Origin of the sequence: Enterococcus sp. DIV0712 (assembly GCF_050554855.1) — a bacterium.
Lineage (GTDB): Bacteria > Bacillota > Bacilli > Lactobacillales > Enterococcaceae > Enterococcus > Enterococcus faecalis.
On record NZ_CP187333.1, the window covers coordinates 1,807,481 to 2,038,166 of the forward strand.

Consider the following 230,686-nt stretch of genomic DNA (forward strand, 5'->3'; position numbering starts at 1 on the left):
GAATTAGCGGAATAGTCCCTGCCAGCCCCGTTGTCGCTAAGGTATAAAAGAAAAAATTATGCGAAGTTTGTTGTTTAACCGCAATCAAAGTATTAGGTAAATAGTGTTGGGCATATGTTACCAAATTTCTAGGAGAGGTACCAAACCAGATATTTGACTGAAATATCTCAAACGAACTTTTCCAAAGTCCAAAACGATTATTAGAAATATCTGTCTTGTTTTCTACGTCTGGTCTATCCAAAGAAACATCTGGTCGATTTTTTGAAACGTTCGTTGTAGATTTGTATTCTACGTTATTCAACAAATCTAAAATAGCTAACATACCTCTTTCGATTAGCTTCGTTGCTATATAGGCAAAAAAGACCATACCAATACTTGTAATAATAGAATATAAAAGTTGCAAACCTAATTTTTTTTCAGTCGTTTTTTGATACACTACAAAAAACGAACCCACAAAAATAATTACCATTAGCTCTACAAAAGCCGTCCTTGATCCAGATAAAGTTATATATATCCATTGTATCAAAGTATTCATTATCAATAACCATTTCCACTTTTTCAAAGTAGTTTGAAAAAGTAATGACACTGATAAAATTATTGAAACAACAGAAATGGTAGCTGCAAAGTTAGGGTCGGCAAATACCCCATATAAACGATTTTCAAAAAAGCCAATTCTTAAGCCATTATAAATTTTATCCAAAGGCGCTGTATATGAATACTGTATAAAAAACATGCAAATAGCAATAACTACTAAAACTCCCCAAACTATTAAAAGAATTTTTTCTAATACTTTAAATGTTTTTTTATCTTGTTCTTTACCAATTTGATAAATAACTAATAAAAAAATAGCCTGCCATATAACTAATTTTAGGTTAGCTATAAAATACGTTTGGTAATGAATGAGTGTTACAAAAAAAAGCATGACTATAAAAATGACTAACATCGGATCAAATTGTTTAAATCTTTTATTTTTTAGAATAAAAAACATCTGATTTAGAATATAAACCATCGCCCAAATTGATATCAACCCAAACACCAGAGTATCTACCTTACTTGGTAACAAGCTATAAAGACTAATTGTTCTTAATAAAAGCATAAATTCAAAAATTATTAAAAACGGTAATTTCGTTTTTTCCAAAAAGTTATTTACCCACATAATACTACTCCTAATTTATTCATTTTTTGTTTTCCTATGTTTTTCTTCCAATATAGCAATCATCTTATAATATGGTACTCCGATTTGAAGTGCGATTGCTCCGACTTTTCTAGGCATAGTAAAATATTGATTTTTCATTATAAATTTAAAATTTTTTCGTAAAAAAGTAACAATTTCTTTTTGAACTTTTTTTTCTTCATTATTTAACTTACTATTCATCATTTTATCTAATACTATAAAATTTGCCCAACATACACGTGTATGAACAACATTAGATAATTCAGGATACTGGTCTAAGATATATTTTTCATTTTCTTTCCAAACATTGATTGTATCTAAATCTTTCTTAGAAAAAAGATTGCTTGAAATACTATTGGCACGGTGAAAATAATAATATTTTTGTTGCGTATCAATAACAATTTTCTCTGTATGCTCTAGGATAGATAAAATAACTGCACCATCTTCTGTAATCATGCCTACAGGGTATCGGATATCTTCAAAAATTTCTTTTTTATATAACTTATTCACGGCATGAACAGATACAACTTTAGCTTCTAAAATCATTTTCATTGCTGCTACTTTATCTAGTACTATATATTGCTGTTGTTTTTCTACAGGCTCTTTCCCCTCATAGACATCATAAATACCACAGATTGATAAATCGGCATCTTCTTTTACGATATTTGTATATAATAGTTCATACATATCATCTGCAATGTAATCATCACTATCTACGAAACCTAAATACTCACCTGTCGCTATCTCAATTCCAGCATTGCGAGCATCGCTTAGCCCACCATTTTCTTTATGGATAACTTTTACCCGTTGATCTTGTTCAGCAAACTGATCACACATTGCTCCAGAACTGTCTGGAGAGCCATCGTCCACCAGAATTAATTCAAAGTCAGTAAACGTTTGAGCTAAAATAGAGCGTACACATTTTTCTAAATATTTTTCTACATTGTATACAGGAACAATAATACTAATTTTGGGCATATCAATTTCCGCTACCTTCTAAAATTTTAATTGTATGTTTTAATGGTTCTTCCATACTGTCGTACAGTGGCCGCCAACCTAACGCGTAAATTTTTTGATTGTCTAGTAATGCTTTTGTTGCTTTAGAAAACCCTTGTTTTTCTTGGGCGGTGGCTTCCCCATGAATCACTTTTGTTCCAGCTACATTGGCTAATGTTTCCGCAAAAGTGCGTAACGTAATATCGCAATGTTCGTTTGAAACATTGTAAGCTTCCCCTTTTTGCCCTTTAACTAATAAAAACAGAAGAGCAGATACAATATCTGCAACATATGCATAAGAATATAGTTGGGTCCCTGCACTTTTTAACACAATGTTTTCTTTATGGACTGCATTCATAATAAATTGAGAAGAAGCTTTACTATCCGAAAGTAACATCGTAGGCCCGAAAGTACGACTAATTCTTGGAATAACAACATCAATACCATATTTCTGAATATAGGCTTGACATAATGATTCACTTGCTCTTTTTCCTTCGGGATAACCGGCCCGTAGCGTGTTACAGTCAATATAGCCGCAATAGTCTTCCGTAAATTTATCAAGATCTCCACGATTTTCTCCATAGATTTCAACAGTTGATAAAAATAACACTTTTTCACTATTCGCTTTGACCGCATAATCTAAAATATGCTGCGTACCAGCAATATTGGTCATAATCGTTCCAATTGGATCACTGGCATATGATTTAGGATGTGTATTACTAGCACAATGCAACACATAGTCACAAGCTTCTGCTATCTGAATTTCTTCTGTGACATCTCCGATAACTATATGGAATAACGGATCTTCTAGATAACTAGTAAATCGCTCTTCTAAACGCGACAATGTTCGTCCCATCGCCCAGATCGAAATATTCGCATTTCTCGTTTTATTTTGGTACATAAGCACATCAATTAAAAAGGTCCCAATCATGCCTGAAGCACCAGTTATAAAAACAGATTTATTAGTTACTTTAGTCCAATCTGGTGTCTTCTCTAAAACTCGTTCAACGTCTGATAAATAATTATCGTCTGTAAATAACATGGTATCCCTCCACTACTCTTCTTTCATTTTCAAGAAGCCTTTAAATAACTGTAAGTCATCTTGTGTGGTTAACTTAATGTTTTTATCTGAGCCTAAAGCAAAATACAATGTTTCGCCTAAATCCACCATCATAGTATTCGTATATGACGATTCAGAAATACCAATATTCTCACGGAATGCTTTTTCGTAAGCCCAAGTTAATTTTTCAAATTTATAGGCTTGTGGCGTTGACACGCGACGCAATGTTTCACGATTAATATATTGTCGAGTTGTTTCCTCAGTTTCTTTTACAAAAATTTGTTCATTATATGGCAACGAAGTCACTGCATTTCCGTATTCTTGACACTTAACAATTACATCAGATAAAACTAATTCATCAACTAATGGGCGAATTCCGTCATGGATAACAATAGTATCTTCTGGATTTGAATGTTCTTTTAAGAAATTAACCCCATTGTTAATTGATTCTTGACCGGAATTTCCTCCTGGAATAATCCATTGTAATTTGTCAATATGGTACTCTTTTGCATAGGCATCTAGTGTTTGTTCCCAACCTTTTTTACACACAACTAAGATTCGATCAATGAGTGGATGCTTTTGAAAAGATTCCAATGTGTAGATAATTATCGGTTTTTCCTCTACCATAATAAATTGTTTAGGAATCTCCTGCCCCATTCGTTTACCGACCCCACCGGCAATAATTAAAGCTGTAATCATTTGATACAAAATCCTTTCTCTAACTAGTCAACAACTAGTTTTATTTCAATTTTGTTTAACTTATATATTCATCAACACAGCCAAAACTGCATTCAATCTTTTACATTTTCTCATAACTAACAGTAAGTTTCAATAATTTATCGTAGACCTTAATCGAACTGTAAATATTGTCCTTTTCAAAAATAATATTTATTAAATAAAGGACACCTAACTAAATCGTTAGAGTGTCCTTTTTAAGTTACTTAACTAATTCACTTTTTGTACATAACGTTTATTCGAAGTGATATACCCTTGTGATGTTTTTAATCTTGGATAACCATTTTTACTATATTCAATTCCTTGCACTCTAATAGTAGTTCCTTTTTTTACTGGAGATCCAGGTGTTTTAAATTCTAAATCAGTATAATAACGATCATTGACAAGCATTACAATTTTTACTGGATTTTCTGTATAGTAGTTGTCAATATTACTGATTGCTGCTGAAACGATATCTTTTCTTGCCGTTAAATATCCTTTTCTTGTTACCAAGCGGGGATATCCATTAGATGAATATTCAATTCCTTGCACTTCTACTAGTGTATTCTTTTTCACTGCGGCACCTTTGCTTGTAAAATCGGCGTTGTTATAAAATGTTTCATCTTTCATTACTACTACTCGACTTGGATTAGCTGTGTAATACTTATCAATATTACTGATTGCTGCTAAAACGATATCTTTTCTCGCTGTCAAATATCCTTGAGGTGTTACCAAACGAGGGTACCCAGTTGATGAATATTCAATTCCTTGCACTTCTACTAGTGTATTCTTTTTCACTGCGGCACCTTTGCTTGTAAAATCGGCGTTGTTATAAAATGTTTCATCTTTCATTACTACTACTCGACCTGGATTAGCTGTGTAATACTTATCAATATTACTGATTGCTGCTAAAACGATATCTTTTCTCGCTGTCAAATATCCTTGAGGTGTTACCAAACGAGGGTACCCAGTTGATGAATATTCAATTCCTTGCACTTCTACTAGTGTGTTCTTTTTCACTGCGGCACCTTTGCTTGTAAAGTCGGCATTGTTATAAAATGTTTCATCTTTCATTACTACTACTCGACCTGGATTAACTGTGTAATACTTATCAATATTACTGATTGCCGCTAAAACAATATCTTTTCTTGCCGTTAAATATCCTTGAGGTGTTACCAAACGGGGGTACCCAGTTGATGAGTACTCAATCCCTTGCACTTCTACTAGTGTATTCTTTTTCACTGCGGCACCTTTGCTTGTAAAGTCGGCGTTGTTATAAAATGTTTCATCTTTCATTACTACTACTCGACCTGGATTAGTTGTGTAATACTTACTTAAGTCAGGCCCACTACTATTACCCATATTTAAAAAATTACTATAGGTCATGGAAATATCAAACGGACGCCCTTCATAATTAGCTAAACCAGGGAAATACATTTGCGAAGACCATTGCCAAGCACCATGGTCATTATTCCACTGCATGGAACTATCTGGAGTATATGGATATTGCGCTACCCATACTCTGTCTCTTCCGAAGGCGGAGGTGTCGATATAGCCATTTGTTAACCACCATTTGCCAACATACAACGCATCATTTTTATACCCTAGTGCCTTTAATTGCTGGTTAAACGCAACAGAATTAGTATGGGCGTTTCGCCCATTGTTTGTAAGCGTTGGATCTTCCGCATCATTAAACATTATGGTATTTTTATCTAAGCCAGAGTTAGCCGCCGCCTGAGCAAAATATCTTGCTTCATCTTGTGCTGTCGCAGCAGAGACATACATACTATAGTGATATGCTGAAACTTTTAAGCCCGCAGCTTTGGCATTTCTAATTTGGCCCGCAGCATATGGATTAACATACCAAGTTCCTTCTGTCAATTTAACCGAGACACCTGTTACACCATAGCTTTTAATTTTTTGATATTCAGCTACTGAAATGTCTCCATTCCAACTAGAAACGTCAATAAAATTCTTGCCAGGCAAATTAGGATCATTCGCATAGACGTTCGCAACTGTTGCTCGCGCTACCCTAGAAGAAATGCCGTTTTTCATAGCATATGTTCCTTTTTTATGGTTCGTTCCTTCACGTGCTGCTTCTTGATAATCCGCTTCATCTTGGTCAATGGTCTTTTTTTCTACTTCAGAGCTTTGTGATGCTTCTGTTTTACTATCTGTTGTGTTTGTTTCTGAAACAGAAGAATGTTCTTCCGTTGTACTATTTGTTGAAGAATCAAGAGACTCTTCTTTTGTGCTTGAAGTAGAACTATCTCTTTCAGAGGTATTTTCTTCTGTAACAGAAGATGTGTCCTCCGTTGAATTAGTCGTTGTTTCTGACGTAGCTTGAGTGACCAAGCCAGTCTCCCCCGTTGTTTCTGTTTTTACAAGCTCTTCTCCTGATGCAATCACACTAAAACTATTTAATAATACGGTACAAATTAACATACCTGAAATGATTTTTTTCATGAAACTCTCCTTATATATTTAATAATATGTATCTTTCTTAAACACTTGCCATTCGCTCTAGAAAATGTGTATCTTATAACCTTCAACTAATTGTTTTCACATTTTAAAACTAACACCAATTATTATCTCATACCTTTATTTCAAATTCAATTACGCTTTTTTAACATTCCTATATCAATTTTTTACTTTTAAATGGTAAAAAGATGAAAACAGATCTTTAATCGATTGTTTTCATCTTTTATTTATTTTTTAAGATATTCTGTGTACGATTTTTTAGTATCAACAATTAGTGCTTCATGATGGGGTTGGCGATCTTCCTCTGGTGGCAATTGCATATAATCCCCAAAAACCTCTGTTAAGTAGCGCTTGTAGCCCACTGGTATTGGCATTTTTGTATCTTCAAACGGAACAAAAATAGCAGATTTAAAATCTTCCAAATGATAAATATTACCCATGTAGCGTGGTCCGACACATAATTCTGTAACATAAGGAGTGGAGCCGAAGGAATACTTAGTCATTCTTTTTTCAGCAAAGCGCCAAATATGATAGCGAACCTTTTTCGATGGAAAGATATTCAATAATACCCGACTCCCCGTTGCTAAAATGCCACCATGTTTTTCTGGTACCACTTGTGAACAGAATAAAGCATAAATTAATGCCCAAATTTTTTGTTTCTTCCTTTGAAAATTTCCTTTTGGCGCACCATCTAAAGGAAAAATATCGATAGGAATACCATGAGGAATCGCTAATCCATCTTGATAGGTTTTAATAAACGTTGTCTGTGCATCCCTAATTGTCATAAATGAATTATGATCATTATAAGTTTTTGAAGCAACTAACAATGGATAACGTTCTGTATCTGCATATTTAGGCCAAAGCACTTTTAATTTTTCATAATCTGGTCTTGGCATAAAGAAATCTAAGTCATCATCCCATGGAATAAAACCTTGACTGCGGATTGCTCCAATACAACCGCCTCCACAAAAATAACAGGTTAGATTATGTTCTTCACAAAAAGCCACAAAATATTTTGACATGCGTAAAACGACTTGTTGAATTTCTACTAATTGCGTCTGTGTTGTTTGTTCCACTTTTCCTTTTCCTCCCTATTCATTCTTTGCATATTTAAATGTTGTATAGAATAAAAAACGCATTAAGTAGAATGAACTTTTAATAACTGAAAATTGTTCATTTTGGCGCAAAATTTTCCAAACCCAACTGATTGTATTCCATTTGTTAGAAGATGTAGAGGTGGTTAGCTTACGATAAATGGCTAATTTTTCGTTAATAAAATAGACCGTATTTATTTCTTTCAAAATGTTTAACCAAGTAGCATAGTCTTCATGTTTTAAATCCGGCATTAAATGGCGTTTAAGCAGATTAGATTCGACTACGACTGTTAAGCAGCCGATAGTATTTGTTTTTAAAAGATCTTGATAGGTTTGTGGTCCCTCACTAAAATTACGCTCATGAGTAATGTTGCCATTTTCATTACATACAAAATAAGAACTACATGTAAATAAAAGTTTTTTTTCTTCCATCCACTTGATTTGAACTTCTAATTTATTAGGAAGCCATAAATCATCACTATCTAAAAAGGCAATATATTGTCCCTTTGAAGCTTCAATTCCTTTATTTCTGGTCTTTGCAATGCCCATGTTCTGTTCATTTTTCAGTAAAAAGATTCTTGAATCTTTTTCCGTAAAGGCAAGTGCAATATCAATAGAATCATCTTTACTTCCATCATCAATGAGTAATAATTCCCAATTCTGATAGGTTTGTTCCAGAACGCTTTCAATAGATTTTGATAAAAATTTGCCTGCATTGTACATGGGCATAATAATTGAAACAAGTGCTGTTTCCATTTGTTCACTCCTCGTTGCATTTTATGTAAGAATGTAACAGTTTATATTATCGCATAGCTCTTTTATTATTTCAACGTTCCTTGTTTCCAAAAAAAGTTTGAGACATAAGCTTAAATAACTTATGTCTCAAACTTTTAACGGTAAATTCTAATAGCATTCTCTTTACAATAATCCATCGTCAATTCTTCACGTTCTTCAGACTCATCCAATCCTCTTGATGATACTTTATCAAAGAGAATTTTGATGGTTTGAAGCAGAATTTTCATATCCAACAGTAATGAATAATTCTTGATGTACAGTAAATCAAAGTTCAATTTACTATTGTAGTCAGAAGCATACTTCCCATAAACTTGGGCATAGCCAGTAATCCCCGCACGTACATTGTGACGTAAATAGTAATTCGGGTTTTCCTGATTAAATTGATCAACAAAGAATGGTCGTTCAGGACGTGGTCCGACAATGGACATATCCCCGCGAATAACATTGATTAGTTGTGGCAACTCATCAATACGTAAAGCGCGCAAGTATTTACCAACTGTAGTGACGCGACTGTCGTTACTTGTAGATAAGACTGGACCTGATTTTGCTTCTGCTGTTGCCGACATCGTTCTAAATTTTAAAATCGAGAACTCACGTTGATTTAATGTAATCCGAGTTTGTTTGTAAATCACTGGTCCCGGTGAGGTTGCTTTGACTAAAATCGCTGCAATAAGCATTAAGGGGGAGGTAATCACAAATAGGCAAACAGAGACTAAAATATCGAATAAACGTTTAATAAAATTCTCTTCTGGTTGGATTTCAAAATTTGAGACTTCGATAATACTTTCATCTTCAAAGTTCATCATGTTTGGTTTTAACATAATTAGATTTTCAAAACTTGTATCTAAAAAGATTTTTTTCTTGTGTTTGACAATTAATTGATACAATTTTACTTTTTCGTTCTCATCAACATTACTTGAAATATAAACAATATCGATTTCATCGATAATTTTTTTTAAGTTTTCATAGTAATTGCTGACAACAACGCTCGTTACTTTATGCTTGTTATTTTTATCAGACATAAAGTTTTGAATTGACCGCATAACTTGATTTTCTTTACCTAGTAAAACAACTTTTCGCTCATTGCTGACCTTTAAGTAAAGATAATAAACAAGAATTCGCCAAAGACTTAGAACAATAATTCCGATTATAAAGGAATATCCTAAAACAGAACGCGGGAACGTAAACCAACGTCCGGCAAATGTCACAATCATAATCGTTAAAGTCATTAAAATTTGACCAATCACCGTGACAAAAATGATGTCACTAATTTTGCGATTATAAAAAATATACGCACCTAACAACAAATTCAAAAAGATAAAAAAGATTGAAATGTAAATTGCAGATTTTTCATAAGCCACAAAGTTAAATGAAGGAATTTCTCGGCCAAATTTCACCATAAACCCTAAGATGATTGATAAATTATAGAGCAAAACGTCTGCTAAAATAATTACAATTCGTCTTGCATTACTCCATTCACTTTTTGATGTCATTAAAAACTTCCTCTCTTCACTTCCAGTAATTACATTATTTGTAATAACATGCAACCCCTATATTACCATAATGTCAGCGGACAAGAAAGTTCTATAGGATGAAAATTATCTGCGATGTCTTTGGACACGACTTAATTCTTCAGGTTGGTCCCAGCCCTCTTCGTCAACAGGTGCTATCGGGCGCTCTTCATTGCTAACAGGACTTGTTTGTTTCACTCGTTTTCTTCTTTTAGGTGTCGTTGGTCTTTCATGTCTTCCTCGTTTTTTCTCTGGCCGGAAGTAGAAGGCTAGCCCAAGGAAACTATAAACAATCGGCATCCAATGAGGCGCTAATAAAATATCTTCCATAAATGAATGAATCCAGATTAAAAGGAAGCCTAAAAGTAAACTAACTTGCAAACGATCCAATGTTTTTTTGCGGAAACCAATCAATAAAATCATACTGACTAAAAAACCAAATAAAATCAGATAGCCAATGACACCAAAATTACTTAACGTAAATAGAAAAGCATTATGTGTCCCCAGCGGTTTCCATGAGGCCACAAAAGGCTCCATACCGACTTTAATATGTTGAGGATCAGATAACCATTTAGCAAAAAACTCATGCCAAATTCGTTCTCTTCCTGTAAATAAATCAACAGTATCCGATTCCGCACATAAGTAAAATAACAATGGTCCCAATGCAGCTACTCCGACAAAACCAAATAGCCAAACTTTCGAACGTTGCAAGAAACGTTTTGGTAAAAGATTATCCACCAGAATAAAACCAACTAAAATGGCAAAAGAGGTTTTTGATTGACTGACCCATGTACCTAAAACACCACCAATGTATACAGGTAAAAGCAGCAGGTTAAAAACCTTATTTCTATATGCTTTGATCAAACTACTAGCCATCATTGTTGAAAACATCAACGTTGCACCAATCGTATTGGTATTAATCCAAATACTTTCTAGTTTATTTGATTCTTTAAAAATTTCGTCTGCTGGAATCAACTGAGGCAACTCCACGGACATCCGATACAAAGTCGCACTCAAAGCAACTAAAGAGACAATTAATAAAAGCGTTTGATCCAAACGATCAAAGACACAAACTTTAAAACAAAGAACCAACAAAATAATTAAAGGAATCATTGTATCTGTTTGCATCGTGCTATGACGGATTGATTCCGTAAAGTGAAACAAGAGCCAGGTGGCTAGCGCCAACGCTACGGTCAGCCAGTCAATAAATTTTAATTTCGTACAATTTAATAGCAGTACAAGTATTACTGCTATTAATAATAAAATTGAACTATTGGCATACATATATTTTGTGACTGGCGCATCAATTCCTACGACCCACATCGTATACGAGCCGATCATTGTAACTAATAAAATAAGTCGACCGATTCTATTCAATACTTTTCCCATATTCAAACCTCATTCCATGAATGAATCACTAGTCGTTTATTCGATAAATATATGCCCCGTTCTGATCAGGTCCATATAATTTTTCAAAATGAATCGTTGGTGTGTCTAACGGTTCTAATGGTTTATAAACGACCGCATATTTAATCCCATATTCTTTTAATTTTTCTGGAGATAAACGAGCAATAATCGCATCTTTTTGCATCAACTCTAAAACAGGGGCCTGATTTCCTACTTCAACATTGATGTGCGCATAGCGATTATAAATAAATGTGTCTTTTCCTTTTGGATCTAATGGTTTCCAAGCCTCTAAGTCAGGTGTAAAAGCAACACCGTTAAATGTATGCACACCTAACATTGGCAAATAGCCATACATCAAGCGTTCGCCCACCCACAATTGGTTGGGGTCTTTTTTGTTAATTTCTTCCACTTCTACCGCTAATTTTTTACCATAGACAGCAGAAACGCCTCGAGAAATTGGATTAACAAAGGCACCAGAAACCATAATGATTCCTAATAAGACAAGGACAAATAACGTGCGCCAACGTTTAAATAAAGCAACAATTAAAACGGTAGCGACAACTAAGACACCAATGATGTCCATTCGTGTAACGTATAACCGTAAATTGCCCGTATATAAAACAAAGAAATACAGAACAACATTTAATCCTAGCGCCCCTAACCAGGCCATCATTGGAATTTTTGCTTGGCGATTCCATAAATAATCGATGAACCATAAACTTAACAACACAGCGGCAAACCCGAAGGATAACATCGCCCGTTGTTCTGGCACATAAGACCACAATGTCAACTTAGCAAAAATTGTTGGAAATTGAACGCTCATCCAAACTAAGTTAAATAAACAATACACGAATAAGACAAAACCGTAAATGTTTTCTTTGATTTTTTTATAAAAAATAAATGGTGAGAGCGGCAAAATAACAAAAAATAATTGATAAAAACTACTGATTTCCGAATTATTTGAATATGGAACATCTTGAAACGGCATTTTCCAATTTGTTAAAAATAACAAAATATCGCGTTTAGGCATATCGCCACCTAAACTTACCCGTTTTCCTGGATAAGCGGTATCCATTACTGCTTTTAAGGAATCCAATGAGCCATATAACGATCCGCCAACAATAATCGCCGTCATCAAGAGTGCCCCACCTATCAGGACCCCATCCCACTTATCCAACTTAATTTTTTTACGAAATTCTAAAAAGAATAAAATTAAAAATAATAAAATCAAATAACCAAGTGGTACTTGTAACGCAGGATAAATAACTAAAACAAATCCTGAGGCCATAATAACAGCCGTTATCGCACAAATGACACGACGTCGAACACTACTATGATAATAGAAATAATTATAAATTCCCACTAAAAAACCTAAGCCAAAAAATACTAAATCTCCAACTGGCGAGACAAACCACCATTGAAGGGCCGAAGAAAACGGAATCCAAACACTTGCTAACAAAGCTAAATATTTATTCCGCCGTGTGACAATCAAGCCAATTTCAAAAGAAAATAAAATTAAGCCAATTAATTTAAGATTCCAATACCACGATAAGCCATATTCTTTGCCTAATAGTACATAGCCCCACGTAAAAGGTTTCGCTAACGTGGCCAAATTCCACGCTGGGGAATTATAGCCTACCACCATGTCTTGCCCATTTAACGTAATCACATCATTATGTGTTTTCAAACCTGTTTGTGTTTGTGAGAGGCTAAATGGGGTTTGAACGAGCCATTCATCCGAGCGAACACCTCTTGGTTCACCAGCAATTAATGAACTTTTTTGACCATCCGCATATTCAGAAACATACGCATCCCACATGTTTAATGAACTACCATGGACTTTAAAGGCGACCAGTAAAATAAAAATGACTGCCGCTAGCAGATAGCGCCAGCGTAACAAATGATCAACCAAGCGAGCACTCTGCTCAGCTTGGTTGCGTAATGGTTGTTTTTCTTTTCTTGTAGTTAGTTGTTGTTCCATCTTTTCGCTCCATTTCGTCATCCGCAATTGCATCTAGTCAATTCGTAATGAAAAGTTGGGAATATCCCTTGTCAGATTAGGATTATAAAATGGATCATTTTCAATTAAAGGTCCCCATTTTTCTTCCATCATCACTTTTTCTTGTTCAAAACGTTTTTTCTTTTTGCCTTTATCATCATATCCACGAGTTTGAGATTCAAAATGATAAAGCTCTGCTTCATGAAGCCAGACATTGTCACGTCCTAAAGCTTGGACTTTCAAGCATAAATCAACATCATTGAAAGCTACGGTAAACGCTTCTTCAAAACCACCAACTGCATCAAAATCTGCTTTTTTCATAAGTAAGCATGCGGCAGTTACTGCTGAATAATTAACATTAATAGCTAACCGACCAAAATAGCCTAAGTCACCATGGGGATAACCATAATGACCATGTCCAGCAACACCACCTAATCCTAAAATAACGCCTGCGTGTTGGACCGTATTATTTGGATACAATAATTTCGCACCTACACAGCCAATCCGTTCTTGCTGAGCAAATGAAACCATCAAGGTTAACCAATTCTCTGTAATCACTTCGGTATCATTATTTAAAAATAATAAATACTCTCCGTGCGCTTTTTTCGCTGCACGATTGTTAATAGTTGAGAAATTGAATGGAATATCGATTGATTCAACGAAAAAGCGGCCAGGTAATTGTTGTTCAAATTCTGCATATAATTCGTGCATTTTTGGATCTGTACTTCCATTATCAGCCATAATAATCTCGTAATTTTGGTAGGTTGTTTTTTCAATAATCGATGAAACACAACGTTGTACGTCTTTATAGCCATTTTTAGTTGGAATAATAATTGAGACTAACTTTTCAGATTCAATGTCATAATAAACATCGTATAAGCCATTCGCCGCCCCATGCGTTGCATGACCATTAATACCTCGACGAACGAGCGCATCTTGCACGGCTCTTAGCCCCGCTTCAAAAGCATAACCTTTGGAGCCTTGATCCACTGCTGTTGAGGTTGGCAGCATCCGCCAATAGTAAAGAACTTTTGGAATATGTTTGATGCGTTCTTTTGTCGTTTTTTCAGTAAATCTTAAGACTAAATCGTAGTCTTGAGAACCTTCGTAACCTTTTAGAAAGCCGCCAATTTCTTCTAGAATACTCCGACGATACACGCCTAAATGCGAAATGTAATTCGTTCCTAAAAGTAAATCAGGTGACCAATCTGGTTTAAAGGCTGGATCAGAACGATTTCCATCCATGTCAATCTTATCTTCATCACTATAAATTAAATCCAGTTCTGGGTTTTCATTCAGCACTTTAACCACTTCATAAAAAGCATTGATCGCTAATTCATCATCGTTGTCTAGTAAGGCGACAAATTCTCCGGTAGCAATCGCTAAAGCAGAGTTGGTTGCTTCGGAAATATGACCATTTTGTTCACGAAAGACGACCCGAATTCGCTCATCCAATTGCTGGTACTCTGTTAAAATCTTTTTGACATTAGGATCTGTTGAGGCGTCATCGGCCATACATAATTCCCAGTTAGTATAGACTTGATTCAAAATAGAATCAATGCACAACCGAAGCCATTTTTCTTCAACATTATACACTGGCATCGCAATGGAAATTTTAGGCTGATAATGAAATGTTGCGATTTCTTGCGTCATCGCTTCTATGTCTAGTACTTCATTTCTAGCTAACCAGTTAGGATACGAAGCTTGATTTCTTAGTTTCTCAATTTTCGCTCGTTGAATGGTATGAGAAATACCATTTTTAGCCATATACTTAAATCCTTTTTTGGCTTTTATCCAGAGACGAGTTACTTTATCTTCTGTCCCTGGAATCACTGGATATTTTTTATTCAAGGGAAAATCCACCGTTACAACATGTGCTGATGATTGAAAATGAAAAGGGAGTACTTTTTTTTGTTTAATTCCTTCAAGTGTAACAACAAAGCCAGCTTCAATCGCAGGCTTTGTTTGATAAATTTGATTAACATCTTCACGTAAAACGCGCTGAATGTTATAAGCGGACACTTGGTTTTCATTATTAATTGTGAAAGTTGGGCTTTCTTTAGTGATTGTATCCAACGCCCAACCTGTAATGGTTAAATTATTTGTTGTTTTGTCGCGATAGATACTATCAAAGATCACCTTAATGTCTTCATTCATGTGCATTCTCCTTATAGATGTTTCGGATTTCGGTAGGGATCAACTAAAGCTTCCGCGGTCCATTTTTCCGCAAGTTCTTTATAAGATCCTTTTTTATCATGGTTTTGCATTTTTTCGTCTGCTTTCAAAATTGCATAGGACACATATACATTTCGTTTACCAGCGCTAGCAAATTGTAACGATAAATCGACACCCATCCACTCTTTACCTAAGTTTTCGTTAATTCCTTCTAAATTTAGGTAAAGTTGTTTGTTGAATAGTAAGCAGTCTTCAGTTGCTGCTTGAATATTTCTTGGTAAAGCAATTCTGTAATAGTAACCTAAGCTTTTACCAGGGGTGCCTTTTTCGGGATAAAGTAATCGACCTTTGTCTGTATCAACTGATACTCCCACCGTTTCCACGCGATAGCGTGCGTCAACTACGCGGCCAGTCACTAAACCAGAGGTCTCTTGTTGACCAATGTTCATTAACTCTTTTAACCAATCATTTTTCGTTGGTACCAATCCAGCATTTAATAAAGCCACATATTCTCCCTTAGCAGCTTGAATCATGCCATGACGTGTTTCTGTTGAAACATAACGAAGACGGTCATTTTGGATATTTATTTGATTCTCGAAGCGTGCAGGCAATAGAATTTCATAATTTGTATAGGCAGTTTTTTCTAATAATTGACGTAAGTAACTACTCATATTCTCTGTATCATTCGTAATAATCAATGATACCATCGGCACATGATCATAAAGATAGTTAATTTTATAGGAACCATAAAATTCGGCAATCTCTACTTGTGCTTTTAAGCCACGGCGTTCCGTCGCCGCTTGGACCGCTTTTTGACCAGCCACATAGGCGTAACCTTTGCTTTCAGGGTTTAGAGCAGTCGATGATTCAATGGCACGCCAATGATACATCATACCAGGAATGTGCTTGATTTTCGTTGCTTGTTCCGTTGCTCGTAATACGAAATCATAGTCTTGAGCGCCGTTATATGCTGAGTTCAGTCCGCCTACTTTTTCTAATAAATCACGTTTCACAACAACAAAGTGTGTAATGTAATTATGGTTTAAAATCAGTTCTGGATTCCAGTCCGATTTGTAAAACGCGTTGAAGCGACGACCATTTTCTGTAATTTTATCTTCATCAGTATAAAGAAAATCAATCGTTGGGTCTGTATTTAAAGCTTTGACCACTTCATATAATGCTTGTGGCGCTAATTCATCATCGTTATCCATGAAACCAACAAAATCGCCAGTAGCAATCGACAAAGCTGAGTTAGTTGCTTCTGAAATATGTCCGTTTTCTTCGCGATAAATAACTTTGATTCGTTGATCTAGTTCTTTATATTTTTCTAGCATGGGCTTAATATGTTCGCTTGGCGATGCATCATCTGCTAAACATAACTCCCAATTTTCATAGTACTGATTTTGTAAAGAAGAGACACATGCTGCAAGCCATTTTTCTTCGACATTATAAACAGGCACAGCGACAGAAATTTTAGGCTGAAATTGGAACGTTTTAATTTCCGCTAAAACTGCCTCCACGTCAACAGGGGCTTCTGCTTTTTCTTGTCGTTTAAAGTACCACTTCACTGAGCCCATCAAACCACGTGTCTGAATCGAACGCCATGCTCGATCAAATTTCGTGCCTGGTTGAACCATGTTTGGACGCTCCACCACGTATTGAACCTTCTGGCCTGATTTGGTGTCAATGTTTAACGTGTAGGCTGGTAAATCTTCTGGATCTTTAATCGTAATGACAAAACCATAATCTTGATCGCCTTCTAATTCAAACATATCAATAACATCACGACGGTATTCTGTTTCCACCGTATAAGTGACTGATTCACTAGCTTCTGCAATGCTGAATCTTAGCGGATAATTTGTTTGTTTGTCATACGCCCACCCTCTGATAACAGAAACGTTATTTTCTACATCGCGAGCAATATCATCGATAGTTAAATTAATCATTTTATCAAATTTAGTTAATGTGATTCGTTTATATTTTACAGTAGGCATAGGGGCAGTCTCCGTCTGTTTATTCATTTCTTCTAAAAATTGATTTCTTTCATCTAACAGTGCATGAATAAAGGTATTTTCACGTTCTGAATAGTTGCCTTCAAAGAAATAATCAATGTCTACTGTCAGGTCTTTGCCTGCCATTTGTGCATCGGTTACTTCGATTACAGGTACTTGCGTATCTAAGAAATAATAGATATTCTCTTGTACCAGAAAAGCATTCGTGGCTGCGACTGGGACTGTCTCGCCGTCTATCGTCATGGATAATTTAACAATTGCCCCTGTTAAACTTGGGAATAATTTTATCAGTTGGACGTCTTCTGGTATCTTCAGTTGGAACTGTTTTGTTTCAGGTTTTTGTAAATCAACTGGTTGATCCAACTCAGTCTCTTTTTCTTCGCCGCAATTAATTAAAATATGAACGTTTTTTTCATTGTATGAATTTACTGGTGTCACTCGCTCTGGCTGTTCTACTGGTTCAGCAGTCAAGGCAAAAAAGTACTGATACACTTCGCCAAAGGGACGCGCTTTAAAAGCTGCTTGTACTTCTACAGGTAACGCTTCATACGTCGTAGGAATTTCGTTGTAGCCAACTTGATTAAATGTAAAATCTTCTTTGGCAATGTATAAACCAACTTCTGCAAAAACTTTTTCAAATCCTTCTTGTAAATAGAATGATTTATGCGTAGCATCCAACAGCCCAGTTTCATTCCACGTTAAACGATTATTAAATAAATCAATTAAGACAGAATTATGCGCCAAATTAGGGAAAGTGATTAAGATTTGACCGCCTGGTTTTAAAAACGGTTTGACTTTTGCTAAGGCGCTTTGAGGATTCATTAAATGTTCCAACACATCTGCAAAAACGATATAATCAAACGTCTTACCAGCAAAGTATTCGACCCAATCATTTTCATCAATATTGCCATAAAAGGCATCTGTTGAAAATTGACTGACATGATCATAAAGTTCTTTGTCTAATTCAACAATTGAGACCTGGCACTTTTTTTCTTCCATCAAATAGCTAGTCATTCGCCCATTACCTGGACCAAATTCCAAGACATCACTATTTTCTTTGATTTGTGCTACGATTTTCCCAACACTGGTACTCTCGTCTGTTTCCATTTCAAAATCATACTTCATCTTTTGTCGTATCCTTCCATTTATGATCTAAGATGACAATTCCTTCTCCGGCATAACGACCGGTAATAAACATCGTCACGTATTTTGTTTTGTAGACTAATGGGACTGTTGCATGTTCCTCAAAGAAAGCAATATCAAAATAATATTCACCTGTTAATAATGACATTTTTTCATATTCTAAATAAAAAACATTCCGTCCTTTTTTCCAAGGAATTTGCACGCCATCTAACAACGTATTTAAGCCACAGACATAATGATTGTCCACTGTTCGAATAGCGACCCCACAAACAGGCTTCTTAATTTGGTCATTTTTGACAGTATATTCAATTTTTACAATCACTTTTTCATCTTGCGTTACCATTTCTAATGGTTCATAATCCGCATTTAAAAGTTCCGCATGATCCACTTCAATAATATCTGGTGTTGGGGTTTCATCTTTCATGGTCGCTTCGCGGTCAACCGTTTTAATTGATTTCTTTTTCAAAAAGTTTTCGTAGTTGGTCGTCACGTCCATCGTATCTCCATATTCAACGACTTTCCCGTGTTGCAACCAAAAAGTTCTGTCACAAAAACGACGGATGGAGTTTACATCGTGAGAAACAAATAAAATTGTTTTACCAGAATTTTTAATTTCCGTAAATTTTTCCATACATTTCAATTGAAACTCTAAATCCCCGACAGCCAACGCTTCATCGACAATTAAAATATCTGGGTCCACGTTAATAGCTACCGCAAAAGCCAAGCGGACAAACATACCACTAGAGTATGTCTTAACTGGTTGATACAAATGATCGCCGATGTCAGCAAAATCAATGACATCTTGGACACGCTCTTCCATCTCTTCTCGAGAAAAACCCAAGACCATTCCATTTAAGAAAATATTTTCATATCCTGAATATTCTGGGTTAAAACCTGAACCTAATTCAAGTAACGCTGAAATTTTCCCATTAATCACCATGGACCCGGAGGTTGGCGTTAATACTCCTGTAATAATTTTTAACATGGTTGATTTCCCAGAGCCATTTTCGCCGACAAAACCAATCATCTCGCCTTTTTTAATTTGCATCGTGACATCGTCTAACGCATAAAACAAATCGTGGTAAGATTTTTTTGTTGGACTAAGCGCTTCTTTAAACCGATCGGACGGCTTTTTATACATGTTGTATGTTTTGGTAATATGTTGGATATCGATTGCATATTCTGACATGTCGTTCTCTCCTTATAGTACATCTGAAAAATGTGGTTTTAAGCGTCTAAACACGGTTGAGCCAATTAATAGTAAAACAATAGTAACTCCCCAGAAATATAAGCTATATTGCCAATGTTCCCAGAACCATGCACCGCCTAAATAAGATTCGCGGTATCCTTGAACAATATAATATAATGGATTGATTTTTAAGATTGTCGCAATCATTCCAGTTGGTTGCCATAAAATTGGCAATGTCCACATAACTGTTTGCATAATGATATTGATAAATTGCATAATATCAGGTAAAAATGGTTGTGTTGAAGCAGTAATCCACGTAATTGCTGTTAAAAAGACTAATAAACAAGCTAAGTAGTAAATTAATTGCAAACTGTACAGACTTGGGTAATAACCGTTAGCTGTAGTAATTACAAAACCAATTAGAATGAAAAACAAGTGGGTGTACAAGTTCGATAAAATTTTAGACGTTGGTAAAATTTGTACATTAAACACGACTTTTTTAACTAAATAACTATATTCACGAAACACATTCGTGGCTGATAATAACGAATCTGAAAAGAAGAACCAAGGTACCATCCCTGTTACTAAATAGACAATGAATGGCATATTGTCGCCAGCTCTAGAACGAAGGCCTACAGAAAAGACAAACCAATACGTCAAAACAGTTACTAATGGCGTTAAAAACGCCCAGACAATTCCTAGTGCTGAACCAGCATACTTGGCCTTAAAATCATTAAATGAAAATTGTAATAACAATTTTTTGTTCTGAAAAATATTCTTGAAAATTGAAAATGTTTCTTTAAACATATACTTATTCCTTCCGTAATAAACTATTTTTATCTAAAATTTTTGGATACAAAAATGCCATTTTAAACAACATTTCTATTTTATCGATAAACGCCTAGCTTTTCAATAGTAGACCCCTTTTTATAAAGAAAAATTTAACTGATTTCACTATATTAAAAAATCTTGTCCAATTTTTAGGAGATTATGCTACAATAATGGAGGTCTTGCATTTTTTTGCACGGAAATTATTTTTGAGAGAAGGGAAATTATGGTTCTTTTTATTATTTACGTATTTCTGTCTTCTGCTGGTCTGGTCTTATTTAAACTAGGTTCTAGCAGTTTGAACATCCAACTCCAACAAACAATCTTTTCAATGAATATCTCACTTATATCTTTATTAGGTTTATTTTGTTATTTAATTAGTTTTATTTTATGGATGTTAATTATTAGTCGTTCCGATGTTTCTTACATTGTTCCTTTAGGCGTTGCCTGTACAAACATCGCTATTTTAATTGCTTCAAATCTTATTCTAAAAGAGACAATCACAACGAATACCCTTATTGGTGCTGTGGTTATTATTGTCGGCATTGTGATTATGAATCTTAAATAAAAAAGATCGCTATTCATTGAGCTGACCCTTAAATATTAGACTTTCAGGTCCAACTTTTAAGGGTCACTACACATTAGCGATCTTTTTTATTTTCTTCAGATTTCATGATAGATAATTCTTGCAATAATGTTTTAATGCGATTTTCGTGTTTTGAAATCAACACAGAATTTTTAATTTCCATGATTAACAGGACAATCACCGCAGCTGATAATAAGAAGTTTGATGTTGTTTCAAACCCAAAGGCCATTGCTAACCATTCTGCCACATGCGGGAAAATAGCAAAAATAATTAAGACAATTGAGATTAATAACCAAATCAAAGCATTTTTTAGGAGAAAAATATTTTTATTAATCCCTCGAATAATGTATAAGAAAAAGCCAATTGCAAATAAAAATAAAGCTAGCCATAACACGGTTGGTAGCATTAATCTCCCTCCTTCATAAAGGCAGCAATCAGAATTGCTGAGCCGACTTCCAGCATATACTTCACAGAAGCCAATGCACGAATCGAAGAAACACCACCAAGCCGTTCCATCATATTGACAGGTCTTTCAACAATCACAAAACGTTTTTTAATTAAGTGAACAATCGATTCTGGCTCAGGATAATTTGTCGGATAACGCTTTGCAAAAAAAGCAATCACTTTCCGATTTCCCGCTCGATAACCAGAAGTCACATCATAAATTGTTTTACCAGAAGCCATTCGAATACAAAAGGATAACAAACGAATACCAAAACGGCGCATTTTCGTACTTTGAAAAGCCGCTTCGTTTCCAGGAATGAAACGAGAGCCAATCGAAAAATCACATTTATCCTCTGCTAATGGTTCCAGTAAAACAGGTAAACTATTGATATCATGCTGACCATCGCCATCAAACTGAACCGCCACATCATACTCATTTTCTAAGGCATATTTATAGCCGGTCTGCACCGCCCCGCCAATACCTAAATTCAACACTAAATGAATGGCATTAATTTGGTTGGCTTCTAAAATTTGTTTGGTTCCATCTGTCGAGCCATCATTAATTACCACATAATCCAATTCATGTTGAAAATGCGTAACTTCCTGTTTAAATGTTTCAATGGAAGCAATCGTCCGCAAAATGTTTTCTTCCTCATTGTAAGCAGGAATGATTAAAAGTACCTTCATAAAGAGAAACACCTTTCCACTTTTTCTCTAACAAAACCCCTCACTTACACAAAACAATTTATTGTTGAACATTTTCTAACATTTGTGCTAAGGCTTCTTGCCAAGTAGGAATTTTAAAGCCTAACGCTTCTGTTTTACTTAAATCCATGACAGAATATTGTGGTCTTTGCGCCTTTTGTGGAAATTGAGTTGAATCCACTGGCAGTACTTCCACTTCAGTATCTTTTAAAATTTCTTTAGCAAACTGATACCAGCTACAGCTGTTTTCATTAGACAAATGATAAACACCAAATGGCGCTTTTTCTGCAATAACAAATGCCATAAATTCGGCTAACGTTCTTGTCCAAGTTGGGCGGCCAAACTGATCGTCCACTACCGTTAGTTGGTCTCTTGTTTCCGCTAATTTTTGCATGGTAAAGACAAAGTTATGACCGTATTGACCAAATACCCATGATGTTCGAATAATATAATAGTCGTCCAGGATTTCTTGGACCGCTTGTTCACCTAATAACTTCGTCCGACCATACTCATTTAAAGGATTCGGTTGATCATCAATCGCATAGACGCCTTCTTTTTTAGTTCCATCAAAAATATAATCTGTACTTACGTAAACAAGTGTCGCCCCCACTGCTTTAGCAGCTTCTGCAACATGACGTGTGCCATCTACATTCACTTTTTCATCTAATTCCTTGCCTTCGTCTTCTGCTTTATCAACAGCTGTATAAGCAGCACAATGATAAATGACGCTTGGTTGAATTTCTTTCACTTTTGCCAACGTACTATCCGCATCAGTAATATCTAATTCTGTGGAATCCGTTGAAACATACTCAATTCCTTGTTCGTCTAATAGGTGACGTAATTCTGTGCCCAATTGGCCATTTCCACCAGTAATTAAAATCATTTTTTTCGCTCCTTCTTGAAAAAAAGGCAGGGCAAAGTAGCTTTTGTACTTTGCCATCGCCTTTCGACTGTTATCTCACATGTCAGAAAAAATTACTGACCATTTTGTGCATATTTTGCTTCAACAGCTTCTTTATCTGCACGCCACCAGTCTTCATTTTCTGTATACCACTTGATTGTTTCTGCCAAGCCTTCACGGAAATTCGTGAATTCTGGTTCCCAACCTAATTCTTCGCGTAATCTGGTTGAATCAATCGCATAACGTAAGTCATGTCCTGCACGATCGTTGACATGCTCATAGGCATCAACAGGTTGTCCCATTAATTCTAAAATTAATTCCATCACTGTTTTATTGTCTTCTTCACCATCGGCTCCAATTAAATATGTTTCGCCAATTTGACCTTTTGTTAAAATTGCCCAAACAGCCGAAGAATGGTCGTTTGTATGAATCCAGTCACGAACATTTTTACCAGCACCATAAAGTTTTGGTGTAATGCCACTTAAGACATTGGTAATTTGACGAGGAATAAATTTTTCAATATGTTGATATGGCCCATAGTTATTTGAACAATTTGAAATTGTTGCTTGTAAGTTGAAAGAACGAACCCACGCTTTGACTAACAAGTCAGATCCTGCTTTTGTTGAAGAATAAGGACTTGAAGGATTGTAAGGCGTTTCGGCAGTGAATTTTTCCCCTTCGCCTTCTCCATGTCCTGGTAAATCTTCTCTTAAAGGTAAATCGCCATAAACTTCATCAGTCGATACATGGTGGTAACGAACATTGTTTTTACGGCAAGCTTCGATCAATGTATACGTCCCAATCAGATTGGTTTGTACAAATGGGAATGGGTCGTTTAATGAGTTGTCGTTATGCGATTCAGCAGCATAGTGAACGACCGCATCTGTTTCAGCGACTAAACGATTAACTAATTCAGCATCAGCGATATCTCCTACGACTAATTCCACACGATCACTTGGTAGACCTTCAAGATTTTTTTCATTTCCTGCATACGTTAATTTATCTAATACAGTTACATGAACTTCTGGATGATTCTTTACAACATAATGAACAAAATTTGAGCCGATAAAACCAGCTCCACCTGTTACGATGATTTTTTTCATAATTGAAACTCTCCTACTTTTTTCTTAAATTTCGCCATAGATAAACGGATTTTCCGCTTCAAATTCTTTTAAGGTTGGATGTTTTTGATCCTTTTCTGACGTAATCGCTTTTTCTGGCGCAATTGGCCAATCAATAGCTAACGCTGGATCGTTAAAAGCAATACCGCCGTCTGCTGCCGCATTGTAGTAATTGTCACATTTGTACATAAAGTTCACGTTCGGTGTCAAAGTGACAAAACCATGAGCAAAACCTTTTGGTACTAAAAGCTGACGGTGATTATGTTCTGATAAAATGTAGCCTTCCCATTGGCCATAGGTTGGACTCCCTTTACGAATATCAACAATCACATCTAATACCGCACCTGTTACAACGCGAATTAGTTTTGTTTGCGCAGCTTCGCCTTTTTGAAAATGCAATCCACGCAAGACACCTGCTTCTGTTGATAATGAATGATTATCTTGGACAAAATCAAAGTCTAATCCATGTTCTGCAAATTTAGCTTTGGAATAACTTTCTGTAAAAAAGCCACGATGATCACCGAAAACATCCATTTCGATAATTTTGACATCTTGTAATTTTGTATCAATAACTTTCACGTTTCTTCGCTCCTATTCTGCTGCTAAACGTAGCAAGTATTGGCCGTAGCCATTTTTCTTCAATGGTTGTGCCAATTCTACCAATTGTTCTTTTGTAATATAGCCCATTCGATAAGCAATTTCTTCCAAACAAGCGACTTTTAAATTTTGACGTTTTTCAATTGTTTCAATAAATGTTGACGCTTCTAATAAGGATTCGTGTGTGCCTGTATCTAACCAAGCAAAGCCACGGCCCATTACCTCAACAGAAAGTTTATTTTTTTCAAGGTAGACTTTATTAACGTCTGTTATTTCTAATTCCCCACGTTCTGACGGTTTGATCCCTTTCGCAATTTCAACTACTTCATTGTCGTAAAAATACAAACCTGTCACTGCATAATTTGACTTTGGTTGTGCTGGTTTTTCTTCAATAGAAAGCGCCCGCATCTCTTCATCAAATTCTACCACGCCGAAACGCTCTGGATCATTTACATGGTAACCAAAGACTGTTGCCCCTGACTCTTTAGAAGCCGCTCGTTGCAACATTTTTGATAAGCCGCCACCATAATAAATATTGTCCCCTAAAACTAAGCAGACACTGTCATCACCAATAAATTCTTCACCAATAATAAATGCTTGCGCCAAACCATCTGGGCTTTCTTGTACCGCGTATTCGATATGAATGCCTAAATCATGGCCATCGCCGAATAAGCTTTCAAAACGTGGTGTATCTTCTGGTGTAGAGATAATCAAAATTTCATTAATTCCCGCCAACATTAACGTTGACATTGGGTAATAAATCATTGGTTTGTCGTAAATTGGCATTAATTGTTTTGATGTTGCTTTTGTTAGCGGATATAAGCGTGTCCCGCTTCCGCCTGCTAAAATAATTCCTTTCATGAACAATCTCCTTAAATACTTCTATTTTTAGTTTTTATAAAACCAAATATCCTTCCCTATTATCGCATTAAGCATAGGGTTTGTCATGTTTTTTACGTAAATTTTACAAATCTGTAAAAGTTTAGCGCTGTTCCTTTAAGCGCTGATGTAAAGCTTTTAATAAATTCACACGCCAATTTAATTTTTGTTGGAAACTTGTTTTGGTAATAATAGGGCTGACATTCGCTCCATGTCTTCGGTAAAGCACTAATGGTTCTTTAATGAGACCCGTTTGCTTTTTCCGTGCAGCTAATAAGCCAATCCACATATCATGCATAGGAACTTCTGGCGGAATGGGTAAAATGACGTTTTTCATCTCTTGACGAAAGGCCATACCTGCCCCAATATAGCCACTTTTTATCGCATTTCGCCAAAACCCTGGTTTGACTTTTCGAAACTTAAAATAAGAGGGATTGGTAACTTGTAAATCCGCATCAACAATTTTCAAGTCACTAATAACCACTTGGATGTCAGGGTGCGTTTCAAAATATTCTGTCACTGTCGTTACTTTATTTGGCAACCAAACGTCATCTTGATCTGCTAAAAATATCACTTCGCCTTTCGTATGCGTAAGCGCAAATGCAAAATTAGCAATCACTCCTTGCCCTGGACCTTGTAACAATTGAATTTGGGGATAATTCGCTGCATACGTTCTCAAAATTTCCAACGTATGATCAGTAGAACCATCATCTGAAATAATTAGTTCATCTTCTTCACTGACTTGTAAAAGAATACTATCTAATTGTTCCGCGAGATATTTTTCTCCATTATATGTCGCAATACAAACTGAGATCATAGATTATCCTTTCATTAACTTGAGAAATTCTGCCAATGTTTGCCGCCAAATTTGGCGATTTTTGACAGTTAAAAATTGCTTACTACTGCGTAAAAATAAATGGCGTCGATGATGGGAAAACTTTTCTTGATCATATCGACGATAAAATAACGTTTCTGCTTCAATAATAGAGCGATAACGTTGAGGACTCATTGTACGATAATCTAAAACAGACAATTCTTGTTTTAGGTGGATTGGTAAGACTTCAATCTTTTTATTGGCTTGATTCAATTGATAAAAGAACCAATGATCTAAATAGTCCAAAGGAAATTCTTCCGAAAATCCTTCCAACCAGCGCAGTGTTTCTGCCGTAATGACTGTACCAGAATTGATAGCCATCAACGGTTGGTTGGCTATCCCTGCTGTTGGCTTTGCTCCTTTAAGTCCAACATATTGATCACTATAAACTGGCGAAATTTGTTGTCCATTTGCTTCTACAATTGGAACATAGACTGCCACAGTCGGATCTAACGGCATGATGATCAACGTATCAAAATAAGAAGCTGGCACTTCTGTGTCTTGGTCAAGGAGCAACAATAATTCACATTGATTCGTTTGACTAAAAGCAATCGCTTCATTATAAGCGGTCGCTAGTCCTGGATTATCAGGATTATGTCGATAAGTAACATTTTGTTGTAAAAATAATGCATCTTCTTGAGGAAGTGGGCTGTTGTCATAAATAAATAAGTGCAATTCGGGGTGATCTACCACTTCTTTTAATAACAAATAATTCGGCGTATCAGCCATTTTCATTTGATATAAGACGATGACTACCGCTAATCTTTGACTCATTAAAAGAACCTCCAGCCCCATTTGTTAAAAAATTTCCCCATTGATTGCATAAAGATTTTAAACAATTTACGACTTTTATGGGCGCCCTTTTCATACATGTGAACAACCGTTTCAAAAGGCGTATAGAGAATCCGATAGCCTGCTTTGCCAAAGCGTAAACATAAATCGTTGTCTTCAAAGTACATGAAAAAACGTTCATCGAACCCACCAATTTCAACGAATTTTTCACGATCAATCAACATAAAACAGCCTGAGCCCATTTTAATATCCGTTGTTTCTGTATCCGACAAATCGCGACATTCATAAATGCTCAAACGTTTATCAAAAATTTTCTTTACAAATTGAAAGGGAATAAAACGTAACATATAATCGAAAACATCTAATTTTTGACGAACTAAATATTGCGTCGTGCCATCTTCATTTAGCACTTTAGGGCTAACGACTGCAATGTTCTTATCTATTTTGATACGGTCTAATAGACGATCAAGCACGTCTTTAGTAACCAAAACATCGGGATTAAAAATAATTGCATACTTTGTCGAAGCATTGAATAACACTTGATTATGACCATGACCAAACCCTTGATTTTCTTCAGCGCGATGGATAGTAATAAATGGTTCATATGTTGTTAATTTTTCAAGATACGCTGTTTCAGAATGATTGTCATAGATATGAATATCATAGATACTATCAGTACCCAGTTCGGCTTTTAATTGGTCTAGTACATTAAAAATGTAACGACTATTATAAGTGACAATCGAGATTGTTACCATTTCTTGCATGCTCATTTCTCCTTACTACTGAAACATCGTCTTAAAAAAAAAGCATATGTTTCACACATATACTTTTTTAAGTTTAATGGAATTATATCATAGGTTTACGCTCTCGCAAAGCAACCTAAAGATTTCTTTACTTTCTCTTAGAATGCTTGCCAAGTCGCTTTTTCATTTGCTCCTGACGATATTCACGATTCCCTAAAATCCGTAACAAATACATCAACGGTTGATGTCCTTCGCCAACTAGACCGATTAGTTCAATGAATAGTTCTAAGCCAATTAAACAAAAGACAATTAATAAAATTGATGCTACTGTACTTGAATAGCTGAACAATAAAGAGACAAAGGAAAAAACTAACGCTAATGCATAAATAGTCATGACCGCCCCTTTATGGGTAAAACCTAAAGATAACAAGCGGTGATGCAAATGCATTTTATCTGCTGAGGAAATGGGCTTCTTGTTCAATAGCCGTCGAATAATTGCATAAACCGTATCCGTAATTGGCACACCTAAAATCACCATTGGCGTAATTACCGTAATAAACGTAGCATTTTTCAAGCCCTGTAACGACATTACTGCAATCATAAACCCGAGGAATAACGCCCCGGTATCTCCTAGAAATATTTTAGCCGGATAAAAATTGTATGGGAAAAATCCCGCAATGCTCGCAACTAAAATAAAAATAACAATTGGGATATAGACCGTTTTAGCATGTAGGAAAAAATACCCTGTAATACCAATCGTGGTTAATCCAATAATGGATACGCCTGATGCTAAACCATCCAAACCATCAATTAAATTTACTGCATTCGTAATCGCTAAAATCCACAATAAAGTTAGTGGTAAACTAAACCAGCGCAAATCAATCATTCCAACAACTGGCAACGTCACAAAATCTATCCGAATTCCAGCAACAAAATAAATAACTAATGCTGCTAACAAAATACCGATTGTTTTTTTCATTGGAGTAATCTCTTTAATATCATCAATGAGGCCTGTCAAAACAACCATTCCACCAGCCAAAATAATCGGCCAAATATAATCTTGTGGGATAATCGAACGAAAAATCAATAAACATGAACTAGCAAAAGCAATGTAGATTGCAAGTCCTCCTGCTGTAGGCATATTTTTGGTATTGATTCGTCGCTCTCCTGGTGCATCATAGGCGCCAATCCGAAACGCTAGAAGCTTAACAAGTGGTGTTAATAGCAAAGATAAGATAAATGTCATAAATAAACGTATCAAAACTTCATAAATAAATAGTGACATAGTCGAACCCACTTTCTTCTCGTTCAGGGTATATTATACCGTAAACTGAAGCATTTACAAGCTGAAACATGTGTTCTGGCAACGGTTTAGACTTTTTTAAAGAAATCCATTTATTTTTTCTTTTTAAACCATCTAAACAAGCGTTGTTCAAAACTTGGTTGTTTTTTTTCTTTATCTCCAGATAAGTATTCATCAACGACAGCGTTGACAATTGCTCCTAAAATAATAATCGTGGCAGCAAAATTCAGCCATAACATCAAGATGATAAAACTCCCGATGATTTGATAACTTGCGATTCTAGAACTAAAATATTTTACGTACAAACCAAAAATTTGTGATAATAGCATCCAACCGACTGTCGAAAAAATAGCCCCTGGCAAAATAGAACGTAACGATAATTTCCGATTAGGAACGACCGCATAAATCAAACACATAATCACTAATAAAACAACGGTCGTTAACGGCCATTTTAACGCTTGGAAAGTATCGATCACAGACGTTGAGTAATGGAAAATTGGTTGCAGTAATTCAATAATGTACTGACCCAGACCTAAAATTACTACTACACCAACAATCGCTACCATAAATAACAAAATAACTAAAAATGAGACCACTCTTACGAGAATAAAATTTTTCCTTTGTTCGACACCAAAAGCTTTATTCATCGCATTTTGTAGTGCATTAATACTTTGACTGGCACTCCAAAATGCTGCTAAAGCGGAAACAGAAAGCAACCCGCCTGAACGTTGAGTCAGTAGTGAACGAATCGCTGGTTCTAAGTTCTTATAAACATCTTTCGGAATCGCCTCTGCAATATAAGGCAACACAGAATTAGGGTCGATTCTTAAATAAGGTAAGACATTACCTACCGCAATCAGTAATGGAAACAGCGAGAGTAATAAATAATAGGCAACAACCACTGAGCTGTTGCCTATTTCGGCTGTGACCATGTGACTTTGCGTTGTCTCAATAAAACGCATCAAAGATTGATTCTTTTTGATGTTGTCGAGAAACTTCATCACACACTCTCCTTATTAATAAGTCAATTCTTCGCCTTGTGACGTTAAGATTCTTGGACCTTCTTTCGTAATCGCTAATGAATGTTCATATTGACAACTTAGACCGCCATCTTCAGTATAAGCAGTCCAACCATTTGGGTCCATTTTCATGCGCCAAGTTCCTGTGTTAACCATTGGCTCAATGGTAATAACCATTCCCTCTTTTAAACGTAGTCCTTTACCTGCTTCACCATAGTGAGGAATCATTGGACTTTCATGGATAGTTGGGCCAATGCCGTGACCTACAAAATCGCGAACTACCCCGTAGCCTTCTCCTTCTACATACGTTTGAATTGCATGACCAATGTCGCCAATTCTATTTCCTACTTGTGCTTGTTCAATCCCAAGATATAGCGCTTTTTTGGTTACTTCCATCAAGCGGTCAATTTCAGGTGTTGATTCACCCACGACATAAGACCAGCATGAATCAGAGATTGCGCCCTTTAAGTCGACACACATATCTACTTTGATTAGGTCGCCATCTTTTAATACTTTTTTACGAGGAAATCCGTGGCAAATTTCGTCGTTGATACTACAACAGGTAGCATATTTGTAACCTTCATAGCCAATTTGAGCCGCCACGCCACCATGACTTTCAATAAAGTCTCTCACAAATACTTCAATATCCCAGCTTGTAATGCCAGGTTTAATAAACGTCCGTAAATGACGGTGAACATCCGCTAATAATTCCCCTGATTCATCCATCATTTCAATTTCTCGTGGTGATTTTAATGTAATCATACTATCTCTCCTAAACTTGTTTCATTCAAATTATTTTATCACATTTTTTGCAAAAAAGATTGTTCAAACACCAATTTTCAAAAAGTCCCTTAATAAAAGCACTCGCTAGTCTTTTATAAGAAATGCGCATCTGCTATAATAAGTGACAGAATTGTATGAGGGGGAAGAAAGTTTATGACGTTAGCTAAAATTGTGTATGCAAGCATGACTGGGAATACAGAAGAAATTGCCGACATTGTTGCAGAAGCATTTGAAGATTTAGAATTAGAGGTCGAAATTGATGAGTGTACGCAAGTCGATGCCGCTGATTTTGAAGAGGCCGATATCTGTGTAGTAGCTACATATACGTATGGCGATGGCGATTTACCTGATGAAATTGTCGACTTTTATGAAGACTTACAAGAGATTGATTTATCAGGAAAAATCTTCGGCGTTTGTGGTTCAGGAGACACGTTTTATGATGATTTTTGTAAATCGGTGGACGACTTCGAAGCAGTCTTTACTCAAATTGGGGCAAAAAAAGGCGCCGACAGCGTTAAAGTTGATTTAGCCGCTGAAGAAGACGACATCCAACGTTTAGAAGAATTTGCGAAAAAATTAGCAACTGCCGCAGAATAACTACGTTGAAATAAATAAAAAAACACCAGAGAAAAATGGCTAGTTCCCATTTTTCTCTGGTGTTTTGATATTCCTAATTTAAAAATAAAATACTGTAATTTAAAGCTGCCGCAAAAGTAACCCAAAGAATATAAGGAATCATCAACCAGCCACGCGTTATTAATTTATAACGCAAGTAGTCCCACTGTTGAACTATTAATAATAGCCATAACAATGAGATATCAATCACAGATAATAAATTATTTTGTAAAGAAAAAAAGAAAAATGTCCAGAAAAAGTTTGCAATAAATTGTAAAATAAATAGCGTAATCATCCGTTTTTTCTGTTGTTTATTTGGATGAACTAAGATGAAATAAAAAGTAATGCCCATAAAAATATACAACACCAACCACACTGGTCCAAATAACCAGCCTGGCGGAGCAAAACTTGGTAATCTCAACGCTTGATAATATTCTCTCGCATTTACTGAAAATAAGCCCGACAAGAGCCCTAGTCCGGTAATTCCTACAATACTTAGCCATAAACGCTTATCTTTCACTCGGTTCATGTTTTTTGCCCCTTTCTATTTCTCTTCTTTACTGTAGCATGGTTGCGAATAATCTACCATTAATACACTTAACAAAAAAAGACCGTTCTTTTAAGAAACAGTCTTTTGCTGTAACCTCACAGAAGTTATCAGCATGAGGTTACACTTTTTTTAATTTTTATAGGTCAATATCAATTGGTTCATCTCGTTCAAGAATTGCTTCAATACTATCTTTCATTAAATGAATGATTTGTTCTTCTGAAGGATGGATAATTCCAGAAGTCATCAATGCAGCCACACCAGTAGCGACCACCCATGTTCCCATGTGTAAAGAGTCAATTTGAACATCGTTTAAATTAGCATACTCAGGATCAGCTTTTACCGCTTCAGTAAAATAGTGATAAGAGAATTCTTGCATTTTTTTGCCGCCACCATATTCTTCTAAATAAAGCGCACGGTATAACTTACTTTCACTTGTCGCAAAATGAATATAGTTTAAAGCCAAATCAACAATTGTATTCCCAGTATGTTTTACTGGAAATACTTCTTTCGCTAAGTATTTATGAATTTTTTGGAATAAAGCATCGCGTAAATCATCCATGTTTTTAAATTCCAAATAAATCGGTTGGGTGGAACATTTCATTTTATTAGCAATATTACGTGCAGTGAACTTCGAAAATCCTTCAGTGGCGACTACTTCATAGGCAGCTGTTAAAATCTGCTCTTTCGTAATGGTTTTTTTTCTTGCCATAATTCCCTATCCCCTTTATTCATTCATATACAACGCTTCCAAATAAATGCTTATGGTTATTGTAACACGATTTTTCTATTATGCAAAATTAGAACAACTCTTTGTACAAAAGTTCACTGAGCGGGAGCACGACAACTTTTACCCCGACTTAAAATAACAGTTGATAAAGGCTTTATTTCGTTGAGTTCCCTGCTCTTCCGTGTTATGATATGAGCAGTCATTACCCATCAAAATGAAGGAGGAATCACGAATGACCTTAGAGAATTTTAATGAAAATCTAAAGAAATATGCACGTTTAATTGCTGAAACGGGTGTCAATGTTCAGGACCATCATACGGTTGTTTTACAAATCAGTGTCGATCAAGCGCCCCTTGCCCGCTTAATTACGGAAGAAGCTTATCGCTTAGGCGCGGCCGAAGTAATTGTTCAATGGAGCGACGAAACCATTCAACGTGAATTTTTAGCTCATGCTGCAACTGATCGTATTGAAAATGTTCCTCAATATAAAATTGATCAAACCGATGATTGGATTGCCAAAGGCGCAAGCCGAATTAGCGTGGTTTCTTCTAATCCTGATGCATTAGCTGGCGTGGATGCACAACGTGTAGCAGCTTTCCAAGCGGCTAATGGGAAAGCATTGGTCAACCTACGAAAAGCAACGCAAGCCAACAAAGTAAGTTGGACTGTTGTAGCTGCTGCTAGTGAAGGCTGGGCAGCTAAAGTCTTTCCAGAATTAGCAACAAGTGAAGAACAAGTTGATGCACTTTGGAATGAAATTTTCAAAACAACACGAATTTATGAAGAAAACCCAGTCATTGCTTGGGATATCCATGATAAAAAATTACAAGAAAAAGCGGCTGAATTAAACGAACAACAATTTACTGCTTTACACTACACAGCTCCTGGGACAGATTTAACGATTGGTTTGCCTAAAAACCATTTATGGGAAGGCGCTGGTAGTTATAACGCTCGTGGGGAAGAATTCATGGCTAATATGCCAACAGAAGAAGTTTTCACCGCCCCAGATAGTCGCCGCGTTGATGGTTATGTTTCTAGTACAAAACCACTAAGTTATGCTGGCACAATCATTTCGGGAATGAAATTTACATTTAAAGATGGAAAAGTTGTTGACTTCTCAGCTGAACAAGGCGAAGAAGCATTGAAAAATCTCTTAGCTATTGATGAAGGTGCCAAACACTTAGGAGAAGTTGCTTTAGTACCAGACCCTTCACCAATTTCACAATCCGGTTTGATTTTTTATAATACATTGTTTGATGAAAATGCCTCTAATCATTTAGCCTTTGGTTCAGCCTATGCCTTCAACTTACAAGGCGGCACGGAGATGAGCGAAGAAGAATTAGCTGAAGCTGGTTTAAATCGTAGCCAAACACATGTGGACTTTATGGTAGGATCTGACAAAATGAATATTGACGGCATTAAGGAAGACGGGACGATTGTTCCAGTTTTTAGAAATGGCGATTGGGCATAGTCTACCAAATGTTGAAACCAAAGTTTTTAGCTCCAAGAAATAAGAAGAAACTGCTTTTATTCAGTAGGTTCTTTTAAAATTTAGAAAGTGAGGCCTAAGTTGCAGCGATTTAGGCCTCACTTTCTTATGCTAAAAAATCAATTGCATTCGAAGGACCTTTAACGTTATAATTAAATTGAAAGCGGATTCTTTTACACGATATAAGTTTACTTTTAAATAAAAGAATTTTTTCAAAAAAGTAGAATTGGAGAATTAACATGGGATTATTTGATGGATTATTAGGGAATGCAACACAAAATAACAATGAAACAGCTGAAAAAGAATTACGGGATGTTTTAATCCCTAACGAAAAAGTAGATATGGCCTTCACTTTAGTAAGAGATTTAATTGTCTTTACAGATAAACGCTTAATTTTAGTCGATAAACAAGGAATTACAGGTAAAAAAGTTGATTATAAATCGATTCCCTACAAATCTATTTCACGCTTTTCTGTTGAAACTAGTGGACATTTCGACCTAGATGCAGAACTAAAGATATGGATTTCAAGTGCTGAGTTACCTTCAGTAAGTCTTCAATTTAGAAAAGATAAAGATATTGTTGCTATTCAACAAGCCTTAGCAGCTGCTGTGTTATCTTGAATCCACAAAAAAAGACAGGGAAGCGACCAACTTTCCTGTCTTTTTAATTTTAGATAAAATAAAAAAGGCTTCTCAGCCTTGATACGTTCCTTATTCAATCAGACACATGGCGGCACTTGCTTAGTGCTGCTTCCTTCCGGATCTGACACAATTCACTAGCCCGCCATTGTCCTAGCCTTTCGGCAAAACCTAGTATAACGTATTTTTATTCTTTTGACTAGTCTTTCTTTTGATTTTTTAAAAGTTTCTCTTCTTTTTTCTTTGCCCGTAACTTTTTAAAGAACTGAACTAGCAATAAGCGACACTCTTCTTCTAAAACGCCTGCTTCGACATAGGCCGCATGATTGAAGCGTTCATCTTCTAATAAATTCATCAAAGTCCCAGCAGTGCCTGCTTTAGGATCGGTTGCGCCATAATAAACTTCTGGAATTCGTGCCAAAAGCATCGCCCCACTACACATTGGACAAGGTTCTAAAGTTACAAATAATTGGGTTTCTTCTAGACGCCAATTTTCTATCCCACGACACGCTTCTTGGATTGCATACATTTCTGCATGCGCCGTTGCTTCTTGCCGTGCTTCTCTCAGATTATGCCCGCGGCCAATAATTTCCCCTTGCCGAACAATTACAGCTCCAATAGGCACCTCAGCCAAACCTTCTGCTTTTTTCGCTTCTGCAATGGCTTCTCGCATAAAAAATTCTTTTTCTTCTTGTGTTAACGTTGTTTCTTTTTTTCCCAATTAATTTCCACCTTTCGGCTTTTTCCCACTAAACTTCTGTCTTGCTTCATGGTACAATAAATCAGTGAGGTGTGTCTATGATTATTGAAAATTTATCTCAGCTTTATCCCAAAGGCTATTTATCAAAAACAATTGGTTCCGAAGCCACCTATTCAATTCCTGTTGACGACCAATTTTTCATTGTGAATAAAGCTTTCTTAAGTATTAAAGAACAGCATTTGTTGGAAGCGCTTTTCCCGATTTCTGAAAACCCAACAATTACTGGTAACCATCCTTGGTTCAGTTACTTATTTCAACAGGCAAAATTACCTGCCGAAGGGACCTTTCGTATGTTGCAAATTCAAACGAATGTCACAAAAGAATTACAAGCTGAATGGCAATTTAATTTAACAAAGATGTTTCCAGATACAGTTGATTGTTTCAGTCCAAGTAATAATATGTATATTTTAGTTGAAGAACAGTCAAAAAATACCTTTCAACAAGAAGAAATTCAAGGGATCTTTTTAACATTAGATACAGACTTTGATTGCACTAGTGCTGTATTTGTTGGCAATTTTTATTCCTCTGAAGACATTCTCCGGCGTTGTTTCCATGAAGAACAACGTATTTTTTCAGAAGAACTTAATTCCTCTAGTCGGACGACTGTTTTTAGTTTAACTGATGTTGCCCTCCACTATTTTACCAAGGAAGCCATGAGCCAAAATGTACTTGTTGAGTATTATCGTCGTTTATTAAATAAAGACACCGATATTCAGCCAATCATCAGCGCTTTGTGGAAAAATCAAGGCAATATCAGCTCCACTGCAAAAGATTTATTTATGCATCGAAATACTTTACACTATCGGTTGGAAAAGTTTTTTGAACAAACTGGCTTATCTTTAAAAAAAATGGATGATTTAATCTTTTGTTATTTGTTATTAAGAAAGTAGCACGTCCATTTTTTACTCGTATGTTTTTTATTCCCAATTAGAAAGTAGGCGTTCCAATGAAAATTACCGCATATGTCGCTAGTGCATTTAGTAAAAACCACGAAGGTGGCAACAAAGCAGGCGTTGTTTTTATGACACAGCCCTTAACGAGAACCCAAAAAATGGCCATCGCCAAAGAACTAGGATTTGCAGAAACTGCTTTTATTTCAGACTCAAAGATTGCTGATTTCCGCCTTGAATATTTTACACCAAAAGAAGAAGTCGACTTATGTGGCCACGCGACAATTGGCGCTTTCACCATCATGAAGCACTTAAATAAATTATTGCAAACAGAATATACAATCGAAACGAACAGCGGTTTGCTCGCAATCACGGCGAACGGTGAACAACTATTTATGGAACAAACTGTCCCAACTTTTTATGATACGCTCACTTTAGAAGAATTGAGCGGCTGCTTTGATTTAAACGCAGTGGCAACTGCTTTTCCTATCCAGATTGTGTCAACGGGCCTAAAAGATATTTTGGTTCCCATTAAAAATGCGCAATTATTACAGGATTTACAACCAAACTTTGAAAAAATTAAGTTACTTAGTCAAAAGTATGGAGTTATTGGGATGCATCTTTTTGCTTTGTCTGAAGAAAATATCATTTGTAGGAATTTTGCACCCCTTTATGACATCGATGAAGAAGCCGCTACTGGTACATCAAATGGTGCGTTAGCTTGTTATCTGTACCATCACCAAATTTTACAAAAAACCAATTACACCTTTGCCCAAGGTTATACCTTAAACGCTCCTTCAGAAGTCTTAGTGCGTTTGAACACTACATCCCAAAAGACAATTGATCAAGTTCTAGTTGGTGGCAGAGGCTATTATGTTGAAACAAAAGAATTATTTTTATAAAAAAAAGATGGCCTAGGCCATCTTTTTTACTTCATTGCATCTTCAATAAATGTGAAAAAGCGTTCTTTTAAAGAATCTGTATTGTCTTTAACTTTTTCGCCATATTCAGCTAATTTTGAACCGCCATCTTTCACACGATCCACAACATTTAAAACAGAATCTAATTCATCATCGGATAAATCATCGACAATCGATAATAATTTTTGGTTTCCATCAAATTTATCGTCTACAAACTTTTTAACTTTATAACGATTGGAAACATGAGATACCTTCTTAATAATTTTTTCAGAAGCGATGACTGCAACAGAGACACTTGCAACTGCAGCAATGCTTAAACCGATACCAATTTTTGTTGATGCTTTCATTTCCTTCAGCTCCTCTGTTATTTTCTACTTTAATCATAACATATTATTACTTTTATGCGTAATAGAAAGACCTTTACTAGCACTTAGTCTCGTCGGTTATTGCCACCAAATAAAATAACCAAACGTAAAAGTTGTAAAAAGGTCGAAAGCGCCGCTGCTACGTAGGTAAGTGCAGCTGCAAAAAGAACTTTTCTGGCCATTGGGACTTCTTCTTCTGTTAATAACCCACCTTCAGAAAGAATACTTAATGCACGTCTAGACGCATTAAACTCCACCGGTAAAGTCACCAATTGAAAAATCAAGGCTAATGAAAAAGCCAAAATTCCAATGTTGATTAATGTTTGATTCCAACTAAATAAAACACCAAGCAAAATTAGTGGAAAGGAAATGGTTGAACCGATGTTGGCAACTGGAACAATAGCTGCACGAAGACGTAAAGGCACATAGTTCGTATGATCTTGTACCGCATGTCCGCATTCATGAGCCGCCACGCCAATAGCCGCGACCGATGTCGATTGAGCAGTGGCTTCGGATAAGCTCAACATTTTGTTTCCAGAATTATAATTGTCGGTTAAATCACCCGCAATTTGCTGAACTCCAACATCATTAATTTGTTCTTTTTGTAAAATATATTGTGCTGCCTGCGTGCCTGTAACATGTTTACTGCTTCGTACTTGATCATATTTACGAAAGGTACTGTTAACATATGCGGAGGCCGCACCAGAAATCGCAATTCCGATAATTACCAATATATAGGTTGGATCGATTCCAAAATAAAAGGGCATCATTGTCCTCTACCTCCATCTTTTTTTCTTTATTGTAGCATGATAGTGAAAAAAAGGGAGCGACAAACGTTGTCTTTTGTTTAAAAAAATGATGAATTTTTCAAGAAAGTGCCGAAACTAACAAAATTGTCACTCAATTAACGGAAAAAAATATGGCAAATTTCCTAAAAAAAAGGCATACTATTCCTTGAGGTGAGGAAAATGAAAACATTACTAAAAATATTAATTCCCATAGTCATTTTAGCCGGTGGTAGCTGGGGCGTTTATAATTACTATTACGGTGGAGAAGCCTATTATACACAAATCACAACATCTGGTGAAAAGAAAGATGAAAAAACAAATTCTGGTGAAGCAATGACCATTTATTACTATCAACAACCTGCGTTTAATAAAAACGGTGAAGAAAAAACCGTGGAATTAAACGAATCCCGTGATCAACCTTTGCGTATGAAAGCCTATCTAAAATTGAAAGTTAATCCCCGTAAAGGCGTGATCAGCTGGAATGAAGTGACAGAAAAAGAAGTCCCTGAAAAAGCTTTAGAAAAATTAAAATAAAGAAAAAACCGTTGGCAAGCGACCAACGGTTTTTTCTTTATAATTGATTACTAATTTTTTCGATATTTTTTAGCATAATGGACACTGTGCCATCTGGATTATTAACAAATTCAATTAAATCGCCATTGCGGTAAACATCTAACGGAACAATTAATTCAATACCGTTATCCATTTTTAACTTCTGTTTGCCAAATTTCTTTTCAGAAATTTCGCGAGATTCTCTGACTGGCGGTGTTTTGTCGACAAACTTCGATTCATTCACTTCTTCTTGGTAAGCTAATTTAGCTGATACATTTTCTTTAAACACTTGCTCAGCAATCTGCTCATTGTCAATCGTCCCCGTTTCCTCAATGCTATCATACACCGCTTCTTTTACAGAAGCCATTAGTTCAAACTCATCTTCGTTAAATTTCTTTCCAATGCGTTTGACTGCTTTTTTAATTTCTTTGATATTTTCTTCCATGGAAGGTGCCGCTTGCGTCTCAATCACTTTTTCAGAGAAATACCAGATTTTTTCTCCTGAAAATTCATATCTTTTCTCTAGTAATTCAAACGCTAATGTATCTAAGTCAACTGTAATTCCTTCATCTGGTTTTTGTGATTTTGAAGACAAAATTGCTCGATTGATAATCAGTTTGTTATAAACGGATTCTTCTTCATAGTCGACGTAATGCGTGTAACTTTCTTTATAGTTTAATTTAATCATTGCGACATGTAACACCGTATCTAATTCATATAAAATGAACAAAATATCAGCACTAGGCGCATCTTCGCTTCCTGAATAAACATCATACCAATGTTGGGTAACTTCTTGGCTTTTCTTTACAAAATCACTAGGAATCCCACGTAACGTGTCAACAAAGGAACTATTTTCCGCCAATGTTCCAGTCTTTGTTTGTGCAGTCGAAAGTTTTGAAATTTTTGCAGTTAAATACGTTCGAATATACTCAGTCGTTAAATCTAGTTCCTTTTCAGAAAAAACCGGCGTCCCAGTTTCTCGATCAATAATGTGTAAAATTGCTTTTTTTAAATAAATATCCATTTTTACGCTCTCCTTTTCTCAACCTTTTTAGTCTAACTGAAAGAGAGAAAAAAGCCAATAGTTTCTATAAAAAGAAGAAGAATTCGTAGACAAATGTCTACGAATTCTTCTTAACTTCAAAAAGCGATTACCCTTCTTCGCTGTATAACATCCCTGTTGCTTCATCAACTGGATCGACTTTATTAAAGATGCCTTTCTTTCTGAAAATATAAGTTAAGCCCATTGGTACGATAATGGCAATCACCATTGCGCCTAAAAACGGCAAGTAATATTGTGGCACAATAGATAAAATTCCTGGCAAGCCACCGACGCCGATACTTGTCGCACGAACGCCCATTAAAGTGGCAAACATTCCGGCCATTGCTGAACCAATCATGCCCGCAACAAATGGATAAACATATTTTAAGTTGATCCCAAACATCGCTGGTTCAGTCACACCTAGGTAACAAGAAATCATTGCTGGAATCGAAACTTGTTCTTCTTTTTTGTTTCCACGATGCATAAAGATAACCGCTAAAACTGCTGAACCTTGTGCAATATTTGATAAAGCAATCATTGGCCATAAGTTGGTTGACTGAAAGTCAGCAATCAACTGTAAATCAATAGCATTACTCATATGATGCAACCCAGTGATAACTAATGGTGCGTACATAAAGCCAAAGACGGCGCCAAATAACCAATTAAATGTTGACGTTAATCCTGCATTCACAATATCAGAAACCCAACTACCAATCGTCCAACCGATTGGTCCTAAAATGACATGTGCAGCCAATACTGTCGGTACTAAAGCAAACAATGGGACAAAAATCATTGAAATTGCTTGAGGAATCACTTTTCTAAAGAAAATTTCAAGATAGGCAAGCAAGAAGCCGGCTAACATAGCTGGGATAACTTGCGCTTGATAACCAATCATGTTAACTTGAGCAAACCCAAAATCCCAGAAAGGAATTTCTGCTGCTTTAGTCGTCGCAACTGAATAAGCATTCAGAAGTTGTGGTGAGACTAATGTAATCCCTAGGACAATCCCCAAGATTTGTGTGGTTCCCATTTTCTTCGTAATACTCCACGTAATCCCAACTGGCAAGAAGTGGAAAATTGCTTCGCCGATTAACCATAAGAATGAATTGACTCCATTCCAAAATTGAGAAACTTCCACGATTGTTTGACCATCAAGAAAGCCAAATGGAACCCCTTCCAAAATATTGCGGAACCCTAAAATCAATCCCCCGATAACAAGTGCAGGAATCAATGGTGTAAAAATCTCAGCTAAAACAGAAACAACTCGTTGAACAGGACTCAAATTACTTTTGGCAGCTGCTTTCCCTTCTTCTTTTGAAACCCCTTCTAAACCGGAAATTGCAGAAAAATCATTATAAAATTGTGGGACTTCATTCCCAATAATTACTTGAAACTGTCCAGCATTTGTAAAGGTTCCTTTTACAGAAGGGATATCTTCAATCACAGGTACATCCGCTTTTTTTGGATCTTTTAATACAAAACGCATTCGAGTTGCACAATGAGAAACAGCTGAAATATTTTCTTTGCCTCCTACTGCTTTCAACAACTGTTGTGCATCGCTTTGAAACTTACCCATTTTACATTCTCCTCTCAAACTTGTATATACAATTAAGTTGTATATACATCATACTCGATTATTCTTTTTTTGGCAAGCGCTTTCTTTCAAAAAAATAATTTTATTTTTTTGCAAATCCCTTGTCTTTTCTTAAAGAGTCAAACAGAACGCTTTTTTAGCTGCTTCTTTATTGCTATACTACAGAGGGAAAAAACGAAAAGGAGTATGAAAAATGTTTTTTAAAGAAATTCATCATGTGGCAATCAATGCCTCAAATTATCAAGCAACTAAAAATTTTTATGTCGAAAAGTTGGGCTTTGAAGTTCTTCGCGAAAATCATCGTCCCGAAAAAAACGATATTAAATTAGATTTAAAATTAGGCAGCCAAGAATTGGAAATTTTTATTTCTGATCAATTTCCCGCTCGCCCCTCTTATCCTGAAGCTTTAGGATTACGTCATTTAGCTTTTAAAGTTGAACATATTGAAGAAGTGATTGCTTTTTTAAATGAGCAAGGAATTGAAACAGAACCGCTACGAGTAGATGATTTTACGGGTGAAAAAATGACCTTCTTTTTTGATCCAGATGGACTACCTTTAGAACTTCATGAATAATAAATAAAGGAGAGAAACAAAATGAAAGATACCTTTCGCTTAGAAAACCAGACGATTTATTTTGGTACAGAACGGGCAATTTCAGCCAGCCCTCAAACGATTTGGCGCTACCTGACTGAGACAGACAAGCTAAAACAATGGTTTCCAGAATTAGAAATTGGTGAATTAGGTGTTAACGGGTTTTGGCGGTTTATTCTGCCCGATTTTGAAGAAACAATGCCTTTCACTGATTATGCAGAGGAAAAATATCTGGGCGTGACTTGGGATACTGGTATCATCTATTTTGACTTAAAAGAACAAGCACCTCATCAGACCCTGTTAGTCTTTTCAGAATCTCTCCCAGAAAATTTTACAACACCTCGCCATAAAGATATCGCTGGTTGGTCAATTGTTCTCAATCGCTTGAAGCAAGTAGTTGAAACTCCTGATGCAGCACCAGAAAAAATAGATTTTCCGCAAATAGAAAATCATTACTTGGAAAAATTAACGAATTTAGAAAATTAAAAAGTGTGGCACAACGGGTAAATCACCCTCTGTGCCACACTTTTTAAAAACGTAAAATACGCTGATAAACAAATAAACCTAAATCAATTAAGCAAACAACAAAAATTGCCAATAATACAAAAGAGACCCGCAACTCTGCGGCGTACATCCCTCGTAAACTAATTGTTGCCAAACATAACCCAAAAATCGTTGCCATTGTCACTTGTAACACGGTTCCTGGTTTTAGGGCATAAACAAAAATGCCAATCAAACTAGAAACAATGAGGTGTGTCAGTGGCAATTGAAGCCAATTGACAACAAACAGACTAAGGAAACATCCTAAAAGAGTCCCCCAAAAACGTGTCTTAATACGCGTGTTCATTTCTGCTTTCACTGGATGCAAGAGTAGAAAAACATTCATCGGAATCCAAATTATTTTAATGCCTCCTACACTCCACATTAAAATAAAACTCAGCGTAATGGTGAAACTCATACGAATAGCTAAACGAAATCGTTGCACTCTTTCGTCAGGACTTTCTAAAAATTGTTTGAAACTTGTAATCCCAAAAAAAGTCTGTTGTAAGTCGTGCCAGAAATTAATAACTGCCAATTTTTGTTGCTTCATATTTAATTGAATGCTTTTAAAAAAACGAACATGGCCCCTACTCTTTAAGCTAGTTAGCTGACGTAATCCTGTTTGCCACCAAGCGTTTAATGTTAAAGCCAATAAAAAAAGACCAATTAAAAAGGCCACAACTTGAGATTGCATCAAAAATGTATTTCCTTTAACCTGGATTAACTGACAAAACGTAAACATCATCAAATAACTATGATACCGCATCGGTGTCGCAGATGAATAAAATAAATAAACAATTAAAAATGTCACACTACTATTTAAAATAATAGACCAGCTAAAGGAACTACTAGCTATAAATGCTAAAAAACTGATCACAAATTGCCTGATACTCATTTTGAGCAGCGCTACAAACGAATAATCTTTTTTATAGTTAATTTTAAACATAATAGTAAATACAGGCACCATAATTAAATAGCTTGGGGAAAATAAAAAATCCAATGTATAAAAACTAACCAAAAAAAAGGCGATGACTGGGAAAATAGCCCAAACATACGCAAAAAATTGCTGACTTTTTGTACTAAAAAAATAAATAACAATCACTCCAATATCGATTCCTTATCCATTGTAACATGCTTGTCAATTCCCTCTTCAAATTGAATATACCAATTCGTTAAAAATAAATAAAAAAGCGAATAAATACGCTTTCATTTCTTGTTTTTTGTGCTATAATCAGCCTATATGATATATCATTTAAAACAAAGGAGCTACTTTCATGAATATTCAAGCGATTGATACGCGACACGGAACTGCCAACCAACATAGTTTTTCAAATGGAAATTGTCTACCCTATACTGGCGTGCCATTTGGGATGAATTTTTACGCCCCGCAAACAACTGACCAAAAAGGCAGCTGGTGGTTTCATCCAGAAGATCGAACATTTCAAGGCTATCGAGTAACGCATCAACCAAGTCCTTGGATGGGTGATTTTAGCCATTTATTAATGACCCCTGTCAGTGGTTCATTGTCGGAACTTTCTTTATTCCATGCCCAAAGTTCTTATCGTCCAGAAGAAAGCCTTTTTTCTCCTGTCGAAATTAACTTAACTCAATTACGCTATCAAATAACTTCTCAATTAATACCAAGCATGTATGGTGGTATCTTAACCATTGATTATCAACAAAAAGACAATCACTTACTACTAACTCTGCCTGGACGTTATCAAGTAAAACAATTAGATGACCATCAAGTGGCTGTAAAAGTCATCAACTATTCTGGTTGTGAAGATCCAGATTTTAGTTTTTATTTCGTGCTTCATTTTGAACAGCCTTTAACCAAATGGTTTGCCCCTTCTTCAGGTGAAGACGGCAAAATCCTTCTTTCTTTTGGAAATATTGCTCAACAAGTTGTTCATTTTAGTAGTTCATTTATTTCTGAAAAACAAGCGCAGTTAAATTTAGCGCGAGAAATCTCTTTGCGTTCTACTGAGATGCTGCAACAAGGAATCGCAGATTGGCATAATTATTTCGATCGCCTTAAAGTAACGCATGAAAACCCTGAACATACTAAAACGTTTTATCATACACTGTATCGAACATTCCTATTTCCGCAAACCTTTTATGAATTGGACGAAAATCAGCAGCCGATTCATTATGATACGTTCTCGCAAACGGTTCGTCCTGGTGTACTATATACCAATAATGGCTTTTGGGATACTTATAAAACGGTCTACCCATTGTTCTCACTAATTGCTCAAGAAAAATACGAAGAGATGCTAGAAGGCTTTTTAAATAGTTACAACGAAACAGGTTTCTTGCCAAAATGGTTATCTCCAGATGAGCGTGGTTTAATGCCCGGCACCTTGATTGACGCTGTCATTGCTGATGCCGCCGTGAAAAAGATTCGTCCTGACTTGATGCCTCAGTTCCTAGAAGCGATGAAAAAAGGCGCCACACAACAAAGCGAACGAGAAAATTATGGACGTCAAGGAACTCTGGATTATCTAAAATATGGCTATGTTCCTTCAACCTATCATGAATCTGTCAATCATACCTTAGACTATGCGTACAGTGATTTCTGTATTTCGCAAGTTGCAAAAACATTGAATGATTCAGAGACCGCAACGTTTTATCGTCAACAAGCCTTGAATTATCAACAACTTTTTAATCCTGAAACTGGCTTTATGCAAGCAAAGGATACTGAAGGCCATTTCCGTCCTGACTTTTTAGATATTCGTTGGGGCAAAGATTACGCCGAAGGAAGTGCTTGGCAATCAAGTTTTGCGGTTTATCAAGATTTTGCAGGTTTGATTAAGCTATATGGTAGCGAGTTAGCTTTCGAAAAAAAATTAATTCAGCTATGCAATCAAGCGCCTAACTTTAACGTTGAAGGCTATGGTTTTGAAATTCATGAAATGAGTGAAATGGCGGCAATTGATTTTGGTCAATTAGCCATCTCAAATCAACCAAGTTTCCATTATCCGTTTCTATTCAGCTACATCGGCAAACCAGAGATGGCTCAACCACTTTTAAAACAACTAATGCAAACATTTGATGCTTCACCAACTGGCTATCCAGGTGATGAAGACAATGGTAGCATGTCTGCTTGGTATATTTTTAATAGCTTAGGCTTTTATCCCGTCACACCAGGAACTGGTGAATATGTAATCGGGATGCCTTTAGTCCAGACGGCGGAAGTAAAACTGTCAAATGGTAAACAATTAACCATTCAGACATCACCAAACAAAGTCCAACAACAATTTATTCATGAAATTCAGTTAAACCAAGAAAAACATACTGCGCCTTATTTTACTCATCAAGAACTATTAAACGGCGGGACTTTAGATTATCAATTAGGGATCGTCCCGAATCCACAAACCACAGCAGAACGACCGTTTTCATTAAGTACGGAAAAATAATAAAAAGAAAGATGTTCATAAAAATTGAACATCTTTCTTTTTATTCTTCGACACCTGCGTAATTTGATTGGTATTGCTCTCGAAATTCTTTTGGCGTAATTCCATTTAATTTTTTAAACATTTTTGAAAAATAGTTGGTATTGTTAAATCCTACTTTTTCTGAAATTTCGTTGATTGTATCATCCGTGTACAATAATAATTTCTGGGCATGCTTGGTACGCACTTGATTCAAATATTGAGAAAAACTCCGCTTGGTTTCTTTTTTAAAAATTTGGCCTAAATAACTAGGGTTCAAATGAAGCTCATCCGCCACCGTTTTTAAGTTTAATTCTTCTAAATAGCCTTGTTCAATTCTTTCTACAGCTTGGCTAACACTTTCTGAATATTTTTTTATTTTAGGTTTATTTTTCACTTCTGCCAAGACTTGCTGCATTAACGCATACAGTGTATTAAGATTGTTGCTGGCTCGAATTTCTTCCACGATTTTTTCATAGTTTTCTTCTAACACAGTTGGATACTGACGCGAAATATCTGAAAAAAGTAAGAAGACTACATAGCGTACATATTCTGGCGTAGCGTGTTGTTGACTTAACTGATTGAAAATAGCATCTAATTCCCGTTGAATGGTCTGCATATCCCCAATCATCAAGGCTTGGTTAAACGCTAGAAAAGTAAAATCTTCTGCCGAACGATTCATTTGTTCTTTTTGATTATTTGGCAGAAATTCTTGATAAAACGTTTCAATTGCTTGCAACTGTTTTACTTTCTCATAACTTTCATAAACCGTTTCCCATTCATTGACAGATTCCCCTACAAAAATCTGACCTTGACCAGCTAGAATCGCTTCAATTTCACGAATAAATAAGAACGCTTCTTGTCTGGCCCCTTTATAGATAAGTAACAATTGGTGGTACGTACTCATCCAACTTTCAATGAATAACAGTTGGCCTTTTTTCATAAATAGTTCCTTGATTGTTTCTAAAAATGGCATCTCAGCTTCAACCAATAAAACGGTAAAATCACCTGGTTTTATAGTCGTAAATTGCTGCATTAACTCTTCGTATTCCCCTTCGCTGATTTCATCATTAAGCCAACGCATCAAGCCATTTTCTAGATATAGACGCACGCGGGCATGGGATTTTTTTTGTTGGTCCAATTCTATTTTAATTCTCTGGATATTGGCTAATAGTTCTTGTTTATTGACTGGTTTCAAAAGATAATCTTGGACCTGCAAAGCCATGCCTTTTTTGACGTAATCAAACTCTTGATAACCTGATAAAATTAAACTAATAAATTGATGTCCTTTTTTCTTTGCTTGCTCAATTAATTCGATCCCGCTCATTTCTGGCATCGTAATATCTGTTAATAAAACATCAATGGATTCTGTTTCTAAAAAAGCCAATGCTTCTTGCGCACTACGCGCTGTTTTAACAATTTCAAAGCCTAACTCTTGCCAAGGAATAATCCATTTTAAGCCTTCTAAAATCATATATTCATCATCAACAAACATCACTCGATACATCTTTTCACCCCTTATGCTACAAACGAAAGACGAATTGTCGTCCCTTCTCCTTCTTTCCCTTCAATGGTTAAACCATAACTCTCCCCAAAAAAGCGTTGTAAACGTTCATGAACATTTCTTAATCCAATGGATTGTTCCGTTTCTATTTCTGTTTGATTTAAACGTTCGCGAATTTCCTCTAACCGATTGGCGGTAATTCCTTTTCCATTATCTACAACAGCCACAATAATTTTTTCGCCTTCTCGGTAGGCGTGGACCTTAATAGCATTGTCTTGTCGTTGATAGTCAATTCCATGCACAAAATAATTTTCGACAAGCGGCTGAATGATAAACTTAGGAATTTCGACATCAGCAATTGTTTCTTCTATTTCGAACTTATAGGCAAATTGATCGGGATAACGCATTTGATACAAATACACATACTTTTCGCAAAATGAGATTTCCTCTGCCAAGGTCGTGGTTTTTTCTTGGTTAATATTATTCCTAAGTAACGTTGAAAAAGCATAGACAACATCAGCTAGTTCTTCTTGTTGCCGACTCAAGGCATACATACGAATATATTCCAACGTATTATAAAGAAAATGAGGATTAATTTGCGACTGTAACGCTCTCATGTGAGCATCGCGTTGCTTAATTTCTAAAGTATAAATATCGTGAATGTATTGATCTAAACTGTCTACCATAAAATTAATCGCGGAAGCAATATCATTCAACTCTTCCTGAACTTGATTCGTGTCAATTCGTTCTTTTAAATTGCCATCGCCAATGGCTCGTGTCGCTTCTAAAATTAATTGGACTTGTTGAGAATAGCGTTTAAATAGGCGATTTAAGCCCACTAATAAAATAACAATCAAAAGTAACCCAATCCCTAAAATGGCCGCATAATTCATAAACAATTGTTGAAATAAGACTCGGCGGCTTGTTAATAAGAGAATGGTACTCCGGCCACTGCTTTCTATTTCCGTAATATCGTAGCGATTATGAAAAACCTGTTGAATGTCACTATCGGTGTGCATTCTTTTATCTAGTTGCCGCTCTTCTTCTTTGGTAAATTGCGCTTTTTCAGAAAAAATTTGATTCCCAGCACTATCATAGATAAACGCATTAATACCTGATTTTTTCAATAAGTCTGCTTGGTTGCCTAGCAATTCTTGACTTGAAAACACAGTGTACAATTCTCCCAGTGGTTGTCCTGTATAAGGATCGGAGATAATTCGCATTAGTTGAAAGCCATGTTTTTTAATTGATGACATATCCATTTTTTTTCCATTTGTAGCTGTGCGATTGGCGAACAAAACCTGATCAAATTCATCTAAGCGAATAATCACTTCTTCTAAGTCAGGAAAGGTGCTAAATAATGTACTTAAATTATTTCCAAAGTGGGTACTGACCCGATCTTCCGACCATTGACTGTAAGTATAGTCAAAATACTCAGGAGGAGAAAGTTCCATATATTTTCGCATGTTTTCAATTTTACTTGCAGAGCCAGCTAATTCATTAATCATATTCGTCGCTGCATTATTTTTATTCGTTACATAGCTGTCAATTTGGGAAACGGCGTTATTTTTTTGTGAATCAATTGATAAGTTAATTGTATAAGTAACATAAACGCACAAAGCAGCCACCGTTAACAAAATAATACTTGTTAACAGTAGACTGTATTTTTGTACTAATCGATTTAATAAATATTTTTTTTTAAACAGTTTTTTGAAGATTCGCTTCATTTTGTTCCAACTTTCCATCAATAAACTGGCGATTTTTGCGCGTGACATAGGCACACCACATCATAATTAAGGCAAACGAAGCAAATAGTAGCAGTCCTTTCATTTTCCAAGTTAAAGCAACGATACTAATTACACCGAATAAGACTTTAAAAAATACACCGAGGTTTAAAAAGATACTGATAAATGAAAGCTTCATTAAATCAATAGTTGAGATAAAATAGCTTCCTTCATATAGTAGCATATAAATGTAAAAAATAACGAGTATTAGGGAAACAAAAAATAAAATAAATGTAATAATTAACCACATTATTCCGGTAAATTGAACGGCTAAATAAATATTATAAAAAACAAATCCTAAAGTGAAGAGAAAAAGTAAAAAATAACAGTTACTTCTTTTAAAATGTGCTTTCCATGATTCAAATGCTCGTTTAACGGTGATTGCTTGATAATTCATGCCCTCTTCCAAAATGAAATCAGTCATCATTTGGAGTGCTGGACCAACACCAAAAATAATCCCTCCAGCTAAACTAAATAAAACAAACAGTAAATTTAGTTTGATTACTGTCCAGGAAAGGTAAAACAACCGTTGAATCCCTGTACTTTCCATCTTCCTCTTCCTTTCTATTATGTAAAAGGCTAAGCCAAAAGCGCTCAGCTAATGCCTCAGCCTCCTGTGATTATTTTTGAGATTGGATATATTCGTCTAATTGTGTTTGCATTTCTTTTTGAACTTTATCCCAGCCAGCTGTTTTTAGGTCATCCATTAATTTTGGAAGTGTTTCTTCTGGATCAACAGTTCCTGTATTTAAGCTTGCTGCGTAACGGTTCATAACTGTAGCAACGTTAGTGATTTCAGTTTTCACTTTATCATTTACAAAAGTAAAACCAAGAATTGGTGAATCTTTTGCTTCTTCGATGCTCTTATCACGTTCTTTAACCATTTCTTCAGTGACAGATTCTTCTGGCCAAATGATTAAGTTGTTTCCTGTGTTCCAAGCACTCAAATGAGTTGTTGGTGTGTAATCTTTCAATAATTTCACGCGATCATCGCCAACTTTTTCATATTGTTTGCCTTCTTCACCATAAACAAGTCCGTTTAACAATTCTGGATTGCTGTTTAATAAACCTAACAATTCAACAGATTTTTCTTTGTTTTTAGACGTATTTGCAACAACATAGTTAGCCATTTGCGCTTGTGCTGTTGTTTTTAATGGTTCTGTTAGTGGACGAGAAACAAGTGGTTTGCCAGCAGCTTGTGTTAAGATTGTATCACCATAATCCATAGGTCCTTGTGTTTCTTGACGCATGAACCAAGTATTGGTATTTAAGTCATATGGTGTTGTACTTGTAGCAGCATCTGTTGGAATCAAGCCATCTTTATACCATTGATGTAAGACTTTTAAGTTATTAATCATGTCTTTGTCGGCATATTGGTTAATAATTTTTGGTGAGCCATTATCAGTTGTTTTTACTGCAAATGGATATTGGTTACCAATAGGGAAGTCATAATTACCTGTTGCAAAGAATGTTTGGCCGATAGCAAAAGCAGCAATATTTGGTTCTTTTTTATGGAATTCTTTTAGAACTTCCGTTGCACTTTCATAACTACCATCGACTTTACTAATATCTAAATTGTATTTATCGACATATTCTTTATTAAAAGTTAAAACTTGTTGACCGTAAGAGTTACCTAAAATTGGGAACGCATACAGTTTTCCATTGATCGTATTTCCTTTAATATAGTTATCTGGTAATTGATCATAGGCTTCTTTGGCATATTTAGGTGCTAAATCAGTTAAATCAGCATAGGCGCCTTTTTGTGCATTCGTTGCATAATTTTGTGCTAATGAAATATCATAGCTTTCACCAGAAGCAACGATTGTTGACATTTTTTGGTCCCAATCGCCCCAACCAACAAATTCCATTTTTAATTTTGCCCCAATTTTTTTCTCGATAATTTTATTCGCATTATCGATTAATTGGTCATAATTATCTGGTTTGTCCCCAACACGATACATTAATAACGTTGGTGTACTATCATCACCTTTTGACGCTGCATCTTTTGAAGATTTACCGCACGCGCTTAATCCTACAGCTAAAGCTGCTGCGCCAGCTACGGCTAATCCTTTTTGCCATTTTTTCATTCCTTATTTCCTCCTGTACAATTTTATTCTTTCACGCCGCCGATTGTTAAACCACCCACGAAATATTTTTGGAAGAATGGGTAAGTTAACGCAATTGGTAACGTAGATAAGACAACAATCGCCATTCGAGCCGATTCACTTGGTAGAACGCCTAATCCTTCTTGTGCTGCTGCACCCATATCCGTACTTCTTGATAAGAACTCTAAGTTGTTTTGAATTTTCATCAATAAATACTGTAATGGTACCAAGGTATCTTTTTGAATGTAAAGTAACGCATTGAACCAATCGTTCCAATAACCCAAAGCCGCAAACAAACTAATTGTGGCAATCCCTGGAACGGCTAGTGGTAACACAATGCTGACAAAAATGCGCATTTCACTTGCGCCATCAATACGTGCCGATTCAATAATACTGTCAGGCACGGTTTTCTTGAAAAACGTTCGCATCACTAAAATATTAAATGGTCCTAAAGCTAAAGGCAAAATTAACGCCCAAATTGTATCTTTCAATTGCAATAAGTTTGTCATTACTAAATAGTTCGCAACCATCCCTGGTGAAAATAACATTGTAATTAACGCAAACAATGTAAAGAATTTTTTAAATGGAAAGTTGGAACGAGAAATGACATAGGCATATAATGACGTCATTGTTGCATTGACAATCGTCCCTGTCACCGTAATGAAGACCGTTACCCCTAAGGCATGAATAATGCGTTGACTCATTGCCCCTTGGAAAATGTAACGATAGGCCTCCAATGAAAATTCTTTTGGCCAAAACCGGTAGCCGTTTGCTGCTAATGATCCTTCACTTGTCAATGAAATCATAATAACAAAGAAAAACGGAACCACACAGGAAATAGCAAAAATAGCAATGACAATATTGAAAATCAAATTCGCTGTCGGGTTGAAGGATCGAACGTTAACGCTAGTGACTTTTTTCTTTTTCATAATCCTTCCTCCTAAAATAGTGCTGAATCTGGTTCAATTCGACGAACAACTAAATTCGCAATTAATAACAAACATGCCCCAACGACAGATTGATATAACGCTGCAGCTGCCGTCATGCCTACATCACCAGTAGCCGTTAAGCCATTGTAAATATAGGTATCTAACACACTTGTCACGTTGTAAAGCGCACCTGAGTTTCTTGGTACGATGTAGAACAAACCAAAGTCTGCTCTGAAGATACCGCCGATGTTTAAAATTAATAAAACAGACATCATTGGTAAAATTTGTGGAATCGTAACATTTTTTATTTGTTGCCATTTGTTGGCACCATCTACCATCGCTGCTTCATAGTATGTCGGATCAATCCCCATCACAGAAGCATAGTAGATAATACTGTTGTAGCCTAGACTCTTCCAAACATTTAGGAAGACAAAAATTACTGGCCACCAACGTGGATCTGCATACCAGTTAATCATTGTGCCGCCATTACCAGTAATCCATTGATTCAAAATCCCTTTATCTGGACTTAAAAAGGCATAAACAAAATAGTTAATAACCATCCAAGATAAGAAATATGGTAGCAATGACATCGTGTGATAAACTTTAACCAAGCGACGATTTCTTAATTCACTCATAATAATAGCAAAAGCAATCGCGAAGAATAAGTTAAAGGCTAAAAAGACGACATTGTACAAAATGGTGTTTCTAGTAATTAACCAAGCATCTTTTGACGCAAATAAAAATTTAAAGTTTTCAAAACCAACCCAAGGACTTTCTCTTAGACTAGCTAAGAAACCATCTGGTGAAATATGAAAATCTTTAAATGCGACCACATTGGCTAAGACTGGTATATAGAAGAAAAATATAAACCAGATAAATCCTGGTAACGCCATAAGGATTAAGGCCTTATAACGCCATACATTTTGAAAAAACCCGTTTTTCTTCTTCATTCGTTTCGCTCCTTTCATAAATATAATAGCGTTTTCATAATATCTTTTTAAGGAACAAATTATAGGATTTGAGAAACAAATTATAGATTTTGTGTCATTTTAAGGTAAAAATTTACCGAAATGACTGTTCTTTGTGAAAACGTTTATCTGATATTTTTTTTACAACTGTTTAAGAACCTTAAAAACAATTGGCTAAACCTCACTCATAAAGCGATTTTGCTAGCGTGTATTTGTTTTATAAAATCTGAGAACTTGATAGTTTCACAAAGGATATCCTCTAATTATTTTTGAGGAGGACTATTTTTGAATTTTATCCGTAAAAAACACTAGAGCAATTCGTTTAATTGTAGTTTATTTTTTTGCAGTTTTAATGCAAGCTGGTTCTTTATTATTACTAGCTATTTCACTACTATTTTTCTATTTGCCTTTATGCACACACAATATGTTGAATTTCTTGTTATAAATCAAAAAGAGTTGACGACATAGGTCATTTTGACTTATGTCGTCAACTCTTAAATTTTCAGCTAATTAGTCGTTCTAAAACAATCGATTTTGTTTACTCCTCTTTTTCTTTGATTCTCTTTATAACATAGAGAATTAATACAATTAAGATCAGTCCTACACCCAGATACGCAAATATTTTTTGGACTTTTTCTCCTGTTTTTGGTAAATAGGATGATTTAGACGTTTCTTTCTTGTTTATGGCAATTTCATTTTTACTATTTTTTGTAGGTTTGTTCTGGTCTGTAACAACTTTTTTTGTTTCCTTTTTATTTTTCGCTGGTTCTTCAGGCGTAATGGGCACTTCTGGTTCTTCGGGTGGATTGATGCCATCATCTACTTTGGCTTTGTTGAGAATTGTTTCGCCCGCTTTCGCTTCTTCGTTAACGATCACTTTGAAACGAATACTCCGTTCTTTCATATCGGTGATACTTGGGTATTCCGCTGTGATTGTGCCGTTGGCTTCTTTCAAGCTGGTAGGTTTTGGTTCATCACCGACACTTGTTAGGCTATCTTTGACATACGTCAGTCCTTTTGGTAGTTGGTCTGTGATAACTACTTTGTTTAGGACACCATTTTCGATGGTGTTGCGGAAGCTAATTGTGTACTCGATAGTTTCGCCTAGTTTTGGTTTGGCGTTATTAACGGTTTTTGTTGCGGCTAGTTTGCCTGCGTTCGTTTCTGGTACCACAGGCACCTCTGGTTCTTCGGGTGGATTAACTGTGTCATCTACTTTGGCTTTGTTGAGAATTGTTTCGCCCGCTTTCGCTTCTTCGTTAACGATCACTTTGAAACGAATACTCCGTTCTTTCATATCGGTGATACTTGGGTATTCCGCTGTGATTGTGCCGTTGGCTTCTTTCAAGCTGGTAGGTTTTGGTTCATCACCGACACTTGTTAGGCTATCTTTGACATACGTCAGTCCTTTTGGTAGTTGGTCTGTGATAACTACTTTGTTTAGGACACCATTTTCGATGGTGTTGCGGAAGCTAATTGTGTACTCGATAGTTTCGCCTAGTTTTGGTTTGGCGTTATTAACGGTTTTTGTTGCGGCTAGTTTGCCTGCGTTCGTTTCTGGTACCACAGGCACCTCTGGTTCTTCGGGTGGATTAACTGTGTCATCTACTTTGGCTTTGTTGAGAATTGTTTCGCCCGCTTTCGCTTCTTCGTTAACGATCACTTTGAAACGAATACTCCGCTCTTTTGTATCGGTGATACTTGGGTATTCCGCTGTGATTGTGCCGTTGGCTTCTTTCAAGCTGGTTGGTTTTGGTTCATCACCGACACTTGTTAGGCTATCTTTGACATACGTCAGTCCTTTTGGTAGTTGGTCTGTGATAACTACTTTGTTTAGGACACCATTTTCGATGGTATTGCGGAAGCTGATTGTGTACTCGATTGCTTCCCCTAGTTTTGGTTTGGCGTTATTAACGGTTTTTGTTGCGGTTAGTTTGCCTTCTTTCGCTTCTGGTACTACAGGCACCTCTGGTTCTTCTGGTGGATTGATGCCATCATCTACTTTGGCTTTGTTGAGAATTGTTTCGCCCGCTTTGGCTTCTTCGTTAACGATCACTTTGAAACGAATACTCCGTTCTTTCATATCGGTGATACTTGGGTATTCCGCTGTGATTGTGCCGTTGGCTTCTTTCAAGCTGGTTGGTTTTGGTTCATCACCGACACTTGTTAGGCTATCTTTGACATACGTCAGTCCTTTTGGTAGTTGGTCTGTGATAACTACTTTGTTTAGGACACCATTTTCGATGGTATTGCGGAAGCTGATTGTGTACTCGATTGCTTCCCCTAGTTTTGGTTTGGCGTTATTAACGGTTTTTGTTGCGGTTAGTTTGCCTTCTTTCGCTTCTGGTACTACAGGCACCTCTGGTTCTTCTGGTGGATTGATGCCATCATCTACTTTGGCTTTGTTGAGAATTGTTTCGCCCGCTTTGGCTTCTTCGTTAACGATCACTTTGAAACGAATACTCCGTTCTTTCATATCGGTGATACTTGGGTATTCCGCTGTGATTGTGCCGTTGGCTTCTTTCAAGCTGGTTGGTTTTGGTTCATCACCGACACTTGTTAGGCTATCTTTGACATACGTCAGTCCTTTTGGTAGTTGGTCTGTGATAACTACTTTGTTTAGGACACCATTTTCGATGGTATTGCGGAAGCTGATTGTGTACTCGATTGCTTCCCCTAGTTTTGGTTTGGCGTTATTAACGGTTTTTGTTGCGGTTAGTTTGCCTTCTTTTACTCGAGGTGTGATTGGTTCTTCGGGTGTAATGGGTACCTCTGGTTCTTCGGGCGGATTAACTGTGTCATCTACTTTGGCTTTGTTGAGAATTGTTTCGCCTGCCTTGACTTCTTCGTTAACGATTACTTTGAAGCGAATACTCCGCTCTTTTGTATCAGTGATACTTGGGTATTCCGCTGTGATTGTGCCGTTAGTTTCTTTCAAACTGATTGGCTGGGGCTCATCACCGACACTTGTTAGGCTATCTTTGACATACGTCAGTCCTTTTGGTAGTTGGTCTGTGATAACTACTTTGTTTAGGACGCCGTTTTCGATGGTGTTGCGGAAGCTAATTGTGTACTCGATTGCTTCCCCTAGTTTTGGTTTGGCGTTATTAACGGTTTTTGTTGCGGCTAGTTTGCCTGCGTTCGTTTCTGGTACCACAGGCACCTCTGGTTCTTCTGGTGGATTAACTGTGTCATCTACTTTGGCTTTGTTGAGAATTGTTTCGCCCGCTTTCGCTTCTTCGTTAACGATCACTTTGAAGCGAATACTCCGTTCTTTCATATCGGTGATACTTGGGTATTCCGCTGTGATTGTGCCGTTAGTTTCTTTCAAGCTGGTTGGCTGGGGTTCATCACCGACACTTGTTAGGCTATCTTTCACATACGTCAGCCCTTTTGGTAGTTGGTCTGTGATAACTACTTTGTTTAAAACGCCGTTTTCGATGGTGTTGCGGAAGCTAATTGTGTACTCGATTGCTTCCCCTAGTTTTGGTTTAGAGTTATTAACGGTTTTTGTTGCGGTTAATTTGCCAGTTACTTGTTCGTCCGCAATTTTCGCTTCTACTATATTAGAAGTTTCGTTGACTTTTGCAGATGTTAAAATATCTACTGCCTCAACGGTTGCGCTATTAGGCACTAATTCATTTGCTTTTGCTCGTTCATTTATCCGCGCTTTAAATTCGTAAATTGTTTCAGCTGTATCAGCTTTGTAGCTACCTCCTTGTGTAGCAGTTGCACCATTGCCGACACGGACTATAATTTGTTTATTGGTTTCATCATATTCAGCTTGATCATCGCCTGAAGCATCCGTTTTTTCACCAGAATTTGGTCCACTAATAATTTTTAAAGAGCCTGGCAAATAATTTAAGCGACCATCTAGTGCATCCTTCGAGACTGAATTTATCGCTTCTGAATCAGCTTTTGTATTTTTTAGTGAGACACGATACGTGATTGTTTCACCAACTTTGTAAGTTTCTTTTGGTTCCACAATTTCTTTCTTAATTTCAAATTCAGGCGTTTCTGCGTTTACAGCAAAACCAATCGCATTCGTAGAATAATCGTCACCACTACTTGTTGTTCTAAAATTAATTTGGTTTTGTCCAGCATTTAAAACACCTTCGGGAATTGCCATACGATCGATATCAATATCTAAAAAATTAGGATGATCCGGCGCAAATTTCCCTGGATACTTGTCTACCATATGTTCATCGTTATCTGTCACAGTTGCGTTCATAGCATTGTTAACTGGATTGAGCGTGTTCGAAATATTTACCCAAGTTCCTGCGCTATTTTTAATTTGTGCGTTGTCTCCAGTCCAGTATTTATCTCCTTGAACAGTAAACCAGGTCACAATTGGATCAAGATTTCCTTGTTTTGCTGTTAAAAAGTTGCTCATAGTAAATTCATTATTGGTTCCAGCAGCATTACCACGTGCTCCATAGTAAATACTAAAAGCTCTTGACTTACTTGCCTGATCCTTTGTAACAACAAACAAACTCCAACCACTAAAGTTATAATATTGATATTGACCATTTAAACTACTTGTCATAGGAATATCTGCCAACGTATAACTCCCTGTCGCACTTTTATCCCCTTGTAAAATTGAAGTTACATCTGCATAATTAGAAAATCCAGTGTTATTGTACCCGAAACGTTGTCCTGGGTTTGTTGCATCTTGATCGATACGATGGTACCTTTGGGGCGAAACACGCTGTACGGTTCCATTTGGTGTAGTAAATTGAACTGGTGCACTAATTTCTTCATCAGAAAGATTTGTTCCGTAAGCAGGGCCTTTATATCTAGATGCACTCCAAAATAAGCCCGCCCAAGCAATCTCTTTTGCACCATTTAAATCAATATAAGCCCGACTAGAGTTATACGTATTTGGATCATTGTCAACATCTGCAAATTCTAAAGGAAAATTGTTAATTGCATAACCACTACTTGCTCCTCGTGTGTTTAAAAATGTTTGTGCAGCCGCCGTATTTTCATTCGCAATTTTTAAGTTGGTATTTCCCGTTGAAAAAAGTTCTCCTTTATGAACGCTTTGATAAATCGGTGTATTAAACCCCCGACCAGGTGTTGGTGGCACTAACGGACCAGTAGGTTGCGCCTTTAATGGAGGTTGCTCAGGACTTTCGGTAGCCTGCGTTAGTGCTGTCTCTTGAATACTTTCTATCGCCTTTCCTGCTTCAGGCTTTGTTTCGTTACTAGTAGTTGCGGTCATTTCATTTGTAGAAGAGGCTGTTTTGTTTGCCTGATTTTCTACTTTTGTTTCTGAAGTTTCCTGTTTTTCCTTCGAAACCGACTCTTTATCTGCTAGTATATCTTTACTAGGTAAATCAATTACTAGTGTTCCTTTTTCATTATCTTCTATTAGTACGCTGACCAATAACTTGTTCGACGCTTTTGTAGTTATTTGCCCATTTATGGTAATCTTTCTTGTCGAATTTGGTTGAAGGTTAAGCAGTTTAATATCGGTTGTTTGATCTTTCTCATTTGTTTCAACCTTTGCTTGTTCTTCTAAAGACGTAGGTCCTCGCTCTTCACTTAAAGTATCTAAAACAAATTTGATTGGACTATCATTGGTATTTTTTTGTTTTAAAATGAGATCTTTGATTGGTACATCTCGCGTATTTGTTACTTCGTAAGTGACCGTTTTAATATCTTCTTGAGACGATGTATCTTCTATTTTCCCTATTACTTTGAGCCCGTCTTTTTCAACAGTCTTCTCAGCATCACTTGTTACTTCTTGAGCAAATGCGTTCATCATTGGTAACAAATTTAAAATAAACAGCATGGTAATCATAAGGTAACTCACAAAATTTTTAACTGCTTTATTCATTTACATTCTCCTTCGTTCTTTTCATTTACTTAAACAAATCATCTTCAAACAACTTTTACAATTACTAATTGTTTCTCAACATCCACCTCCATAAAATACTTTTCAACCTTCAATTCTTTCTTTATTTAGCTACAACAACTTTTTTTAACGTACGATTTTCCGTTTCTCCTTATAATCAAAAAGTAACACATTATATTAGCTAAAAAAAGAAAAAAACCCGATATTTCAACAAAAAATCGTGAATTAAATAACACGTTTTATATGAAGCAAATATATTGACTTTCCCTAAAAAAATACAAATATAGGTAAGTTCTAGCTTTAAGAGTAATTTTTTTATTGTTTTCCCTTTAATAACATTCGTTCTAAATTGTTTTAAAAACTAAAACTTTTTTCATGTAATTTTCATTACATTTACCAAAAAAAGAAACTAGCTTAGCTACATTTGCTATTGCTAGTTCCTTTTTTTAATTGTTTTACTTTTCCCCTAAAATTTCAATCCAACCATAATAATATTCAATATATTGATTTTCCTCTTCTAGTTGTGTCAAGATATGCTCTCCGACAACGATGCCTGTTTCAAATCCTTGTTTTGCTAAACGCTTTTTTACTTCTTCGATATTATTCAAACGGGTATCTTGTGTATTGACTTTTAAAATAAAGCCTTTGTATTGGCTACTTGATTCTTTGAGCCAAATCACTTTGTCTAAACTTTTTTTATTCACATGATTTGCCAAACAAATCCCATACGTCAGTTCATTGGATTCACTTAAATCCCCGTAAATACCTAAAGTTGAAATGTGTTCCATGTAAACTTTCATCTCTTCTGGATCCTCAATATCAACAACAACAATTTTATCAAAAGGAATTGGTTCATCTGAAAAAAACAATGTTTCTAAATCAATTAACGCATGTAAATGTAATTTTCTTTTCTTGATTTCTTTGTATTTATGTTGAAGCCTTTTTATTTCTTGCCCCAGTTGTTCTTCTGTTGCTTCCATGGTGGCATAGAGATCGGTAGGTGTCTTTTTATATAAATTCAACATATCTTTGATAGGAATCCCCATTTTTCGATAAAAATCAATATCATATATTTTGAACAAATCTTCTAAATCAAAGGTTCGATATCCGTTTTCTTCATTGCGTGTTGTACTAATCAACCCTTGCTCGTCCCAATAACGAATCGTGGACTTAGGGATATTTAACAACTCAGAAACATCTTTTATTGTGTAATTTTTTTCCATACTGTTCCCTCCATCAAAAAGTTTAGCATTTCTACTGTTGACATTCAAGTTACTTGAACGTGTACAATGACTCTTTGTAACAGCTAAAACGGTATTGTTTAAGGAGGAAATTTCATGAAATTAATGAAAGAGTTTATTAAAGAAAATAAATGGATTGTTCTTGCGACAACTTTAACCATCTGTTTGCAAATCGCAGGAACCCTTGGCGTCCCTAAATTAGTTGGCAAGTTGATTGATGTGGGCATCGTTAGCGGTGACCAACAAGTAATTAAAACGATTGGCATACAAATGTTTCTTGTGGCATTCATTGGAACAATTGCCGCAATTATTTCTAGCTATTTGTCTGCTTTAGTAGCTGCTAAATTTGGTTTTCAAGTTAGAGGATTGTTCTTTAAAAAATTTCAACAATTCTCGATGAAAAATGTTGATAAGTTTGGTTCAAATTCTTTGCTAACTAGAATGACCAACGATGTAGATAATGTTCAAACAATGATTGTGCTATTTTGCCAATTAATCTTTCCAGCGCCTATTATTAGTTTATTTGCCTTAGTGATGACATTTTCTTATTCAGTTTCACTCGCTTGGGTAACATTGGCTTCCATCGTATTTTACTTAGTCGTTGTTTATTTTTTAATGAAAAAAGGTACCCCTTTATCTTTAAAAATTCAACCAAAAATGGATCGAATTACTACGACTTTACGAGAGTTCTTTACTGGAATTAATATGATTCGTGCGTTCAATAATCAAGATTTTGAAGAGCAGCGAACCAATCAAACATTTAAAAATTATGCTGAACGCATGAGTAAAGTGAATCAAATCTTTGCTTGGATTACTCCCGTTGCCTTTTTATTAATGGGCGTTGTGTACGCCTCTATTTTGTGGTTTGGTGGTAATTTAGTTGCAGTAGGCACCCTAGAAATTGGCACCGTTACAGCTGTGATTGAATATACGCTTCTAACTTTGGCCTACTTAATGATCGCGGCTATGGTATTAGTTGTCATTCCACGGTCCGTTGCTTCCTTGAATCGCTTGCAAGAAGTTTTGTCAGAAGAAATTGAAATTAGCGATCCTCACACTGAAGCAACCATTGCTTATCATCCTGAGAAAGCCTTGATTTGCTTCGATCACGTCACGTTTCAATACACAGAAACAGCTGATCCTGTTTTAGAAAATGTTAGTTTTGTCATTCCTAAAGGAAAAACAACGGCGATTGTTGGTGCAACTGGCGCTGGTAAAAGTACTTTAGTTAAGTTACTTTTACGAATAAATGATGTAACAGCCGGCACGATTAGCTATTCTGGCACAGATATCCGCTCATTATCTCAGCAAACGATTCGCCAAGTCATCAGTTATGTGCCACAAAAAGCCTTTCTTTTCAGTGGGACAATCTTATCAAACTTATTAATGGGAAATGCCAAAGCAACTACAGAAGAAATAAGAACGGCACTAGAAATTTCACAATCTTCTGAATTTATCGATTCCTTACCACAAGGGATTGAAAGTTTCGTAGCACAAGGCGGGTCCAACTATTCTGGTGGTCAAAAACAAAGAATGTGTATTGCACGAGCCTTAATCAAACCGGCAGACGTTTATATTTTCGATGATAGCTTTTCCGCATTAGATTACAAAACTGATGCCGCTCTACGTGCCGCTTTACATGCACAAATGTCGGACAAAACTTTACTCATTGTTGCTCAACGGTTAAGTACAATCATGAACGCTGACAATATTATCGTCCTAGATGAAGGAAGGATTGTTGGTCAAGGCACCCACGCTGATTTACTTACCACTAATAGCTATTACCAAGACTTTGCTAAATCGCAAGGTATCTTACCCAAGTAATTAAAGAAAGGATGTGACTGCTTGAAAGAAAGTTTTCTTTTCAAGCCATACAATGAAAAAAACAATGAATCTTCAAAGCTTTAAACGTTTCTGGAAAATGATTAAACCTGAGCATCCAATCTTTTATGGTCTAATGATCTGCAGTTTAATTGGAAACTTATTAATTGTTGCCATGACCTATATTATGGCAATCGGGATTGATAACCTCTTAGAAGCTATCAAGCGTGTCGGGCTCAAAGGTATGACACTTCCTTTAGTTGAAGAAGCGCTCTTAGGTCCCGTCTTACTTTTAATTCTCTTTTCAATCATTAGTAGTATCACTTCTTTTATTCAGGAACGAGCAATGGCTTCTTTAAGCGAACGGGTTACTTTAAGAATTAGAAAAGAAGTGACAAAAAAGTTTAAAACTTTACCAATGGCCTTCTTTGACAATCACCAAGTGGGCGATATCATTAGTCGTTCAACAACTGGCTTAAACCAATTGTCACAAGTTCTTTTAACAGGCATCAACCAATTTTTCACTTCCGTCGTGACTATCCTTTTTGCAGGAATTATGTTGTTCTATATTGATGCAAAATTAACCATTTTAGTGTTGCTGCTAATTGGCGGCAGTACTTTCATGACGACAAAAATCGCGAATAAAAACAAGGTGTTTGCTGATCAAAGTCAAGCTGAATTAGGTCAATTAAATAATAAGATGGAAGAATATTTAGCAGGAAATTTGGTCACAAAGACCTTTAATCAACAGCAAAATGCTGAAAAAACAATTGCTGCTGTTAATCAACAACATTATCGTGCCTTTAAAAAAGCACAGTTTCTAAATTTTGCGATTTATCCAGCTATTCGTTTTATTAATCAGTTGGCTTTTATTATTAGTGCTATCTTAGGCGCAATGCTCGTTTTATCTGGTGGTATTACGATTGGTTTCTTGCAAGCGTATTTGCAATATATCAACCAAATTTCTGAGCCGATTTCTACCGCTTCTTATGTCATTAACTCAATTCAAGCAGCGATGGCTTCCATTGATCGGATTTTTGTTATCTTAGATGAAGCTGATGAACAGCCAGAAGCAACTCATTTAGAAACTATTTCTTCTCCTAAAGGAGCCATTGAATTTAAAAATGTTCAATTTGGCTACACACCAGAAAAAATTTTAATGAAGAATGTTGATTTTTCTGTTCAACCGAAAAAAACAGTGGCCATTGTAGGACCCACCGGCGCTGGTAAAACAACATTAGTCAACTTATTAATGCGTTTCTATGAAATAAATCAAGGTGCCATTACTTTTGATGGGATTGATATTACGAAACTTTCTCGACAAAATCTAAGAAATTTATTTGGCATGGTTTTACAAAACACTTGGCTATTTGAAGGAACCGTAGCAGATAATATTGCCTATGGAAAAAAAGATGCTTCTCGTGAAGAAATAATTGAAGCAGCTAAAATTGCTCAATGTGATCATTTTATTCGGACCCTTCCTCAAGGATATGACACAATTATTTCTAGCGAAAATGGTGCATTATCACAAGGGCAACAACAGTTATTAACCATCGCCCGAATCATTTTAGCAAATCCGCCCGTTGTTATTCTCGATGAAGCAACTTCGAGTGTGGACACACGAACAGAAGCCCATATTCAAAAAGCGATGGAAACTGTCACAGAAAATCGAACAAGCTTCGTTATCGCTCATCGATTATCCACGATTGAAAATGCTGATTTAATTTTAGTGATGAAAAATGGCGATATTATTGAAAAAGGAACGCATCAGGAACTATTACAAGCTCCGACTCTTTACGCCAGCTTATATAATAGTCAATTTCAAACCACTTAAAAAGAACTGGAACAAGTCATTCTTCTTTTGACTCGTTCCAGTTCTTTTATTGCTTAGAAATATTGAATTCCCATTGCTTTTTTGACTTCTGTTAAGGTTTGTGCTGCCACTTTTTCAGCAGCAAGACTTCCTTTATGCAACATTTCCATAATCGCTTCTGGATTTTTAGCCAGCTCTTCACGACGTCGACGAATCGGTGCGAGTTCTTCTTCTAAGACATCAATTAAGTAACGTTTAATTTTCACATCTCCTAAACCGCCATGACGATAGTGCTCTTTTAATTCTTCAATATATTCTTTCTCTTTCCCAAAGACATCCAAGTAAGTAAAGACCATATTTCCTTCAACTTGTCCTGGGTCCTCTATACGAATATGATTTGGATCGGTATACATACTCATTACTTTTTTCTGTACCACTTCAGCTGGATCTGAAAGATAGATACCATTGCCTAAAGACTTACTCATTTTTCCGTTGCCATCAATTCCTGGCAAGCGTCCCATGCCTTTTGGTGGTAACACAGCTTCCGGTCTAACTAAAACTTCACCGTACGTCTGATTAAAACTATGCACAATTTCTTGCGCTTGTTCCAACATTGGTTTTTGGTCTTCCCCAACTGGGACTAAGTTCGCTTGAAAGGCAGTAATATCAGCAGCTTGTGAAACGGGATAAATAAAGAATCCTGTCGGAACACCTTCCCCAAATTTTTTTTGCTCAATTTCTGCTTTGACCGTTGGATTCCGACGAACACGTGACGTGGTCACTAAATTTAGATAGTACATTGTTAATTCAGCTAACTGTGGAATTTGCGATTGGATAAAAATTGTTGTTTTCGTAGGGTCTAAACCAACTGCTAAATAGTCCAAAGCAACTTCTAAAACATTGGCTGAAACTTTTTCGGGATTTTTTGCATTATCTGTCAATGCTTGTAAATCTGCAATCATGACAAATAATTGATTTGTAGGGTCTGCTTGCATTTCTACTCGTTTTTTTAAGGAACCTACGTAATGTCCTAGGTGCAATTTACCAGTTGGACGATCACCTGTTAAGATAGTATTCATTGTCTACACACCTTTATCGTTTACTTTCATTTATTATTTTACCTTGTTTTAAAAAGAATGAATAGTAGGCAATAGAATATTTATTGATTCTAGATAATCGAAGAGACTAGAAAGATTGCAAGGTACAGCAATTCTTGTTCCAGTCTCTTCAAACAGTTTATTTATTTTGTGACTTTAATTGAAAATTGTGCAGTCACTACCGGTAAAACTTTGCTTGTTACTTTGATTTGATAATTTCCTGCAGCAGTCGTTGCTTCTGTCCTAATCAGACCGTTTTCATCTACACTTACTGTATTGCCAGCATCTGGTGTAACCAACTCATACGTTACTTGCGAGCTCCAAGCATCCGTTTCTGTGTGCGGCGCTTGACCAATCACTTTAGATTGAATTTGATAATTTTCGCCTGATTTTATAGTGGCTGTTTCTGTAGCAAATTGAATTCTTTCAGGAATCGCATGAGTTTGCACGACTTGGAAAATTTTTCGTTCATCAGGATTCGCAATTCCTATTTTTTCTTCTACTGCAGCAGGGAACTGGTAAGTACCTGGCGGGCTACTTGGCGAATAATTACTAACATCGTCATCCCAAGAAATAACCTTCAATTTCGTTTCGCTACCATCATCTAATTTTGCAATTACTTCAGTTGGCAAATTCAGTTCGCCTCGCGAGGTGCCTGTTAATCGATCCAGCGTAGGCAATTCCTTGAATCCAACAATATGTTTAGCGGTGACTTTTACATTGGCAATAATTGGCATTGAGACACCTGCTGCTCGTCCTACAACAGTGAATGTTCCTTCTTTTTGATAAGAAGATGCTGGAACTTCTGACCAATTGACAGTCACTTCTCGTTGTGAACCATCCGAATAAAAAATAGTTGTTTTTTCTGGTAGATTAGGGGCTTGACCCGCTTCTGTCGTGACCTCAATCGACTCATGTTTGACTTCGAAAACATTCGATAAAACAATTTTAGGAGCTAAACTATCCTCTGTTAGCTGTTGACCAGTTGGCAAGGTCAATTTGCCTGCTAAAAAGTCTTGATAGGCCTTTTGTGCGCCTTCTTTTGAAAAAGCATCAAACCCAGCATTATCAGAATCATAACCAGGCAAACGACTGTCTGTAATCGCTAATAAGAAACTTAACTTGGCTGGAATTTTCTCACCACTTTGAATTAGCTTCCGTAGATAGTTACTAATATCAATAGAGATTGTATTTTGATTATTCATAATTGAGCTATTTGTAAAAGATTGTCGAGCAATAAATTCTTCATTTGGTACATTTAAATTATTTGGACCATTGTTCCAAGTAATGGTGTTACTCATCCAATTAGTATCTGTTCCATAAACATCTACTTGGAACTGCGTATTTTTCAAACGTTCATCATTTGTATTTCCAGCACCATTCCACGCATCATAACGCATCACATTTAGTTCTAAATTGGCACTTTTTAGTGATTGATAGTTCTTCAATTCTTGTGTATCAATTTCAACGTAAATCCGGCGATTATACCCCGCAGAACTAGCATTTTTTAATTTTAATGCGTAATTGCCCGTATAGTTTACTCCATAAGGATATTTATAGGCGTCTCCTGAACTAATGGCAGCGGTACCGCCTGCTATAGCAGAGTATGCTCGGTTACCATCACTCTTTTGAACATAGGCAGTTTGAGCTGTTTTTAGTTTAACGGTGTCTTTTCCTTCACCAAGTTCACCCTCAAAAGAGACCTTGGCTGTTACTTTGACAGCATCTATCGGTAAGCCGATAACTGTTGCTGCAACTTCAACTGTGCCTGCTGTATTAATTTTTTCTTGAGGGATTGCTTCCCATTGTAACTTAAATTCTTTTTTGCCTGTCGCAACCACTTCTTCATTAACGACTTCTTCGTACGTTAGTTCAACTTGCTCTGGCAAATTAGGATACACACCTGTTGCCGAACTAATTTCTAACACTTGATTTTGATAACGAATACTTTTTTCAATTGTGGATGCTTGTTGCGCACCAATATCTAAAACTTTATTTTTCAAGCTATTTCCAAAGAAGTCTTCGGCCGCACTGTTCACTTCCGACAAGCCTTTACCAATCGCTGGAGAGGTTTCTTTTAACTGGAACATTTGTGCTCGCTGACGTAAGCGTTCTTTAGAAGTAAATTCAACCACATTATCTTTTGTTGGTTTCAATGTCGTAAATTCTTGCTCTGCCAACTCTTTCACTTTTTCAGGGTTATCTGTGATTTCTAATTGTGGTTTTTCAAAAATGTTTCCACTTGATACTAATTTTTCAACAGTTGCACCACTTTTTTCTGTAGCAATTTCTTTTGGCCAAATAACATTATTTTTGAAATATTTTTCTGGATTATCGACCATTTTACGTTCAATTGGTTGTGTCCCATTTGTTGGATAATTAGATAAGAATTTTAATTGTCCGGTACCTTCTTTGTATAAAATATTATTGTAAAAATTGGCTACTGTACCACTGTTGTCAGAACTATTTCCTTCACCAAATAATGATGTTGAAATGCCGTCGCCAACATAAATCGTATTATTGTGGATAGTTGGCATTGCCGCTCCATCATTTTTCACCCAATAATGGAAAATGCTTTGTTCTTTATAATTGTAGCCACCAGCTCCGCCTGGATTGTCTTTACCTGTTCCTCGGTTACCACCGCCGTCATTAGCTGAGATATTGTACCGAATAACCGAATTTTTTTGATCAGACATAAGCAATAAAAAGCCGCCAGTATTATGATGTGAATAGTTATATTGATAAATAACATTGTTTGACTGCATGTCCACATCATAAGCTTCGGCATCGTTAAATCCATATTTGATTCCGTATACTTCGTTATATTGGAACAGTCCGTCATCTACAGACATTGCCCAAACGCCCGCGTAATTTTGTGTACCATAATCAGCATTGCACATTCGGACAGCAACATTTCCTTCGACGACTCCGCCACTTTTGGCTTCTGACAAGACAATCCCGTCGCCAGCAATATCTTCTAAATAGTTATTACGAATCGTAATATTAGAAAACGTTTTGTAGAAAGTGTTGCCTCTTGAGGTATCTGAATCAGCTTTTGTTCGAATTCCTTCAAGTCCCACTCGTTGAATCACATTATTTTCAATCAAAATATCATTAAATCCAGTCGTTGTTCGATGATCATTGGCTGCCGTTACTACATTGCCATTCTCATCAAACCAACTTCCTAAAACAATAATTCCACCTACCGCTTTTAATCGTTTGGTTGCAGTATTCCCACTTAGATTCAAATAATATTCTGTTTGAACATCATGAACATAGTTATTCCTTATCGTGACACTATTGAACGTTCGATTTTGTTCATATCCTAGTACTAATATCCCCGCTCTTTGAGCATCTCCTGGTTTCTTATAGCCTTCGAGATTATCTAGCTCTGGTGTATTTGTCACTTCTAAATTTGAAATATCCCAATATTCTTGGTTCACTAACTGCACGGCCCCTGAGATTGCACGTTTGAAAGTCCCTGTGCTGTAGGTGCCACCACCGTTAATAATCGGACGCCGTGTTGTTTCAAAAATGGTTTCTCCTTTGTCATTCGTATCATAAAAATCAATGACAATCTTTTGTGCCGCTGTCCCATTCCCTTTTGGATGCAACAATTGGTTATTCCAGGTACTTTGCGCATTCAGCAGAAGATGGTCGCCTGGCTGAAACTCCGTCTGATTCACTTTTTCAAAATCACGCCAAGCACTGGCTGGAGACTGCCCATCATTGGCATTATTTCCTCCTTCCCCATCCACATAGTAGGTCGTCCCACTTTGAGCGACACCTACTGAACGAAAAAGTAACGGTTGATCACTCACTGTTTCCCCATAAGCAGGAAGACTAAATAATTGAAGCTGGGAAAAAACAAGCAAAATAGAAAGGAAGATGGTTACACTTTTAAAATACGCTTTTTTTCTCATTTTCTGCTCCTTAACTGTTTTTATTTTGATAATTTTGAAAAAACTTTTCTCTGTCTTTCTCCAACAAGTCTACTTTGGTTGCTTGTTGATACGTAGCTAATTTCTCTTTGTAGCGTGTGTTGATATAGGCATTTTTGCCAAATTGTGGTGCTTCTTCAAACTGTAAAAGTTGCCCTCCTTCCTTATTAAAAATATAAAAGTATTGGTTTTCGTGGTATCCTTTCACCACGGTACCAACAGCTTTTTCACTAAGAATCTCCCCAACAGACAACGAATAAATATCCTCTTTTTGGATTTCTGCACTCTTCAATTGATACGATTCAATAACAAGATTAGGTAATTTATTTTGCCACTCCAATAACGTCTCCTCATAAGATAGATTCGGAGAGATTGCTTCGGCTATTTTTTCTAATTCTGCTTGCTTACCTGAAAAAGTTGGAATTTCAATTGCTTCAACAAAGTAATCGGTCTTTTTATATTTATCATCCAATTGCTCAAAGGCCTGCCGCAATTCTTTTTGCGTTGGCTTTTCTTTCTCCATTAATTTCTCTTTTATTTGGTCCTGTAATTGTTGATCTTTTGCATCTAAAAATTGCCAGAGCGTTAAACTGCTCTTTTGGTCTTGCCATTCTTTTTTTTCTTGCCCAAATGTTTGTGAGTGGGCTATTTCTAACTCCGTTGCCAGCTGTTTAATCATTTTATGTTGTACTAAATCCTCCGTTGCAACCTTCAGTAGTTCCTGAGTGGGTGATTTTCCGTTATACGTTTTGCGCCAGAAATTTTTCCCAAACGAAGTTAAATTATTCTGATCAGAGAATTGCTTCGCTACACGATTCATATTTTTATCGCCATAAACAATTAATTCTTCGACTTGGATTGCTTCGTTATTAATCATACTTTGCTGGCTGGTAGTAAAAATAACGACCACAAAAATAGCACCTATCAAAAAGCTACTTAAAATAATTATTTTTTTCTTCATTCGTTCGCTCCCTCCACTTTAATAAACAAGGCAAGAACAAAATAAGCAACCCCACCTTCATTCATTTTCCTGAAAATCGAGATTACTTATTATGTAAAAATTATTTATTCTTTTTTTGCTTTTCATGCAATTTCCCAGTATTTAAATAAATAATCCCTAGGAAAAGGACAGGGGTTACAACAAACCCAAACTGTGGCTTCAAAAACATCATTGCAAACATTGAGAATAGTAAAAAAACATTTAGACAGCTGACATACCATTTCCGGAGTCCATAGTAAACAGAAATCCGAAACACATCTTTAAAAGAAGCTTGCGGGTTTCGTACTTGAAAATACCAAGCATTCAGCATAATAGCTAACCCAAAAATTAGCAGAAGGACCATCAATGGAATAAACCATTTACCAATCGTTGTTTTGGCAAAAAAGAATATATCTGTCACACTGATGACGCTACTTCCTAAGCCTAGCAAGCTGATAAGAAAGCCTCTTAACCCAAACTGACGAAACTTTTGGAAAAAAGTTTTAAACGGATCCAGCTCCTTTTCTTCTTTAAAAGTATCGATTAAGCCTAAAAGTGCAATCATCCCTGCCCCCATCGGCAACAACGTTACTACAAAAAGTGGGAGGTTTCGTGGATCAATGTCTAAGCTAATCACCGCTATGAAAAAAGGAATGTTCACTAAGAGAAGCCCTAGATTACCGATAAATAAAATGTAAAGCCAGCGAAAAATTTTCATATAGATATTATTATCAAAGGTTTGCTTAGTAAACATTCAAACTTCCTCCTAATTCTTCATTCCAGATGTAGCAATACCTTCAACAAAGTATTTTTGCATTGCTAAAAAGACAATCCCTACTGGTAAAATAGAAACCACTGATGCGGCCATGATTAAGGCATATTCAGCATCAAATAAACCGACGAACATTTTCAAACCTAACTGAATCGTTTTATTCTCAGTAGAAGATAAATAAATGAAAGGTCCCATATAGTCATTCCATGTATTCACAAAAGTAATAATCGTGAGACTGGCTAAAGCTGGTTTGGTTAATGGTAAAATAATTTTCCAATAAATTCCCCACTCACTTACCCCATCAATCCGCGCACTTTCACATAGTGAATCTGGAATACTACTGTAATATTGTTTCAGTAAAAAGACTCCAAATGCATTAAATGCTTGTAATAAAACAAGTGACCATAACGTGTCAGTCAAACCTAATTGACGCATCATAATAAATTGTGGAATCATATACGATTGCCAAGGAATAGCAATTGTTGCGATGTACGTAATAAAAAGTGTATCTCTTCCTCTAAAATTCATTTTTGAAAAGCCATATGCTGCAAAGCTTGAAGTAAATAGTTGAATAATCGTAATCACAATACTTAAAAATAACGTATTTTTAAAGAAAGTTAACAACGGAATGCGTTCCCAAATAACGGAATAGTTTTCTGGATGCCAACTTTTAGGAATCCATTGAATTGGAATGGTGAAAACTTCATTGTTTGTTTTAAATGATGCTGAAACCATCCAAATAAAAGGCACCAAAGTAATTAACGCAAGTAAAGTTAAGAGAATGATTACAAGGATCCCACCAGGTGTGACTTTTTCTGCTTTTTTCGTTTTTGCTTTTCGAGTATTTTCTTTTTTTGAAAAAGTTGCTTCCATCTTTTCTCCTCCTAAACTTTCTCTTGATGTTGATTCCATTTAAATTGAGCCACAGTAATCGCTAGAACGATGATGAATAAGACCATCGCAATGGCTGATGCATAACCAAAATTAAATTTGACAAAGGCTTCATTGTAAATTTCGTAAACTAACACATTCGTTGCACGTCCTGGTCCACCACCAGTCATAACTTGAACTAAGTCAAACACTTTGAAACAGTTAATTACAAGCATGATAGTCACGAAAAAGGTCGTTGGTCGTAATGAAGGTAAGGTAACATTTAAAAATTGATTCCATTTACCCGCGCCATCCATTGACGCTGCTTCATATAATTCTCTTGGCACACTTTGTAAACCAGCTAAATACAAAATCATATAATACCCCATAAAGCGCCACACACTAACGATGATAATTGCTGGTAAAGCCCAAGTAGAACTAGATGTCCAGCCAGGAGGATTTTCAATAAATAATTTCAAAAATTGATTAATTGGTCCCATTGTTGGATGAAATAGCATATTCCAAACGACCGCAATCGCAACTAATGACGTTACATAAGGAAAGAAAAAAGCCGTTCTAAAAAATTTCATCCCTCTAATTTTACGATTCAACAAAATCGCTAGTCCTAATGAGCAAATCAATGTTAACGGAACAACACCAATCGTATAGATAAACGTTTGTTTTAACGAAATCCAAAACGTATCATCATGAATCATTTTGGTGAAATTTTTCATTCCGACAAATTCAGGGGTTGAAAAAGAATCCCAACTCATAAAAGCTAAAATCAGTGAACAGATAACCGGGATTAAAGTGAAGAGGAAAAAGCCAATAAAGTTTGGTGCGATAAAAGATAACGCAGTCCACGTATTTTTTCGTCTCAATTTATTTGCTGTTTTTGTTTTTGAAGTAATTTCCATAATTGTATTCTGTTAAGTGAACTTAACAGGCCCTCCTTCCAAAATCAAGCTACATTCTTTATTTAAAAAAATAAGCTGAAATTCATTGTAGGTTACTCATTTCAGCTTATTTTTTTCATCAATCTTTTGTGTTTTTGCAGAAAATAATAATTAGTCTATCTCTGCTTTGACACGTTTTTCCATGTTAGCAATACCATCTTTTGGTTTTTCGTCGCCGACCATAATTAAATCATGTTCTTCTTGTAATACTTTATCAATTGCGGCACCGTTTTTATCAGATGGGAATTCTAAATTAATTGTATCTGGGTTAAAGGCTTTTTGTGAGACTTCATCTGAAGGCATTCCTTTTCTTGCAAAGTAGATTTTATCAATTTCATCTGTTTTATAAGAAGGAACCACCCCTACTTCTGCTAAAAGTTTTGCACCTTCTTTACCTGAAGCAAAGTCTAAGAATTTTTGAGCAGCTTTTTGTTTTTTACTGTTTTTATTAATTGCAAAACTTGTCGGTGAGCCAAAGGTAGTTGCTTTGCCTTTTTCTTGTTGTGGTATTTCGGCAATCCCCCATTCGACATTTGTTTTGCCATCATCAATGTTTGTTAATAAAGTCCCCATGTACCAGCTACCCATGTACATCATCGCCGCTTTTGAATTTTCAAATTGTGATTGATACGTTACTTTTGTTGATTTTGCTGTTCCAAAATCCATTTGTGATTGATCTTTTTGCATTCTCAATGCGCGATCATAATAAGTTTCCATATAATTGTATTTTGGTTCAATCAAATTGGCATTGTTTTGAGCAGCAGCAATCGCTTGAACGGTTGAGCGCCAAGTATGTTGATAGGCACCATATACTTGTTCTTCTGGTTTAGATAATTTTTTCGCTAACGCTTCATATTCATCCCAAGTTAAGTTATCGGGATAGGCAATTCCGGCTTCATCAAACATTTTTTTATTGTAATACAATACCCAGAAATCTGTACGGTAAGGCTGAGCATAGGTTTTACCATCGATTTCATACATCTCGTAACTTGCTTTGGCAGGTGCGATATCTAAATCTTTAACGTGATCGGTTAAATCCACCAATTGATTGCGTAGCGCGTAATTAGAATATGAAAGTAAGTTTTTCATGGTTAAAATATCCGTCGTATCTCCTGATGAAAGCATCGTTGTTACTTTTGTGTCATAATCATCTGAAGCAATGTCCACCGGTTCAATAGTGATATCAGGATTTTCCGCTTCAAAAGCTCTGAATAATTTCTCAAATTCTGGGGTCGTGTCATAATTCCAAGTAGTTACTGTTAATTTTGTTTTGCCATCTTCACTCTTTTCAGTTGCTTTCTTTTCACTTGAACCACCACATGCTGTTAAAGTTACTGCCGCCACCGCTAACAACGCTGCCGCTGTTAAGCCTTTTTTCCAAAATTTCATTTGTACTACCTCCGCTATTTATTATTTTTTAGGAGTTTTCCTCCATGAATTACCAAAAAGAATACCAGCTTTTCGCTAAACGAGTTAACGCTTCCAAATAAAAGTAGTCGCCCCAAATCATGCATTCATCGACTCCTGTATTTGTTTTTTTATCATAGACACCATGAAGCAATAGGCCGTTCGACTCTGGTCGTAAAACCGTTGTATACTTTTCCGCTAATGCTTGTAATAGTTCTAGCGCAACCTTTTCATAATAGCCATGTTTTTCATCATTTAATGGAAGCTGACGAGATAATTCTAGTAAGCCACATGCAGCAATTGCAGCAGATGAGCTATCACGTTCTTCTTCACTCCCTTCATTGAAAATTAAATCCCAGTAACAGATTTTGTCCTCTGGTAATTCTTGAATAAAGTAATCAGCAACATTTTTTGCTGTTTCCAGAAAACTACTATCTCCTGTATATAAATAACTTAACGTAAAGCCGTAAATTCCCCAGGCTTGGCCGCGAGCCCAACAAGAATCGTCTGAATATCCTTGTTGCGTCTTACCGTATAAAGCTTCGCCTGTTTCCGTATCAAAATAATACGTATGGAACGTGGTGTGATTTTCTCGCACAATATATTTTTGTGTTTGTTTCGCATGATTGTAGGCAGCTTCATAATACTCTTGCTTGCCAGTCATTTTTGCTGCAAAGTATAATAATGGTAAGTTCATTAAACAATCAATAATCATTCTACCTCGTTGCTCTGGATCGTCTAAATTCCCCCAAGCTTGAATAATCTTGGCTTTTGGTGAATAACGTTTCATTAATAAGTCCGCAGCTTGCAAGGCCATTTCTTTTGAGGCCTCATGACCATTGACTTGATAATCGGCAATTGCTGTTAAAATATACAAAAAGCCTATATCATGTGTTTCCAGCTCAATTTGTTCATCCAAGCGATGTTGAAAAGAAGCCATCTGTGTGGTAATCACTTCATCGAACTCTGTTGAATTTGTTAATTCCTTTGCTAAAAATAACATTCCTGGCCAAAAGCTGGCCGTCCAGTCAATATTTTCTTCAGGATAATAAATTTGATTTAAACTTGCCGCGGGTGGAACTAATTCTTTAAATGTCTCTAAATTTCCTCGAACTTTGTTTAAAGCAAAACTGATTTGCTTCGGCAACCACTCAATCTGTCCATTTTCTGTCATTGTGTATTTCTCCCCCTAATTCCCCAAAATTACAACTTTTTCTTCAACTAAAAGCTGATTTTCTTTTAACCTAACTTTAACTGGCTCAATTTGTTCATTCGGTAGTACGCCTGTCACCAATGAAATTAAAAGATGTTTCCCTTTCGACAAGTTTGCTTTCAAATATGGCAACTCCGTTAACGGATAAAGTAAATTTGTATTCGGTTCTGTTCGAATAATCGCAGCTTCAGAAAAGCCGTTGATATTTTCTACTTTTGACACACCTTTTGCATTTTTTACCTCAGCCATTTGATCAGAAACACAAGTGACCTTTTCATCGAAGAGCGGGATTGAGAAGCCACCTTCATAAGCCACTAATGCACGTTGTGTCTCAATTTCGTGGATCCGTAAATGCTGGCCTTCTAATGGTACAATTGTCGTTTTAATTGCTACATCGGACCAAGGATGCCATTGATGAATGATACGATCATCAAGAATTTCGTACTGATCATCTAATCCTTTCGTGCGGAAATAATGGTCGTCTTCAGCTAAAGCCAAGCAATTATCATAAGCACCTTCGTAATACCAATAATCACTCTTTATAGTACTGAAACCAAAATGGGAAGAATAAACAAATTTACTATATTTATCATGCGCATGAGCTTGATAATTAATAAATTGTCCCGCTGGAAACATTAAACCATGTGTCCCTGCATCATTTACTTGATAGTAGTTCCGACTTTCTGGTGAAGGTAAGTGTTTTTCTGGAAAGCTAATAGGCTGTGTTTCTGCTTGCCAATAAGGATGATCTTTTGGAACCGCTAACAAAATGAATGTTTTAAAGGCCCAATAAGGTGAACCAGGACCATTATAGCCTTCGGCAAAGACCATATTTTGATAATCATAACCTACCGACAATAATCCATCTGTTGTAAAAATATCTTTGTTCATCCATTGATGAAGATGTCGGCTGATTAGACCTTTGATCTCACCCCACGGCAATACTTCAACATCTGCAAAAACTAAAGCACTAAAAAATGACACTTGAGCAAAACGATACGTTAAGCTACGTCCGAAGGGAATCGCTTCTCCTGGCTGAGTAAACCAATATTTAAACTCTTGCGCGAACAAAGTTGCTCGTTCCTTCATAATAGCCACTCTTGCGGTATCTTCCGGGGCAAAACGACAATACAATAAACTATAATAATGAATAGCGAAAGAAACATAATAATCAACTTGTGTCTCGACTCCGTCATAATACCAACCATTACCGACATAAAAACGATCAATTACAGCCAAATCAACAGCGATCTGTTCTTTTGAATACGGCATTTCACAATGTTTCATCGCTAAATTCAACAACACTCTAAAGAAATGCCAATTATTTGGCGGAATAATGTTTTCATTGGCTTGTATCAGCCAACTGTGTAAATTGTTTTGCTGTTCTTTTGTTAATTGGTCCCACGTTTTTTCTTTGTTTAACAAAAGAAATGTACTTAATGCTGCCATCTCAACAATCAATTGATCATAATCTTTTGTTTTTCCCCAATAAGATGAACTCTCAGGATCGGTTCCTTCGATAATTCCCGTTAGAAAGTCATTCAAATACTCACTTTCATTTTGCGTTACATAAGGACCTAGTCCCCATAATGGTCGTAAAAATGCCTCCGCATCACGTGTCCCTTTAGAATAAACCGTTCCGTGTGTCCCTAAATCCAGATGACCTTGATACTCTCGATCAAAAAACAATTCCAGTGGCGCTAATAAATCTTCAAATCCTTCTGCAACTTCTTCGTATGTTTCAAAAGGATTCTGTCTAATTCGTGGCTGAATCATGATTCTCCTCACTTTCAATTAATGTCCCTTTCAAAAAGCCGTAATATTCTCCGTAAACTGTCACTTCGTCACCAATTTTCAATTTTTTCTTTTGCTCATTAAAAACTTGATATTTACTAGAACCACTTTTCAAAATAAAACGATCACCTTTTTTTATTAAACTGGAACGACTGTCGCTCTCAACAATCTCCCCTTTCAAAGAAATATATTCATTTAAACGAACGTCACCATTTTGTAATTCTGTTTCTGAATAAGACTGTGCCGTTTCCTTTAGATTTTGAAGAGATTCTTCATCAAATTCTTTTTCACCGGATTTACAACCTGTTAAAGCAAGTAAAATTAGTAAAAAAAGTGAAAATCTTTTCACTAAACCACCTTCTCCATCAAATTAAAGCGCTTTCTTTGACTTTATAGTATATTTTTTTAGTCAAAAAATCAATAGTTTTTGCTAAAAAAAAGTAAAAAAAGCTTTTTCTTGCTTTTTTTTACTAAAAAGAAATATACTATATGCTATAATAGTACTTGAGAAGGAGGCATTTAGAATGGCAACTATCACAGATATCGCAAAAGTCGCGAATGTTTCAATTTCAACTGTATCGCGAGTTCTGAACTATGATCCAAACTTATCCGTTACAGAGGAAACCAAGCGAAAAATTTTTGAAGCAGCAGAAACCCTGAATTATACGAAATATAAAACTAAAAATAAAAACAAACAGCAGGAGCAACTGACACCTAACCTTTCCGTACAAACAGCTCCGCAAGAGCCTTCGATTGCCGTCGTTCAGTGGCGTTCAGATGACGAAGAACTAACGGATATTTACTATATGTCGATTCGTTTAGGCGCTGAAAAACGGGCCGAAGAGTTAGGTTACAATATTCTAAAAGTTTCTCAATTGGAACAACATAACCTTCAAGGGATTGATGGCATTTTGGCAATTGGCAAATTCACTCAAAAGACGTTACAAGAGTTGCAGCAACTGCATCCAAACCTTTGTGTAATTGGCAGTAATTTCCCACTGGAAGAATTTGATTCTGTAAATACTGATTTTTATCAAGCAACCGAGATTGCCTTAACCCATCTTTTGGAATTGGGCCACGAAAAAATTGCCTTTATTGGTGCCGAAGAAAGCGAAAACATGTATGGTTTCCGTCGTTATAAAACGCCGACAACCAATGCTTATCTTGACATTATGCAGCATTATCACTTGTTTAACGAAGATTATTTTATCTTAAAAGAAAATGGCATGTTGGATGTCAAAACGGGGGAACAATTGACAGAAGAAGCGTTAGAGAAATGGGGAAATGATTTACCTACTGCGATTCTTGCTTATAATGACGCCTTTGCAATCGGTGTGATACATACGTTAGCCGCACACGGTATAAAGGTTCCTGAAGAAATTAGTGTCATGGGGATCAATGATATCTCTATTTCTCAATATGTCTCACCGCCGCTATCCTCTGTCCATGCCTTTACTGAAGAAATGGGCGAGACAGGCATTAATTTATTGCACAAACGAATTCAAATGCCTAGCATTCCTCGTAGAGTCCTGTTAAACACAGAATTGGTTGTCCGCCAATCGACAACTAGCCCACGCCAGAAATAAAAAATAAGGACCGCTCCTATAAAGGAACCGTCCTTATTTTTTATTTGTTTTGACCAAATAATTCAATTTGTGTTAATGCTGGAAATGGTGATGGTTCATCTGCTTGAATTAACTCTGTTAGTATCACCCACTCCACTGCCCGTTTCGCAAAGGTAAAGCTCTGGCGTTGCTCAGTCTTAACAGTTTTAAAAACTTCATGTGTACCGTCGGAAAATTTTAAAGTCACTTGTTGCCAATAATTATCATGAGGAAAGTCCGCTCGTAATGTTAAGATCACTTTATCCAACAAGACTTCACGCCCAAATTCAATTTTTAATGCGGCATCTAATTGCTGATTAATCCCCCATGATTGATAAGGATACGGCCCATGATAAAGATTAGCGAAGGTACCGTCAATCGCATTACAAGCAAAAAAAGTAGCATCATTTCGCGTTTCCACGTTGGCAGATGCATGAGGATACGCACCAGTAAAATGTTGTAAATCATGTGGATTTAACGCCCAATTACGATAACTCTTAATTTCTTCTTTAGTGGCAACACGCACACTTATATAAGGTTTCTTGGTTTCAAAACGATACGCTGCTCGCGCTTCTATAGCGTTTTCATTTTTTGTGATTGGAAACGTCCATTTTTGTTCTGGAACATAAATCAAACTGCTGTCAAGCGTAGTATCTAACTTCACCATTAAATAAGTATTGGGCGTATCTAAACAAACTTGAATCACATCGCCGTCTTGTAATTGACAATCCCGAGCAGCTAAACAAACAAAATCTTTTCCTGTAATAGTTAACTCTTTCAAAGAATCTGAATCATCTATCTTAGCTTTTCTAACTTCTTGTTCTTGATTTAAAATCGATAATGAAATACACGTCATATGCTTCCCTCCTAGTTTTACCTTTATTATATATTATTTTAGTAAATTAATCTATTTTTTACTAAAATAATAACTTTAGCTTTATTTCTATAAAAGTATTTGATACTCACTATAAAACATAAGATTTTGATTCTGCTCTTTTTGAACATAATAAAAAAGCAAGACATCAACCAAAGCTGACTGATGTCCCACTCTCTAAATCTTACTTTTCGATACTTGCGAGTATCTTCTCTGTGTTCATATAACGAAAATCTTCTTGATCGATAAAAACAACCTGCCCCTGACAGCCTTCTAAATATTTTTCCACTTTTTCTTTGACACGAGCGACTTGTGGGGTCAACATTAACACATCATACTCTTTATAACCAAGTTTTTCCTCAATACGACAAACAGGTGCATAATCTAAATCATAAGATAACTCTTTTTCCCTAATTGCTTCAAGTAATTTTGAAACTAACAGCGATGCACTAATTCCTGTCTCACAAATAATCAATATGTTTTTGCTCATAAACCTCTCCTCATTCATGAAATATTTTTATCTAGCAAATCCGATTGGTGAAAATGCTGCATAGGTTAGGATAACCACGACAACTAATATACTTGCGACAAGTTTTGTATGTTTCCAAGGTTCAATATTTACTTTCGTATCAAAAGAATTTAAAACAAATTCGCCATCTGGTTTTATTTTAGAAACCACTATTAAAATAAGAATATCTAAGAAGAAGAGCAGGCTTAAGACATATAAAAAATGGATATCTTTCAAAAACACTTTTGACAGCGCATACAAAACAATGTGGATAGCAATTGTCATTTTTGCTCCAAAAGCAGTTGCTTTTTTGGAATAAAACGCAAAAAGTATAATCACTAACAATGGCATATTGTATAATCCATTAAACTCTTGAACAAATTGGTACAATCCAGCTGGTGCAAAAGAAATAAACGGTGCAACGATAATTGAAATAATCCCTACAATAACTGTAACTGTTTTTCCCGCACGAGCAATTTGTTTGTCATCTGCTTTCTTATTGATAATTGGTTTGTAAAAATCTAGCGAAAATAGAGTGGAGGTTGCATTTAAAGCCCCCGCAAAGGAAGATAAAATTGCTCCAAAAATAACTGCAGCAAAAATGCCGAAAAGCATTTTTGGTAAAACTTCAGTTACTAAATATGGATATGCATTATCAGGATTGGACATCAACGCATCCCCAAAAAGATTTCTTGCAACAATTCCTGGAAATACTAAGAATAATGCGCCAAACACTTTGAAAATCCCCACTAAAAAAGCCCCTTTTTGTGCTTCTGCTAAATTTTTTCCTGAAAGTGCTTTTTGAACAATCATCTGATTGGTACACCAGAAATACAAATTATTAAACAACATCCCTGTAAATAATGTTGGCCATGGTACAACAGCAGAATCAATTGCACCTACAGAGTTCAGTAACCATGGTGTGTTTTCAACAACCTGTTCAATCCCACCAATAAAACTGCCATCACCTAGTTTCATTAAACCTAGTATTGGAACCAACAAACCACAAACCAATAAACCAACGCCATAAATCGAATCGCTATTGGCACTTAAAGATAGGCCGCCAATCAGCAGATAAAGAATCCCAACAATACCAATCACCATCGCCACAAGAATGATTGCGACAATAGGTTCGACACCCAGCAGCTCATCAATATGAAAAATCTTATTGAATACTAGTGACCCAGAATAAAGAACTACTGGTAAAAAAGAAATCATATAGGTAACAATAAACAAGATTGAAATAATTCGTTTTGTAACTGTATCATAACGAATTTCAATGAAATCTGAAACCGTATTAATACCGTATTTAAAATATTTTGGTAAAAAAATGACTGCCAATGCGACAATTGCAATTGCAGCAGTTACTTCCCAAGCCATAACTTCCATTCCTGCATGATAGCTTTGACCGTTTTGTCCAACAATTTGCTCTGTGGATAGGTTGGTCATAATAATTGTCCCAGCAATCGGTAAGGCTGTTAAGCTTCGGCCACCCATGAAGAAACCTTCTGATCCAGAAGTATCTACACTTCTGGATCGAGAATAGGCAAAAATCCATACGCAGATGACAATTACTAGGAAACTGATTATTGAAAATAGATTCATTGTCTAGCTCCTTCTCGATTAGATTAAAGATCGGTGACCTTTCGGATATAGTTTCGTGCTTTGACGGCATATTCAAACGGATTGGCTTTGGCCGGATCTTGTTCCGCTTCAACCACAATCCAACCTTCATAACCACTCTCTTCGATTGCTGACCAAATTGGTTTGAAATCAATCATACCATCCCCAGGGACTGTAAAGACGCCTTTTTTCACGGCCTTTAAGAAGCTATCTTCTTCTGTTCTGACTTCCTCTGCCATTTGTTGGCGAATATCTTTGAAGTGAATGTGTTTAATCCGATCTTGATAGCGCTGATAGATTGCGATTGGATCTTCTCCTGAGAAGACAAGATGGCCAGTGTCAAACAATAATTTAACTTTTGTCGGATCCGTCATTTTCATTAATCGATCGATTTCTTCAGTCGTTTGGACTCCTGTCCCCATATGGTGATGGTAAACAATCTCCATACCTTTTTCATGTGCCAAGTCTCCTAGTTTTTCTAATCCTTCAGCTAGTTTTTGCCACTCTTCATCAGAAAAAATTGGTTTCTCATTAAAAACAGGAGCCGTCATAATTCCTTGTATGCTGTGTCCTTGTTCAGCCACAACAATAACCTTAGCATCCATTGCATGTAAGAAATCTCGATGTTTTTTGAAGTCTTCCGCGGTTTCTTCGAAAGGTTTTGTTGTTAAAAATGTACTAAACCAGGCACTCGCTACTTTTAGTCCACGAATATCTAAATATTGTTTTAAAACCTGTGGATCTTTTGGATACTTGTTGCCAATCTCCGTACCTTTGAATCCAGCTAGCGCCATCTCACTAACGCATTGTTCAAACGTATTTTCGCTTCCTAGCTCTGGCATATCATCATTTGTCCATGCAATCGGCGCAATAGCTAGTTGAATTTGTTTCGCCATTATGTCACTCTCCTACTTCATTTATAGTTGTAACAAACGATTCGTATCAAATGATTCTTGACAAGCTAATGCAATTTTTGTTGATTGTAGACCATCTTCTGCATTAACTGCCGGTTGACGTTTTTCTTGAATACAGGAAATAAATTCTTGTGCTTCTCGAATGAATGCTTCTCTAAATCTTTCTGGAAAGTTTTGAGAGCAAGGTCGCACAACCCCTTGATTATTCATAACAGTCACTAAATTTTTTTCAGGTACTTGCGCTACTCGTAACATCCCTTTGGTGCCCATGATTTCTGTTTCGACATGGTAACCATGTGTAGCATTTCTTCCAGCAACTAGTAAAGCCATTGTTTTATCTTTAAGACTCATCATAGCTGCTCCGGTTTCCAATTCACCGACTTGATCTAATTCTGGATATGCAACATTTTTACCAATTGCCCAAACTTGTTCTACCTCTTGACCAGTAAACCAACGAACCAAATCAATATCGTGAATCGCCATATCTAGAAATAAACCGCCACTATCATTGTTCATTGCAAACTTAACGAAGCTTTCCAGTCCATCACTCGGATCAATTCCATAACAACGGATTAACGTGACTTCCCCAATTTCCCCGTCTTCTACCATTTTTTTCGCATACTGATAAGATTCATCGTAACGGCGCATGAAACCTAACATAAATACTTGCTCGGGATATTTTTCAATAACCTCTTGTGTTTTTTTTATGTCCTCAATTTCAATCCCCAATGGTTTTTCAGTAAATACGTGTTTCCCATTTTCCATAGCTAAACGGACTTGTTCACAGTGGAATCCTGAAGGTGAAACAATAAAAACGGCATCAATTACAGCGCTTTGAACCATTTCTTCATAACTAGAAAACGTATACTTAACACCTAACTCCTTCTGTGCAAATGCTAATTCTGATTCAACTAAACTACAGGCGGCCGTAAGCTCACAGCCACTAACAGCAGAAGATAAATTTTTTGCGTGTACCTTGCCTAATCTACCTAGTCCTACGATTCCTACTCTAATATTTTCCACAAAACCCCTCCTTTTTTTTAGAATTATTTGGTATATAACGCTGGTTGTTCATCTATTTCAATCATTACTTTTTCCCCTGACTCACGAGATTCATGACAAGCCATCATTGTGATTGCTGCCACGTAGCCATCCCAAGCAGTTGGACCAACAAGTTTATCGTTTTTAATTGAATCAACCCATAACTTAAATTCGTAATCATACGCATCTAAAAAACGCGTTTGCCAGTCGGGCGAAATTGGTGTGTAATTTTTCTCCGCAGCTTTAATTTTGGTATAGGCTGGATCCGTCATTCCGACTTCTGCCGTTTCAAAAACTACGTCACACTTAATGTCGTAGCCAAAACGACAATTAACAAAAATTTCTAAATCAATTGTTACACCTGATTTCGTCTGGAAAATCAGTAATTGAGGATCATGTAAATCTGCATGTGTATGACTGGTTTTCTTTGGTAAAATCATTTGCACTGAGGCATAATCTTCGGCTAATAGCCAACGAAGAACATCAATTTCATGGATTGCAGTATTACTGATTGCCATTGGCGTCTTATAATTTTCATCAGCGGTTGGATTTCTATGCGCACAATGGAGCATCAGAGCTTCACCATACTGTTTTGATTCAATTGCTTCTTTCAACTCAATGTAGCCACGATCGTATCGACGCATGAAGCCCACCTGTACCAATTTTTTACCATAAGCGACTTCTGCATCTACAATTCGGCGACATCCTGCGGCATCCATTGCTAATGGTTTTTCGCAGAATACGTATTTTCCATGCTTGATTGCTTCCAAGACATATTTTTCGTGTGTTGGGTCCCAGGAAGTAACAACAACAACTTCCACTTCTTCAGAAGCAATTAATTCTTCGCCTGTTTTGAAAAATTGAGCCCCAATCTCCTCAGCAATTTTACTTGCCGCTTCAACATTAATATCTGATACTGCTGTTACAAAAGCGCCTTGTGTCTTGTGATTAATTCTGTTAATATGTTCGATTCCAATCGCCCCTGTACCAATTACGCCTACTTTTACTTTCAATTATTTGTCCTCCGATTTCTTTATTTTATGCGCATTATGTATACGCTTACAATTTCATTTAGTCAATCATTATTTTCAGAAAGTCATATCTTATATTTGTACTAATAAAAGATACTTTTACCGCTTTAATCATAGAATCCTCGAAGCTCCTTTGACAGAGCTTCGAAGTAAAACTAGTTTATTTCGCTAGGAGCGTATCGAGCAGTTACAACTTTTCGATGTGTATAAAATTCTACACTGTCTTTTCCATTGGCGTGTAAGTCACCATAGAAAGAGTGTTTCCAGCCGGAAAAAGCAAACCAAGCCATTGGTGCTGGTACACCTAAATTGATGCCTAACATTCCTGCATCAACATTCTCTCTAAAGTAACGGATAGCTGAAGCATTACTCGTATAGAGGCATGAACCGTTAGCAAATTCTGATTGATTGGTCAGTGTAACTGCTGCTTCTAGATTTTTCACTCGAACAATTGAGGCAACGGGTGCAAAAATTTCATCTTGCCAAATCTTCATGTCCATCGTGACACGATCAAAGATCGTAGGTCCCACGAAGTAGCCTTTTTCAGGAATATTTTCACGGCCATCTAACAATAAGTCCGCTCCTTCATCAATACCTTTTTGAATGTAATCAAATGTTCGTTGCTGCGCCTCTTTTCGAATCACGGGGCCTAAAAAGACTCCTTCTTCCAGACCATTTCCAATTTTTATCGTCTGTGCTGCAGCCTTAAATTTTTCAACGAATTGATCTGCAATAGTTTCTTCTACAACGATCACCGAAGCAGCCATACAGCGTTCACCGGCTGATCCAAAAGAGCCACCGATAATGTCTTTTACTGCACGATCAAGGTTGGCATCTTTTAAAACGATGACATGATTTTTTGCGCCAGTTAATGCCTGGACTCGTTTCAGATTTTTTGTTCCTTCTTTATAGACATATTCACCAACATTTTTTGAACCTACAAAGCTAATTCCTTTTACTAATGGATCACGCAATAAAGTATTAACAACATCGTGTGCCCCATAGACAACATTAAAGACGCCACTTGGAAATCCTGCTTCTTCTATTAATTCAACAATTTTTTCCATCAATAATGGCGTTTTTTCGGAAGGCTTCAGCACCACCGTATTCCCTGCTGCTAACGCCATTGGGAAAATCCAAAACGGTACCATCATCGGAAAATTGAAAGGAGTAATTCCCCCAACAACACCGATGGGATAACGGTAATTGGTAATTTCAATATCTGTAGCCGCTGTGGATAGAGAATCACCCATTATTAAATTCGTAATGCCCGCTGCATGCTCGACATTTTCAATCCCTCGCTGAACCTCACCTAATGATTCTGACAAAGATTTTCCATTTTCAAGCGTAATTAATCGTGCTAGCTCTTCTTTATTCGTCATCAATAAATGATGCAATTTGAAAAGATAGCGGCCACGAACTGGAACACTTACTTTTTTCCATGTTTGAAAAGCCTCATCCGCTACTCTGATTGCTTCTGCAGTTTCTGCTTCACTAGATAATGGAACATTTACTAATGCTTCTTCTGTTGCCGGATTGACCACTTCTTCAAATTCAGTGGCTGCACTTGTTACCCAGCGGCCACCTATATAATTCTTTAAAAATCGAGTCATTTATTTTCCTCCTAAAAAAGTCTACTTATTTTTTTGTTTCTAATGGTTAGTCAATTCGTTCCGATTTAAAATCCACTCGTGTTTTTTCTCGTTATGAAACTTCCAAATTCGTTCAGGTCCTGCCATCACATTTAAATAATAAGAGGTGTAGCCATCTGGCACGCCGACAGGATGATATCCCTTAGGTACTTCCACAACATTTTGATGCTCTACAGTCATCGTTTCATCTATAGAACCATCCTCTGTATATACTCGTTGGAAAACAAAGCCTTGCTCTGGATTCAGCTCATGATAATACGTCTCTTCTAAATAAGATTCGTCAGGTAAATTTTCTTGATCATGTTTGTGTGGTGGATAGCTAGAAAAGTTACCACCTTCAGTGTAGACTTCAACCACCAACAAACTACTGGCAGTATCGACATTGTCTGGTAAAATGTTATGCACTAGTCGTTTATTCTGATATATCCCTCGTTTTTCAACCGTATTTTCCTCAGCGGTAATCACGTGCACTGGTAACGTTTTTTTAGCTGGCGAATAACAAAGGGCCAAACGAACAGTATCAGAAGTTGCTATTAGTTCAAACGACGTTTTTGCTGGAATATAGATACTATCTGTCGGAATTTTTTCAAAAACAGAGGTTCGTTTACCTAAATTCTCGTACCATTTATCGCCCACCTTAACATTGATTTTGCCAGTTAATACGACGATACAAACTTCCAGTTCATTACCAGCTCCTTGATACATTGCTCCATTATCTAATTCAAGAACTTGAAACTCAATATACTGTAAATCAGTGTTGTTTTTTCGAATATTTTGAACTTGTCGAACACCGGGAGCTAGTTCTTTTATCAACGGTTGATGTTTCAATGTTTTTTTCAATTCATTCGCTCCTAACTTTTTGGTTGTATAACGAATACCTAATATTTTCTAGCAGTTGCAAGTTTTTCTTTTTTAACTTGGTATGCTTCTTGAATCGCTGGTTTTTCTGATACTTCAGCAACACCGACATTCCACCAACTACCATCGTAACCAGCAGTCATCGTTTTAGGAAGAACATTTATTTCAATCAATGTCGATTGCGTTTGGTTTTTCGCGTCGACAATCGCCTGTTTTAGTTCTTCAATCGAATGGACTTGATACGCTTTGGCACCATATCCTTCAGCGATTTTAGCATAATTGATATTCATAATTTCGCCTTTTGTATTTCTAAATTCCGTCCCTTGACTTACGCCGCCATTCTCCATTTGCAGATTATTAATGCATCCGAACCCAGAATTATTGAACAGAACAATATTGATTTTTTTGTCATATTGTAATGCAGAGACCAGTTCGCTATGCAACATCAAAAAACTACCGTCACCGACTAATGCGTAAACCTCTTGATTAGGATTAGCAAGCCGTACCCCCATTGCACCAGCAATTTCATAGCCCATACAAGAATAGCCATACTCTAAATGATAAGTATTTTCCTTTACAGGATTCCACAATCGTTGCATATCTCCTGGTAATGACCCTGCCGAACCAATCACAATCGCATCATCTTCGACAAAATCATTCAAATGAACGAAAACCTCTGTTTGTGTCAGAGTTGTATTCAAAGAATCAGCATAATCATTTAAAATATCCTGTGTAAAGTGGTTTTTGATTTCCGGATCAAAACCTTTCCGTTTAAAATGAGTTGTTTTTAATCGTTCCCGCTCTTTCACCCATTCGTTCTTCAGTTCAGTGATTTTTTCACCATAAGCCGTTCGATATCCTTCTATCATTGGCAGAATTCCTTCTAAGGTTGCTCGAGCATCTCCCACAATTTGAAACGCTTCCATTTTGTAAGTCTGTGGTCGACTTACGTTAATATTTATCATTTTTGATTTTTCAAAATTAAAAATACTTTTTGATGCAGTGGTAAAATCCGTATAACGCGTGCCAATTCCAATAATCAAATCCGCTTGCTGAACAGCTTTATTAGCAGCTGAGGTACCTAAAATTCCCAAGCCTCCAAGATTATTTTCAAATTTCCATGAAACAGTTGATTTACCAGCATGTGTTTCAACCAAAGGTATCTGATGAACTTGAGAAATTTTCTGAAGGCTCTCACCTGCTTCTGAATACTTGCAACCGCCCCCTACAATAATTACTGGGTGTTTACTATCCTTTATCAAGTGACTAGCTGTTTCAAGCTCACGAATTGTCGGCATCCGTCGATCGATATAATGAACTCTTTTTCTAAAAAACTCTACTGGATAATCATAGGCTTCTGACTCAACATCTTGTGGCAAACAAATGGTGGCAGGTCCTGTAGTTGCAGGATTGGTCATAACTTCAAATGCTCGTAGCAATGCTGACATCAGTTGTTCTGGCCGATTAATACGATCCCAATAGCGAGAAACCGCTTGGAAAGCATCGTTGGTAGAAAAAGTTACACTTGATTCATGTTCCAACTGCTGTAATACGGGATCTGGTTGCCGAGTAGCAAACGTATCTGCTGGCAGAAACAATACAGGTATATTATTAGCGAAGGCGGTTCCAGCAGCAGTCAATAAATTAGCTGAACCTGGACCAGCAGACGCTGAAACTGCGAATATTTTCTTACGTAAACTTTGTCTAGCAAAAGCGATAGCAGCATGAGCCATCCCTTGTTCGTTTTTTCCACTGTAACTTTTTAAATGTCCCGGAGCTTGTTCCAACGCTTGACCAATCCCTAAAACATTCCCATGACCATATACATGAAAGATTCCTTCCACATAAGGTGTTTCTTTTCCATCAATGCTGATATATTGTTGATTCAAAAATTTTAATAATGCTTGTGCTGTCGTTAAACGAATCGTCTTTTCCATTTTATCCACCTTAAATCCTAGCGATCATTTCGCCGTATATTTCCTTCTCCAGTTTAATGAACTCTTTTACTTCTTGCGTCGTTGGTAAAGAATCTGAGCAATTGTTACTTTTGACCATCATCGAAGCTTCCGCTGAGCCAAACTCTAAGCAATCGATAATTTCCCAACCTTCAAATAAACCGTATAAAAATCCAGCTGCATAGCCATCACCGCCACCAAATCCCTTACGTGCCTCCACTGGAAATGGTTTAATTGAAAACTGTTGTTGATCTGCTGTATAAGCTGTTGAGCCTTTCATCCCGTGTTTAATAACGACTATTTGAGCGCCACAATTATGCCAAAAAACAGCGCTTTCATTATCTGTCATATTTGGTTGAATCAATCTTTCAGTTAAATCAAATTCTTCTCTCGAGCCCATAATAATATCTGATTCTTTCGCAACTATTGAATAATAAATAGCGATTTCATCCACATTTTTCCAATTGTATTCTCGATAGTCTATATCAAAAATAATTTTGACGTTGTTTTTTTTCGCTAACATCACAGCTTTTAACACGGCTTCTCTTGAAGGGCTTTCCGCCAAAGCAGTCCCTGAAATTAATAAGGCTTTTGAACGTTTCAAATAATCTTCATCGATATCTTCGACACTTAGTTGTAAATCCGCAGCTTGGTTCCGATACATTAAAATACTACTTTCTTTAGGCGATAACATTTCTGTAAAAGTCAGACCCAACTTTTCGCCATGCTGCGCTTTACTTATCTGAGAAGTATCAATGCCTTGCTCATTAAAATAATCAATAACATATTCTCCGAACTGGTCATCGGATACTTTCCCAATGAAGCCAGCTTTCATCCCATGTTTGGTGATACCCACGGAAATATTTGCAGGAGACCCTCCCACAAACTTTTCAAACATATGAACATTTTTTAAAGGCTTAAATTCTTCTTTAACTTGCTCATTATAGGCAGGGTTAAAATCGATAGCCACTCTACCTAAAAGAACTAGATCAAATTCTTTTGATTGATCAAAGCTAATATAACTCATAGATCCACCTCTTCTTCGTTCTTCTATTATTTACAAACGAATTATAGCACGCTTTCAAAATGCGTGCAACATTAAATTAGCACATATTTTTTGCGTGCATTTTAAAAGAACGCAAAAAAAGAAGCATGAATTGCTTTACAGCAAGATTCACACTTCTTTTAAAGATTATATTTTGTTTTAATAATGATATCTGTAAATAACATCTCTTCTGTCATAATTTTATTGTTCTGTAGTTGATTCGCTAATAATAGCAAAGAACGATAGCCCTGCGTAAAACCATCTTGATCAATTAGAAAATCAACTTGATTTTTTTTCAGCATCTCGATATTTTTCTCAGTTAAATCATAGATAATCACATACGGTCTGTCTTTACCTGCCCTTTTTTTCAACACACGAGCAATTCCTGCTTGACCTCCTGAAAACACAACGACGCCTTTTAAATTAGTATAGTTCTCTAATGTGTCACTTAAAATCTTTTCGACTTCATCGCTCGAATCAAAACTGCTTTGAACACCTGTTAATTTCAATTGTGGAAATGACTGTTTCAATTCTTCAACAAAACCAGCAACTCGTAAACTATTCACACTATTTCCAAAATATCCAGTAATAGCTAGGACATCTCCCTCTCCTTTTGTCAACATTCCTAATAATCCAGCAGCTGTCTTCCCGCTTTTAAAGTTATCCATTCCGACAAAGCATTGACGTTTACTACCAACAATGTCCGAATTGAATGTGATGACCTTAATGCCTTGTTCCGTAAGCTGATTGATTTTTTCCCTAATCGCCACACTATCAACTGGCATGATGGCAATTCCTTTTACACCAAGTTCTAACAAGCGTTCAAGTGCCTGTAACTGCGCCGCTTCATCGACCCCGTCTATTTCCTCTAAAAAGCAATCAATATTTCTTTTTTTTAGATCACCTATAACTGCTTGTAAACCTGATCGAATTGGAATCATAAAAGAAGATTTTGCCAATTGTGTCACAACACCTAATTTGATTGGTTCTTCTTTGGCCATCTTTTTTTTCTTCGGAACATAGTTCATTTCTTTCGCTATTGTTTTAATTTTTTCAGCAACCTCAGGATTGATTCGGCCGCGATTATTCAATGCTCGATCCACAGTTCCCCTAGATACTCCTGCTTTTTCAGCAATTTCTTTTATTGTTCCAGCCATTTGTTCTCTCCTTATTTACTTGATTTGCAAAATTATTTTGATTATTTATAAGCTTTCGTATGTATATACTATCACAATATAAAAAAGCACGCAATTTTGCGTGTTTTATTTTAAACTATAGTTTACTTTAATTTATATTTTCAAAAAAAAAAGCACCTCAGCTCAGACTGAGGTACTTTTTTGATAAGTTATTTTTTCTGATCATCTTCATCCATTTTCAGAACCGCCATAAAGGCTTCTTGAGGAACTTCCACGGATCCAATTTGTTTCATCCGTTTCTTCCCTTCTTTTTGTTTCTCTAACAATTTACGTTTACGAGAAACATCGCCACCATAGCATTTAGCCAGTACGTTTTTGCGTAAGGCTTTAATATCTGAACGAGCCACAATTTTTTGACCAATCGCCGCTTGAACTGGGACTTCAAACTGTTGACGTGGAATTAGTTTTTTCAGTTTCTCAACAATCGCTTTACCACGCTCAAATGCGAAATCTCGGTGAACAATAAAGCTTAACGCATCCACTTTTTCAGCATTTAATAGAATATCCATTTTCACTAGGCGGCTGGTACGATAGCCAGCCATTTCGTAATCTAAGGATGCATAGCCTTTTGTACTTGATTTCAATTTATCGAAAAAGTCAAACACGATTTCAGATAACGGAATTTCATAAACTACGTTTACACGATAATCGTCTAAGTAATCCATTGTAATGAATTCGCCACGTTTACGTTGTGATAATTCCATTACTGCTCCTACATAATCGTTTGGCACCATGATTTGCGCTTTAACATAAGGTTCTTCCACAGATTCAATCGTTACTGGTTCTGGAAATTCAGCTGGGTTGTCAACAACAACGGTTGTTCCGTCAGTTTTATTAACGTGATAGATTACGGACGGTGCTGTTGTAATTAACTCTAAATTAAATTCTCGTTCCAAACGTTCCTGAACAACATCCATGTGCAGCAAACCTAAGAAACCACAACGGAAACCAAACCCTAAAGCTTGCGATGTTTCTGGTTCAAATTGTAACGCCGCATCATTTAATTGTAATTTTTCTAATGCTTCCCGTAAATCATTGTAGCGCGACGTATCAATTGGATATAAGCCACAATAAACCATTGGATTCATTTTGCGATAGCCTGGTAGTGCTTCTGCTGCTGGATTGTCGGCCAAAGTCACTGTATCCCCGACCCGTGTATCTTGAACCGTTTTAATGCTAGCGGTGATATAGCCCACATCACCAACCATTAAATAATCACGAGCAATTGGTTTCGGTGAAAAAACGCCGACTTCTGTTACATCAAACGTTTTACCGTTACTCATCATTTGGATTTTATCCCCAGGACGAACGACACCGTCAATTACACGGATGTTTAAAACAACCCCCCGATAACTATCGTAAATAGAGTCAAAAATCAAAGCCTTTAAAGGAGCCTCAATATCGCCTGATGGAGCTGGTACATACTCCACCACTTGTTCTAAAATATCTTCAATCCCAATCCCTGCTTTTGCACTTGCTAAAACAGCTTCCGATGCATCAATTCCAATTACGTCTTCAATCTCTGTCCGAACACGCTCTGGATCAGCGGCGGGTAAATCAATTTTATTAATAACAGGTAAAATTTCTAAGTCATTATCCAATGCCAAATAGACATTTGCTAGCGTTTGCGCTTCAATTCCTTGCGCCGCATCAACAACTAGAACAGCCCCTTCACAAGCTGCCAAGCTACGAGAAACTTCGTAGGTAAAATCGACGTGCCCTGGTGTGTCAATCAAATGGAAAGTATAGGTTTCACCATCTTTGGCTGTATAGTTTAATTCAATTGCGTTTAATTTGATGGTAATGCCGCGTTCTCTCTCTAAATCCATTGAATCAAGTAATTGATCTTGCATTTCTCGACTGCTAACTGTATTTGTTTTTTCCAAAATCCGGTCGGCTAAAGTTGACTTCCCATGGTCAATGTGGGCAATGATCGAGAAATTACGAATTTTCTCTTGTCTTGCTTTCATTTCTTTATTGTTCATTTTTTGCCTCATTTCTTTTAAGAAAAGCTAGCTCCCTGCTAGCTTCATCAATCAATTGTTATATTTTAGTTGCCTTTTTTATCAAATTATCATGTTTAAAGGTCTAGGATAATCAGCACTTTTCATTATACCAATTTTTGAAGAAGATTTAAAGCACTTCCCTTTTATTCTTTTGGTTTCGAAAGGCTAACAGAGTTTCGAAAAATTTGGTATACTAAAAACAGTAAATTTATTGGAGATGGAAAAATGGATGAACAAGAATTTCGAAAGCAACTGACCTTAAAGCCTGTTGAGGAAGAACACATTGATCAATTTAATGAACTTCTTTCCTATGTTTTTCAAGTGACTGAAGCAGATATTGAAGAAAGTGGTTTTGAAAACAAACGCGCATTTATCAAATCAAAACAACCGATTTTAGAACTTTCAAAAGTATTTGGCTGGTTTCACGAAAATCAATTAATTTCACAAATTGCTATCTATCCATGCGAAGTCAATATCCATGGCGCTTTGTATAAAATGGGCGGCGTTACTGGTGTCGGTACCTATCCTGAATATGCCAACCACGGCTTAATGAAAGACTTGATTCAAACGGCATTAGAAGAAATGCGCCAAGATAAACAGTGGATTTCTTATCTTTTCCCTTACAACATTCCTTATTACCGACGTAAAGGTTGGGAAATCATGTCCGACAAGTTATCTTTTAAAATTCGGGATACACAATTACCAAAAACCGTTCCAGTTCCAGGAATGATTGAACGATTAGCTGTCGATCACCCAGATGTCTTTGATGTCTATGCGCGATTCGCTCGTCAAAATCACGGCGCGCTCATTCGTAGTGCCTTCAACTGGGAAGAATATTGGCGTTTCGAAAACGAGGAAGAACGGACTGCTGCTGTCTATTATGGTGCCAATCAAGAACCTTTAGGAGTACTTTTCTATTGGGTGGCCGATGAGGTATTTCATATTAAGGAAATGTTTTACTTGAACCAAGAAGCCCGAAATGGCTTGTGGAATTTTATTACTGCGCATTTTTCGATGGTTTATTGGGTCAAGGGCGATATCTATAAAAATGAACCACTAGCCTTTCTTTTAGAAGACAGCCAAATTAAAGAAAGCATTGAGCCCTATTATATGGCTCGAATTGTTGATGTCAAAGCCTTTTTAGAAAACTTTCCTTTTGAAAGTACGGCTAAGCCCTTCCATTTTGTCGTTAAAGATCCTGTTGCTGAGTGGAATAATGGTATTTTTGGCTTAATTTGGGATGAAAATGATCAAGTAACCATTACGGATGAACCTTTAGGCACCGCCGTTCACTTAGATATTCAAACACTAACTTGTTTAGTCATGAATTACCGACGCCCTTCGTACTTACATCGAATTGAGCGCATTGATACAGATAAAGAAACTTTAAATTCTTTGGAACGGATTTTTCCTGACCAAGAAGCTTATTTTAGTGATTATTTCTAAACCCTTGGATTGGAGACAGACAAATGACAAAAATTTATTTTGCAGGACCTTTATTTTCGCAAGCTGACTTACGTTATAATGCCTATTTAGTCGAACAAATTCGACAATTGGATAAAACAATCGATCTTTATTTACCACAAGAAAATGCGGCGATTAACGACAAATCTGCTTATGCCGATAGTAAAATGATTGCCTTAGCAGATACAGAAAACGTCCTTGCTAGCGACTTATTGGTTGCTTTATTAGACGGTCCAACCATTGATGCGGGCGTAGCTTCCGAAATTGGTGTTGCTTATGCCAAAGGAATTCCGGTGGTTGCCCTTTACACAGACAGCCGCCAACAAGGTGCTGATAATCACCAAAAGCTTGACGCTTTGAGCGAAGTCGCTGAAAATCAATTCCATTATTTAAACCTTTACACAGTTGGTTTGATTAAATTGAATGGTCGGGTTGTTTCTTCAGAAGAGGATTTGTTGGAAGAAATTAAGCAACGATTGTCATAATAAAAAAGAACGAGCGAATTCGCTCGTTCTTTTTTTATACTTCTTCTATTGGTTCATTTTCAAAAACTAATTGATTGTCTAATAGACTAATCGTGACTTTTGTTTTTGGCATTACTCGTCCAGAAACAATTTCTTTTGCTAATGGTGTTTCGACTTCGCGAGTAATGAAACGTTTTAACGGACGAGCTCCATAAGCTGGCTCATACCCATTTTCAGCAATCCATGTTTTAGCTTCATCAGTGATTTCCAACACAATTTCTTGTTGCTCTAAACGATGAGCAAGTTGTGCGGTCATTTTACCAATGATTCCTTTCACATTATCCAAGCTTAATGGTGTAAATAAAATAGTATCATCAATTCTGTTTAAGAACTCTGGTTTAAAGTGTCCTTTTAGAATATTCATGACTTGATTTTCAACTTCTTCTGGAATTGTTCCTTCAGGTGTCACACCTTCCAATAAAAGCTGAGAGCCGATGTTACTTGTCATAATTAAAACCGTATTTTTAAAATCAACGACCCGACCTTTAGAATCTGTCAAACGACCATCATCTAAAACTTGTAATAAGATATTAAAGACATCTGGGTGCGCTTTTTCAATTTCGTCTAATAAGACAATTGTATAAGGGTTTCGACGAACAGCTTCTGTTAACTGGCCACCTTCTTCATAACCAATATAGCCTGGAGGGGCACCAACCAAACGAGACACGGCATGTTTTTCCATGTATTCACTCATGTCAATCCGTACCATATGATCTTCAGAATCAAACAAATCTTCAGCTAAAGCTTTAGCAAGTTCTGTTTTACCAACACCAGTTGGTCCTAGGAAAAGGAACGAACCGAGTGGGCGATTTGGATCTTGTAAGCCTGCTCTTGAACGAATCACCGCATCACTAACAGCATCGACGGCTTCATCTTGACCAATCACACGTTTGTGTAATGTTTCATTCAGTTTCATTAATTTTTCTCGTTCGCCTTCAACTAATTTTGTCACAGGAATGCCGGTTAAACGACCGACCACTTGCGCAATTTCGTTTTCAGTAACCGATTCTTGTACCATTTTGACGTTATCTTTAGCGTTCTTTTCTTCCAATTCTTTCAATTCATGTTCTAATTGTGGAATTGTTCCATGACGCAAAACAGCAGCTCGTTCTAAATCATAATTATTTTCAGCATCTTCTAATTCGTGTTTTGCTTTATCAATCTCTGCACGTTTGTTGGAAACCGCATTAACTTCTTCTTTTTCCGTTTCCCATTGCATTTTCATTGAGTTGGCTTCTTCACGCAAATCTGCTAATTCTTCTTGCAAGTTGGCTAACCGTTTTTTACTTGCATCATCTGATTCTTTTTTCAAGGCCGCTTCTTCAATTTCTAGTTGCATTAACCGACGTGTTACTTGATCGAGCTCTGTTGGCATCGAATTCATTTCCACTCGAATCGTTGCGCTTGCTTCATCGACTAAGTCAATCGCTTTATCTGGTAAGAAACGATCAGTAATATAGCGATCGGATAAAGTAGCGGCAGCAACTAAAGCATTGTCATGAATATTCACGCCGTGGTGAATTTCAAATCGTTCTTTTAAGCCACGCAAAATAGAAATTGTATCTTCTACTGTTGGTTCTTTGACTAATACTTTTTGGAAACGACGTTCTAAGGCTTTATCTTTTTCCATATATTGGCGATATTCATCAAGCGTTGTGGCACCGATTAAATGCAATTCACCACGTGCTAGCATCGGTTTTAATAAATTCCCGGCGTCCATACTGCCTTCTGTTTTACCAGCTCCGACGATATTATGAATTTCATCAATGAATAAAATGATTTTGCCATCACTTTTTTTCACTTCTTTTAAAACAGCTTTTAACCGTTCTTCAAATTCGCCACGGAATTTTGCTCCCGCAATTAAGGCACCCATATCTAAAGAAAAAATGGTTTTATCTTTTAAGTTTTCGGGAACATCTTTACGAACGATTCGTTGTGCTAATCCTTCAACAATCGCTGTTTTACCAACACCTGGTTCACCAATTAAGACTGGATTATTTTTAGTTTTTCTTGATAAAATCCGAATAACGTCACGAATTTCTTCGTCACGACCAATGATTGGATCTTGTTTTCCTGCTTTTACTTGTTGTACTAAGTCAACACCGTATTTTTCTAGTGCTTTATATTGTTCTTCCTGGTTTTGAGAAGTCACACGATCTCCTCCTCTCATCTCTTCAATATTTTTTCTTAACTCTTTTTCCGTAATGCCTTGTTGCATTAAATATTTTGTTAAACGATAATTTTTCAATTTCATTAAAGCTAAAAGTACAATTTCGGTTGATAAAAATTCATCTTGGAATTCTTCTCGAAGTGAATCAGCTTCTTGCAATAAATGGAACAAATTTTGACTTAAATTTTGACCATATTGTACATTACCGCCTGCCACACTTGGATATTCATCTAACGCGTTATCTACTTCTCGTTCAAATGCGTCAACATCTAAACCAGCATCTGTGTAAAAATTACGCCCAAAATGGTTTGGTTGAAGAAAAATTTTCCATAAATGTGCGATATCAATTTCTTGATGTTGCCGTGTCACCGCAACTTTTTGAGCTTCAGCAATCGCCTCTTGAAGCGTGGTTGTCATTTTTTCAATATTCATAAACGATCCCTCCCGTTTATTGTTTTCTCTTTTTTATTTTAACATTCTTTACAATTATTATTATCCGACTTTTGATGGATTTCTTCAAAAGTTAAGGTATTCGTAAACCTTATAAATTTATTATACCCCATTGGTCAGTAAAGGTCAACAAATAAATTGACCTTTTTTGACCTTTTTGATAAAAAAAACCTAAAACAACTAAATATCACTGTTTTAGGGCTTTTTTCGCAATCACAACTAGTTTGACCAACTCTTTATTGCTTTGATTTATTAAAAATAAAGTTTTAACGTAAGATACTTTTTATCGGCATAGCTAATCAAAATAGCCAAACTGGTTATCGCTAAAAATAATTCGTACTCATAACCACTAAAACCACTTGCCAAACCAAAAGAAAAAATAGCTCCGACTAAAACTGCTATGAATCCTACTGATACCAAAGGAATTAAAAAGCCAATAATCATAAATAATCCACCAATTAATTCAATTGCTGCTACACCATAAACAAAAAGACTTGGCAAACCAATACTAGCAAAAAACGCTAAAGCATCTTCCAATGACGTTACTTTCATCACTCCATGAATTAGCATCGTCACCCCTAGCCAAATTCTAATCACTTGAATGCCTCGCTGTTGTTTATCCATACTTCTCCTCCTTTGTTTGCATTAAATAGTTAATGTAACTATTTAAGTTACATTATAAAGGATACATCGAAAAAAGTATAGAAAAAAACAAACGTATTTAACAATACGTTTGTTTTTTAATCCTTCAGTTTATAACATTATAAGAGAAAAGCGAGAAGAATCATCCTCCTTCTCGCTTTCTTGTTACCCTAAACCAACACGTTCAAAAATCGTATCAACATTTTTTAAATGATAATGGTAATCAAAGGCATCATCTAGCTCTTCTTTTGATAAGACAGATGTAATTTTTTCATCCGCATCTAGCAACGGACGGAACGCCGTTTGATGATCCCATGCGTAAGCTGTTTTTGGTTGGACCAGATCATACGCTTCTTCACGTGTCATGCCATGATCAATCAATTTTAACAAGACACGTTGGCTATAAATTAGTCCATAGGTCGCATCCATGTTACGCTTCATATTTTCTGGGAAGACCGTTAAGTTTTTGACAATATTACCAAAACGATTCAACATGTAATTTAGTAAAATCGTCGTATCGGGAATAATAATCCGTTCAGCAGACGAGTGAGAAATATCTCGTTCATGCCATAAACTCACATTTTCAAAGGCAGTAATGACATGACCACGAATCACACGTGCCAAACCAGTCATATTTTCAGAACCAATTGGATTCCGTTTATGCGGCATTGCCGAAGATCCTTTTTGTCCTTTTGCAAAAAATTCTTCTACTTCACGTGTTTCTGATTTTTGTAGACCACGAATTTCTGTTGCAAATTTTTCAATACTTGTCGCAATTAATGCCATGGCAGAAACATATTCTGCATGTAAATCACGTGGTAAAACTTGTGTCGAAATCTCTTGAGCACGGATCCCCAAATGTTCGCAAACATATTCTTCAACAAATGGTGAAATATTGGCAAAGGTACCTACGGCTCCACTGATTTTACCCGCTTCGACACCTTTGGCTGCATGTTCAAAACGTTCAATGTTGCGTTTCATTTCAGAATACCACAACGCTAATTTCAAACCAAATGTAGTCGGTTCTGCATGAACGCCATGCGTTCTTCCCATCATGACCGTATGTTTATACTCTTTGGCTTTGGCTCCGACAATCTCCGTAAATGTTTGTAAATCTTTCCGTAAAATATCATTCGCCTGTTTCAATAGATAACCATAGGCAGTATCCACAACATCTGTGCTGGTTAACCCATAGTGTACCCATTTTCGCTCTTCACCAAGCGTTTCTGAAACGGCACGAGTAAAAGCGACAACATCATGACGTGTTTCTGCTTCAATTTCTAAAATACGTGCAACATCAAATGATGCATTTTCTCGGATTTTTTGTACATCTTCTTTAGGAATCTCGCCAAGTTCTGCCCAAGCTTCATCCGCCAAAATTTCAACTTCTAGCCATGCCTTGTAGCGGTTCTCATCTGTCCAAATTGCGCCCATTTCGGGTCTTGTATAACGATCAATCATTGTGCCTTATCCCCTCTTTACTCCTCAATTTTTGAAAAATAATTACGACCAAATCTTTGTTTCTTTAATTTCTTCCAGTGTTTCATCGATTTCTTTGGTTAATATAGTAATATGCCCCATCGCTCGTTGCGCTTTTGCTTCACTATGGCCATAATAGTGGAAATGCCAATCTGGATGTTCATTAATAATGTCCATCGTTTCATAGGCTTCATTCCCAAGCACATTGACCGTAACCGCTTCTGACAACAGTTGAATCGTTGGCATTGGCCAATTACATAAACCACGAATATGCGTATCATATTGGCTAAAAGAACAAGCATCTATTGAAAAATTCCCAGCATCTTCTGGACGAGGTAAAATTTTATTTACATAAATCCCGCCTGTTTCTGTATAAAACATTTCAATTGAAAGGGTGCCGACTAAACCAACTGCTTTAGCAATCACCTTAGCAATTCGTTGCAACTCGCCACTGACTTCGTCATCAATTCGGGCTGGCGCAATCGTTTCATGTAGCTTACGCTCTTTTTTAATTGTTTCCACAACTGGAAATGTCGCAAATTCGCCACGACCATTACCAGAAATCAGAACAGATAATTCTTTTTCGTAAGGAATCCAAGCTTCCAAGACACAGGTTCCTTCTCTCAGAAGATTCATGGATGGCGCTAAGTCTGAAGTACTATGTAGTACATAACGACCTTCCCCTCGCGTATTCTTCAAGATACACGGATAACCAATGCCATCAATTGCTTCTTGAATATCAGTCGGACTAACAATCGTTGCATAAGGTGCAATCACAATATTATTATCTTCCAAGAAACTTTTTTCCATTAAGCGATCTTGCGTAATCGCTAAAATGTCTGTTCCTTGTGGTATATTCGCTAAATGTTGAATCGCTGTTAACGCATCAACATCTGCATGTTCAAATTCATACGTAATCACTTGGGCACGTTTTGCCAATTTCTCTAACGCTTCAGGATCATTATATGCTCCTAATAATTGCCAATCGGCAACTTGTGCAGCAGGACAATCAATTTGTGGATCTAGCACACCCACTCGAAACCCCATTTCTCTTGCACTAAGGGCCATCATTTTTGCTAAATGTCCGCCACCAATGATACCAATCACTTGACCAGGTAATAGTGGTTTATCCAAGTTCATCACAACTTTCCATCACAGTTTTATCCTTAAAATCCTTCTGCGGTTTCTCGTCGCAGTCTAGCCTTTAAGAGTGCTCTTTTTACATGATACAAGGAAAAAGGCTCAACTTCAAGTGCCAGCAGTGTTTCCATTAGGTTTTCTCATCAGAATTTATTAACATGCTTTAGGATAAAACAGCGGTAACTTACTACTCGTCTCTTTGTAACCAAGCTTTTTTCTCTTTTTCTCTTCAAATTGATGAAAACATTAAATTTTTCTAAACGATGATGAGGTCAAAAAAGTATGAAAGAAAAGCCACCTGACCTTATCTATCATACTTTTTTGAAACTATTCGTTACTTTCTGAGGTTTCTTTTAAACCATTGAATAAAAGATTTAAAATAATTGCGGTAATGCTGCTCATGACAATTCCATTACCAGTAAACATGCTAACAGTTTCTGGTACTTTATTAAAGAGCGTCGGCATAATATTAAAGCCTAAACCAAAGCCAATCGAGATGGCAATAATTAATAAATTTTTGTCATTTGAGTAGTCAACTTTTGACAACATGCGCATTCCTTGGACAGCCACCATTCCAAACATAACCAGCATTCCGCCGCCTAAAACTGGCTCTGGGATAATTTGGGCCATCGCACCAATTTTTGGTAATAAGCCTAAAATAATTAAGAAAAAAGCAGAAAAATAAATTGGTCGACGTGTTTTGATCCCAGATAATTGAACTAACCCGACATTTTGAGAGAAACCTGTATAAGGAAACGTATTAAAAATCCCCCCTAAAATGACGGCTAAACCTTCTGCATGATACCCACGACGTAAATCATCTTCGCCAATTTTCTTCCCTGTAATATCTCCTAAGGCAAAATAAACACCTGTTGATTCAACCATACTAACAATTGAAATAATAATCATCAACACAATAGAAGAAAGATCAAACGTTGGTTTGCCAAAATAAAATGGCTGTGGAAAATGAAACCACGTAGCTTGACCAACAGGAGATAAATCCACTAATCCCAGAAACGCAGCTAAAATTGTGCCGCCGACTAGGCCGATTAACACGGCAATTGACTTGATAAAGCCACGTCCCCAAACTTGCACAACAATGATTAAGGCAATTGTTACAAATGCGAGGAGCAAGTTTTTAGGATCACCAAAACTTTTGTCCGTTGCTAAGCCGCCACCCATTTTTTCAACAGCAACAGGAATTAAGGTCAAACCAATAACTGTAATGACTGTGCCGGTGACTAAAGGCGGAAATAGACGTTTAATTTTTGAGAAAAATCCTGCAATAAGAACGACAAAAATGCCCGAAGCAATAATTGAACCGTAAATTGCACCAACCCCTTTGTTCGTACCAATCATGATTAAAGGCGCAACTGCTTGAATGGCACAACCTAAAACGACTGGCAAGCCAATCCCAAAAAACTTATTCACCGTTAATTGTAAAAGTGTCGCAACGCCGCACATAAAAATATCGATTGAAATCAAATACGTCATTTGTTGCGAATCAAAATTCAAGCCGGTTCCGATTAATAAAGGTACGGCAACTGCTCCAGCATACATCGCTAATAAATGTTGCAATCCTAAAACGGCGGCTTTCCCATTTGGTGTTTCCGTCTGTTGTGGTGTATTCAATTGTTTTGTTTCCAAGATTATGCATCCTCCTCTAAAAACGTCACCGTTCCTTCACTTAATGAAGCAATACGTGCTAAAGAGACTACATTTAAGCCCATGTCTTCTAATAACTGACGACCATCTTGGAATGATTTTTCAATTACGATACCAATTCCTTCAACCTTTGCACCAGCCTGTTGGCATAATTCTACCAACCCTTTGGCAGCTTGTCCGTTAGCTAAAAAGTCATCAATAATCAACACTTTATCAGCATCAGATAAAAATTTTCTTGAAATGGAAATTTGACTTGTCACTTGTTTTGTAAATGAATAAACTGAAGCCGTTAAGAGCTCTTCATCCATGGTTAAACTTTTTGCCTTACGAGCGAAGATCATTGGCACGCCTAATTTTTGCGCTGCGTATAAGGCAGGAGCGATTCCTGATGCTTCAATTGTAATTACTTTGGTAATGCCTGCTTCTGCGAAAACCTCAGCAAAACGATTACCCATAGCCTCCATTAATTCTGGATCCACTTGGTGCGTAATAAAACTATCTACTTTTAAAACACCTTCACCTAATACACGGCCATCATTTTTAATACGTTCGACTAATTCCTTCACAATATGAACTCCTTTACTTATTTTTCGATAGATGCTTTGTTCTCATCCTGAGGAAAGGACGGTTCGTTAAAAACGAACGAAATAAAACAAAGTGCTATTTATATTCGTGTTCTAACAAAAGAAAAAAGCCCATTTTGCCAAAGCAAAAAAGGGCTATCCGCTCTTCTTCACTTATAGACCAGCATTTACGGTGCTGGGTAGAGACGGTCAACCGTATTTTGACCTTATACAAGCTTCTATGTTTCTCTAGGATAGTACAAAAATCTCTAACTTTCAATGGTTTAACAACTTTTTTTCATTAGAATTTTCAAATAATTGGTTCATTCTTCCATTGTTCCGTAAAAGCGAACATTAAATAGCTAAAAACGCTTTGGCAGTCTATCCTGCCAAAGCGTTTTTTATTCTTCATCGGTTGCTTTTTCTTGTTCACGATATTTTTTCATTTTTTTGCTGAATAATTCACCGTTACTAGGGGGCGTATATGTAATAGCATTCGCTCCGGCGATAATGGTTTCATGAATACTCGATTCAGTTGGTCCTCCTGTTGCAATAATCGGTAATTCTGGATACTTGCCACGGAAATAGCGTACGGTGGCTGCAGTGTCTTTTCCTGCACTGATATTAATCATATCCACGCCAGCCGCAAGTTTTTCATCAATTGGTGTATGAATAGAAGTTACTGTGCTGATAATAGGAATATCGATTGCTTCATCCACCATTTTAATTGTTTCAATTGGTGTAGGACCATTCAAAACGACACCCATTGAGCCTTGTGCTTCTGCAAATAAACTCATATAAGCAGAACGCATGCCTTGCGTTAAACCGCCGCCGACTCCTGAAAAGACAGGAATATCCGCTGCTTCAATAATGCCTTTTGTAATCGCTGGATGCGGTGTAAAAGGATATACAGCAATCACTGCCTGTGCATCCGTATTGCGGATAATCGCAATATCTGTCGTAAAAATAATTGATTTTATTTTACGGCCAAAAATTTTAATGCCACTGGCTTGCCGAATAATCTCTGGCATTTTTACAATATCTTGTTTCAGCGGCGTCATAATTTCTGGAATCCACTTTTCGCTCATTGTCATCGTTCCTCCATGCTTAACGGTCGTATTTATTTAAATTGTATTCTTCAATTACATGAATGATCTTATCAGCGTATGTAGGATCCGTTGCGTATCCAGCATCTTGAAGCGCTTGTGCAGCCTCTTTATAATTTTTGGCTAACAAGACTTTTTCATATAAATTTGGATCCCAATCGACCCCATCAACAAATAACTTGGTATGATCTCGCATGGATTCTTCCCAATTGTCATAAACTCGAAAATCACCCTGAATTGTAATCCAGACCTCATTGACATACTCTTTTGTTTCTAAATTGACTTTTGGTTGATTGCCATATGCTTTAATCCCAAAAAGATTGTTATATTTCGATGCTAATTGACTTTGTCCAAAATTTGATTCTAAAACTGCTTGTCCCATAATAATACTTGGTAATACCCCGTAAGATTCTTGTAATTCACGTGCATACGGTGTGATTTCAGCAACAAATTCTTCTTTTGAGATGTTTTCATTTTGGCGATTGACTGACTCGCTTTGTCCCTTATCTGAATCAGAAAGGACAGATAACGAAAAGACAAAGGCCAAACCGACGACAACTACGCCTAAGAATAACTTTGGCAAATTCAGCTGCTTTTTTCTTTTTTTCTGATAGTTGCTCACTTCATTAATTCCCCACTTCATCTTTTATTTTCCGATAAAATGTTTCACTATCTTTCACTTTCGTGATTGATTTCATTTGTTACTATAACCGAATAATTGTATCATTTTCACAGAAAATTATCAACTTTCATCACTGCTTACGCTCGTGATTTCAGTACTTGATTCAGTGGTAGCAGTTGAAGAAACTGTACTACTTTCAGAAATTTTAGTGGATGATTTCACTGTTGTTTCAGTTGATGTGTGAACAGATTCTTCAACTGGCTTTTTGCCAAAAAAGACAAAAATTACCGCACCAAACATAATAATCACAGATAAAATCCCAGCAATTGTGTATTTCAAAAGACCATCCTTCCTATTCGTTATTCACCTACGTAAGTATCCATCAGATTTTCATTGACCCAATCTAATAATTCAACTTTTGAACCTTCCAATTGTCGTTGAATCGTAGCTGGTAACCGGAATGTAATAATATCATCAAAACCCCATTCACCATAGGCCAGCGTCACTTTCAAATCAATATAACCAGCAGCAATTTCTTGTTCTTGTTTATTGTTAGGAATTAATTCTACAACGCCCAAATCAGATTGTAGCCATTTTTTGGCAATTGTTGTTTTTAACCGTTTATATTCCGAAACAGCTAGGTTACGTTTTTCCGGAAATAAGATGGTTTGGCGGAGTATTTTTTGAGTCAGCATCCACTCATAATCCGTAAACAAATTCTTAATTTTTTGCATGACTTCATTGTCCAAACCAAATTGGCCTTCTTTCCAAGCTTGCCAATCGGCTGCTTGAATTTGATAAGCGGAGTAAAAATTTTCTTCTGTTTGATACTGTTCAATAATTGCGTCAACAATAATATCTACATAAACTTGATGCATAATCATTCGCCTCCATTTTCTATTTTACTGAAATTCTCTAAAAAAAGCATCTTTTTATCTCTGGATTTTATCATATTTACAAAATTGTCCTTGTTTTCTAATTTCTCTTGTTTACAGTATAATAAATAATGAAGAAGATTTGAAGAAATTGCATAGATTAGGAGGACTTCTTTTGACAAAAAAATTATATCAATGGGGCATCGTCGGATTAGGTGGGATTGCCCACGAATTTGCTTCAACGTTTAAACAAGAAACTAGCCAACTTGCAGCTGTTGCTTCACGGACATTGACTAAAGCAGAACAATTTGCCGCTGATTATTCAATCCCTAAAGCCTATGGTTCTTATGAAGAATTGCTAGCAGATGAAACAATCGATGTTGTTTATATAGCAGTGCCAAATAAACAACATGCTGAACACATTTTAAAAGCGCTTCAGGCCGGAAAACATGTGTTGTGTGAAAAAGCTATTACGATGAACGCGGCAGAATTAAAACAAGCCTTGGCAGTTGCAGAAAAAAATGACCTTATTTTAGCAGAAGCCATGACTATTTTTAACATGCCACTATACGACGAATTACGTCGCTTGATGGATGCTGGCAAATTTGGTCAGTTAAAAATGATTCAAGCACCATTTGGAAGTTACAAAGAACCCGATCCTAAAAATCGCTTTTTTAATCCTGACTTAGCAGGCGGCGCATTGTTAGATATTGGTACTTATGCGGTTTCGTTTGCTCGTTGGTTTCTCAGCTCACAGCCAGACGTTTTAGCTTCTAGCATGGTTCCCTTCTCTACTGGCGTTGATGAACAATCGGTGACATTGCTTCGGAATAAAGAAAATGAGTTGGCTACTATTTCATTAACATTCCAAGCAAAAATGCCAAAGCAAGGAATTGTTGCTTTTGAAGATGCCTATATTACCATTACAAATTATCCACGTGCAGATGAAGCAATCGTTCACTACAATGACGGTACGGTTGAGACCATCGTTTCTGGGTACTCAGCTGAAGCCATGAATTATGAAATCTATAATATGGTTGAAGCAATCAAAGGTACTCAACCCAACCGCTCCTTATTTTTCACGACAGAAGTCATTAATATTTTGGACCAGATGCAAAAATTATGGCAGAATTAAAAAAAGAACTTCGGCTTTTGCTGAAGTTCTCTTTTTTATTTGTTCTCTATGGATAAATACGGTTTAACATACGTGGGAACGGAATCGCTTCACGAATGTGTTCATTACCAGTAATGAACGTAACAGCACGTTCTAAACCTAATCCGAAGCCAGAATGTGGCACAGAACCGTATTTACGTAAATCTAAATACCAGCTGTATTCTTCTTCAGATAAGCCAAACTCAGCAACTTTTTCTTTCAAATAATCATAATCAGTTGCACGCTCTGAACCACCGATAATTTCACCATAACCTTCTGGTGCAATTAAATCGGCACAAATTACAACATCTTCACGTGTTGGATGTGGTTTCATATAGAAGGCTTTAATTGCTTTTGGATAATTTAAAATGAATGTTGGAACGCCATAGTAATTTGAAATAAAGGTTTCATGTGGGCTACCAAAGTCTTCGCCCCATTCAATGTGATCATAATCATTGTTTGCTTCTTCTTTTTGTAATAACTCAATCGCATCATCGTAAGTAATACGTTTGAATGGTTCCAAAACGTATTTCTCTAGTAACGCTGTATCACGTTCTAAAACATCCAATGGATATTGTTGATTTTTCAATACTGATTTAATTAAATGTTTTACGTAGGCTTCTTGAATATCTAGTGATTCTTCATGAGTTGTGTATGCCATTTCTGGTTCAATCATCCAGAATTCCGTTAAGTGACGACGAGTTTTGGATTTTTCCGCGCGGAAGGTTGGTCCAAAAGTAAAGACTTTTCCAAATGCCATCGCACCAGCTTCTGCATATAATTGACCTGTTTGTGATAAGAATGCTGGTTGTCCGAAGTAATCTGTTTCAAATAATTCTGTTGTGCCTTCTGGTGCTGAGCCTGTTAAAATTGGGCTATCAATTTTAATGAATCCTTGTTCGTTAAAGAACTCGTAAGTAGCACGAATAATTTCGTTACGAACTAACATGATTGCATGCTGTTTGCTTGAACGTAACCATAAATGACGATGATCCATTAAGAAATCTGTGCCGTGTTCTTTCGGCGTAATTGGGTAATCTTCTGAAGCGCCAACGACTTCTAAATCAGTGATATCCATTTCATAGCCGAACTTAGAACGACTATCTTCTTTGATAACACCAGTAACCATGACTGCTGTTTCTTGTGATAAATGTTTAATTTCTTGGAATTTTTCTGTACCAGCTTCTTCACCAAAGGCTTCAATGAAGTTTGGTTTGAACACGACACCTTGGAAAAAGGCTGTCCCGTCACGTAATTGTAAAAAGGCAATTTTCCCGCTTGAGCGTTTGTTAGCAATCCAAGCGCCAATTTTTACTGTTTCTCCAACATGTTTGTTTGAATCAATAATTTGAATTTGTTCCACGTTTGTCTCTCCGTTCATTTCTTAGTTTATTCTTTTAGGCGTTGTGCTGAATTCGTTTCTTTTCTATAAAGTCGTTCATTCGCTCAATCGCTTTTTCTAACGTCATTAAATCTGTCGCATAGCTCATCCGCACATGTTCTGGTGCACCAAAGCCCTCTCCCGTTACCAGAGCAACATGCGCTTCTTGTAATAAATCTTCCACCCAGTTAGTCACGTTATCATACCCACAAATTTCTAACGTTTTTTTGACATTCGGGAATAGATAAAAGGCGCCTTCAGGTTTTATTAGCGAAACGCCTGGCAAAGCTGCTACTTTTGGATAGATATGATTTAGGCGTTTTTCAAAGGCCTGACGCATGTCTTCAACTGTCGACTGTTCACCTGTTAAAGCCTCAATTGCCGCATATTGGCTAACTGCGACTGGATTACTGGTGGATTGTGAAGCCAGTTGTGTCATTGCTTGAATAATTTTTTCATCACCGACTGCAAAACCAATGCGCCAGCCTGTCATTGCATATGTTTTGGAAACGCCATTAATAATGATTGTCTGTTGACGAATTGCTTCTGAGATGGTTGCAATTGGTGTGAACCGATGTCCATTGTACACCAAACGACCATAAATATCATCTGCAATAATGAGGATATTATGAGCAACTGCCCATTCACCAATTTGGCGTAATTCTTCTTCCGTATAAATAACACCAGTTGGGTTAGATGGTGAATTTAAAATGATTGCTTTTGTTTTGTCCGTTCGTACAGCTTCTAATTGTGCGACTGACACTTTAAATGATTGCTCTTGCGTGCTTGATACAAATACTGGCTTGCCTTCTGCTAACTTGACTTGTTCACCATAACTTACCCAATAAGGGACAGGGATAATCACTTCGTCCCCAACGTTCAAAATGGCTTGAAATAATAGATACAGCGCATATTTGGCACCATCTGTCACAATAACTTGCTTGGGTTGATAACGAAGTTGATATTCTCGTTCCACATAAGAGACAACTGCTTGCTTTAATTCAGGAATGCCGCCAGAAGGTGTGTAATAACTTGCTCTTCCATCCTCAATTGAAGCAATTGCTGCTTTTTGAATATTTTTCGGGGTTACAAAATCTGGTTCCCCAACCGTTAAGCTTAAAACATCTACACCTTTTGCTTTTAATGCTTTCGCCTTGGCGGCAGCTGCTAATGTAACAGAAGGAGTCAATTGCTGTGCTCGATTTGATACGTTCATACACCTTTCACTCCCACTTTCATCAAAACCTATCTAAATTAAATATCTTTGACAACGTTGATCTCTTCGCCTTTATCAAAGCTCATAAGATAATACGTCAGTACTCCTTGATCATTTTCGGTGACCACTTCCCATGCAGGGCGCTTATCATAAAGCCCTAACGTAGCTTTCATCACCGATTCATCGGGATGGGCTTTAGCAACAATGTCTGTTATTTGTTGTTCAGTTTGACCATCTTTTTGATTTAAGACCGTGACTTTTTCTCCCGATTTAGGGACAATCACGACAATCTCTGTGCCTTTATCATTTTTGCCGGTTAAAGTAAAATACGTATTTTTGCGTGTAAACCAGTAAAATTTATCAACTGTTTCTAAATTAGCAGAAGTTTTGGCAATTGCGGTTGCTTCTTTTTTGGCTTGAGCCATTGGTTGATTGGTTCGTACAAAAAAGATAATTATTGTTACAAGAATTGCTAAAAGGATTGCCAATAGGGTTAAAAGGACAGTAATCCGTTTCTTCTCTTTCTTTTCTTCTAATTCCTCCAAAAATCCTTCCATCCTCTCTAAACTTACTGGGTCTTATTATAGCAGAAAAATAGCGGCCTTTCACAAATATGACCTAAAAATAATCGATTATTTGTTTAAAAATTCTTTTAATTCTTCTAAAATTTCAGGCATGGGCGCTTCTTTTACTGAGAGTCCCTTAGGAAACGCTTTGATTAATCGTTTGCCATATTTTGCAGTGACTAAACGACGATCCAGAATCAGCAATGCCCCTCTGTCTTCTTCAGAACGGATTAAACGGCCCAGTGCTTGTCGCAAACGTAAGGCTGCTTTCGGTACCGCTTCTTGAGCAAATGGTTGTATCCCTTCTGCTTCTAAATACGCATATTTTGCTTGCACAAGTGGTCGTTTCGGGTTTTCAAAAGGTAAACGCGTGACTATCAATAACTGTAAAGCTGTTCCTGGTAAGTCCACACCTTCCCAAAAGCTATCGGCTCCTAGCAAGACATTCGGTTTTCCATTAGAGAACCGTTTAAGAATTTTTTCACGACTGCCGCTAATCCCTTGGGCGAGGACCTCTTGTCCTTTTTCCAATAATCTCGGCTGGACTTGATGATACACGGTGGACAATAATTCATGCGAAGTAAAAAGAACCAACATCGAACGTTCCTCTTGCGCCATCAATTTTTCAATGGTATCTGAAATGTATTGACCCATTTCATAGGAAGAGGCATTTTGAATGGCTACTGCTTCTTCCGGTACATAGACTCGCGCATTTTCTGCATAGTTATATGGCGTTGGCAGGGTTTTGAACGTCACCTCTGTTAAACCTAACCGTTGCGGTAAATACTTTTTATTGTTGCCAAACTTCAATGTGCCGCTTGTATAAATAATTCGTTCATACCGCGGATACCACTTTGTTTCAGGAAGCAAACTAGCTTCTAAGTCATGAATTTCAATCAAGCCATGGTCTTCATTTTGTGGTAAATATTCTTTTACCCAACGTGGACGCCAATCATCAAGATAAATGGTAAAACAGTGATGAATACGTTCAATTTCATCAAAAAATTGAAACAAGCGAACAAAAACGATGCGATCAGCCAAACTAAAGGTTTCCAACTGACTCATAATTGTTTGCTGTAACTTACTTTGAATAGTTAACAACTCCTGCAGTAAAAGCTGGAGCGTTTGACTATGTTTTTCTCCCGCAGCAGATAAATAATCAATACGTTCTTTGGTTAAAAGCAACTCCTGATGGTCTATTCGCTTCTGCGTTTTACTAAATAAACGATGCAATTCAAAAAGAAAATCTTGCCATTCATCCACAAAATCCAGTAAACCTTGCTGATAAATTTTTACAAACCGCTGCTCTTCAGAAAACTGTTGAAAAATTTGCTGTAAAGCAACAAAAAGTTGTTCTTTTTCAATAAAATGCGTGACTTGTTTTTTTAGTATCACACTGTTTACTCGTTCGCTTGCCATCCGACTAGCGATGTCTGGTAAATGATGTGCTTCATCAATAATTAGCCACGGACTTTCAGGTAATAACGGTTGTTTTCTTAGCGACTCTTGCGCCAAAAATGCATGATTAACAATCAACACGTTACTTTGAGCGACTTTTTTATACAGATGTCTTAAAAAGTCAACTTCATAAAGTTCATCTTTTTTTGAAAGAAAATCCAATCCGCGATGTGTAACTTCTTTCCAGAATAAATGATTTAAATTCGTCAATTGTAGTTCATCTAAATCGCCCGTTTCTGTTTCTAGCAACCAGACGAGAACGCCCATTTGGTAAAGAGCGTATTGTTTTTGCGGAGTTGGCTGATTCAACGTTGCCTTAAAGCGTTGTAAATCAAGATAGTGTCGATGGCTTTTAATAACAATGCCTCGTAATTTCCCTTGGCAGATTTGATTGGCTAATGGTAAATCTTTTTCCACTAATTGATTTTGTAAAACAATCGAAACTGTTGAAATGATGACTGGTTTTTCTGGCGTTGCTAAATAGCTCATCGGCAACAGATAGCCTAATGTTTTTCCCGTTCCAGTCGCCGCTTCAATAAATAAATCTTTTGTCGTTCCTTCTGTAAAATGATCATAGACTAAATTCATCATCCGACTCTGTTCCGCACGATAAGCGAAACGTTCGCCAAACAGTTTTTCTTTGGCTTTTTTAGTTTTGGGATACGTGCTAGTCTGATAGAACGTTTCTTCAAAAAGAGGAACTTCTTTTTTGCGTAAAGCAATGCCACTGACCACTTGATAAGCTGGATTTAATGGTGTGACTTGTTTTTTCATTTGTTCATACGTTTGTTGAATAAAAGTACTGGTTTCCCGCGCTGTCTGTTGACTTAATTCCGCAATTTTTTCCATAGTGACTAATGGTAAAGATTTCATTTTTTCTTGAATTAATAACAAAAGTTCGGCTGTAACCTGCGCATCACTATCTGCTTGATGGGGATTCTCATGAGACAAACCTAAGCTTTCCGACAAATCACTTAAACGGAAACTTTTTTCTGTCGGTAAAAAAATCTGTGCCAATTCCACTGTATCAATGGCTGGAATAGTAAGTGGCGGCGTGCCACACCGTACCAGTTCACGAGCTAAAAAATTATAATCAAAGTGGACGTTATGCGCCACAAAAATAGTATCTTCCAGATAATGATAAATTGTATGTGCTACATCTTCAAAATAAGGCGCTTTTTGAACTTGCGTATTACTAATCCCCGTTAAACTTTGAATTTGTTTTGGTACTACTTGATTGGGATTCACATCTGTCGCAAAGTTCGCAATAATCTTTCCATCTTGAACGAGAACGCATCCAAACTGAATGATCCGATCACTTGTAGGATCTGTTCCAGTCGTTTCAAGGTCAACTACTGCATACACTTGTTTGTCTTTCAATGACTTCACGCCTTTCATTCATCTTTGAAAATTATACTACAATTTATAGGATTTTCACTAGTATTTCAAAAATTCTCTTGAAATCTTTTCCAGAAATAATAAGAAAGAGCCTGAAACAAAAATCCAAAGTGATTTTTGTTTCAGGCTTAAAAGCTGATAAACTGAACGGTTTTGTCTTACCTTCTCCTAAATAAACGATTAATAACAGTCAAGGATTTTCTGCATATACTGGTTTAATTGCCCATAGCCTTCCAATTCTCTGATTACTGGTAGCGGACAACGAACCTTTTTATTAAATAGTGTCCGCTTTTCAACATATTCTGTAACTTCGTCTAAAAATTTATCTAATCCTTTTTCTAATTTCATACAACTTAACTGATTGCAAATTCGCACGTCTCCTGCCTTTTTCTTTTGAACTTGTTTAAATGATTGTGAGAATGCTTTTGCTTCAAACATTTGTGCTTCTAACTGTCTTTTTTCAATCGTTATTTTCGGTACTGCTTGATTTCCATCAGTATCCTCTAACTGGCGACTCATAAAGCGACGATAAATTTCCTCTTCTAGTTCGTCCAATTGTCGTTGAAAGTCCGCAGGAATTGTCCGACTTGATGAATTTTCTTTCTCACTTTCCATAGAGACAGCTTCTTTTTCTGGCTTCTGCTCCTCTTCTTTTTCGGCAGACTTATCCACTGAATTTAGCGAGCTTTTTTCTGTTTCTTGTGGAAAAGTAAATAAAGGTTTTGCCGCGGTACTCTGCTGGTTTTCTTGTTTTTTTTCTGGCAGCGCTTCTTTAATTGGCGCTGGTTCAGATAACACTGGTTCTTTCGCTGGTTCTTCAAGCACTAGTTTGTTAACGGGAAGCACTGCTTCACTTGTTGCTACAGTTGTTTCACCTTCTTGATTTTCCCGATTATCAGGCGAGAGATTGACGTCTGGTTGTTCCAGATTAGTATCCTCTGATACTTTCAGCGATGCCTGTTCTGCGGCTATCACAGGAGAAGCTCTTTTCAAATGGATCGTTTTTATTTGTCTAGAAATGACGGGATTTCTCGTTTGATTAACGGCTTCATTTAAGGAGGCTAAATTTTCTTTTAAAAGTGTCAACATTTCACGTAAGACAGCAATTTCACCAGCTAATTCCGTTAATTGATTTTCTTGCGGCACTACTTGCACATTGGTTTCATTCATACGGACTATTTTTTTATTTTTAGTTGTCGGTATTTCATACATCCATTGTTTCAGTGCGGATCGTAAGTCACGAGTGGTCGGCTCAAAGCTTCCAAAATAAACAGTGTAGTACATTAACTCCGTTTCAACATAGACATAAATCTTTTTAACAATTAACTCTTCAAACTGTTCTGATTCATCCCAACTTTCACATAAAGCCTCAAAAAATTGTTCCCCTTCTGCTAAATTTTGGTACTCTTTCGCTAAATAAAGCTTGCGAATTAAGTAAAAATTATACGGTGTTTCAACATTATCCGCATAAATTTCTCGTCCTAAAAAATCTGGATTCGTTTCTTTACAAAGAAAGACCGTTTTCTCTTCTGGTTGTGTTTCAAGTGTTTTAGTCATGAGGTTCACTTCCTTTTTCTCCGTTAATAACCATTTTTTAATGATAGATACCTTTAGTATACAGGAGAAATTCTTCTGATTTTCTCATATTTTTAAGAGACAATAGAAATTTTAGAGAAAAATCGACAGAAAAAAAACGTGAGACAAACAGTCCTATTGACCATTTATCTCACGCAAAATACTTAAACTGACTATTTTATCCTTGAAACATGCAACCAATTATTCTGCTGAATCAATTGGCAAAATCGTGTCTTTTTTCTCGCGACGTGCAATTGCTGGTAAAATCATTCCTAATAGAATTAAGACGATTGGTGTCACAATGTTAGAAGCTAATTGGAACAACCAGCCTTGAGGGTCTGAGGCATACTCAAATTTAGGCACCATTCCTAGGATACAAGCAAAGGCTGTAAATAGGAAACACCAAAGACCAAACACAAAACCAATTTTAGGATTTTTAACAAATTTATATTCTGAATTAAATTGTTTGTATGCTTTGTTTAGAAGCATATAGGCAAAGAAGACCCACAAGTAACGCATTGGCATAACTACAGAATTTAAGTTAGTTAGCCATTTAACCACTTCGTTCATGTCCTTCAACCCAAACATCGGTAAAGCGATAATAATACTTACTAAAATACCTGTTAATAGGTAACCATTAATTAACGTACCTTTTTTCGTACGTTTACGTAACCAACTTGGAACAAATTCTGGATCTGCTTCAGCTAAAAGAATTTTCAGTGGAGCATCAATTGAAAAGGCTAACGCAGCCACTTGACCCACTGTATTCGTTAACGCATAAACAATCATTAAGAGATTACCGACACCATAATACGCGCCTAATTTTTGGAAGGCACTATAGGCACCATTTGCCATTAAATCTTTAGGAATATTGTCACTTGAGAATAACATTCCCATTGCAAATGAACCTAAAACAGCCGATAAACCAACCATTGCTGCTAGGAAAATCATTCCTTTAGGGAACTCTTTGGCTGGATTTTTAGTTGCATTTACGTAAGGAGAAATTTTTTCAGCGCCACCTACCGCAAAAACTAACATTGATACGGTTGTAAAATAACTAAAGTCAAATTTAGGAATGTAGGTGCTGACTTGTGACATGTTTGGCGTCGCAAATTCAACCGTTGAATTAATAAATGGTGCGCCTACCGCTAATAAAATAAATAAAATAGACATCACAAACATGGCGGTTCCAGCTAAACCACCAATAACTTTTAAGGTGGTTAACCCTTTTGTTGATAATAACAAGAAAACCAAGAAAATTATTAATGAAATAAATGATACCGTTACGATTGGCATCGTATTGACTAAGTTTCCATTCCCTTGAACTGCCCAACCTAAGGCAATTAAAATTGCTTGTGGTTTTTGTGCCAAGTAAGGAATGTGCACTACCCAATAAGTCCATGCTGCATAATAGGCTAGACGTTTAGTACTGGTATTTTGCACCCACGAACTAACTCCACCATTACTGTCTTTAAATGTTGAACCTAACTGTCCTACGATTAACGCATAGGGAATAAAATATAAAACTAAAATCAAAAGCCATGAAGTGACCACTGAAATCCCTTGTTGTGCATAATTATTCACAACATTTCCAAGACCCCAGACCATGTTAAAGGCAATTAACCCGACGGTGAACCATCGTAATTGCTTTTTGTCCATATAACCAATTCCTTTCTTATTAAAAAAAATAAAGCTCTTCATTTATCATAAGCATTTTACTTTTTATGCACAAGCTCAACATAATTAAATAAAGATGGCTTTTTAATAAGTAATTAAAACGCTTCTAGCAATGATTTTCTAATTTATTTGATGACTAAAAAAGGCCGGTGAATAAGTTGCTTCACCAGCCTTTTTCTAAGAGATTTTTCTTTTATAACATATCAAATAATGATAATTGGTTTTCATCTGGCAAGTCTTTTAAGACACCATTTTCATTCATGTATTCAATCAATGTTTTAGAAACTTTACCTCGTGTTGCCAAATCTTCTTTCGACAAGAACGGTTGCTCTTCTCGCGCAGCGACAATGGCTTTCGCTACGTTGAGGCCTAAACTTGGCACTGCTCGGAAAGGTGCAATCAAGGTATCCCCTTCAATCACAAAATTTTCAGCATCTGATTTGTACAAATCAATCATGCCAAATTTATAGCCCCGTTCCAACATTTCATTACATAATTCTAAAACCGTTAATAAGTTTTTCTCTTTAGTGGAGGCGTCCATCCCTTTGTCCGTAATTTCTTTCATTCGTGCTTTCACAGCTTCTTTCCCTTGTGACATTGCCACTAAGTCGAAGTCATCCGCCCGAACGGAGAAAAATGCACAGTAATATAAGATTGGGAAATAAACTTTAAAGTAAGCGACCCGCAACGCCATTAATACGTATGCTGCCGCATGGGCTTTCGGGAACATATATTTAATTTTAGAACAAGAATCAATATACCAGTCAGGGACGTTGTTTTCTTTCATCGCATTTAAATACGTATCCCGTAGTTCATCAGAAATCTTATTCCATTGTCCTTTACGTACCGTTTCCATAATCTTAAAGGCCATCCCACTGTCCAAACCAGCATGAATTAAATAAACCATGATATCATCCCGACAACCAATTACTTCAGCAAGATTGGCTTCGCCACGGCGAATCAACTCTTCTGCATTCCCTAGCCACACATCGGTTCCGTGAGACAGTCCAGAAATTTGAAGTAATTCTGCAAAAGTTGATGGATGGGTCTGTTCTAACATACCTCGAACGAAACGTGTCCCAAATTCAGGAATTCCTAAAGTTCCTGTTTTAGAATAAATTTGCTCTGCATCCACACCTAGAACATCAGGTCCTTCAAAAATACGCATCACTTCTGGATCGTCTGTTGGGATGGTTTTTGGCTCAATCCCAGATAAATCTTGTAACATCCGAATCACGGTCGGATCATCATGTCCTAGAATATCAAGTTTTAAAATATTATCGTGAATGGAATGGAAATCAAAGTGCGTCGTTTTCCATTCTGCCTCTTGATCATCTGCAGGGTATTGGATTGGCGTAAAGTCATAAACATCCATGTAATCAGGAATTACAATAATACCGCCGGGATGCTGCCCAGTCGTCCGTTTAACCCCTGTTGAACCTTTGGCTAAGCGATCAATTTCAGCACCACGCAAATGTAAATTATGATCTCTTTCATATCCTTTAACAAAGCCATACGCTGTTTTGTCGGCTACTGTACCAATGGTTCCTGCCCGGTAGACATATTCTTCACCAAAAAGAACTTTCGTGTAGTTATGGGCTTCGGCTTGATAATCGCCAGAAAAGTTCAAATCGATATCGGGAACTTTGTCGCCATGGAACCCTAAGAACGTTTCAAAAGGAATATCGTGACCATCTTTAAACAATCGAGCCCCACATTTTGGACAGGCTTTTTCAGGCATATCAAACCCTGAACCATAGGAACCATCTTCATAGAACTCAGAATATTGACACTCAGGACAATAATAATGTGGCGCTAAAGGATTTACTTCAGTAATCCCTGTCATTGTCGCAACAAAACTCGAACCGACAGAGCCCCGTGAACCGACTAAATAGCCGTCTTCATTACTTTTATGCACCAGTTTTTGAGAAATTAAATAAATAACCGAGAAACCATTCCCGTTAATCGAATTCAGTTCCTTTTCTAACCGTTTTTCGACAATTTCTGGTAAAGGATCGCCATACAATTCGCGCGCACGATTGTAGCTTAAATCAGTGATTTCTTGTTCAGACCCAGGAATTTTTGGCGTATACAAATCGTCTTTTACTGGAATAACTTCTTCACATAAATCAGCGACTTTGTTGGGATTTTCTACTACAATTCGCTTAGCGACATCTTGTCCTAAAAATTGAAATTCCGTTAACATTTCATCGGTGGTTCGGAAATGAACCTTTGGTAAACTATGGCGATTTAACGGATTAGCGCCACCCATAGACCCGACTAAAATTTTCCGATAGATGGCATCTTCTTCATTTAAATAATGAACATTTCCAGTGGCGACAACCAGCTTGCCAAGTTCGTCACCGATTTTCACTAGATTACTAATAATTTCTTCTAAATCTGCTTCATTTTTCACCAATTCTTGTTCAATTAATGGCGCGTAAACTGGTTTGGGCATAACTTCAATATAATCGTAGAATTTGGCACGATTTTTTGCTTCTTCGACACCTTTTTGCATCATTGCTTCAAAAATTTCGCCGTTTGAACATGCGGAACCGATTAAAAGTCCTTCTCTTAACTTCGATAATTGCGAACGAGGAATCCGTGGTACTCGGAAAAAATAATCTACATTGGACATCGAAATCAATTTAAAAAGATTTTTTAATCCTGCTTGAGTTGTTGCTAAAATCGTTGCATGGAAAGGTCGAGCTCGTTTGTATGAATCTCCTTCGCCAATATGACGATTCAAATCATCATGGAAATGCATATCATGATTCTCTTTCGCTTCTTTTAAGAAAATCCAGCACAAATGACCTGTTGATTCCGAGTCATAGATGGCGCGGTGATGTTGTTCTAAGTTGACGCCAAATTTTTTCGATAAGGTATTTAGACGATGGCTTTTGAAATGTGGATACAAGAATCTGGATAATTCTAATGTATCGATGACGGGATTAGCCGCTTCAGGTATTCCATGTTTGCCATAACTTGTATTTAAGAACCCCATATCAAAAGAAGCGTTGTGGGCCACTAAAATAGTTCCTTCTGAAAACTCTTTAAACATGCGTAAAACTTCTTCTTCGGACTTTGAGCCGCGCACCATTTCATCTGTAATCCCAGTTAAATTGATCGTCGTTTGAGATAATGGATGGCCAGGATCAATAAACTGCTCAAAAGTCTCAATGACATTTCCTTTGTGCATTTTGACTGCGGCCAATTCAATAATGGTATCATAAACAGCGGAAAGCCCCGTTGTTTCCACGTCAAAGACCACATAGGTAGCATCTGTTAATTCAATATGTTCTTCGTTGTAAGCAATAGGTACACCATCATCAACAATATTGGCTTCCACGCCGTATAAAATTTTAACGCCTGCTTTTTTACCTGCAGCATGGGCATCAGGAAACGCTTGGGCGCCGCCATGATCCGTAATTGCGATGGCCTTGTGCCCCCATTTCCCCGCTTGCGCCACCAAGTCACCGACTTTATTGGTCGCATCCATTGTACTCATGTTACTATGCATGTGTAATTCTACACGTTTTTCACCTTCTGGCGCGTAGTCTTTTCTTGGCGCATGGGCGACTTCCATCAAATCTTGAGCATTCATGACTAAATCACGCATGAAGGTATCTTCTTGTACACTACCACGAACACGAATCCAACTTTGCGGTTGAATCGCATCAAAAACTTGTTCATCTTTTTCCCCATTCGAAAATTTCTTCACCACGAAAGAGGAAGTATAATCAGTAATTTTCAAAATTAAAATTTTTCGTTTAGAACGCAATTCACGCACTTCTTTATCAAAAATAAAGCCTTCAATCGTTATCCGACGTTCTTCTTCCAGTATGTTTCCCATTGGCATAATGGGTTCATCATTGGGAATATTCCGACCTAAACGAATTGGACCATCAAACGCAGGCGCTTGTTGTTGTTTTTCTTTTTTCATTTGTTCATGTTTAACAAGCGATTCAGCAGCTTGTTGTTGAAAGGCTGCGGCTTGTTCTAATTTTTGCTCTTCAAACTTTTTCAGCACTTCTGCAGCTTGCTGTTGATCCATTTTTGGTTCAATATGAAATTTAGGAAACCCGTAAGAGAAATAAAGTTCCTCAATAATTGGTAAATATTGTTGCTTCAAATAAGGAATAACTGCTTCATTATCAACAGGTAAGATAATTTTCCGATCTTCAAATTGTGGTGTCTGTGTTTTTAAGACTTTCTGAACTAACGGCGTATTGCATTGACTATTTAACAAGGCCAACTGCCAATAATCCGTTAATTGTTCCTCTGTAAATGTTGTCTGATTTGTGGTTATTTGAACGGAAACCTGCGCAATTTGTTGAAAAGCTAGTTCCAATTGTTGCATAAATGTTTGATATAGCATCACTGGCATCAATTCATCAAAACTTAAATGAAATTCCCATAAGCGACTTTGTTGGTGAACAATGACCTTGTCAATCCGGCCATTTTGAATTAAGGGATGTTCTTTCGCTGTGTCATCTAACTGAATTTGCGTCATCAGTTTATCAAATAAATCGCGTGCTTTTTCTGTCACAAAATGAACCTCCTTCTATCATTGAAAAAAGGCCCTCAGACAAATCTGTCAAGTGCCTTTTTTCGGTTTCTCTGCATTCGCTTCTCTATTAAGTATACTCGTTTTTTGTAAAAAAACAATCTTGTTTCTTTTCTAAAAAGAGCTAAGAAGAGCTTGAAGCAAAAATCACTTTAGATTTTTGCTTCAAGCTTAAACGCTGATAAGTGGCGGAAACAGTTTATCCTAATCATTCTGTCCGCCCTTTTCATTATTATTCCACTTCTGATGTTGTGTTCATCAAAATAGAAAGTGTACTTTCTAATTCTTCTTTGCGTACTTCCAACATTTCACCAGTACGTTTGATTTTGACTTCTACCACACCATCGACTGCTTTTTTACCGACTGTGATACGGATTGGACAACCAATTAAATCAGCATCAGCAAATTTTACGCCTGCGCGCTCATTGCGGTCATCAACTAATACTTCGTAGCCCGCTTCGGTCATCATTGCTTCAACTTCTTGTGATAGTTTTGTTTGGTACTCATCTTTCACATTCATTTGGACCACGTGTAAATCAAATGGCGCAATTCCTGTTGGCCAATTAATACCGCGCTCGTCTGCATTTTGTTCAACGATTGCTGAAAGTAAACGACTAACGCCGATGCCATAGCAACCCATGATCACTGATTTTTCACGACCGTTTTCATCTAAAACTGTTGCGCCCATAGCATCACTGTAACGCGTTCCTAATTTAAAGATATGACCAATTTCGATTCCTTTAGTAAAGGCTAAGACACCATTGCCATCAGGAGAAGGATCGCCTTCTTGAACAAAACGTAAATCTTCGTAACTAATTGGTTGGAAATCACGATCTGGATTTACATTTGTCAAATGATAGCCATCTTCGTTAGCCCCAACAATGGCGTTGGCTAAATCTTGAACAGCTAAATCTGCATAAATTTTAACATCTTCGGAAACATTGACTGGACCAATTGAACCAAAGCCAGCTCCTAAGACACGGCGAGCATCTTCTTCTGTTGCTTCATCTAGGAAATCAGCGCCTAAGAAGTTTTTCAATTTGACATCATTGACATCATGATCGCCACGAACCAAGACCATTACTGGCTCTTCATCGGCAATAAATAGTACTGATTTAATAATTCGTTGTGGCTCAACTTCAAAGAAGTTTGCCACTTCGGCAATTGTACCCACTTCTGGTGTTGCAATTTTTTCTAAATCTAATTGTGTTTCATGTGATTTTTTCGGCGTATAAAGACTTGTTGCCATTTCTAAATTGGCAGCATAATCACTTTCTGTTGAATAACAAATAGTATCTTCCCCAATTTCAGAAATCGCCATAAATTCTTTAGAATCTTTACCACCCATGGCACCACCGTCCCCAATAATGGCACGGAATTCTAGTCCACAGCGTTCAAAAATGCGTGAGTAAGCTTTTTCGTAATCACGGTATGATTGATCTAAACTAGCTTCATCGGCATGGAAAGAATAGCCATCTTTCATGATAAATTCACGGCCTCTTAATAAGCCAGAACGAGGGCGTTTTTCATCACGATATTTTGTTTGAATTTGGTATAAATTCAAAGGTAATCGTTTGTAAGAATTGATTTCATCACGAATTAATTCTGTGAAGGTTTCTTCATGCGTTGGGCCTAAGATATAGTCACGGTCATTGCGATCTTTTAAGCGATACAAGTTAGGTCCATAAGTTTCATAACGGCCTGATTCTTTCCAAAGTTCTGCTGGTAATAACGCAGGCATTAACATTTCAACTGCATCAATTTTCTCAAATTCTTCTCGCATAATCGTTTTTAATTTTTCTAAAACACGATTGGCTAAAGGTAAATAAGAATAGATCCCTGCAGCGACTTGACGAATATAGCCTGCGCGCAACAGAATTTGATGACTTAAGACTTCTGCATCATTTGGTACTTCTCTTAACGTTGGAATTAACATTTTTGACTGTTTCATTAAAACTCTCCTCTATTTTAAAATCAACTATTTTTGATTTCTTTACACACTTTTTTACTTAAGCTTTCTCCTTAAAAGAAAAAGCGTTGAATATCGTTCCAAGTAACTAACACCATTAACACCATGACAAACCCAAAGCCAATTAACGTAATGATGCCTTCTTTTTCAGGACTAATTGGTTTTCCACGTACACCTTCAATAATGTTTAAGACAATTTTCCCGCCATCTAAAGCTGGGATCGGCAACAAATTAATAATCCCTAAGTTCATTGACAACATGGCCATTAAGAATACAACTGTACTTACTCCAGCATTGGATGCTTCTTCCGATAACTTAAACATCATGACTGGCCCACCTAGTTTGTTTAAACTAAAGCCTGTGAATAGTGAGCCGAGTGCTTTAAAAATCTGTGTCGTACTATTTAAAGTATCCTGAATACCGCCCATCAATTTTGACGGTAAATCGGTTTTCATATAAGGATAAACGCCGACTTTACCAATCGTTTGTTTTTCCACTTTTTGTTTTTCTGGTGTCACTGTTAGTTGCTCTTCTTTGCCGTTACGCTCAACTACGAACGTTAACGGCTTTTCGGGGTTCTTCTGCACAATGGTTGTAAAATCTTCGTATTTTTTGATTTTTTGATTATTAATCGATAAGACTTTATCATTTTCTTTCAACCCAGCTTCTGCGGCTGGGCCATTAGGAATCACTTGTCCAATTTGATTCGTGTTTAAATCAGTAACGCCTCCTTGTAGAAAGACCGCTAACGTAAACAGAATAAACCCTAAGATAAAGTTATTCATGGGTCCCGCAAAGTTCGTCAAAATGCGTTGCGATAATTTCGCTGATTGAAATTGAACGTCAAGTGGCGCAATCCGCACCTCGGTTCCATCACTTTCAATAATCGTTGCATCATGGTCAACTTTATAAACGGTTTCTTCTTCCTCGTTTCCATTGACATAGCCCTTGATGAATAATTCTTTTTCAAGATCAAAATCAACGACTTCCATCGGAATACTATGAGGTAATTGTACTTTTTTACTTGTATTAATTTTAACCACATTACCCACGGCATTTAACTCAACAGATAGAGGCATACCTGGTGTGATTTCTGTCATGTCTTCGCCCATCCCAGCCATTCGCACATAGCCACCAATTGGCAATAAGCGAATCGTATAAGTGGTGCCATCTTTTCCACGATGCGCAAAAATCTTTGGTCCCATTCCGATTGCAAACTCACGAACTAAAATACCCGCTCGTTTTGCAAAATAAAAGTGGCCAAATTCATGTACGAGGACAAGAATACCGAAGACAATAATGAATGTGATAATTGTTTTCATAGATGTCCTTCTTCCTTCATTCACTGACGTTCAGTGCTTTTTATTATTACATGGGAAAGTCTCGTAAAACTTGCTCTGTTCCCTTCCCGATAAACCAGTGCAACTGTTTACTGAGAACAGTCGCCACTGTTAGTGAACAAATCTTTCCTTATGTAAGACAAGTTTTATTTTAGCATATTCACTCATAAATAACCATTGGACTTGACCACTTCGCCTAGATATTTTGTGTTTTTTTAGAAAACTCTATAAATGAGAGGAATTGATTACTACGACCAGTATTTTTTTAAAGACCTTCAACAATAGTAGCTAACTTTAGACCATAAACTTTTCCGACAGTTTGTCGTATTTTATCAACACGCTGATTGACATGTGCTACCATGAAAGTATTAATAGTAATTTTAGGGGGAATGAATCAATGTATGGAGAATTACATGGTAAAGTGGCCGTTGTCACTGGTGCAGCTACGGGTTTAGGATTATTTATTACTCTGCGTTATATCTTAGAGGGCATGAATGTTGTTGCTGACTATGTCGGTGAGCTGCCTAAAGAATTTGAAGATGTCCAAGCCAAGCACGCAGACCGCGTAAAATTCGTGAAGGCTGATGTCTCTAATGAAGAGGATATTAAAGCGTTAGCTGAAACCGCTTTAAAAGAGTTTGGTCATGTTGACATTTGGGTAAATAACGCCGGTGTGGAGGCTTCTTTTCCGACAATTGATATGCCATTAAAAGAATGGCAACGTGTCATTAATGTCAATTTAAACGGTGTCTTTTTGGGTTCTAGAGAGGCACTCCGAATATTTAGAGATCAAAAAATCAAAGGGTCAATCATTAATATGTCCTCCGTTCACCAAAGAATTCCTTGGCCAACGTTCGCTCACTATGCGGCAAGTAAAGGCGCAACCGAAATGTTCACGAAAACAATCGCTTTGGAATATGCGGAATATGGTATTCGTGCCAACTGTATTGCACCTGGAGCGATTAACACACCTATTAATGCTGAAAAATTTTCCGATCCCGAACAGTTAAAACAAACAACGAGCATGGTTCCTATGGGCATTATTGGTAAACCAAATCAAGTAGCTGCTGCGGCCGCTTGGTTAGCTTCTGATGAATCCTCATACGTAACCGGAACAACACTCTTTGTAGATGGCGGGATGTCTCTATACCCTTCGTTCCAACACGGAGCTGGTTAAAAAGTAGTCTGCAACAAAAATTCTCTATGAATTTTTGTTGCAGACTTTGTACTATCACACACAAAATCTATTCAGGAGGCTTACCATGAAACTAGTCAAAAATGTTCTTTTAATTTTAATTGGTTTAGTTATTATCGGGATTGGCGCATCCACTTTAAGAGTGGCAGGTTTAGGAGTTGATCCTTTCACTGCTATGAATATCGGACTTTCTTCGATGTTTGGTATGCAATTAGGCATTTTTCAAATTATTGTCAATGCGTTTATTTTATTCTATGTCTATTTAAAAAACAAAAAAGCCATTGGTCTAGGAACTATTTTAAATATGCTTTTAGTAGGAATTTTGATTCAACAGATTTCTACTTGGCTTCAACCTTACGCCAATAGTTTAGGAGGCTCAACAATTGGCAAACTACTTTCTTTATTCGTCGGAGTCCTGATTTTTACATTTGGCTGCGCCTTATACATGGCTACAGATCAAGGCGAGTCCCCCTATGATGCGATTGCGCCAACCATCTGTCAACAAATCAACAAACCTTATGCTTCTGTTCGAAAAGCACAAGATTTGTTGGTCCTATTAATTGGCTTTATTGCTGGTGGTCCAATTGGGATTGGTACAATTATTTGTGCATTTGGTGCTGGCCCACTCATTAGTTTCTGGAACAAGTTACTTCAACCTTTAGTAAAATAATTTTTTAACTAAAATATAAGAAAAAGCGATGACTCCATAGAGATTTTCTTCTCGAGTCATCGCTTTTTTATTTGTACTTTCTTTGAAGAAGCATGATTAGTGTGTTTCTTGTTTGGCTTTCCGTTGTTATTTTGGTTGATTATTTTGTTGGTAGAGTGAAAAACTAGCCGACAGAGCCTTCCATCTCATAACTAATCAACCGATTCAACTCAACCGCATATTCCATCGGTAATTCTTTCGTAAATGGTTCAACAAAGCCCATAACAATCATTTCTGTCGCTTCGGCTTCAGATAAGCCGCGACTCATTAGATAATATAATTGTTCTTCAGAAATTTTTGAAACTTTGGCTTCGTGTTCTAAGGAGACTTGGCTGTTATGGATTTCGTTAAACGGAATCGTATCTGATTTTGATTTTTCGTCCATGATAATCGTATCGCATTCGATGTGGGAAATCGATCCTGCGCTGTCTTTGCCAAAAGTAACTTGGCCACGGTAGTTAACTTCGCCGCCGTCTTTAGCAATTGATTTTGAAACAATTGAGCTAGAGGTATTCGGCGCATTGTGAATCATTTTGGCCCCAGTATCTTGGATTTGGTTAGCGCCAGCAAAGGCAATCGATAACATCGTGCCACGGGCACCTTTGCCATCTAAGTAAACGCTTGGGTATTTCATGGTTGTTTTAGCTCCTAGGTTCCCATCAATCCATTCGACAGTGGCACCTTCGTAAGCTTTAGCACGTTTGGTTACTAAGTTGTAGACGTTATCTGACCAGTTTTGAATAGTGGTATAACGACAATAGGCATCTTTTCTAGTGAAAATTTCTACGATGGCCGCATGCAAGCTGTTACTTGAATACGTGGGTGCCGTACAGCCTTCAACATAGTGAACGCTGGCCCCTTCATCGACAATAATCAAGGTCCGTTCAAATTGGCCGGTATTTTCAGCGTTGATTCGGAAATATGTTTGTAATGGTACATCAACTCGAACGCCTTTTGGTACATAAATAAAGGTTCCACCTGACCAAACAGCTGAGTTTAAAGCGGCCAGTTTATTATCTGTTGGCGGCACAAGTTTTGAAAAATACTCTTTGAATAGGTCAGGATATTCTTTTAAAGCAGAGTCAGTATCTGTAAAAATGATGCCTAATTTTTCAAATTCTTCTTTCATGTTGTGGTAAACAACTTCTGATTCATATTGAGCAGAAGCCCCAGCTAGATAAGCACGCTCAGCTTCGGGAATCCCAATTTTTTCAAAGGTTTCTTTGATTTTATCAGGTACATCATCCCAATCGCGTGCGGGTTTGTCACTCGGTTTTTGGTAATATTTAATTTTACTAAAGTCAATATCTGACAGGTCTGGACCCCATTCTTGCATGGGCATTTTATTGAATTGTTCTAACGATTTTAAACGGAAGTCAAGCATCCATTCTGGTTCGCCTTTCACGCGAGAAATTTCGCGAACGACGTCTTCTGTTAGGCCGTCTCCGGTACTAAAGACTGGTTCCACATCGTCGTGAAAGCCAAATTTATATTCTTCTAATTCAGGTACTGTACTCAATTCGTCGTCACCCTTTCTTTATTTTTCACAATGTAAATGACCGGCTTCGCCTTGGCCGTTATTAGCAACAGCCTGCTCTAAGGCTTTCCAAGCCAAGGTTGCACATTTGATCCGAGCTGGAAATTTAGCTACGCCGCTTAACATTGCTGCATCGCCTAATTTTTCATCTTCGGCCACTTCATTTCCTTGAACAAGTTGAGAGAAATCCTCTGCTAAGGCCGTTGCTTCGGCGATTGTTTTTCCTAAGACCGCATCAGTCATCATACTAGCACTTGCTGTACTGATTGAACAGCCACTTCCTTGAAAGGCGATATCTTTAATCACACCGTTTTCAATGGCCACATCCAGTTCAATCACATCTCCACAAGTAGGATTATTCAGTTCAATTGTTTGGCTAGACGCATCTAGCGTTCCGTGGTGATGTGGGTGGCTAGAATGGTCCAAAATGACTTGGCGATATAAGTTATCTAATTTAGAAAGTGCCATGCTGGAAAAACTCCTTTGTCGCTTTAATCGCTTCAACTAAGCGATCTGCGTCTTCTTTGGTATTGTATAAATAAAAACTTACCCGTGCGGTTGCTGGCACGCTCAAATAGTTTAATAGCGGTTGCGCGCAATGGTGACCCGCTCTGACAGCGACCCCTTCCATATCTAACGCTGTAGCCACATCATGTGGATGTAAACCTTCAATATTAAAAGCAATCACACCTGTGTGGTCTTTTGGATCCTGTGGACCATAAATCGTCAAGCCCTCGATAGCTTGCAACTTCGGCAAAACATAGTGAACAAGGGCTGCTTCATGTTGATGAATGGCCTCTAAACCAATTTCAGTTAAATAATCAATAGCGGCACCTAAGGCAATTGCCCCAGCAATATTAGGTGTGCCAGCTTCAAATTTCCATGGAAGCTCTTTCCAAGTACTTTCTTGAAGATGAACAAAGTCAATCATTTCGCCACCAAATTCCACAGGTTCCATTTGTTCCAATAAATGACGTTTGCCATAAAGGACACCAATTCCAGTTGGTCCACACATTTTGTGACCACTAAATGCATAAAAATCAGCATCGATGGCTTGAACGTCCACAGGCATATGAGGAACTGCTTGCGCGCCGTCTACCACCATCACAGCGCCATTTTGATGAGCTAATTGTGTTAATTCTTCGATTGGATTAATGACCCCTAACACATTTGAAACATGAGCAATCGAAACAATTTTCGTTTTTTCTGTAATTTGTTGACGTGCACTTGCCATGTCTAAAAAGCCGTCTTCAGTGACGTCTATATACTTCAAAATGGCTCCTGTACGTTTGGCTAATTGTTGCCAGGGAATAATGTTTGAATGATGTTCCATGTAAGATATGACGATTTCATCCCCGGCTGTAACTGCCAAGTCACCATAACTTTTGGCAATCCAATTCAAACTGGTTGTTGTTCCTCGTGTAAATAAAACTTCCGCTGTTTCTTTGGCATGGATAAATTGGCGAACCTTTTCGCGGGAGGCTTCATAGTCCTTTGTTGCTCGTTCGGCTAACGTGTGCACCCCACGATGAACATTGGCATTATCGGTTTCATAATAATGTCGTAAAACATCTAACACCGCCGTTGGTTTTTGGGTTGTCGCAGCATTGTCTAAATAAACTAGCGGTTCATCATTAACTTCTTGAAATAAAATAGGAAACGATTGACGAATGGTTGCTGCATCCATCATGCGTTTAACTTCCCTTCGATTACTTCTACAAATTCATTTTGTACTTCTTTAACTGGAATTGCTGTAATGACAGAACCTAGGAAGCCACGAATCACCAAACGTTCCGCTTCTTCTTTACGCAAGCCGCGGCTCATTAAATAATACATTTCTTCTGGATCTACTCGACCAACGCTGGCTGCGTGTCCGGCAGTCACTTCATTTTCATCAATTAAAAGAATTGGATTGGCATCACCACGAGCTTTATCAGACAGCATTAAAACACGACTTTCTTGCTGTGCGTCGGCTCCTTTTGCTCCTTTTAAAATGTGGCCAATTCCGTTAAACGTTAAAGTACCACGTTCACGAATAACTCCATGTTGTAAAATATGACCAATTGAATGTGGCGCTTTGTTTGTCACTCGTGTGTCGATGCCTTGTGTTTGTTTACCTGCACTAATTGCAACAACTTTAACTTCTGAATGAGCGCCTTCGCCAACTAAATCAGAATCAAAATCAGCAACAACATCGCCATCATTCATGACGCCTAGAGCCCAATCAACAGAGGCATCCCGCATAATATAGCCACGACGATTCATATAAGTCGTTACAGTTTGCCCTAATTGATCCACGGCTGAGTATTTAACTTTTGCGCCATCTTTCGCAATCACTTCCACAACGATATTTCCAGAAGCTTTCTCTGCGTGATGACCAGTTGATTGAAAACGTTCTAAATAACTGAATTCACTATGATTATCTGCAACGATTAAAACATGTTTAAAGAAAGGTTGGTTGCTATCTGAATCCTGAATAAACAAAGATTCAATGGGCTCTTCAATCACTACGTTTTTAGGAACGTATAAGAAAACGCCACTATTCATGAAAGCTGCATGAGCTGCTGTCAGCTTATCCTCTTCTGGTAATACGGCTTTAGTCATATAGTATTCTTTAACTAATTCTGGGTGCTCTTGTAAAGCAGTAAAAATGTCTGTAAAAATTACCCCTTGTTCCGCTAATGAGGCTGGCAATTGCTCAAAAGCATGAAAAGATCCTTGTTGAACAATTAAAGGATTGTCTTTCATTTGATCAAAACTTGCGACATTTCCTTCAGAAGGCACATAACTTTCCATGTGAACATTTAATAAAGGCCAACGATGAAATTTCACACGATCAATATGTGGTAACTCACTTTCGTCAGCGTTTCTTAAAGCCGTTGTTCGCAATTCAGTCATCCAAGCTGGTTCTTCATGTTCTAGTGAAAAAGCGGTGACTTCGTCAAGATAATCCATTAGATTTACTTTTTTCATTTATCTTGTCCTCCTTACGCTTCTTCTTTGTAATCAATACCTAATTCTTGGCTGATACCAGCATAGCCTTCTGTTTCTAAACGTTTTGCCAAATCAGCCCCACCGGTTTTCACAACGCGGCCTTCCATCATGATATGAACAACATCTGGCGTGATATAGTTCAATAAGCGTTGGTAATGGGTAATAATTAACGCACCAAAGTTCTCACCGCGCATTTCATTAACCCCTTTAGAAACTACTTTTAACGCATCAATATCTAAGCCTGAATCAATTTCATCTAAAATGGCAAACGTTGGCTCTAACATCAATAATTGTAAAATTTCATTTCGTTTTTTCTCGCCGCCAGAAAAACCTTCGTTTAAGTAACGCTCAGCCATTTCTTCAGGCATATTTAATAATTCCATTTTGCTATCTAATTTTTTTAAGAACTGCATGACTGACATTTTGTTGTCTTCGTCACGTTTTGCATTGATTGCTGCACGCATGAATTCAGCGTTGGTAATCCCTGGAATTTCACTTGGGTATTGCATTGCTAAGAATAAGCCTAAGCGAGCGCGTTCGTCTACTTCTAAATCTAAAACGTTGACGCCGTCAAATAGAATTTCTCCTTCTGTGACTTCATAGTTAGGATTTCCCATAATTGCTGCTGATAAAGTAGATTTACCAGTTCCATTAGGTCCCATAATTGCATGGATTTCTCCAGTATTAATTGTTAAATCGACTCCTTTTAGAATCTTTTTATCTTCAATTGATACGTGTAAATTTTTGATTTCTAACACAGACATGTACAATTCCCTCCAACTTGTTTTAATCGTTTTTCCGTTCTCACTCATTTTAGCCTAATTGAGAATGAATCGCAAATTACAATTGCTAAAAATAACAACTCTTATCATCAAATTTTAGGATTCAATTTGTGAAGGAAAATTTTAAAAGGCTGATATTTCAAAGTTTCTCTATATTTTTAAGTGATCCTCCCTACACAAAGAAAAAAATTCTGGTAGAATAAAAAAATTTATTCAAGAAAGCGTTTTCTTGGATAATTACTTTAGAATGACTTTCGCAAAGAGAGCGTTGAGATACGCCTTCATCATCTATACAAAAAAATCCAGAGCATTTGCTTCTCTGGATTCAATAATTTTTATTAGTGATTGGTTTTATACTTCTAAAAGTTCTTGTTCTTTTTCAGCAGTAATCGCATCGATATTTTTGATGCTATCATCTGTTAATTTTTGAACATCTTTTTCAAATGAACGTAATTCATCTTCAGTGATGTCGCCATTTTTTTGAGCTTTTTTCAACTCATCCATTGCATCACGACGAACGTTACGGACAGCAACTTTTGAGTTTTCCGCTTCTTTTTTCACGTCTTTGGCTAATTCTTTCCGACGTTCTTCCGTTAATTGTGGAATCACTAAACGGATGACATTTCCATCATTGGTTGGGCTAATGCCAATATCACTCATTTGAATAGCTTTTTCAATGTCAGCGATAGAATTTTTGTCAAACGGTGTAATCATTAATACACGTGCTTCTGGGATATTGATACTTGCTAATTGGTTAACTGGTGTTGGTGCACCATAATATTCTACTTGAATACGGTCTAATAGACTTGCGTTCGCACGACCAGCACGAATTTGACCTAATTCACGGCGTAAGCTTTCTTCCGCTTTTGTCATTTTTTCTTTGGCTGTTGCTAAAACTTCTTTAGACATTCTTTATTTCCCCCTTACAGTTGTTCCGATATTTTCACCAAGGATGGCACGACGGATATTTCCTGCTTCATTTAGGTTAAAGACAACTAAAGGAATATCGTTATCCATACTTAATGAGCTTGCTGTTGAATCCATTACTTGCAGCCCTTTAGAAATAACATCTAAATGTGTTAGTTCTTCAAATTTTGTCGCTGTTTCATCCACACGTGGATCTGCAGAATAAACACCATCAACATTGTTCTTCGCCATTAAGATGACGTCCGCATCTACTTCTGCAGCTCGTAACGCAGCCGTTGTATCTGTCGAGAAGTAAGGATTTCCTGTTCCTCCGGCAAAAATAACAACGCGGCCTTTTTCTAAATGACGTTCTGCACGACGACGAATGTATGGTTCTGCAATTTGACGCATTTCAATTGATGTTTGAACACGTGTAGGCACACCAAGATTTTCTAATGTATCTTGCAATGCTAAGGCATTCATCACAGTAGCTAACATGCCCATATAATCAGCTTGTGCACGTTCCATGCCCATTTGAGCACCAATTTGTCCACGCCAAATGTTTCCGCCGCCAACCACGATGGCCATTTCGATACCTAATTCATGGACCTCTTTAATTTCTTGGACGATTTCTTTAATGACTGGTGGTTTAATGCCAAAACCGTCTTCTCCGGCTAGCGCTTCTCCACTTAACTTTAATACGACACGTTGATACTTAGGTTTAACCATCATAATTCCCTCCAAGATTCTCTAAAAATCATTCAATTCCTCATTTAGATGACTTTTCACCAAAATGATTTTTTAGACCAAGCAGTGCGATCCACTGGTTTTGCCTAAAAAAAGGGAGCGCATATCAAAGTTATGCGTTCCCAAATGGCTGAAAGACTGCCTTGAATCAAGCAGTAATCAATTTATGCAGCTTCCTTTGGGGATCGCTGTCTGTTTAGATACTTATGATTCACGGCTTTTCAACCGAGCGTTTGATGCTCTTAGTTTTTCATTTGGCTCATTACTTCATCCGCAAAGTTATCTTCACGTTTTTCGATACCTTCGCCAACTTCAAAACGTACGAATGATTTCACTTCGCCGCCTTTAGAAGCAACAAATTTTTCGACAGTCATATCTGGATCTTTAACAAATGGTTGGTCAACCAAAGCGATTTCTGCTTTGAATTTTTGTAGACGACCAACAACCATTTTTTCAACGATATTTGCTGGTTTACCTTCGTTTAATGCTTGTTCAGTTAACACAGCTTTTTCGTGTTCTAATTCTTCTTGAGGAATTTGAGATTCGTTGACATAGCGAGGGTTGATTGCCGCGATGTGCATAGCAACATCTTTCGCTACTTCTTCGTCAGTTGTGCCATCGATAACTGTTAATACAGCAATACGGCCACCCATGTGTAAGTAAGCGCCAAATGCAGCATTGTCAGCTTTTTCGACAACTTCAAAACGACGGAAGCTGATTTTTTCACCGATAACAGTTGTTGCTTCGATTAAATCAGATTCGATTGTGCCTTTTTCAGTTTTAATAGCCATTGCTTCTTCCATCGTAGCTGGTTTGTTTTCAGCAACTTTAGTCGCAATGTCTTTAACTAAATCTTGGAACATTTCGTTTTTAGAAACGAAGTCAGTTTCTGAGTTTACTTCAACGATTGCTGCAACGTTACCCACAGTTGCTACGTTTGCTAAACCTTCAGCCGCAATGCGGTCATTTTTCTTCGCTGCTTTAGCCATACCATTTTCACGTAAAAAGTCTACGGCTTTTTCCATGTCGCCTTCTACTTTTACTAATGCTTTTTTAGCGTCCATCATTCCAACGCCAGTCATATCGCGTAATTCTTTTACCATTTTAGCTGTAACGTCTGCCATTATTTGTGTCCTCCTCGGATATTATCAATTCTTTTTAAAAAAGCTATCTCAAAGGAGAATCAGGCTTTTTGTCGCCTAGCCTTTGAGACAGCTCCGTAATCATTATTATTCAGCTGATTCGTTGTTTCCTTCAACAACATCAACGATTTCTTCGATTGAAGTTGCTTCTGGTGTTTCTTCAACGAATAACTCTTCAGTTGCTTGGTCTTCCCCTTGGTTACCTTCGATGAAAGCGTCAGCCATTTTAGCAGTGATTAATTTCACAGCGCGGATTGCATCATCATTTGAAGGGATTACAACATCGATCTCATCAGGATCACAGTTTGTATCAACCATTGCAACGATTGGAATGTTTAATTTGTGTGCTTCTTGAACAGCAATGCGTTCTTTACGTGGGTCAACGATGTACATTACATCTGGAATTCTTGGCATATCAGCGATACCACCTAAGAATTTTTCTAAACGTTCACGTTCTTTGTTTAAGCCAGCAACTTCTTTCTTAGGTAAAACTTCGAAAGTGCCGTCTTCTTCCATTGCATTGATTTTTTTCAAGCGAGCAATACGTTTTTGGATTGTATCCCAGTTAGTTAACGTACCACCTAACCAACGATGGTTTACATAGTATTGACCAGCGCGGATTGCTTCATCTTTGATTGCTTCTTGTGCTTGTTTTTTAGTTCCTACGAATAAAGCAACGCCGCCTTCTTCTGCAACGTTTTTCATGTAATCGTAAGCTGCATCTACTAATTTCACTGTTTTTTGTAAGTCAATGATGTAGATACCGTTTCTTTCTGTGAAGATATATTTCTTCATTTTTGGGTTCCAGCGACGAGTTTGGTGACCAAAGTGTACGCCGGCTTCTAGTAATTGTTTCATAGAAATTACTGCCATGTTGTGTTTCCTCCAGTTTGGTTTTTATTTTCCTCTTCTTTTCGTCAACTCCTTGAAGAACTACCGTAGTAGCACCACTTCGCAGATGGAAAAGAATGTGGATTTCGTGTGTGAAAATCACACCTTTAACAGTATAAGATATTTTCAGAAAAATAGCAAGCCTTAAAACTAGAAATGTCGCTCCTACTGCGCTTGCCAAACAAGATGACATTCTTCGTTTCCCGTTTCATCGATGGTTCGCTTTTGTTGGACAAAGCCTTGTTTTTGATAAAAGGCATAAGCTGCTTGATTTTTCCTGTAAACAGCCAAAGATAAGAGGTCCTGTTCTTCTTTTGCTACTTGAAGTAATTTCTGACCGATGCCCTTCCCTTGAAACGCTTTTTTTATAAAAATTCCTGCGATATAGTTATCCATTAAGCCTAAAAACCCAATTATCTGACCCTCTTCTTCCGCTAAGATCAGTGTTGCTTTTGGCAACGCAGCGCGGACAAATGCCTTATTTTCTTGCCAATAAGTTGGTGCGACAAATGGATGAGCTTCTAGATTCGTTTGCAGCCAAATAGTCATAATGGTTTCTAATTCTTTTTCTGTTAACTGGGTTGTCTTTTTGATAGTCAGCATTTTTTGACACTCGTTTCTGTTATTGATTATTTTCAAAATAAAACATTAACACACCCGCTGCGATAGCGACATTCAATGATTCTGCTTGACCTTTCATTGGAATATAAAGATTTTTCGTGGTTTCTGCTAACAATTCTGGCGAAACCCCGCTACCTTCATTGCCTAAAATCAACGCATAATTTTCCACTGCCTCTTGTTCATAATAAGCAATCGCAGCTTCATTTAGTTCTGTACCGAAAACTGGTAGACCTTGCTTCTTGAATGCCTGAACCACTTCAGTCAACTCTCGTTGGAGAACTGGTAAATGATAGTGGCTTCCCTGCATTGAGCGCAACACTTTTGTATTGTAAATATCTGCTGTGCCCTTACCTAAAATCACGCCTGCTAAACCCGCTGCATCAGCTGTGCGAATCATCGTACCAACATTACCAGGGTCTTGGATATTATCTAAAAGTAACCAACCACCTTTAAAAGAAAGCGACTGCTCTTGTTGCGTTTCCAAGGTGACAATTGCCAAAATTCCTTGTGAAGTTGGCAGCTCCGACAAGCTATTTAAAACCTCATCACTAACAAAAATTAATTTTTCTGTTTCTTGTTCAGCTAACCAAGTTCCCCATTCTTGTTGACCTCTTTGGTTAAACAAAATCCACTGGACATCGGCATTGGCCTTCACAGCTTCTTCAACTAAATGAAATCCTTCTATTATATATTGGTTCAGTTCTTCTCGGTACTTCTTTTTGTGTAATTTTTTCCATTCTTTTAATTGGTTATTTTTCGTTGATGTAATTTCTTTCATAAGTCACCTCGCCTTTGTATTATAGCATGCTTCTAGCTTGCTTGGATACTTGCTAGAACCAAGAAAAATCGCTATCATAAAGAAAAAAGCAAAGGAAGTGTCTCTCATGGAAAAACTAAGAATGAATGTACAAGGACGTGTCCAAGGTGTTGGCTTCCGCTACATGACAAAAATGGTGGCAGATCAATTAGGTGTCACTGGTTCGGTGAAGAACGAAGACGACGGGTCCGTTTCAATCACAGCAATTGCACCTGAAGACATAATGGAAACATTTATCAAAAAAATCAAAGATTCCCCCAGTCCAGCGGGACGTGTAACGTATGTTGATATTCAAGAAGACCCTTTGTTAGAAGAAACGGAACAATTTAAAGTGATTCAATAAACTTACTTTCTAACGATTGATTTCTTTGGGAAGAAGCCTTGAACAGCAAGTAGTTCCTGCTTTTTATTGATTTTTGTAAGAGCTTCTTTTCGATTTTGATTGAAAAAGAGCGCTGTTTCAAGTATAGTTAACCATGTAAAAATTTTTTAGAAAAGGACCGAATTACATGCGTAAATTAAACCGATGGCTTTACGGCTCTGGCTTACTATTTTTAGTAATGTTTTTATCAGGCTGTGTGAAAACAGGAGCAGATGGACAACCAACTGGTGAAGGTTTTGTCTATAACTTCCTTGTTTTACCGATGAGTAATGCAATTACTTATCTTGTCGATAACTTTAATTGGAACTATGGTTGGGCGATTATTTTTATCACCATTATTGTACGGATCATTATTTTACCGTTAGGCTTACATCAATCGAAAAAAAGCTTTATCCAAACGGAAAAAATGCAAGCAATCAAACCCCAAGTGGATGTTGCACAAGCAAAAATGAAACAAGCAAGTACGCGTGAAGAACAAATGGCCGCACAAGCAGAACTACAAAAGATTTATAAAGAAAACAATGTGAGTATGGTTGGCGGAATTGGTTGTTTGCCTTTATTAATTCAAATGCCTATTTTCTCTTCTCTGTTCTTTGCTGCTCGTTATACAAAAGGTATTGCCACGGCAAGCTTCTTAGGAATGAATTTAGGGCAACCAAATATGATTTTAGTGGCATTAGCTGGTTTAGCCTATTTAGCTCAAGGTTATATTTCAATGATTGGTATTCCTGAAGAACAAAAGAAAACAATGAAATCAATGCTGATTGTTTCACCATTAATGATTGTTTTCATGTCCTTTAGCTCACCTGCAGGCGTAGCGCTTTACTGGGTAGTTGGTGGTATTTTCACATGTATTCAATCTGCCATCACAAATATCCTCTTACGTCCAAGAATTAAAAAACAAGTACAAGAAGAATTGAAAAATAACCCACCAAAACAAGTGGTTACTCCTATCAAGGATGTGACACCAAAAGAAACAAACAAAGTAACGCAAAAAACGAACCAACCAAAAGCAAACGGCAATAAAGGTCGTAATGCTGGAAAACAAAAACGTAAATAAAAAAAGGATCGCCTCTAAACGGCGATCCTTTTTTTACTTCAATTCTTTCCCAGTCATCTCTTCAATAGTTCGAATAGACTTTGGACCAAAGCCATGCAACGAAAGTAACGCTTTTCGGCCTCGTGCGTAGAGTTCATCCACACTGTCGATTTTTTCATTCGTTAGCGCACGAACAGCTGGCTTTGATAATTGTGTTAAAATTTGTTCAAATGTTGTTTCTAGCATACTGTCTATTCCTCCTTAGCGGTCGAAAAACAGCGCTTTTTATTTCACAATTAATAAATCTAAGCTAGCAATTGATAACGCCATTTTAGCAATTTGCATTAATTGTTTTAATCGGTTTTGTTTGACTTTTTCATCCTCAACCATAACCATCGTTTCATTGAAGTACGCATCAATTAACGGACGTAGATTTACTAGTGCTTCATAGTTTTCTGCAATCGTGCGTGTCGCAAAAGCTTCAGATAAATCGTTAACTGCTTGATACAGTTCTTTTTCTGCCTTATTTTCAAACAGACTTGGATCAATCCCTTCTTCAGTATCACCTAAAAGTTCTTGACCTTTTTTCGCTAAATTAATAACACGCGTTAAGGCTTCCATTGATGGTTTAAAATCTTGATCTTCAAAACGGCTTTTTAAAATATTCGCTGAAGCAAATAATTTCGATAAATCGGCTTGCTCAGCAGACACCACTGCATCGATAATGTCATGGCGAACATTTTTCGTCATTAATAATTGACGTAAGCGAGCTTTCACAAATTCAACGACTTCTGCTTGTCCTTCGTTTAGTAAAACGCCATATTTCTCAACATCTTGATTCACTGCTTCATCAACTTCTGTTTGTAATTGAACTAATGGGAAGGTCCAGCCTTTATCTTCAATAATTCGGATAACGCCATAGGTTTGACGACGAAGTGCATAAGGATCGTTAGAACCTGTTGGAATCATACCAACTGAGAAGAATGAAAAGACGCTGTCAAGCTTATCGGCTAAGGCTAAAACAGCCCCGATTGCTGTTTCTGGCAATTCACCTTCACTGGAAGTTGGTAAATAATGTTCTCGAATCGCCGTTGCTACGGCTGGTTTTTCGCCTTGTAATAAGGCATATTTTTCTCCCATAATTCCTTGTAATTCTGGGAATTCACCAACCATATTTGTTACTAAGTCAAATTTATAAATTTCAGAGGCACGTTTTAAATCTTCCAATTCATCCTCAGATAAGCCAACTTTTCGACCAATGATTTGTGCAATTAAAGCAACCCGTTGCATTTTTTCATAAATTGAGCCAATCTTTTCATGGAAAGTCACATTTTTTAGTTTTTCAACACATGCTTCAATCGTTAATTTTTTATCTTCATTGTAAAAGAATTCTGCATCTTCTAAACGAGCAATTAACACTTTTTCATTTCCTTTAATCACGTTTTCAAGGTGAACATTATCCCCATTACGAACAGCGATAAAATGCGGCATTAATAAGCCTTGGTCGTTACGAACTTCAAAGTAACGTTGGTGTTCTTTCATAGAAGTCACTAATACTTCATCTGGAACAGATAAATATTTTTCATCAAAACTACCTACAAATGCAGTTGGATATTCCACTAAATTCGTAACTTCTTCCAATAATTCTTCATCTAAAGCTAACTGCCAATTTTTTTCTGCAGCGAGAGCGTTCGCTTGATCAACAATCATTTGTTTCCGTTCATTCGGTTGAACCACTACAAATTGTTCTTTTAATTTTACTTCATATTCATTAGCATGTTGGAACGTCACATCGTCTCCCAAGAAACGGTGGCCACGAGAAGTTTGCCCTGTTGTCACGTCTAACACTTTGAAAGGAATTACTTCATCATCAAGTAGTGCCACAATCCAATGAATTGGACGAATATATTCGAAATCATAGTTTGCCCAGTGCATTGTTACCGGGAAAGTTAGACTTGTAATCACGTCATTTAATTTTGTTAATACTTCTTTGGCACTTTGGCCTTTGGTAAACTTCGTCACATAGACATATTCGACACCATTTAATTCTTTGAAAACAATGTCCTCAGTTGTAACTCCTTGGCCGCGTACAAAACCTTGTGCAGCTTTTGACCAATTTCCTTCAGCATCTAAAGCAATTTTTTTCGCTGGACCTTTTACTTCTTCTTCAACATCCGCTTGTTTTTCAGGAATCGCAGTTACTTTCACGGCTAAGCGACGAGGTGTGGCAAAGGATTGCACTGTTTCATAGTCTAAATGATGTTCATCTAAAAATTTGATTACTTTTTCTTCAAGTTGGATACGGCTTGGTGTGACAACATGTGCGGGCATTTCTTCTAAGCCAATTTCTAATAATAAATCTTTTGCCATGTTATTCTGCCTCCTTGGATACACTTTGATCTTTATTTAATAATGGGAACCCTAATTTTTCACGTTCAGCCACAAAAATTTTCGCTACGGAACGAGCCATATTCCGAATGCGGGCTAAATATCCTGCACGTTCCGTTACAGAGACAGCGCCGCGAGCATCCAATAAATTGAATGTATGGCTACATTTTAAAATATAATCATAGGCTGGGTGAACTAAGCTTTCTTCAATACAGCGTTTAGCTTCTTTTTCAAATTTGTCAAAGTTTTCTAAAAGCATTTCTTGGTTACTAATTTCAAAGGAATATTTTGAATGTTCATATTCAGGTTGCACAAAAATTTCACCATATTTAACGCCTTGTGTCCATTCTAAATCATAGACACTTTCGACTTCTTGGATATATGATGCCAAGCGTTCTAACCCGTAAGTAATTTCAGAAGTGACAGGATGACATTGTAAGCCGCCGACTTGTTGGAAATACGTAAATTGGGTAATTTCCATGCCATCTAACCAAACTTCCCAACCTAAACCAGCACAACCCATTGAGGGATTTTCCCAGTTATCTTCTACAAAACGAATGTCATGTTCTAATGGATCAATTCCTAATAATTTCAAACTTTCTAGATAAAGTTCTTGGATATTTTCAGGAGAAGGCTTCATTACAACTTGGAATTGATGATGTTGGTATAGACGGTTTGGATTTTCACCATAGCGTCCATCAGCTGGACGACGAGAAGGTTCTACGTAGGCAGCATTCCATGGTTCAGGTCCAATGGCACGTAAAAACGTGTAAGGACTCATGGTGCCGGCTCCCTTTTCTGTATCATAGGCTTGCATTAACATACAGCCATTAGATGACCAAAATTTTTGCAAGGTTAAAATCATTTCTTGTACGGTTAACTTGTTTTTCATTGTTTTCCTCCTTGGAATATTTTTTATAGACATAGGGATTGGCTTTGCTTCGGGAATGTAAATTTAAAAAGGGCTACAGAGAAACAATTTTGTAGAATGGGATAATTTTTATGCTGTTATAACGTTCCACATCTACTCCATGTTTTTGGCTAAGCAGTTTGTTTTAACACAGAGGTTACAACGTTCCTTTCAGTCACCTTGTACTGTTCATCATCTACTCTGTCGCTTTTGCGCCAATTGAGCTTTTTTGAATAAACGTTACTATTTTTTCTTTTGGTGTTAACTGTTTGCTTTTTTTTATTCGGTTACAACGTTCCCTTTGGTCACCTTGTACTGTGAATCATCTACTCCATGTTTTTGGCTAAGCAGTTTGTTTTAACACAGAGGAGACAACGTTCCCTTTGGTCACCTTGTGCTGTTCCACATCTGCTCTGACACTTTGTGTCAGTCGCAGTGAGGAACATGCAAAAAGTCCCCATGCCTATTAATAGACATAGGGACGAATAATTATCGCGGTTCCACCCTACTTCCGATGTGTTCATCGGCAGCTTCGTTTGTCGTACTCCAAAGTGCCTTTCAAAAGTTCCGTGCTTCTGGCTCCCACTCTCCCAGATTCGCTTAACAGAGGGTTCTTTTTACTTCTCTTTTTCTTCGTACGTATTTAACTTCTCTATCATAATACGGTGTCTGAGGGAAGTTGTCAAATTTTTTTTAGAAAAACGTCTGCTTGTTTACGTTTATTTTTCTTCCTTCTTTCGTGGTGGAATTTTTAACGTATTTTCCCACGTTTTCATTTGATCAATAAATTTTTTGCTTTTTAAGTGCAAACCAACATATTCATCGTATAACATATCAATCGTTTCTCGAATACTCTTCTTAGTTTCTTCTTTTACTTGAATGTTTTGGACTTTTTCATAGGAGACTTGCGAAAATAAGCGAATAAAATGAATTGCTCTAGGATCTGCATGGTAGCGCTGTTCATCTAAATGCCAATGTTTTTCACAAAGCACACCGCTATACTTTGAAGAGTAGTCAAATTTCCCTTGTGTTTCGCCACAAGCCACACAATGATGCCATTCTGGTCGTACACCAAACCGTTCTAACAATTGAATTTCAAAAATATTTGTAATGATTTCCGGATCTTTTTGCTCATTTAAAGCGGATAATGCCATGTGGGTAAATTGAAATAAGTTCGGATCATAGTGCTGATCTTCAATTGCTGCATCGACTAAGTTTAAAATATATGTTCCATATGCGTTAATAAATATGTCTTGTTGAATGTTTCGAAAAGGTTGAACTTCTTTGCTGCTATTGAGAAAAGATAAGCCTTCTTCTCTAAAATTTCCGATGTAGACGGCTTCTGTAAATGGCAGAATCGCTGGCAAAAGAGGATTATTTTTTCGATGCGCGCCTTTCACAAAAAACATCAATTTTCCATAGGATTCTGTAAAAATTTTGACGAGTTTATCCTTCTCTTTAAAATCCTTCGTAAATAAAATAATGCCTTTGGTCTCCCCTAATGCCATTCAATTCACTTCCATTTCTTATGTAAATTAGTGTAGTGTTTGGAAAGTTCGTTTATACACTCACTTCCCAAACACTACTTTCTTAATATTCTTCTTTGCGATAACCAAAATCTTGTAAATAGATTTTTTTGTCACGCCAGTCTTTTTGGACTTTTACCCACAGCTCCAAATACACTTTGTCATCTAATAAATATTCAATATCTTGACGCGCCTTGGTACCAATTTGTTTCAGCATTTTTCCGCCTTTGCCAATAATGATACCTTTTTGACTGTCCCGTTCCACAATAATGGTTGCTTGGACATGGACTTTATCGTTTTCATCCCGTTTCATTGAGTCCACAACGACAGCGACAGAATGAGGAATCTCATCTCTTGTTAAAAGTAACACTTTTTCACGAATTAATTCAGAAACGATAAAATATTCTGGATGATCCGTAATTTGGTCATCAGGGAAATACTGTGGTCCTTCTGGCATTTGCTCAACGAGAACATCCATTAAATGCTCAAAATTATTTCCTTCAGTGGCAGAAATGGGAATAATTTCTTTAAAGTCCATTTGTTTCGAATAGTCTTCAATAATACTCAATAAATCATCTGGATGGACTTTGTCAATTTTATTAATAATCAAGTAGACTGGACTATTATTATTTTTCAATCGTTCAATAATAAAGTCGTCACCTTTCCCGCGTTTTTGATCAGCACTTACCATAAATAAAGTAGCATCTACTTCACGCATCGCATTGTAGGCACTTTCCACCATGAAATCGCCTAAGCGGTGTTTAGGTTTGTGAATCCCTGGAGTATCGATAAAAACAATTTGTGCTTCAGGAATTGTATAAATTCCTTGAATCTTATTACGAGTTGTTTGTGCTTTGTCACTCATAATTGCAATTTTTTGGCCGACAATTCGATTTAACAATGTTGATTTTCCAACATTTGGTCTGCCGACAATGGCTACGAAACCAGATTTATGTTCAGTTGTCATTGTATTTCTCCTCTTATTTCCACATTTGAATGATTTGTAAAATTTTTGGTACAAATAGAATTAGTCCTACTAGCACTGCGAAACCGGCTGTTAATAAAACAGCTCCTGCGGCCATGTCTTTAACTTTTTTTCCGATTGGATGAAAGTGAAAATCCGTAAACATATCTACGACATTTTCAAAAATTGTGTTGATAATTTCTGCCAACCAGACAAGAAAAACAGCCAATAACAACCACAGCCATTCAGCAAGTGTTAAGGAAAACAAGAAACCAAACACAATGGCCGTGACACCAAACGCCACATGTTTGCGCATATTACGTTCTTCTCGAAAAACTGTTTTGATTCCTTGCCAGGCAAATTCTAATGAATTAATAAAATGTTTATTCTTTCCTGTTTGCTCATCTTTTAAGGCCATACGCATCTAAAATCTCTTTCTGTAAACCAAACATTTCTTTTTCATCTTCAGGTTCCATATGATCGTACCCATTCAAATGTAAAAAGCCATGTACTGCCAAAAAGCCCATTTCTCGCTCCAATGTGTGCCCATATTCAACTGCTTGTTCTGCTGCTCGCTCTGTTGAAATAATTAAATCACCTAGATTACGTGGTAACTCTGCCAACTCTTCATCATCAAAAATAATTGGCAATTCGTTTTCCCCTTCATCCTCTAAAGCAAAACTGATGACATCTGTAGGCATATCTTTGCCCCGATAGTCACGATTAATCACTTGGATACCTGCGTTATCTGTAAAAGTCACCGACATCTCCGTATCTTCGGCAATTTCTAGAAAACCCGCTGCAAATTGCAGCAAGTTTTCGATTTCTTTGATTTCTTCTGTTGGTACTTTCTCGGTTTCATCAATGAAAGTAATATCCATTAGTCATCTCTCTTTTCTTGTTCATCTTTCATTTCTTCTGCTTCAGCTTTCATTTTTGGATACTTAATCCGTGAATGGAAGGTACTGCACAATCCATTAATTAATGATTTTTCAATGATGCGAATCTCTTTCATCGTTAACCCGCATTCATCTAATTGGCCATCTGAAATTCTATCTTGAATCACATTATGCACAAAGGCTTGAATTTTTTCGTTGGTGGGATGATCCATCGCCCGCACAGCAGCCTCACAGGTATCAGCAATACTCACAATCCCTGCTTCTCGTGTTTGTGGACGTGGCCCAGGATAACGGAAGTCTGATTCTTTAATTTCAGGATTGCGTTCTTTTGCTTTCACATAGAAAAATTTCATCAATGTTGTGCCATGATGTTGGCGACAAATGTCAATCACCATTTGCGGCATATTGTACTCTTCTAAAATTTTGGCGCCATCAATTACGTGGCCAAAAATAATTTGTTTACTATCTTCTGGTAATAAAAAGTTATGTGGATTTTCTGCACCAGCAGGTAAGTTTTCCACAAAGAAATTGGCGTGTTTAATTTTACCAATGTCATGGTAATAACAAGCAACTCGTGTTAATAGCGACCGCCCGCCAATCTCAGCAACAGCGTTAGCGCTCAAACTAGCCACCATCATGCTATGATGATAGGTACCTGGCGCTTCTTCTAACAGTTGTTTTAACAACGGATGGTTCGGATTACTTAATTCATTCAAGACAATCATACTATCATCGGTCACTAATAATTCGATATATGGATGCAAGCCCATTGTTGCTAAAAATGAAAGTACCGTTCCTGCACTTGCACAAATTAAAGCTGTCCACGTTTTACCATCTGTTAAACTCATCCCTTGATAAATCATTAAGACAACCGCCATGAAAACAGGAAAGACCACTACCCACATTAAAGCTGGGAAAACTTGCTCACTCATCCGTTTCCGTTTAACAACTGTTGCTAGAAATCCTGAGAATAAGTACATAATCAGAATAACCGTCAACGAGTTTGTGCCAATAGAATTATAAAAGATAAATAACGCAAAAACGACTTGGAAAATGGCAGCGATTATCCCTGAACGACGATTCACAAAATGATTTAGAATTAGCGGTGCAAAGGCTGCTGGATAGAACAAGGGAATATACATCAACTGCTCTGTTTGGAAAATCTGGAAGAATTTCATTAAAATAACACTGATTAGCATAGCACCCGTGTAAAAGATAATAAACGAGCGTTGTCGCGAAGGCTCAGTCACTTGTTTTGTAAAGAAAATCAACACTTCAACTTGAAGTAAAATAGCTAATGCTAATGCCACCATCGGAAAAATAGAGGTATTTTGACTAGTCATTCCTAGTAGCTCAAGTTTTTCGACCGCTTTTGCATCAATTTGAGTACCTTCACGAACAATAATTTCGCCTTGATAAATCATTGCGGGTTGAACAGCATTCATCGCTTTTTGGCGTAGCTCTTCTGTTCGTTTTTCATTGGCAATATCGTTTACCACAATCCCTTGGTTAACAATGTAACGAATGACTTGTTGCATGGTACTCGTAATGTCTAAGTATTGAATTTTACCGTTAGCTTCTTGGCGAATTTTATCCAAATCAGATTCTCGAACGTGATTTTGCATCGCATCATCCACCAACATCAAACTTTCTGAACGAACCTTATCTAATTGCTCAGAGGTTAATGTAAAGATTGTTTGATAAAAAACATTAGGAAAACTTTGATAAAACGTAACTTCATCTTGCGGTAAAGATTCAAACAATGATTTTAAGCTAGCTACTCGTTCTTCCACGGTCGGCGCAGGAATCGTTTCTTCCTTTTTGGCCTTCGCTTGCTTGTTGCTGTACTCTTTGTCTACTTTTTCATTCGCAGAATCAATCAATTTAAATAATTTATCAATACGATTATGTTGGACAGATGCCGTATCTTCTTGATAAATATATTCGGGTGTGACAGCTTCTGCTGCCAATTTTTTTCTTTGTTCTGTTTCGTAGGTATTCTCGATATTTTTATTTGCACGAATGGTTTTCTCGGCCAGTTGACCTTCTTTAATTTCTACTCTTTTCTGATGGACACTGCCAAACATAATCATAAATAAAAGAAGAGAAAAAACGGCTAATAAAATAGGTAAATAGGCTTTACCTAAACGATCCCCTAACTTTGTAAGTACTTTTTTCAAAAGGTACTTTCACTCCTTCCCTAACTGCTTAGGAATGCTTTTGTTGTTCTTTTTCATAGGCTTGAATAATTTGTGCTACAACAGGATGACGCACAACGTCACTGGCTTCAAAATTTACAAAGGCAATTTTTTCAATGTCTTTTAACGTACGCTCGGCGTTAACTAAACCACTTGTTACACCACGTGGCAAGTCAATCTGACTAGTATCTCCATTAACAATCATTTTTGAACTAAACCCTAAACGAGTTAAAAACATTTTCATTTGGGCAACCGTGGTATTTTGTGCTTCATCTAGAATGACAAAAGCATCATCCAATGTACGACCACGCATATAAGCAAGCGGGGCAATTTCAATAACGCCGCGTTCCATTAAACGATTTGTATGATCCATGCCAAAAATTTGATACAAGGCATCGTAAACTGGACGTAAATAAGGATCGACTTTTTCTTTTAAGTCACCTGGTAAAAAGCCCAAGCTTTCGCCAGCTTCCACCGCTGGACGAGTTAAAATAATTTTTTGTACTTCGCCTTTTTTTAAGGCTGCTACTGCCATCACCACGGCTAAAAAGGTTTTTCCTGTCCCCGCAGGTCCCACCCCGAAAATGACGTCATGAGTTTTAACTGCATCGATATATTTTTTTTGACCAACATTCTTAATTCGGATGGCCCGACCATGATGGTCCTTCATAATTTCTTCTTCATACATGGCAATAAACGCCTCTAAATTTCCAGCTTTGGCCATTTTTAAAGCAGAAACGACATCTGGCGTATGCACTTTGATGCCTCGTTGAATTAATGTTTGTAGCGCTCTTAACACGGAAGCGACTAACTCTACCTCTGATGATTCGCCAATTAACTGAATAACTTCGCCACGACTATTAATCGTTACGTGGGTATTCTCTTCTAAAAATTTGATATGTTTATCATGTGTTCCTAAAAGCATGTGTGCATCATCAGAATCAGTAAGTATTAATTCCAAAGATTTTGACTGATTATCTGTCAAAAAACGTCCATCTCCTTTATTATATAGTCCTTTACAATGATACCACATTCTTATCTGTTTAAAAAGAAGTCGTACCTGATTTGACTTTGAAAGTCAAAAAAGAGAAAACCGTAAAAAGCTACCGGTTTTCTCTTTGCATAAAAAAACTAGGACAGTATCCTGTCCTAGTTTCGATAACGCTCTTAGTTTTCTTGTAATAATTCTTTCACAATTGCGTTAACTTGGTTGCCATCGGCTTTGCCTTTGACTTTCGGCATCATAGCGCCCATCACTTTACCAAAATCTTTTGGTGAAGTGGCGCCAGTTTGCGTCATTACCTCTTGAACTAGTTGACGAATTTCTTCCTCCGTTAGTTGTTGAGGCATATATTTTTCAACAATTGCTATTTCAACTTTTACTTTTTCAACAAGATCGTCGCGTCCCGCCTTTTCAAACTCTGATAAAGAATCTTTTCTCTGTTTCATCTCACGAGACAATACAGTGAGTTCTTCTTCTCCGTTCAATTCACGGCCCGCTTTAATCTGATCATTTTGAATGGCAGTCTTTAACATACGAAGTACGGCTAAAGTTTCTTTGTCTTTAGCTTTCATCGCTGTTTTAATGTCGTCATTCAATGTGGTTAGCAATGACATACCACCAACTCCAATTCATTCAAAACTAGAATTTTTTACGTTTTCTAGCTGCTTCAGATTTTTTCTTACGCTTTACACTTGGTTTTTCGTAGAATTCACGTTTACGTGATTCTTGTAAAGTACCCGCTTTTGAAACGGAACGTTTGAAGCGACGAAGAGCATCATCAAGAGATTCGTTTTTACGAACGACTGTTTTTGACATGTTATTCCCTCCCTCCGAGCTTAAAAAGTAACCGTTTTTCTTATTTGTGGGAAAAACCCACAAATTAAAATACTGTCCTTGTTATATTATAGCTAAAGCATAAATAACCGTCAACCACTCTACTGATAAAATACGAAATTTTTGTTTGATTTTTCGTCTTATTCGCTATTTTTCGCAACAATCGGCACAACGACCAAGGATTTCAAAGCGATGTCCTTCAATTGAACAACCTTTTAACTGTTCTTCAAAAAAATTCATCGGACACATGTGAATTTCTTCCGTTTTGCCACAAACCGTACAAATAAAGTGATGATGATGTTCCACCTCTTGGCAACAACGGAAGCGAAACTTTTGCTCGCCATTTAATTCTGTTTTTTCCAGTAATTCTAAGCGCTCAAAGTCATGCAAGTTACGATAAACCGTATCATAACTGACTCCTTTAAAGGTTTCATTCATAAATTCATACACTTCACGTGCAGAAACATACCGATTTCGCTTAATCAAATAGCTCATCAGTAATTCTCGTTTTTTAGTATATTTTAATCCACTGGCTTTCATGGTTTCTAAGGCTTGTTCAATATTGGTTTTTACTGGTGCCATCACCATTTCCTCCCTCACCAACCTAAATCAGAATCATTACGAAATAGATTCTGGACTTATGGTATAATAAAATTATTAAAAATGCAAGAAAGGACTTACCCTCTATGACTATTTCTGAAGAAAAAAAATGTGTGACGATTTTTGTCATCTCAGATTCTGCTGGCGAGACCGCTTCAAAATTGGCGGCTGCTTCAATGGCCCAGTACCCCACTGTTGATTTTACTTTGATTAGACGAACATTCGTTAAAGACGAAGATAAACTGGTGCAAGCGTTAGAAGATGCCAAAAAAGCAGAGGCCATGGTACTGCATACTATCATTAATGATCATCTCGTGGCGATTGCTAATCAATTTTTCAATGAGCATCAATTGTTCCATTTTGACATTTTGACACCACCTGTTGCGGAAATCGAACGATTAACAGGTGTCGCACCTATGCGGGAACCAGGTGCCTTACATCATCTGAATGAAAATTATTTTAAACGAATTGAAGCAATGGAATTTGCTGTCAAATATGACGATGGCAAGGACCCACGAGGCTTTTTAGAAGCGGATGTGTTACTTCTTGGTGTTTCCCGAACTTCTAAAACACCGCTAAGTCTCTTTTTAGCCAACAAGAACTTAAAAGTTGCTAATTTGCCACTAATTCCTGAAGCACATTTACCGAAACAATTATTCGAAATGGACCCTAAAAAAATTGTTGGCTTAACCAACGATCCCAATGTTTTAAACGGGATTCGTAAAGAACGAATGCGCGCATATGGATTGCCTGAAAATACTTCTTATTCAGATATTGAAAAAATTCGGCGAGAACTGGCTTTTGCTAATGATCTTTATCAAAAATTAGGTTGTATCGTTATTGATGTCGCTTCTCTTTCAATTGAAGAAACTGCCTCAATGATTCTTAATGCTTTGAACTTAGAAGATCATAGTTATTATTCCACGGAAACATCCGAGGATTAAAAAAAACGAGAAAAAATCACTAGTGATTTTTTCTCGTTTTTTTAAAAGACTTGAACGCCTTCTTGATCAATATTGAAAATTTGGATGCTCGCTTTGGTAGATAATTTCTCCAAACTTTGAACAATTTCGTTGGTTCGTTCTTCTGGCGACAAGATTAGCACAGTTGGACCAGCACCGCTTAAGAAAGAGCCATAAGCACCTTTTTGCTGAGTTAAACGACGAATTTCTTTTAAGTGAGGAACCAATGAACGACGATACGTTTCATGCCATTTATCTTGTTCCATCATTTTGCCTGCTAAAGGTAAATCTCCGTTTAAAATTGCGGCAATCATAACATTGGCAATTGAGCTGGCCGCGACCGCTTCTTTATAAGTCAATTTTTCGGGCAAAACAGCGCGACTTTTTTCGGTAAATAATGGTTCCTCTGGAATAAATGCAATGACATCACACATTGGAAAGTGATGTTTGACATGGTAGACTTGGTTTTCTACATGGCTAGCCACCACGAAATCTCCTAAAATAGCTGGGGCCACATTATCAGGATGTCCTTCCATCTCTGTGGCCAAACGAACTTTTTCTTTAGGGGACAAATTTAAATGTGCTAGTCGGTTAGCTAATTCAATGCCTGCTACAATCACACTTGAGCTACTGCCTAGTCCTCTTGCAAGGGGAATGTCAGAAACCATCCGAATAACTTTTGGTGTTAATTCTGGTGCAATTTTCAATGCCGTTTGAATTAATAAATTCTCTTCATTAGTAGGAATCTCTTCTCCCATAGTATGTTGAATTTCCCAAAATTCACTTTCACCTAAAACGTTGATTGTTAAATAAGCGGATAATGCAATGCCACATGAATCAAAGCCAGGTCCTAAGTTGGCACTAGTGGCAGGTACTCTTATTTTCATAGTGTTGCGACTCCTTTTCGTAAGTGCAGACGCATTTCTTCCACGTCACTCATTTTTGAAATAGCTACTTCTGTCTCCATTGCTGTATCAGGATCTTTCAGTCCGTTACCAGTAAAGACTGCCACGACGGTTTCACCTGCTTTGATTTTACCGCTTTTAACATGTTGAATAACTCCAGCTAATGAAGCAGCCGAACCAGGTTCAATGAAAACCCCATCTTGAGCAGCAATTTTTCGGTAAGCCGTTAAAATTTCTTGATCTGTCACGGCATCAATGAAACCACCGGATTCATCCCGTGCCTGTTCTGCTAGTTGCCAACTAGCAGGATTTCCAATCCGGATCGCTGTTGCCACGGTTTCAGGTTGCTCAATCACTTGGCCTTTCACGATCGCTGCGGCACCTTCTGCTTCAAAACCATGCATTCTTGGTAAAGTTGTTCCTTGTTTTTCATGCCATTCTTTAAAGCCTTTCCAGTAAGCGGAAATATTGCCGGCATTTCCAACTGGAATCGCTAAGACATCGGGCGCTTGACCTAATTGTTCACAAACTTCAAAAGCTGCTGTCTTTTGCCCTTCTAAGCGATAAGGATTCACTGAATTAACTAGCGCAACTGCCTCAGTTTTCGCAATCTCTCGCACCGCTTTTAATGCTTCATCAAAGTTACCTGGAATCGAAATAATGTCTGCCCCATACATAATAGCTTGCGCCAATTTTCCCAGTGCGATTTTCCCTTCTGGAATCACTACATACGCTTTAATACCTGCTCTTGTGGCATACGCAGCAGCGGCGGCACTAGTATTTCCTGTAGAAGCACAAACAATCGCTTTGGCACCTTCTTCTACCGCTTTTGCTACAGCCATCACCATCCCGCGATCTTTGAATGAGCCAGTGGGATTTAAGCCTTCGTATTTTCCATATAATTGAATACCTAATTCTTTGGATAAATTAGGTAAAGGAATCAGTGGCGTATTTCCTTCGGCTAAAGAAATCATTGGTGTTTTTTCTGTTACGGGCAAATACGCTTGATACTGTTTTAACAAACCTTCATACATGTTTACTCATCTCCTATAACCTTCATTACATTCAATAACTGAAAGGCTTCCGTATTTTGAATAGCTGTCACAACTTGTTGCATTTGTGCTTTTGATATCTGGTGTGTAATGGCAACAATTCTTGCTCGCTGTCCATCTGATTTCTGTTGAACTAATTGATCAAAGCTGACTTCTGCTTTAGTCATTAATTGCGTCAACTGCAAAAATTGTCCTGGTGTATCTGGAACATCTAATGAAAAATAGTACTGCCCAAATACATTTTCGGAACTCGTCAATTGGGTTTTATGTTGATACGAATTGAACATATGGCCAGTCGTTGCCAAGCGAATGTTTTTAGCAATCGTAATTAAATCACTGACCACACTGGTTGCTGTCGGTTTAGCGCCAGCTCCTGGACCGTAATACATTGATTCCCCCACGCCTGCACTTTTTATAAATACTGCATTGTACTCATTCCGAACAGATGCAATAGGGTGCTTTTGATTGACTAGCATAGGCGCCACTTCCACCGAGATACTATTCTCATTTTGTTCAGCAGAGCCAATCAATTTGATTTCATACCCCAGTTGTTTAGCCATAGCGACATCATCTAAAGACAATCCGCGAATTCCACGAATATCAACTTGTGGTAATGAAACATTCATCCCAAAAGCAAATTGACTTAAAATAACCATTTTATAGGCTGCATCGATTCCATCGACATCATTTGTCGGATCCGCTTCAGCAAATCCCAACGCTTGCGCTTCTGCTAAAGCTTCTTCATAACTTTTATCAGCAGAAACCATTTGCGTAAGCATATAATTCGTCGTACCGTTCACAATTCCTAAAACTTTTTGAATATTGTCTGCCGCTAAGCTATTAGCAATTGTTCTTAAAATAGGAATCCCGCCAGCAACACTTGCTTCATAATATAAATCACAATGATGTTTTTGGGCTAACGCTACTAATTCACTCCCATGTTGCGCCAGCAAATCTTTATTAGCAGTCACAATATGTTTACCATTTTCTAAAGCTTTCATGATATACGTTTTGGCTGGTTCAATGGTTCCCATTAATTCCACAACGATTTGAATCTCTTTATCTTCTAAAATATCATCAATTGAAGTTGTTAAAGAAAGACCGTATTCTTCCGCTTGCGCTTGTTTCGTTTCAAGATTTCGGACAAATGCTTTTTCAATGACTACATTCATTCCTGTCACTTGTGAAATTTTCTCTTGATGTTCTTTCAAGAGAGTTAAAACGCCAGTGCCTACAGTCCCTAATCCTAGTAACCCGATCTTTAAGGTATCCTTCATTTTTACCTCCATCAACAGCGCTATTCTAGTTACGCTATTTTTTCCTACTTTTTATCGGTGTTCAATATGCTCAAAGGTCTGATTTAAAATATCTATTACATGATGATCATCTAATGTATAAAAAATCGTTTTTCCTTCGCGACGTGCCTTGACAACCCGGCTATCTCTTAATAATTTTAGTTGATGAGAAACGGCGGACTGTTCCATTCCCAATTGTTCACTAATCGCCGTTACATTATGCTCGCCTTCTTTTAAAAGTAGCAAAATTCTTAAACGTGTTGGATCACTTAATACTTTATATAATTGACTTACTTGTTTGATTTCTTCCATTTGTTTCATTATAGTCGCCTCACTTTGCACTCATTATAACACAGAGTTTTTTAAAATAAGAACTGCGATTGTTCTTTCCTACGAAAAATATGGCACAAAGAAAGTTGGAAAAATGACAAACTTGTCGATTTTCCAACTTTCTTCATCTATTCGTGGTTGGCTTGCTGAACTGCATCCATCACGGCATAACGGAAGCCATTTTTTTCTAGAGCTACGACACCGCGAATCGTACTTCCTCCTGGAGAAGTCACTTCATCTTTCAATGCTCCTGGGTGTTTTTTCGTGTCTAAGGCTAAGGTCGCCGTTCCTTTTATCATTTGAGCGACAATTTCATAAGATAAGTCTCTTGGTAACCCTTCTAAGACTGCTGCATCTCCCAATGCTTCCATAAAGATATCAACAAAAGCTGGACTGCAACCAGCCACAGTACCAAAAGTTTCCAGTTGCGCTTCACGAATTTCTTTGACTAACCCTAAAGTAGCAAGAAGTTCCATTACCAGTTCCTTCGTTTGGCCTTCAATTGTTGGTGCCAAGGCTACGCCAATCACGCCTTGATTCACGCTAACTGGTGTATTAGGAATGGCATGAACAACTTTGGCTTCTTTATTGCCAAGGGCCATTTGTGCTTCTTCTATGGTATGACCTGTTGCAACAGAAATCAATAGACTTTCGTTGGAAAAATGAGGGGCTAATTCCTGAAGGACAGGTAACACGACCTTTGCTCCTGTCGCAATAAAAATAACCTTACATTCTTGGAAAAGTGCATAATCTGTGACAAGTTGAAAGCCCCACTCTTTTTGAAGTGCTTCTGCTGTTCCACTTGAGCCGCCTTTCACATATAAATGTTCCTTCTTGACTGCCTCAGCTTTCAGTAACCCTTTAATCATGGCACCGCCCATACTGCCAGCACCGATAAAGCCAATTTTCATAGCATTCCCTCCTTAGTTAAATAAAGTGTTTGCGCCAAAAGTCAATTGACTTTTGACACAAACACTAACATTCGTACTTTTTTCCGTACAGCCTGTTTCGTTTATTTTATTTTGTTAATTCATTAACGACTGCTTCAAACGCAGCAATTTTTTCAGAAGCTTCTGAACTACTTGTTGCTTTAGTTGCTAGATAGAATTTAATTTTTGGTTCTGTTCCTGATGGTCGGATAGCAATCCAACTGCCATCTTCTAAATGATATTTCAACACATCAGAAGGAGGCGTTTGTAATTGTTCTGTTTGACCATCTGCAAAAGTGCGTGTTAATTCTTTAAAATCTTCCGTTTGAGCAACTTGAATCCCGGCAAACTCAGTTGGCGCTTGTTCACGACATTTTGCCATTAAAGCTTTGATTTTACCGCTGCCTTCAATTCCGCTCATTGTTACGGAAATAGTTTTTTCTTCAAAGTAACCAAATTCTTCAAAGATATCTTGTAAGCCATCGTATAATGTTTTTCCTTGTTTTTTATAGAAAGCCGCTACTTCTGCTAATAAAACTAACGCTTGAATTGCATCTTTATCACGAACAAAAGGTTTCACTAAGTAACCATAACTTTCTTCAAAACCAAACATAAACGTTTGACTGTGGTCTTCTTCGTATTGTTGAATTTTTTCAGCAATAAATTTGAAACCTGTTAAAACATTAAACATCTTCGTATTATATTTCTCAGCAATCGCTGTAGCAAGTTCACTAGAAACGATTGATTTTAGAACCGCAGCATTTTGAGGCAACGTGCCTGCTTGTTGATGGGCTTCTAAAATATAATGAATCATAATTGAACCTAATTGATTTCCTGTTAATACTTGGTAGTCTCCGTTTGGCATCCGCACAGCAGCACCTAAACGATCAGCATCTGGATCTGTTGCAATCAATAAATCAGCGCCTTCTTTTTCCCCTAAACGAATCGCGTATTCAAAAGCTGAATGTTCTTCAGGGTTTGGTGACTTAACTGTAGTAAAGTCAGGATCAGCAACGGCTTGCTCAGGTACTAAAACAAATTTTTCAAAACCGGCTTGTTTTAATGCCTTTTCTCCTAACATTTTCCCAGTTCCATGTAAGGGAGTGTAAACTAATTTTAATTCTTTACCCATTTCGTTAATTAATTCTTGATTAATCGTAACTGTTTTAATTTCTTTCAAATACGCGTTATCGACTTCTTCACCAACAATGTTAATTAAACCGCTGTGGGCAACTTCTTCATCTGATAAGACATCAATTTTCAAAGGATTTTCGATACTACGAACATATTTAGTTAATGCATCTGCATCAGCTGGCGGCATTTGACCACCGTCTTCACCATAGACTTTGTAGCCATTATAGGCAGCTGGATTGTGAGAAGCCGTAATCATGATTCCCGCAAAAGCTTTAAAGTAACGGACCGCAAAAGATAATTCTGGTGTTGGTCGTAAGCTTTCAAACACAAAAGAAGGAATATCATGTTTAGCTAATGTTTTAGCTGCTTCCATTGCAAATTCTGGAGACATATGACGTGAATCATAGGCAATGGCTACACCGCGACGTTTTGTTTCAGGATCTTGCGTATCCATAAAACGTGCAAGCCCTTCTGTCGCTTGACGAACTGTAAAGATATTCATCCGATTAATACCGGCGCCTAAAATCCCGCGCATCCCGGCAGTCCCAAATTCTAATGGTGCGTAAAATGCATCTTCACATTTTTCAGGGTCTGTATTTAAGTCCTTTAATTCATTTTTTAAATTTTCTGGAATATTTTCTTCATTTAACCATTGTTGGTAAACTTGTTCCCAAGACATGGAAAACACCTCATTTGTTTTTTTGTTTTTACTTTTTAAGTATAGCATTGGATATTCGTTTAGAAAAGGGAAGTTGTAGCGTTTTCTCTCAGCAAATGATTTTTATAAGAAAAATCTTACTTAGTGTTCTATTTTTGTTTGTCTATTTTCAGAAAGCTGTCGTGTAATCCGTACCATTCGCTCACAAAAAAGAGGCATTTCTTCTGGTGAAATTCGGGAACAGTTCAAGCGAATACTTCCACGTTTTTCACTAAAAGCTACACTTGGTGCTACCAAAACACCTTCTCGTAAAAACACTTGCCAATCTTCTGGCTTAAGTGCCCCTTGACGCCAATGTGCCCATAAATAAAAGCCGCCTTTTACTGGCGAAACTTCCCATTCTGGCAACGATTTAAATACTTGATATACAGCTGTTGCTCGTTGTTCCACTTGTTTATTTAATAACGTAATTTTTTCAGAAAAAGAAGGATCTTCAATCGCCATTTTAGCGAGCATCTGCGGAAAAATACTCAACGAAACATCCATCATTTTTCTGGCTTCTGCAATTTGTTTCGTCACGGAGGCGGGCGCACTTAACCAACCAATTTTCGTGGTCGAACCTAAAATTTTTGACAACGAACCGATATACAAGACATTATCTGGATCTAATTTTTTTAAAGGAGGAATTTCTGTTTTCGGGATAAAACTTAGCTGCCCAAAAACATCATCTTCTAAAATAGGAACTTGATACGTTTGACAAACTTTCACGAGCTGTTCTCTTTTTCTTAAAGGCATCACTGTCCCAGTCGGATTTTGAAAGGAAGGATTAACCATAACCATTTTGATGCGATGTTGTCGGATTGTTTGTTCTAGCGCTTCAAGATCAATCCCTTCCTCTGTCATGGGCACACCAAATAAGCGCACACCAGCAGCTTGGAAAATTGGTAAGGCATAGAAGAAAGATGGATCTTCTACGGCAACACTATCTCCTTGTCTCAATAAAACTTGCAAAACTAAAAAAAGTGCTTGTTGCGCACCTGAAGTAAGCAATAAACTTTCACTTGGTAAATGAAGCTGATATTCCGTTGCTGTAATGGCTTGGATTTCTTTTCTTAACGGCAAATAACCTAATTCATCTTGTGCTTCCTCTTTTAAAAATTGTTTCCAATTTAATGCTGGAAAATCGAAACTGGGAATTAAGTCTAACGGCAACTCGCCTGTATACATATCTAAGTCAGTCGGCAAATTTTGTTTAGCTCGTAACTCAATCTCTGCCACCAAGGGATGAACTTGTTTGAACACATTTTGTTCTAAATAACGATGCCAATCCGTTCGTGGCGTCATCATTACCCCCCATTTTCCTTCGTTGACAATCGTTCCACTCCCTCTTTTTCGCACAATCCAGCCTAAGTCCACCAGTTCGTCTAACGCATGAACAACGGTTGAACGATTGACAGACAAGTACTCTGCCAGTTTACGTTCCGAAGGGATTTTTTCGCCTGGTAATAATTCGCCTGTTTGAATCTTTTGAACAATCATTTCCATAATACTGCGATAAATGGGAACATTTTGTTCTTTTTTAAGTTGCCACATAGCAATCACCTCAACAATTGGATGAGTTAAAAGTAATCCAGTTTAATGCTTTTGTCAATCGAAAATACAAGAAAAGTGAGACAGCCGTTTTGACGAATGTCCCACTTTTCTGTTTTACTATTAACAGGTTTGTCTCAATGTTTGTGTAAAAATGCTTGGATGGTGTTATAAAAGATTCCTGCGAACATAAAGATTAACCAACTAAACCGCCAATCCCCTAAAACAAAACTAATAAATAGATAGAGTGCAACAACTAAGGGCCAATAAACGGATGCAATAATTGCACCGACAGGATTTCCCACAGGTCCTTCCTCTGTTTTTGTTTGTTGAGGGGCAAAATCAGGATGACCAACATGTTCTGAATAAAAATAAGTTTCATTCAACAATTTATTAAAACTTCCTTTAATTACTCCACCAAATATAAACAAGAAGACACCAACCGATACTAAAAAGAAGAGCCAACTAATCCCCATCGTTCCATTATAATATTGTCCGCCCATCATTTGATGCATGGAACGGCGCATCATCAGATGAAGGCCACTACTAAAGACAACAACTGGGATTAAACCCAAAATACAAAAAACGACGCCCGCTGCCATACAAAAAATAAATGATCGTTGAAAACTTTGTTCTCTTTGTGCAACTTCTTTTTTTAACTTAATCGGAATCAATCGTTGCCCCAGCTGTTTGTCCATTGCAACAAACCGATTACCAGCAACAATAAATAATGGAACGCCGATTGCCACACCTATGAAAAGACAAACTAAACCGAGACCGTTAGAAAGAACACCACGCATACCAACCAGCAAGCCAACACCCACCATGATTGCAACAACACCAAGACCAATTTGAATAGCACCTTTACGTTGGACAGCTAAATAGTCAAGTCCTTCCTCCACTGAAATTTCTGGCAAACCGTTCATTGAATCGTTTGTTTCATCCACTTGTTTATTTTCTAAATTCAATTCTTCCATTAATTCATCAATAGTACCAAATTCAGAAATAATTGTACCAATTGCTTCATTTTCCGATTTTCCTTGGCTGAGCAAATCTTCATAACGATCCTCAGCATTTGCTAATAGGTCCGCCTTTAATTGTTTTGTTTCAGATGTTTCAACAACGCCTGAAAATAAGCTATCAATAAATTCTTCTATAATTTTCATTTTCCCATCTCCTTTACAAATGCTTCGACGACGTCTTTTGTTACTTCCCATTCTAGTAACTTTTCCTCTAAATAACGCTCTCCTGCATGGGTTATTTGATAATAGGTCCGCTTTTTGCCATGCGTTACTTCTCCTGGAAATGATTCAATGTAGCCATTTTTCTCTAAACGTGTAAAAGCAGAATAAAGTGTCGTTTCTTTAATCGAATATTGTTCTTTAGAAATTTCACGAATGCGTTTAGAAATCGCATAACCATATGAAGCGCCGGATTGTAAGATTGAGAGAATAAAGGTATCGTTGTATCCTCGAATTGCATCACTACCAATCACATAAATTCCTCCCTCAAGTACTTCAACTATCGTACTACGTCTGTCGTTGTAATTATCTTAACACGATTACTACGATAGGTAAAGTAAAAAAAAGCACGTAATGCAGAAATCATTTTAATTTCTGCACTACGTGCTGTCTTCTTTTCAGTCTATAGTTGAATGTTAAATGGTATCACCATTAAAAATAGAATTTTTTACAATCACATAATCAACTTTACGAATCGCTTCTAAATCACGACCTCCCGCGTATGAAATGGAAGATTGTAAATCTTGTTGCATTTCGACTAAAGTATCTGCCAACTTCCCTTTATGGCGTAACCAGATTTTTTTGCCTTCAACGTTTTTCTTTTCGCCTTTTTGGAATTCAGAGGCGCTACCAAAGTATTCTTTGTAAACAACACCATCTTCCACTTTGGTTTCACCTGGTGATTCTTCATGTCCAGCAAATAATGAACCAATCATGACCATAGTTGCCCCAAAACGCACAGATTTTGCAATGTCTCCATGGGTCCGAATTCCACCATCTGCAATAATTGGTTTCCGAGCAGCTTTGGCACACCAACGTAAAGCCGCTAACTGCCAGCCACCTGTCCCAAAGCCAGTCTTAATTTTAGTAATACATACTTTTCCTGGTCCAATCCCCACTTTGGTGGCATCGGCTCCAGCGTTTTCTAATTCGCGAACGGCTTCTGGCGTTCCAACATTGCCCGCAATAACGAACGTTTCTGGTAAAGATTTTTTCAAGTGTTGAATCATATTAATCACCGCATTTGAATGACCATGGGCGATATCAATTGTCACGTAGTCAGGAACTAAACCTTCTCGGGCTAACGTTTCAACAAAAGCGTATTCCCCTTCTTTCACACCCACACTAATTGACGTGATTAAGCCCTTTTGTTGCATTTTTTTAATAAATGGCACTCGCGCCTCTTCATCAAACCGATGCATGATATAAAAATAACCATTTTCAGCAAGGGTTTCCGCAATCGTTTCATCAATAATTGTTTGCATGTTCGCTGGAACGACAGGCATTTTAAACGAATGTTTTCCTAAAGTTACTGTAGTATCACATTCAGAACGACTATTCACGATACATTTATTGGGAATTAATTGGACATCTTCATAATCAAAAACTTTCATACTTACTGCCTCCTAGTTATTTACAAAAATAACGTAAAAACCGAACATTCGGTCATTTAACGTTCGTGTTTACAAACACCATTGTTAATTTACACTATTTACCGCCACTTGTCAAAGGCGTTTTAACGAAAATTAATCTTTTTACCCTTCTTGAACGTTTGGTAAAATGGCCTGCAATAAAATAGCAACAATTGAGGCAGTTGCCACGGGTGAACTAAATAAATATTGTAAAAATTGTGGTAGAGTTTCCAAAAACTCTTTTGGTAACAATGTCAACGCTAACGTCATAATAATCGGAACGGCAATTACATACATCTCTTTTTCATGAATTGTTACATCACTCATGACTTTCATTCCGCTTACAGAAATGATGCCGCAAACAACCACAAAAACACCGCCGATAACTGGTGCCGGAATGGCCGAAATCAAGGTGGAAAGTTTTCCAGATAAGCCAAATAAGACAAACCACGCACCTGCAGCCACAAAAACCTTGCGACTAGCAACTCCAGTGATTGAAATAATCCCAGCATTTGTAGAGTAACTAGTTACTGGCGTGCCGCCAATAAATGAAGAAACTAAGCAACCTAAGCCTTCACCAATTACGCCGCGATTAATTTTTTCTTCGGTCAAAGGTTCAGCGACAACATGACTCACAGCAAACCAAGTGCCTGTTGTTTCCGCCATTAAAACCAGATAAATAACTAACATCGTGGCAATAGCTGACCAATCAAATTGGAAAGAAAAGTTAACTAATGGTAACTGAGGCAAACTAAACCAAGCCGCTTCACTAACGGCTGATAAATCAAGTACCCCTAATAATTGTGCCGCGATGCTCCCAAATAATAATGCCAAAATGACAGAAGAAACGCGGAAAATCCGCCCTTTTTTCAAAGCAGAACCTAAGAGCGCAAAGAAGATCAACGTACCCGCTGCTATAAATGCTAATAAAATATTTTGTCCTAATTCCCCTTTTGCGTGGTAAATATTATCCGATAAAGCGACTGGCATTAACGAAAGCCCCACCACAAAAATAATTGTTCCTCCCACAATTGGTGGAACAAATTTAGTGATTAAACGATTAAAAATACCAGTAAATCCTAATATAATAACAACAATTGCCCCCACTAAACTAGCACCTAAAACTGCGCCCCAGCCATTTCCTTGTTGGTTGTTGGCAAAATAAATTCCTGCAATTGCCCCGATTGGAATAAATGAAGGGCCTTGCGCAACTGGTAATCTCATACAAAAATGAGATTGAATAATCGTGGCAAGTCCTGCTGCTATGAATGTTGCTTGGATTAAAGAAGACGTTTGTGCTGTGCTAATCCCAATAATTGAAGCAATGATCACAGGCACGACGTACACGTCCATTGCTAAGACATGCTGAATCCCTAACATAGTGGCCTGCCCAAAAGATACTGAATCTTCTGGCCCCACTGTTAAATGAAGATTATTTTGTTTCTTTTCACTCATTTTTTATACTCCTTTAGTTGCTGACATTAAATTTTTATCATGTACTTTTTCACCTTGTACCCAGACTTCTCGAATATTTTCTGGTCGTGCTAAATATAAGATTTTTTGGAAAATATCAAGCAATGATTCCCCTGGATTTTTAGGGATTCGTGCTTGTGACAAGCTTGTATTAATAATTTGAACATCCCAAGCATACCCTTTTTCTAATTTTCCAATTGGCAAACTTAGCGCTTGACCACCACCAACAGTAGCTAAATAAAACGCTTCATTTACTGTAATCCGTGCTGTTTTAACACCTCGTACTTCTGGTTTTTTTGTAGCATCGACGCCATCTTCTAACATTCTAGAAGAAATAACCGCTTGCTTTAAATTGTCAAAAAGACTTGGTGAAAAACCACCTGAAAGATCACTGCCTAAACCAACTTCTACTTGATGTTGATGTACTAATTTTGCAATCGGTGTTACTGCATTACCAAAATAAGCATTAGAGATTGGGCAGTGCGCCACAGCCGTCCCTGTTTCATGGAATAAATTCATATCTGCTTCTTCTAAAAAGCCTGCATGTGCCATCACTGCTTTTTCTGTCAATAAACCAAAATCATTCAATGCTTGAGCATCATTTTTTCCAAAACGTTCTTGAACAAATTGATGTTCCCAATCACTCTCACTACAATGACTTTGAACATGGACTTGATATTTCGCTGCTAATTCTCCTAATCCTTTAAGTGCTTCTTCTGTACAACTAGGAATGAAACGCGGAGTTACAACGGGATATACGCCTTGTTTTGTTTGCTGCGCTAATGTTTGAATTTCTTGAATAAACCGTTCCGTTTCTTCTAATGCTTGTTCCGTTGTTTGATCACGATAGTACTCTGGATTCTCATTAAGATCATCCATTACAACTTTACCAATTAAGCCACGCTGCCCTTTTTCCGCACAAATCTCTGCCAAACAACGGCTAGCTTCATAATGAATGGTTGCAAAATAAAGGGCTGTTGTTGTCCCATTTGCTAACAATTGGGTTACCAATTCATCATAGACTTGTTGGGCAAATGTTAAATCTGCAAATTTGGACTCCAAAGGAAACGTGTACGTATTCAGCCATTCATACAATGGAATATCCAAGGCGGTCCCAGATTGTGCCCACTGAGGTGCATGGACATGTAAATCAACAAAGCCAGGTAAAAGATAAGAATCTTGGGGCAATTCTTGAAAGCGTTGTGCCTCTTTTTGTTCTGCTAGCACAGTTTCATACGCTTCAGCATCTGGTTCAATTATTTCCTGAATTACTCCGGCCTCATCTATACAAAAAAGTGTCTCTTCATAAACTTTAATCTCTTGCAAATTTTTACTAGAAAAACCTGTTCCTTTTATTACAAAATGAAACATTTAATACTCCTCCTTACTATCACATGAAGATTATACATAAACTTTCGCTTAACAACTATAAAAATGTGATTTTTTTTAAAAAAATACGTGTTAAAACAAGCAAAAACCGAACATTCTAAGAATGATTTATTTTTTCTTTGGATAAACAAGAAAACTTTCTATTCTTAAGATTCTTCGGTATACTTGAAGAGAATCGTTAGAACTTTAGGAGGTCCTGAGATGATACAGATCGAACAAATTAGAACAGGTGTTATTCAAGAAAACTGTTATCTTGTTTATAATGAAGAAGCATTATTAATTATTGATCCAGGTGCAGAAGGAGCAAAACTAATTCAAGAAATTACCCGTTTAGGGAAGAAACCAGCCGCTATTTTATTAACACATACTCACTATGATCATATTGGTGCGGTAGAAGAATTGCGCCATCATTATCAAATCCCTGTTTATGTTAGTCCATTAGAACAAGCGTGGCTTTCCAATCCTATTTTGAATCTTTCAGGATTAGGCAGACATGATGATATAGCAAATATTATTGTTCAACCCGCCGAACATGAATTTAAACTAACCGATTATGAAATTGGCGGCATGAAATTTTCCGTAGTCCCAACACCTGGTCATTCAATTGGTAGCGTCAGCTTTGTCTTTGATGATTTTGTTGTTGTTGGGGATGCATTGTTTAAAGGTAGTATTGGTCGTACCGATTTACACACTGGTGATATGCAACAATTATTACACAGCATTACGACCTATCTATTCACTTTACCAGAAGAATTTCCTGTTTATCCAGGCCATGGTGATGCCACAACCATTCAACATGAAAAAGCCACAAACCCATTTTTTAATTAGAGATTTATTCACTATTTAAAGAAACTTAGGAGGAGTAGCAATGACTGAAGCAACGACACTTTATATTATTCGTCACGGAAAAACGATGTTTAATACGATTGGCCGTACCCAAGGCTGGTCAGATACCCCCTTAACCAAACAAGGAGAAGAAGGCATTTATCATTTAGGCTTAGGTCTTAGGGACATAGACTTTAAGGAAGCCTATAGTAGTGATAGTGGTCGTGCCATGCAAACCGCTCAGATTATTTTACAAGAACATCAAAACCACCAAAAGATTCCTTACCTAACCGATAAACGGATTCGTGAGTGGTGTTTTGGTTCTTTAGATGGTGGCTATGATGGTGAACTTTGGGGTGTGGTGCCACGCATTTTAGCTTTTAAAAGTTATGAGGACATGATGACCACAAAGATTACCTATCGTGAGCTAGCAAATGCTATTATTGAAGCCGATACGGCTGACTGGGCGGAGCCTTATGAAGTTATCCGTGATCGTGTTTGGTCTGGTTTCGAAGATATCGCTCATCATCGAGAAAAAAATGGTGGCGGCAAAGTCATGGTGGTTTCCCATGGACTAACAATTTCCTTTTTACTTTCCTTAATTGATGCAAGTTTGCCTATGCAGATGGCGCTGGAGAATGGTAGCGTGACGACCTTAACTTACGAAAAAGGAACATTTACCATTCAAGGAATTAATGATATTTCTTATATTGAAAAGGGAAAAAAGATCGCTGAAAAGCGCCGTTGATAGTAAAAAAAGAGAAGGTTATCTGTCATTTTGACAGATAACCTTCTCTTTTTATTTATTCTTTTAAACGTTCTACATTTTTTCTTGAGATTTGAATTTTTTCTAAGGTTTCCTTATAGTTTTTTGCTGCATAAGCAAAAAATAAAACATCAACTACATACAATTGTGCCACCAAGGAAACAGTAGCCGCACTTCTCAATGGCACGTCTTCCCCACTAGAGGTTTGAAGGACGATATCACTTTTTTCACCAATCACTGATTTTTCATCTTGTGTGATACTAATAATAGGAATCCCTTGCTGCTTCGCTAAATCAGCTAAAGTACTTGCTTCTTTATTCGTTCCAGAATTAGAAATAACAATAAAAACACTAGGCTTTTCTGTTGAGCCTAACATGGAAGCAAATAAATGATGATCCAATGTTGTAAATACCGTTCGGCCTAATCGCGTAAACTTTTGATAAATATCTTGAGCAACCAACGAAGAGGCGCCCAACCCATAGACAAAAATTACTTCTGTTTTTTCCAACAAATCAACGGCTTCATTCACTGCGACATCCTCTAATGTCTGACCGCTTCGCTCAACCACATGAACAAAGCGCGCCTGTAACTTTTGTTTAATATCAGCTGTTGATTCCCCTTTAGTAACTTCAGTGTACATTTGCTGCTTCATTTGGCCAAGATTTGCAGATAATAAAAGTTTCAACTCTGTAAAGCCATTCACATCCATAGAATGACAAAAACGAATAATTGCCGCTGGACTTGATCCTGCTTGTTTCGCTAGCTCTTGCGCATTCATTGAAATAACTGTTTCTGTATTTTTTAAAATATATTCTGCAATTTTTCGTTCTGATTTTGGTAATTGTTGTAGACGATCTTGGATAGATAAGACAATATTTTGTTGCATAAACACCCCTCCTGATACACCATTTCCTACGCAATTAAATTTTAACAAAGAAAAAGGGAGAAGCCAAGTTCTCCTTTTTTCTATTTATTATTTAGTTGTTTGCATATCTTTAGGAATCCCAAAGAATAACGTTGCTACAAAACCACCTGCGTAAGCAGCCAATAAACCTAATACATATGCAAGCCATTGGTTGTTGGCAATTAATGGAATTAAAGCCACCCCACTTGGTCCAATAGCAATCGCACCAACATTACCGAAGGCCCCAATCACCGCACCACCAATACCACCGCCGATACAAGCAGTAATGAATGGACGTCCTAATGGTAAAGTAACTCCGTAGATTAATGGTTCACCAATACCTAAAATCCCAACTGGCAAGGCACCTTTAATCATTTCAACTAATTTTTTATCTGATTTACAACGAATCCATAATGCTAAAGCTGCACCGACTTGTCCCGCACCAGCCATGGCCAGAATTGGTAATAACAAAGTCATCCCTGTTTGATTAATCATTTCAATGTGGATTGGCGTCAAAATTTGATGTAAACCAAACATTACCATTGGCAAGAAGGTTAAACCAAGAGTAAAGCCAGCAACCATGCCACCTTTTTCTAAGACAACATTGATAATACCAACTAAGCCATTAGAAATAGCTCCGGCTACAGGCATGATTAAGAAAATAGTTGCTAAGCCAATCACTAAAAGTGAAATGGTTGGCGTTACGATAATATCAATTGATTCTGGGACAATTTTATGCAATTGTTTTTCTAACAATGATAATAACCATACGGCAAAAATAACACCGATAATTCCGCCTTGTCCTGCAGATAATGTTCCCCCAGTGAAAATATTACTGATTGGAGCATCCGGATTCATTCCTGTTAACATTGTGACTGCCCCAATAACACCACCCAACGCTGGCGTTGCACCAAAAACGCTGGCACTGTTAATCCCAGTGTAAAGAGCTAAATAAGCAAAAATCCCATTTTTAATGATATTTAAGACATCAATATATTGTTGCCATGAAGCTGAAATATCACCAGCAACAACTAAGTTAGACATAACAGCTGCAATCCCGCCAATAATACCAGCCCCAACAAAGGCAGGAATCATCGGAACAAAGATACTAGAAATAGCTTTTAACACTTTTTTAAATGGTGAAGTGTTATTTTGTTTCGCTTTTTGTTGTGCTTTCATTTGAGCGGCTTTTTCTTCTACTAAATCTTTTCCAGATTTGCCTGCTGCAGCATCAGTTGCGGTGTCATGATTAAATGGTTCTCCCAATTTGACACCTGCTTGATCTACCATTTCTTGTGCAACCTTGTTAACAGTCCCTGGACCAACAACTACTTGCAACGTATCGTCTTCTACGACGCCCATAACGCCATCAATTTTTTTCAATCCTTCAATATCCACTTTGTCATAATCGCGGATATCCATACGAACACGAGTCATACAATGAATGACTTTGTCCACGTTTTCTTGACCACCAACTTCTTTATAAATCCCATCAGCAATGCGTTTAATTCTTTCTTCTGCCATGTTAAAACACCCTCCTAATTCCTTAATTTAATGTATTCTTGATAAATTGATTCCCGTCAATTAATTTTTGTGTTGCTTCTTCTTTAGTACTATCAGTTAAAATCATTACAATTGCTAACTTCACATTTTCTTCTGCTTCTACAAATTTTAGTTCGGCAACTTCATAACTACAACCCGTTGCTTCCATAATAATCCGTTTGGAACGCTCCACTAATTTTTCATTGGTTGGTTTTACATCAACCATTAAGTTATTGTAGACTTTCCCAATACCAATCATGGAAATAGTTGATAACATATTTAAAATTAATTTTTGAGCTGTCCCAGATTTCAAGCGAGTCGAACCTGTTAAAAATTCAGGTCCTGCATCTACTTCAATCGGCATTTGCGCATATTTACTAATTTCGGCATTTTTATTACATGCCACAGTTGCGGTAGCTGCTCCCACCGTTGCAGCATATTCTAAACCGCCAATTACATAAGGCGTCCGACCACTGGCTGCAATCCCGACAACAATGTCATTTGCTGATAATTTTAGATCAACTAAATCTTGACGACCTAGTTCTTTTGAATCTTCAGCACCTTCTACTGCGACAGTCATTGCTTTTTGACCACCAGCGATGAGGCCTTGAACCATCTCTGGCTCGACGCCAAAAGTTGGTACACATTCGGCTGCATCTAAGACACCTAACCGACCACTCGTACCAGCGCCCATGTAGATCAAGCGGCCGCCTTGATTGAAGCTTTTGATGATGGCTTCTACCACTGGTTCAATGGCTGCTAATTCTTGACCCACTGCCATTGCAACTTTTTGGTCTTCTTGATTCATTTTTTGTAAAGCTTCTTTGACACTCATCTCATCTAAGCCCATTGTATTTTCATTTCTACGTTCAGTTGTTAAGTTTTCTAAATTCATTTTCTATCGTTCCTTCCGTGACTAGCGTAAATTGATTGCCTGCCTTGATTAACGGCAATATCGTTTGATCTTTTTCAATAATTCGTGTAATCGTATTGACTTTTTCATCTTTCGGCAAGTCCACAAGTGTGACTTGAATTTCTCCCATATAGCGACCATATTTTTCATTATCAATCGTTACGGTTCCCACTGGACGTGCTTCAGTCTGCTCTGACTCAATCGTTGCAATTTCATCTTTTCTGAACATTTCACTCGTTCTTGATAATTCACTTCGCAAAACATCTCTTGCAGCATCTAAACGATTGGTATGAGTCCCAAGTATTCGCTTCAAATAGCGGCTCTCGCTAGGTGCTACTTCTAACAGAAATTGATTGGTTTGGTGATAATAACCAAATTGAGCCATGGTTCGCTCACTAATTGTGGGATCACCAATATAAACAGCATCGACATAAGGATCAGCCATCAAACCAACGGCAGCGGCGAAAGGATTTTGCCCACGATGTTTTTCTAATGTTGGTAAACCAGCAAAAATTGGGCCTCTTGTTTGCCCATCTCCTGGCACAAAAGTAAAAACTTGTAAGCCTAATTCTTTAAGCCAGCGGTTCTTTTCATTAAAAAATGTTGTTCCAATGCCTGTTTCAGGTCTTGGATAATAATTATGCCAAGCTTCTAAGCGAGAAAAGTCCGCTTGGTGAGCCTTTAACTCAGCCACTTCTTCCAGTGTAATGGTACTAGCATTCAATCCTATATCAATCTTATGTGAAGCATGAGCCATTTGTTCTATCGTAATGCCGTAGTCCATCCGAAGGCCAGTTACGCCCAACTCGATTAAAGGCTCTAATTCATCGAAAGAAAAACCCGCTCTTTTTAACGCTTCACCTGAAATATCTACCATAATTTTCATTTTTTCTGCCTTAGCAATTGCCCCTAAATCAGTCAAGCGTTGGCGATAAAGAGAAGTATCATCTTCTGGAATGTGTAAAGAAGTGAAAATACCATCAAATCCAAGCGCTTTCATCTTTTTGATATAAATAATTGTATCGTTTGTAATCTCTTCACCAAGAAAAACTGAAATACCATACATCTTTTTAGCTCCTCTCTAATACGCTTTCATTATAACTTGTTTGAAATAAAATTTCAACTATTTTTCTAAATATTTTTTAATTCCAAAATAAAATTTTATTTCTGTTCAAAAAAAAACGAGCGTGGAACAAAAATCACCTTGGATTTTTGCTCCACGCTCAAAAACTGATAAACGGCGGGAACAGAACCAACTCCTTCGGAAATAAGCCGAAATTCTCCAAAAATCAAAGATCAATTTTCGGAAATTTCTTCTTATTTCTCGGAGCTAAACGGTTCTGTCCCGACCTCGTCTAATGCATTAATTGGCTGTGGCAGAGCCAACTGGTGTACCAGCTGTAACCACGCCAGTTTTCTCTAACGAAAATTGTGCTACTTTATCCATGTTGGTAATAATGACAACCATTTCAGTTCCTTTACCAGCTGCTTTAATTGCTTCTAAATCAGCAATTGCGACCACCGTATCTGCAGTCACTTGGTCGCCTGCTTTCACTTTAATAGTGAACGGTGCCCCGTTTAACTCCACCGTATCGATACCCATGTGTAATAAAATTTCAAGACCGTTTGTCATTTTTAAACCAATGGCATGTTTTGTTTGGAAAACGCTTAAAACTTCTCCTTCAATAGGTGCATAAATTTCACCATTTTCTGGAACTACTGCATAGCCATCTCCCATCATTTTTTGTGAAAAAACAGGATCATTCACTTCACTAATTGGGATAACGGTTCCATTGGCAACGGCATACATTGTATTATTTTCGACAACTTCATTCTTTTTCTTCAAAAATCCAAACATTTCTCTTCCCCCATTTTTTAAAGTATCACTAGTATAGAAAAAAGTTTCATGAATTACAAGTGGCACCTTTGTATAATTCTAAAATTTATTTTAAAATAAGAATTTGCATTGGCATTTACTTTGTCAGCGGGTATACTTATACTTGATGTATTTTGCATTTATTTCAGAAAGGAATGGTGACATGCTTTTTGCTAACCTATGGAAAGCAATTATTCTTGGTATTATCGAAGGAATTACCGAGTGGCTTCCAATTAGTAGTACCGGACATTTAATTTTAGTGGATGAGTTTATTAAACTCGATCTAAGTAAAGATTTTATGGAAATGTTCAACGTCGTTATCCAATTGGGAGCAATTATGGCGGTTGTTATTTTATACTTCCACAAATTGAATCCTTTCTCACCGAAGAAAAATGGCGAAGAGAAAAAAGATACTTGGATTCTTTGGTCTAAAGTCTTAGTCGCTTGTTTACCAGCGGCAGTTATTGGTCTAAAATTTGATGATTATTTAGATGCACATTTTTATAACTTTTTAACAGTATCGATTATGTTAATTGTTTATGGGATTGCTTTTATTATCATTGAAAAACGAAATAAAAATGTTGCACCGAAGTGTACTAATCTAAAAGACTTCACTTATAAAGCCGCTTTAATCGTTGGTGCTTTCCAAGTACTGGCATTAATTCCAGGAACTTCACGTTCAGGAGCGACCATTTTAGGGGCAATCTTAATTGGGGCCTCACGTTTTGTTGCAACAGAGTTTTCATTTTTCTTAGGAATTCCAGTAATGTTTGGAGCAAGTTTTTTAAAAATCTTTAAATTCTTGGCCAAAGGAAATACGTTTGGATCAGAAGAAATCATTATTTTATTAACTGGCTCTATTGTTGCCTTCGTTGTTTCCATCATTGCGATTAAATTCTTATTGAATTACTTGAAGAAAAACGATTTTACAGTTTTCGGTTGGTATCGTGTAATTTTAGGTGCGATTTTAATTGGCTACTGGTTATTCTCATAAAAATAAAACCGTTGCTTTCAACAGTGAAAGCAACGGTTTTATTTTTTTAAATCGCCAAACGTTATTCGCTCAATCCCCTGTTCTTCAAACCACTGACGAACACGAGGATCACAAATCGTTGCTAATTCTTTACAGCGTAAAGTGGTATAAGAAGAATTGTCTAACACAAATTGATCCAAATATCCAACATCAAAATGCATCTCAGCAATTGCCGATTCCGGCATCCGTAATAAACCAAAGTCATCTTCTAAAAAATTCTCCACTGATACGCCTTCGTGAATATAAGATAACGCCCCAGACTCTAACAAATGTGTCACCTGGAAATAACCTTGTTGCGGTGGATATTCTTTTTCCCCACTATATTTCAGGGTTGTATGAAGTCCGTACTCTTCTGCTAATTCTAAAAATACTTGATCAACCACTTCATCACCAATCGAATGGCAATCAAAATGTTCAGGATAATGTCCAGTTAGTTCCTTAAAGCGCGTCAATTGCGCAATCGTTTCAAGTCGTACTTCTTCATATACGAAGGTTACTTGTTTTTGTTGACGATAATAAGAAGAGCGATGAAAATTGCCTTGTTCATCTACCAGTGAAGGAATCATACATGGGTCCGCACAAGGTTTCCCTAATAAAAAATTCGTATGCTGACCTACAAATAATCCTGGATAATTTTTTGCTAACGCAACGGCGTGTTCTGCTGTTGGTAAATTGGGCATCAAAAGTGTCGACGTCGTTAAACCATCGACATAACTTTTGATAATGCCATGATTAATCGCTTCTGACATCCCAAAATCATCAGCATCAACAATTACTTTAACCAACAGCTCCCCCTCTTTTCTTTACGTATTTTTGATGACAATTCCGACAATAATATTAACAGCTGATTCACAATCATTAATCGTGCGCTCAAGCTGATCATAAACATCTTTCCACTTGATAACTTTCAATAAATCTTTTTCGTTAGTCATCAAATCTTTCATGGCGCTACTGTATAATTTATCGCCTTGAGATTCAATCGTATTCACTTCATCAATCAATGAAACTAACGTTTTAGAATTCTTAAATTTTGCAAATTCCTTCGTTGCTGATTTAACGCCTTCTGTCGCTTTAACAATATAAGCAGTTAATTCTAGCGCGGGCGCAATCATTTCTTCGACAACTAAATGATCAAGTAAATAAGACAAACTATTAATGCTATCAATAATGTTATCTAAGTGATCCGTAATATCGACAATATCTTCTCGATCAATCGGCGTAATAAAGGAAATATAGAGTTCATTTAAAATTTTGCGAACAATTTCATCATTCTCTTTTTCCAATTGATGAATCGCTTCTGATTTTTTTACTAAGTTTTCTAATGAATAATTGTCTACAATTTCTTGCAAAACCTTTGCCGCTTCATAAGCATTTGTTGCTAACTGGTTTAATTCTCCAAAATAATCAAATTGTTTTTTACGTGCCATGTTTTTCTCTCCTTAAAAAATTGCAATAAATAATTTTGACATCACATAAGCGATCAGCCCACATCCTGGGAAAGTTAAAATCCATGCTATCAGCATTTCTTTCACGATACGCCAGTCAACACTTGAGATTCGCTTAGAAGCACCTACTCCCATAATCGCTGTTGTTTTTGTATGAGTAGTTGAAACTGGAATCCCAAAAGCCGATGCTAAAAATAAACAAATAGCCGTGCTTAAATCTGCAGTGAAGCCTTGATAGCGTTCGAGTTTTACCATATCCATCCCGACTGATTTAATGATTCTCATGCCGCCCACAGAAGTTCCGATGCCCATTGTAATGGAACACAGAACCATAACCCATAACGGAATCACAAAACCGCCACCTGTTTTTTCGACTAAATTATTATAAAAAAGCACTAACATGAACACGCCCATAAATTTTTGCCCATCTTGCGCACCATGTAAAAAAGCATTAGCTCCCGCACCAAAGGCTTGTCCAACTGTAAAAAATTTGTTGGCTTTTCTTCTAGGCACAGCCGAGAAAGCTTTCACAACAAGTTTGGCAATTAAATAACCGCCACCAAAGCCCATAACGGTAGAAACAACTAGACCAACAAGCACTTTGATCCATTCCGAGCCATTGACTGCACCCAAACCACCTAATGCCATTGCCGAACCAGTCAAGCCGGCAATTAACGCATGGCTTTCACTTGTGGGAATACCAAAATACCACGCAGCAACTGCCCAAACCACAATTGAAAAAAGCGAAGCAGCCAAAGCCACCTGTGAAGCGTTTCCATTTGCGTCAAAACTAACAATGTTACTAATCGTTTCAGCTACTTGGGCATTAAAAAAGGTCATGACTAATGCACCTAAAAAGTTCATCACAACAGCCATCCAAATTGCGACATTCGGTTTTAACACCCGAGTCGAGACAGCGGTTGCAATTGCGTTCGGCGCATCCGTCCAACCGTTAACAAAAATTACACCCATTACCAAAGTAATCGTTACCAATAATGCAATACTCACAAAGACACCACCATTTTTCATTTATCTATTTTATCATAGCATGTTTTAAAAAAAATGTATGCTTTTTTCTTAAGGCTCTGGCAAATTTTCTTATTTTTTTCTTGAAATTGTCTGTTAAGGAAAAAAACTTGTCGTCTTTTATTGCAATGGAACAATGGATTAGGTATAATGATTACTGTTGAATTACATTGGCTGACCAGTGTAAAACCTAAATCATCGGAGGTGAAACAAATGCCAAATATCGAATCTGCAATCAAACGCGTACGTACAAGTGCTAACGCGAATGCGAAAAATTCATCTCAAACAAACGCAATGCGTACAGCAATCAAGAAATTTGAAGAAGCTGTAGCTGCTGGAGCTGATAACGTCGATGCTTTATACAACGAAGCTGTTAAAGCTGTTGATATGGCTGCAACTAAAGGTTTAATCCATAAAAACAAAGCTAACCGCGATAAAATTCGTTTAAGCAAATTAGCTAAATAATGTGAGATAGAAGTTAGCATTCATGTTAGCTTCTTTTTTCATCAAAAAATGTCCAAGTCTGTTTTCACAAAGACTCGGACATTTTTTTATAAAGGTGAATCAATCCACGGTAAATCCGTTGTGAGATGTTGACTAAATAATTTAGTCTCTTCTCGCAAAGCTAAACGTTGTTGTCGTCTCGTTTCATAATTGGAACAAATCAACTTTTCTTCTGCAGTTTCTGGGACGACTGCCGCTAATTGGAAGTCACTTTCGGGATTCATATGAGACGGAATGGCTACAAAAGTTGTAAAACAAGTCGCCGCTAAATAACGCTTTCCAGTTGTTAAATCTTCTCCTACAACTTTAACAAATACTTCCATCGATTTATGATGCACGCCAGAAACAAACGTTTCAACACACACTGAGTGATTTTCTTTTAAAGGTTTTAAAAAATTCAAGTTATCTAAAGATGCTGTGACTGCCCCTCTCCGACAATGCCGTGAAACGGAAATGGATGCGGCGTCATCAATTAAAGACATTAATTTCCCACCAAATAGTGCACCAAAGGGATTTAAATCAAAGGGAAATACACGATGTGTTTGAATCACTCGTGATTCTCGACAAAATTTTTCTTTCGTCATTAACGATTCCTCTACTTTCATTTATAAACTTTTCCACGCTTTACTTTAGCTTACTTTACCATTTGATGCAATCCTTACTTTTTAGGAAACATTTAAAAAATAACAAATTTGCAAGTCCCATTTATTCATTTTTAGGAAAGTTGCTGTATAATAATAACGGTTAAAGAACTTTTAAGGAGATGGATACACATGAAAATTGCAATTGCTGGTGCCGGCGCTATGGGCAGCCGTTTAGGAATTATGTTGCATCAAGGCGGAAATGATGTAACTTTAATCGATCAATGGCCCGCGCACATTGAAGCTATTCGTAAAAATGGTTTAATCGCTGATTTTAACGGAGAAGAAGTTGTCGCGAACCTACCAATCTTCTCACCAGAAGAAATTGACCATCAAAATGAACAAGTAGATTTAATTATCGCTTTAACCAAAGCACAACAATTAGATGCAATGTTTAAAGCGATTCAACCAATGATTACCGAAAAAACATATGTACTATGTTTATTAAATGGCTTAGGTCATGAAGATGTACTAGAAAAATATGTACCAAAAGAAAACATCTTGGTTGGCATTACCATGTGGACAGCTGGTTTAGAAGGACCGGGACGTGTTAAACTTTTAGGTGATGGCGAAATTGAATTAGAAAATATTGATCCTTCTGGTAAAGAATTTGCTTTAGAAGTCGTTGATGTCTTCCAACAAGCTGGTTTAAATCCAAGCTATAGTAGCAATGTTCGCTACTCTATTTGGCGGAAAGCCTGTGTCAATGGCACGCTAAACGGTTTGTGTACAATCCTTGATTGTAATATTGCCGAATTTGGTGCACTACCTGTTAGTGAATCCCTTGTTAAAACATTAATCAGTGAATTTGCAGCAGTCGCAGAAAAAGAAGCCATTCATTTAGATCAAGCAGAAGTCTATACACATATTGCTCAAACTTATGATCCAAACGGTATTGGCTTGCACTATCCGTCTATGTATCAAGATTTAATTAAAAATCATCGTCTCACAGAAATTGATTACATTAATGGTGCTGTTTGGCGCAAAGGACAAAAATACAACGTAGCAACACCTTTCTGTGCCATGTTGACACAGCTTGTTCACGGAAAAGAAGAACTATTAGGAGCTAAATAATAAGAAAGTGCCAGAGACAATCGTTGTATGACGATTGCCTCTGGCATTTTCTTATTTTGCTTGTGCAGTCAATTTTAAAATAAATAATTGGAATAGTAATTCTTTATCCATTTGGCCCGTTTTCATGCGGTAATCATTTTCAACTAATTCATCATAAAGTCTTTCTAATCGAGACAATTCAAATCGTCGGACTTGTTGTAACGCTAACTTGACTCGATAAGGATGAACCTTTAATGTATCAGCGATATTCGCTTGCTGATAGCCCATCTTAGCCAAAATTTTTGTTTGTAGAAAAAGGCGAATCTGATTCAATAAGATTGCATTTAACTTAATGGTTTCTTCTCCTTGTAAAAGTAAATCTTCATACAATTGAACAGCTTTTTCACTGTTTCCAGAAAGTACTTCGTTGGTTAAGTCAAAAACATTATGTTCCAAAGACTTAGGGACTAATTCTTGAACCGCACCTCGTGTAATTGTCTTCGTCTCAAGGGCATATAAATACAGCTTCTGTAATTCTCCCATAATTTTTGATAAGTTCAAGTCTGTCAATTGAAGTAATAAATCAAAAGCATCGGAGCGAATAGTGTACCCTTCGCTCTCAATCGTTTGAGAAATGTACTGACGAATAGCCTTTTCATCCATTGGATTGACGTCAACCACTGTGGCATTTTTTTTCAATGCTTTGGTAACTTTTTTGCGTTCATCTAATTTTTCATAAGAGGCCATAAAAACAAGAACAGTTGTTGGTGATGGACTTTCCAAATAATTCAATAAAAGATTGACATCATGTTCCACACCGTTTGTTTTTCTTTCGGCAGTTAAAAAGTAAGGATTTTCCACAAAGACAAGGCGATAATCACCAAAAAACGGAATTGTTTCCGCTTCAGCAATCGCTGCACTTAAAGGTGTTTCCTCCATATCAAATGAGAAAAAGTTAAATTGATCATCCTCTTCCGTCAACAATTCTTTCATCAATGTTGTTTTAAATAATTCAGTTAAATAAAGTTCTGTTCCTATTAATAAATACACTGGAGCGATTTTTTGCTCTCGCACTTCTTTCAAAGCTTTTTGTAACTCCATTGGCTCGCTCCTTTTCTCGTTTCTCTTGTTTATCCTATCATGTTACTTCTGGAAATACTAGTCTTGTTCTTTAACAAATTTGGCTTTAGAAAGCCCTTGCCAAGGTAACCATTGATAATAAATCATTCCTTGAAGATCGGTCCGATAATAATTTATTTTTTGCTCCTCCAGCGTCGCTAATGTCTCCTGATGAGGATGTTTAAAACGATTATTCAGTCCAGCTGAAATCAATGCTTCTCGCGGATTAAGCTGTTTGATAAATCTTTTAGTAGACGACGTTTTACTACCATGATGACCGACTTTCAAGATGTCGATTTTCAACTGGGGATAGCGAGCCAACACTTGTTCTTCTCCTTCGGCTTCCAAGTCACCAGTAAATAAAAAATGCCGTCCGCCTAATTGTGTGGAAAACACTATCGAGTCATTATTGCCCCCAATACTGCTCTTATTTGGCGATAAAATTTGAAAAGAAATGGGCCCATTAATTCGCTTGGGCGCTAAAATTGGCCGACAGTCTGTTCCGCTTTTTTGGAGTTGTTTCAAGACTTGGCGAAACGAAAAATTGGCTTCAGCTGCTCCTTTAGGGAAATAAAGAACAGAAATTGGAACCTTCTGCGCAATGGCTAATAAATCGCCAAAATGGTCTTCATGTGCGTGTGTGATGATCACTTCATCTAAACGTTTGACCCCTTGACTTTTGAGAAAAGGAATCACTGAATATTCCGCTCCTGATCGACTATTTTTCCGTTGCCGCCAAGCTTCTTTGTCAAAAGACAACCGACCACCTGTATCGATTAGTGTATTTTTTCTGTGAAAAGGCGCTTGGATAAACAAACTATCCCCTTGGCCTACATCGATCATTGCAACAATGCCAATTGGCGAAAGGTATTTACTATTTATCAAAACAATTAGTAGTCCGATTGAGAAAAAAATTTTTTTAGACTTGTCTGCTAAATAAATCATTGAAAGTCCGATTAGTAATAGCAAACTAATTTGTATCCAAGAATTTAAATAGCCGATGGTCAGCTTCGGATTTAAGTGAACTAGCACCCACTCAAATAAGCCATTCATTGTTAAAAATAGTGGTTCGAGCAAGGCTGCTAAATAACGTGCTGGCATAATAATCACTAGAAAAAAGCTCAACGTCAAAAGCGGTAACAAGAACCGTTCAAAAATTGGTAACAAGAGAAATGTTAAGAAACTTCCTAACAAGGGCCATTCATAAAATGATTGGACTAAAATAGGTAAGGAAGCCACAGCCAATAGGAAAGAGCCTAAACAATTTTTAATGAAAGGCGAAGAATAACCAACCAATGTTTGCTCTAAAAACAGCAGAACAAAGGAAAGTAAATAACTAAATTGACCGCCGACTGAAAAAAAGAGGGTTGGCTGAACAATCAAGTGCACTAAGAGAGTTAAACTCCAACAATCGAGGGCCGGAACCTGCCAATTAAACCGTCGATTGAACGTATTGAGGTTTGTTTGTAAAAGCGCCCGCATGACACTAACTGAGAATCCTGTTAAACCAGCATATATCAGTGAAAAACCGCATTGCCACAAAAAATAACTTTCTTGCGTTCGGCGAGCAATTCTTAGCATTAGTAAGCGAAATAAACGAAGGAAAAAAGAAACATGCATCCCTGACAAACTAAAAAGATGCAAAATGCCTAATGCTGAAAATTTATCGCTTATTTCAGCAAATTCTTCATTACGAAAACCTAAGAGCAACGCATTCATATACATTGCACTAGTCTCAGCAAAATTTTTCTGAATATGTACCATCGCCCACTTCCGCCAGCCGCTAATGATTTCTTTAAACCGCCAAGAAAAAAAGGAACGCGGTTGTCCTATCTCCTCAATGAATAAAATAGCTTCGATTCCTTGATTCTTTAAAAATAGTTGATAATTGAAGCCATTTTTGTTGGTTTGACCTTGGGGCGAGTCTAAAATACCTACAGCGGTTGCCTGAATGGTTGTGGTTAGTTGTTGCCATTGCTGTTTTTCTTTCACACTTTTTAATTGATAAAATGCCATCACTTTCTGCCTTTTGCCTTTTACGATCCAATTGGCAGGAAATTTTACTTGATCACCATCGACTTGTATTTCATCTGGTAATATCGTTAGCTGTCCTGACAAGCGGACTTCTTTAGGCAACAAAGAGACTGGCTTTAACCACTGGAAAATCAATATGCCCCCTACTATTAAAAAACTGCACAAAAAACCTCCCAATATAACAGGAAAACTTTTTGTACAGACAATACGGATAACAGTGATAGAAAAAAGAAGAGCTCCTAATAGACTAGGTGCGAAAAAACACCACAGCCCACAACTAGTCAGCAGAGCTATGAAGAACCAATTATTCCTCAGCTGAGGAAGGATTGTCCTCAAGTGTGGCAAATTCTTCTCCCCATTGTAATTCGGCAAAATATTTTGGTACTAAAGTCACTTTTTCAACCGTGGCTCCTACTTGTTCAATTAAATTTAGGGCGTACGCATCATTACGGTAATCCTTTAAATAATAAATCTTTTTAATCCCTGCTTGTAAAATCATCTTTGTACATTGCAGGCAAGGGAAATGTGTCACATAAATTTCTGCCCCTTCTGTAGGGACGCCAAACTTCGCACATTGTAAAATTGCATTCATTTCTGCGTGGATTGTTCGAACGCAATGATTATCAACAACATAACATCCTTCATCAATACAATGCGTTCCGCCACTGACTGAACCATTGTAACCTCCTGCAATAATTCGTTTGTCGCGAACAATGGTTGCTCCGACAGTTAACCGTGTGCAAGTACTTCTTAATGATAATAAGACGCTTTGTCCCATAAAATATTGGTCCCATGGAATTCGTTCCATAATAAACCTCCTTTATTTTTAATGACTCCTGTGTTCGATTTGCCAAATCATTTAATCTTATTACAAATAGTATGTTATCCGCATCCCATAGTCAAGAATTCTCAGGAATTTTCTGTTAAAAGTTAGCCAGTCACTGTCAACATGTCTTTTAAACGTTCTACTGTTTTCTCTCCAATACCTGAAACATTTTTCAGTTCCTCGACGGTTTTAAACGGTCCTTGTTCGTCACGAAAGCGAATAATCTCTTGTGCTTTTTTCGCACCGATTCCTGAAATCGTTTGTAGCTCTGCTTCTGTTGCCGTATTAAGGTTGATTTTTTCCTCCTGATTTTGCTGAGCAGGTGCTGATTCCTGCAGCGTTTCTAATGACTGTGCCACTGCTTCTCCTTTTTTGGGCACGTAAATAATCATTTGATCTTTTACTTTTTGAGCGTAATTGACCTGGGTAGTATCAGCTTCCTCGCTCACGCCTCCAGCTAAAGCTAAAGCATCCCAAATCCGCTGCTGATTTTTTAGTTGATAGATTCCTGGTACTTTCACTGCGCCTTTAATATCAACATAGATCATTGTTTCTGCCCTTTCTTTTGTGGCATCTGTGGCGACCTCTGCCGTAGTGGTCAGACTTGTCTCCTCCCACATTGTGGTGTCTACTCGTGGCTCCTTATTAACCATCAAATAAATGCCCACTAATAGAGTTATCAAAATAACTATAGACGCGCCACTACCTAGCAATAGCCACTTTTTGGGTAACTGTTTCAACCAATCCATCGTTTGTCCTCCCTTCAAAATATAATTACGCATTTTTTAACAAAAAAATGCGCCTGGACCAAAAATCACTAGTAATTTTTGGCCCAGGCACACTTTTATTTTAATTTTTCTAGATAGTTCAAGGCATCTTGAACCGTTTTTACTGGGACAATTTTCATTTTTGTCCCAATTTTTTTCGCAGCTTCTTGTGCTTCTTGATAATTCGATTTGATTTTTGGCTCAACTTTTTTCATTTCTGAAGTTATTTCATCATCGGGTGCAAAGAAAATTTCTGCGCCGTTCTCACTGGCAGTTACAACTTTTTTGTCAATGCCTCCGATTCTACCAACGATTCCTTGACTGTTCATCGTACCTGTTCCAGCAATTTCATGACCTTTACGTAAATCTTTATGACTTAATTGTTCATAGGTCTGCAAAGTAAACATTAACCCAGCCGATGGCCCACCAATATCACCCGCTTCAATAGATACTGGGATAGAAGAATCAATTTCTGTATGATCGGTCAAACCAATACCAATCCCCGCTTTTTTATCTGTTGGCAATTCAATTAATTTGCCGGTCGCTTCTTTTGCTTTGCCATCTTGAGTAAATTGAACAGTGACTTTTTGATTCACTTTTTGTGCTTTAATGTAGTTCATTAATTCTTCACTGCTTTTAAAAGATTTACCATCCACGCCTGTCACGGTATCGCCAACTTCAATTTTTCCTTTAAAACTTGAGTTGTCTTCCATTGCTAACACATAGACGCCTTTAAATTTCATCTCATATGGAACCTTCGCTAATTTTAAGGCTTGCTCAATTGCGGCGTTTTTTGAGGAATCCATATAGTATTGTTGAATTCGATTATATTCGCTATTACTACTATCCCCCATTAATTCTTTTTTAGACATGACTTCTTGAAAATCCGAAAAGTTTGCTTTTATGGCAGAAAAAATAGTGGCCGAACGAATGCCCACCGTTGTTAAATAAAAAGCACCTGACTGCGTATCTTTTTTTCCATCAACAGTTACAAACTCCTTTAAATTTTCTGTCGTTCCTGGTCCTTCAATATAATAAGGAATTGGGACGATAAACAAACCAATTAGCAGCAATGCCAATACCATTGGAATGAGTGATTTAAACGAAAATTTCTCTGTTTTTTTATTCATTATTTTAGCTCCAGTCATTCTTCTTTTGTTTTAACGCGTGATAAATATTGGGAGGAAGATAGTCAGACACATCGCCCCCAAAACGTAAAACTTCTTTTAGTAAACTGGAACTTACATGTGCATATGGTTCTTCTGCTAATAGAAAAACCGTTTCAATTTCTGGCGCCAGATGTTGATTCATTTTAGCAATGTCTTTCTCGTACTCGTAGTCTTTGACGTTTCTAATGCCACGAATCAAAAAATTAGCCCCTAATGATTTTGCACTTTCCACAGTTAACTGGGTTTCTTGCATGATAACACGCACATTTGGCATTTCTTTAGTTGCTTCTTCAATTAAATATTTTTTCTCTTCTGGCGTAAATAATGTTTGCTTACTTGTATTTATAAAAACGCCAATAATGACTTCGTCAAATAACTTCGCACTGCGTTCAATCAAATTTAAATGACCATTTGTCATCGGATCAAAACTTCCGGGAAATAGAGCAATTTTACGCATCCTACGCCTCCTGACGATAAATCGTTACTTGAGTGATTCCGTAAACGGTTTCTCTTGTTTTTTCTAGTGTGCCAATCGTTTCCGGTAATTTGACAGTTTTATCTGTTTCACAAACGATAACGGCTTCGTTTGTTAATAACTGCCGTTCTAACATCTTTTCTAATTGTGAAACAATTTCTTGTTTGGCATAGGGCGGATCCAATAAGACCAAATCAAATTGTAGCTTCTCTTCATAAAACTGTTCTAAGGCACGATTAGCATCCATTTTTCTAACTTCAAATTTTTCTGGTTCTTTTGTAATCGCAATATTTTCTTTAATTACTTTTAGTGCAGCAAAATTCTTTTCAATACAAATACTTTTGTCCATTCCACGAGAAACGGCTTCAATCGCTAACCCGCCACTTCCTGAATATAAATCCAGTGCCATTCCACCATCGAAATATGGACCAATCATATTAAAAATAGATTCTTTTACTTTATCTGTTGTGGGCCTAGTATTGTCGCCATCTAACGCTTTCAGGCGCCGGCCACCATATTCTCCAGAAATAACACGCATTGTTTCGACTCCTTTATCAATCATTCTTTTATAATTCATTATAACAAAAAGAGTGAAAAATGTTTGAAATTTCTCATAACATTTCTCACTCTTTTGCATTAGACATTCTCCGCTAAGCGAATCTCTGTAGATAATTCCTCTACTACATAGCCATCGTCTTCTTGTTCTTGATAAGCCGCTTTGGTACCAATTTTTTCAGCAAAATTCATTTCGACATCTGGTCGATACGATTTATCGACACTACGAACAAAATGTAACTGATTAATTTTTTCCATGTTACTTTCAATATTTTCTTCATTCATGTAAATCACCACATATTTCATTTTTCGTGAAACATAGTGAATCAGTCCATATCGGCGTAACTGTTTTAACGGTTTTAATGTGTATACCCAAACAATTAGGCAACGACGCTCTTGAAGCGTAAATTCTTTTTCTTCTTTAGCTTGCATGGCAGCTTCCTCCACATCCTGAATGTTTCTTTCCTCGTTCAAAGAAAGGATTTCCAGCATCTACTTTAATATCTTCAGAAATTAGTTGCGCAATCTTTAAACCAATTGTATCTAGCAACGTTTGAACGTTTGTCTCAGCAAAACGATAATTTGCAACGATTTCATTTAAATCAAGCGCCCGCTTCGCTTTACGTAGGGCTCGTTGCTTCTCCCGAAAATCGGGTGCATGAATTCCATAAGCTTCTACTCGTTCAAAAGCTGACTTAGCTTCTAAAAATGCTTTTTGTAACTGAGCAACTTCCGCCGAAGCATACATAGCTTTTTTTGTTTCTTTATAGTTTTGAACAGCATCACTTTCTAAAAGTGCTGAAATTAAGCATTCTGTTTGATCTTCAATTGCAAATAAATGTTCTGTTACAATCATAACTTTTCACTACTCTCCGTGATTTGCCTATTTTCTGGTCGTTTCTCTAATAAGACTAACACACCTTCATTGGAAAAGGCAACGCCCAATTCTGTCGTTTCTGACTCAGCAAAATAGCTATCATATTGCGGGTCCGAAAACCATGACAAGATAGTAAAGGTACTATCATAAACAGGTTCTTGGAAAATACCTGCTGGTTCTCTCAACGAAAGTTTGCTCGTTTTAACTAATAAAGAAAATTCGTCCTTAGTCAAATGAAAGGGATGAATGGCTGTATGTTCCTCTCTCGTTTGTAACAATTCTGCTTGTCGATTTGCCGACAAAATTGTTGATGTATGGTTAGCCAGCGTTTGATACAATGTTTGGGCATCTTTTTGACTTTGTGTGGAAACTGAAAAAGCAGCTTGATTTTCTTGCTGTTTAACCAGATTCATGACATAAATCGCTTGGTTACTTTGAACAGGATCGAAGGTCATTGACTGCGTTATATCAACTGGCAAAGGAGAACCTTCATTTAATTGATACGGCATTTCCGTGAGCAACGTTTCTTTATTGACATAATTAACTGCCATTAAACCACCTGTCCGCTGATTAAAAAATAACACTGCAAAACTGCCATTATCAAAAGCAACCAGTGGTCGATAGTTCATATCTTCTTCCATCAGCTCGACATCGTAAGCTTCATGATGAAAATTAAATGCAAAATTCGAATAAATCGTCATTAAATCAGACAAGTCTGCAAGCTTCATATCTATTTTAAACGGTTCTATCATTTTGTCATTGTTAAAGGCCTTAATTGCGATGACTTTATTTTCTCGAACGTTGACTTCTAAGTAATCATTCATCGTCAAACCGAACGTCCATAATTCATACGTACGACCTGTTTTAATTTTTTCTTTAGGATTGCCAAACTGGCGGATAAAGGTTTCCACATCTTTCCCTATGTATGCTGCGTAGCCAGAAGCTGGCAATTCTTCATGAGGAACAGCGGTGTGAGCGCTGGATAAGCGCCCACTTTGAGCTGTTTCGGTTGGTTTTTCAGCAGGGAAAAAAACTGGCTCTAAATATCCGATGAGTAGAACTGTTAAAAAAACAGCAGTAAAGGCCCAAAATCGCTTCATTTTTTCCCCTCTCATCTTATTTTTCTTTCACTTCTAATAACAAATCACCTGAGCTGATTGCTTCGCCTTCTTCAACATAAATGTGATCTACCGTGCCCGCAAAACGTGCTTCGATAGTCGTTTCCATTTTCATGGCTTCAGTAATCAGCAACGGCTGACCTTTTTCTACTTTATCGCCACGTTTGACCAATACTTGTAGAACAGAACCAGACATCGTTGCGCCGATTTGTTCTTTATTAGTTGGTTCCGCCTTTTGTTTTACTTGAACAGCAGACTTAATGGAGGCATCTTTAACTAAAACCTCACGACGTTGCCCATTCAAATTGAAGAACAAGACACGGTTTCCGTCAATATCAGGTTCACCAATTTCATCTAAACGAATAATTAATGTTTTTCCTCGTTCAATTTGAACTTCCAATGTCTCTCCTTGACGAATACCATTAAAGAATGTTGGCGTATCTAATAAGGTTATATCTCCAAAGGTTTCGTATTTTTGACGATACTCTAAAAATACTTGTGGATACATTAAATAACTTAAAACTTCTTCCAATTTAGGTTGATACCCAATTTTTTCGGCTAATTCTTCTTGTACTTTTGCAAAATCAACAGGTGCTGCTAAGTCACCTGGCCGCTCTGTGAAGGCTGGTCGACCTTTTAGAATAATTCGTTGGAGCTCTTTCGGGAACCCACCAACTGGTTGACCTAAATCACCTTGGAAAAAAGTCACAACGGATTCAGGAAAACTTAGTTCTTCACCACGCGCATAAACATCTTGTTCTGTCAGATGATTTTGAACCATGAAGAGTGCCATGTCTCCCACGACTTTTGAAGATGGCGTCACTTTTACAATATCGCCAAACATCAAATTCACTGTGTGATACATTTTTTTGATTTCATCCCAACGGTGCCCTAAGCCTACCGCTTTTGCTTGCTGCTGCAGATTAGAGTATTGACCACCAGGCATTTCATGCATATAGACTTCTGTTTGCGGGGCATTTAAGCCATTTTCAAATGGTTGATAATACATGCGCACATCTTCCCAATAATGATTGATTTTCTGTGCATTATCAATGTTAATAGTTGGCGTCCGTTCACCATTGACTAAAGCATAATATAGACTGTTCATACTTGGCTGGCTAGTTGCGCCACTCATCGCACTCATTGCGACGTCAACAATATCAACGCCCGCTTTAGTAGCTGCTGAATATGTGATGATCCCATTGCCACTAGTGTCGTGAGTGTGGAGATGAATTGGTAAATCCGTGGCTGCCTTTAATTCACTAATTAAACGATAAGCAGCTTGTGGTTTCAATAAGCCAGCCATATCTTTAATCGCAATGATTTGTGCCCCTAAATTTTCCAATTCTTTAGCCATATCAAGGTAATATTGAACATTATATTTTGCTCGGGCTGGATCATTGATGTCCCCAGTATAACAAATTGCTGCTTCCGCAATTTTTCCGGTATCCCGAACGACTTGAATACTTTTTTCCATTTGAGGAATCCAGTTTAAGCTATCAAAAATTCGGAAAACATCGACTCCTTGGCGAGCGGATTCTTTAATAAATTCTTCAATAACATTATCAGGATAATTTTGATAGCCTACCGCATTAGATCCTCTGAACAGCATTTGTAAAAGTGTGTTTGGCATCAACTGACGAATTTTTCTTAAACGTTGCCATGGGTCTTCGGTTAAGAAGCGATAGGCAACATCGAACGTAGCGCCACCCCACATTTCACTAGAAAACAGCTCAGGCAGGGCTGCATCAGTTAGACCAGCAATTGCTTTAAAATCTTGTGTTCTCACACGAGTAGCTAATAAACTTTGGTGCGCATCACGGAACGTGGTATCTGTCATTAACACACTTTCTTGATTCTTAACCCAATCGATGACGGCGGTTGCTCCTTGAGCGTCTAGAATATTTTTAGCTGTGATCACTTTTTCTGGAACTTCAATATCTGTCGGCACGCGCGGGGCTTCAAAATATTTTTTCTCCGTTCGTTCAATGCCAGGGAACCCATTGACCGTTACTTCTCCAATGTATTTCATCGTTTTATTGCCACGATCGCGCATACGAGGAAATTCAAATAATTCAGGTGTATTATCAATAAAGGTTGTTTTGGCTTCGCCAGATTGAAACGCTGGATAGCTCACAACATTTTGTAAAAACGGAATATTTGTTTTCACGCCACGAATCCGAAATTCTTTTAAGCAGCGTTGCATTTTACTGATTGCCTGTTCAAAAGAGAAACCATGCGTACAGACTTTAACCAATAAAGAATCAAAGTAGGGCGTCACAGCGTAGCCAGAATAAGCATTCCCTACATCTAAACGCACACCAAAACCACCTGGTGAACGATACGTATCGATTTTCCCTGTGTCTGGCATAAACTGGTTCAGGGGATCTTCAGTCGTAATCCGACATTGAATAGCCGCGCCTTTTAATGTCAATTCGTTTTGTTTTGGCAAATGCATATCTTTATGCAAATCAAGCCCTTGCGCAATTTGTAATTGAGAGATCACAATATCAATATCTGTAATCATTTCTGTGATAGTATGTTCTACCTGAACACGAGGATTCACTTCAATAAAATAAAACTGATCCCCTTCTACTAAAAACTCAACCGTTCCCGCATTCACGTAGCCGACATGCGCCATTAACTGTACAGCAGCCGAACAAATGGCTGCTCGTTGTTCTTCATTCATTGATACACATGGTGCGACTTCTACCACTTTTTGGTGGCGCCGTTGAACGGAACAATCACGTTCAAATAAATGCAAGACGTTCCCATGATGATCGCCTAAAATTTGTACTTCGATATGTTTAGGATTAGAAATATACTTTTCAACATAAACCTCGTCAGAACCAAAGGCTGCTTTCGCTTCACTTTTTGCTCTTTCGTAACCTTCTCGTGCTTCCTTGGCATCGTGGGCAACGCGCATCCCGCGACCGCCGCCACCTAAAGCAGCTTTAATCATGATAGGAAAGCCATGCGTTTCACCAAAAGCTACGACCTCTTCCACCGTTGCTACTGGCCCATCTGAACCTGGAATCGAAGCAATCCCCGCAGCTACAGCTGCTTCTTTTGCTTTAATTTTATCGCCAAAAATATCTAAATGATGTGTTTTAGGTCCAACAAAAATGATTCCTTCTTCTTCACAACGTTCGGCGAAGCGTAAGTTTTCAGATAAAAAGCCATAACCAGGATGAATGGCATCTGCTCCCGATTTTTTGGCAATTTGGATAATATTTTCAATGTCTAAATAGGCTTCAATTGGTTTTTTCCCCTTACCAACTAAATACGCTTCATCTGCTTTGAAACGATGAACAGAATACTCATCTTCTGCAGCATAAATCGCTACTGTACGGATATCTAATTCTGTACAAGCTCTAAAAATTCGAATCGCAATTTCGCCACGATTGGCAACTAATACCTTTTTCATAACGTCACTCCTACCATCAATTTCCTTCAAATTTATTGGTTCTGTTCTAAAGATAAATAGTACTCATTTTCTAATTTCTGACGTGTTTCATCTGCACTGATATTCAGGACAAAGGCCACAGCAATCGAAATAATCAGCAAACTATTCCCACCTTGACTCAAGAACGGGAAAGTAATTCCTGTTAATGGAATAATCCCAGTAATCCCACCAACATTAATAAAGACTTGAATTAATAACATTGTACCAATTCCAATACACATTAGTGAATTAAAAGGTTTCTTCGAGCGTACACCGACTAAAATAATTCGCGCAATCATAAACATCAACAATCCTAAAATCGCTAGACCGCCGATAATGCCTAACTCTTCTAAAGTAATCGCAAAGATAAAGTCCGTATGTGCTTCTGGTAAAAAGCCTTTTTTCTGAACACTATTCCCTAGACCTTTGCCAAACCAGCCGCCATTACTGATTGCATAATAAGAATTAGCTAACTGATGGCCTAAGTTCCGTTCATCTAAAAATGGATTTTTAAAAACAGCAAAACGATTATAAATATATTGATAACGCGCTGGGAAAATTTTTCCTTTAGACATAATTAATAACTGAATAGCCGTGATACTACCTAAAATGCCCAAGCCACCGACCAAGTAGGTATACATATAATTAATCCCACTTGCTAAAACCATCACGATGGTAATTAATGTTAGAATGGCCGCATTCCCGAAGTCAGGCTGGATTGCAACTAGAGCAATTAATACAAAAACGAGCATCAACGGGCGCCCGGCAGCTTGTTTAAATTGATCCATGCCTCCATTAATTGTCTTTTGTCGCCGTGCTAAAATATAAGACAGATACCAGACAACCATAATTTTTAAATACTCAGCTGGTTGCATCGAAAATCCACCAATCTCAATCCAACCACGTGCGCCGTTAATTTCTTTCCCGATACCAGGAATCCGAACGGCTAAAACCATAACCGTAATTACTGCAATGGCAAACATGATAAAACTTCGATTCTGGAAAACGGATGTTTTCATCTTATAAATAAAAAACATTGCAACTAACCCTACTACCCAAAAGGCAACCTGGTTAATAACGAATGACGTAGGTGAAAAACCTTTCATTACTTGTAATGCGGATGTGGAACTATATACCATAATCAATCCCACGATACTTAAAATTAAATATGGAATAAAAATACTATAGTCTAGCAAATGCCGTTTCTTTACTTTGTTTGGCAAAGCTTAACCCTCCTTGCCAATCTCGTTTTTTTCTTGTGTTTCTTCATAAACATCTGTATATAATTGATTCAATTCGCGTTCTAAATCACTTAGTAAGCGATGTCCTTCATCATTAGTTAAAATCCCCAAACGGGTCGCATAGGTCACTTGTCTTGAAAAACCATACATTTGTGTATCCACCACTTCTTCAAATGCTTTACATTGAGAAATGCACAAACTGTTTTTTTGATTACGAATAAGCATTTTAATGCGTTCTGCATCGTCTTCTAATAATTGAATGGCAAATTTCTTTGAAATTCCTTCGTCCATTTGTACAGAACCTCCCTATCTTAATTAAATAATTATAACATAATTCTCAGTTAGATACATGATGATTTCAGAAAATTTCCTTTAAGAAATTTTCTAAAACCAAGCGATATATTAAGTAAGAAATCTCTTTATATAACAAGCTTATTTTATCAATACAACAACAAATACATTAAAAGACTTTTTTCTTATTTTCTGCTTTTAATTTTAAATAAAATAACAAACTATATCATTTTTTTGTCTCTTGATATTCTTTAATTACTTCTAAAAAGGCGGTGCCATATTTATCTAATTTATTTTGGCCGACCCCTTTTATTTGCAATAATTGAATCGTTGTTTGCGGTAATTTTTCACACATTTCTTTAAGTGTACTATCGGAAAAGACTACATATGGCGGCACGCCTGCCTCTTGAGCCATGTCCATACGTAATTCGCGCAATCGCTCAAACAAGGCATCATCCACTGCTACTTTTCGAACTTTTTGGTCTTCTTTTCGGAAGACTTTCCGTTCCCCTAAAAGCACCTGAACACCTTCTGTCGAGACAGATAACAACGGAAATTGCCCATCAGAAGGAATTAAATAACGTTCTGCTGTCAAATAATCAATCAGCTGTGTGACTTCTTTTTGCGTGCGACCTTTCATTAGTCCGTATGTTGGCAAACGATCAAAATGCCATTGATCAATTTTTTGATCTTTTGAACCAGTCAAGACTTTACCAACTAAGCCCTTACCGAAACGTTCTCCCATACGTTTTACACAAGACAAGACTTTTTGGGCATCGACCGTAATATCGACTAATTCTCGATTATCCAGACAATTCGAGCAGCGACCGCAGTCCGTCCCTTCTTCACCAAAATAGCGTAAAATATATTTTTGTAAACACATTTGTGCATTCGCATATTGTGACATTTCCCGTAATTTCAAGTACTCTTTCTGCTTATAATCAATGGTCATTTCAGATTGTTCAATAAAGTATTGTTGAATTTGCAAGTCTTGTGGAGCAAACATTAACACAGCATCACTAGGTAGACCGTCACGACCAGCTCGGCCCGCTTCTTGGTAATAAGATTCAATATTTCCTGGTACTTGTGCGTGAATGACAAAACGAACATTACTCTTATTAATCCCCATACCAAAGGCATTTGTTGCTACCATCACTTGCACTTGATCATACAAGAACGCTTCTTGATTTTCACTACGTAACTGTTCACTCATGCCCCCATGATACATCCCAGCTGCAATTTTTTTACTTTCTAATAAATGATAAATTCGTTCAACTTCCTTCCGCGTGCTTGCATAAATAATACCTGATTGTCCAGTATTCATCTTTAAATATTCCAAAAGAAAAACGTCTCTATTTTGATCTTTCACGACTTGAAAAGATAAATTTTCTCGAGCGAATCCTGTTTTGATTTCATTTTCTGATGGAATTCTTAATTGCTTGACAATATCCTCCGCTACTTGTGGCGTTGCTGTTGCTGTTAGTGCAATCACAGTTGGTTGCTGTTGAAATTGATCGATAATCTCTGCTAAACGCAAATAGCTTGGACGAAAATCATGCCCCCATTGTGAAATACAGTGTGCCTCATCTACTGCCAATAAATCAATCGGTACATGTGTCAGCATCTGTTGAAAATCATAAGATTCTAATCGCTCTGGCGCAACATACAATAGCTTGACTTCTTTGTTAACCGCTAATTGAATACGATGATTCATTTCTTGATAGGAAATGGTACTATTGATATATGTAGCTGGAATCCCCATTAAATTCAGGGCATCTACTTGATCTTTCATTAAAGAAATTAATGGTGAAATCACCAATGTTAAATTATCCAGAAGTAAGGCTGGCAACTGATAACAAATCGATTTGCCTCCACCTGTTGGCATAATGCCTAAGACATTTTCTTGTCGCAATACATGACGAATAATCGTTTCTTGTCCTGGCCGAAAATCATCATAGCCAAATGTATCTTTTAATAATTCTTGTAATGCACTCATTTATTGCGCTCCAATCTTTGTTCTACACGTCATTTTAACACGCTAATCTAACAGGAACAAGGTGTGTTAAAACAAGACACAATCGTGAAACACCAATTAACGTGAAACATCAAAAAGAATGAAAAATTGTGAAAGCTTGCTATCAAAAGCTTTCACAAATAACGACATTTGCTTGTTGTGGATAACGAGTAGTTATCCACACATAAAAAAATAACCTTATCTTAAAATACGCATTAATTCGTTTTTGCCATCAAAAAAACCAACTATTTTCGTAGTAAAACGAGCATAGTTGGTTTAAATGTTTATTTGTCGAAAAATTATTCAGCTTTTTTCTTTTTCTTGCTTGCTTTTTCGCGTTCGTTTTTGTTAAGAATTTGTTTTCTTAAACGGATGCTTTCTGGTGTTACTTCACAGTATTCATCTTCATTCAAGAATTCTAATGATTCTTCTAACGTTAATTTTTTCGGTTTTTTAATGACTGATGTTTGGTCTTTCGTTGCCGAACGAACGTTAGTCATTTGTTTAGCTTTTGTGATGTTCACAGTTAAATCGTTGTCGCGGTTGTTTTCCCCAACAATCATTCCTTCGTAAACTTCTGTCGTTGGTTCAACGAAAACTGTACCACGTTCTTCAATACTCATAATTGAGTAAGTCGTTGCTTTACCAGTATCGATTGAAACTAATGCACCTTGATGACGGCCACCAATCGTTCCTTGAATCATTGGTAAGTATTGATCGAAGGTGTGGTTCATAATACCATAACCACGAGTCATTGATAAGAATTCTGTTGAATAACCAATTAAGCCACGAGCTGGTGCTAAGAAGATTAAACGCATTTGTCCGTTACCGGCATTAATCATATCTTGCATTTCGCCTTTACGTAAACTTAGTGATTCAATCACGCTACCCATGTATTCTTCAGGTGTGTCAATTTGAACACGTTCAAATGGTTCACATTTAACCCCATCAATTTCACGTTCAATAACTTCTGGACGAGAAACTTGTAATTCATAGCCTTCACGACGCATATTTTCAATTAAAATTGATAAATGCAATTCGCCACGGCCTGATACAGTCCAAGAATCTGGGCCAATTGGATCAACACGTAAAGATACGTCTGTTTGTAATTCAGCCATTAAACGTTCTTCGATTTTACGAGCGGTGATGTATTTTCCTTCACGTCCCGCAAATGGAGAATTGTTAACTAAGAAAGTCATTTGTAAGGTTGGCTCATCAATGTGTAGAATTGGTAATGCTTCTTGATTGTGAACATCTACAACTGTTTCCCCAACGAAAATGTCTTCCATTCCGGAAACGGCAATTAAATCGCCCGCTTTTGCTTCATCAATTTCCACACGTTGTAGGCCAAAGAAACCTAAAATTTTCGTTACACGGAAATTTTTCACGCTGCCATCTAATTTCATCAACGCAACTTGGTCGCCGACTTTCATTGTGCCACGGAACACACGGCCAATCCCAATACGTCCAACGTAATCGTTGTAGTCTAGTAATGAGACTTGGAATTGAAGTGGTTCGTCTGAATTGTCAACTGGAGCTGGCACATGTTCAATAATTTTATCAAAAATTGGGGCCATTGTTGGCTCTTGATCTGCTGGATCATCTGATTCACTTGAAGTTCCGTTTAAAGCAGAAGCATAAACAACTGGGAAATCTAATTGATCGTCGTCTGCGCCTAATTCGATGAATAACTCTAAAACTTCATCTACTACGTGTTCAGGACGAGCAGAAGGTTTGTCAATTTTGTTAACAACCACGATTGGTGTTACTTTTTGTTCTAATGCTTTTTTCAATACGAAACGTGTTTGAGGCATTGTTCCTTCATACGCATCGACAACTAAAACAACACCATCTACCATTTTCATGATACGTTCTACTTCACCACCGAAGTCCGCGTGTCCTGGTGTATCTAGAATGTTGATACGTGTACCGTTATAATCTACGGCTGTATTTTTTGCTAAGATAGTAATTCCACGTTCACTTTCAAGTGCATTGGAATCCATTGCACGTTCTTGTAATTGTGTGTGTCCATCTAAAGTGTCAGATTGTTTTAAAAGTTCATCTACTAAGGTTGTTTTACCATGGTCAACGTGGGCGATAATTGCCACGTTACGAATATCATCTCTGTATTTCAATTTAATTGCTCCTTATCTATATACGCTTATGTTACTTAAGTCCATAAAAGCCGACTGCTTATTATAGCAAACTTTTTTCATTAAAAAAAGGCTTTCGCCTGCAAAAATAATGAAAGTTTTAGAAATTATTCGGCTTTTTCTGAAAACAAGGACATTTTTTTACAAATCTTTCTCTTTTAAAAGAGGAAGAGCCTTACCTTTCAGCAACGCTCTTCTTTGATTATTCCGATTCATTTAAATACCGGGTAAATACTTCATCATAGGTTTCAGGAGTTGCTGCAATAAAGTATTCACGACCCGCAAAAGTTAATGGTTTTCCTGTAATACCAGAGTATTTAAACCCAAATTCTTCCAAAAGTACTAAGCCTGCTGCATAATCCCAAGGACTTAGATTAGATAAATAGCCATGATGGTTGCCTTTTAACATGGCAATAATTTCCAAACCTGCACAACCGCTAATACGCACGCCCATGCTTGCTTGTCCGATTTCCGTTGCGTGATGAATATTTTTTCCATGCATGTAAGCATTCATGCCCCATAATCCATCTGCCAAGGCTTTCATAGTAGGCGCTTTTAATAATTGATTATTCCGATAAACGCCAAGCCCTTTGCCGCCCCAATAAAGTTCTTCTCGCATCACATCATAGATAAAACCTAATTTACCAATGCCGTCTTCATAAACAGCTAACATAATACAAAAATTTTCTCTTTCCATCACGAAATTCATTGTGCCATCAATCGGATCGATGATCCACACGCGACCAGCAAAACTTTTTAAAGTATTGTAGCCTTTTTCTTCCCCTAAAATTTGATCTTCGGGAAAATTTGTTTGAATTTTATTCATTAAAAATTCTTGGGTTTGTTCATCCATATTTGTCACTAAATCAGTGCGGCCATTTTTCTGTTGAACGGTTAACTCTGATTCCAAGTTCATTCGAATCACATCGGCTGCTTCAAAAAGCCAACTTTGAATTGTTTGAACAAATTTTTGCGTTTCAGTCATCTAATCATCCCCCAGCTTTAATTTACCGCTTCCCTGTTTTTTAGCTTGTTGAAGCGTACGATATAACGAATATCCTGAAGCATTTTCAAATTCACGACCTAAGCGTTTTTCTTCGCCGATACTTTTAACGACCGTTTTAAATTGTTGATAAGTTGTTAAAAATTTGTCAACAGGCAAGCCTGTTTCGTTGGCTTGCTCAACTGCTGTCCACATATTAGTGACAATCACCATTTCCTCTGTCGTCCAATCTAAATCTAATGGATATTGATAGTCTTTCATGTCTTCACCTCATCTTCTCTAGTTTAGCATATTTTCATAAAAAAACATCTTATTTACGTCGATTTTTTAATGCGTTAAAGAGAGGATATTCTGCTGTTCCTTTGCGATACAAACTTTGTTGTGAAGCATAAATACCGCTATTTCCTGAACACATAAAACTGATTAAGCAGACCATGAAAAAATAGACCGCCGCTTCACTACCAAATAGTTCAATGCCCATAATGAAGCAAGCAATCGGCGTATTCGTGGCGCCAGAAAAAACACCAATAAATCCTAAACCTGCTAAAAAAGGAATTGACAGATGTAACAAAGGGGCCAAAGAACTACCTAACGTAGCCCCAATTTCAAACAATGGCGTCACTTCTCCTCCTTGGAATCCGGCACCCAAGGATAACACCGTAAAGAATAATTTCCCAACAAAATCAAAAGGCTGCGCATTGCCTGCAAATGCATCTTCTAGTAAAGGTAAACTCAAGCCTAAATAACGTTGGTTGTTTAAGACGAGCACAAACAGAACGACAATGGACGCCCCAAGAAACGCACGAAGGTAGACATTAGCAAACCAATTTGCGTAGGTCTTTTTTAAAAAGACAATGGAACGACTAAAAACCCAACCTGCCAAACCAAAACAAATCGATGCCAAAAATAATTTTACAAATAGTTCAACCGACCAAGTCGGAATTTTGCCCATCGGATAATGCGTATGTGTTACACCAAAACTTTCAGTTACAAAATTAGCAAATAAGCTTGCAAAAAAACTTGGGAAAAGTGCCTCTGCACGAACTTTTCCAATCGCCAAAACTTCTAATCCGAAAACCGTTCCCGCTAATGGTGTGCCAAAAACAGAACTAAAACCTGCACTAATTCCGCTAATAATAATTACTTGTCGTTCCAAAGCGGACAGTTTAAAGACTTTTCCTACAGCATTTGCGATTGCGCCCCCCATTTGCACCGCCGTCCCTTCACGACCAACAGAACCACCAAATAAGTGCGTAGTAATCGTGCCAAACAATGTTAAAGGAATTAAGCGCAAGGGAATATCTTCTTCCCCGCCATTGCCTTGTTCAATCACTAAGTTATTTCCTCGGCTAGCATTTTTCCCAAAACGCGTATAGAAATACGTAAAAACGACACCGCTAATGGGGAGGATAAAGAGTAACCAAGGATTTGCTAAACGAACATCTGTTACATAAGTGAGACTCTTTAAGAAAAAGGCGGATAACGCCCCCATAAATAAACCAATAATTGCGGTAATGAGCAACCATTTTGTCATATAACCGCCAATTGATAGTAGTTGCTTTGTTTCTTTTTTCACTTTACATGCTCCTTTACAATTTTCTTATCGCCAATCCTAGCGTACAGAAAAAGCCTACCAAAGGGTACACTTCTCCCGTTTGGTAGGCGTCATTAATTTATTCGTCCAATAAATAGTTCGTGGTGAACACCATCACCATGTTGCTATTAAACTATTAAAAATAATACCACGCAACTCTGGAAAGTGCAATAAAAAATCAATTGCGTTCCGTTTTTATCCACGTGCTATTACCTTTGATAAACCGATAATAAGCCATCACCACACTAACGAATAAAATTAAGTACATGTAGGAAATAGTAAAAGGCAAAATAATCAGCCCCAATTTTGCAGGTACTTTTAGTTGAAAATTTTTCAACTCGCGATAATAGTTGATTGTAAAAAAAATGCCGAAAACTAACGAAATACTGACGGCCAAAACAAAACTAATGACAAGCGATAACGAAAAGCCTAACCTATACAAGTGTTGCAGTTGGAGCCCAGTTAAGACAAAAACGAGCATCCCCGCTACGAGATTAATAAAGGGTTGCGCTAAAAAATAATAGATTCCACACTTCTGCCTTAGCGTTAATGACTTTGATTTAATCACCCTGGGTAAATACGCTAGACAATCTAAATTTCCTTGAACCCAACGACTTCGTTGACGAATAAAACGTTTCACATCTCTCAGTGCTTCTTGAGCCATAAAGGCCTCGTCAATATAAGCAATCGATAACTCTTTCAGCATTAATTTAATAGTTAACTCATAGTCATCCAACAAAGCATTTCCCCAAGGCTGATAGCCTAAGTGTTCGGTAATCATTGATAACCGAAAAAACTGACCATTGCCACCAAGTCCGATGGTTTTTGTTGCTCGACGCGCCTTTTGAATAAAATTATTAATCGTAAAAAACTCAACATCTTGTGCAATAAACATAAAATTTGTGACATCTTTCATTTTGATTCTTGTTTGCGCAGCACAGACTGTTTTATCTGTGAAAACAGCAGTTAGCTCATTGACAATATTTTCACTAAAAAAACCATCTGCATCTACCACACCCACTAAAACTTGATCCCAAGAATAGTGTCCTTTTTCTGCATCTGTTAATACAATTTGGAAAGCGTGGTTCAAAGCGGCGCCTTTGCCTTGTTGTGCATTGGGAAATTGACGAGACAGAACTTGGATTGGACCAGCAATACTGTCCATCATTGCTTTGGTTTGGTCCGTTGATCCATCATCAATCGCAATTATTTTTTTCTTAATTGGTAAAGCAACCAGGTTTTTTAATGTTTCTCCGATGACTTTCTCCTCGTTTACACACGGTACAAGAAAGTAGCAGAAAAATTCTTCTGCTACTTCGACTTCTCTTCTTGTTTTTTTTCTTGTTCGAAAACTGAGAAATAAACTTGTAAATAAATAGGTTAAGAAGATGAACATAATTACTTTGTATAACTGATACAAATAAATCATGTAATTTGACCTCTTTTAAAAAAATAACGGTATAGAATGTAGGCAGTGACAATCGAAACTAGAATAACGCCAATTAAATCAACCACAAAAAAGGCGCCTGTTGAAATTACCCCAAGTTTCGGTAAAGCTGATTGGCTCATTAAATACCCCTTTCTCTCTATTTGTTTTTTACCAACACACCACCACGATGACCATCACACACCCCCTATAATAATACTTTGGAGGATTATAGTACACAGGTGGATTATAGTACGTAACTGGCGGAATATATCCTGGCCAATATGTTGGTGGTGGCGGATTATAAACCGGTATTTTTCGGTTTTCTCGAACAATTGCAATTGTTTGACCCGCATGATTTTGCGTCAGACTGACGCGTGTTGGCGTAGTATTTCGTGAATAACCAGCCGGCGCTTGAACTTCTCTAATTTCATATACCCGGTTGACAGATAGCCCACTAATAGTGACTGTACCATCCCAACCTGTTGTTACTCTTTGTGTATAGCCATTAGTTGTATCTTTCCATTCAAAAACAGCGCCCGCTAAACGTGCTTTTGTTTCAACATCTTGTTTAATAATTCTGATAGCACCATAGTTTGCTTTATTGTTTAACACTAACGTATACGTTTTTGTGCCTTGACCTCGTAAATCAATCCGATGGACCCTACTATCCAACGCATACCCAGTTGGCGCTTGTATCTCGGTGATTTCATAAATACGATCCGAAGATAATCCTGGAATCAGTACTTCACCATTTCCATTTGCTGTAAATGTTGCCGTATAGTTATTGGTAGTATCGCGAAATCTGAATTTCGCTCCTGCTAAACGTTTTCTTGTATCCGTATCTTGCTTAATAATTTTGATGGCGCCTTTTTGTGCTTGATTATTTAAGACTAATGTATAGGTTTTACCACCTTGTCCACGTAAATCTACTTTATGAACACGTCTATCTATGATATAACCATTCGGCGCTTTGATTTCTGTGATCTCATAGATACGATCACCGGCTAATCCAGTAATCAGTACTTCACCGTTCCTATTCGCTGTAAACGTTGCAGTATAATTATTGGTTGTATCTCGGAATTTAAATTGTGCGCCTGCTAAACGTTGTTTCGTATATCCATCTTGCTTAACAATTTTGATGGCGCCTTTTTGAGCTCGATTATTTTTGGTGAACGTGTAGGTTTTGCCAGCATAATTCGCAGGTAAAAGAATTTTATGCACCGTTCTGTCAAGTATATAACCATTTGGTGCTTTTATTTCTGTAATTTCATAAATCCGGTTGACGGAAAAATTATACAAAGTTGCTTCACCATTAGCATTAGCAGTTACTACGCCTGTATTCCCATTCACTGTGTCACGCCATCTAAATTGTGCGCCTGCTAAACGTTGTTTTGAGTAACCATCTTGTTTTACTAATTTAAGGTGTGCACGATGAGCATTATTATTTTTAACAAAAGTATAGGTTTTGCCAGCATAATTCGCAGGTAAAAGAACTTTATGCACGGTTCTGTCAAGTATATAACCATTTGGTGCTTTAATTTCTGTAATTTCATAAACCCGGTTAACGGAAAAATTGTACAGAATCGCTTCACCGTTGGAATTAGTGGTTACAACACCTGTATTGCCGTTCACTGTATCGCGCCACCTAAATTGCGCACCTGCAAGTCGTTTTCTTGAATCTTTATCTTGTTTAACTAATTTTAAATTACCACGTTTAGCAAGGTCATACATGTTTACAGATAATGTTTTATTCGCATAGGCAGTTGTCAATTCAACTTTCTTAATTGTTGAATCTAAATGATAACCGCTTGGAGCTATCACTTCTTTTAATTCATACGTACGATTGACAGACAAGCCCGATACTTTTGCAATTCCATTTTTATCTGTGACTATGCGACTAGTATAGCCATTGGTTGTATCTTTCCATTCAAAGACAGCACCAGCCAAACGTTTGCCTGTTTGCCTATCTGTCTTAATAATTTGAATAGAGCCGAATTGCGCTACATTACCAATGGTTACAGTCACTACTTTATTGGCTTGTGCACTTGTTAGAGTGACTTTATGCACGGTTTTGTCTAGTACATAACCTGTGGGTGCTTTCGTTTCTGTGATTTCATACGTACGATTGACGGATAAGTTGGGAATTGTGATGGTTCCATCGGTTCCAACTGTCACTGTTCCTGTCTTTCCTGTCACTGTATCCTTCCACTGAAATTCTGCGCCTGTTAAACGTTTTTTACTGTCTTTGTCTTGTTTAACAATTTTGATGGAGCCTTTTTGCGCTACATTATCAATGGTTACTGTCACTACTTTATTGGCTTGTACAGTTGTTAAAGTGACTTTATGCACGGTTTTGTCTAGTACATACCCCACTGGTGCTTTCGTTTCTGTGATTTCATACGTACGATTGACGGATAAGTTGGGAATTGTGACCGTTCCATCGGTTCCAACTGTCACTGTTCCTGTTTTTCCTGTCACTGTATCTTTCCACTGAAATTCTGCGCCTGTTAAACGTTTTTTACTGTCTTTGTCTTGTTTAACAATTTTGATGGAGCCTTTTTGCGCTACATTGTCAATGGTTACTGTCACTATTTTATTGGCTTGTGCAGTTGTTAAAGTGACTTTATGCACGGTTTTGTCTAGTACATAACCTACGGGTGCTTTTGTTTCTGTGATTTCATACGTACGATTGACGGATAAGTTGGGAATTGTGATGGTTCCATCGGTTCCAACTGTCACTGTTCCTGTTTTTCCTGTCACCGTATCTTTCCACTGAAATTCTGCGCCTGTTAAACGTTTTTTACTGTCTTTATCTTGTTTGAAAATTTTGATGGAGCCTTTTTGTACTTGCTGCTTATTCTTCACCCGATATGTTAAAGTGTAGTCGGCTTTTCCAGCAAATGAAATAGGATGTTTAGTTTCGTCTAATTCATAGCCATTAGGCGCCTTCGTTTCAACTAAATAATATTCTCCATCAGGTGATAAATTTGAAAATAACAGCTCGCCATTTTCATTCGTGACACCTTTTTCTATTAGATTATTTTTTTGGTCATACAAGGAAAATTCAGCACCTGCTAAATGTTTCGCCTCATTATTTTCATCTACTTTTTCTACTTTTAACTGGTTTTCTAAACGCGTATTTTCTTTTTTCAAGCGAATCGTCTGTGTTTGTTCTAACTTAATTTCAAATGGAACTGGTGTTGCATCTAACTTGTAACCAGTTGGTGCTTTTGTTTCAATGAATGCATACTGACCAGCTTCCAAACCAGCTAAACGAATTTGACCTGCTTGATTGGTGGTTAAGGTTTCTTGAACAACTTGTTGTGTTTTTGTGTTCACGACTTTGAAAACAGCACCTTCTAAAACTTTAGCAGTTACTGCATCAATTTTTTCTAAAACGACACCCCCTCGACCTGTTCCATCACTACTCTCGTCTGCTGTGATGTAGGCAATATCATCATCTTCCCAAGCATCGAATCCCTCACTAGAAATACGCATATACGTGTAATTTGATAGCACGGCATCACTTGGAATATTTTCATTTGGAATCGTTTCTAAATAAATATAATAGGCATTTTTATTGGAAAGATAACTGCCCGTGGTCGTTGGTATTCCTTCAAATTTTTCTGCTTCATAATTAAATCCAGATTCAGAGGCATTTTTTTGGAAAAATTGACTGGCATCATAGCTATATTCGTCATGTTCCAAATTCCGAATCATTTCACCATTTGTTTCTAAAATAGGCTGCTTGGTGAGATATGCAGCAATACTGTCAATAGCTAATGTTTGGTTTGGACCTACATTATCTAAAAATTTAAAGGTTGTTTTTTCTGAACCTGAAAGACCTGCTTGATTATAGTTAAAATAAATGACCCAAGCAATTCTTCCCTCTGAGGTAAATCCTAACGGGACTTTTCGAACCAGTTCAGTTGGCGGAACTTTCTCCACGTATTGCCCGATATTAATTTTGACAATTTTTTGTGAATCCCCAAAAGTAAAAACGACTTGATCTTCAAAATCTTCTGATAAATTTTGATTATATCGTAGCTTCAGTTGCAAATCTGCTGAGTAATCTGTAAGCGTTTGTAAGGCTTTAATCGTCCAAGTACCATCATCGTTTGGAATCACTTGAAGTGCGTCTCCAATTTCAAAAGGTGTCATTGAATAGGAATATTTTTCGCTAGCCATCCTTAATGTCATCGTCTCTCCGCTTGCTAATTCAGAGATTCCTAATGACAAAGAAACTGTCGCCCAATCTTTTGTAGCAACAATTTCCGTTTTTTCCCCCGGATATTCAACAGCTATAGACCGGATTTGTGTGCCACTTTCATTATCCATTGCATAAGAAATAATACTTGTATTAGATCCTATAATAGTAAAGATAATTAAACAAATCGAAAATAACTTATTAATACTTTTTTTCATTCATCACAATCCTTTCAACACTAATATGTGTCTTTTTAGACACTAGCTCACTAAAAAAAATAGTCATAATTTCTTCATTATTCAAATCCAACAATTGTGAAATCAATTTAATATCCGATGCTTTGAAAACAACTTCTCCTTTTAATTTTTTGTAAATCGTTGAAGCGGATATTGGTTGCCCGTATGCAGTCATTTCATTTGCCAACCACTCAACATTTTTTCCTTTCATTTTCAATTTTGAGTGAATTAAATTTGATTCCATTTTACTCTCCCCCTTTTCAGTGTCTAATAAGACACTGAAAATTATATCATTTTGTGAAAAAAACGTCAATATCATTAAAAAATGCTGATTTTTCTATTATATTCGTTACTTTCATTTTGAAAAAAACATGTTTCTTTTGCGACACTTTTTGTGCTAGAATGTTTTTACGGAGGTGGTTTTTTTGAAAGAAAATTTTTTGAAGCAAAAAAGGATGGAGAAAAATCTTACATTAGAACAAGTTGGAAATTTTGTTGGTGTTGGAAAAAGTACCGTCAGGAAATGGGAAACTGGAATGATTGAAAATATGGGGAGGGATAAAATTGTCGCCTTATCTAAAATTTTAGATGTATCACCTCTTGAAATCTTAGGTATTCCTGAAACGGAAGAAACGCCATTTGTTGTCCCAACCAATATTATGAACATTTACAAACAGTTAACAACTGAAAATCAAGAAGCAGTCTTTCGATACGCTCAAAAGAAATTAACAGAACAAAATTACTTTTAATATTTATTTTAAATAGATGAATGCTAGACTTTTTAGTCAACGTCAAACAAAAAAAGCTTATCCGTAAGGATAAGCTTTTTTTAGATTGACTGTTGACCAAAATACTGACGCCATTTGGTTTTCATGGCTGTCGTCATCGGCAACGCCGCTTCTTTGACAGCACAATATTTGTCAACAAAGGTTACAATGTAACTTTCTTTGTATTTTGGTGGTGCAATAGTTGCGCCCCACATATGTTTAATAATAATGTCTCGTTCTAAATCAGACAACTCTGTAATTTTTTCAGCATTTTTGGCTGCAATTCGTGGATGAACATAGGCATGAGAGCCTTCGTCAAACTTTGTTGTGCGCCAATCATAGTAAAACAAATCATGTAATAAACCAGCACGAGCTGTTGCACGAGCATTGCCGTTCCAACGCTTTGCTAATTTATAGCTATGATAGGAAACACTAATTGAATGTTCTAAACGAGTTGAATGCATATGTTGTGTGTATTCTGCTAATTTTTGGACTTCTTCGGTTGCTAATAAATCTTCTACATAAGAAAGATATTCTTCGTCTTCACGCCATTTTTCTGTCATATAATTGGGTGCCACCTTTTCTAATCCTTTTATAACTTGACTCGAGTATAGCACCCCAGCTATTTAATTACTATGAATTTCTCAATCTGTAACTTAACTTTAATATTTGCTTAATAAGTTTAGCGTTCAACGCAGTAAAATTTTCACAAAAACTTCTACATTTCTTCTGGTGCATGTAACCCTAGTAAACGTAAATCTTCTTTTAGAACAGTAGCTACTGCATAAACTAACGCTAAGCGTGCCTCTTTTTGAGCATCTTCATCCAAAATCCGAACATGGGCATAATATTTATTGAACGCTTGTGCTAAATGAATGCTATGTTTCGCAATAACAGATGGTTCATATTTTTCAGCAGCTTGCATCACAGTTTCAGGGAATTTTTGTAACAACTTCACGACTTCCCAGCTATCCTTGTCATTTAGTGCATAACGTTGTGTAGCGTCTGGTGTAAAGTTTGCTTTACGTAAAATACTCATCGCACGAGCATGTGTATATTGAACATATGGCCCAGTTTCGCCTTCAAAACGAACAACTTCATCTAATACAAAATCGAAATTATTTAGACGATCATTTTTAAGGTCATGGAAAATAACTGCACCTACACCTACTTGTTTCGCCACTTCTTCACGATTTGCTAAGTCTGGATTTTTCTCGTTAATTTGATTTCCTGCTAAAGTAACAGCTTCATTCAATACTTCTTCTAATAAAACAATTTTCCCTTTACGTGTGGATAATTTTTTACCGCCTTGAGTAATTAAACCAAACGGAATGTGTTCCATATCATCTGACCATTCAAATCCTAGTTCTTTCAAGACTGCTTTTAATTGTTTGAAGTGATTGCTTTGTTCGTTGCCGACTACATAAAGCGATTTGGCAAAATCATACGTCCGTTTACGGTAAAGCGCAGCAGCTAAATCCCGTGTGATATATAACGTCGCACCATCTGATTTACGAATAAGTGCTGGATTTAAATTATATTCTGTCAAATCAACAATTTCTGCACCTTGATTTTCTGTTAATAAATGTTTTTCTTCTAATAAAGTAACAATTTCATCCATTTTATCATTATAAAAGGCTTCGCCATTGTATGAATCAAATTCAACTTCTAACATGGAATAGATTTTATCAAATTCTTTTAGAGACTCGCTACGGAACCATTTCCATAATTCATTGGCTTCTTGGTCTCCTTCTTCTAATTTTTTAAACCATGCACGTGCTTCGTCTTCTAATTCTGGTTTTTCTTCTGCTTCTTCATGAAATTGCACATATAAGCGCAATAATTCATTAATTGGTTGTTGGCGGACTGCTTCTTCAGAACCCCATTTTTTATAAGCTACAATTAACTTACCAAACTGTGTACCCCAGTCACCTAAGTGGTTAATCCGAATTGGCTGATACCCAATTTTTTCTAAAATAAAGGCAATTGAATTCCCGATTACCGTAGAACGTAAGTGCCCCATAGAAATTGGTTTAGCAATGTTTGGTGAAGACATATCAATAGGAACATTGCCATTATTGCCAAAGGTACTGTTTCCGTAGTTATTTTTTTCTTTGACTACTGCGCCAATGACAGCTTGACTGACTGCTTCTTTATTCATGAAAAAGTTTAAATAAGGTCCTACCACTTCAATTTTTTCAAAATTTGTGCCATCAATTTTTTCTGCTAATTCTGCTGCAATTTGTTGTGGTGCTTTACGATAAATTTTAGCTAATGAAAAGGCTGGAAAAGCAACATCTCCATGATCAACAGATTTAGGATTTTCCAATAATTGTTCGATTTGATCCATCGTTAATTCTTCATTTAAAACATCATGTAACGCTTTTGCTACGATTTCTTTGTTGTTCATAAGAACCCTCCTGATTAATTTGTAAGTATAAAAAAACAAAAACGTCTCTGACAAAACAAAATGATTTGTTTTGTCAGAGACGAGAATTTACCCGCGGTACCACTCTAATTGTCTATACTACTTGGATAGACCTGCTTCATCGATAACGGTGATTGCCGTCTGCTTTCAGCAGAATTCTAAAAGTGCGCTTCCTCATTCCGATCACTCTTGGCTCCCACCTTCCCAAGATCGCTAAGCTGATGTTGAAATAAGTACTCTCTTTATCATCGAATGTCATTGTTAAACTGGCTTCATTATAGCAAATTTTTGTCTAGCTGGCTAGCCTTCTTCACTAATTGTCATAAAACTAACGCCAGGTTCTGCATTTAAGTTATACGAAGCAAAGTGATTCTTTTCAGCTTCGATAAAGGCGGCAGCGCCAATCATCGCCGCGTTATCCCCACAAAGTTTTAATGGCGGAATAAGTAATTTTACTGCTGGTAATTGTTCACTGATTGCATGTCTCATTGCTTCTCGTAATCCTTGATTCGCAGCAACGCCCCCAGCGATTAGCAATTGCTTAACAGGATATTCTTGACAAGCACGAATGGTTTTAGCCACTAATACTTCCACCACACTCGCCTGAAAACTTGCGGCTAAATCCTTTGTAGACAGTACTTCACCACGTTGCTCTGCATTATGAACCGTGTTAATAAACGCACTTTTCAAACCACTAAAGCTAAAGTCATAGTTATCCTCTTTTAGCATCGCCCGTGGAAATTGGTAGGTATCTGTGCCTTCATGGGCCAAAGCATCAATCTCTTTGCCACTAGGATAAGGCAACCCTAACACCCGTCCGACTTTATCATACGCTTCACCAGCTGCATCATCACGTGTTTCACCAACAATTTCGAAAGAGCCATCTTCTTTCATGTAGACCAATTCCGTATGTCCTCCACTAACGAGTAAGGCCATCAATGGAAATTCGAGCGGTGCCACAAAACGGGCAGCATAAATGTGCCCAGCCATATGATTGACTGGAATAAGTGGTAATTGGTGCGCCCAAGCAAATGCTTTTGCTGCAGAAAGTCCTATTAATAAAGCACCGACTAACCCAGGCCCATAGGTCACAGCAACGCCACTGAGTTCTTCTGGTGTGACTTTTGCTTCTGTTAATGCTTCTTCAATACAGATCGTCACTTGTTCAACATGATGACGACTCGCAACTTCCGGAACGACTCCGCCAAAACGTTGATGGCTCTTAATTTGCGAAGCTACGATATTGGAAAGAATTTTGTCGCCATCTTCAATGACAGCCACACTTGTTTCATCACAGCTACTTTCCACAGCTAATAATAATTTACGTTCTTTTGTAAAAATTGTCATTGGGCTTCCTTCCTTAATTTCGCACACATTACAAAGGCATTTTCTTGAGGTTCTTTATAATAATTTTTTCGAACAGCTACTTTCCGAAAACCTGTTTTCTCATAAAGTTTTTGAGCTAGTGTATTCGATTCTCTGACCTCTAAGAAAATTTGTGTAATGTTACGACTTTTAATATATTCTTTAAAAGCTTTCATTAACTGACAACCAATTCCTTGGTGTTGTTTCTGACCATTCACAACAACGTGACTAATTTCTGCTTCATCTAAAATAAAATGATAGGCAATATAGCCTAACCACTGGCCATTTTCAACTAAAAAAAGATATTCGCTATTTTCCTGAGCAAAATCTTCCGCGAATTGTGTTTCTGTCCAAGGGGAGCCAGTTGTATAAGAAGAATTACTAAAACGCCATAATTCTTCACCAATATTTGCTACAGATATTTCTTTTTTTGTTACTAACATTTTTTCTTCACTCTTCTTTTAAATCAATTATCATTTCTAGTGCGTCTTCATTATTTTCGTCATAATAGCCTTTTTTCACCGTCTGTGAGACAAAGCCAATTTTTCGATATAAACGTTGGGCTTTAACATTACTCATTCGTACTTCTAGCGATAAGGTTTCACACCGATTTTTCTTGGCAAAAATTCGCGTTTCTTCTATTAAAGAACGACCTAAACCTAAGCCTTGGTATGCTGTATGGACAGCGACATTCGTAATGTGTGCATCCGTTCCTTGAATCCGACAACCAATAAAGCCAACTGTTTTTCCGTTAATTGCCGCTAACAAATAGAGATGCGGCGCTTTTGAGCCAAGTTCTGCCATGAAAGCAGACATCGTCCAAGGAAGTTCCCCAGCGTAAACTTCACGTTCAATTGCTAGTAAATCCTTAATATCTTGGTAGGTGATTTCACGCAATTGAAATTCTTGCTGGTTCATTGCAATGGTTTTAGTTATATACCGTTGCCGTCTTTTTGTAAAGTATTTTGTCACAAAATTAAAGTTTTTCCACATAGCTTTCTCCATTAGGCGTGTGTGTCTTCAACCAATTTTCTTCCGCTTCTACTTTTTTCAAATACGCAGGTAAGAACCCATGAACATTTTCAACAGGTTCAGCCACACTACCTAACGCAGCCAAAACTGCGGCATTAGGAATTTGCCATTGCTGGACATCACAAATTTCTCCATGAGGAATGATTTGAGCTATTTCTTCAGTGAATTTTTCAACATCTTCACCAACAAAAAAAAGATTTGGTTCATTTTTTAGTTGTTCTAATAACTCCCGGAGGGAAATATGTTGGTCCGGTAACTCATTTTGCCACACGCCATTGACAAACCGGTAAGCACCAGCATAGACGTTTTTACGACGCGCATCAAAAAGAGGCACAACTAAACCCGTTTGTCCAACACAATTGGCAGCTAACGTTTGTAGACTGGAAATGCCTACTAGCTCTTTCTTTAAAGTATAGGCCAATGTTTTGGCAGTCGTCACGCCTAAACGTAAGCCAGTGTATGATCCAGGTCCTTCTGCTACGACAAAACGATCAATTGCCGTTGGCGCCAAGTTCAATTGGCTCATCAAATAGTCAATTGCCGGCATTAATGTTAAGCTATGATTTCTTTTAACCGTTGCTGTATAACTTCCCAGAATTTTTTGATTTTCACACACAGCAATACTCAATGTTTGGTTAGATGTATCTATTGCTAAAATTCGCACACGAATCCCTTTCCTTCTACAATTTAGTCGCTTCATTGTAGCACACTTTCCTTTTTCTAAAAAGGGAAAACGAGGTTTCTTTTTACAGAAACCTCGTTTCGTTCATTTTCTCTTTTTATTTAATGGTTGCTTCTAAGTAATCAATTAATGGTTTACTGATATCTGTTGCAGAACCATTTTCTCCTGAATTTTCAACCATAATCATTGTTAAGAATTTATTGTTACTACGATCTAACGTTAGAAGGAAACTGTTTTCTTTGCCATCTGTATCTTGTTTATCTTTTATTTCAGCTGTTCCTGTTTTAGCAGCCAATGAGAAGTTCGGATTGTACATATTATAAACATAACCTGAAGGATCTTCCACACTACCTAAAAGATCTGTGGCAATTGTATTCGCTGCGTTGGCGCTGATTACATTGTCTTTTTTCTTCGTTTCTTTGTCTAAAACTAGTTTTGGATAGACTAATGTTCCATTATTTTGGAAAACACTATACATGGTAGCTTGCTGGATTGGCGAAATTAACAATTGACCTTGACCGTAGCCCGTATCTGCTAAAAGAATTTCAGAATTAAATTTATCTTCATTTGAAATTTGAGCAGGCGTCATGGCAATTGGTAAATCTAGTTCCTCACCGAAAATGAATTTATTAAGACCCGCTCTAAATTTGTCTTCTCCCATCCGTAATGTTTGTTGGGCAAAATAAATATTATCTGAATTAACTAAAGCGGTACGCAGATTGACTGGACTTGCTTCTTTTACACGTGTCGCAAAATAGCCGCCCCAAGATTTATCTTTTTGCCATTTCAAACCATTAATTTCTAGCTCTTCATCTGGCTTCAATGTCCCTGCATCTAAACCAATGGCACCGGTAATTGTTTTAAAGGTAGAGCCTGGTGCATAGCCTGTCGCAAAACGTGCTGTGAATGGTAAATCTTTGTTGTTATTGTAAGCATCATATTCTTTTTGAGAAATGCCATTGGCCATTTTATTAGGATCATACGAAGGTGAACTAACCGTTGCTAATAAATCGCCTTTTTGAGGATCGGTAATGACCGCACTACCAGGGCGTTTGTCAAATATAGCGAAGGCTTGTTGTTGTACGCCACTGTCAATCGTTAATTTAATCGTTTGACCATCTTTTTTCTCTTTGGTTTGTAAAGCTTTTTTGACATTCTCTTTGTCATCTAAAATAACTAGTGAGCCACCATCTTGCCCTCTTAATTCTTTATCAAACGCTCGTTCTAAGCCAGTTTTACCAATTACGCCCGTACTACTTAACTCTGGATTTTTTTTAATATCATCTGCAGTAATGGTGCCCGTATACCCGATTAATTGCGCAGCTGCTTCCCCCAACGGATAATAACGTGACTCTGTGTCTTTTGTCGCAGCCCCTGTTGGTAATTCTGTCACTGGTTCAGAAGCGACTGTGATTGGTACAAAGGAGTCTGCTTGGACCCACCCTTGGCTTAACTTTCGATTGATTTCATCAACAGAAACGCCGAACTTATCACTAAAAGCTTTGATATTGGCTGTTTTTTCTGCGCCAGAACCGAGTTTGCCAGGCACTACGCCCACTTCATCAAACACTTTGTTAATTGCTAGCCCACTACCATTACGATCGACAATTTCTCCACGTTTGGCATTATCTACTTGAATCGAAACTTTATCATTTCCTGACATATCTGGAAAAATTAAAGACGGATTCCAAGCGATTTGGTAGGTATCGCCTTTCTTGGCAATACTTGATTGATAAGACAAATCTTTCATTTCGCCTAAAGGAGTGCTCATCGATAATTTATAGGTAAATGTGTATTGATTATCTTTCGCCTTTTTGACTTGAACATCACTAGCTTTGACTCCTTCTGCTTGAATCCCTGAATAAATTGCTTGGTATTTTTCAACAACAGATTTAGTATCATAGCCATTTTTCTTTAAGCTAGCTTCTTGAACAACGGACGGTAACTTATCAAATTCCTGTTTTGACAATACGTTTAAAAATGTAGTAGCTGTTTTCTTCGCTTCGGCTAATTCTTGTTTGGCTTGCCATTGACTATAAGCATAATACCCGCCACCGGCAGCAGCGATTAGAACCAAGGCAGAAACACCAAGAATAAGTGGTTTTTTTGAAGATTTTTTATTACGATTGCTTCGTTCCATTCAATAATCCCCTAACTATATAATATGTCTTTTCTTCTATTATACGTAACTTTTTTTAAAATGCTTGTGTTTCACCTATACTTTTTTTAATTTCTTAATAAAGTTTGATCAATTTTTTCCATTTCATCAGGCTTTCGTTGGATTTCTCTGCATTCATTGTGTGGTATACTAGCTGTAACAATTAGTTTTTTATTAGGAGGAATGAACATGGGACTTATTAAAGCAGCAACAAGTTCAGTTGGCGGTGGCTTGGCCGATCAATGGCTAGAGGTTATTGAACCTGATAATATGGGGGACACAACCGTCATGACAAAAGGTGTTTTTGTACGTAAAGATGATAAACGTGGTTCTAATCGTAAAGGAACGGACGATGTTTTAACAGATGGTTCTGTTGTACATGTCTATCCCAACATGATGATGCTTCTTGTCGATGGTGGCAAAATCATCGATTACACTGCTGAAGAAGGCTATTATACAGTCAAAAATGATTCTGCGCCTTCAATGTTTAACGGTTCTTTAAAAGATGCGATTGCAGAGACCTTCAGTCGTTTCAAATTTGGTGGCGTAACTCCACAAAAACAACAAGTTTTTTATATTAATTTGCAAGAAATTAAAGGCATTAAATTTGGAACACCTGCGCCATTAAACTATTTTGATAATTTTTATAATGCCGAACTTTTCTTACGTGCACACGGAAATTACTCAATTAAAATTACAGATCCTTTGCTATTTTATACTAATGCGATTCCTAAAAACCAAACGCAAGTAGATATTAATGATATTAATGAACAATATTTGGCAGAGTTCATTACAGCATTGCAAGCAGCAATCAATCAAATGTCTGCTGATGGACAACGTATTTCTTATGTTCCCTCAAAAAGTGTTGAATTAAGTAAATATATGCAAACTGCGCTTGACGAGGATTGGCGCACCAATCGCGGCATGGAAATTGTTTCTGTAGCAGTTGCGAGCATTTCTTATACAGATGATTCAACAAAATTAATCAACATGCGAAATGAAGGAGCTATGCTCAGCGATCCAGGTGTTCGCGAAGGTTATGTTCAAGGTTCCTTGGCTCGTGGTATGGAGGCTGCTGGTAAAAATGAAGGTGGCGCTATGAGCGGCTTTATGGGCGTTGGTATGGGCATGAATGCAAATGGTAACTACTTTGCGCAAGCGTCTCAAACAAACCAACAACAAATGCAAGAAAAACAAAACCAGCAAAACGCACAAGGGGCTACAGACACTTGGACTTGCCCACAATGTAGGACTGAAAACACTGGGAAGTTTTGTTCAAACTGTGGTACACCAAAACCAACAAACGAGAAGCCAAAATTAGAAATGAAATGTAGTGAATGTAGCGAAATTGTTGACTTAAGTAATGGTATTCCTAAGTTCTGTCCACATTGTGGTAAACCATTCCTAGGGGTTCCTTTATAAGCAAGTAGTGAACAATTAAAGAAAAGGGTCAGGCACAAGTCTACCCTTTTTCTTTGAATCAGATTCCTGTTATTTACTCACTCTATTAGAAAGGACGGTTGCAATGGAAACAACATTTACCCATAAATGCCCCAACTGTGGCGGCCCGCTCTTATTTAATCCCAAAGATCAAAAATTTCATTGTGAATATTGTTTAAATATTTACACGGAAGAAGAAGTGACTCGTTATGAGCAACAGCAACATGAGGCGCATTTAGAGAATCCCTCAACAACGACTGCCGAGGAAAATTTGACTTTCACGGCGGAAGAAGAATCCTCCGCTACGCAACAAACAGAGACCACTGAGAATGAAGCAGCTGCAGATGCAGGCACAATGGAAATTTTTAATTGTCCAAGCTGTGGCGCTCAAATTGTCACCGATGCAACAACGGCAGCCACATACTGTTATTATTGCCATAATCCAGTTGTCTTGGCTGGTCGATTAAGTGGCGAATTTTTACCAGAAAACGTCTTACCCTTTACAATTGAAAAAGACGAAGCGATTGAAAAATTTCTCGCTTGGACCAAGAAAAAATGGTTCATTCCTCGAGATTTTTTCAGCAAAAATCAAATCGATAAATTAACTGGGGTTTACTTCCCCTATTGGGTCGTTGATGCAGAAGTCGACGGACAACTGCAAGCTACTGGCACAAGTATTCGCATTTGGCGCGTAGGTGATATCGAATACACCGAAACAAAACGTTTCAATGTGGGACGTTCAGGAAAATTATCGTTTAAAGAATTAGTTAAAAATGCCTTGTCAAAAAACGTCCAACAAAAAATGGTGGAAGGCGTTCAACCATTTTTAATTGATCAAGCGGTGCCTTTCAAAAGCCAATACCTAGCAGGTTTCCAAGCAGAAAAACGCGATATTGAATATGAAGCAATCAAAAAACACGTCCAACAAGAATTACAAGATTATTCGGAATCATTGTTACGGGACTCTGCTTCTGGTTATACTACGTTGACAAATGTTCGCACGGATATTTCTCTAAACCAAGAAAATAATCACTATATGCTTTTGCCAATTTGGTTAGTCACCTATCGCAGTCAGGAACAATCAAAAAAAGTTTATTATTATGCCATGAATGGACAAACAGGTAAAGTAAGCGGTGTGCTTCCAATTAGTTACACTCGTTTAGGACTAGCAACGTTAGGCATTTTCGCTGGCCTCTTAGCACTCTTTTTATTAGGAGGTTATTTCCTATGAAAAAACGACTTTTACCTATTTTTTTCCTAATACTTCTTACCTTTGGCCTTGCCCTACCCGTTTCGGCGGCTGAAAATTCAATTGATGATGGCGCACAATTACTGACACCTGATCAAATCAACCAACTAAAGCAAGAGATACAACCTTTAGAAGAAAAAACAAAAGCCTCTGTCTTTATTGTGACCACAAATAATAATACTTATGGTGATGAACAAGACTATGCAGATCATTATCTTTTAAATAAAGTTGGCAAGGACCAAAATGCGATTCTTTTTCTCATTGATATGGACTTACGGAAAATCTACATCTCTACTTCTGGAAACATGATTGATTATATGACAGATGCACGAATTGATGATACCTTAGATAAAATATGGGATAATATGAGTCAAGGAAATTATTTCGCGGCTGCTCAAACCTTTGTTCAGGAAACTCAAGCATTTGTTGATAAAGGGGTTCCTGGGGGTCACTATCGTGTGGACAGCGAAACAGGTAAAATCACCCGTTATAAAGCCATTACCCCGCTGGAAATGGTAATTGCTTTTGCTGCTGCGCTGATACTCAGTTTGGTCTTCTTAGGCATTAATATTTCTAAATATCAATTAAAATTTTCAAGTTATCAATATCCCTTTAGGGAAAAAACAACTTTAAACTTAACCTCCCGCACAGATCAGTTAACCAACTCTTTCATCACTACGCGTCGTATTCCTAAAAACAATGGCGGCAATGGCGGAATGGGCGGTGGTGGTAGCACCACCCACTCAACTGGCGGCGGCACATTCGGTGGCGGCGGTCGAAGTTTTTAGATTTTTCGCAGAAATACCAACTCCTATAAAGAGTGATAAAAACCAACCGATTGAACCAAAGCTATTTGATTCACAAAAAAACTCACCTAGCGCTATTGAAGACGTAATGGCTGAGTTAAGAAATTTAAAACTGTTAGTTGATGAAGGAATTCTAACAGAAGAAGAATTTCAACAAAAGAAACGGCAATTGCTTAAATTAGATTAATAAAAAAATCCTGAAAAGACTCGTCATCTTTTCAGGATTTTTTTATTCTTGGTATTTTCCCATAATTCTTGATAAGGTATTTCATGGATATCACGGAAATAGGCTACTTCAAACTTTTCAAAATCAGTTGACTGGCAGTTGCCGGTTAAAACACCAATTCCTGCTTTACCATGACAAGTTCCCATGAAAACATCCACGAGCGAATCACCTACCATAATTACTTCTGTCGCCTTCAATTGACATGACTGACAAAAGGCTTGGAGCATGTCCGCATCTGGTTTCGGTAAGTAACGATCTCCTGTCGCAATAAAATCAAACATTTCTGTTAAACCAAGATATTCCATAATCAACATAGTCGCTGGCAAAGTATCTGAAGTTGCTAATCCAATTTTATAGTTCTTCCGTTTCAGCTCAAGAAATAACTGTTTTAAATCACCAATTGGTTCAATCTTTTTCAGATTTTTTCGTAAATAATCATAAAAAAATTGCTCTAGCCATCGACTGCTGATTCCCTGTTCGACTAATTCCTCAAATTGCGCCAATTCCTGATAAAGTTCCTGATAAAGGACTTCATCAAGTAAATGTTTTTGCAAAAAACGTTGCTCCTGAATAGCTAATATCTTTTTTATTTCTGCTGAATGATGAGGGGCTAACATACTTAGTGTTTCAAAACAAGCTTGCAAACCTGCTTGCCAAAGAGTGTCAAAACGAATACACGTACCATCTTTATCAAATAAAATTCCTCGATTTTCCATGAAAGAACACCTCAAAACGTTTGCTTCCTATTTGTTTCTTCAAGTATACTAATCATTTATTTGATTTTGATATTCTTTTTGTATCATTTGTGTAAAAAAATATAAAAAAACAACGAATTTAGAAAAATTCGTTGCTTTTTTATTAATCAATCACTTTTTTCACTTTGAATTCTTTTGTTTCAGCAGACGGTTCTGTTTGATCAGCTAATTCAAATAAAATATGGGTACCATTTTCTTCATCTTCAACGATAATCAGTTTTCCTGGAATCTTTCGAGTATCTTTCGCAATTTGGGCTTCTTTAATTAATTCTTTTTGATCTCTTTTTGAAGCAAGGGCATTTCCTAAATTAAAAAAGACAGTTTCTTCCATAATTAACCACTCACTTTCTCTACTTTTCTTAAGTCAATTATAGCATATCCCTAGAAAAAGTGGCAGCTTGTGTCCTTTTACTTTCATTTAAGCATCAATAATCAAAGAATAAGCATAAGGACTTTCATAAATTCCTGAAGTATAATAATTGAGCCTCTTTTTAAATAGCGGGCCGTCAATTACCAACGTATGGTACTCCCCGTTTTCTCCGCAAATATCTAATTGATGCTCTTTAAGGTACGTGATAAATGTTTCATCTAACGGTTCTCCTAAAAATTTTATTGGAATACCTGCCTCTTTGCTGACCGTTTTGATAATTGCTGTGTACCCTTTTGCCAAGAATTCTTTCACAAGTGCTTCGCGATTCTCCTGCCAAAGAGGTAATTGTGGTTCAAGTCCAGCACTTAACGCAACTTGGCGATCCCAAGCACCATTTTGTTCAATATCTATATCGCCAAAACAAACCGTTTCTGCACCTAATTTTTTGGTTTCCTGCAGTGCCTCAACCACTTTTTCTGTGTAATTTGTTTCATTGTTATGTGATATAACAAGTGGTAAATCTAACGCTTCGGCTGCTGCTTCTAAGACGGAGATTGGTATGCCGTGAAACCAAGAACGATTAATTTCATCACTTAATGTTGTCACTAACGCAACTGGCTGATTTCCTGCTTGTACCAATCGATCCATCGCCAATAAACAATCTTTACCAGAGCTATAACTTAAACAAAATTTTTTCATAAACGTTCCCTCTTTTCTCTATGACTATACCTCAAAACAATACATCCGTATACATATTTATTATTTAAGTATAACTAATACTGAATAGTTATTTAAATCAAAACATGGTATAAAATAGAGGTAAAGCAAGCTTTATTCACTTCTTTATATCTCTTTTCAACGGATGATCAGCTGGCGAAAACCAGCTGATCTTTTTTTCAAAAAACACAGCTATCTTTTGCAGTTTTCTTTTCCTCATGTTATAAAGAGATAGTAGGAAGCATTTATTCACTTCTTTACAAATCTATCTTAATCTTAGACAGTCGGCGGAAAACGGCTGTCTATTTATCTGGAAAAATTATGAACTCGTCAGCTAGTGGTCAGTTGACGAGTTTTATGTTATAATATTTAGAACACGAAAAATATTTTTAAACGAACCATTCAATTGTTTTGATGATTTTATTCAAAACTGGCGTGTCTAGAGAGATACAAGGATGTATTAGAGGTAGGGAATACATCGCTTAAATGAAAAATACTTGAATACTAGAAATAGTCTGATCCAACTTTAAAATAATAATATTGATTCGTTAGATAGCCGTCTCTTTAAAGAGACGGCTATTGTCAATTAAAGAGTAAAACCACCGTATTCTTGTCAGTATACGGTGGTTTTACTTCTTCATATATTACATATAATCAACAAATTTGCTTCTGAACTTAACATGTAAATGAGCCCCTACGATAAATATTACTAATGTTGTTAGCCAAAAAACAATAAGCTGGGGCTTATCTTCAAAAAACCATCTTTTATAGAAAAATGTATCTCGAAATCCATTAATAATATATGCGTAAGGATTCAACATAAGAATTTTTGATAACCAAGACGGTAAATTCTTTGTACTCAAATCCCAAAAGACCCCTGACATATACATTAATACTTGGATAATAGAATTCAAGAAAATTTGATAATCCCTAATTAATGCAGCAATCGTTGAATTAATCAGACTAAAACTATATAAAAAGATAATCATCGATACAATATAGTAAGGTAGCTGAATCCAATAAATAGAAATCTTTTCGCCTGTCGAAATTGACACAATTGCTGCTAACGTAGTGAATGCAAAATAACTTGGTAACTCAGAAAATATTTTAACCATTGGCAAAATACTTATTGGAAACTTCATTCTAGAGACCATGCCAACTTGCATATAAACAGAACTAGAAGCTTGTTTCGTTACTGTACTTAAAAAAATCCATGTACTTAATCCTACCATCAACCAAGCGATATAGGATACTCCTCCTTTTACGGTTCGAGCACCACCAAGGGCAATCCCAAAAGCAAAATAATAGACACCTAACTGAATTAAAGGACTTAAAATTTGCCATAAATTTCCTAAGATGTGGCTTTGATATAATGCTTTATTACTGTATTTAGCAATTCGTTGTGCAACGCCTAAGTATGAAAACTGTTCAGCTAAAATTAATTTTACCTCGCGCATTATTCAGTCACCTCTTTCAATTTCAACACTTGTCCAGGATAAATAGGTACCTCAATGATTTCTGGATTCAAAGTTTGAAGTTGTTCTATAGTGAGTCCGTGATTTTCAGCAATCAAACTGACTGAATCTCCAACTTCCACAGTATACGTTGACACAGCTTGTTCGCTATTATTATTTTCTGGTACGTTCGTTGGGCTAGGCTGAACTTCCTCCTGCTGCCTAGATTCTTTTGTTGAAGCTGGTTTAGTTTTAGTCGTTTTCACAGCGTTTGTATCCTTCCCTGCTACTTTCTCAGGAACAAATATACGTTGAATTGTTTCCGCTGGATGAATGAAAGCTGTTGTTAATGAAATACCTTTTACAAAGGTAAGACTTACATAAAAAATCATACAAAGTAGCAAAATTAACAAGCTCTTCGTACCAAGAGTCATTTTATCTCCAATTTTATTTTTAGTAGTAAATTTAATGACTTCTTTAGTCGTCCGGCGACTGCCTACTTGTTGATTGGCTTTTTCAAGAATTGTTTCTTGAAGTTGTTCCAAAGAAAAATTTCTCTGTTTGGCCTTGCCATCTCTCTGATACGATTCTTTTTGCGGTTCAGTGAAATGATTATAACGGTGCAAGAAAGCACGATATTCCTTTAAAATATGCTTAGTTTCACCAAATGCACGTAGGTCACCATAATGCATCCAAGCTACACGATCACAAATTTGCTCTACTTGTTGAATAGAATGAGAGACAAAAAAGATAGTTTTGCCTTGCTCTTTAAATGCAAGCATTTTTTTTAAGCCTTTATTATAGAAGGTTTGATCTCCTACAGATAACGCTTCATCGATCACTAAAATATCTGGATTTTGATGAACCGCAATTGAAAAACCAAGCTTAGCACGCATACCGCTAGAATAAGTTTTAACAGGCTGGTCGATAAAAACGCCTAATTCTGAGAATTCAATAATATCATCGATTTTGGCATCAATTTCTTTATTCTTTTCCCCCAACATTAAACATTTCATTCGAATGTTTTCTCGTCCTGTTAAATTATTATTTAGTCCTGCACCAATCGAAATAATTGAAACTTCACCATTTATTTCAAGTTCTCCTGACGTTTGAGGAGTGATGCCTGAAATAATATTTGATAAAGTGGATTTGCCTGAACCATTTAAACCAATAATACCAATTGTTTCTCCAGAATATACGTCGAGGCTAACACCTTTTAACGCCCAAAATGTGGGAACTTTGTTTTGAAAAATACTAAAAAGTGTCTTCAATTTGTCAATACGTGTTTGCGCTAAACTGTATTCTTTGGTAAGTAATTTTGTTCTAACTTTCAGTTCTTTTTCCATTTGTTCCTCCGAGTCTAACCGTTCACTAGTTGGCCATTTCACCAAATTCTTTAGCGACTGCCTTCAAAGCTGCTCCGAAAACTTGGTCCATATCATAGTATTGGTAATTGGCTAACCGTCCACCAAAAATAACTTTTTCTTGAGCGTTTGCTTTTTCTTTGTATTTTCTAAACAAAAGTGAATTTTTCTCATCATTAACAGGATAATAGGCTTCTTTTGAACGATCCCAATCTTGTGGGTATTCTTTCGTCAAAATCGTTTTGTTTTCATCGGCCTGTTGATCAAAATGTCGCCATTCCATTATCCGTGTATAGGGGGTTTCCGCATCTGTGTAATTAATTACGGCATTGCCTTGTGCATTGTTTGAATCTACTGTTTCATTTTCAAAACGTACTGAACGATATTCTAATTCGCCATAAGAATAATCAAAGAATGCATCAATCATCCCTGTATAAACAATTTTTGGAAACTCTGATAAGTAAGTTTCTTTCTCTGCCAAAAAGTCTTTATTCAATTGAATATCAATTAATTCACTCTCTAACAATTTATCAAACATAGCTGTGTAACCGTCGACAGGTACGCCTTGATAGCGATGGTTAAAGTAATTATTATCAAAAGTAAAACGAGTTGGCAAACGGCGAATAATAAAACTTGGTAATTCCGTAGCCTTACGTCCCCACTGTTTTTCTGTATAGCCTTTAATTAATTTTTCATAGATATCCGTTCCTATCAAACGAATCGCTTGTTCTTCTAAATTTTTTGGAGCTCCTTTAATTCCAGCTGCCTCCCGCTGCTCTGAAATTTTTGCTTGTGCTTCAGCTGGTGTTTTTACCCCCCACATTTGGTAGAACGTGTTCATATTGAATGGTAGGTTGTAGAGCTCCCCTTTGTAATTAGCAACTACTTGATTGATGTAGCCATTGAATTCCGTCAATTGATTGACATAAGACCATACTTCTTTATTGTCAGTATGAAAAATATGGGCACCATAGTCATGGACATTAATCCCATTTTCTTTATGTGTATACATATTGCCACCAATATGAGCACGTTTCTCAATAACTAATACTTTTTTTCCTCGTTTAGCTGCTTCACAAGCAAACGTTGCCCCAAAAGGTCCCGAACCAACAATTAAATAGTCATAATTTTTCGTATTGTATTTCATTTACTAACTTCTCCTAACAAAGTTACTTTCAATTTATTTCAAACACCAAATGCATTATTTATTTCTTCACTAGAGTAGCCAATACTTTTTTCCCAACGCCTTCTTTTGTGTAAGAATATAAGTTGATTTTTTCGTTATCTTTTTCTATTTTATAAACTACAAGTGATTTCAAATTTTTTCCCTTTAAAATCACAATATTATCATTTGTAGTCGAAACATCATAAATACGTTTGCCATCCAATGTCCACACATTATCTTTAACAACTAATGTTTTCCAATCCCAATTAGCTGTTACTTGATACTCTCCATTTGTAATCAAAGGTTGTTCTGAATTAGTACTTTTGGAAATAGTTGTCTCTTGGTTTTCTGAATATTTTTTACTGATGTAATATCCTGACCAAAAACCACAACCGATACCAATTGCTAAAGACACAATTATTGTGATTATTTTCTTCATGTCACACACTCCCCTGTTTATTTAAAAGTTAAACTTGCTTCCCACATATTTGCACCTAAAATTCTCACTTCTGGTTTTAATAAAAATCCAGAAAATTCATAAACTTTTGCAATAATTAAATAAATTAATGCTTCATAGTCTTGAGCAGAGGCTTGTTCAACATTGATAAAGAAACCTGGATGTTTTTCAGATACTTTTACTCCGCCAATTCTAGTACCAACTAAGCCAGCTTGTTGAATTAATCGAGGCGCCCGTCCCCAAGTAAAAGTTGACCCATGATTTGGATGTGTTAGTGGGTGCATCCTTTCTCTAATTTCGACAGTTCCTACCATGTCATTTACCATGTTTTCTAAATTACCTTCTGAAATCTGTAATTTAGTTTCTAGAATAATCCACTCAGGATGATCCATAAATGAACTATAGCGATGACTAAATTGAACATCTTCTTTATTTAAAACTTTAATTTCTCCATTTTCATCTACGATCGTAGCTTCAAGAAACATACTATTGATATCCTTAACTGTCCCAGCATTCATATAAACTGCGCCACCAATGGTTCCTGGAATATTATCTGCCCATTCTAAACCGCATTTCAAGTGTTCTAGTAGATAATAAGATGTTTCAATTAAGCTTGCACCTGCCGAAACTGTTAAAACATTCCCCGTAATTTTACGATAATTCAAGGCAGTCATATTTAAAGTAATCCCACGGATACCACCATCACGGACTAAAATATTTGAACCTTTACCGATAACAGTTAAAGGAATCTGATTATTTTTAGCATATTTTACAATTAAAGCAACTTCTTCTATCGTTTTTGGAAAAATTAAAAGGTCTGCTGGACCACCAACAAAATTCGAAGCATATTCTTTTAATTCACGACCTACAAATAACTCTAAATCTGGTAATTCTTCTAAAAGATCTTGTTTCCACGAACGAATTCTCTCATTTTGCACAATTTTCATAATTAATTGTTTTCTTGTTAAAAGATTCTCGGGAATTGCTAATGCTTTTTTTTCTGTGCCTTGTTTCGGTTTAGGCTTAGGTTTTTGTATCGGATGCAAATACATAACATGTTCGATTTTTTCATCTTTCACATATTTACCGACGATTCTAAAAGGACTGAACGTTTCCTTTCCCTTAAACTTTTCACGATTAAATCTTGTAGTGACTTCACGATGATTATTCATAAAAATTAATTCTTTATCTGTTAGCTTCCAAAAGCTTTCATTAGGGTTGGAATTTTTTATCGTACCATTTGGCGATAAAACAATTGCTGCGGAAATCGGAACAGTTGTTTTAGCTCGATAAAAATCCAAAGGTTTATTGATAATATATCGTCTAAATTCATCATATACTTCGTCTTCATCTGGGCTAAATTTACTTGTCAACGCATCGGTTAACCACTTATCTGAAATCTCTTTTTCTCTAGCAATCTTTCCAGCGGTCTTTTGATAGTCAAGTGCTAAACTAATATTTTTATTTTCTTCAATTTCTTGTTTTGTGTTTTGCTCATAGACACGTCTAGTTTCGCCAAGCTCAAACAGTTTCATCAAGCTATTAAAGCGGTCAATTCCACGTTGTTCATTATAAAAAATTGAAAACGGTTTTTGGAAAATAGTCGCAAAAACAGTGCCATGAAACGAATCAGTAATAATATATTTTGCTTCTCGATAAACAGATAAGAAATTTTCTGGCGTATCTTCAGAAACATATTCTACTGTATTAGGAAACGTTTTTTTCGCTAGTTCACGTCCTTTTAAAGGATTAGGCAAGACCACTAATTTCAGTCCCAATTTTTCTGCGATCGCTAGTGCTACACGAACTTTTTCCTTGTTAATATCCAAGAAAAAGACAGCCATATAATCTCCTGATTCTTGTCGTTTAAACGTAGCTTGATCAGCTAAAGAATCATATTCACTTCTTTCAACAAGATAGGTTGGATCCAAAGCCTGAATAACTTCTTCTTGAAAAATATCTTTCATAATTTGTACAGAAAAATCTTCTCTCATAGAAACATGATTAAACTGTGTAATATCTTTTTTGCGGTTTGCAACCCATTTGGGATCATATTTACTTGTATCTGCTTTTCCTAATGAAACAGAATAAGCAATTGTTTTATTACGAGGATAAACAAAATCTAAGAAATCATCGTCGTCTACCCAACCATTCCACGGATTCCACATTTGATCAGAGCCTAAAATAAAGGTATCTAGATTTTCTAAATCGTTCAATGTCGGTAACGTTTCTTTTGTTAATTGCTCAGTATAGGGCATATTATTTTTCTTAAAAAAATTATACGCTAAAGGCATCCATGCTCGAAAGTTACTTCTGTTTTTATAACCTAGTGGTCCATCAATCATTACCGTCTCGTACCCTTTATTCTGTACATATTTGTTTAGAGCATAGTATGTTAAGATTGATCCATAATTTTGGTTATACCACCAGCCCATAATTGCTGCTTTTTTCATTTTTCCGCTCCTACTTTCTCTGTTACTTAATCAAATAAATAATTATTTATTAACGCTAATTGTAAATGAATACTTTCCATTATCGTAAGGCCGTGTATACCAATTGTATTTTCAGAATCAATCATTAATTCTAATTTTTTCAAGGTAAAACCATTAGATAAGGGGTAAATTTTCTCATACATTTTTTTATTTGCTTCAGAAGCAATCACCGTAATGTTTTCTAATTCATAGTTTGACTGTTCCATCTTATCTTTTATTCGGTTTGAAAAATCCATTTCTACGAAATCAAACATTAACTGGCGATCTATTCTACCATCCGCGCTGTTTACCCAAGGCTCTCGATCAATTACAGGATCTACACTAACTGTTTTGTAATTACCTGTAATACCTAATAATAACGCTCCCGTTCCGCCTCTAGAGTTTCCATAGAAGATTATATCTTGATGCTTCAGTCCAAATTCTGTTTTCTTTGCTTCAATTAAATCCAAAATTTCTTGCTCAAATAATGTGTAATAGGATCCTGACACAAAGCCAACATCAGCTATTCTAAGAATGATGGTATTTTTTCGAACAGATTGAGACAGGGTATTCCATTGTCTCAATCCAAAATATCTTTCTTTGGCACCAGAGTGTCCCACTCCATCCGCAGGAACAAAAAGTACTACCATCTTCTTACTTAGTAATTCATTAAATTCTGGGATTTGGATACTATAATGAATATTTCCAAATTTTTCCAGACCAATAGACAGAGTATCTAGAGCAACAAAATTAAGTTGATCATTTAAAATTCCATCAACTGTATAACCTTGTAATGCTTTTGCCTTTATCAATTCTTTCTCTTCAGGATGATTATCTAAAAAATTCCATAAATCGTTCATTTTTAATCTCCTTTAAAATCTTTCTATTTCAACAACCCTTTTGCTTTTTTAAGACTTTTTGATACAGCTTTTTTAATTGTTGTAGGTTCATTTCCTTCAATTTTATTGATAGGTGTTAATTCGTTACCAATACTTGTCATTGTATCTTGGATATAGCCTTGGTTTTGTCGAACGACACTAAAATGTGTTTCCCCTTCTCGAGAAGTCAAAATTCGAACATTGTAATCAAATGCTGCATATTTTTGAGTATAGCCCGCCCAAATTGTAAAAACATTGTCTACGAAAGTATAATACATATTTTCTTGTAGTAAGGTATAGCCTTTTTCCCACTCGGCTTGTAAAACAATCGATTTTAAAGTAGTACCTTCTTTTTTAATTAATAAAGATACTAATAAACTATCATGAATTATTTTTGTATTGTCACCCATATAAACGAAATCAATCACTCCGCTGGCATTGCTTGTATCGTTATCTGCAATAATAATTGAAAACATTTCAATTGCCGTCCCATTCCCCTGGGTCTTCTCTTGTCCAAAAATTACTTTACCTCCACGCTCTTGAATATGAACATTCGGAATAATGAAGGTTTTTTTCATCCCAAAATCTTTATAAATATTTTGATATATTTCTAGATTGTATTGTAAAATATTTTGGATTCGTGTGATACGCTCTACTTGTTCTGGATCATTAGAATATTTTTCTTTTTTCACTAAGTCTAGCCCTAGCTGTTGGATGTATTTCTCTTTTAATTCTTGATAGAAACGTTCTTTAAATGCTTGATCAACACGATTCATGTCAAAAATAAACCAGTTTAATGTATTAATAATTTTTAACCGATATGCTTCAATTCGATTTGGAGCATGTTGTTTTAAGTACTCCAACATTTTGTCATGTAAATTGAACTCATCACGATAATTCATTCCATACGTAGACATCAAGCCATCTTGTCTAACAATTCGAGTCAGCAAATATTTGTTTAGTGCAACAATTTTTTCGGTACCTAATAATGCTGTATAAGTGAAATAAGCATCCTCGCCAACAAATTGTTCTAAGTTTACCAAGTTATTTTCTTTGATGTATTCTAATAAAAATAATTTGTCATATAAATAAGGAGTTACTTCATCCAATGAAATTTCTTCACCAGACATACGTCCACCATTAGTTAGTAATGGATTGTGAACAACGTGCACTTCTCCATTTGGTAACTTTTCTTTCATGCCAAATAACAGAATATCTGTTGCACTATCATATGCACGATAATAAGCGTCTTGTAATAAATTCGCTTCAAAATGATCATCTGCATCCAGAAATTGCAAATACCGTCCTCGTGCCATCGAAATGCCCACATTTCTTGCGTGTCCAGGATTACTTTTGCCAATAGAAATCCCCGTAATTCTCGGATCTTTTACTGCAAATTCGTTAATAATATCCATGGTATTATCTGTAGAGCCATTCTCTACTAAAATGATTTCAATCTCACGTAAAGACTGCTCACAAACAGTTTCTAATGTTTGTCTTAAATATTTTGAAGCATTGTGAATCGGCATGACAACACTAACTTTATACAGATTTTTCAAGTAGTCCTCATAATAAGCTGCTGGATCATTTGCAATTTGATAAAATTGTTTGATGTATTCAAAATCGATATCATTCAGCTGGTCTATTTCTATAGCTTGTTTAAAATCTACAGCTACCTTTTGAATCACTTCATAAACCGACTCGTCACGTAAATGTGTTAGTTTTTCAATCGCCCAAAAGTATTTTTCGAACATTTGTTTATAAAAATAACCTTTGTAGCGTTCAAATTTATTTTGTTCAATTAAGTTTGAACGAATTAGTTTAAATTGTTGAAACAAGAAAGGAACCTTTGTTGCCACATTATTTACTGTCGAATTTGGGTTGTCTTGTCTATAAAAATACAAACAATCTTTAATAAAAATAACATTCTGAGATGCTGAATTGATTTTCCAAAATAGACCAGTGTCCCCATAACTTTTAATTTCCTCATCCCAAGTTACGTTTTCTTTCTCAATCATACTTTTTTTATAAATGGCATTCCATGGATAAACTTGTACAATTAAATCCGTCGTTTTTAAGTCAATCAATTGATTGTATTTATCGGGATATTGCCATAATATATCTCGCTCAACCTCTTCTTCAGAAGAAAATTCAACCCAATTACAACGGACAACATCTGCATGATGACTTTTAGCCGTATTGTATAAACGCTCATAGGCATGCAATGCTACATAATCGTCACTTTCAAATTCAGCAATATACTCACCTTTTGCTTCTGAAACACCCAAGTTAAAGGCTTTTCCAATTCCCCCATTTTTAACATTGAAAACGCGAAAACGTGGATCATCTTGTGCAATTTCTTCAATAATTTTTTGACTATTATCAGTAGAGCCATCATTAATAATTAAGAATTCAATTTCTTTCAATGTTTGGTTTTTCAAACTCATTAATGCCTCTTCTAAATAGGTTTCTACGTTATAGACGGGTACAATGACTGACACTTTCACATTTTCCATAAAACAAATTTCCCTCACTTATCATTTATAGTTGTATACTCAAAATATCCTGATTTAAACGGACAAAATTTAAGCAAAAAACTTACTAAAATCTTTAACCCCAATTTCTAAATAATTATCAAAAACTATCGTAAATCTACTTTCTTTATTTGAAAATTTTTCTGGCAACTCTACCTGATAACTAGTTTCACTAATTTTTTTAAACGCCAGCCTCTGTCTTGTTTCAAAAGGATTTTTCAGCTCTTTTATTTCAAATCCTGTAATTTTTTGGTGTGTATACACATTTAAAGAAAGCATATTGCCTTCACGTTGCGTTGCTTCTGCATAAGCATTCATGCGAACTGCTGGGAATCGTTTCAATAATCTTGGATAATAATAACTTCTCTCTGTTTTTGAAACATAACCAAAGCGATTGACTAACACCCAACGAATGGACTGACATTGAATAAACCAATACAAACCATCAATATCGTTAGTTTGTAAAAATGTCCAAATGATTTGGCGCACATCACTTCTAAAATACGGGCTAGGATCAAAATTTAATTCACCTAAATACTGATCCATCTGTACTTTAAAGTCTTGTAATCGCTTTTTACTGAATGGATACCCAGTATCCCTCCGAATACAAAAGTCATAAATTAGCCATTCTAAACGGCGTGCTAACATCCGTTCTTTAGACAAATCATCTGGAAACTGTTGATTGATATAACTTAACGCACGCAACCAAGAAAGCATAAATGTCCGATTAATTGATTTGCTTAAACTTTCATTATCTGCATCTCGATTTAAATAAGTCGTTAACCTTTCCCCTTGTGTAATGGTTTTTGAAAATCGCATGGCTTCATAAAAGAACAGCACATCATCAGCCACCCGTTGATTAACAAAGTGTAAATTATTATTGTGTATCAGTGAAGTTCTTAACATGATAGCTTGCGGTCCTAACCAACCATAAAATTCAGCTGGCAATTCTTGGATAGACCGATTTTTAAATGACCCATCCACATAATATGGCTTACTTTTTAACATTAAGTGGCCATCCGTACTCTGTATTAGACCAGAAACAGCAAAATCATCGTGAGAGTCATCTAGTAGATCTGATAAATATTTCAATGCATTTAAATCATACCAATCATCTGCATCTAAGAAGACACTATACTCACCACGTGCATTTACAATCCCTACGTTTCTTGGGCCGTGAGCGCCTCCAGTGTTTTCAAGTAGCTGATAAATTTCAATATTCGGATATCTTTCAAGATATGGCTCTATTACTTTTAACGAATGATCTGTGGAACAATCATCAATAAACATCACTTGCAATTGCTCGATCCCAATGGTTTGTTGAACAAGAGAATCCATCATCTTTTTAAGATATGGTGCATTATTATAATTAGCAATAATGATTGAGACTTTAGGATTTTTTGATATTTTTTCTGAAGAAAACAGCTTAAATTGACTTAACTCCTTTTTCCACGTTTCAGTATCTAACATATATTGATACTCTTCATATTCTTTTTGGACTTCTTTTTGTTTTTCCAACCTACACCCTCCGGCTTTTTATCTCTTTAAAATTTCTGAAATCAGCTGTCTAGTGGCATCCTGATTTTCAAGGCAAAATTCACGAAAAAACTGCACATATAAACGTTGTTCCTGTTCCGTTTTAGAAAACAATACGTTTTTTACAGACGTTACTAGGCTATCCGTATCTGTCACAATTTTCCCAGGCAAAATTGCTGTTGGGTCAAAATAGAATCCCCTTGTACTATTTTGATACTTTTCCTTATCATACATAAAAAATAGCATCGGTTTTTTTGTTAATGCAAAATCAAACATAACCGATGAATAATCTGTAATTAATAAGTCAGCGATTAAATAAAGTTGATTGATATCTGGATAAGAAGAAACATCGATTACACGTGAACCAAATGCACTTATATCAAAACTTTCTGCAATTAAATAATGTAATCGTGTAAGTATTACAATAGAAGAATCAATTTCTAAAAGTTGTTCAACTGGCAAATGATTGGTAAAACGATAGGCTCCTTTTCGGATAGACTCATCATCGCGCCACGTGGGGGCATAAAGAATAATTTTTTGATTGGCTGAAAGGCCTAACTGATTGCGAACAGAAAAAGCTATTTTGTCCTTATTTTCACAAACTAACAAATCATTTCTCGGATATCCTACTTCTAATATTTTCCCTTCATAATGAAAGGCCTGTCGAAACACTCTAGTACTGTATGCATTAGGTGAGATGAGATAATCCCAACGCTTTGCTTCTTGAATAACTTCTAGTTTATAGCTCTCTGTTTCATGCTCTGGCATTTTGACTGTTTCAATATCTAAGCCCAGTTTCTTTAGAGGGGTCCCATGCCACGTCTGTATATAGATTGTTGTTTGATTCTTATACATCCAAGCTGGCATCCGCGTGTTAAAAACCCAATACTGAGCTCTTGGCATCAACCATAGCCATCTCCAACTTAATCGTTTGACGAAAGGAACATTCTCTTCCACAAAAGGCATCTCATATCCTTTTTTGACTGCCCAAATACATTGATATTCAGGACAGTTATCTCTTATGTACTCAAAAATTGCACGTGGATTATCACTATACTGTCTTCCATGAAAACTTTCAAAAATAAATAACTTCTTTTTAGGTAGTTTACCTAAAAAGA

At 37.0% G+C, this 230,686-nt stretch carries 199 protein-coding genes, 1 other RNA gene, 2 riboswitches and 1 other annotated feature (2 of these 203 cut by a window edge); of the genes, 31 read left to right on the plus strand and 169 right to left on the minus strand.

Translation table 11 applies throughout. The features are described 5' to 3' along the window. The 14 genes from IGL42_RS08760 to IGL42_RS08825 form a co-directional block, all read right to left on the minus strand. Positions 1-1,156, minus strand: the 5' portion of a protein-coding gene (locus IGL42_RS08760; RefSeq protein ID WP_010710588.1) for an O-antigen ligase family protein. The gene continues 239 nt to the left of window position 1, outside the view; only the first 1,156 of its 1,395 coding nucleotides appear in the window; its start codon is at positions 1,154-1,156; its stop codon lies beyond the left edge, outside the window. Between the two features lie 15 nt (positions 1,157-1,171). Continuing rightward, positions 1,172-2,152 carry a glycosyltransferase family 2 protein gene (locus IGL42_RS08765; protein ID WP_010710589.1) on the minus strand — a complete coding sequence of 327 codons (981 nt, stop codon included), beginning with the start codon at positions 2,150-2,152 and terminating at the stop codon, positions 1,172-1,174. A gap of 1 nt (position 2,153) precedes the next feature. Then, entirely contained in the window at positions 2,154-3,212 is a 1,059-nt protein-coding gene (locus IGL42_RS08770) for an NAD-dependent epimerase/dehydratase family protein (protein ID WP_002378507.1), read from the minus strand. A gap of 12 nt (positions 3,213-3,224) precedes the next feature. Then, the gene (locus IGL42_RS08775; RefSeq protein WP_002378508.1) at positions 3,225-3,929 is read right to left on the minus strand and encodes an IspD/TarI family cytidylyltransferase; all 705 of its coding nucleotides are present in this window, start codon (positions 3,927-3,929) and stop codon (positions 3,225-3,227) included. 246 nt (positions 3,930-4,175) lie between these two features. Beyond that, entirely contained in the window at positions 4,176-6,410 is a 2,235-nt protein-coding gene (locus IGL42_RS08780; protein WP_104680756.1) for a DUF5776 domain-containing protein, read from the minus strand. Between the two features lie 242 nt (positions 6,411-6,652). Beyond that, positions 6,653-7,501: a LicD family protein gene (locus tag IGL42_RS08785; RefSeq protein WP_002366946.1), complete on the minus strand. Its 849-nt coding sequence runs from the start codon at positions 7,499-7,501 to the stop codon at positions 6,653-6,655. Positions 7,502-7,516: 15 nt separating this feature from the next. Further along, on the minus strand, positions 7,517-8,275 hold the full coding sequence (locus IGL42_RS08790) for a glycosyltransferase family 2 protein (RefSeq protein ID WP_010710592.1): 759 nt from the start codon (positions 8,273-8,275) through the stop codon (positions 7,517-7,519). Positions 8,276-8,409: 134 nt separating this feature from the next. Then, positions 8,410-9,807, minus strand: coding sequence for a sugar transferase (locus IGL42_RS08795; protein WP_010710593.1), 1,398 nt, complete (start codon positions 9,805-9,807; stop codon positions 8,410-8,412). 105 nt (positions 9,808-9,912) lie between these two features. Further along, a complete protein-coding gene (locus IGL42_RS08800) occupies positions 9,913-11,214 on the minus strand; it encodes an EpaQ family protein (RefSeq protein ID WP_002383757.1) in 1,302 nt (433 codons plus the stop codon). Between the two features lie 28 nt (positions 11,215-11,242). Next, the gene (locus IGL42_RS08805) at positions 11,243-13,246 is read right to left on the minus strand and encodes a DUF7657 domain-containing protein (protein WP_002398588.1); all 2,004 of its coding nucleotides are present in this window, start codon (positions 13,244-13,246) and stop codon (positions 11,243-11,245) included. Continuing rightward, positions 13,247-15,388 (minus strand): glycosyltransferase family 2 protein, encoded by a 2,142-nt coding sequence (locus IGL42_RS08810; RefSeq protein ID WP_010710594.1) that lies wholly within the window; start codon positions 15,386-15,388, stop codon positions 13,247-13,249. 11 nt (positions 15,389-15,399) lie between these two features. Next, on the minus strand, positions 15,400-18,543 hold the full coding sequence (locus IGL42_RS08815) for a glycosyltransferase (protein WP_010710595.1): 3,144 nt from the start codon (positions 18,541-18,543) through the stop codon (positions 15,400-15,402). Beyond that, the gene (locus IGL42_RS08820; protein WP_002356901.1) at positions 18,533-19,750 is read right to left on the minus strand and encodes an ABC transporter ATP-binding protein; all 1,218 of its coding nucleotides are present in this window, start codon (positions 19,748-19,750) and stop codon (positions 18,533-18,535) included. The genes IGL42_RS08815 and IGL42_RS08820 overlap by 11 nt, the downstream gene beginning before the upstream one ends. A 12-nt stretch (positions 19,751-19,762) precedes the next feature. Then, complete coding sequence (locus tag IGL42_RS08825; RefSeq protein ID WP_002356900.1) at positions 19,763-20,557, minus strand: ABC transporter permease; 795 nt, start codon at positions 20,555-20,557, stop codon at positions 19,763-19,765. A 223-nt stretch (positions 20,558-20,780) separates the two neighbouring features. On the opposite strand from IGL42_RS08825, the gene IGL42_RS08830 reads away from it, so the two are divergent. Further along, positions 20,781-21,146, plus strand: a complete 366-nt coding sequence (locus tag IGL42_RS08830; protein WP_332873868.1) for a hypothetical protein — start codon at positions 20,781-20,783, stop codon at positions 21,144-21,146. Between the two features lie 73 nt (positions 21,147-21,219). Here the strand turns inward: IGL42_RS08830 and IGL42_RS08835 are convergent, their stop codons facing one another. The 12 genes from IGL42_RS08835 to map form a co-directional block, all read right to left on the minus strand. After that, positions 21,220-21,570 (minus strand): DUF2304 domain-containing protein, encoded by a 351-nt coding sequence (locus IGL42_RS08835; RefSeq protein WP_002356898.1) that lies wholly within the window; start codon positions 21,568-21,570, stop codon positions 21,220-21,222. Beyond that, positions 21,570-22,295, minus strand: coding sequence for a glycosyltransferase family 2 protein (locus IGL42_RS08840; protein ID WP_002369094.1), 726 nt, complete (start codon positions 22,293-22,295; stop codon positions 21,570-21,572). The genes IGL42_RS08835 and IGL42_RS08840 overlap by 1 nt, the downstream gene beginning before the upstream one ends. Positions 22,296-22,353: 58 nt before the next feature. Next, positions 22,354-23,196, minus strand: a complete 843-nt coding sequence (gene rfbD / locus IGL42_RS08845) for a dTDP-4-dehydrorhamnose reductase (protein WP_002356895.1) — start codon at positions 23,194-23,196, stop codon at positions 22,354-22,356. A gap of 92 nt (positions 23,197-23,288) precedes the next feature. Further along, positions 23,289-24,317 (minus strand): dTDP-glucose 4,6-dehydratase, encoded by a 1,029-nt coding sequence (gene rfbB / locus IGL42_RS08850; protein WP_002359895.1) that lies wholly within the window; start codon positions 24,315-24,317, stop codon positions 23,289-23,291. A 24-nt stretch (positions 24,318-24,341) separates the two neighbouring features. Then, complete coding sequence (rfbC, locus tag IGL42_RS08855; RefSeq protein WP_002356893.1) at positions 24,342-24,914, minus strand: dTDP-4-dehydrorhamnose 3,5-epimerase; 573 nt, start codon at positions 24,912-24,914, stop codon at positions 24,342-24,344. A 12-nt stretch (positions 24,915-24,926) separates the two neighbouring features. Beyond that, positions 24,927-25,793, minus strand: coding sequence for a glucose-1-phosphate thymidylyltransferase RfbA (gene rfbA / locus IGL42_RS08860; RefSeq protein WP_002364387.1), 867 nt, complete (start codon positions 25,791-25,793; stop codon positions 24,927-24,929). A 121-nt stretch (positions 25,794-25,914) separates the two neighbouring features. After that, the gene (locus tag IGL42_RS08865; protein WP_002362119.1) at positions 25,915-26,628 is read right to left on the minus strand and encodes a glycosyltransferase family 2 protein; all 714 of its coding nucleotides are present in this window, start codon (positions 26,626-26,628) and stop codon (positions 25,915-25,917) included. Positions 26,629-26,631: 3 nt separating this feature from the next. Continuing rightward, on the minus strand, positions 26,632-27,459 hold the full coding sequence (locus tag IGL42_RS08870) for a glycosyltransferase (RefSeq protein ID WP_002370382.1): 828 nt from the start codon (positions 27,457-27,459) through the stop codon (positions 26,632-26,634). Beyond that, positions 27,459-28,247, minus strand: a complete 789-nt coding sequence (locus IGL42_RS08875; protein ID WP_002359892.1) for a glycosyltransferase family 2 protein — start codon at positions 28,245-28,247, stop codon at positions 27,459-27,461. Before IGL42_RS08875 ends, IGL42_RS08870 begins: the two co-directional genes overlap by 1 nt. Positions 28,248-28,368: 121 nt before the next feature. Then, complete coding sequence (locus IGL42_RS08880; protein WP_002366956.1) at positions 28,369-29,505, minus strand: MraY family glycosyltransferase; 1,137 nt, start codon at positions 29,503-29,505, stop codon at positions 28,369-28,371. Between the two features lie 110 nt (positions 29,506-29,615). After that, positions 29,616-30,524 (minus strand): YihY/virulence factor BrkB family protein, encoded by a 909-nt coding sequence (locus IGL42_RS08885; protein WP_002383768.1) that lies wholly within the window; start codon positions 30,522-30,524, stop codon positions 29,616-29,618. A 15-nt stretch (positions 30,525-30,539) separates the two neighbouring features. After that, complete coding sequence (gene map, locus IGL42_RS08890; protein WP_002356886.1) at positions 30,540-31,304, minus strand: type I methionyl aminopeptidase; 765 nt, start codon at positions 31,302-31,304, stop codon at positions 30,540-30,542. 174 nt (positions 31,305-31,478) lie between these two features. Here map and IGL42_RS08895 point away from each other — a divergent pair, with 174 nt between their 5' ends. Further along, positions 31,479-31,922, plus strand: a complete 444-nt coding sequence (locus IGL42_RS08895) for a flavodoxin (RefSeq protein WP_002356885.1) — start codon at positions 31,479-31,481, stop codon at positions 31,920-31,922. Positions 31,923-31,995: 73 nt separating this feature from the next. Here the strand turns inward: IGL42_RS08895 and IGL42_RS08900 are convergent, their stop codons facing one another. Both IGL42_RS08900 and IGL42_RS08905 read right to left on the minus strand, forming a co-directional pair. Beyond that, positions 31,996-32,469, minus strand: a complete 474-nt coding sequence (locus IGL42_RS08900) for a TspO/MBR family protein (protein WP_002356884.1) — start codon at positions 32,467-32,469, stop codon at positions 31,996-31,998. 157 nt (positions 32,470-32,626) lie between these two features. Then, on the minus strand, positions 32,627-33,199 hold the full coding sequence (locus tag IGL42_RS08905; protein WP_002356883.1) for a TetR/AcrR family transcriptional regulator: 573 nt from the start codon (positions 33,197-33,199) through the stop codon (positions 32,627-32,629). Between the two features lie 250 nt (positions 33,200-33,449). On the opposite strand from IGL42_RS08905, the gene IGL42_RS08910 reads away from it, so the two are divergent. Then, positions 33,450-34,688, plus strand: coding sequence for an aminopeptidase (locus tag IGL42_RS08910; protein ID WP_002376949.1), 1,239 nt, complete (start codon positions 33,450-33,452; stop codon positions 34,686-34,688). 257 nt (positions 34,689-34,945) lie between these two features. Next, a complete protein-coding gene (locus IGL42_RS08915; protein ID WP_002356881.1) occupies positions 34,946-35,326 on the plus strand; it encodes a PH domain-containing protein in 381 nt (126 codons plus the stop codon). Positions 35,327-35,417: 91 nt separating this feature from the next. On the opposite strand, the gene ffs is transcribed toward IGL42_RS08915, so the two are convergent. After that, positions 35,418-35,504: signal recognition particle sRNA small type (gene ffs, locus IGL42_RS08920), an RNA gene on the minus strand. Positions 35,505-35,543: 39 nt separating this feature from the next. After that, the gene (gene tadA, locus IGL42_RS08925; protein WP_010710596.1) at positions 35,544-36,065 is read right to left on the minus strand and encodes a tRNA adenosine(34) deaminase TadA; all 522 of its coding nucleotides are present in this window, start codon (positions 36,063-36,065) and stop codon (positions 35,544-35,546) included. A gap of 77 nt (positions 36,066-36,142) precedes the next feature. Between tadA and IGL42_RS08930 the strand changes: the two genes are divergently transcribed. Both IGL42_RS08930 and IGL42_RS08935 read left to right on the plus strand, forming a co-directional pair. Beyond that, on the plus strand, positions 36,143-36,994 hold the full coding sequence (locus IGL42_RS08930) for a PucR family transcriptional regulator (protein WP_002383772.1): 852 nt from the start codon (positions 36,143-36,145) through the stop codon (positions 36,992-36,994). 56 nt (positions 36,995-37,050) lie between these two features. Then, on the plus strand, positions 37,051-37,896 hold the full coding sequence (locus IGL42_RS08935; RefSeq protein WP_010710597.1) for a PhzF family phenazine biosynthesis protein: 846 nt from the start codon (positions 37,051-37,053) through the stop codon (positions 37,894-37,896). 26 nt (positions 37,897-37,922) lie between these two features. On the opposite strand, the gene IGL42_RS08940 is transcribed toward IGL42_RS08935, so the two are convergent. Both IGL42_RS08940 and IGL42_RS08945 read right to left on the minus strand, forming a co-directional pair. Beyond that, entirely contained in the window at positions 37,923-38,261 is a 339-nt protein-coding gene (locus IGL42_RS08940) for a hypothetical protein (protein WP_002356871.1), read from the minus strand. 83 nt (positions 38,262-38,344) lie between these two features. Next, positions 38,345-39,049, minus strand: coding sequence for a zinc metallopeptidase (locus IGL42_RS08945; protein ID WP_002383773.1), 705 nt, complete (start codon positions 39,047-39,049; stop codon positions 38,345-38,347). Positions 39,050-39,247: 198 nt separating this feature from the next. Here IGL42_RS08945 and IGL42_RS08950 point away from each other — a divergent pair, with 198 nt between their 5' ends. Next, a complete protein-coding gene (locus IGL42_RS08950; RefSeq protein WP_002387247.1) occupies positions 39,248-39,601 on the plus strand; it encodes a YxeA family protein in 354 nt (117 codons plus the stop codon). Positions 39,602-39,638: 37 nt separating this feature from the next. Here the strand turns inward: IGL42_RS08950 and IGL42_RS08955 are convergent, their stop codons facing one another. Beyond that, positions 39,639-40,643 carry a nucleoid-associated protein gene (locus tag IGL42_RS08955; RefSeq protein ID WP_002356866.1) on the minus strand — a complete coding sequence of 335 codons (1,005 nt, stop codon included), beginning with the start codon at positions 40,641-40,643 and terminating at the stop codon, positions 39,639-39,641. A gap of 127 nt (positions 40,644-40,770) precedes the next feature. Next, complete coding sequence (treP, locus tag IGL42_RS08960; RefSeq protein ID WP_002383776.1) at positions 40,771-42,237, minus strand: PTS system trehalose-specific EIIBC component; 1,467 nt, start codon at positions 42,235-42,237, stop codon at positions 40,771-40,773. 211 nt (positions 42,238-42,448) lie between these two features. Between treP and gloA2 the strand changes: the two genes are divergently transcribed. Together gloA2 and IGL42_RS08970 are read left to right on the plus strand one after the other, a co-directional pair. Continuing rightward, on the plus strand, positions 42,449-42,829 hold the full coding sequence (gene gloA2, locus IGL42_RS08965; RefSeq protein WP_002356864.1) for an SMU1112c/YaeR family gloxylase I-like metalloprotein: 381 nt from the start codon (positions 42,449-42,451) through the stop codon (positions 42,827-42,829). Between the two features lie 21 nt (positions 42,830-42,850). Continuing rightward, positions 42,851-43,333, plus strand: a complete 483-nt coding sequence (locus IGL42_RS08970; protein ID WP_002356863.1) for an SRPBCC family protein — start codon at positions 42,851-42,853, stop codon at positions 43,331-43,333. A gap of 43 nt (positions 43,334-43,376) precedes the next feature. Here IGL42_RS08970 and IGL42_RS08975 read toward each other — a convergent pair whose 3' ends face one another. Then, positions 43,377-44,489, minus strand: coding sequence for an FUSC family protein (locus tag IGL42_RS08975; RefSeq protein ID WP_002359884.1), 1,113 nt, complete (start codon positions 44,487-44,489; stop codon positions 43,377-43,379). A 172-nt stretch (positions 44,490-44,661) separates the two neighbouring features. Between IGL42_RS08975 and IGL42_RS08980 the strand changes: the two genes are divergently transcribed. After that, positions 44,662-46,803 (plus strand): GH92 family glycosyl hydrolase, encoded by a 2,142-nt coding sequence (locus tag IGL42_RS08980; protein ID WP_002359883.1) that lies wholly within the window; start codon positions 44,662-44,664, stop codon positions 46,801-46,803. Between the two features lie 40 nt (positions 46,804-46,843). Here IGL42_RS08980 and IGL42_RS08985 read toward each other — a convergent pair whose 3' ends face one another. From IGL42_RS08985 to IGL42_RS09020, 8 genes are all read right to left on the minus strand, one after another. Further along, entirely contained in the window at positions 46,844-48,325 is a 1,482-nt protein-coding gene (locus IGL42_RS08985; RefSeq protein WP_002378518.1) for a response regulator transcription factor, read from the minus strand. Positions 48,326-48,336: 11 nt separating this feature from the next. Then, the gene (locus tag IGL42_RS08990) at positions 48,337-50,067 is read right to left on the minus strand and encodes a sensor histidine kinase (RefSeq protein ID WP_002356857.1); all 1,731 of its coding nucleotides are present in this window, start codon (positions 50,065-50,067) and stop codon (positions 48,337-48,339) included. Next, the gene (locus IGL42_RS08995; RefSeq protein ID WP_002362905.1) at positions 50,021-50,656 is read right to left on the minus strand and encodes a YesL family protein; all 636 of its coding nucleotides are present in this window, start codon (positions 50,654-50,656) and stop codon (positions 50,021-50,023) included. The genes IGL42_RS08990 and IGL42_RS08995 overlap by 47 nt, the downstream gene beginning before the upstream one ends. A gap of 70 nt (positions 50,657-50,726) precedes the next feature. After that, positions 50,727-52,193, minus strand: coding sequence for an ABC transporter substrate-binding protein (locus tag IGL42_RS09000; protein ID WP_002374428.1), 1,467 nt, complete (start codon positions 52,191-52,193; stop codon positions 50,727-50,729). Between the two features lie 23 nt (positions 52,194-52,216). Continuing rightward, the gene (locus IGL42_RS09005) at positions 52,217-53,140 is read right to left on the minus strand and encodes a carbohydrate ABC transporter permease (protein ID WP_002359877.1); all 924 of its coding nucleotides are present in this window, start codon (positions 53,138-53,140) and stop codon (positions 52,217-52,219) included. Positions 53,141-53,151: 11 nt separating this feature from the next. Beyond that, entirely contained in the window at positions 53,152-54,108 is a 957-nt protein-coding gene (locus IGL42_RS09010; RefSeq protein ID WP_002356852.1) for an ABC transporter permease, read from the minus strand. 538 nt (positions 54,109-54,646) lie between these two features. Then, a complete protein-coding gene (locus tag IGL42_RS09015; RefSeq protein ID WP_430604387.1) occupies positions 54,647-59,950 on the minus strand; it encodes an isopeptide-forming domain-containing fimbrial protein in 5,304 nt (1,767 codons plus the stop codon). 473 nt (positions 59,951-60,423) lie between these two features. Then, positions 60,424-61,239 carry a MerR family transcriptional regulator gene (locus IGL42_RS09020; RefSeq protein ID WP_025191859.1) on the minus strand — a complete coding sequence of 272 codons (816 nt, stop codon included), beginning with the start codon at positions 61,237-61,239 and terminating at the stop codon, positions 60,424-60,426. Positions 61,240-61,305: 66 nt separating this feature from the next. Here IGL42_RS09020 and IGL42_RS09025 point away from each other — a divergent pair, with 66 nt between their 5' ends. Continuing rightward, the gene (locus IGL42_RS09025) at positions 61,306-63,033 is read left to right on the plus strand and encodes an ABC transporter ATP-binding protein (RefSeq protein WP_010710601.1); all 1,728 of its coding nucleotides are present in this window, start codon (positions 61,306-61,308) and stop codon (positions 63,031-63,033) included. Between the two features lie 52 nt (positions 63,034-63,085). Beyond that, positions 63,086-64,864, plus strand: a complete 1,779-nt coding sequence (locus tag IGL42_RS09030; RefSeq protein WP_002388273.1) for an ABC transporter ATP-binding protein — start codon at positions 63,086-63,088, stop codon at positions 64,862-64,864. Positions 64,865-64,917: 53 nt separating this feature from the next. Here the strand turns inward: IGL42_RS09030 and trpS are convergent, their stop codons facing one another. From trpS to IGL42_RS09080, 10 genes are all read right to left on the minus strand, one after another. Continuing rightward, a complete protein-coding gene (gene trpS / locus IGL42_RS09035; protein ID WP_002356846.1) occupies positions 64,918-65,922 on the minus strand; it encodes a tryptophan--tRNA ligase in 1,005 nt (334 codons plus the stop codon). A gap of 161 nt (positions 65,923-66,083) precedes the next feature. After that, complete coding sequence (locus IGL42_RS09040; RefSeq protein ID WP_002378521.1) at positions 66,084-69,863, minus strand: Ig-like domain-containing protein; 3,780 nt, start codon at positions 69,861-69,863, stop codon at positions 66,084-66,086. Between the two features lie 10 nt (positions 69,864-69,873). Further along, positions 69,874-70,842 (minus strand): hypothetical protein, encoded by a 969-nt coding sequence (locus IGL42_RS09045; protein WP_010710602.1) that lies wholly within the window; start codon positions 70,840-70,842, stop codon positions 69,874-69,876. A gap of 100 nt (positions 70,843-70,942) precedes the next feature. After that, a complete protein-coding gene (locus IGL42_RS09050) occupies positions 70,943-71,614 on the minus strand; it encodes a hypothetical protein (protein WP_010710603.1) in 672 nt (223 codons plus the stop codon). 12 nt (positions 71,615-71,626) lie between these two features. Then, the gene (locus IGL42_RS09055; RefSeq protein ID WP_174081496.1) at positions 71,627-72,544 is read right to left on the minus strand and encodes a carbohydrate ABC transporter permease; all 918 of its coding nucleotides are present in this window, start codon (positions 72,542-72,544) and stop codon (positions 71,627-71,629) included. Next, positions 72,517-73,419 (minus strand): carbohydrate ABC transporter permease, encoded by a 903-nt coding sequence (locus IGL42_RS09060; protein WP_002356840.1) that lies wholly within the window; start codon positions 73,417-73,419, stop codon positions 72,517-72,519. Before IGL42_RS09060 ends, IGL42_RS09055 begins: the two co-directional genes overlap by 28 nt. Before the next feature lie 150 nt (positions 73,420-73,569). Further along, positions 73,570-74,847, minus strand: coding sequence for an ABC transporter substrate-binding protein (locus IGL42_RS09065; RefSeq protein ID WP_002356838.1), 1,278 nt, complete (start codon positions 74,845-74,847; stop codon positions 73,570-73,572). 49 nt (positions 74,848-74,896) lie between these two features. After that, positions 74,897-76,039, minus strand: a complete 1,143-nt coding sequence (locus IGL42_RS09070; RefSeq protein ID WP_002356837.1) for a glycoside hydrolase family 88 protein — start codon at positions 76,037-76,039, stop codon at positions 74,897-74,899. Between the two features lie 15 nt (positions 76,040-76,054). Beyond that, positions 76,055-77,854, minus strand: a complete 1,800-nt coding sequence (locus IGL42_RS09075; protein ID WP_002410808.1) for a DUF2264 domain-containing protein — start codon at positions 77,852-77,854, stop codon at positions 76,055-76,057. After that, the gene (locus IGL42_RS09080) at positions 77,835-78,221 is read right to left on the minus strand and encodes a hypothetical protein (protein ID WP_002356835.1); all 387 of its coding nucleotides are present in this window, start codon (positions 78,219-78,221) and stop codon (positions 77,835-77,837) included. The genes IGL42_RS09075 and IGL42_RS09080 overlap by 20 nt, the downstream gene beginning before the upstream one ends. A gap of 175 nt (positions 78,222-78,396) precedes the next feature. Here IGL42_RS09080 and IGL42_RS09085 point away from each other — a divergent pair, with 175 nt between their 5' ends. After that, the gene (locus IGL42_RS09085) at positions 78,397-79,458 is read left to right on the plus strand and encodes a LacI family DNA-binding transcriptional regulator (RefSeq protein WP_002356832.1); all 1,062 of its coding nucleotides are present in this window, start codon (positions 78,397-78,399) and stop codon (positions 79,456-79,458) included. Between the two features lie 40 nt (positions 79,459-79,498). Here IGL42_RS09085 and IGL42_RS09090 read toward each other — a convergent pair whose 3' ends face one another. The 12 genes from IGL42_RS09090 to lepA all read right to left on the minus strand — a co-directional run bounded on the left by IGL42_RS09090 (position 79,499) and on the right by lepA (position 94,158). After that, positions 79,499-80,332: a hypothetical protein gene (locus IGL42_RS09090; protein ID WP_010710604.1), complete on the minus strand. Its 834-nt coding sequence runs from the start codon at positions 80,330-80,332 to the stop codon at positions 79,499-79,501. A gap of 202 nt (positions 80,333-80,534) precedes the next feature. Next, positions 80,535-80,858: a PTS sugar transporter subunit IIB gene (locus tag IGL42_RS09095; RefSeq protein ID WP_002374407.1), complete on the minus strand. Its 324-nt coding sequence runs from the start codon at positions 80,856-80,858 to the stop codon at positions 80,535-80,537. 9 nt (positions 80,859-80,867) lie between these two features. Next, the gene (locus IGL42_RS09100) at positions 80,868-82,463 is read right to left on the minus strand and encodes a solute:sodium symporter family transporter (protein ID WP_002356828.1); all 1,596 of its coding nucleotides are present in this window, start codon (positions 82,461-82,463) and stop codon (positions 80,868-80,870) included. A 23-nt stretch (positions 82,464-82,486) separates the two neighbouring features. Continuing rightward, entirely contained in the window at positions 82,487-83,377 is an 891-nt protein-coding gene (iolE, locus tag IGL42_RS09105; RefSeq protein ID WP_002366982.1) for a myo-inosose-2 dehydratase, read from the minus strand. Between the two features lie 21 nt (positions 83,378-83,398). Then, positions 83,399-84,418, minus strand: a complete 1,020-nt coding sequence (gene iolG / locus IGL42_RS09110; protein ID WP_010710605.1) for an inositol 2-dehydrogenase — start codon at positions 84,416-84,418, stop codon at positions 83,399-83,401. A 23-nt stretch (positions 84,419-84,441) separates the two neighbouring features. Further along, on the minus strand, positions 84,442-85,449 hold the full coding sequence (locus IGL42_RS09115; protein ID WP_010710606.1) for a Gfo/Idh/MocA family protein: 1,008 nt from the start codon (positions 85,447-85,449) through the stop codon (positions 84,442-84,444). Positions 85,450-85,622: 173 nt separating this feature from the next. Beyond that, on the minus strand, positions 85,623-87,080 hold the full coding sequence (locus tag IGL42_RS09120) for a CoA-acylating methylmalonate-semialdehyde dehydrogenase (RefSeq protein WP_002370405.1): 1,458 nt from the start codon (positions 87,078-87,080) through the stop codon (positions 85,623-85,625). Positions 87,081-87,119: 39 nt separating this feature from the next. Next, positions 87,120-87,959, minus strand: a complete 840-nt coding sequence (gene iolB / locus IGL42_RS09125; protein ID WP_010710607.1) for a 5-deoxy-glucuronate isomerase — start codon at positions 87,957-87,959, stop codon at positions 87,120-87,122. Between the two features lie 38 nt (positions 87,960-87,997). Next, positions 87,998-89,914 carry a 3D-(3,5/4)-trihydroxycyclohexane-1,2-dione acylhydrolase (decyclizing) gene (gene iolD, locus IGL42_RS09130; RefSeq protein ID WP_010710608.1) on the minus strand — a complete coding sequence of 639 codons (1,917 nt, stop codon included), beginning with the start codon at positions 89,912-89,914 and terminating at the stop codon, positions 87,998-88,000. Between the two features lie 10 nt (positions 89,915-89,924). Continuing rightward, positions 89,925-90,959 carry a 5-dehydro-2-deoxygluconokinase gene (iolC, locus tag IGL42_RS09135; RefSeq protein ID WP_002362153.1) on the minus strand — a complete coding sequence of 345 codons (1,035 nt, stop codon included), beginning with the start codon at positions 90,957-90,959 and terminating at the stop codon, positions 89,925-89,927. A gap of 158 nt (positions 90,960-91,117) precedes the next feature. Further along, positions 91,118-92,134: a LacI family DNA-binding transcriptional regulator gene (locus tag IGL42_RS09140; RefSeq protein WP_002385780.1), complete on the minus strand. Its 1,017-nt coding sequence runs from the start codon at positions 92,132-92,134 to the stop codon at positions 91,118-91,120. Between the two features lie 188 nt (positions 92,135-92,322). Then, the gene (gene lepA / locus IGL42_RS09145; RefSeq protein ID WP_002362155.1) at positions 92,323-94,158 is read right to left on the minus strand and encodes a translation elongation factor 4; all 1,836 of its coding nucleotides are present in this window, start codon (positions 94,156-94,158) and stop codon (positions 92,323-92,325) included. A gap of 246 nt (positions 94,159-94,404) precedes the next feature. Between lepA and IGL42_RS09150 the strand changes: the two genes are divergently transcribed. Next, positions 94,405-95,625 (plus strand): GNAT family N-acetyltransferase, encoded by a 1,221-nt coding sequence (locus IGL42_RS09150; RefSeq protein WP_002356813.1) that lies wholly within the window; start codon positions 94,405-94,407, stop codon positions 95,623-95,625. Positions 95,626-95,648: 23 nt separating this feature from the next. Continuing rightward, positions 95,649-96,128 (plus strand): nucleoside 2-deoxyribosyltransferase, encoded by a 480-nt coding sequence (locus IGL42_RS09155; protein WP_002362885.1) that lies wholly within the window; start codon positions 95,649-95,651, stop codon positions 96,126-96,128. Positions 96,129-96,162: 34 nt separating this feature from the next. On the opposite strand, the gene clpB is transcribed toward IGL42_RS09155, so the two are convergent. From clpB to IGL42_RS09205, 10 genes are all read right to left on the minus strand, one after another. Beyond that, entirely contained in the window at positions 96,163-98,769 is a 2,607-nt protein-coding gene (gene clpB / locus IGL42_RS09160) for an ATP-dependent chaperone ClpB (protein WP_002362158.1), read from the minus strand. A 270-nt stretch (positions 98,770-99,039) separates the two neighbouring features. Further along, on the minus strand, positions 99,040-99,411 hold the full coding sequence (locus IGL42_RS09165) for a DoxX family protein (RefSeq protein ID WP_002372129.1): 372 nt from the start codon (positions 99,409-99,411) through the stop codon (positions 99,040-99,042). Positions 99,412-99,594: 183 nt separating this feature from the next. Continuing rightward, positions 99,595-100,890, minus strand: coding sequence for an adenylosuccinate lyase (purB, locus tag IGL42_RS09170; RefSeq protein WP_002356808.1), 1,296 nt, complete (start codon positions 100,888-100,890; stop codon positions 99,595-99,597). 42 nt (positions 100,891-100,932) lie between these two features. Further along, positions 100,933-102,048 carry a 5-(carboxyamino)imidazole ribonucleotide synthase gene (gene purK, locus IGL42_RS09175; protein ID WP_002382795.1) on the minus strand — a complete coding sequence of 372 codons (1,116 nt, stop codon included), beginning with the start codon at positions 102,046-102,048 and terminating at the stop codon, positions 100,933-100,935. Positions 102,049-102,375: 327 nt separating this feature from the next. Beyond that, positions 102,376-103,695, minus strand: coding sequence for a nucleobase:cation symporter-2 family protein (locus tag IGL42_RS09180; RefSeq protein WP_002382793.1), 1,320 nt, complete (start codon positions 103,693-103,695; stop codon positions 102,376-102,378). Between the two features lie 2 nt (positions 103,696-103,697). Next, positions 103,698-104,279 carry a xanthine phosphoribosyltransferase gene (locus tag IGL42_RS09185; RefSeq protein WP_002356804.1) on the minus strand — a complete coding sequence of 194 codons (582 nt, stop codon included), beginning with the start codon at positions 104,277-104,279 and terminating at the stop codon, positions 103,698-103,700. Between the two features lie 154 nt (positions 104,280-104,433). Continuing rightward, positions 104,434-104,531, minus strand: a riboswitch (purine riboswitch). A gap of 146 nt (positions 104,532-104,677) precedes the next feature. Continuing rightward, positions 104,678-105,364 carry a hydrolase gene (locus tag IGL42_RS09190; protein ID WP_002356802.1) on the minus strand — a complete coding sequence of 229 codons (687 nt, stop codon included), beginning with the start codon at positions 105,362-105,364 and terminating at the stop codon, positions 104,678-104,680. 19 nt (positions 105,365-105,383) lie between these two features. Further along, positions 105,384-106,025 carry a glycoside hydrolase family 73 protein gene (locus IGL42_RS09195; protein WP_002366997.1) on the minus strand — a complete coding sequence of 214 codons (642 nt, stop codon included), beginning with the start codon at positions 106,023-106,025 and terminating at the stop codon, positions 105,384-105,386. Positions 106,026-106,124: 99 nt separating this feature from the next. Continuing rightward, positions 106,125-106,304 carry a hypothetical protein gene (locus tag IGL42_RS09200; protein WP_002384259.1) on the minus strand — a complete coding sequence of 60 codons (180 nt, stop codon included), beginning with the start codon at positions 106,302-106,304 and terminating at the stop codon, positions 106,125-106,127. A 59-nt stretch (positions 106,305-106,363) separates the two neighbouring features. Further along, positions 106,364-106,888 (minus strand): hypothetical protein, encoded by a 525-nt coding sequence (locus tag IGL42_RS09205; protein WP_002382789.1) that lies wholly within the window; start codon positions 106,886-106,888, stop codon positions 106,364-106,366. A 166-nt stretch (positions 106,889-107,054) separates the two neighbouring features. On the opposite strand from IGL42_RS09205, the gene IGL42_RS09210 reads away from it, so the two are divergent. Next, positions 107,055-108,014: a Gfo/Idh/MocA family protein gene (locus tag IGL42_RS09210; RefSeq protein WP_002410804.1), complete on the plus strand. Its 960-nt coding sequence runs from the start codon at positions 107,055-107,057 to the stop codon at positions 108,012-108,014. Between the two features lie 46 nt (positions 108,015-108,060). On the opposite strand, the gene asnS is transcribed toward IGL42_RS09210, so the two are convergent. The 9 genes from asnS to rseP form a co-directional block, all read right to left on the minus strand. After that, a complete protein-coding gene (gene asnS, locus IGL42_RS09215; RefSeq protein WP_002410803.1) occupies positions 108,061-109,413 on the minus strand; it encodes an asparagine--tRNA ligase in 1,353 nt (450 codons plus the stop codon). A 16-nt stretch (positions 109,414-109,429) separates the two neighbouring features. Then, positions 109,430-110,629 carry a pyridoxal phosphate-dependent aminotransferase gene (locus tag IGL42_RS09220; RefSeq protein WP_002362163.1) on the minus strand — a complete coding sequence of 400 codons (1,200 nt, stop codon included), beginning with the start codon at positions 110,627-110,629 and terminating at the stop codon, positions 109,430-109,432. A gap of 38 nt (positions 110,630-110,667) precedes the next feature. Continuing rightward, positions 110,668-111,186, minus strand: a complete 519-nt coding sequence (locus tag IGL42_RS09225) for a DUF5590 domain-containing protein (protein ID WP_002382785.1) — start codon at positions 111,184-111,186, stop codon at positions 110,668-110,670. A gap of 75 nt (positions 111,187-111,261) precedes the next feature. Then, a complete protein-coding gene (locus tag IGL42_RS09230; RefSeq protein WP_002364421.1) occupies positions 111,262-114,051 on the minus strand; it encodes an ATP-dependent DNA helicase DinG in 2,790 nt (929 codons plus the stop codon). A gap of 180 nt (positions 114,052-114,231) precedes the next feature. Further along, positions 114,232-115,608, minus strand: coding sequence for a hypothetical protein (locus tag IGL42_RS09235; RefSeq protein ID WP_002410802.1), 1,377 nt, complete (start codon positions 115,606-115,608; stop codon positions 114,232-114,234). Positions 115,609-115,827: 219 nt separating this feature from the next. Beyond that, positions 115,828-117,285 carry an amino acid permease gene (locus tag IGL42_RS09240; RefSeq protein ID WP_002356790.1) on the minus strand — a complete coding sequence of 486 codons (1,458 nt, stop codon included), beginning with the start codon at positions 117,283-117,285 and terminating at the stop codon, positions 115,828-115,830. Between the two features lie 211 nt (positions 117,286-117,496). Beyond that, a complete protein-coding gene (locus IGL42_RS09245) occupies positions 117,497-121,852 on the minus strand; it encodes a PolC-type DNA polymerase III (RefSeq protein ID WP_010710610.1) in 4,356 nt (1,451 codons plus the stop codon). 250 nt (positions 121,853-122,102) lie between these two features. Beyond that, positions 122,103-123,821, minus strand: a complete 1,719-nt coding sequence (locus IGL42_RS09250) for a proline--tRNA ligase (protein ID WP_002359769.1) — start codon at positions 123,819-123,821, stop codon at positions 122,103-122,105. Between the two features lie 71 nt (positions 123,822-123,892). Further along, positions 123,893-125,161 (minus strand): RIP metalloprotease RseP, encoded by a 1,269-nt coding sequence (gene rseP / locus IGL42_RS09255; RefSeq protein ID WP_002362168.1) that lies wholly within the window; start codon positions 125,159-125,161, stop codon positions 123,893-123,895. A gap of 415 nt (positions 125,162-125,576) precedes the next feature. Between rseP and IGL42_RS09260 the strand changes: the two genes are divergently transcribed. Together IGL42_RS09260 and IGL42_RS09265 are read left to right on the plus strand one after the other, a co-directional pair. After that, complete coding sequence (locus IGL42_RS09260; RefSeq protein WP_010710611.1) at positions 125,577-126,356, plus strand: SDR family oxidoreductase; 780 nt, start codon at positions 125,577-125,579, stop codon at positions 126,354-126,356. Between the two features lie 85 nt (positions 126,357-126,441). Further along, positions 126,442-127,044, plus strand: coding sequence for a YczE/YyaS/YitT family protein (locus IGL42_RS09265; protein ID WP_002389010.1), 603 nt, complete (start codon positions 126,442-126,444; stop codon positions 127,042-127,044). A gap of 163 nt (positions 127,045-127,207) precedes the next feature. Here the strand turns inward: IGL42_RS09265 and sufB are convergent, their stop codons facing one another. The 11 genes from sufB to IGL42_RS09320 all read right to left on the minus strand — a co-directional run bounded on the left by sufB (position 127,208) and on the right by IGL42_RS09320 (position 137,481). Then, positions 127,208-128,602: a Fe-S cluster assembly protein SufB gene (sufB, locus tag IGL42_RS09270; protein ID WP_002356769.1), complete on the minus strand. Its 1,395-nt coding sequence runs from the start codon at positions 128,600-128,602 to the stop codon at positions 127,208-127,210. Positions 128,603-128,620: 18 nt separating this feature from the next. Beyond that, complete coding sequence (gene sufU, locus IGL42_RS09275) at positions 128,621-129,088, minus strand: Fe-S cluster assembly sulfur transfer protein SufU (protein ID WP_002411117.1); 468 nt, start codon at positions 129,086-129,088, stop codon at positions 128,621-128,623. Then, positions 129,075-130,310, minus strand: a complete 1,236-nt coding sequence (locus tag IGL42_RS09280; protein ID WP_002400835.1) for a cysteine desulfurase — start codon at positions 130,308-130,310, stop codon at positions 129,075-129,077. The genes sufU and IGL42_RS09280 overlap by 14 nt, the downstream gene beginning before the upstream one ends. Next, a complete protein-coding gene (sufD, locus tag IGL42_RS09285) occupies positions 130,307-131,593 on the minus strand; it encodes a Fe-S cluster assembly protein SufD (RefSeq protein ID WP_002364433.1) in 1,287 nt (428 codons plus the stop codon). Before sufD ends, IGL42_RS09280 begins: the two co-directional genes overlap by 4 nt. A 14-nt stretch (positions 131,594-131,607) precedes the next feature. Beyond that, positions 131,608-132,378: a Fe-S cluster assembly ATPase SufC gene (sufC, locus tag IGL42_RS09290; protein ID WP_002356763.1), complete on the minus strand. Its 771-nt coding sequence runs from the start codon at positions 132,376-132,378 to the stop codon at positions 131,608-131,610. Positions 132,379-132,747: 369 nt separating this feature from the next. Beyond that, a complete protein-coding gene (frr, locus tag IGL42_RS09295; RefSeq protein WP_002356762.1) occupies positions 132,748-133,305 on the minus strand; it encodes a ribosome recycling factor in 558 nt (185 codons plus the stop codon). Between the two features lie 3 nt (positions 133,306-133,308). After that, positions 133,309-134,031 (minus strand): UMP kinase, encoded by a 723-nt coding sequence (gene pyrH, locus IGL42_RS09300; RefSeq protein ID WP_002356761.1) that lies wholly within the window; start codon positions 134,029-134,031, stop codon positions 133,309-133,311. 260 nt (positions 134,032-134,291) lie between these two features. Beyond that, complete coding sequence (gene tsf, locus IGL42_RS09305) at positions 134,292-135,173, minus strand: translation elongation factor Ts (protein ID WP_002356760.1); 882 nt, start codon at positions 135,171-135,173, stop codon at positions 134,292-134,294. Positions 135,174-135,278: 105 nt separating this feature from the next. Next, complete coding sequence (rpsB, locus tag IGL42_RS09310) at positions 135,279-136,064, minus strand: 30S ribosomal protein S2 (RefSeq protein WP_002356759.1); 786 nt, start codon at positions 136,062-136,064, stop codon at positions 135,279-135,281. Between the two features lie 183 nt (positions 136,065-136,247). Beyond that, complete coding sequence (locus IGL42_RS09315; RefSeq protein WP_010710612.1) at positions 136,248-136,685, minus strand: GNAT family N-acetyltransferase; 438 nt, start codon at positions 136,683-136,685, stop codon at positions 136,248-136,250. Between the two features lie 19 nt (positions 136,686-136,704). Next, on the minus strand, positions 136,705-137,481 hold the full coding sequence (locus tag IGL42_RS09320; RefSeq protein ID WP_002356757.1) for a TrmH family RNA methyltransferase: 777 nt from the start codon (positions 137,479-137,481) through the stop codon (positions 136,705-136,707). Positions 137,482-137,587: 106 nt separating this feature from the next. Between IGL42_RS09320 and IGL42_RS09325 the strand changes: the two genes are divergently transcribed. Both IGL42_RS09325 and yidC read left to right on the plus strand, forming a co-directional pair. Then, entirely contained in the window at positions 137,588-137,863 is a 276-nt protein-coding gene (locus IGL42_RS09325; protein WP_002356756.1) for an acylphosphatase, read from the plus strand. Between the two features lie 166 nt (positions 137,864-138,029). Further along, positions 138,030-138,962, plus strand: coding sequence for a membrane protein insertase YidC (yidC, locus tag IGL42_RS09330; RefSeq protein ID WP_002356755.1), 933 nt, complete (start codon positions 138,030-138,032; stop codon positions 138,960-138,962). A gap of 33 nt (positions 138,963-138,995) precedes the next feature. Here the strand turns inward: yidC and IGL42_RS09335 are convergent, their stop codons facing one another. The 12 genes from IGL42_RS09335 to IGL42_RS09390 all read right to left on the minus strand — a co-directional run bounded on the left by IGL42_RS09335 (position 138,996) and on the right by IGL42_RS09390 (position 150,251). Then, the gene (locus IGL42_RS09335; protein WP_002356753.1) at positions 138,996-139,187 is read right to left on the minus strand and encodes a DNA-directed RNA polymerase subunit alpha C-terminal domain-containing protein; all 192 of its coding nucleotides are present in this window, start codon (positions 139,185-139,187) and stop codon (positions 138,996-138,998) included. 39 nt (positions 139,188-139,226) lie between these two features. Further along, on the minus strand, positions 139,227-141,311 hold the full coding sequence (gene glyS, locus IGL42_RS09340) for a glycine--tRNA ligase subunit beta (protein WP_002410790.1): 2,085 nt from the start codon (positions 141,309-141,311) through the stop codon (positions 139,227-139,229). Position 141,312: 1 nt separating this feature from the next. After that, positions 141,313-142,221, minus strand: a complete 909-nt coding sequence (gene glyQ, locus IGL42_RS09345) for a glycine--tRNA ligase subunit alpha (protein ID WP_002379669.1) — start codon at positions 142,219-142,221, stop codon at positions 141,313-141,315. Between the two features lie 737 nt (positions 142,222-142,958). Beyond that, entirely contained in the window at positions 142,959-143,747 is a 789-nt protein-coding gene (gene recO, locus IGL42_RS09350; protein WP_002359746.1) for a DNA repair protein RecO, read from the minus strand. A gap of 82 nt (positions 143,748-143,829) precedes the next feature. Then, complete coding sequence (gene era / locus IGL42_RS09355; protein WP_002359745.1) at positions 143,830-144,732, minus strand: GTPase Era; 903 nt, start codon at positions 144,730-144,732, stop codon at positions 143,830-143,832. Between the two features lie 13 nt (positions 144,733-144,745). Further along, positions 144,746-145,147, minus strand: a complete 402-nt coding sequence (locus tag IGL42_RS09360; RefSeq protein WP_002382764.1) for a diacylglycerol kinase family protein — start codon at positions 145,145-145,147, stop codon at positions 144,746-144,748. Further along, complete coding sequence (gene ybeY / locus IGL42_RS09365; protein WP_002380585.1) at positions 145,131-145,610, minus strand: rRNA maturation RNase YbeY; 480 nt, start codon at positions 145,608-145,610, stop codon at positions 145,131-145,133. The genes IGL42_RS09360 and ybeY overlap by 17 nt, the downstream gene beginning before the upstream one ends. Then, positions 145,610-147,808: an HD family phosphohydrolase gene (locus tag IGL42_RS09370; protein ID WP_002356744.1), complete on the minus strand. Its 2,199-nt coding sequence runs from the start codon at positions 147,806-147,808 to the stop codon at positions 145,610-145,612. Before IGL42_RS09370 ends, ybeY begins: the two co-directional genes overlap by 1 nt. 28 nt (positions 147,809-147,836) lie before the next feature. Continuing rightward, the gene (locus IGL42_RS09375; protein ID WP_369810298.1) at positions 147,837-148,751 is read right to left on the minus strand and encodes a PhoH family protein; all 915 of its coding nucleotides are present in this window, start codon (positions 148,749-148,751) and stop codon (positions 147,837-147,839) included. A 242-nt stretch (positions 148,752-148,993) separates the two neighbouring features. After that, complete coding sequence (locus IGL42_RS09380; protein WP_002356741.1) at positions 148,994-149,443, minus strand: GatB/YqeY domain-containing protein; 450 nt, start codon at positions 149,441-149,443, stop codon at positions 148,994-148,996. A gap of 25 nt (positions 149,444-149,468) precedes the next feature. Next, positions 149,469-149,645, minus strand: coding sequence for a 30S ribosomal protein S21 (rpsU, locus tag IGL42_RS09385; RefSeq protein WP_002356740.1), 177 nt, complete (start codon positions 149,643-149,645; stop codon positions 149,469-149,471). 165 nt (positions 149,646-149,810) lie between these two features. After that, positions 149,811-150,251: a Fur family transcriptional regulator gene (locus IGL42_RS09390; RefSeq protein WP_002394710.1), complete on the minus strand. Its 441-nt coding sequence runs from the start codon at positions 150,249-150,251 to the stop codon at positions 149,811-149,813. Positions 150,252-150,349: 98 nt separating this feature from the next. Here IGL42_RS09390 and IGL42_RS09395 point away from each other — a divergent pair, with 98 nt between their 5' ends. Continuing rightward, positions 150,350-151,207 carry a pyruvate, water dikinase regulatory protein gene (locus tag IGL42_RS09395; RefSeq protein WP_002382760.1) on the plus strand — a complete coding sequence of 286 codons (858 nt, stop codon included), beginning with the start codon at positions 150,350-150,352 and terminating at the stop codon, positions 151,205-151,207. 41 nt (positions 151,208-151,248) lie between these two features. Here the strand turns inward: IGL42_RS09395 and thrB are convergent, their stop codons facing one another. The 12 genes from thrB to guaD form a co-directional block, all read right to left on the minus strand. Then, positions 151,249-152,112, minus strand: coding sequence for a homoserine kinase (gene thrB / locus IGL42_RS09400; protein WP_002384228.1), 864 nt, complete (start codon positions 152,110-152,112; stop codon positions 151,249-151,251). Beyond that, positions 152,109-153,164, minus strand: coding sequence for a threonine synthase (gene thrC, locus IGL42_RS09405; RefSeq protein ID WP_002356733.1), 1,056 nt, complete (start codon positions 153,162-153,164; stop codon positions 152,109-152,111). The genes thrB and thrC overlap by 4 nt, the downstream gene beginning before the upstream one ends. Before the next feature lie 2 nt (positions 153,165-153,166). Further along, entirely contained in the window at positions 153,167-154,459 is a 1,293-nt protein-coding gene (locus tag IGL42_RS09410; protein ID WP_002372186.1) for a homoserine dehydrogenase, read from the minus strand. 51 nt (positions 154,460-154,510) lie between these two features. Continuing rightward, a complete protein-coding gene (locus IGL42_RS09415) occupies positions 154,511-154,819 on the minus strand; it encodes an ArsR/SmtB family transcription factor (RefSeq protein WP_002356730.1) in 309 nt (102 codons plus the stop codon). Positions 154,820-154,935: 116 nt separating this feature from the next. Further along, entirely contained in the window at positions 154,936-155,718 is a 783-nt protein-coding gene (proC, locus tag IGL42_RS09420) for a pyrroline-5-carboxylate reductase (RefSeq protein ID WP_002370432.1), read from the minus strand. 106 nt (positions 155,719-155,824) lie between these two features. Beyond that, positions 155,825-157,549 carry a phospho-sugar mutase gene (locus tag IGL42_RS09425; protein ID WP_002356727.1) on the minus strand — a complete coding sequence of 575 codons (1,725 nt, stop codon included), beginning with the start codon at positions 157,547-157,549 and terminating at the stop codon, positions 155,825-155,827. 120 nt (positions 157,550-157,669) lie between these two features. Continuing rightward, positions 157,670-159,121, minus strand: a complete 1,452-nt coding sequence (locus IGL42_RS09430; protein ID WP_002409692.1) for a PLP-dependent aminotransferase family protein — start codon at positions 159,119-159,121, stop codon at positions 157,670-157,672. Positions 159,122-159,255: 134 nt separating this feature from the next. Next, on the minus strand, positions 159,256-160,284 hold the full coding sequence (locus tag IGL42_RS09435) for a permease prefix domain 1-containing protein (protein ID WP_002356724.1): 1,029 nt from the start codon (positions 160,282-160,284) through the stop codon (positions 159,256-159,258). Further along, the gene (locus tag IGL42_RS09440) at positions 160,281-160,613 is read right to left on the minus strand and encodes a PadR family transcriptional regulator (RefSeq protein WP_002356722.1); all 333 of its coding nucleotides are present in this window, start codon (positions 160,611-160,613) and stop codon (positions 160,281-160,283) included. Before IGL42_RS09440 ends, IGL42_RS09435 begins: the two co-directional genes overlap by 4 nt. Before the next feature lie 162 nt (positions 160,614-160,775). Continuing rightward, the gene (gene guaC / locus IGL42_RS09445) at positions 160,776-161,753 is read right to left on the minus strand and encodes a GMP reductase (protein ID WP_002356720.1); all 978 of its coding nucleotides are present in this window, start codon (positions 161,751-161,753) and stop codon (positions 160,776-160,778) included. Positions 161,754-161,894: 141 nt separating this feature from the next. Then, on the minus strand, positions 161,895-163,226 hold the full coding sequence (locus IGL42_RS09450; protein ID WP_002359736.1) for a nucleobase:cation symporter-2 family protein: 1,332 nt from the start codon (positions 163,224-163,226) through the stop codon (positions 161,895-161,897). 3 nt (positions 163,227-163,229) lie between these two features. Beyond that, positions 163,230-164,615: a guanine deaminase gene (gene guaD, locus IGL42_RS09455; protein WP_002364442.1), complete on the minus strand. Its 1,386-nt coding sequence runs from the start codon at positions 164,613-164,615 to the stop codon at positions 163,230-163,232. A gap of 219 nt (positions 164,616-164,834) precedes the next feature. On the opposite strand from guaD, the gene IGL42_RS09460 reads away from it, so the two are divergent. Together IGL42_RS09460 and IGL42_RS09465 are read left to right on the plus strand one after the other, a co-directional pair. After that, positions 164,835-165,461: an MBL fold metallo-hydrolase gene (locus IGL42_RS09460; RefSeq protein WP_002356716.1), complete on the plus strand. Its 627-nt coding sequence runs from the start codon at positions 164,835-164,837 to the stop codon at positions 165,459-165,461. A gap of 40 nt (positions 165,462-165,501) precedes the next feature. Then, entirely contained in the window at positions 165,502-166,206 is a 705-nt protein-coding gene (locus IGL42_RS09465) for a histidine phosphatase family protein (protein WP_002364444.1), read from the plus strand. A 55-nt stretch (positions 166,207-166,261) separates the two neighbouring features. Here the strand turns inward: IGL42_RS09465 and IGL42_RS09470 are convergent, their stop codons facing one another. The 5 genes from IGL42_RS09470 to IGL42_RS09490 form a co-directional block, all read right to left on the minus strand. Continuing rightward, complete coding sequence (locus tag IGL42_RS09470) at positions 166,262-167,110, minus strand: MurR/RpiR family transcriptional regulator (protein ID WP_002382748.1); 849 nt, start codon at positions 167,108-167,110, stop codon at positions 166,262-166,264. Positions 167,111-167,197: 87 nt separating this feature from the next. Further along, a complete protein-coding gene (locus IGL42_RS09475) occupies positions 167,198-168,652 on the minus strand; it encodes a PTS transporter subunit EIIC (RefSeq protein ID WP_002372194.1) in 1,455 nt (484 codons plus the stop codon). 22 nt (positions 168,653-168,674) lie between these two features. Then, positions 168,675-169,565, minus strand: a complete 891-nt coding sequence (gene murQ, locus IGL42_RS09480; protein WP_002364445.1) for an N-acetylmuramic acid 6-phosphate etherase — start codon at positions 169,563-169,565, stop codon at positions 168,675-168,677. Further along, positions 169,540-170,649, minus strand: a complete 1,110-nt coding sequence (locus tag IGL42_RS09485; protein ID WP_002364446.1) for a DUF871 domain-containing protein — start codon at positions 170,647-170,649, stop codon at positions 169,540-169,542. Before IGL42_RS09485 ends, murQ begins: the two co-directional genes overlap by 26 nt. A 297-nt stretch (positions 170,650-170,946) precedes the next feature. Next, positions 170,947-171,507, minus strand: coding sequence for a PTS sugar transporter subunit IIA (locus IGL42_RS09490; RefSeq protein ID WP_002399206.1), 561 nt, complete (start codon positions 171,505-171,507; stop codon positions 170,947-170,949). A 115-nt stretch (positions 171,508-171,622) separates the two neighbouring features. On the opposite strand from IGL42_RS09490, the gene IGL42_RS09495 reads away from it, so the two are divergent. Further along, positions 171,623-172,453 carry an undecaprenyl-diphosphate phosphatase gene (locus IGL42_RS09495; protein WP_002356708.1) on the plus strand — a complete coding sequence of 277 codons (831 nt, stop codon included), beginning with the start codon at positions 171,623-171,625 and terminating at the stop codon, positions 172,451-172,453. A gap of 38 nt (positions 172,454-172,491) precedes the next feature. Here the strand turns inward: IGL42_RS09495 and IGL42_RS09500 are convergent, their stop codons facing one another. Genes IGL42_RS09500 through IGL42_RS09510 form a run of 3 tightly spaced genes read right to left on the minus strand, consistent with a single transcriptional unit; the run spans position 172,492 to position 174,966 of the window. Continuing rightward, entirely contained in the window at positions 172,492-173,277 is a 786-nt protein-coding gene (locus tag IGL42_RS09500) for a ChbG/HpnK family deacetylase (protein WP_002356707.1), read from the minus strand. A gap of 18 nt (positions 173,278-173,295) precedes the next feature. Further along, entirely contained in the window at positions 173,296-173,919 is a 624-nt protein-coding gene (locus tag IGL42_RS09505) for a DUF47 domain-containing protein (RefSeq protein ID WP_002356705.1), read from the minus strand. Positions 173,920-173,931: 12 nt separating this feature from the next. Beyond that, positions 173,932-174,966, minus strand: a complete 1,035-nt coding sequence (locus IGL42_RS09510) for an inorganic phosphate transporter (RefSeq protein ID WP_002356704.1) — start codon at positions 174,964-174,966, stop codon at positions 173,932-173,934. A gap of 210 nt (positions 174,967-175,176) precedes the next feature. Here IGL42_RS09510 and rpsT point away from each other — a divergent pair, with 210 nt between their 5' ends. Further along, positions 175,177-175,428: a 30S ribosomal protein S20 gene (gene rpsT / locus IGL42_RS09515; protein WP_002356703.1), complete on the plus strand. Its 252-nt coding sequence runs from the start codon at positions 175,177-175,179 to the stop codon at positions 175,426-175,428. Positions 175,429-175,514: 86 nt separating this feature from the next. On the opposite strand, the gene IGL42_RS09520 is transcribed toward rpsT, so the two are convergent. Further along, entirely contained in the window at positions 175,515-176,072 is a 558-nt protein-coding gene (locus IGL42_RS09520; RefSeq protein WP_002385758.1) for an acyl-CoA thioesterase, read from the minus strand. A gap of 168 nt (positions 176,073-176,240) precedes the next feature. Here IGL42_RS09520 and IGL42_RS09525 point away from each other — a divergent pair, with 168 nt between their 5' ends. Then, positions 176,241-177,182 (plus strand): 2-dehydropantoate 2-reductase, encoded by a 942-nt coding sequence (locus tag IGL42_RS09525; protein ID WP_002385757.1) that lies wholly within the window; start codon positions 176,241-176,243, stop codon positions 177,180-177,182. A gap of 51 nt (positions 177,183-177,233) precedes the next feature. Here the strand turns inward: IGL42_RS09525 and holA are convergent, their stop codons facing one another. The 22 genes from holA to IGL42_RS09635 form a co-directional block, all read right to left on the minus strand. Next, on the minus strand, positions 177,234-178,262 hold the full coding sequence (holA, locus tag IGL42_RS09530) for a DNA polymerase III subunit delta (RefSeq protein WP_002364451.1): 1,029 nt from the start codon (positions 178,260-178,262) through the stop codon (positions 177,234-177,236). A gap of 57 nt (positions 178,263-178,319) precedes the next feature. Next, positions 178,320-180,584 carry a DNA internalization-related competence protein ComEC/Rec2 gene (locus tag IGL42_RS09535; protein WP_161972018.1) on the minus strand — a complete coding sequence of 755 codons (2,265 nt, stop codon included), beginning with the start codon at positions 180,582-180,584 and terminating at the stop codon, positions 178,320-178,322. Between the two features lie 34 nt (positions 180,585-180,618). Continuing rightward, entirely contained in the window at positions 180,619-181,122 is a 504-nt protein-coding gene (locus IGL42_RS09540; protein ID WP_002356697.1) for a ComE operon protein 2, read from the minus strand. A 122-nt stretch (positions 181,123-181,244) separates the two neighbouring features. Further along, on the minus strand, positions 181,245-181,922 hold the full coding sequence (locus tag IGL42_RS09545) for a helix-hairpin-helix domain-containing protein (RefSeq protein WP_025191861.1): 678 nt from the start codon (positions 181,920-181,922) through the stop codon (positions 181,245-181,247). A 62-nt stretch (positions 181,923-181,984) separates the two neighbouring features. Beyond that, on the minus strand, positions 181,985-183,055 hold the full coding sequence (locus IGL42_RS09550; protein WP_002399203.1) for a SepM family pheromone-processing serine protease: 1,071 nt from the start codon (positions 183,053-183,055) through the stop codon (positions 181,985-181,987). Beyond that, positions 183,042-183,533, minus strand: coding sequence for a pantetheine-phosphate adenylyltransferase (gene coaD / locus IGL42_RS09555; protein WP_002356693.1), 492 nt, complete (start codon positions 183,531-183,533; stop codon positions 183,042-183,044). Before coaD ends, IGL42_RS09550 begins: the two co-directional genes overlap by 14 nt. Before the next feature lies 1 nt (position 183,534). Next, positions 183,535-184,128: a 16S rRNA (guanine(966)-N(2))-methyltransferase RsmD gene (rsmD, locus tag IGL42_RS09560; RefSeq protein ID WP_002414371.1), complete on the minus strand. Its 594-nt coding sequence runs from the start codon at positions 184,126-184,128 to the stop codon at positions 183,535-183,537. A 59-nt stretch (positions 184,129-184,187) separates the two neighbouring features. Further along, the gene (locus IGL42_RS09565) at positions 184,188-184,538 is read right to left on the minus strand and encodes a YlbG family protein (RefSeq protein WP_002359714.1); all 351 of its coding nucleotides are present in this window, start codon (positions 184,536-184,538) and stop codon (positions 184,188-184,190) included. Further along, a complete protein-coding gene (locus tag IGL42_RS09570; protein ID WP_002356689.1) occupies positions 184,528-184,962 on the minus strand; it encodes a YlbF family regulator in 435 nt (144 codons plus the stop codon). The genes IGL42_RS09565 and IGL42_RS09570 overlap by 11 nt, the downstream gene beginning before the upstream one ends. Further along, positions 184,959-186,083: a CAP-associated domain-containing protein gene (locus IGL42_RS09575; protein WP_002364455.1), complete on the minus strand. Its 1,125-nt coding sequence runs from the start codon at positions 186,081-186,083 to the stop codon at positions 184,959-184,961. The genes IGL42_RS09570 and IGL42_RS09575 overlap by 4 nt, the downstream gene beginning before the upstream one ends. 16 nt (positions 186,084-186,099) lie before the next feature. Then, a complete protein-coding gene (locus tag IGL42_RS09580) occupies positions 186,100-189,528 on the minus strand; it encodes a pyruvate carboxylase (RefSeq protein ID WP_002372200.1) in 3,429 nt (1,142 codons plus the stop codon). Positions 189,529-189,560: 32 nt separating this feature from the next. Further along, entirely contained in the window at positions 189,561-190,769 is a 1,209-nt protein-coding gene (locus IGL42_RS09585; protein WP_002356686.1) for an FtsW/RodA/SpoVE family cell cycle protein, read from the minus strand. A 3-nt stretch (positions 190,770-190,772) separates the two neighbouring features. Next, a complete protein-coding gene (locus IGL42_RS09590; protein WP_002356684.1) occupies positions 190,773-191,078 on the minus strand; it encodes a YlaN family protein in 306 nt (101 codons plus the stop codon). Positions 191,079-191,304: 226 nt separating this feature from the next. After that, positions 191,305-193,074: a DNA helicase RecQ gene (recQ, locus tag IGL42_RS09595; RefSeq protein WP_002356683.1), complete on the minus strand. Its 1,770-nt coding sequence runs from the start codon at positions 193,072-193,074 to the stop codon at positions 191,305-191,307. A gap of 317 nt (positions 193,075-193,391) precedes the next feature. After that, complete coding sequence (gene typA / locus IGL42_RS09600; RefSeq protein WP_002356682.1) at positions 193,392-195,227, minus strand: translational GTPase TypA; 1,836 nt, start codon at positions 195,225-195,227, stop codon at positions 193,392-193,394. A gap of 220 nt (positions 195,228-195,447) precedes the next feature. Further along, positions 195,448-196,230: an inositol monophosphatase family protein gene (locus IGL42_RS09605; RefSeq protein WP_002379684.1), complete on the minus strand. Its 783-nt coding sequence runs from the start codon at positions 196,228-196,230 to the stop codon at positions 195,448-195,450. After that, positions 196,231-196,509 (minus strand): UPF0223 family protein, encoded by a 279-nt coding sequence (locus tag IGL42_RS09610; RefSeq protein WP_002356679.1) that lies wholly within the window; start codon positions 196,507-196,509, stop codon positions 196,231-196,233. A 49-nt stretch (positions 196,510-196,558) separates the two neighbouring features. Beyond that, positions 196,559-197,824, minus strand: a complete 1,266-nt coding sequence (locus IGL42_RS09615) for a voltage-gated chloride channel family protein (RefSeq protein ID WP_010710617.1) — start codon at positions 197,822-197,824, stop codon at positions 196,559-196,561. Between the two features lie 76 nt (positions 197,825-197,900). After that, positions 197,901-197,970, minus strand: a riboswitch (Fluoride riboswitch). A gap of 50 nt (positions 197,971-198,020) precedes the next feature. Then, a complete protein-coding gene (locus IGL42_RS09620) occupies positions 198,021-199,271 on the minus strand; it encodes a glycosyltransferase family 2 protein (protein WP_010710618.1) in 1,251 nt (416 codons plus the stop codon). Then, positions 199,268-199,411 carry a hypothetical protein gene (locus IGL42_RS09625; protein ID WP_002356674.1) on the minus strand — a complete coding sequence of 48 codons (144 nt, stop codon included), beginning with the start codon at positions 199,409-199,411 and terminating at the stop codon, positions 199,268-199,270. Before IGL42_RS09625 ends, IGL42_RS09620 begins: the two co-directional genes overlap by 4 nt. Positions 199,412-199,439: 28 nt before the next feature. Then, a complete protein-coding gene (locus tag IGL42_RS09630; RefSeq protein WP_010711173.1) occupies positions 199,440-203,696 on the minus strand; it encodes an MSCRAMM family protein in 4,257 nt (1,418 codons plus the stop codon). Then, positions 203,680-204,033: a hypothetical protein gene (locus tag IGL42_RS09635; protein ID WP_002359704.1), complete on the minus strand. Its 354-nt coding sequence runs from the start codon at positions 204,031-204,033 to the stop codon at positions 203,680-203,682. Before IGL42_RS09635 ends, IGL42_RS09630 begins: the two co-directional genes overlap by 17 nt. Before the next feature lie 97 nt (positions 204,034-204,130). On the opposite strand from IGL42_RS09635, the gene IGL42_RS09640 reads away from it, so the two are divergent. Then, positions 204,131-204,463, plus strand: a complete 333-nt coding sequence (locus tag IGL42_RS09640) for a helix-turn-helix domain-containing protein (RefSeq protein WP_002356667.1) — start codon at positions 204,131-204,133, stop codon at positions 204,461-204,463. Between the two features lie 80 nt (positions 204,464-204,543). Here IGL42_RS09640 and IGL42_RS09645 read toward each other — a convergent pair whose 3' ends face one another. From IGL42_RS09645 to IGL42_RS09675, 7 genes are all read right to left on the minus strand, one after another. Continuing rightward, entirely contained in the window at positions 204,544-205,044 is a 501-nt protein-coding gene (locus IGL42_RS09645) for an HD domain-containing protein (RefSeq protein WP_002356666.1), read from the minus strand. A 155-nt stretch (positions 205,045-205,199) separates the two neighbouring features. Next, on the minus strand, positions 205,200-206,891 hold the full coding sequence (gene argS, locus IGL42_RS09650) for an arginine--tRNA ligase (protein ID WP_002359703.1): 1,692 nt from the start codon (positions 206,889-206,891) through the stop codon (positions 205,200-205,202). A 72-nt stretch (positions 206,892-206,963) separates the two neighbouring features. Beyond that, positions 206,964-207,167: a binding site (T-box leader), on the minus strand. A 42-nt stretch (positions 207,168-207,209) separates the two neighbouring features. Beyond that, positions 207,210-208,256, minus strand: a complete 1,047-nt coding sequence (gene tsaD, locus IGL42_RS09655; protein ID WP_002376686.1) for a tRNA (adenosine(37)-N6)-threonylcarbamoyltransferase complex transferase subunit TsaD — start codon at positions 208,254-208,256, stop codon at positions 207,210-207,212. Beyond that, entirely contained in the window at positions 208,253-208,717 is a 465-nt protein-coding gene (gene rimI, locus IGL42_RS09660) for a ribosomal protein S18-alanine N-acetyltransferase (protein WP_185776358.1), read from the minus strand. Before rimI (IGL42_RS09660) ends, tsaD begins: the two co-directional genes overlap by 4 nt. 7 nt (positions 208,718-208,724) lie before the next feature. Further along, complete coding sequence (gene rimI, locus IGL42_RS09665) at positions 208,725-209,279, minus strand: ribosomal protein S18-alanine N-acetyltransferase (RefSeq protein ID WP_002387121.1); 555 nt, start codon at positions 209,277-209,279, stop codon at positions 208,725-208,727. Continuing rightward, positions 209,251-209,970, minus strand: a complete 720-nt coding sequence (gene tsaB, locus IGL42_RS09670) for a tRNA (adenosine(37)-N6)-threonylcarbamoyltransferase complex dimerization subunit type 1 TsaB (protein ID WP_010710621.1) — start codon at positions 209,968-209,970, stop codon at positions 209,251-209,253. The genes rimI (IGL42_RS09665) and tsaB overlap by 29 nt, the downstream gene beginning before the upstream one ends. Before the next feature lie 115 nt (positions 209,971-210,085). Next, entirely contained in the window at positions 210,086-212,128 is a 2,043-nt protein-coding gene (locus IGL42_RS09675; RefSeq protein ID WP_010710622.1) for a penicillin-binding transpeptidase domain-containing protein, read from the minus strand. A 207-nt stretch (positions 212,129-212,335) separates the two neighbouring features. Between IGL42_RS09675 and IGL42_RS09680 the strand changes: the two genes are divergently transcribed. The 4 genes from IGL42_RS09680 (at position 212,336) to IGL42_RS09695 (ending at position 215,828) form a co-directional block, all read left to right on the plus strand. Then, the gene (locus IGL42_RS09680) at positions 212,336-213,568 is read left to right on the plus strand and encodes an SPFH domain-containing protein (protein WP_010710623.1); all 1,233 of its coding nucleotides are present in this window, start codon (positions 212,336-212,338) and stop codon (positions 213,566-213,568) included. A 103-nt stretch (positions 213,569-213,671) separates the two neighbouring features. Next, the gene (locus tag IGL42_RS09685; protein ID WP_002356655.1) at positions 213,672-214,817 is read left to right on the plus strand and encodes a hypothetical protein; all 1,146 of its coding nucleotides are present in this window, start codon (positions 213,672-213,674) and stop codon (positions 214,815-214,817) included. Then, on the plus strand, positions 214,814-215,623 hold the full coding sequence (locus IGL42_RS09690) for a TPM domain-containing protein (RefSeq protein WP_010710624.1): 810 nt from the start codon (positions 214,814-214,816) through the stop codon (positions 215,621-215,623). The genes IGL42_RS09685 and IGL42_RS09690 overlap by 4 nt, the downstream gene beginning before the upstream one ends. After that, a complete protein-coding gene (locus tag IGL42_RS09695; protein WP_025191862.1) occupies positions 215,601-215,828 on the plus strand; it encodes an SHOCT domain-containing protein in 228 nt (75 codons plus the stop codon). Before IGL42_RS09690 ends, IGL42_RS09695 begins: the two co-directional genes overlap by 23 nt. 23 nt (positions 215,829-215,851) lie before the next feature. Here IGL42_RS09695 and IGL42_RS09700 read toward each other — a convergent pair whose 3' ends face one another. From IGL42_RS09700 to IGL42_RS09755, 12 genes are all read right to left on the minus strand, one after another. Next, complete coding sequence (locus IGL42_RS09700; protein WP_010710626.1) at positions 215,852-216,583, minus strand: HAD family hydrolase; 732 nt, start codon at positions 216,581-216,583, stop codon at positions 215,852-215,854. Positions 216,584-216,725: 142 nt separating this feature from the next. Then, positions 216,726-216,953, minus strand: coding sequence for a hypothetical protein (locus tag IGL42_RS09705; RefSeq protein ID WP_002362220.1), 228 nt, complete (start codon positions 216,951-216,953; stop codon positions 216,726-216,728). 87 nt (positions 216,954-217,040) lie between these two features. After that, positions 217,041-217,691: a diphthine--ammonia ligase gene (locus IGL42_RS09710; RefSeq protein ID WP_002370467.1), complete on the minus strand. Its 651-nt coding sequence runs from the start codon at positions 217,689-217,691 to the stop codon at positions 217,041-217,043. Positions 217,692-218,353: 662 nt separating this feature from the next. Further along, the gene (locus tag IGL42_RS09715) at positions 218,354-219,166 is read right to left on the minus strand and encodes an ABC transporter permease (protein ID WP_010710627.1); all 813 of its coding nucleotides are present in this window, start codon (positions 219,164-219,166) and stop codon (positions 218,354-218,356) included. Further along, complete coding sequence (locus IGL42_RS09720) at positions 219,166-220,551, minus strand: ATP-binding cassette domain-containing protein (protein WP_002397124.1); 1,386 nt, start codon at positions 220,549-220,551, stop codon at positions 219,166-219,168. The genes IGL42_RS09715 and IGL42_RS09720 overlap by 1 nt, the downstream gene beginning before the upstream one ends. Next, positions 220,535-221,674: a UDP-galactopyranose mutase gene (glf, locus tag IGL42_RS09725; protein ID WP_002359687.1), complete on the minus strand. Its 1,140-nt coding sequence runs from the start codon at positions 221,672-221,674 to the stop codon at positions 220,535-220,537. The genes IGL42_RS09720 and glf overlap by 17 nt, the downstream gene beginning before the upstream one ends. Before the next feature lie 58 nt (positions 221,675-221,732). Further along, entirely contained in the window at positions 221,733-222,131 is a 399-nt protein-coding gene (gene cpsH / locus IGL42_RS09730) for a lipoprotein CpsH (RefSeq protein WP_002387128.1), read from the minus strand. 17 nt (positions 222,132-222,148) lie between these two features. Continuing rightward, positions 222,149-224,602 carry a UDP-N-acetylmuramate dehydrogenase gene (gene murB, locus IGL42_RS09735; protein WP_010710628.1) on the minus strand — a complete coding sequence of 818 codons (2,454 nt, stop codon included), beginning with the start codon at positions 224,600-224,602 and terminating at the stop codon, positions 222,149-222,151. A gap of 26 nt (positions 224,603-224,628) precedes the next feature. After that, positions 224,629-225,480, minus strand: coding sequence for a casular polysaccharide biosynthesis protein CpsF (cpsF, locus tag IGL42_RS09740; protein ID WP_002367100.1), 852 nt, complete (start codon positions 225,478-225,480; stop codon positions 224,629-224,631). Between the two features lie 23 nt (positions 225,481-225,503). Continuing rightward, on the minus strand, positions 225,504-228,014 hold the full coding sequence (locus IGL42_RS09745; RefSeq protein WP_002401895.1) for a glycosyltransferase family 2 protein: 2,511 nt from the start codon (positions 228,012-228,014) through the stop codon (positions 225,504-225,506). A 69-nt stretch (positions 228,015-228,083) separates the two neighbouring features. Next, the gene (locus tag IGL42_RS09750; RefSeq protein ID WP_002397122.1) at positions 228,084-229,550 is read right to left on the minus strand and encodes a glycosyltransferase family A protein; all 1,467 of its coding nucleotides are present in this window, start codon (positions 229,548-229,550) and stop codon (positions 228,084-228,086) included. An 18-nt stretch (positions 229,551-229,568) separates the two neighbouring features. Then, positions 229,569-230,686 carry the 3' portion of a CDP-glycerol glycerophosphotransferase family protein gene (locus IGL42_RS09755; RefSeq protein ID WP_010710630.1) on the minus strand. The gene runs 52 nt beyond the window's last position, so 1,118 of the gene's 1,170 nt are visible here — the last part of the coding sequence; its start codon lies beyond the right edge, outside the window; its stop codon occupies positions 229,569-229,571.

What these genes read in the sequence shown, in the direction of transcription:
- murQ (WP_002364445.1), bottom strand. Translation starts at nt 169,565, where the DNA reads ATGAATTTAGAAAACTTAACAACTGAACGTAGAAATGAAAATACAATG.
- recQ (WP_002356683.1), bottom strand. Translation starts at nt 193,074, where the DNA reads ATGAGTGCATTACAAGAATTATTAAAAGATACATTTGGCTATGATGAT.
- IGL42_RS09520 (WP_002385758.1), bottom strand. Translation starts at nt 176,072, where the DNA reads ATGAAAGTAGAGGAATCGTTAATGACGAAAGAAAAATTTTGTCGAGAA.
- rpsT (WP_002356703.1), top strand. Translation starts at nt 175,177, where the DNA reads ATGCCAAATATCGAATCTGCAATCAAACGCGTACGTACAAGTGCTAAC.
- IGL42_RS08915 (WP_002356881.1), top strand. Translation starts at nt 34,946, where the DNA reads ATGGGATTATTTGATGGATTATTAGGGAATGCAACACAAAATAACAAT.
- rimI (WP_185776358.1), bottom strand. Translation starts at nt 208,717, where the DNA reads ATGTTAGTAACAAAAAAAGAAATATCTGTAGCAAATATTGGTGAAGAA.
- IGL42_RS09620 (WP_010710618.1), bottom strand. Translation starts at nt 199,271, where the DNA reads ATGATTTATTTGTATCAGTTATACAAAGTAATTATGTTCATCTTCTTA.
- IGL42_RS09540 (WP_002356697.1), bottom strand. Translation starts at nt 181,122, where the DNA reads ATGGAACGAATTCCATGGGACCAATATTTTATGGGACAAAGCGTCTTA.
- IGL42_RS09495 (WP_002356708.1), top strand. Translation starts at nt 171,623, where the DNA reads ATGCTTTTTGCTAACCTATGGAAAGCAATTATTCTTGGTATTATCGAA.
- IGL42_RS09605 (WP_002379684.1), bottom strand. Translation starts at nt 196,230, where the DNA reads ATGACTGAAACGCAAAAATTTGTTCAAACAATTCAAAGTTGGCTTTTT.
- IGL42_RS09335 (WP_002356753.1), bottom strand. Translation starts at nt 139,187, where the DNA reads ATGCTAGAAACAACATTTGAACAAATTTTAACACAATTATCAAAGCCA.
- cpsH (WP_002387128.1), bottom strand. Translation starts at nt 222,131, where the DNA reads ATGAAGAAAATAATCACAATAATTGTGTCTTTAGCAATTGGTATCGGT.
- IGL42_RS09710 (WP_002370467.1), bottom strand. Translation starts at nt 217,691, where the DNA reads ATGAAAAAATTTTGTTTAAGTTATAGCTCTGGTAAAGATTGTTTATTG.
- IGL42_RS09055 (WP_174081496.1), bottom strand. Translation starts at nt 72,544, where the DNA reads ATGGAATCAACATCAAGAGAAAGTTTAGGAGGAGAAAAGATGGAAGCA.
- IGL42_RS09120 (WP_002370405.1), bottom strand. Translation starts at nt 87,080, where the DNA reads ATGACTCGATTTTTAAAGAATTATATAGGTGGCCGCTGGGTAACAAGT.
- glf (WP_002359687.1), bottom strand. Translation starts at nt 221,674, where the DNA reads ATGAAATACAATACGAAAAATTATGACTATTTAATTGTTGGTTCGGGA.
- IGL42_RS08880 (WP_002366956.1), bottom strand. Translation starts at nt 29,505, where the DNA reads ATGTCACTATTTATTTATGAAGTTTTGATACGTTTATTTATGACATTT.
- IGL42_RS09325 (WP_002356756.1), top strand. Translation starts at nt 137,588, where the DNA reads ATGGAAAAACTAAGAATGAATGTACAAGGACGTGTCCAAGGTGTTGGC.
- IGL42_RS08935 (WP_010710597.1), top strand. Translation starts at nt 37,051, where the DNA reads ATGAAAATTACCGCATATGTCGCTAGTGCATTTAGTAAAAACCACGAA.
- IGL42_RS08765 (WP_010710589.1), bottom strand. Translation starts at nt 2,152, where the DNA reads ATGCCCAAAATTAGTATTATTGTTCCTGTATACAATGTAGAAAAATAT.
- IGL42_RS09070 (WP_002356837.1), bottom strand. Translation starts at nt 76,039, where the DNA reads ATGACAGAAAATGGACAGATTGAGTGGTTGCCGAAGCAAATCAGTTTT.
- IGL42_RS09040 (WP_002378521.1), bottom strand. Translation starts at nt 69,863, where the DNA reads ATGAGAAAAAAAGCGTATTTTAAAAGTGTAACCATCTTCCTTTCTATT.
- IGL42_RS09045 (WP_010710602.1), bottom strand. Translation starts at nt 70,842, where the DNA reads ATGAAGAAAAAAATAATTATTTTAAGTAGCTTTTTGATAGGTGCTATT.
- IGL42_RS09235 (WP_002410802.1), bottom strand. Translation starts at nt 115,608, where the DNA reads ATGACTAAAACACTTGAAACACAACCAGAAGAGAAAACGGTCTTTCTT.
- IGL42_RS08870 (WP_002370382.1), bottom strand. Translation starts at nt 27,459, where the DNA reads ATGAGTCAAAGATTAGCGGTAGTCATCGTCTTATATCAAATGAAAATG.
- rimI (WP_002387121.1), bottom strand. Translation starts at nt 209,279, where the DNA reads ATGGAGAAAGCTATGTGGAAAAACTTTAATTTTGTGACAAAATACTTT.
- purK (WP_002382795.1), bottom strand. Translation starts at nt 102,048, where the DNA reads ATGAACTTGGATAAACCACTATTACCTGGTCAAGTGATTGGTATCATT.
- IGL42_RS09465 (WP_002364444.1), top strand. Translation starts at nt 165,502, where the DNA reads ATGACTGAAGCAACGACACTTTATATTATTCGTCACGGAAAAACGATG.
- sufC (WP_002356763.1), bottom strand. Translation starts at nt 132,378, where the DNA reads ATGTCTGTGTTAGAAATCAAAAATTTACACGTATCAATTGAAGATAAA.
- IGL42_RS08930 (WP_002383772.1), top strand. Translation starts at nt 36,143, where the DNA reads ATGATTATTGAAAATTTATCTCAGCTTTATCCCAAAGGCTATTTATCA.
- IGL42_RS09570 (WP_002356689.1), bottom strand. Translation starts at nt 184,962, where the DNA reads ATGATTGTAACAGAACATTTATTTGCAATTGAAGATCAAACAGAATGC.
- IGL42_RS09705 (WP_002362220.1), bottom strand. Translation starts at nt 216,953, where the DNA reads ATGGAAGAAACTGTCTTTTTTAATTTAGGAAATGCCCTTGCTTCAAAA.
- yidC (WP_002356755.1), top strand. Translation starts at nt 138,030, where the DNA reads ATGCGTAAATTAAACCGATGGCTTTACGGCTCTGGCTTACTATTTTTA.
- IGL42_RS08770 (WP_002378507.1), bottom strand. Translation starts at nt 3,212, where the DNA reads ATGTTATTTACAGACGATAATTATTTATCAGACGTTGAACGAGTTTTA.
- IGL42_RS08980 (WP_002359883.1), top strand. Translation starts at nt 44,662, where the DNA reads ATGAATATTCAAGCGATTGATACGCGACACGGAACTGCCAACCAACAT.
- IGL42_RS09100 (WP_002356828.1), bottom strand. Translation starts at nt 82,463, where the DNA reads ATGAATCTATTTTCAATAATCAGTTTCCTAGTAATTGTCATCTGCGTA.
- IGL42_RS09060 (WP_002356840.1), bottom strand. Translation starts at nt 73,419, where the DNA reads ATGGAAATTACTTCAAAAACAAAAACAGCAAATAAATTGAGACGAAAA.
- trpS (WP_002356846.1), bottom strand. Translation starts at nt 65,922, where the DNA reads ATGAATACTATCTTAACAGGTGATCGTCCAACTGGTAAATTGCACCTA.
- thrB (WP_002384228.1), bottom strand. Translation starts at nt 152,112, where the DNA reads ATGAAAATAAGAGTACCTGCCACTAGTGCCAACTTAGGACCTGGCTTT.
- IGL42_RS09380 (WP_002356741.1), bottom strand. Translation starts at nt 149,443, where the DNA reads ATGTCATTGCTAACCACATTGAATGACGACATTAAAACAGCGATGAAA.
- IGL42_RS09200 (WP_002384259.1), bottom strand. Translation starts at nt 106,304, where the DNA reads ATGTTTGGTGCGGTAATTTTTGTCTTTTTTGGCAAAAAGCCAGTTGAA.
- IGL42_RS08815 (WP_010710595.1), bottom strand. Translation starts at nt 18,543, where the DNA reads ATGAAGTATGATTTTGAAATGGAAACAGACGAGAGTACCAGTGTTGGG.
- tsaD (WP_002376686.1), bottom strand. Translation starts at nt 208,256, where the DNA reads ATGACAATTTTTACAAAAGAACGTAAATTATTATTAGCTGTGGAAAGT.
- clpB (WP_002362158.1), bottom strand. Translation starts at nt 98,769, where the DNA reads ATGAATATTGAAAAAATGACAACCACGCTTCAAGAGGCGATTGCTGAA.
- IGL42_RS09015 (WP_430604387.1), bottom strand. Translation starts at nt 59,950, where the DNA reads ATGAATAAAGCAGTTAAAAATTTTGTGAGTTACCTTATGATTACCATG.
- IGL42_RS08955 (WP_002356866.1), bottom strand. Translation starts at nt 40,643, where the DNA reads ATGGATATTTATTTAAAAAAAGCAATTTTACACATTATTGATCGAGAA.
- IGL42_RS08995 (WP_002362905.1), bottom strand. Translation starts at nt 50,656, where the DNA reads ATGGAAAGTACAGGGATTCAACGGTTGTTTTACCTTTCCTGGACAGTA.
- asnS (WP_002410803.1), bottom strand. Translation starts at nt 109,413, where the DNA reads ATGAACGGAGAGACAAACGTGGAACAAATTCAAATTATTGATTCAAAC.
- IGL42_RS08775 (WP_002378508.1), bottom strand. Translation starts at nt 3,929, where the DNA reads ATGATTACAGCTTTAATTATTGCCGGTGGGGTCGGTAAACGAATGGGG.
- IGL42_RS09430 (WP_002409692.1), bottom strand. Translation starts at nt 159,121, where the DNA reads ATGTGGCAACTTAAAAAAGAACAAAATGTTCCCATTTATCGCAGTATT.
- IGL42_RS09565 (WP_002359714.1), bottom strand. Translation starts at nt 184,538, where the DNA reads ATGCAAGCTAAAGAAGAAAAAGAATTTACGCTTCAAGAGCGTCGTTGC.
- IGL42_RS08795 (WP_010710593.1), bottom strand. Translation starts at nt 9,807, where the DNA reads ATGACATCAAAAAGTGAATGGAGTAATGCAAGACGAATTGTAATTATT.
- IGL42_RS08875 (WP_002359892.1), bottom strand. Translation starts at nt 28,247, where the DNA reads ATGAGCATGCAAGAAATGGTAACAATCTCGATTGTCACTTATAATAGT.
- IGL42_RS09000 (WP_002374428.1), bottom strand. Translation starts at nt 52,193, where the DNA reads ATGAAAAAATGGCAAAAAGGATTAGCCGTAGCTGGCGCAGCAGCTTTA.
- thrC (WP_002356733.1), bottom strand. Translation starts at nt 153,164, where the DNA reads ATGTATGAAGGTTTGTTAAAACAGTATCAAGCGTATTTGCCCGTAACA.
- pyrH (WP_002356761.1), bottom strand. Translation starts at nt 134,031, where the DNA reads ATGGTTAAACCTAAGTATCAACGTGTCGTATTAAAGTTAAGTGGAGAA.
- IGL42_RS09265 (WP_002389010.1), top strand. Translation starts at nt 126,442, where the DNA reads ATGAAACTAGTCAAAAATGTTCTTTTAATTTTAATTGGTTTAGTTATT.
- IGL42_RS09360 (WP_002382764.1), bottom strand. Translation starts at nt 145,147, where the DNA reads ATGGCCTTAAAAGATGAGCAAACAGGAAAGAATAAACATTTTATTAAT.
- IGL42_RS09075 (WP_002410808.1), bottom strand. Translation starts at nt 77,854, where the DNA reads ATGATTCAGCCACGAATTAGACAGAATCCTTTTGAAACATACGAAGAA.
- ybeY (WP_002380585.1), bottom strand. Translation starts at nt 145,610, where the DNA reads ATGGATATTACTTTCATTGATGAAACCGAGAAAGTACCAACAGAAGAA.
- IGL42_RS09140 (WP_002385780.1), bottom strand. Translation starts at nt 92,134, where the DNA reads ATGGCTGGAACAATAAAAGAAATTGCTGAAAAAGCAGGAGTATCTAGG.
- IGL42_RS08885 (WP_002383768.1), bottom strand. Translation starts at nt 30,524, where the DNA reads ATGAAGTTTCTCGACAACATCAAAAAGAATCAATCTTTGATGCGTTTT.
- frr (WP_002356762.1), bottom strand. Translation starts at nt 133,305, where the DNA reads ATGTCTAAAGAAGTTTTAGCAACAGCCAAAGAAAAAATGACAAAAGCG.
- rpsU (WP_002356740.1), bottom strand. Translation starts at nt 149,645, where the DNA reads ATGTCAAAAACAGTCGTTCGTAAAAACGAATCTCTTGATGATGCTCTT.
- IGL42_RS09575 (WP_002364455.1), bottom strand. Translation starts at nt 186,083, where the DNA reads ATGAAGCGATTTTGGGCCTTTACTGCTGTTTTTTTAACAGTTCTACTC.
- proC (WP_002370432.1), bottom strand. Translation starts at nt 155,718, where the DNA reads ATGAAAATTGGCTTTATCGGTGCTGGCAGTATGGGCGGTGCCATGATT.
- rpsB (WP_002356759.1), bottom strand. Translation starts at nt 136,064, where the DNA reads ATGGCAGTAATTTCTATGAAACAATTACTAGAAGCCGGCGTACACTTT.
- IGL42_RS09395 (WP_002382760.1), top strand. Translation starts at nt 150,350, where the DNA reads ATGACTATTTCTGAAGAAAAAAAATGTGTGACGATTTTTGTCATCTCA.
- iolC (WP_002362153.1), bottom strand. Translation starts at nt 90,959, where the DNA reads ATGAGTTATATTAGCTTTGATCAATCAAAAGAATTTGATCTAGTTCTT.
- IGL42_RS09260 (WP_010710611.1), top strand. Translation starts at nt 125,577, where the DNA reads ATGTATGGAGAATTACATGGTAAAGTGGCCGTTGTCACTGGTGCAGCT.
- IGL42_RS09450 (WP_002359736.1), bottom strand. Translation starts at nt 163,226, where the DNA reads ATGAGTGAAAAGAAACAAAATAATCTTCATTTAACAGTGGGGCCAGAA.
- IGL42_RS09525 (WP_002385757.1), top strand. Translation starts at nt 176,241, where the DNA reads ATGAAAATTGCAATTGCTGGTGCCGGCGCTATGGGCAGCCGTTTAGGA.
- IGL42_RS08820 (WP_002356901.1), bottom strand. Translation starts at nt 19,750, where the DNA reads ATGTCAGAATATGCAATCGATATCCAACATATTACCAAAACATACAAC.
- IGL42_RS08825 (WP_002356900.1), bottom strand. Translation starts at nt 20,557, where the DNA reads ATGTTTAAAGAAACATTTTCAATTTTCAAGAATATTTTTCAGAACAAA.
- IGL42_RS09375 (WP_369810298.1), bottom strand. Translation starts at nt 148,751, where the DNA reads ATGCTTTTAGGAACACATGATAAACATATCAAATTTTTAGAAGAGAAT.
- IGL42_RS08840 (WP_002369094.1), bottom strand. Translation starts at nt 22,295, where the DNA reads ATGAAGGTACTTTTAATCATTCCTGCTTACAATGAGGAAGAAAACATT.
- IGL42_RS08805 (WP_002398588.1), bottom strand. Translation starts at nt 13,246, where the DNA reads ATGCAATTGCGGATGACGAAATGGAGCGAAAAGATGGAACAACAACTA.
- gloA2 (WP_002356864.1), top strand. Translation starts at nt 42,449, where the DNA reads ATGTTTTTTAAAGAAATTCATCATGTGGCAATCAATGCCTCAAATTAT.
- guaC (WP_002356720.1), bottom strand. Translation starts at nt 161,753, where the DNA reads ATGAAAGTTTTTGATTATGAAGATGTCCAATTAATTCCCAATAAATGT.
- IGL42_RS09150 (WP_002356813.1), top strand. Translation starts at nt 94,405, where the DNA reads ATGGATGAACAAGAATTTCGAAAGCAACTGACCTTAAAGCCTGTTGAG.
- IGL42_RS08900 (WP_002356884.1), bottom strand. Translation starts at nt 32,469, where the DNA reads ATGAACCGAGTGAAAGATAAGCGTTTATGGCTAAGTATTGTAGGAATT.
- sufU (WP_002411117.1), bottom strand. Translation starts at nt 129,088, where the DNA reads ATGGCACTTTCTAAATTAGATAACTTATATCGCCAAGTCATTTTGGAC.
- IGL42_RS09240 (WP_002356790.1), bottom strand. Translation starts at nt 117,285, where the DNA reads ATGGACAAAAAGCAATTACGATGGTTCACCGTCGGGTTAATTGCCTTT.
- IGL42_RS09155 (WP_002362885.1), top strand. Translation starts at nt 95,649, where the DNA reads ATGACAAAAATTTATTTTGCAGGACCTTTATTTTCGCAAGCTGACTTA.
- glyQ (WP_002379669.1), bottom strand. Translation starts at nt 142,221, where the DNA reads ATGAAAAACAAGTTAACCGTACAAGAAATGATTTTAACCTTGCAAAAA.
- IGL42_RS09090 (WP_010710604.1), bottom strand. Translation starts at nt 80,332, where the DNA reads ATGACGTGTATTTCATTATCGATTTTAAATCAAGAACAAGAAGTTAGA.
- coaD (WP_002356693.1), bottom strand. Translation starts at nt 183,533, where the DNA reads ATGCGTAAAATTGCTCTATTTCCCGGAAGTTTTGATCCGATGACAAAT.
- IGL42_RS09590 (WP_002356684.1), bottom strand. Translation starts at nt 191,078, where the DNA reads ATGGACGAAGGAATTTCAAAGAAATTTGCCATTCAATTATTAGAAGAC.
- IGL42_RS09050 (WP_010710603.1), bottom strand. Translation starts at nt 71,614, where the DNA reads ATGTTTACTAAGCAAACCTTTGATAATAATATCTATATGAAAATTTTT.
- sufD (WP_002364433.1), bottom strand. Translation starts at nt 131,593, where the DNA reads ATGAAAAAAGTAAATCTAATGGATTATCTTGACGAAGTCACCGCTTTT.
- IGL42_RS08835 (WP_002356898.1), bottom strand. Translation starts at nt 21,570, where the DNA reads ATGCTACCAACCGTGTTATGGCTAGCTTTATTTTTATTTGCAATTGGC.
- rsmD (WP_002414371.1), bottom strand. Translation starts at nt 184,128, where the DNA reads ATGAATTATAAAAGAATGATTGATAAAGGAGTCGAAACAATGCGTGTT.
- IGL42_RS08800 (WP_002383757.1), bottom strand. Translation starts at nt 11,214, where the DNA reads ATGGGAAAAGTATTGAATAGAATCGGTCGACTTATTTTATTAGTTACA.
- IGL42_RS09580 (WP_002372200.1), bottom strand. Translation starts at nt 189,528, where the DNA reads ATGAAAAAGGTATTAGTTGCCAATCGTGGCGAAATTGCGATTCGAATT.
- IGL42_RS09005 (WP_002359877.1), bottom strand. Translation starts at nt 53,140, where the DNA reads ATGAAAAAGAAAAAAGTCACTAGCGTTAACGTTCGATCCTTCAACCCG.
- IGL42_RS09410 (WP_002372186.1), bottom strand. Translation starts at nt 154,459, where the DNA reads ATGAAGGATACCTTAAAGATCGGGTTACTAGGATTAGGGACTGTAGGC.
- IGL42_RS09470 (WP_002382748.1), bottom strand. Translation starts at nt 167,110, where the DNA reads ATGCAACAAAATATTGTCTTATCTATCCAAGATCGTCTACAACAATTA.
- iolD (WP_010710608.1), bottom strand. Translation starts at nt 89,914, where the DNA reads ATGGAAAAGACGATTCGTTTAACGACAGCACAAGCATTATTAAAATTT.
- IGL42_RS09550 (WP_002399203.1), bottom strand. Translation starts at nt 183,055, where the DNA reads ATGACTGGAGCTAAAATAATGAATAAAAAAACAGAGAAATTTTCGTTT.
- IGL42_RS09085 (WP_002356832.1), top strand. Translation starts at nt 78,397, where the DNA reads ATGGCAACTATCACAGATATCGCAAAAGTCGCGAATGTTTCAATTTCA.
- IGL42_RS08865 (WP_002362119.1), bottom strand. Translation starts at nt 26,628, where the DNA reads ATGATCTCAGTTTGTATTGCGACATATAATGGAGAAAAATATCTCGCG.
- IGL42_RS08985 (WP_002378518.1), bottom strand. Translation starts at nt 48,325, where the DNA reads ATGTATCGAGTGATGTTTGTTGATGATGAATATATGATTTTAGAAGGC.
- IGL42_RS09190 (WP_002356802.1), bottom strand. Translation starts at nt 105,364, where the DNA reads ATGAGCGAAAAGTGGATTCCAGAAATTATGACGCCGCTGAAACAAGAT.
- IGL42_RS09700 (WP_010710626.1), bottom strand. Translation starts at nt 216,583, where the DNA reads ATGGAAAATCGAGGAATTTTATTTGATAAAGATGGTACGTGTATTCGT.
- IGL42_RS08780 (WP_104680756.1), bottom strand. Translation starts at nt 6,410, where the DNA reads ATGAAAAAAATCATTTCAGGTATGTTAATTTGTACCGTATTATTAAAT.
- IGL42_RS09625 (WP_002356674.1), bottom strand. Translation starts at nt 199,411, where the DNA reads ATGAGCCAATCAGCTTTACCGAAACTTGGGGTAATTTCAACAGGCGCC.
- IGL42_RS08905 (WP_002356883.1), bottom strand. Translation starts at nt 33,199, where the DNA reads ATGGCAAGAAAAAAAACCATTACGAAAGAGCAGATTTTAACAGCTGCC.
- IGL42_RS09425 (WP_002356727.1), bottom strand. Translation starts at nt 157,549, where the DNA reads ATGTCTTGGGAACAAGTTTACCAACAATGGTTAAATGAAGAAAATATT.
- cpsF (WP_002367100.1), bottom strand. Translation starts at nt 225,480, where the DNA reads ATGAACGATTTATGGAATTTTTTAGATAATCATCCTGAAGAGAAAGAA.
- IGL42_RS09680 (WP_010710623.1), top strand. Translation starts at nt 212,336, where the DNA reads ATGGGACTTATTAAAGCAGCAACAAGTTCAGTTGGCGGTGGCTTGGCC.
- treP (WP_002383776.1), bottom strand. Translation starts at nt 42,237, where the DNA reads ATGGGTAAGTTTCAAAGCGATGCACAACAGTTGTTGAAAGCAGTAGGA.
- rfbA (WP_002364387.1), bottom strand. Translation starts at nt 25,793, where the DNA reads ATGAAAGGAATTATTTTAGCAGGCGGAAGCGGGACACGCTTATATCCG.
- murB (WP_010710628.1), bottom strand. Translation starts at nt 224,602, where the DNA reads ATGAAAAAAGCAGCAATTATGGGCTGGTGGTATAACCAAAATTATGGA.
- IGL42_RS08910 (WP_002376949.1), top strand. Translation starts at nt 33,450, where the DNA reads ATGACCTTAGAGAATTTTAATGAAAATCTAAAGAAATATGCACGTTTA.
- IGL42_RS08950 (WP_002387247.1), top strand. Translation starts at nt 39,248, where the DNA reads ATGAAAACATTACTAAAAATATTAATTCCCATAGTCATTTTAGCCGGT.
- IGL42_RS09545 (WP_025191861.1), bottom strand. Translation starts at nt 181,922, where the DNA reads ATGCGTAATTATATTTTGAAGGGAGGACAAACGATGGATTGGTTGAAA.
- IGL42_RS09225 (WP_002382785.1), bottom strand. Translation starts at nt 111,186, where the DNA reads ATGGAAGGATTTTTGGAGGAATTAGAAGAAAAGAAAGAGAAGAAACGG.
- IGL42_RS08940 (WP_002356871.1), bottom strand. Translation starts at nt 38,261, where the DNA reads ATGAAAGCATCAACAAAAATTGGTATCGGTTTAAGCATTGCTGCAGTT.
- tsf (WP_002356760.1), bottom strand. Translation starts at nt 135,173, where the DNA reads ATGGCAGACGTTACAGCTAAAATGGTAAAAGAATTACGCGATATGACT.
- holA (WP_002364451.1), bottom strand. Translation starts at nt 178,262, where the DNA reads ATGGAGTTACAAAAAGCTTTGAAAGAAGTGCGAGAGCAAAAAATCGCT.
- IGL42_RS08990 (WP_002356857.1), bottom strand. Translation starts at nt 50,067, where the DNA reads ATGGAAAGTTGGAACAAAATGAAGCGAATCTTCAAAAAACTGTTTAAA.
- IGL42_RS09025 (WP_010710601.1), top strand. Translation starts at nt 61,306, where the DNA reads ATGAAATTAATGAAAGAGTTTATTAAAGAAAATAAATGGATTGTTCTT.
- IGL42_RS09280 (WP_002400835.1), bottom strand. Translation starts at nt 130,310, where the DNA reads ATGATGGATGCAGCAACCATTCGTCAATCGTTTCCTATTTTATTTCAA.
- IGL42_RS09690 (WP_010710624.1), top strand. Translation starts at nt 214,814, where the DNA reads ATGAAAAAACGACTTTTACCTATTTTTTTCCTAATACTTCTTACCTTT.
- glyS (WP_002410790.1), bottom strand. Translation starts at nt 141,311, where the DNA reads ATGGCAAAAGATTTATTATTAGAAATTGGCTTAGAAGAAATGCCCGCA.
- IGL42_RS09010 (WP_002356852.1), bottom strand. Translation starts at nt 54,108, where the DNA reads ATGAAAGGAGCGAAACGAATGAAGAAGAAAAACGGGTTTTTTCAAAAT.
- IGL42_RS09460 (WP_002356716.1), top strand. Translation starts at nt 164,835, where the DNA reads ATGATACAGATCGAACAAATTAGAACAGGTGTTATTCAAGAAAACTGT.
- IGL42_RS09510 (WP_002356704.1), bottom strand. Translation starts at nt 174,966, where the DNA reads ATGAAAAATGGTGGTGTCTTTGTGAGTATTGCATTATTGGTAACGATT.
- IGL42_RS09685 (WP_002356655.1), top strand. Translation starts at nt 213,672, where the DNA reads ATGGAAACAACATTTACCCATAAATGCCCCAACTGTGGCGGCCCGCTC.
- iolE (WP_002366982.1), bottom strand. Translation starts at nt 83,377, where the DNA reads ATGGCGAAACAAATTCAACTAGCTATTGCGCCGATTGCATGGACAAAT.
- IGL42_RS09250 (WP_002359769.1), bottom strand. Translation starts at nt 123,821, where the DNA reads ATGAAACAGTCAAAAATGTTAATTCCAACGTTAAGAGAAGTACCAAAT.
- IGL42_RS09030 (WP_002388273.1), top strand. Translation starts at nt 63,086, where the DNA reads ATGAAAAAAACAATGAATCTTCAAAGCTTTAAACGTTTCTGGAAAATG.
- purB (WP_002356808.1), bottom strand. Translation starts at nt 100,890, where the DNA reads ATGATTGATCGTTATACAAGACCCGAAATGGGCGCAATTTGGACAGAT.
- IGL42_RS09205 (WP_002382789.1), bottom strand. Translation starts at nt 106,888, where the DNA reads ATGATTATGCATCAAGTTTATGTAGATATTATTGTTGACGCAATTATT.
- IGL42_RS08790 (WP_010710592.1), bottom strand. Translation starts at nt 8,275, where the DNA reads ATGGAAACAGCACTTGTTTCAATTATTATGCCCATGTACAATGCAGGC.
- IGL42_RS09745 (WP_002401895.1), bottom strand. Translation starts at nt 228,014, where the DNA reads ATGGAAAATGTGAAAGTGTCAGTCATTGTACCCGTCTATAACGTAGAA.
- IGL42_RS09195 (WP_002366997.1), bottom strand. Translation starts at nt 106,025, where the DNA reads ATGAAGTGGGGAATTAATGAAGTGAGCAACTATCAGAAAAAAAGAAAA.
- IGL42_RS09645 (WP_002356666.1), bottom strand. Translation starts at nt 205,044, where the DNA reads ATGACAGAAAAATGGCGTGAAGACGAAGAATATCTTTCTTATGTAGAA.
- argS (WP_002359703.1), bottom strand. Translation starts at nt 206,891, where the DNA reads ATGAACAACAAAGAAATCGTAGCAAAAGCGTTACATGATGTTTTAAAT.
- IGL42_RS09610 (WP_002356679.1), bottom strand. Translation starts at nt 196,509, where the DNA reads ATGAAAGACTATCAATATCCATTAGATTTAGATTGGACGACAGAGGAA.
- IGL42_RS09635 (WP_002359704.1), bottom strand. Translation starts at nt 204,033, where the DNA reads ATGATATTGACGTTTTTTTCACAAAATGATATAATTTTCAGTGTCTTA.
- IGL42_RS09220 (WP_002362163.1), bottom strand. Translation starts at nt 110,629, where the DNA reads ATGAACGTATCAAATCGAGCACAGCAATTGACTCCTTCTGTTACATTA.
- rfbB (WP_002359895.1), bottom strand. Translation starts at nt 24,317, where the DNA reads ATGAAAAAAATCATCGTAACAGGTGGAGCTGGTTTTATCGGCTCAAAT.
- IGL42_RS09435 (WP_002356724.1), bottom strand. Translation starts at nt 160,284, where the DNA reads ATGAAAATTATAGAAGAATTTATTGATAGCTTATTTTCAGGCGTTGTT.
- IGL42_RS09320 (WP_002356757.1), bottom strand. Translation starts at nt 137,481, where the DNA reads ATGAAAGAAATTACATCAACGAAAAATAACCAATTAAAAGAATGGAAA.
- IGL42_RS09505 (WP_002356705.1), bottom strand. Translation starts at nt 173,919, where the DNA reads ATGGCACGTAAAAAACAATTTGATTATTTTGGAGAATTAAACCAGTTA.
- IGL42_RS09315 (WP_010710612.1), bottom strand. Translation starts at nt 136,685, where the DNA reads ATGCTGACTATCAAAAAGACAACCCAGTTAACAGAAAAAGAATTAGAA.
- IGL42_RS09630 (WP_010711173.1), bottom strand. Translation starts at nt 203,696, where the DNA reads ATGAAAAAAAGTATTAATAAGTTATTTTCGATTTGTTTAATTATCTTT.
- map (WP_002356886.1), bottom strand. Translation starts at nt 31,304, where the DNA reads ATGATTACATTAAAATCACCACGAGAAATTGAAATGATGGATGAATCA.
- IGL42_RS09675 (WP_010710622.1), bottom strand. Translation starts at nt 212,128, where the DNA reads ATGGAACGAAGCAATCGTAATAAAAAATCTTCAAAAAAACCACTTATT.
- rseP (WP_002362168.1), bottom strand. Translation starts at nt 125,161, where the DNA reads ATGAAAACAATTATCACATTCATTATTGTCTTCGGTATTCTTGTCCTC.
- IGL42_RS09475 (WP_002372194.1), bottom strand. Translation starts at nt 168,652, where the DNA reads ATGGCAGAAGAAAGAATTAAACGCATTGCTGATGGGATTTATAAAGAA.
- IGL42_RS08970 (WP_002356863.1), top strand. Translation starts at nt 42,851, where the DNA reads ATGAAAGATACCTTTCGCTTAGAAAACCAGACGATTTATTTTGGTACA.
- IGL42_RS09065 (WP_002356838.1), bottom strand. Translation starts at nt 74,847, where the DNA reads ATGAAATTTTGGAAAAAAGGCTTAACAGCGGCAGCGTTGTTAGCGGTG.
- IGL42_RS09230 (WP_002364421.1), bottom strand. Translation starts at nt 114,051, where the DNA reads ATGAAAGGCGTGAAGTCATTGAAAGACAAACAAGTGTATGCAGTAGTT.
- IGL42_RS09485 (WP_002364446.1), bottom strand. Translation starts at nt 170,649, where the DNA reads ATGTATGGTATTTCAGTTTTTCTTGGTGAAGAGATTACAAACGATACA.
- recO (WP_002359746.1), bottom strand. Translation starts at nt 143,747, where the DNA reads ATGGCATTAGGGGAGACCAAAGGCATTATTTTATTTACGAAGGATTTT.
- IGL42_RS09715 (WP_010710627.1), bottom strand. Translation starts at nt 219,166, where the DNA reads ATGCGCGAGGTAAAATTAATTTTAGCTGAACAGTTTTCATACTTAGGC.
- era (WP_002359745.1), bottom strand. Translation starts at nt 144,732, where the DNA reads ATGACAACTGAACATAAATCTGGTTTCGTAGCCATTGTCGGCAGACCA.
- IGL42_RS08945 (WP_002383773.1), bottom strand. Translation starts at nt 39,049, where the DNA reads ATGATGCCCTTTTATTTTGGAATCGATCCAACCTATATATTGGTAATT.
- guaD (WP_002364442.1), bottom strand. Translation starts at nt 164,615, where the DNA reads ATGTTTCATTTTGTAATAAAAGGAACAGGTTTTTCTAGTAAAAATTTG.
- IGL42_RS08810 (WP_010710594.1), bottom strand. Translation starts at nt 15,388, where the DNA reads ATGAATGAAGACATTAAGGTGATCTTTGATAGTATCTATCGCGACAAA.
- IGL42_RS09390 (WP_002394710.1), bottom strand. Translation starts at nt 150,251, where the DNA reads ATGGTGATGGCACCAGTAAAAACCAATATTGAACAAGCCTTAGAAACC.
- rfbD (WP_002356895.1), bottom strand. Translation starts at nt 23,196, where the DNA reads ATGATTTTAATTACTGGTGGAAATGGCCAATTGGGCACAGAATTACGT.
- lepA (WP_002362155.1), bottom strand. Translation starts at nt 94,158, where the DNA reads ATGAACAATAAAGAAATGAAAGCAAGACAAGAGAAAATTCGTAATTTC.
- IGL42_RS08895 (WP_002356885.1), top strand. Translation starts at nt 31,479, where the DNA reads ATGACGTTAGCTAAAATTGTGTATGCAAGCATGACTGGGAATACAGAA.
- IGL42_RS09165 (WP_002372129.1), bottom strand. Translation starts at nt 99,411, where the DNA reads ATGGATAAACAACAGCGAGGCATTCAAGTGATTAGAATTTGGCTAGGG.
- IGL42_RS09095 (WP_002374407.1), bottom strand. Translation starts at nt 80,858, where the DNA reads ATGAATGAGGAGAGGTTTATGAGCAAAAACATATTGATTATTTGTGAG.